General features: G+C 47.1%; 228 protein-coding genes, 1 pseudogene, 3 riboswitches and 1 other annotated feature (1 of these 233 cut by a window edge). Of the genes and pseudogenes, 75 read left to right on the top strand and 154 right to left on the bottom strand.

The genetic code is table 11. The features are described 5' to 3' along the window. Positions 1–254 precede the first annotated feature (254 nt). On the top strand, positions 255–401 hold the full coding sequence (locus tag PCH02S_RS35705) for a hypothetical protein (RefSeq protein ID WP_164819517.1): 147 nt from the start codon (positions 255–257) through the stop codon (positions 399–401). 5 nt (positions 402–406) lie between these two features. On the opposite strand, the gene PCH02S_RS10785 is transcribed toward PCH02S_RS35705, so the two are convergent. From PCH02S_RS10785 to PCH02S_RS10880, 20 genes are all read right to left on the bottom strand, one after another. Continuing rightward, entirely contained in the window at positions 407–649 is a 243-nt protein-coding gene (locus tag PCH02S_RS10785) for a hypothetical protein (RefSeq protein WP_127452807.1), read from the bottom strand. 56 nt (positions 650–705) lie between these two features. Next, positions 706–2,766, bottom strand: a complete 2,061-nt coding sequence (locus PCH02S_RS10790) for a molybdopterin-containing oxidoreductase family protein (protein WP_127452809.1) — start codon at positions 2,764–2,766, stop codon at positions 706–708. A gap of 114 nt (positions 2,767–2,880) precedes the next feature. Further along, positions 2,881–3,663 (bottom strand): C40 family peptidase, encoded by a 783-nt coding sequence (locus tag PCH02S_RS10795; RefSeq protein WP_127452811.1) that lies wholly within the window; start codon positions 3,661–3,663, stop codon positions 2,881–2,883. A gap of 357 nt (positions 3,664–4,020) precedes the next feature. Beyond that, positions 4,021–4,905, bottom strand: coding sequence for an L-serine ammonia-lyase, iron-sulfur-dependent, subunit alpha (gene sdaAA, locus PCH02S_RS10800; RefSeq protein ID WP_127452813.1), 885 nt, complete (start codon positions 4,903–4,905; stop codon positions 4,021–4,023). Between the two features lies 1 nt (position 4,906). Beyond that, positions 4,907–5,584 carry an L-serine ammonia-lyase, iron-sulfur-dependent subunit beta gene (gene sdaAB, locus PCH02S_RS10805; RefSeq protein WP_127453194.1) on the bottom strand — a complete coding sequence of 226 codons (678 nt, stop codon included), beginning with the start codon at positions 5,582–5,584 and terminating at the stop codon, positions 4,907–4,909. Between the two features lie 213 nt (positions 5,585–5,797). Further along, on the bottom strand, positions 5,798–6,640 hold the full coding sequence (locus PCH02S_RS10810) for an ABC transporter ATP-binding protein (RefSeq protein ID WP_127452815.1): 843 nt from the start codon (positions 6,638–6,640) through the stop codon (positions 5,798–5,800). Between the two features lie 313 nt (positions 6,641–6,953). Next, a complete protein-coding gene (locus PCH02S_RS10815; protein WP_127452817.1) occupies positions 6,954–9,374 on the bottom strand; it encodes a hypothetical protein in 2,421 nt (806 codons plus the stop codon). A 71-nt stretch (positions 9,375–9,445) separates the two neighbouring features. Continuing rightward, on the bottom strand, positions 9,446–11,554 hold the full coding sequence (locus PCH02S_RS10820; protein ID WP_127452819.1) for a heparinase II/III domain-containing protein: 2,109 nt from the start codon (positions 11,552–11,554) through the stop codon (positions 9,446–9,448). A gap of 96 nt (positions 11,555–11,650) precedes the next feature. Further along, positions 11,651–12,481, bottom strand: a complete 831-nt coding sequence (locus tag PCH02S_RS10825; protein WP_174806770.1) for a carbohydrate ABC transporter permease — start codon at positions 12,479–12,481, stop codon at positions 11,651–11,653. 77 nt (positions 12,482–12,558) lie between these two features. Beyond that, positions 12,559–13,455, bottom strand: a complete 897-nt coding sequence (locus PCH02S_RS10830) for a carbohydrate ABC transporter permease (RefSeq protein WP_127452823.1) — start codon at positions 13,453–13,455, stop codon at positions 12,559–12,561. 81 nt (positions 13,456–13,536) lie between these two features. Next, positions 13,537–14,940: an ABC transporter substrate-binding protein gene (locus PCH02S_RS10835; protein ID WP_127452825.1), complete on the bottom strand. Its 1,404-nt coding sequence runs from the start codon at positions 14,938–14,940 to the stop codon at positions 13,537–13,539. Positions 14,941–15,058: 118 nt separating this feature from the next. Next, positions 15,059–16,681 (bottom strand): response regulator, encoded by a 1,623-nt coding sequence (locus PCH02S_RS10840; protein WP_246069027.1) that lies wholly within the window; start codon positions 16,679–16,681, stop codon positions 15,059–15,061. Beyond that, entirely contained in the window at positions 16,665–18,479 is a 1,815-nt protein-coding gene (locus PCH02S_RS10845) for a cache domain-containing sensor histidine kinase (RefSeq protein ID WP_127452829.1), read from the bottom strand. Before PCH02S_RS10845 ends, PCH02S_RS10840 begins: the two co-directional genes overlap by 17 nt. A gap of 252 nt (positions 18,480–18,731) precedes the next feature. Next, positions 18,732–19,355, bottom strand: a complete 624-nt coding sequence (locus tag PCH02S_RS10850) for an SGNH/GDSL hydrolase family protein (RefSeq protein WP_127452831.1) — start codon at positions 19,353–19,355, stop codon at positions 18,732–18,734. An 81-nt stretch (positions 19,356–19,436) separates the two neighbouring features. Further along, complete coding sequence (locus PCH02S_RS10855) at positions 19,437–20,990, bottom strand: extracellular solute-binding protein (protein ID WP_246069028.1); 1,554 nt, start codon at positions 20,988–20,990, stop codon at positions 19,437–19,439. Positions 20,991–21,066: 76 nt separating this feature from the next. After that, positions 21,067–21,942, bottom strand: a complete 876-nt coding sequence (locus PCH02S_RS10860) for a carbohydrate ABC transporter permease (protein ID WP_127452833.1) — start codon at positions 21,940–21,942, stop codon at positions 21,067–21,069. A 15-nt stretch (positions 21,943–21,957) separates the two neighbouring features. Continuing rightward, positions 21,958–22,872: an ABC transporter permease gene (locus tag PCH02S_RS10865; protein WP_127453198.1), complete on the bottom strand. Its 915-nt coding sequence runs from the start codon at positions 22,870–22,872 to the stop codon at positions 21,958–21,960. Between the two features lie 169 nt (positions 22,873–23,041). Beyond that, positions 23,042–24,868: a cache domain-containing sensor histidine kinase gene (locus PCH02S_RS10870; protein WP_127452836.1), complete on the bottom strand. Its 1,827-nt coding sequence runs from the start codon at positions 24,866–24,868 to the stop codon at positions 23,042–23,044. A gap of 15 nt (positions 24,869–24,883) precedes the next feature. Beyond that, on the bottom strand, positions 24,884–26,500 hold the full coding sequence (locus PCH02S_RS10875) for a response regulator (protein WP_127452838.1): 1,617 nt from the start codon (positions 26,498–26,500) through the stop codon (positions 24,884–24,886). 126 nt (positions 26,501–26,626) lie between these two features. Further along, positions 26,627–28,030, bottom strand: coding sequence for an FAD-dependent oxidoreductase (locus PCH02S_RS10880; RefSeq protein WP_127452840.1), 1,404 nt, complete (start codon positions 28,028–28,030; stop codon positions 26,627–26,629). Positions 28,031–28,171: 141 nt separating this feature from the next. Between PCH02S_RS10880 and PCH02S_RS10885 the strand changes: the two genes are divergently transcribed. Next, on the top strand, positions 28,172–29,224 hold the full coding sequence (locus tag PCH02S_RS10885; protein ID WP_164819518.1) for a LacI family DNA-binding transcriptional regulator: 1,053 nt from the start codon (positions 28,172–28,174) through the stop codon (positions 29,222–29,224). 57 nt (positions 29,225–29,281) lie between these two features. On the opposite strand, the gene PCH02S_RS10890 is transcribed toward PCH02S_RS10885, so the two are convergent. From PCH02S_RS10890 to PCH02S_RS10900, 3 genes are all read right to left on the bottom strand, one after another. After that, the gene (locus tag PCH02S_RS10890) at positions 29,282–35,860 is read right to left on the bottom strand and encodes a cadherin-like beta sandwich domain-containing protein (protein ID WP_164819519.1); all 6,579 of its coding nucleotides are present in this window, start codon (positions 35,858–35,860) and stop codon (positions 29,282–29,284) included. A 191-nt stretch (positions 35,861–36,051) separates the two neighbouring features. Beyond that, the gene (locus tag PCH02S_RS10895; protein ID WP_127452845.1) at positions 36,052–36,528 is read right to left on the bottom strand and encodes an NUDIX domain-containing protein; all 477 of its coding nucleotides are present in this window, start codon (positions 36,526–36,528) and stop codon (positions 36,052–36,054) included. A 35-nt stretch (positions 36,529–36,563) separates the two neighbouring features. Next, entirely contained in the window at positions 36,564–36,980 is a 417-nt protein-coding gene (locus tag PCH02S_RS10900) for a hypothetical protein (protein ID WP_127452847.1), read from the bottom strand. Positions 36,981–37,818: 838 nt separating this feature from the next. Here PCH02S_RS10900 and PCH02S_RS10905 point away from each other — a divergent pair. Then, positions 37,819–38,796, top strand: coding sequence for a cation diffusion facilitator family transporter (locus PCH02S_RS10905; protein WP_127452849.1), 978 nt, complete (start codon positions 37,819–37,821; stop codon positions 38,794–38,796). Positions 38,797–38,850: 54 nt separating this feature from the next. Here PCH02S_RS10905 and PCH02S_RS10910 read toward each other — a convergent pair whose 3' ends face one another. The 4 genes from PCH02S_RS10910 to PCH02S_RS10925 form a co-directional block, all read right to left on the bottom strand. Then, positions 38,851–39,909 carry a LacI family DNA-binding transcriptional regulator gene (locus PCH02S_RS10910; RefSeq protein WP_127452851.1) on the bottom strand — a complete coding sequence of 353 codons (1,059 nt, stop codon included), beginning with the start codon at positions 39,907–39,909 and terminating at the stop codon, positions 38,851–38,853. A gap of 384 nt (positions 39,910–40,293) precedes the next feature. Beyond that, a complete protein-coding gene (locus tag PCH02S_RS10915; RefSeq protein WP_174806766.1) occupies positions 40,294–41,112 on the bottom strand; it encodes an ABC transporter ATP-binding protein in 819 nt (272 codons plus the stop codon). A 3-nt stretch (positions 41,113–41,115) separates the two neighbouring features. Beyond that, positions 41,116–41,934 carry an ABC transporter permease gene (locus tag PCH02S_RS10920; protein ID WP_246069029.1) on the bottom strand — a complete coding sequence of 273 codons (819 nt, stop codon included), beginning with the start codon at positions 41,932–41,934 and terminating at the stop codon, positions 41,116–41,118. Positions 41,935–41,955: 21 nt separating this feature from the next. Next, positions 41,956–42,978, bottom strand: a complete 1,023-nt coding sequence (locus tag PCH02S_RS10925) for an ABC transporter substrate-binding protein (RefSeq protein WP_127452853.1) — start codon at positions 42,976–42,978, stop codon at positions 41,956–41,958. A 65-nt stretch (positions 42,979–43,043) separates the two neighbouring features. Then, positions 43,044–43,151: riboswitch (guanidine-I (ykkC/yxkD leader) on the bottom strand. A 156-nt stretch (positions 43,152–43,307) separates the two neighbouring features. Between PCH02S_RS10925 and PCH02S_RS10930 the strand changes: the two genes are divergently transcribed. After that, entirely contained in the window at positions 43,308–43,490 is a 183-nt protein-coding gene (locus PCH02S_RS10930; RefSeq protein ID WP_127452854.1) for a hypothetical protein, read from the top strand. A gap of 66 nt (positions 43,491–43,556) precedes the next feature. Here the strand turns inward: PCH02S_RS10930 and sdhB are convergent, their stop codons facing one another. The 3 genes from sdhB to PCH02S_RS10945 are packed head-to-tail and all read right to left on the bottom strand — an operon-like array spanning position 43,557 to position 46,757. Next, positions 43,557–44,321: a succinate dehydrogenase iron-sulfur subunit gene (sdhB, locus tag PCH02S_RS10935; RefSeq protein ID WP_127452857.1), complete on the bottom strand. Its 765-nt coding sequence runs from the start codon at positions 44,319–44,321 to the stop codon at positions 43,557–43,559. Between the two features lie 2 nt (positions 44,322–44,323). Beyond that, entirely contained in the window at positions 44,324–46,087 is a 1,764-nt protein-coding gene (gene sdhA, locus PCH02S_RS10940; protein ID WP_127452859.1) for a succinate dehydrogenase flavoprotein subunit, read from the bottom strand. A 16-nt stretch (positions 46,088–46,103) separates the two neighbouring features. Beyond that, positions 46,104–46,757, bottom strand: a complete 654-nt coding sequence (locus PCH02S_RS10945) for a succinate dehydrogenase cytochrome b558 subunit (RefSeq protein ID WP_127452860.1) — start codon at positions 46,755–46,757, stop codon at positions 46,104–46,106. Positions 46,758–47,045: 288 nt separating this feature from the next. On the opposite strand from PCH02S_RS10945, the gene PCH02S_RS10950 reads away from it, so the two are divergent. Continuing rightward, positions 47,046–47,942, top strand: a complete 897-nt coding sequence (locus tag PCH02S_RS10950; RefSeq protein WP_127452862.1) for a LysR family transcriptional regulator — start codon at positions 47,046–47,048, stop codon at positions 47,940–47,942. A 53-nt stretch (positions 47,943–47,995) separates the two neighbouring features. On the opposite strand, the gene PCH02S_RS10955 is transcribed toward PCH02S_RS10950, so the two are convergent. Genes PCH02S_RS10955 through PCH02S_RS10970 form a run of 4 tightly spaced genes read right to left on the bottom strand, consistent with a single transcriptional unit; the run spans position 47,996 to position 52,063 of the window. Then, complete coding sequence (locus PCH02S_RS10955) at positions 47,996–48,733, bottom strand: response regulator transcription factor (protein ID WP_127452864.1); 738 nt, start codon at positions 48,731–48,733, stop codon at positions 47,996–47,998. A gap of 39 nt (positions 48,734–48,772) precedes the next feature. After that, complete coding sequence (locus PCH02S_RS10960) at positions 48,773–50,032, bottom strand: cation:proton antiporter (RefSeq protein WP_127452866.1); 1,260 nt, start codon at positions 50,030–50,032, stop codon at positions 48,773–48,775. 1 nt (position 50,033) lies between these two features. After that, a complete protein-coding gene (locus PCH02S_RS10965) occupies positions 50,034–50,696 on the bottom strand; it encodes a potassium channel family protein (protein WP_127452868.1) in 663 nt (220 codons plus the stop codon). Between the two features lie 14 nt (positions 50,697–50,710). Then, the gene (locus tag PCH02S_RS10970) at positions 50,711–52,063 is read right to left on the bottom strand and encodes a TrkH family potassium uptake protein (protein ID WP_127452870.1); all 1,353 of its coding nucleotides are present in this window, start codon (positions 52,061–52,063) and stop codon (positions 50,711–50,713) included. Between the two features lie 163 nt (positions 52,064–52,226). Between PCH02S_RS10970 and PCH02S_RS10975 the strand changes: the two genes are divergently transcribed. Next, a complete protein-coding gene (locus tag PCH02S_RS10975) occupies positions 52,227–53,870 on the top strand; it encodes a CPBP family intramembrane glutamic endopeptidase (RefSeq protein WP_127452872.1) in 1,644 nt (547 codons plus the stop codon). Here PCH02S_RS10975 and uvrC read toward each other — a convergent pair. The 3 genes from uvrC to PCH02S_RS10990 all read right to left on the bottom strand — a co-directional run bounded on the left by uvrC (position 53,830) and on the right by PCH02S_RS10990 (position 56,701). Then, the gene (gene uvrC / locus PCH02S_RS10980) at positions 53,830–55,761 is read right to left on the bottom strand and encodes an excinuclease ABC subunit UvrC (RefSeq protein ID WP_127452874.1); all 1,932 of its coding nucleotides are present in this window, start codon (positions 55,759–55,761) and stop codon (positions 53,830–53,832) included. The genes PCH02S_RS10975 and uvrC overlap by 41 nt on opposite strands. 103 nt (positions 55,762–55,864) lie before the next feature. Continuing rightward, a complete protein-coding gene (gene trxA, locus PCH02S_RS10985) occupies positions 55,865–56,179 on the bottom strand; it encodes a thioredoxin (RefSeq protein ID WP_127452876.1) in 315 nt (104 codons plus the stop codon). Between the two features lie 138 nt (positions 56,180–56,317). After that, positions 56,318–56,701 (bottom strand): MerR family transcriptional regulator, encoded by a 384-nt coding sequence (locus PCH02S_RS10990; RefSeq protein WP_127453203.1) that lies wholly within the window; start codon positions 56,699–56,701, stop codon positions 56,318–56,320. Between the two features lie 210 nt (positions 56,702–56,911). Between PCH02S_RS10990 and PCH02S_RS10995 the strand changes: the two genes are divergently transcribed. After that, the gene (locus PCH02S_RS10995; protein ID WP_127452878.1) at positions 56,912–57,055 is read left to right on the top strand and encodes a YqzM family protein; all 144 of its coding nucleotides are present in this window, start codon (positions 56,912–56,914) and stop codon (positions 57,053–57,055) included. A gap of 93 nt (positions 57,056–57,148) precedes the next feature. Further along, complete coding sequence (locus tag PCH02S_RS11000; protein ID WP_127452880.1) at positions 57,149–58,153, top strand: globin-coupled sensor protein; 1,005 nt, start codon at positions 57,149–57,151, stop codon at positions 58,151–58,153. A 74-nt stretch (positions 58,154–58,227) separates the two neighbouring features. Here PCH02S_RS11000 and dnaI read toward each other — a convergent pair whose 3' ends face one another. The 3 genes from dnaI to PCH02S_RS11015 all read right to left on the bottom strand — a co-directional run bounded on the left by dnaI (position 58,228) and on the right by PCH02S_RS11015 (position 61,288). Next, positions 58,228–59,181, bottom strand: coding sequence for a primosomal protein DnaI (gene dnaI, locus PCH02S_RS11005; protein ID WP_127452882.1), 954 nt, complete (start codon positions 59,179–59,181; stop codon positions 58,228–58,230). 51 nt (positions 59,182–59,232) lie between these two features. Next, the gene (locus PCH02S_RS11010; RefSeq protein WP_127452884.1) at positions 59,233–60,741 is read right to left on the bottom strand and encodes a replication initiation and membrane attachment family protein; all 1,509 of its coding nucleotides are present in this window, start codon (positions 60,739–60,741) and stop codon (positions 59,233–59,235) included. 184 nt (positions 60,742–60,925) lie between these two features. Continuing rightward, the gene (locus PCH02S_RS11015; RefSeq protein ID WP_127452886.1) at positions 60,926–61,288 is read right to left on the bottom strand and encodes a winged helix-turn-helix transcriptional regulator; all 363 of its coding nucleotides are present in this window, start codon (positions 61,286–61,288) and stop codon (positions 60,926–60,928) included. A 116-nt stretch (positions 61,289–61,404) separates the two neighbouring features. Between PCH02S_RS11015 and PCH02S_RS11020 the strand changes: the two genes are divergently transcribed. Beyond that, positions 61,405–62,451 carry a zinc-binding alcohol dehydrogenase family protein gene (locus PCH02S_RS11020; protein ID WP_246069030.1) on the top strand — a complete coding sequence of 349 codons (1,047 nt, stop codon included), beginning with the start codon at positions 61,405–61,407 and terminating at the stop codon, positions 62,449–62,451. Positions 62,452–62,540: 89 nt separating this feature from the next. Here the strand turns inward: PCH02S_RS11020 and PCH02S_RS11025 are convergent, their stop codons facing one another. Further along, a complete protein-coding gene (locus PCH02S_RS11025) occupies positions 62,541–63,425 on the bottom strand; it encodes an alpha/beta fold hydrolase (RefSeq protein WP_164819520.1) in 885 nt (294 codons plus the stop codon). A 72-nt stretch (positions 63,426–63,497) separates the two neighbouring features. Beyond that, positions 63,498–63,782 carry a YuiB family protein gene (locus PCH02S_RS11030; protein WP_127452890.1) on the bottom strand — a complete coding sequence of 95 codons (285 nt, stop codon included), beginning with the start codon at positions 63,780–63,782 and terminating at the stop codon, positions 63,498–63,500. 179 nt (positions 63,783–63,961) lie between these two features. Here PCH02S_RS11030 and hemQ point away from each other — a divergent pair, with 179 nt between their 5' ends. Beyond that, positions 63,962–64,708: a hydrogen peroxide-dependent heme synthase gene (gene hemQ / locus PCH02S_RS11035; protein ID WP_127452892.1), complete on the top strand. Its 747-nt coding sequence runs from the start codon at positions 63,962–63,964 to the stop codon at positions 64,706–64,708. Between the two features lie 91 nt (positions 64,709–64,799). Here hemQ and PCH02S_RS11040 read toward each other — a convergent pair whose 3' ends face one another. Together PCH02S_RS11040 and PCH02S_RS11045 are read right to left on the bottom strand one after the other, a co-directional pair. Further along, positions 64,800–65,081, bottom strand: coding sequence for a hypothetical protein (locus PCH02S_RS11040; protein ID WP_127452894.1), 282 nt, complete (start codon positions 65,079–65,081; stop codon positions 64,800–64,802). 27 nt (positions 65,082–65,108) lie between these two features. Next, on the bottom strand, positions 65,109–66,299 hold the full coding sequence (locus PCH02S_RS11045; protein ID WP_127452896.1) for an NAD(P)/FAD-dependent oxidoreductase: 1,191 nt from the start codon (positions 66,297–66,299) through the stop codon (positions 65,109–65,111). A gap of 434 nt (positions 66,300–66,733) precedes the next feature. Here PCH02S_RS11045 and PCH02S_RS11050 point away from each other — a divergent pair, with 434 nt between their 5' ends. Beyond that, positions 66,734–67,735 carry an NAD(P)/FAD-dependent oxidoreductase gene (locus PCH02S_RS11050; protein ID WP_127452898.1) on the top strand — a complete coding sequence of 334 codons (1,002 nt, stop codon included), beginning with the start codon at positions 66,734–66,736 and terminating at the stop codon, positions 67,733–67,735. A gap of 353 nt (positions 67,736–68,088) precedes the next feature. Here the strand turns inward: PCH02S_RS11050 and sda are convergent, their stop codons facing one another. Further along, the gene (gene sda / locus PCH02S_RS11060; protein WP_127452902.1) at positions 68,089–68,244 is read right to left on the bottom strand and encodes a sporulation histidine kinase inhibitor Sda; all 156 of its coding nucleotides are present in this window, start codon (positions 68,242–68,244) and stop codon (positions 68,089–68,091) included. A gap of 339 nt (positions 68,245–68,583) precedes the next feature. Here sda and PCH02S_RS11065 point away from each other — a divergent pair, with 339 nt between their 5' ends. Continuing rightward, the gene (locus PCH02S_RS11065; RefSeq protein ID WP_127452904.1) at positions 68,584–68,745 is read left to right on the top strand and encodes a mechanosensitive ion channel protein MscL; all 162 of its coding nucleotides are present in this window, start codon (positions 68,584–68,586) and stop codon (positions 68,743–68,745) included. Positions 68,746–68,785: 40 nt separating this feature from the next. Here PCH02S_RS11065 and PCH02S_RS11070 read toward each other — a convergent pair whose 3' ends face one another. Beyond that, positions 68,786–69,466: a glucosaminidase domain-containing protein gene (locus PCH02S_RS11070; protein WP_127452906.1), complete on the bottom strand. Its 681-nt coding sequence runs from the start codon at positions 69,464–69,466 to the stop codon at positions 68,786–68,788. A 154-nt stretch (positions 69,467–69,620) separates the two neighbouring features. On the opposite strand from PCH02S_RS11070, the gene PCH02S_RS11075 reads away from it, so the two are divergent. Further along, positions 69,621–70,667 carry a MerR family transcriptional regulator gene (locus tag PCH02S_RS11075; protein ID WP_127452908.1) on the top strand — a complete coding sequence of 349 codons (1,047 nt, stop codon included), beginning with the start codon at positions 69,621–69,623 and terminating at the stop codon, positions 70,665–70,667. Between the two features lie 74 nt (positions 70,668–70,741). After that, positions 70,742–71,425 (top strand): class I SAM-dependent methyltransferase, encoded by a 684-nt coding sequence (locus tag PCH02S_RS11080; protein WP_127452910.1) that lies wholly within the window; start codon positions 70,742–70,744, stop codon positions 71,423–71,425. Between the two features lie 607 nt (positions 71,426–72,032). On the opposite strand, the gene PCH02S_RS11085 is transcribed toward PCH02S_RS11080, so the two are convergent. After that, a complete protein-coding gene (locus PCH02S_RS11085) occupies positions 72,033–72,404 on the bottom strand; it encodes a HesB/IscA family protein (protein WP_127452912.1) in 372 nt (123 codons plus the stop codon). A gap of 144 nt (positions 72,405–72,548) precedes the next feature. Then, positions 72,549–72,728 carry an aspartyl-phosphate phosphatase Spo0E family protein gene (locus PCH02S_RS11090; RefSeq protein ID WP_246069031.1) on the bottom strand — a complete coding sequence of 60 codons (180 nt, stop codon included), beginning with the start codon at positions 72,726–72,728 and terminating at the stop codon, positions 72,549–72,551. Between the two features lie 371 nt (positions 72,729–73,099). On the opposite strand from PCH02S_RS11090, the gene mqnE reads away from it, so the two are divergent. Together mqnE and PCH02S_RS11100 are read left to right on the top strand one after the other, a co-directional pair. Then, entirely contained in the window at positions 73,100–74,200 is a 1,101-nt protein-coding gene (gene mqnE / locus PCH02S_RS11095) for an aminofutalosine synthase MqnE (RefSeq protein WP_127452914.1), read from the top strand. 45 nt (positions 74,201–74,245) lie between these two features. Then, positions 74,246–75,310 carry an NAD(P)/FAD-dependent oxidoreductase gene (locus PCH02S_RS11100; RefSeq protein WP_127452916.1) on the top strand — a complete coding sequence of 355 codons (1,065 nt, stop codon included), beginning with the start codon at positions 74,246–74,248 and terminating at the stop codon, positions 75,308–75,310. 8 nt (positions 75,311–75,318) lie between these two features. Here PCH02S_RS11100 and PCH02S_RS11105 read toward each other — a convergent pair whose 3' ends face one another. Continuing rightward, positions 75,319–75,573 carry a YuzB family protein gene (locus PCH02S_RS11105; protein WP_127452918.1) on the bottom strand — a complete coding sequence of 85 codons (255 nt, stop codon included), beginning with the start codon at positions 75,571–75,573 and terminating at the stop codon, positions 75,319–75,321. 97 nt (positions 75,574–75,670) lie between these two features. Here PCH02S_RS11105 and PCH02S_RS11110 point away from each other — a divergent pair, with 97 nt between their 5' ends. Continuing rightward, positions 75,671–75,916 carry a NifU family protein gene (locus PCH02S_RS11110; protein ID WP_127452920.1) on the top strand — a complete coding sequence of 82 codons (246 nt, stop codon included), beginning with the start codon at positions 75,671–75,673 and terminating at the stop codon, positions 75,914–75,916. Between the two features lie 55 nt (positions 75,917–75,971). Here PCH02S_RS11110 and PCH02S_RS11115 read toward each other — a convergent pair whose 3' ends face one another. From PCH02S_RS11115 to PCH02S_RS11130, 4 genes are all read right to left on the bottom strand, one after another. Then, positions 75,972–76,760, bottom strand: coding sequence for an SDR family oxidoreductase (locus PCH02S_RS11115; protein ID WP_127452923.1), 789 nt, complete (start codon positions 76,758–76,760; stop codon positions 75,972–75,974). 7 nt (positions 76,761–76,767) lie between these two features. Then, on the bottom strand, positions 76,768–77,478 hold the full coding sequence (locus tag PCH02S_RS11120) for a Cthe_2314 family HEPN domain-containing protein (protein WP_127452925.1): 711 nt from the start codon (positions 77,476–77,478) through the stop codon (positions 76,768–76,770). A gap of 155 nt (positions 77,479–77,633) precedes the next feature. Then, positions 77,634–78,533 carry a COX15/CtaA family protein gene (locus PCH02S_RS11125; RefSeq protein WP_127452927.1) on the bottom strand — a complete coding sequence of 300 codons (900 nt, stop codon included), beginning with the start codon at positions 78,531–78,533 and terminating at the stop codon, positions 77,634–77,636. A 306-nt stretch (positions 78,534–78,839) separates the two neighbouring features. After that, positions 78,840–79,184, bottom strand: a complete 345-nt coding sequence (locus PCH02S_RS11130) for a thioredoxin family protein (RefSeq protein ID WP_127452929.1) — start codon at positions 79,182–79,184, stop codon at positions 78,840–78,842. Positions 79,185–79,371: 187 nt separating this feature from the next. Between PCH02S_RS11130 and PCH02S_RS11135 the strand changes: the two genes are divergently transcribed. After that, positions 79,372–80,211, top strand: coding sequence for an SPFH domain-containing protein (locus PCH02S_RS11135; RefSeq protein ID WP_127452931.1), 840 nt, complete (start codon positions 79,372–79,374; stop codon positions 80,209–80,211). Between the two features lie 12 nt (positions 80,212–80,223). Then, positions 80,224–80,424, top strand: coding sequence for an Arc family DNA-binding protein (locus PCH02S_RS11140; RefSeq protein ID WP_127452933.1), 201 nt, complete (start codon positions 80,224–80,226; stop codon positions 80,422–80,424). Positions 80,425–80,491: 67 nt separating this feature from the next. On the opposite strand, the gene PCH02S_RS11145 is transcribed toward PCH02S_RS11140, so the two are convergent. From PCH02S_RS11145 to PCH02S_RS36945, 6 genes are all read right to left on the bottom strand, one after another. Further along, positions 80,492–81,691: a hypothetical protein gene (locus PCH02S_RS11145; RefSeq protein WP_127452935.1), complete on the bottom strand. Its 1,200-nt coding sequence runs from the start codon at positions 81,689–81,691 to the stop codon at positions 80,492–80,494. Between the two features lie 16 nt (positions 81,692–81,707). Next, positions 81,708–82,538, bottom strand: coding sequence for a hypothetical protein (locus PCH02S_RS11150; RefSeq protein ID WP_127452937.1), 831 nt, complete (start codon positions 82,536–82,538; stop codon positions 81,708–81,710). Further along, a complete protein-coding gene (locus PCH02S_RS11155; RefSeq protein ID WP_127452939.1) occupies positions 82,535–83,224 on the bottom strand; it encodes an ATP-binding cassette domain-containing protein in 690 nt (229 codons plus the stop codon). The genes PCH02S_RS11150 and PCH02S_RS11155 overlap by 4 nt, the downstream gene beginning before the upstream one ends. Beyond that, entirely contained in the window at positions 83,221–83,607 is a 387-nt protein-coding gene (locus PCH02S_RS11160; RefSeq protein WP_127452941.1) for a GntR family transcriptional regulator, read from the bottom strand. Before PCH02S_RS11160 ends, PCH02S_RS11155 begins: the two co-directional genes overlap by 4 nt. Positions 83,608–83,846: 239 nt before the next feature. Further along, positions 83,847–84,263 carry a DUF4183 domain-containing protein gene (locus PCH02S_RS11165; protein WP_127452943.1) on the bottom strand — a complete coding sequence of 139 codons (417 nt, stop codon included), beginning with the start codon at positions 84,261–84,263 and terminating at the stop codon, positions 83,847–83,849. A gap of 30 nt (positions 84,264–84,293) precedes the next feature. Beyond that, entirely contained in the window at positions 84,294–84,653 is a 360-nt protein-coding gene (locus PCH02S_RS36945; protein ID WP_127452945.1) for a DUF4183 domain-containing protein, read from the bottom strand. A 200-nt stretch (positions 84,654–84,853) separates the two neighbouring features. On the opposite strand from PCH02S_RS36945, the gene PCH02S_RS11175 reads away from it, so the two are divergent. Next, a complete protein-coding gene (locus tag PCH02S_RS11175; RefSeq protein ID WP_127452947.1) occupies positions 84,854–86,026 on the top strand; it encodes a DUF2515 family protein in 1,173 nt (390 codons plus the stop codon). On the opposite strand, the gene PCH02S_RS11180 is transcribed toward PCH02S_RS11175, so the two are convergent. The 5 genes from PCH02S_RS11180 to PCH02S_RS11200 all read right to left on the bottom strand — a co-directional run bounded on the left by PCH02S_RS11180 (position 86,007) and on the right by PCH02S_RS11200 (position 92,062). After that, a complete protein-coding gene (locus tag PCH02S_RS11180; RefSeq protein ID WP_127452949.1) occupies positions 86,007–87,698 on the bottom strand; it encodes a putative polysaccharide biosynthesis protein in 1,692 nt (563 codons plus the stop codon). The two genes, PCH02S_RS11175 and PCH02S_RS11180, sit on opposite strands and share 20 nt — an antisense overlap. Before the next feature lie 47 nt (positions 87,699–87,745). Beyond that, complete coding sequence (locus PCH02S_RS11185) at positions 87,746–88,225, bottom strand: DUF456 domain-containing protein (RefSeq protein WP_127452951.1); 480 nt, start codon at positions 88,223–88,225, stop codon at positions 87,746–87,748. 42 nt (positions 88,226–88,267) lie between these two features. Next, a complete protein-coding gene (locus PCH02S_RS11190; RefSeq protein WP_127452953.1) occupies positions 88,268–89,002 on the bottom strand; it encodes a Cof-type HAD-IIB family hydrolase in 735 nt (244 codons plus the stop codon). A 42-nt stretch (positions 89,003–89,044) separates the two neighbouring features. Next, positions 89,045–90,919: an asparagine synthase (glutamine-hydrolyzing) gene (asnB, locus tag PCH02S_RS11195; RefSeq protein ID WP_127452955.1), complete on the bottom strand. Its 1,875-nt coding sequence runs from the start codon at positions 90,917–90,919 to the stop codon at positions 89,045–89,047. A gap of 276 nt (positions 90,920–91,195) precedes the next feature. Next, on the bottom strand, positions 91,196–92,062 hold the full coding sequence (locus tag PCH02S_RS11200; protein WP_127452957.1) for an AraC family transcriptional regulator: 867 nt from the start codon (positions 92,060–92,062) through the stop codon (positions 91,196–91,198). A 134-nt stretch (positions 92,063–92,196) separates the two neighbouring features. Between PCH02S_RS11200 and PCH02S_RS11205 the strand changes: the two genes are divergently transcribed. After that, entirely contained in the window at positions 92,197–94,179 is a 1,983-nt protein-coding gene (locus PCH02S_RS11205; protein WP_127452959.1) for a glycoside hydrolase family 127 protein, read from the top strand. Positions 94,180–94,484: 305 nt separating this feature from the next. On the opposite strand, the gene PCH02S_RS11210 is transcribed toward PCH02S_RS11205, so the two are convergent. The 6 genes from PCH02S_RS11210 to PCH02S_RS35710 all read right to left on the bottom strand — a co-directional run bounded on the left by PCH02S_RS11210 (position 94,485) and on the right by PCH02S_RS35710 (position 101,504). Next, the gene (locus tag PCH02S_RS11210) at positions 94,485–96,551 is read right to left on the bottom strand and encodes a peptidoglycan D,D-transpeptidase FtsI family protein (RefSeq protein ID WP_127453208.1); all 2,067 of its coding nucleotides are present in this window, start codon (positions 96,549–96,551) and stop codon (positions 94,485–94,487) included. Positions 96,552–96,721: 170 nt separating this feature from the next. Continuing rightward, positions 96,722–98,800, bottom strand: a complete 2,079-nt coding sequence (locus PCH02S_RS11215) for a peptidoglycan D,D-transpeptidase FtsI family protein (RefSeq protein ID WP_246069032.1) — start codon at positions 98,798–98,800, stop codon at positions 96,722–96,724. A gap of 17 nt (positions 98,801–98,817) precedes the next feature. Beyond that, the gene (locus PCH02S_RS11220; RefSeq protein ID WP_127452963.1) at positions 98,818–99,543 is read right to left on the bottom strand and encodes an HAD-IA family hydrolase; all 726 of its coding nucleotides are present in this window, start codon (positions 99,541–99,543) and stop codon (positions 98,818–98,820) included. 140 nt (positions 99,544–99,683) lie between these two features. Continuing rightward, the gene (locus PCH02S_RS11225) at positions 99,684–100,832 is read right to left on the bottom strand and encodes a transglutaminase domain-containing protein (protein ID WP_127452965.1); all 1,149 of its coding nucleotides are present in this window, start codon (positions 100,830–100,832) and stop codon (positions 99,684–99,686) included. Positions 100,833–100,862: 30 nt separating this feature from the next. Beyond that, positions 100,863–101,294, bottom strand: coding sequence for a hypothetical protein (locus PCH02S_RS11230; protein WP_127452967.1), 432 nt, complete (start codon positions 101,292–101,294; stop codon positions 100,863–100,865). 54 nt (positions 101,295–101,348) lie between these two features. Beyond that, positions 101,349–101,504, bottom strand: a complete 156-nt coding sequence (locus PCH02S_RS35710) for a hypothetical protein (protein WP_164819522.1) — start codon at positions 101,502–101,504, stop codon at positions 101,349–101,351. 105 nt (positions 101,505–101,609) lie between these two features. Here PCH02S_RS35710 and PCH02S_RS11235 point away from each other — a divergent pair, with 105 nt between their 5' ends. Beyond that, complete coding sequence (locus PCH02S_RS11235; RefSeq protein ID WP_127452969.1) at positions 101,610–102,776, top strand: MFS transporter; 1,167 nt, start codon at positions 101,610–101,612, stop codon at positions 102,774–102,776. A gap of 167 nt (positions 102,777–102,943) precedes the next feature. Further along, positions 102,944–103,297, top strand: a complete 354-nt coding sequence (locus tag PCH02S_RS11240) for a toprim domain-containing protein (RefSeq protein WP_127452971.1) — start codon at positions 102,944–102,946, stop codon at positions 103,295–103,297. A gap of 14 nt (positions 103,298–103,311) precedes the next feature. Here PCH02S_RS11240 and PCH02S_RS11245 read toward each other — a convergent pair whose 3' ends face one another. The 8 genes from PCH02S_RS11245 to PCH02S_RS11280 form a co-directional block, all read right to left on the bottom strand. After that, positions 103,312–103,944, bottom strand: coding sequence for an SCO family protein (locus tag PCH02S_RS11245; RefSeq protein ID WP_127452973.1), 633 nt, complete (start codon positions 103,942–103,944; stop codon positions 103,312–103,314). A 19-nt stretch (positions 103,945–103,963) separates the two neighbouring features. Then, positions 103,964–104,941, bottom strand: coding sequence for a heme o synthase (gene cyoE, locus PCH02S_RS11250; protein WP_246069033.1), 978 nt, complete (start codon positions 104,939–104,941; stop codon positions 103,964–103,966). 655 nt (positions 104,942–105,596) lie between these two features. Continuing rightward, a complete protein-coding gene (locus tag PCH02S_RS11255) occupies positions 105,597–106,451 on the bottom strand; it encodes an urease accessory protein UreD (RefSeq protein ID WP_127452977.1) in 855 nt (284 codons plus the stop codon). Continuing rightward, positions 106,444–107,106 (bottom strand): urease accessory protein UreG, encoded by a 663-nt coding sequence (gene ureG, locus PCH02S_RS11260; RefSeq protein ID WP_127452979.1) that lies wholly within the window; start codon positions 107,104–107,106, stop codon positions 106,444–106,446. The genes PCH02S_RS11255 and ureG overlap by 8 nt, the downstream gene beginning before the upstream one ends. Positions 107,107–107,129: 23 nt before the next feature. Next, positions 107,130–107,864 (bottom strand): urease accessory protein UreF, encoded by a 735-nt coding sequence (locus PCH02S_RS11265; protein WP_127452981.1) that lies wholly within the window; start codon positions 107,862–107,864, stop codon positions 107,130–107,132. A gap of 19 nt (positions 107,865–107,883) precedes the next feature. Then, positions 107,884–109,599, bottom strand: a complete 1,716-nt coding sequence (gene ureC / locus PCH02S_RS11270; protein ID WP_127452983.1) for an urease subunit alpha — start codon at positions 109,597–109,599, stop codon at positions 107,884–107,886. Next, positions 109,596–109,964 carry an urease subunit beta gene (gene ureB, locus PCH02S_RS11275; RefSeq protein WP_127452985.1) on the bottom strand — a complete coding sequence of 123 codons (369 nt, stop codon included), beginning with the start codon at positions 109,962–109,964 and terminating at the stop codon, positions 109,596–109,598. The genes ureC and ureB overlap by 4 nt, the downstream gene beginning before the upstream one ends. Positions 109,965–109,998: 34 nt before the next feature. Continuing rightward, positions 109,999–110,301 (bottom strand): urease subunit gamma, encoded by a 303-nt coding sequence (locus PCH02S_RS11280; protein ID WP_127452987.1) that lies wholly within the window; start codon positions 110,299–110,301, stop codon positions 109,999–110,001. A 284-nt stretch (positions 110,302–110,585) separates the two neighbouring features. Between PCH02S_RS11280 and urtA the strand changes: the two genes are divergently transcribed. The 7 genes from urtA to gerQ all read left to right on the top strand — a co-directional run bounded on the left by urtA (position 110,586) and on the right by gerQ (position 116,982). Beyond that, the gene (gene urtA, locus PCH02S_RS11285; protein WP_246069034.1) at positions 110,586–111,848 is read left to right on the top strand and encodes an urea ABC transporter substrate-binding protein; all 1,263 of its coding nucleotides are present in this window, start codon (positions 110,586–110,588) and stop codon (positions 111,846–111,848) included. 97 nt (positions 111,849–111,945) lie between these two features. Beyond that, complete coding sequence (urtB, locus tag PCH02S_RS11290) at positions 111,946–112,851, top strand: urea ABC transporter permease subunit UrtB (protein WP_127452988.1); 906 nt, start codon at positions 111,946–111,948, stop codon at positions 112,849–112,851. A gap of 21 nt (positions 112,852–112,872) precedes the next feature. Next, the gene (urtC, locus tag PCH02S_RS11295) at positions 112,873–113,949 is read left to right on the top strand and encodes an urea ABC transporter permease subunit UrtC (protein WP_127452990.1); all 1,077 of its coding nucleotides are present in this window, start codon (positions 112,873–112,875) and stop codon (positions 113,947–113,949) included. Positions 113,950–113,995: 46 nt separating this feature from the next. Beyond that, positions 113,996–114,793, top strand: a complete 798-nt coding sequence (gene urtD, locus PCH02S_RS11300; protein ID WP_127452992.1) for an urea ABC transporter ATP-binding protein UrtD — start codon at positions 113,996–113,998, stop codon at positions 114,791–114,793. After that, complete coding sequence (gene urtE, locus PCH02S_RS11305) at positions 114,786–115,481, top strand: urea ABC transporter ATP-binding subunit UrtE (protein WP_164819523.1); 696 nt, start codon at positions 114,786–114,788, stop codon at positions 115,479–115,481. The genes urtD and urtE overlap by 8 nt, the downstream gene beginning before the upstream one ends. Positions 115,482–115,710: 229 nt before the next feature. After that, positions 115,711–116,403, top strand: coding sequence for a response regulator transcription factor (locus PCH02S_RS11310; RefSeq protein ID WP_127452996.1), 693 nt, complete (start codon positions 115,711–115,713; stop codon positions 116,401–116,403). Positions 116,404–116,541: 138 nt separating this feature from the next. After that, positions 116,542–116,982, top strand: a complete 441-nt coding sequence (gene gerQ / locus PCH02S_RS36390; protein WP_246069035.1) for a spore coat protein GerQ — start codon at positions 116,542–116,544, stop codon at positions 116,980–116,982. A gap of 58 nt (positions 116,983–117,040) precedes the next feature. On the opposite strand, the gene PCH02S_RS11320 is transcribed toward gerQ, so the two are convergent. Further along, entirely contained in the window at positions 117,041–117,331 is a 291-nt protein-coding gene (locus PCH02S_RS11320) for a hypothetical protein (protein WP_127452998.1), read from the bottom strand. 86 nt (positions 117,332–117,417) lie between these two features. Here PCH02S_RS11320 and PCH02S_RS11325 point away from each other — a divergent pair, with 86 nt between their 5' ends. After that, positions 117,418–118,401, top strand: a complete 984-nt coding sequence (locus PCH02S_RS11325) for a metal-dependent hydrolase (RefSeq protein WP_127453000.1) — start codon at positions 117,418–117,420, stop codon at positions 118,399–118,401. Positions 118,402–118,523: 122 nt separating this feature from the next. Here PCH02S_RS11325 and PCH02S_RS11330 read toward each other — a convergent pair whose 3' ends face one another. Beyond that, entirely contained in the window at positions 118,524–118,751 is a 228-nt protein-coding gene (locus tag PCH02S_RS11330; protein WP_127453002.1) for a small, acid-soluble spore protein, alpha/beta type, read from the bottom strand. A 153-nt stretch (positions 118,752–118,904) separates the two neighbouring features. Between PCH02S_RS11330 and PCH02S_RS11335 the strand changes: the two genes are divergently transcribed. Beyond that, positions 118,905–119,087: a DUF5325 family protein gene (locus PCH02S_RS11335; protein ID WP_127453004.1), complete on the top strand. Its 183-nt coding sequence runs from the start codon at positions 118,905–118,907 to the stop codon at positions 119,085–119,087. A gap of 67 nt (positions 119,088–119,154) precedes the next feature. Here PCH02S_RS11335 and trpS read toward each other — a convergent pair whose 3' ends face one another. Beyond that, complete coding sequence (trpS, locus tag PCH02S_RS11340) at positions 119,155–120,138, bottom strand: tryptophan--tRNA ligase (protein WP_127453005.1); 984 nt, start codon at positions 120,136–120,138, stop codon at positions 119,155–119,157. 57 nt (positions 120,139–120,195) lie between these two features. Beyond that, positions 120,196–120,466, bottom strand: a binding site (T-box leader). A gap of 126 nt (positions 120,467–120,592) precedes the next feature. On the opposite strand from trpS, the gene PCH02S_RS11345 reads away from it, so the two are divergent. Then, positions 120,593–121,693, top strand: a complete 1,101-nt coding sequence (locus PCH02S_RS11345) for a permease (protein ID WP_246069036.1) — start codon at positions 120,593–120,595, stop codon at positions 121,691–121,693. 50 nt (positions 121,694–121,743) lie between these two features. On the opposite strand, the gene ilvD is transcribed toward PCH02S_RS11345, so the two are convergent. The 3 genes from ilvD to PCH02S_RS11360 all read right to left on the bottom strand — a co-directional run bounded on the left by ilvD (position 121,744) and on the right by PCH02S_RS11360 (position 124,696). Further along, on the bottom strand, positions 121,744–123,429 hold the full coding sequence (ilvD, locus tag PCH02S_RS11350; protein WP_127453007.1) for a dihydroxy-acid dehydratase: 1,686 nt from the start codon (positions 123,427–123,429) through the stop codon (positions 121,744–121,746). Positions 123,430–123,543: 114 nt separating this feature from the next. Further along, complete coding sequence (rnhA, locus tag PCH02S_RS11355; RefSeq protein WP_127453009.1) at positions 123,544–124,197, bottom strand: ribonuclease H; 654 nt, start codon at positions 124,195–124,197, stop codon at positions 123,544–123,546. A 1-nt stretch (position 124,198) separates the two neighbouring features. Continuing rightward, the gene (locus tag PCH02S_RS11360) at positions 124,199–124,696 is read right to left on the bottom strand and encodes a hypothetical protein (protein WP_127453011.1); all 498 of its coding nucleotides are present in this window, start codon (positions 124,694–124,696) and stop codon (positions 124,199–124,201) included. A 157-nt stretch (positions 124,697–124,853) separates the two neighbouring features. Here PCH02S_RS11360 and PCH02S_RS11365 point away from each other — a divergent pair, with 157 nt between their 5' ends. Continuing rightward, complete coding sequence (locus PCH02S_RS11365) at positions 124,854–125,090, top strand: alpha/beta-type small acid-soluble spore protein (RefSeq protein ID WP_127453012.1); 237 nt, start codon at positions 124,854–124,856, stop codon at positions 125,088–125,090. Positions 125,091–125,218: 128 nt separating this feature from the next. Here PCH02S_RS11365 and PCH02S_RS11370 read toward each other — a convergent pair whose 3' ends face one another. Beyond that, positions 125,219–126,214, bottom strand: a complete 996-nt coding sequence (locus PCH02S_RS11370) for an ABC transporter substrate-binding protein (RefSeq protein ID WP_174806768.1) — start codon at positions 126,212–126,214, stop codon at positions 125,219–125,221. Positions 126,215–126,401: 187 nt separating this feature from the next. Here PCH02S_RS11370 and PCH02S_RS11375 point away from each other — a divergent pair, with 187 nt between their 5' ends. Then, the gene (locus PCH02S_RS11375) at positions 126,402–127,424 is read left to right on the top strand and encodes a FecCD family ABC transporter permease (RefSeq protein ID WP_174806769.1); all 1,023 of its coding nucleotides are present in this window, start codon (positions 126,402–126,404) and stop codon (positions 127,422–127,424) included. Further along, entirely contained in the window at positions 127,421–128,470 is a 1,050-nt protein-coding gene (locus PCH02S_RS11380) for a FecCD family ABC transporter permease (RefSeq protein WP_127453014.1), read from the top strand. Before PCH02S_RS11375 ends, PCH02S_RS11380 begins: the two co-directional genes overlap by 4 nt. A gap of 67 nt (positions 128,471–128,537) precedes the next feature. On the opposite strand, the gene PCH02S_RS11385 is transcribed toward PCH02S_RS11380, so the two are convergent. Further along, entirely contained in the window at positions 128,538–128,906 is a 369-nt protein-coding gene (locus PCH02S_RS11385; protein WP_127453016.1) for an O-methyltransferase, read from the bottom strand. A gap of 466 nt (positions 128,907–129,372) precedes the next feature. On the opposite strand from PCH02S_RS11385, the gene PCH02S_RS11390 reads away from it, so the two are divergent. Next, positions 129,373–130,443 (top strand): methyl-accepting chemotaxis protein, encoded by a 1,071-nt coding sequence (locus PCH02S_RS11390; RefSeq protein WP_307719930.1) that lies wholly within the window; start codon positions 129,373–129,375, stop codon positions 130,441–130,443. A gap of 75 nt (positions 130,444–130,518) precedes the next feature. On the opposite strand, the gene PCH02S_RS11395 is transcribed toward PCH02S_RS11390, so the two are convergent. Beyond that, entirely contained in the window at positions 130,519–132,333 is a 1,815-nt protein-coding gene (locus PCH02S_RS11395) for a M3 family oligoendopeptidase (RefSeq protein ID WP_127453217.1), read from the bottom strand. A gap of 148 nt (positions 132,334–132,481) precedes the next feature. Here PCH02S_RS11395 and PCH02S_RS11400 point away from each other — a divergent pair, with 148 nt between their 5' ends. The 3 genes from PCH02S_RS11400 to PCH02S_RS11410 are packed head-to-tail and all read left to right on the top strand — an operon-like array spanning position 132,482 to position 134,033. Continuing rightward, positions 132,482–132,646 carry a YycC family protein gene (locus PCH02S_RS11400; protein ID WP_127453020.1) on the top strand — a complete coding sequence of 55 codons (165 nt, stop codon included), beginning with the start codon at positions 132,482–132,484 and terminating at the stop codon, positions 132,644–132,646. A 6-nt stretch (positions 132,647–132,652) separates the two neighbouring features. Next, positions 132,653–132,895 carry a hypothetical protein gene (locus tag PCH02S_RS11405; RefSeq protein WP_127453219.1) on the top strand — a complete coding sequence of 81 codons (243 nt, stop codon included), beginning with the start codon at positions 132,653–132,655 and terminating at the stop codon, positions 132,893–132,895. A 31-nt stretch (positions 132,896–132,926) separates the two neighbouring features. Beyond that, complete coding sequence (locus PCH02S_RS11410) at positions 132,927–134,033, top strand: GGDEF domain-containing protein (RefSeq protein ID WP_127453022.1); 1,107 nt, start codon at positions 132,927–132,929, stop codon at positions 134,031–134,033. A gap of 74 nt (positions 134,034–134,107) precedes the next feature. Here PCH02S_RS11410 and PCH02S_RS11415 read toward each other — a convergent pair whose 3' ends face one another. Together PCH02S_RS11415 and PCH02S_RS11420 are read right to left on the bottom strand one after the other, a co-directional pair. After that, on the bottom strand, positions 134,108–134,809 hold the full coding sequence (locus tag PCH02S_RS11415; protein ID WP_127453024.1) for a DUF2225 domain-containing protein: 702 nt from the start codon (positions 134,807–134,809) through the stop codon (positions 134,108–134,110). Between the two features lie 43 nt (positions 134,810–134,852). Beyond that, on the bottom strand, positions 134,853–135,245 hold the full coding sequence (locus tag PCH02S_RS11420) for a globin domain-containing protein (RefSeq protein ID WP_127453026.1): 393 nt from the start codon (positions 135,243–135,245) through the stop codon (positions 134,853–134,855). A gap of 277 nt (positions 135,246–135,522) precedes the next feature. Here PCH02S_RS11420 and ylbJ point away from each other — a divergent pair, with 277 nt between their 5' ends. The 4 genes from ylbJ (at position 135,523) to PCH02S_RS11440 (ending at position 141,004) form a co-directional block, all read left to right on the top strand. Continuing rightward, positions 135,523–136,761 carry a sporulation integral membrane protein YlbJ gene (gene ylbJ / locus PCH02S_RS11425; RefSeq protein ID WP_127453028.1) on the top strand — a complete coding sequence of 413 codons (1,239 nt, stop codon included), beginning with the start codon at positions 135,523–135,525 and terminating at the stop codon, positions 136,759–136,761. Between the two features lie 64 nt (positions 136,762–136,825). Beyond that, positions 136,826–139,381 (top strand): alpha-glucan family phosphorylase, encoded by a 2,556-nt coding sequence (glgP, locus tag PCH02S_RS11430; protein WP_127453030.1) that lies wholly within the window; start codon positions 136,826–136,828, stop codon positions 139,379–139,381. Positions 139,382–139,508: 127 nt separating this feature from the next. Then, positions 139,509–140,180, top strand: a complete 672-nt coding sequence (locus PCH02S_RS11435; RefSeq protein ID WP_127453032.1) for a PilZ domain-containing protein — start codon at positions 139,509–139,511, stop codon at positions 140,178–140,180. Between the two features lie 11 nt (positions 140,181–140,191). Beyond that, complete coding sequence (locus PCH02S_RS11440) at positions 140,192–141,004, top strand: NAD kinase (protein WP_127453034.1); 813 nt, start codon at positions 140,192–140,194, stop codon at positions 141,002–141,004. A gap of 73 nt (positions 141,005–141,077) precedes the next feature. Here PCH02S_RS11440 and PCH02S_RS11445 read toward each other — a convergent pair whose 3' ends face one another. Next, positions 141,078–141,401 carry a YutD family protein gene (locus PCH02S_RS11445; protein ID WP_127453036.1) on the bottom strand — a complete coding sequence of 108 codons (324 nt, stop codon included), beginning with the start codon at positions 141,399–141,401 and terminating at the stop codon, positions 141,078–141,080. A gap of 39 nt (positions 141,402–141,440) precedes the next feature. Then, complete coding sequence (lipA, locus tag PCH02S_RS11450) at positions 141,441–142,316, bottom strand: lipoyl synthase (protein WP_127453038.1); 876 nt, start codon at positions 142,314–142,316, stop codon at positions 141,441–141,443. A 156-nt stretch (positions 142,317–142,472) separates the two neighbouring features. Here lipA and larE point away from each other — a divergent pair, with 156 nt between their 5' ends. From larE to larC, 3 genes are read left to right on the top strand one after another with little or no spacing between them, the layout of a single operon-like run. Then, positions 142,473–143,321 (top strand): ATP-dependent sacrificial sulfur transferase LarE, encoded by an 849-nt coding sequence (gene larE, locus PCH02S_RS11455; RefSeq protein ID WP_127453040.1) that lies wholly within the window; start codon positions 142,473–142,475, stop codon positions 143,319–143,321. Then, complete coding sequence (gene larB, locus PCH02S_RS11460; RefSeq protein WP_127453042.1) at positions 143,318–144,094, top strand: nickel pincer cofactor biosynthesis protein LarB; 777 nt, start codon at positions 143,318–143,320, stop codon at positions 144,092–144,094. Before larE ends, larB begins: the two co-directional genes overlap by 4 nt. Next, positions 144,054–144,971 carry a nickel pincer cofactor biosynthesis protein LarC gene (larC, locus tag PCH02S_RS11465; RefSeq protein ID WP_246069037.1) on the top strand — a complete coding sequence of 306 codons (918 nt, stop codon included), beginning with the start codon at positions 144,054–144,056 and terminating at the stop codon, positions 144,969–144,971. Before larB ends, larC begins: the two co-directional genes overlap by 41 nt. Before the next feature lie 24 nt (positions 144,972–144,995). Here the strand turns inward: larC and larC2 are convergent, their stop codons facing one another. Then, positions 144,996–145,481 carry a nickel pincer cofactor biosynthesis protein LarC2 gene (larC2, locus tag PCH02S_RS11470; protein ID WP_127453044.1) on the bottom strand — a complete coding sequence of 162 codons (486 nt, stop codon included), beginning with the start codon at positions 145,479–145,481 and terminating at the stop codon, positions 144,996–144,998. 107 nt (positions 145,482–145,588) lie between these two features. Between larC2 and PCH02S_RS11475 the strand changes: the two genes are divergently transcribed. Beyond that, positions 145,589–146,647 carry a M23 family metallopeptidase gene (locus PCH02S_RS11475; RefSeq protein ID WP_407670062.1) on the top strand — a complete coding sequence of 353 codons (1,059 nt, stop codon included), beginning with the start codon at positions 145,589–145,591 and terminating at the stop codon, positions 146,645–146,647. Positions 146,648–146,656: 9 nt separating this feature from the next. On the opposite strand, the gene yunB is transcribed toward PCH02S_RS11475, so the two are convergent. Beyond that, entirely contained in the window at positions 146,657–147,448 is a 792-nt protein-coding gene (gene yunB, locus PCH02S_RS11480) for a sporulation protein YunB (protein ID WP_246069038.1), read from the bottom strand. Positions 147,449–147,719: 271 nt separating this feature from the next. Here yunB and PCH02S_RS11485 point away from each other — a divergent pair, with 271 nt between their 5' ends. After that, entirely contained in the window at positions 147,720–148,583 is an 864-nt protein-coding gene (locus PCH02S_RS11485) for a transposase (protein ID WP_127453046.1), read from the top strand. Positions 148,584–148,677: 94 nt separating this feature from the next. Here PCH02S_RS11485 and PCH02S_RS11490 read toward each other — a convergent pair whose 3' ends face one another. Both PCH02S_RS11490 and PCH02S_RS11495 read right to left on the bottom strand, forming a co-directional pair. Next, the gene (locus PCH02S_RS11490; RefSeq protein ID WP_127453048.1) at positions 148,678–149,541 is read right to left on the bottom strand and encodes a hypothetical protein; all 864 of its coding nucleotides are present in this window, start codon (positions 149,539–149,541) and stop codon (positions 148,678–148,680) included. A gap of 106 nt (positions 149,542–149,647) precedes the next feature. Beyond that, entirely contained in the window at positions 149,648–150,547 is a 900-nt protein-coding gene (locus PCH02S_RS11495) for a LysR family transcriptional regulator (RefSeq protein ID WP_127453050.1), read from the bottom strand. Between the two features lie 169 nt (positions 150,548–150,716). Here PCH02S_RS11495 and PCH02S_RS11500 point away from each other — a divergent pair, with 169 nt between their 5' ends. Genes PCH02S_RS11500 through PCH02S_RS11515 form a run of 4 tightly spaced genes read left to right on the top strand, consistent with a single transcriptional unit; the run spans position 150,717 to position 155,806 of the window. Further along, positions 150,717–151,679, top strand: a complete 963-nt coding sequence (locus tag PCH02S_RS11500) for an ABC transporter ATP-binding protein (RefSeq protein ID WP_127453051.1) — start codon at positions 150,717–150,719, stop codon at positions 151,677–151,679. A 39-nt stretch (positions 151,680–151,718) separates the two neighbouring features. Then, the gene (locus PCH02S_RS11505) at positions 151,719–152,825 is read left to right on the top strand and encodes an ABC transporter substrate-binding protein (RefSeq protein WP_127453053.1); all 1,107 of its coding nucleotides are present in this window, start codon (positions 151,719–151,721) and stop codon (positions 152,823–152,825) included. Positions 152,826–152,849: 24 nt separating this feature from the next. Next, positions 152,850–154,508, top strand: a complete 1,659-nt coding sequence (locus tag PCH02S_RS11510) for an ABC transporter permease (RefSeq protein ID WP_127453055.1) — start codon at positions 152,850–152,852, stop codon at positions 154,506–154,508. Continuing rightward, positions 154,505–155,806 (top strand): MBL fold metallo-hydrolase, encoded by a 1,302-nt coding sequence (locus tag PCH02S_RS11515; RefSeq protein ID WP_127453057.1) that lies wholly within the window; start codon positions 154,505–154,507, stop codon positions 155,804–155,806. The genes PCH02S_RS11510 and PCH02S_RS11515 overlap by 4 nt, the downstream gene beginning before the upstream one ends. Positions 155,807–155,818: 12 nt before the next feature. On the opposite strand, the gene PCH02S_RS11520 is transcribed toward PCH02S_RS11515, so the two are convergent. The 8 genes from PCH02S_RS11520 to PCH02S_RS11555 form a co-directional block, all read right to left on the bottom strand. Then, a complete protein-coding gene (locus PCH02S_RS11520; RefSeq protein ID WP_127453059.1) occupies positions 155,819–156,382 on the bottom strand; it encodes a 5' nucleotidase, NT5C type in 564 nt (187 codons plus the stop codon). A 26-nt stretch (positions 156,383–156,408) separates the two neighbouring features. Beyond that, on the bottom strand, positions 156,409–157,053 hold the full coding sequence (locus PCH02S_RS11525) for a pentapeptide repeat-containing protein (protein WP_127453061.1): 645 nt from the start codon (positions 157,051–157,053) through the stop codon (positions 156,409–156,411). A gap of 34 nt (positions 157,054–157,087) precedes the next feature. Beyond that, positions 157,088–157,696, bottom strand: coding sequence for a sigma-70 family RNA polymerase sigma factor (locus PCH02S_RS11530; protein WP_127453064.1), 609 nt, complete (start codon positions 157,694–157,696; stop codon positions 157,088–157,090). A 278-nt stretch (positions 157,697–157,974) separates the two neighbouring features. After that, positions 157,975–158,718: a TerC family protein gene (locus PCH02S_RS11535; protein ID WP_127453066.1), complete on the bottom strand. Its 744-nt coding sequence runs from the start codon at positions 158,716–158,718 to the stop codon at positions 157,975–157,977. Then, positions 158,687–158,896, bottom strand: coding sequence for a TerD family protein (locus tag PCH02S_RS36950; RefSeq protein WP_127453068.1), 210 nt, complete (start codon positions 158,894–158,896; stop codon positions 158,687–158,689). Before PCH02S_RS36950 ends, PCH02S_RS11535 begins: the two co-directional genes overlap by 32 nt. Before the next feature lie 84 nt (positions 158,897–158,980). Beyond that, positions 158,981–159,568 (bottom strand): TerD family protein, encoded by a 588-nt coding sequence (locus PCH02S_RS11545; RefSeq protein WP_127453070.1) that lies wholly within the window; start codon positions 159,566–159,568, stop codon positions 158,981–158,983. A 32-nt stretch (positions 159,569–159,600) separates the two neighbouring features. Further along, positions 159,601–160,182: a TerD family protein gene (locus PCH02S_RS11550; protein WP_127453072.1), complete on the bottom strand. Its 582-nt coding sequence runs from the start codon at positions 160,180–160,182 to the stop codon at positions 159,601–159,603. Positions 160,183–160,210: 28 nt separating this feature from the next. Then, complete coding sequence (locus PCH02S_RS11555) at positions 160,211–160,810, bottom strand: TerD family protein (RefSeq protein WP_127453074.1); 600 nt, start codon at positions 160,808–160,810, stop codon at positions 160,211–160,213. A 238-nt stretch (positions 160,811–161,048) separates the two neighbouring features. Here PCH02S_RS11555 and PCH02S_RS11560 point away from each other — a divergent pair, with 238 nt between their 5' ends. From PCH02S_RS11560 to PCH02S_RS11580, 5 genes are read left to right on the top strand one after another with little or no spacing between them, the layout of a single operon-like run. Further along, on the top strand, positions 161,049–162,569 hold the full coding sequence (locus PCH02S_RS11560) for a spore germination protein (protein WP_127453076.1): 1,521 nt from the start codon (positions 161,049–161,051) through the stop codon (positions 162,567–162,569). Continuing rightward, positions 162,562–163,650 carry a GerAB/ArcD/ProY family transporter gene (locus PCH02S_RS11565; RefSeq protein WP_164819524.1) on the top strand — a complete coding sequence of 363 codons (1,089 nt, stop codon included), beginning with the start codon at positions 162,562–162,564 and terminating at the stop codon, positions 163,648–163,650. The genes PCH02S_RS11560 and PCH02S_RS11565 overlap by 8 nt, the downstream gene beginning before the upstream one ends. Before the next feature lie 5 nt (positions 163,651–163,655). Beyond that, positions 163,656–164,861, top strand: coding sequence for a Ger(x)C family spore germination protein (locus PCH02S_RS11570; RefSeq protein ID WP_164819525.1), 1,206 nt, complete (start codon positions 163,656–163,658; stop codon positions 164,859–164,861). Beyond that, a complete protein-coding gene (locus PCH02S_RS11575) occupies positions 164,858–165,085 on the top strand; it encodes a hypothetical protein (protein ID WP_127453082.1) in 228 nt (75 codons plus the stop codon). Before PCH02S_RS11570 ends, PCH02S_RS11575 begins: the two co-directional genes overlap by 4 nt. A 15-nt stretch (positions 165,086–165,100) precedes the next feature. Next, positions 165,101–166,177 (top strand): GerAB/ArcD/ProY family transporter, encoded by a 1,077-nt coding sequence (locus PCH02S_RS11580; RefSeq protein ID WP_127453084.1) that lies wholly within the window; start codon positions 165,101–165,103, stop codon positions 166,175–166,177. Positions 166,178–166,239: 62 nt separating this feature from the next. Here PCH02S_RS11580 and PCH02S_RS11585 read toward each other — a convergent pair whose 3' ends face one another. Then, positions 166,240–166,932, bottom strand: coding sequence for a CAP domain-containing protein (locus tag PCH02S_RS11585; RefSeq protein ID WP_407670063.1), 693 nt, complete (start codon positions 166,930–166,932; stop codon positions 166,240–166,242). Positions 166,933–166,939: 7 nt separating this feature from the next. Continuing rightward, positions 166,940–167,075, bottom strand: a riboswitch (cyclic di-AMP (ydaO/yuaA leader). A gap of 179 nt (positions 167,076–167,254) precedes the next feature. On the opposite strand from PCH02S_RS11585, the gene PCH02S_RS11590 reads away from it, so the two are divergent. Further along, complete coding sequence (locus PCH02S_RS11590; protein ID WP_127453088.1) at positions 167,255–167,488, top strand: alpha/beta-type small acid-soluble spore protein; 234 nt, start codon at positions 167,255–167,257, stop codon at positions 167,486–167,488. Positions 167,489–167,541: 53 nt separating this feature from the next. On the opposite strand, the gene PCH02S_RS11595 is transcribed toward PCH02S_RS11590, so the two are convergent. Continuing rightward, entirely contained in the window at positions 167,542–168,387 is an 846-nt protein-coding gene (locus PCH02S_RS11595) for an ATP-dependent DNA ligase (RefSeq protein WP_246069039.1), read from the bottom strand. A gap of 182 nt (positions 168,388–168,569) precedes the next feature. Between PCH02S_RS11595 and PCH02S_RS35715 the strand changes: the two genes are divergently transcribed. Then, positions 168,570–168,746, top strand: a complete 177-nt coding sequence (locus tag PCH02S_RS35715; protein ID WP_164819526.1) for a hypothetical protein — start codon at positions 168,570–168,572, stop codon at positions 168,744–168,746. A 76-nt stretch (positions 168,747–168,822) separates the two neighbouring features. Here the strand turns inward: PCH02S_RS35715 and PCH02S_RS11600 are convergent, their stop codons facing one another. From PCH02S_RS11600 to PCH02S_RS11645, 10 genes are all read right to left on the bottom strand, one after another. Then, entirely contained in the window at positions 168,823–170,352 is a 1,530-nt protein-coding gene (locus PCH02S_RS11600) for an extracellular solute-binding protein (protein WP_127453090.1), read from the bottom strand. Positions 170,353–170,423: 71 nt separating this feature from the next. Continuing rightward, positions 170,424–171,302 carry a carbohydrate ABC transporter permease gene (locus tag PCH02S_RS11605; RefSeq protein WP_127453092.1) on the bottom strand — a complete coding sequence of 293 codons (879 nt, stop codon included), beginning with the start codon at positions 171,300–171,302 and terminating at the stop codon, positions 170,424–170,426. A 17-nt stretch (positions 171,303–171,319) separates the two neighbouring features. After that, positions 171,320–172,177: an ABC transporter permease gene (locus PCH02S_RS11610; protein WP_127453228.1), complete on the bottom strand. Its 858-nt coding sequence runs from the start codon at positions 172,175–172,177 to the stop codon at positions 171,320–171,322. Positions 172,178–172,266: 89 nt separating this feature from the next. Further along, the gene (locus PCH02S_RS11615; RefSeq protein WP_127453094.1) at positions 172,267–172,533 is read right to left on the bottom strand and encodes a hypothetical protein; all 267 of its coding nucleotides are present in this window, start codon (positions 172,531–172,533) and stop codon (positions 172,267–172,269) included. Further along, positions 172,520–174,784 carry a helix-turn-helix domain-containing protein gene (locus tag PCH02S_RS11620; protein WP_127453096.1) on the bottom strand — a complete coding sequence of 755 codons (2,265 nt, stop codon included), beginning with the start codon at positions 174,782–174,784 and terminating at the stop codon, positions 172,520–172,522. The genes PCH02S_RS11615 and PCH02S_RS11620 overlap by 14 nt, the downstream gene beginning before the upstream one ends. 96 nt (positions 174,785–174,880) lie before the next feature. Then, positions 174,881–175,057: a 50S ribosomal protein L32 gene (gene rpmF / locus PCH02S_RS11625; protein WP_028553571.1), complete on the bottom strand. Its 177-nt coding sequence runs from the start codon at positions 175,055–175,057 to the stop codon at positions 174,881–174,883. Between the two features lie 91 nt (positions 175,058–175,148). Beyond that, positions 175,149–175,808, bottom strand: a complete 660-nt coding sequence (locus PCH02S_RS11630; RefSeq protein WP_164819527.1) for a TVP38/TMEM64 family protein — start codon at positions 175,806–175,808, stop codon at positions 175,149–175,151. Next, a complete protein-coding gene (locus PCH02S_RS11635; RefSeq protein ID WP_164819528.1) occupies positions 175,789–177,144 on the bottom strand; it encodes a polysaccharide deacetylase family protein in 1,356 nt (451 codons plus the stop codon). Before PCH02S_RS11635 ends, PCH02S_RS11630 begins: the two co-directional genes overlap by 20 nt. Before the next feature lie 30 nt (positions 177,145–177,174). After that, positions 177,175–178,314: an MGDG synthase family glycosyltransferase gene (locus PCH02S_RS11640; protein ID WP_164819529.1), complete on the bottom strand. Its 1,140-nt coding sequence runs from the start codon at positions 178,312–178,314 to the stop codon at positions 177,175–177,177. A 350-nt stretch (positions 178,315–178,664) separates the two neighbouring features. Beyond that, the gene (locus tag PCH02S_RS11645) at positions 178,665–179,519 is read right to left on the bottom strand and encodes a helix-turn-helix domain-containing protein (protein WP_127453103.1); all 855 of its coding nucleotides are present in this window, start codon (positions 179,517–179,519) and stop codon (positions 178,665–178,667) included. A gap of 110 nt (positions 179,520–179,629) precedes the next feature. On the opposite strand from PCH02S_RS11645, the gene PCH02S_RS11650 reads away from it, so the two are divergent. Next, positions 179,630–180,790, top strand: a complete 1,161-nt coding sequence (locus PCH02S_RS11650) for an epoxide hydrolase family protein (protein WP_127453105.1) — start codon at positions 179,630–179,632, stop codon at positions 180,788–180,790. Between the two features lie 47 nt (positions 180,791–180,837). On the opposite strand, the gene PCH02S_RS11655 is transcribed toward PCH02S_RS11650, so the two are convergent. Continuing rightward, positions 180,838–181,875 (bottom strand): YeiH family protein, encoded by a 1,038-nt coding sequence (locus tag PCH02S_RS11655; RefSeq protein WP_246069040.1) that lies wholly within the window; start codon positions 181,873–181,875, stop codon positions 180,838–180,840. Between the two features lie 173 nt (positions 181,876–182,048). Here PCH02S_RS11655 and PCH02S_RS11660 point away from each other — a divergent pair, with 173 nt between their 5' ends. Next, complete coding sequence (locus tag PCH02S_RS11660) at positions 182,049–182,945, top strand: LysR family transcriptional regulator (protein WP_127453107.1); 897 nt, start codon at positions 182,049–182,051, stop codon at positions 182,943–182,945. Positions 182,946–183,368: 423 nt separating this feature from the next. Here PCH02S_RS11660 and PCH02S_RS11665 read toward each other — a convergent pair whose 3' ends face one another. Beyond that, positions 183,369–184,403: a sensor histidine kinase gene (locus PCH02S_RS11665; protein ID WP_127453109.1), complete on the bottom strand. Its 1,035-nt coding sequence runs from the start codon at positions 184,401–184,403 to the stop codon at positions 183,369–183,371. After that, on the bottom strand, positions 184,400–185,113 hold the full coding sequence (locus PCH02S_RS11670) for a response regulator transcription factor (RefSeq protein WP_127453111.1): 714 nt from the start codon (positions 185,111–185,113) through the stop codon (positions 184,400–184,402). The genes PCH02S_RS11665 and PCH02S_RS11670 overlap by 4 nt, the downstream gene beginning before the upstream one ends. A gap of 191 nt (positions 185,114–185,304) precedes the next feature. Between PCH02S_RS11670 and PCH02S_RS11675 the strand changes: the two genes are divergently transcribed. Further along, a complete protein-coding gene (locus PCH02S_RS11675) occupies positions 185,305–185,559 on the top strand; it encodes a thioredoxin family protein (RefSeq protein ID WP_164819530.1) in 255 nt (84 codons plus the stop codon). A gap of 26 nt (positions 185,560–185,585) precedes the next feature. After that, positions 185,586–186,287, top strand: a complete 702-nt coding sequence (locus tag PCH02S_RS11680; protein WP_127453115.1) for a cytochrome c biogenesis CcdA family protein — start codon at positions 185,586–185,588, stop codon at positions 186,285–186,287. 416 nt (positions 186,288–186,703) lie between these two features. Here the strand turns inward: PCH02S_RS11680 and PCH02S_RS11685 are convergent, their stop codons facing one another. After that, positions 186,704–187,684: an SDR family oxidoreductase gene (locus tag PCH02S_RS11685; protein WP_127453117.1), complete on the bottom strand. Its 981-nt coding sequence runs from the start codon at positions 187,682–187,684 to the stop codon at positions 186,704–186,706. 238 nt (positions 187,685–187,922) lie between these two features. Here PCH02S_RS11685 and PCH02S_RS11690 point away from each other — a divergent pair, with 238 nt between their 5' ends. Next, positions 187,923–188,369, top strand: coding sequence for a GlcG/HbpS family heme-binding protein (locus tag PCH02S_RS11690; protein ID WP_127453231.1), 447 nt, complete (start codon positions 187,923–187,925; stop codon positions 188,367–188,369). Positions 188,370–188,494: 125 nt separating this feature from the next. Here the strand turns inward: PCH02S_RS11690 and PCH02S_RS11695 are convergent, their stop codons facing one another. Further along, positions 188,495–189,634 carry a zinc-dependent alcohol dehydrogenase gene (locus PCH02S_RS11695; RefSeq protein ID WP_127453119.1) on the bottom strand — a complete coding sequence of 380 codons (1,140 nt, stop codon included), beginning with the start codon at positions 189,632–189,634 and terminating at the stop codon, positions 188,495–188,497. Between the two features lie 383 nt (positions 189,635–190,017). On the opposite strand from PCH02S_RS11695, the gene PCH02S_RS11700 reads away from it, so the two are divergent. Continuing rightward, complete coding sequence (locus tag PCH02S_RS11700) at positions 190,018–190,869, top strand: aldo/keto reductase (RefSeq protein WP_276562940.1); 852 nt, start codon at positions 190,018–190,020, stop codon at positions 190,867–190,869. A gap of 363 nt (positions 190,870–191,232) precedes the next feature. On the opposite strand, the gene PCH02S_RS11705 is transcribed toward PCH02S_RS11700, so the two are convergent. Both PCH02S_RS11705 and PCH02S_RS11710 read right to left on the bottom strand, forming a co-directional pair. Next, positions 191,233–192,018: an SDR family NAD(P)-dependent oxidoreductase gene (locus PCH02S_RS11705; RefSeq protein ID WP_127453123.1), complete on the bottom strand. Its 786-nt coding sequence runs from the start codon at positions 192,016–192,018 to the stop codon at positions 191,233–191,235. Positions 192,019–192,615: 597 nt separating this feature from the next. Further along, a complete protein-coding gene (locus PCH02S_RS11710; RefSeq protein WP_127453125.1) occupies positions 192,616–193,176 on the bottom strand; it encodes a CBO0543 family protein in 561 nt (186 codons plus the stop codon). 782 nt (positions 193,177–193,958) lie between these two features. Between PCH02S_RS11710 and PCH02S_RS11715 the strand changes: the two genes are divergently transcribed. After that, entirely contained in the window at positions 193,959–194,402 is a 444-nt protein-coding gene (locus tag PCH02S_RS11715; RefSeq protein WP_127453127.1) for an ASCH domain-containing protein, read from the top strand. A gap of 485 nt (positions 194,403–194,887) precedes the next feature. On the opposite strand, the pseudogene PCH02S_RS37155 reads toward PCH02S_RS11715, so the two are convergent. Then, positions 194,888–195,034: pseudogene (locus PCH02S_RS37155) on the bottom strand (ISL3 family transposase); the annotation flags it as partial. A gap of 268 nt (positions 195,035–195,302) precedes the next feature. Beyond that, on the bottom strand, positions 195,303–196,058 hold the full coding sequence (locus PCH02S_RS11730; protein WP_127453129.1) for an SDR family NAD(P)-dependent oxidoreductase: 756 nt from the start codon (positions 196,056–196,058) through the stop codon (positions 195,303–195,305). Positions 196,059–196,275: 217 nt separating this feature from the next. On the opposite strand from PCH02S_RS11730, the gene PCH02S_RS11735 reads away from it, so the two are divergent. Then, positions 196,276–197,163 (top strand): AraC family transcriptional regulator, encoded by an 888-nt coding sequence (locus tag PCH02S_RS11735; RefSeq protein ID WP_127453131.1) that lies wholly within the window; start codon positions 196,276–196,278, stop codon positions 197,161–197,163. Positions 197,164–197,557: 394 nt separating this feature from the next. On the opposite strand, the gene PCH02S_RS11740 is transcribed toward PCH02S_RS11735, so the two are convergent. Both PCH02S_RS11740 and PCH02S_RS11745 read right to left on the bottom strand, forming a co-directional pair. Further along, positions 197,558–198,352 carry a TrmH family RNA methyltransferase gene (locus tag PCH02S_RS11740; protein WP_127453133.1) on the bottom strand — a complete coding sequence of 265 codons (795 nt, stop codon included), beginning with the start codon at positions 198,350–198,352 and terminating at the stop codon, positions 197,558–197,560. Between the two features lie 9 nt (positions 198,353–198,361). Further along, positions 198,362–199,021 (bottom strand): potassium channel family protein, encoded by a 660-nt coding sequence (locus tag PCH02S_RS11745; protein ID WP_127453135.1) that lies wholly within the window; start codon positions 199,019–199,021, stop codon positions 198,362–198,364. 162 nt (positions 199,022–199,183) lie between these two features. On the opposite strand from PCH02S_RS11745, the gene sspI reads away from it, so the two are divergent. Further along, on the top strand, positions 199,184–199,387 hold the full coding sequence (gene sspI / locus PCH02S_RS11750) for a small acid-soluble spore protein SspI (protein ID WP_127453137.1): 204 nt from the start codon (positions 199,184–199,186) through the stop codon (positions 199,385–199,387). A 395-nt stretch (positions 199,388–199,782) separates the two neighbouring features. Here the strand turns inward: sspI and PCH02S_RS11755 are convergent, their stop codons facing one another. Genes PCH02S_RS11755 through PCH02S_RS11770 form a run of 4 tightly spaced genes read right to left on the bottom strand, consistent with a single transcriptional unit; the run spans position 199,783 to position 203,796 of the window. Further along, complete coding sequence (locus PCH02S_RS11755; RefSeq protein ID WP_127453139.1) at positions 199,783–200,877, bottom strand: Gfo/Idh/MocA family protein; 1,095 nt, start codon at positions 200,875–200,877, stop codon at positions 199,783–199,785. 20 nt (positions 200,878–200,897) lie between these two features. Continuing rightward, positions 200,898–201,527 (bottom strand): ThuA domain-containing protein, encoded by a 630-nt coding sequence (locus PCH02S_RS11760; protein WP_127453141.1) that lies wholly within the window; start codon positions 201,525–201,527, stop codon positions 200,898–200,900. Positions 201,528–201,564: 37 nt separating this feature from the next. Continuing rightward, a complete protein-coding gene (locus tag PCH02S_RS11765; protein WP_127453143.1) occupies positions 201,565–202,725 on the bottom strand; it encodes a Gfo/Idh/MocA family protein in 1,161 nt (386 codons plus the stop codon). Between the two features lie 48 nt (positions 202,726–202,773). After that, the gene (locus PCH02S_RS11770) at positions 202,774–203,796 is read right to left on the bottom strand and encodes a LacI family DNA-binding transcriptional regulator (RefSeq protein ID WP_127453145.1); all 1,023 of its coding nucleotides are present in this window, start codon (positions 203,794–203,796) and stop codon (positions 202,774–202,776) included. A 322-nt stretch (positions 203,797–204,118) separates the two neighbouring features. On the opposite strand from PCH02S_RS11770, the gene PCH02S_RS11775 reads away from it, so the two are divergent. Then, positions 204,119–205,399, top strand: a complete 1,281-nt coding sequence (locus tag PCH02S_RS11775; RefSeq protein ID WP_164819532.1) for a putative bifunctional diguanylate cyclase/phosphodiesterase — start codon at positions 204,119–204,121, stop codon at positions 205,397–205,399. Here PCH02S_RS11775 and PCH02S_RS11780 read toward each other — a convergent pair. The 5 genes from PCH02S_RS11780 to zwf all read right to left on the bottom strand — a co-directional run bounded on the left by PCH02S_RS11780 (position 205,394) and on the right by zwf (position 210,760). Continuing rightward, positions 205,394–206,185, bottom strand: a complete 792-nt coding sequence (locus PCH02S_RS11780; RefSeq protein ID WP_127453149.1) for a YheC/YheD family protein — start codon at positions 206,183–206,185, stop codon at positions 205,394–205,396. The genes PCH02S_RS11775 and PCH02S_RS11780 overlap by 6 nt on opposite strands. Beyond that, positions 206,151–206,384, bottom strand: coding sequence for a glycosyltransferase family 4 protein (locus PCH02S_RS35720; RefSeq protein ID WP_164819533.1), 234 nt, complete (start codon positions 206,382–206,384; stop codon positions 206,151–206,153). Before PCH02S_RS35720 ends, PCH02S_RS11780 begins: the two co-directional genes overlap by 35 nt. Positions 206,385–206,408: 24 nt before the next feature. Further along, complete coding sequence (locus PCH02S_RS11785) at positions 206,409–207,992, bottom strand: peptide chain release factor 3 (RefSeq protein WP_127453151.1); 1,584 nt, start codon at positions 207,990–207,992, stop codon at positions 206,409–206,411. Between the two features lie 57 nt (positions 207,993–208,049). Next, entirely contained in the window at positions 208,050–209,120 is a 1,071-nt protein-coding gene (locus PCH02S_RS11790; RefSeq protein ID WP_127453153.1) for a metallophosphoesterase family protein, read from the bottom strand. Between the two features lie 104 nt (positions 209,121–209,224). Beyond that, positions 209,225–210,760, bottom strand: a complete 1,536-nt coding sequence (gene zwf / locus PCH02S_RS11795; protein ID WP_127453155.1) for a glucose-6-phosphate dehydrogenase — start codon at positions 210,758–210,760, stop codon at positions 209,225–209,227. Positions 210,761–210,950: 190 nt separating this feature from the next. On the opposite strand from zwf, the gene PCH02S_RS11800 reads away from it, so the two are divergent. Continuing rightward, positions 210,951–211,322 (top strand): hypothetical protein, encoded by a 372-nt coding sequence (locus tag PCH02S_RS11800; RefSeq protein WP_127453157.1) that lies wholly within the window; start codon positions 210,951–210,953, stop codon positions 211,320–211,322. A 42-nt stretch (positions 211,323–211,364) separates the two neighbouring features. Here PCH02S_RS11800 and PCH02S_RS11805 read toward each other — a convergent pair whose 3' ends face one another. Further along, positions 211,365–211,811, bottom strand: a complete 447-nt coding sequence (locus tag PCH02S_RS11805) for a GNAT family N-acetyltransferase (RefSeq protein ID WP_164819534.1) — start codon at positions 211,809–211,811, stop codon at positions 211,365–211,367. A 153-nt stretch (positions 211,812–211,964) separates the two neighbouring features. Between PCH02S_RS11805 and PCH02S_RS11810 the strand changes: the two genes are divergently transcribed. Next, a complete protein-coding gene (locus PCH02S_RS11810) occupies positions 211,965–212,651 on the top strand; it encodes a hypothetical protein (protein WP_127453161.1) in 687 nt (228 codons plus the stop codon). Positions 212,652–212,718: 67 nt separating this feature from the next. Here PCH02S_RS11810 and lepB read toward each other — a convergent pair whose 3' ends face one another. The 6 genes from lepB to PCH02S_RS11840 form a co-directional block, all read right to left on the bottom strand. After that, the gene (lepB, locus tag PCH02S_RS11815) at positions 212,719–213,267 is read right to left on the bottom strand and encodes a signal peptidase I (protein ID WP_127453163.1); all 549 of its coding nucleotides are present in this window, start codon (positions 213,265–213,267) and stop codon (positions 212,719–212,721) included. A 26-nt stretch (positions 213,268–213,293) separates the two neighbouring features. Next, a complete protein-coding gene (locus PCH02S_RS11820; RefSeq protein WP_127453164.1) occupies positions 213,294–213,941 on the bottom strand; it encodes a response regulator in 648 nt (215 codons plus the stop codon). Positions 213,942–214,001: 60 nt separating this feature from the next. Beyond that, a complete protein-coding gene (locus PCH02S_RS11825) occupies positions 214,002–215,063 on the bottom strand; it encodes a sensor histidine kinase (protein WP_127453165.1) in 1,062 nt (353 codons plus the stop codon). A gap of 24 nt (positions 215,064–215,087) precedes the next feature. Then, complete coding sequence (gene liaF, locus PCH02S_RS11830) at positions 215,088–215,750, bottom strand: cell wall-active antibiotics response protein LiaF (protein WP_127453167.1); 663 nt, start codon at positions 215,748–215,750, stop codon at positions 215,088–215,090. Positions 215,751–215,925: 175 nt separating this feature from the next. Further along, positions 215,926–216,558, bottom strand: a complete 633-nt coding sequence (locus tag PCH02S_RS11835) for a PspA/IM30 family protein (RefSeq protein ID WP_127453169.1) — start codon at positions 216,556–216,558, stop codon at positions 215,926–215,928. Between the two features lie 27 nt (positions 216,559–216,585). After that, positions 216,586–216,891, bottom strand: coding sequence for a LiaF transmembrane domain-containing protein (locus tag PCH02S_RS11840; RefSeq protein WP_127453170.1), 306 nt, complete (start codon positions 216,889–216,891; stop codon positions 216,586–216,588). Between the two features lie 162 nt (positions 216,892–217,053). Further along, positions 217,054–217,206: riboswitch (cyclic di-AMP (ydaO/yuaA leader) on the top strand. Positions 217,207–217,219: 13 nt separating this feature from the next. On the opposite strand from PCH02S_RS11840, the gene PCH02S_RS36690 reads away from it, so the two are divergent. Continuing rightward, entirely contained in the window at positions 217,220–218,017 is a 798-nt protein-coding gene (locus PCH02S_RS36690) for a stalk domain-containing protein (protein WP_307719932.1), read from the top strand. Between the two features lie 584 nt (positions 218,018–218,601). Here PCH02S_RS36690 and PCH02S_RS11850 read toward each other — a convergent pair. Then, positions 218,602–219,795 carry a GNAT family N-acetyltransferase gene (locus PCH02S_RS11850; RefSeq protein ID WP_127453174.1) on the bottom strand — a complete coding sequence of 398 codons (1,194 nt, stop codon included), beginning with the start codon at positions 219,793–219,795 and terminating at the stop codon, positions 218,602–218,604. A 177-nt stretch (positions 219,796–219,972) separates the two neighbouring features. Between PCH02S_RS11850 and PCH02S_RS11855 the strand changes: the two genes are divergently transcribed. Continuing rightward, complete coding sequence (locus PCH02S_RS11855; RefSeq protein ID WP_127453175.1) at positions 219,973–220,086, top strand: sporulation protein YjcZ; 114 nt, start codon at positions 219,973–219,975, stop codon at positions 220,084–220,086. 92 nt (positions 220,087–220,178) lie between these two features. Here PCH02S_RS11855 and PCH02S_RS11860 read toward each other — a convergent pair whose 3' ends face one another. The 10 genes from PCH02S_RS11860 to PCH02S_RS11905 form a co-directional block, all read right to left on the bottom strand. Beyond that, positions 220,179–221,447, bottom strand: a complete 1,269-nt coding sequence (locus PCH02S_RS11860) for a molybdopterin molybdotransferase MoeA (protein ID WP_246069041.1) — start codon at positions 221,445–221,447, stop codon at positions 220,179–220,181. Positions 221,448–221,469: 22 nt separating this feature from the next. Beyond that, positions 221,470–222,474 (bottom strand): GTP 3',8-cyclase MoaA, encoded by a 1,005-nt coding sequence (gene moaA / locus PCH02S_RS11865; RefSeq protein ID WP_127453177.1) that lies wholly within the window; start codon positions 222,472–222,474, stop codon positions 221,470–221,472. Between the two features lie 55 nt (positions 222,475–222,529). After that, positions 222,530–223,144: a molybdenum cofactor guanylyltransferase gene (gene mobA / locus PCH02S_RS11870; RefSeq protein ID WP_127453179.1), complete on the bottom strand. Its 615-nt coding sequence runs from the start codon at positions 223,142–223,144 to the stop codon at positions 222,530–222,532. Continuing rightward, the gene (locus PCH02S_RS11875) at positions 223,141–223,791 is read right to left on the bottom strand and encodes an MOSC domain-containing protein (protein WP_127453181.1); all 651 of its coding nucleotides are present in this window, start codon (positions 223,789–223,791) and stop codon (positions 223,141–223,143) included. The genes mobA and PCH02S_RS11875 overlap by 4 nt, the downstream gene beginning before the upstream one ends. Before the next feature lie 86 nt (positions 223,792–223,877). After that, positions 223,878–225,197, bottom strand: a complete 1,320-nt coding sequence (locus PCH02S_RS11880) for a molybdopterin-dependent oxidoreductase (RefSeq protein WP_127453182.1) — start codon at positions 225,195–225,197, stop codon at positions 223,878–223,880. Positions 225,198–225,386: 189 nt separating this feature from the next. Then, entirely contained in the window at positions 225,387–225,863 is a 477-nt protein-coding gene (locus PCH02S_RS11885) for a copper amine oxidase N-terminal domain-containing protein (RefSeq protein WP_127453184.1), read from the bottom strand. 121 nt (positions 225,864–225,984) lie between these two features. Next, positions 225,985–226,998, bottom strand: a complete 1,014-nt coding sequence (locus PCH02S_RS11890; protein WP_127453186.1) for a HAMP domain-containing sensor histidine kinase — start codon at positions 226,996–226,998, stop codon at positions 225,985–225,987. 32 nt (positions 226,999–227,030) lie between these two features. Next, on the bottom strand, positions 227,031–227,753 hold the full coding sequence (locus tag PCH02S_RS11895; RefSeq protein ID WP_127453187.1) for a response regulator transcription factor: 723 nt from the start codon (positions 227,751–227,753) through the stop codon (positions 227,031–227,033). A gap of 160 nt (positions 227,754–227,913) precedes the next feature. Beyond that, entirely contained in the window at positions 227,914–229,152 is a 1,239-nt protein-coding gene (locus tag PCH02S_RS11900; RefSeq protein WP_127453189.1) for an MDR family MFS transporter, read from the bottom strand. A 108-nt stretch (positions 229,153–229,260) separates the two neighbouring features. Continuing rightward, positions 229,261–229,644 carry a hypothetical protein gene (locus PCH02S_RS11905; RefSeq protein WP_127453191.1) on the bottom strand — a complete coding sequence of 128 codons (384 nt, stop codon included), beginning with the start codon at positions 229,642–229,644 and terminating at the stop codon, positions 229,261–229,263. Between the two features lie 232 nt (positions 229,645–229,876). Between PCH02S_RS11905 and PCH02S_RS11910 the strand changes: the two genes are divergently transcribed. Then, positions 229,877–230,671 carry an alpha/beta fold hydrolase gene (locus tag PCH02S_RS11910; RefSeq protein WP_127453192.1) on the top strand — a complete coding sequence of 265 codons (795 nt, stop codon included), beginning with the start codon at positions 229,877–229,879 and terminating at the stop codon, positions 230,669–230,671. Here PCH02S_RS11910 and PCH02S_RS11915 read toward each other — a convergent pair. After that, positions 230,661–230,686 carry the end of an ROK family protein gene (locus PCH02S_RS11915; protein ID WP_127453235.1) on the bottom strand. The gene runs 1,189 nt beyond the window's last position, so only the last 26 of its 1,215 coding nucleotides appear in the window; the start codon falls outside the window, past its right edge; it ends in the stop codon at positions 230,661–230,663. The two genes, PCH02S_RS11910 and PCH02S_RS11915, sit on opposite strands and share 11 nt — an antisense overlap.

Raw genomic sequence — 230,686 nt, forward strand, 5'->3', positions numbered from 1 at the left:
TACATTGTGCAATGAAGGTTGGCGTGATAGGGTTTAAAGCTAATCTATGTTGTATAAAATGCAGCATAGACATGGGATCGAGGTGCAGTGGCGCAAAGCAGTGATGCGACGAGGATTGACTACTTGGTGTGAGGCGGTTGTGTAGAGCGATATGGTCACTTGGTGCAAGGCGGGCATTCGATGTGGCTTGGTTACATGTTGCGAGGCAATCATATAGAGCGAAATAGTCACTTGGTGCAAGGCGGGCATTCGATGTGGCTTGGTTACTTGTTGCGAGGCAGTCATACAGAGCGATATGGTCACTTGGTGCAAGGCGGGCATTCGATGTGGCTTGGTTACTTGATGCGAGGCAGTCATCTTCCGGCGCGGCTAAAAACCGACCCCACGGGGTCGGCTTCTAGATCCATTAATACATCGGCTTCGCTTGGTACAGCAATTGCGGCTGCGGGCATTGCGGGAAAGGGTAGATATCCCGAATTTGGCTGAAGGCATAATGCTTCGTAGCAAATTGCGTATGGTATAAGTATTCGATCAGGTAAATCGCCCCGCCTTGCACACTGCACAATATTCCTGAAGTACCGGTACCGTCCATTAGGGATACACCTACTGGACTGCCTATCCAAGCATATGCTTTTTGCTGTAATGACATAGGCCATCACCTCCTGCATTACTTTATGCGGGAATGTGCCCATGCGTTCAGCCAGTTCACTTCCTAAGCTTTTCCACACGCACACGACCGGAGAAAAAGGTTGCCCCTCCGCCCATGTCCGCCACACGATCTGGCGTAAGCGCGTTAACCAAGGCTTTGCTGCCATTCCCGGAAGCGGACGAATCCGCCCAGAGGCCTTGGCTCACGACGACACCTGGCAGCACATCCGAGCCCGCAGCTACGGTTAGCTCACATTCACCGCGAGCATTCCATACGCGAACCATTTCGCCGCTCGCAACCCCCAAAGAGGCGGCATCCGCTTCATTCATATGCAGCTTCGGCGTTTTTTCCATGCGGACATGCTTTTCATTATGAGCAAACGTCGAGTTCAGAAAGTTATGATTCGGCGCAGGGATAAACAGGAACGGCAAATCCCCATCATCAGGAAGCGGAATGTACGTCGGCAAAGCCGGATAACCCTTCTCCGCCATCTCACGGGAGAACAGTTCGATTTTACCGCTCGGCGTCCGTAACTCTCCTGGAAACAGCGGCTTCACTTCCGCTTTCATGAACTGGTTCTCCAGCAGGTTCTCATAGGTAATATTCGCTAACGCCGGATTTCCGGGATGATCCAGAGCCTGGCGTACCAAATCTGCATCGCTATCCTGCAAAGCCTCATCCTCATAGCCCATCTCCGCTGCAAGCAGACGAAACACATCGACATTCGCTTTGCTCTCGCCATATGGCCGAGTGACAGGGAGTTGAAGATGCACGTAATGATGCCAATAGGAGCGATAAAAGTCCGTATTCTCAAAAGATGAGGTTGCCGGGAGCACGATATCGGCGTATTTCGCCGTCTCGGTCAGAAACAGATCATGCACAACCGTAAACAAATCGTCTCGCTGAAGCCCCTCTCTCACTTTATTGGCATGCGGGGCAACTAACGCTGGATTGGAATTGTAGACATACAGCGAGCGAATTGGCAGATCCAGCTCCAGCAACGCGCTTCCAAGCAAATTCATATTAATTTGCCGCGCCTCTTTTACCCGCAGATCAGGCCGCTGTAGGGCGGGAATGTTGTGCTCCAAATAGGCGCCGTTTCCTTTTATAGCACCGCCTCCACGCTGCAGCCACTGCCCCGTTAATGCCGGCAAGCAGGCAATGGTCCTCACACACATTCCGCCGTTATCGTGATGCTGAATCCCGTTGCCAATACGAATAAAAGAAGGCGACGTCTGACCGTACAGCCGGGCTAAGCGATAGAGGTCTTCGACAGGGACCCCTGTTATTGCAGATACCACAGAAGGCTCATATTGCCGAACATGCTCCCTCAGCTCCTCATGGCCAACGGTATATTGCCGCAAAAAAGCTTCATCCACGCTATCTTCGGCGAACAATATATGCATAATTCCCAGTGCCAATGCGGCATCCGTTCCCGGCATAATCGGGATAAACCAATCCGCCCAACGGCCTGTTTGGTTTCGGTGAGCGTCAATGACGACGATTTGCGCACCGTTTTTGCGGGCTTTCTCAGCCAGCATCACCTGATGCATATTCGTGCTCACGGCATTGATTCCCCACATAATGATGAGTTTGGCGTGCACCGTATCCTCCGGATCGGTTCCAAAACTGCCGCCCATCGTATATTTATAGCCCTCTGTTCCTGCGGCTTCGCAAATCGAGTACAGCAAACGGCTTGCACCCATCCGGTTAAAAAACCGGCGATCCATCCCCTCGGTCCCAATCCGCCCCATATTGCCGTAAAAGCTGTATGGCAGAATGGACTCGGCGCCTTCCTCGGCAATCAGCTTTTTCCAGCGGGTCGTGATGGTTGCGATCGCTTCTTCCCAGGATATGCGTTCAAAGCGGCTCCCCTCCCCTTTTGGACCGACGCGCTTCATTGGGTACTGCAGCCTTTTATCATCATAAAGACGTGCCGTCATGTTGCGAACTTTATTGCAAATTGCCCCTTGTGTCACCGGGTGGTTGGGGTCTCCTTCTATTTTAACGATCTTGCCGGCTTCCTTATGAAGCAGCAATCCGCATTGATCTGGACAATCCAGTGAGCATACGGCTGGAAAAATGCCATTCTCCTGCTCAATCATCGACGAGTGCATCTGCTATTCACTCCTTTCCGTCACTTCAACTTCTTTACTATATAACGAATTAAGAGGAAGGGAAACAATGGCGCGTGAAAATGCCCCACTACACGGCTTAGTGGGGCACTACGCTTAGTCAAGGACTGAGCCTCCTAGAACAAAACGATATTGCAGATGCTTAAAAAACATATGGTCAATCCGCACGCCGCCTGTTTTTTTGGAAGCGGAATGAATGATTTTCCCATCCCCTAAATAAATGCCCATATGGCTGATCGGCTTCTGTGAAGGGTCGAGATTGGCATAATCGGAAGGGCGATTGCCCATGAAATTCGTAAAGAACAGCAAATCCCCGCGTTTTGCCTGCTTGAGGTCGGTGTATTTTCGTTTGGATAGGGCTTCCACATAAGCAGCCTGATTTTTCGCATCCCAGGGCAAATCCATCCCTAGCGCAGTCAAATATACCCAGCGTGTGAAATCCGAGCAGTCAAAAGATTGCGGGTCCAGCCGGTCCGACCCATACACATAGGGGGTTCCGAGGTAGCTTTTGGCCGTCTCGATTACGTTCTCGACGTAACCTCCTTTTTTCGGGACGATGCCCGGACTGGGAAAAGCCTGGATCAAAGGAAAGCCGTTTGGCAGAAGCGCCTGCTTCTTATTCTCTGCAGCCAGGCTTTTTACTCGATTCGAGGCAGAGGCAGGGGCATAGAGCTGCTCTACACCCAAATCCCCGATGTATAACTCCGCATCGCTGCTGGTCAGATTCCAGTCCGACATCCGGTTATCCGTCTCCCGTTCGGACGTCAGTTGCACCTGGTCCCCCGTGCCCAGCTGCTTAATCCTTGATGGGTGAGAGCACCCGGTAAGTGTAAGTGTGAGCGCGGAGGCTAACACGATGCTTATTGCAAATATGCGCATGTTCAAACTCCTTGGCATGTGATCCTGTTAGGATGCCAAATTTTCGGTAGAATAAACTGGGGTGCGGATGAAGGCTGCCGTACGTTGTATTTTGTGCAACATTAAAGACGGTTTGTAGGGAAACCGAGCCACTCCACTGTACAAAATGCAATGAAAATGCTTGGTTTGTGCTGAAACGGCAGCTTTCGCGGCTAAATGGTTGCATAAAGTACAATGGGGCTGACTCCAGGCTTGAGATTCGGTACAAATGGTTGTATAAAATACAGCCTGAACGGACCGGAGAGCCCGCTCGATGGAGCCTAACAGCCTCCATAATAAAAAAGCCCGCAGGAATCATCCTCCCTGCGGACCTTACTTCTATCGCTTTTTGCCCAAATTAAGCTCTTTCATAATTTGCCGCCCTGTCGGCGTCTGAGCCAGGCCGCCTTTGGCCGTCTCGCGATGCTTCTCGGGCATCGCGGTGCCCACCTCGTACATCACCTGCACGACTTCGTCGGAGGGGATGACGGAACGGACGCCCGCCAGCGCCATATCGGCCGCTGCCATGGCATTCACTGCACCGAAGCCGTTGCGGACGATGCACGGAATCTCGACCAGTCCGCCGACTGGGTCGCAGATGAGCCCTAGCGTGTTCTTCAGCGCTAGTCCCACCGCATGCATCGCCTGCTCAGGCGTACCGCCGCGAAGCTCAACAAGCGCTCCCGCGGCCATGCCGATCGCGGAGCCGACCTCAGCCTGGCAGCCGCCTTCCGCGCCAGAAACAAAAGAGTTGTTCGCGATGACATAACCAATCGCGCCCGCACTCAGCAATCCCCGTACCATGTGATCATCATCCCAGCCGAACCGCTGCTGGCTGCTGATGAAAACTCCGGGGATAATCCCGCAAGAGCCGGCCGTTGGCGTAGCAATAATGCGTCCCATGGAAGCATTCACTTCGGACACGGCTAACGCGTACGCCATTGCCTTGCAAGCTTCCTCACCGAGGGAAGCTTCTGTCGTCGTCATATAGCTGGCAACACGCTGAGCGTCCTTGCCTGTCAATCCGCTGCGGGAGGTTGTATCTTCCGTCAACCCCTTCGCCACGGCTTCTTTCATAATTTGATAGTAAGCCCTCATTTTTTCAAACACGTATTCCGGCGTCTTGCCCGATTCTTGGCTTTGATCGGCCAGCATGACTTCCGCAATCGTCATTCCTTCTACAGCACATACTTCAGTGAGTTGTTTTAATGTTCGGAATCTCAAGTTATTCGCCTCTTTCTGCGAGATCCACTCTTTTGATATCAAATATCATGCTTAAGGAGCTGAGCTCCTCAATCAGGGCATCCGGAACGGAGACGTCAGTTTCAATGACGGTCATCGCCTCTCGGTCCCTGCCTTTCCGATCCAAATCCATGAATCCGATATTAATCTGGTTACGTCCCAGCAAGGTGGTAATGTCTGCAATCATCCCCGGTCGGTCGTGATGAGAAATAATTAACGTAGGGTATACCGCGGTAAATTTCACATCGAATTGATTCACATTTACAATTTCAACGTTCCCCCCACCGATGGATGCCCCAATCATACTCACTTCTTTGCTCCCGGAGGAAATCGTAAATTTGACCGTATTCGGATGATCGGCCTTATCTTTACTTGTGAGGAAAGCAATCTCCACGCCCCGGGCTTCCGCCTCTTCGGCCGCCTCCGGAATCCGTGGATCATCCGTTTCAAAATCGAGCAAGCCGCCAATCAGCGCCAAGTCGGTACCATGCCCCCGGTATGTATCCGCAAAAGACCCGTATAAGGTTATTTCAGCTTTCGTTGGCTGCTCACCGAGCAGCTGCCTGACGACACGCCCTAGACGGACGGCTCCCGCTGTATGGGAGCTGGAAGGACCTATCATGGAAGGTCCGATGATGGAAAACACATCTTTAAAACGCATCATGCAGTTCTCCAATCCTAAGAAGTTAAAGCTTTATACTACTATTGTATGAAGTGCTTCTGCGAATGACAAGGTCTAATATCTTGTCCTTATTTTCCCAAAATGCTCCGGTCTCATTCTACGGTGACGGCGATTGTGAGTGTGAGTGCAACAAGAAAAGCCTCTATCCACGCAAAAGCGTTCAATAGAGACTTTGAATACTTATGTAGAGGCTTAAACAACCAATGCAGCTTTTGCCAGGTTGCTGGAGACTTGCTCCTGCTCATTAACTTTCCTGCCCTTGCCGAATGGGATGCAAAGCGGCGTACCAAACAGCGGATCCTCAATAATTTGGCAATCCATGTTAAACACGGTACGAATCGTATCCTCGGTAATAATATCTTCCGGCTTCCCTTGGATGGCAATCTTCTTGTTATGAATAGCCACGATGTGATGCGCATAGCGACAAGCCAGATTAATGTCATGCAGAACCATGACGATGCTGCGCTGCTGCTCGACATTCAATTCAAATAACAAGTCAAGCACTTCAACTTGGTGTGACATATCCAGATAAGTGGTCGGCTCGTCGAGTAAAATCGTATCCGTTCCCTGTGCCAACGTCATGGCAATCCATGCTCGTTGTCGCTGTCCACCTGATAAAGAATCCACCGTACGATCCGCATATTGCTGCATATTCGTAGCTTTCAGCGCTTTCGTCACCATCTCTTCATCTTCTGCGGACCACTGCTGCAACCAGGTCTGGTAGGGATATCTCCCTTGCTTGACGAGTTGGAGCACCGTTAATCCTTCCGGAGCAACCGGCCCTTGCGGCAGAATGGACAAACGCTTCGCAATTTCCTTCGTCGGAAGCTTGGCGATGGCTTGCCCGTCTAACAAAATGCTGCCATTGGTAGGCTTCAGCAACCTGGCCAACGAACGAAGTAACGTTGATTTACCGCAACCATTGCTGCCGATAAATACGGTGATCTTCCCCTTAGGTATCGCAATATCCAAATCTTCATAGATACTGTTATCTCCATAAGTTAACGTTAAATGTTGGGCCTCGATGGCGTGCATCGGTCATCAATCCTTCCTTGGCTATATGATCAAACGAAATTGTATATATTCATCTAGGTATGTGAGGTCAGTAGAATCCAAACTTTATTTATTTAGTGTATAGTTGATGAAAACCAATGTCAATGATTTTGAGAATCATTTTCAACAAAATTCAATATGCAAGCGCCAATTTCATCCATTCCGTGAATGGACGTCTCCTTCACTATTCGGTGAATCCCATTTTTCAGCACAAAAAAAGACTTTCCCAGGTCATCATCTGAGAAAGCCCTGCAATTCCTAAATCGACTGTCCACCCTAGTCACGCCAGCAAACGTTACACAAATTGAATATCCCCAGCGATTCCCCATTTGACGAAATGCGCATGCTGAACCCTCGTTTGTTCTGGGGCATTAGGGTGATCGGCGAAATTTTTGATCCCTGCATATTGATCAGGGCTGGTCAAGTAACGATCACCTTCATAATGACGATGGGGACCATACGTATTAAACGTACTCGGGTACAACGCCACTTCCAGTTCATGTGAACCTGCCGCAAGTTCTTCGGGCAAACTCACTGCCCATTGCGGCCCCCAGCACCAGCCTAACTCCTTGCAAGCTAGCCTAATCTGTGCAGCATCGCCTTGAACATCCGTAAGTTGTAAGCCGGTATATTTCCCTTGTTGATCCGCGTGCAGTGAGACAATCTTCTTCGCGATGACAGGCTCCCCCATGAATGGAAAACCTGCGGAAATCAAGTTAGCCGCATCAATAACAGCTGGCACCGGGACTAAGTCGAACGGTCCGTCTGCCATCCACTGCCGCTCATCCTTCTCACGCAGAGGGAACTTGCTCATAACGGCAAACCGGCCACGCAGAAAAGCAATCGGACACGCTTCTCCTCCAAGGATAGGCGTTACTTCGATGGACAGTAATCGGTTTAATCCAACCCGGTCACCGGGAATAAGAACTTCAACACCGCCATTTTTAAAATGCAGAGGAAACGGCTCTCCGTTTATCCGAACTTCCTCCACCAGATCGAGCAATACGAAAGTTAAACCTCCTATAGATGCGGGATTCTCTAGCGATATCTGCGCTCCAAGCTTCCCTTCATGTCCTGGTTGAAACTCAACGTAAAATTGGTTGGTATCCGGTGACTGTATGGACCACTTCGTTTGTTCAACATCCGCCCCGGCTGCTGTAGGGGGGCCTTCGCTTGACTCAGCTCGTATTTTCTCGGCAAGCACCAGCTGCCAATCCTGCGTTTCGCACACGTTGATGCCTGCTGCACGAAGCTTATCCAACATGCCCGCTTCCTTCCATCTGCACCCGTCGGCCACGAGTACACAGCTATAGTCACGTTTTCCGATACGTAAGAAACCACTCTCGATTAGACCGTCCTCCTCGATGACCCGCTCCTCGGTTAGTTCATAGTGCAAACCAGCTGCGTAGCAAGCTTCTACAAGCGCCAGCAGCTTCTCGTTGATCACCCCGGCAGCGGAAGCCGGGATATTGGAACCGTCATGCTCGTTCATCTGCATGCTGTCCTTAGGGTCGAAAGCTGCCATAATGCCCCGAGTCGGCGTTACAATCAGAACATCCGGCTCGGCTTTCAAATCCGGAAGCAGCGCAGCCTGTGCCTTAATGGATGCTAACAACGCCGGGAAAGCGTCCTTCCACGTCACATGGCTTGGCATCGAAGGCGGCCAGTCTTGTACAGCTTTCGTATTCAGCTTCAGCTGGTTCAAATGAAACACGAACTGCTCGATACCGTGACTAGCCAGCCACAGGCAATAGTTCGTGAAGGACTCGGGGCTTACGCCCCAGCCGCTTCCGCCCATAGCTTCCACGAGTGAACCGCTCCGTCCTTGCTGCATAGCAACGGAATGCGCGATGCGCGGGTAGAAATTGTTGCCTGGATTGCGCTCCAGCGCATCAATCGCAGGTGTTTCTACCCTTTTTAACACCTGGAACCCTGAGCCGCTGTAGGAGAGCTGAAAGAACGGGCTTTCTTCCGCTTTTAAGTGAGCCGTGAATTTTTTACCGTATGTTTCGCACCATGCTGCAACAGGCTGATAGAAACCTTCCACAATCGCATCCGTCAGAAGTTCCCAGTATCGTACACGAAAGTCTTCATGACCTTCGCCTTCGGTGAATAACAGCGGTAACCGCGGCAGCAATGCTTCGCCATACCGCTTTTCGTACTGTTGCGGCAATCGATCGTCCCACGGAATAGCGCCGGTTTTGACCGTAATGCCGTGACCATCCAGAAACGCAACTTCGTCCGAGAAAAATCCCGTTACATATTCGAACGCTTCAGGCGAAAGACCTTGGCGGTACCCCTCATAAGTTATGTCGAGGAACATTTGGGTCGTTACAGGATCCAGCGAGGAGACCGCCTGTTTGGAGCATAACTCGATTCGGTCCCCATGATCCGGTGTCGATACCCATTCCACCCACTTGCATGTGGCATCGGGGTGTCTCTTCATAACTTCGCCGCTAGCTGTGCCGGAGGGCCAACCATTTTCATCATAAATCCAGAACATCATCCCTGTCGCTTTGGCATAGAGAATCAAGCCAGATACAATCTCCAAATAGTCCTTGCTCATATAAACGGGAACGTTCGGATAAAACCGCGGGTGAAAGATTACGCCCTCCAAACCTGCGAGTCGCAGCTCGTCGAGCTGCTTTTTGAGCGTATTCAGATCCAAAGTGTCATTAATGGACCAAAAACTAAGAAATGACAATCGATTATTCATTTATGTTCACACCTTTGCCCTGCAGTCAGGGCTGTATTTTCCAGGAGGACCGAACCGGATAAGGCCGATCATTAGCGTCTTAATTCAGCTGCAGCCCTGCTGAGATCCACCGCATACGAAAGCGATCCTTCCGGTTTCAGCATTTCGATCAGATAACGATCGGCTCCCAGCTCGTTCACGACGAGTTTAGCCGGTGCGATGGAGCGCGTGGCACAATCTTTATCAGGGTCATAGATCAGCGCCTGTATGAACAGGACGTTGTTTTCCACATCCACTTTTTGAATCAAAGTGGTTCGGTTTCCATTAGGCGGATTATCCGGCGTTAATGCCGAGAAAATATCCGCTGACTTTGAACACCAGGTCAGCTGCTTCAGCGACCCTGTGCGCATTTGATAGGTGAAAGAGCGCTCGCCGGCAAGCAAACGCTGCTTGTCCTTCAGCCATTTCTGGTCCAACATGCCGAGACGCTCGTCCGTAGGCGCCCAAGATGCAGCTGCGTCTTTGACCAACTTACCGCTGAAGTGTGTGTTCAAATGCAACTCACGGCGCTCCTGCACAGTCACGCTAACGATATCCAGCAGGTGATCCTCGGCCAGCACGTTAATCCGCCTGATTTGTACCCCTTTGTAAGCTTCCGTGTCCCACGGACTAAGCTCTGGCGGCAAAATAATGCGATCTTTCATATAAAAATCATCCGCAAGCCAATCCACGGCCGTCTCCACCCAAGCGCCCCACGGCTGCTCGGAGAGTTGAATGAATTTTCCGTCACGAGGAGGCTGATCCGCCCCTTCAATGCTCACCGTATTGTGCGAATAGGTGTGTTTGAACCATCCATAGTGCGCCGGAATGCCATACGCCGTAGTTCCCGGGTCTATGAATAAGGGGACGCCGCCGCAGACAGCCGATAACCCGAGCCGGTCCATGTGATCATGCTCCCCCCCGAAACGGCTGTGCTTGATGATCGCTTGCCACCCGGCACAGTTAGCCAATTTCGTTAAGCCGCTCGCAGGTAGAGATCGCGTCCTGTGCGCAGTGTCCCACAAGGACAAGGATAAGTGTTTCCCCTCCGACGGCTCCAGATTCCGCCCAAACATCAAAGCATACACGGAGTCTCTGCTTACCGTCTTAACCTCTATAAACTGCTTATCCGCCCATGCTGTGCCGTACGCCGTATTCAGCAGCGAGCGGTAAATCTCATCGCCATAAATATCGAGCGCTATTTCGTAATAGCGTGTATATGTTCCTATGTTATGACCCAAGCGCGCGTCATTCAACGTCGGCATATCGCCGCTTGGAAGAGCAGCATGCAAAGGAAAGTCAAACATCGCCTTCAACGCTTTGTTTGCCCACATGTCCCACTTCGTTCCTTCTGCCATAAGGGCATAGTGCAGCAGCGATTGAAAAGCATAGAAATGATAGTGGACATTGCCTTCATACCATAATCCATCCTCAAAAATACCACGCGCAATTTGATCCAGGAGGCCGAACTCTCCCTCAAGCCCCTCGCGAATAATCTCGTCATCGCCAAGCAGCAGCCCGATGGATGCAATAGCCGAGGTGATCAGCACCGAATGATTATGAATCTGCTTCTCCTTGTGCTGGATAAGAAAACGGGCGCATGGATCGAGCAAGCCACTTCGAATGTGCGCCTCTTCTTCCGGAGCCAAATGCTCCTTAATGGCATCAAAACCCATGGCAAGATCAATGATCCAATGCGCCTCATCCAGCGTTTGGGCAAACAATTTGCCAGGGCCATTGTACGGGATGTCGCCATGTGTCCGATACGTGTCATAGTAGTTGGCATAGGCCATGAGATACGACTTCACCCTGTCGATGCGCTTCGCATCCGGTTCGATCAAGGTTAATAACGCAATGTGGTAGACAGCGTGTCCTATTTGCGTATGAGCTATCGATGTCCATGCGGAATCAAAAGGTTCCCCGGTTCGCTCCTTGCCGCAGGTCGGACAGCGATGGCTGAACGGGAGATCCCACTGAAAGCTTAACTCGGTCCCGTCCTCATGACAGTAGTAATAATGGGTCCACTGTCCATGTTCGTTAGCTCGAATCGTGTACGTAATGCGTGATGCTTCTTCCGCTTCTTTCCGAAGGAGCGCAAGCGCTTCACGAAACTCCGGCTGTTCCGCATTCCTGCGGAGCCGCTCCAGCCGTTTCATATCCATGTTTGTTCCTCCCCAGCCTAACAGCAAATGTGCTCAGTGCTCGTATGGCATATCATAAGCAGGTGGCTGCCTATCTTCTTCCATATCCTTCTCCCACTATCCTTTTAGCGACCCTGCCGTCATTTGCATAAAGGATTTATTCGCCACCATATAAACAACCAGCAAAGGGAGAATTGAAAGACATGCTCCTGCCAGCATATAGTGGGTTTGCACCGCAGCGGATGCCCCATATCGGAGATATGACAATCCCACGGTCAACGTTTGTAGTTTGGGATTCGTCATTGTGAATACAAGCGGCCGTAAATACTCATTCCAAGCTCCGCAAAAAGTAAATAAAGCCCCTACACCCAACCCAGGACGCATCAATGGCAAAATAATTCGCCAGAAAATGCCGCCGCTGGAGCAGCCATCAATCCGGGCGGCTTCATCTAACTCCCGGGAAATACCCTGTAGAAAGCTAAGCAGGATAAAGAAAATATACGCATGCCCGCTTACGAGAATGAGTACGACTCCCCATAAGCTCGTATTCAGATGCAGTTTGACCATGAGCTCAAATTGCGGCCGAATGACGACTGCGCCGATCGAAATGAACATCGTTGAGGCTTGTATGCCGACGAAAAGCGCTTTGCCTGGAAACTTCATCCGATTCACGACGTAGGCCGCCATCGACGCGACAATCAGCGTCCCAATCGTCGTCATTCCGCTCAAGAATAAAGAATTCCACGTAAACCGGGCGAAATTAGCCTGCACCCAAGCTTCCTTATAGTTCTCGATGTGCCAGGAGGACGGGATGATGGTTCCCCCTTTTGTAATCTCCATATTAGACATGAATGAACCTAAAAAAGTCACGATGACTGGAAAAGCAATCAGAATAGCAGTGACCAGCAAAAAGATCCACAGCAGCACGGAGCCGCTTAGTTTTCCCATTGAAGAAGATCGGGATTGTTTCTTGATTTGAAGCTGAGATACCGTTTCCGTAACTCCCATAATGACTGCATCCTCCCTTATTGAAGTTTGTTCAGACGCCTAGACATCGCATGATAAGCGAGTGTAATGAGACCTACAATGACAGCCGTCACGAAACCGACCGCGCTGCCGTAGCCGAACTGTTGATCCGTAACAGACCCGGAAGGGGTTGGGAAAAAGAGTTTGTATACGTACAAATACATAACTTCTGTCCTGCCAACTGGACCGCCCTCCGTCAGTACCATGATGCTTTCATACCCTTTCAGCGAGTTGATAATCGCCAGCATGATCACGATTTGCAGCACAGGCCCTAACATTGGAATGGTCAAGTACCAGAATTGCTGCCACTTATTCGCGCCGTCCAGCGACGAGCTTTCATAGACATCGCTTGGAATATTTTGAAGACCGGCCAGAAACAGCAGCATATAGTTGCCCACAGCTCCCCACACGGCGATAATGATCGTCGTCAACAAGGCGTGTTTAGGCCCCAGCCAGTCGATTCTTTCAGAGATAATGTGAAACTTCAGCAAATATTGATTCAAGATCCCGTTATAGGAGTTGAAAATAATGAAGAACACGACCGCCATGACGGCAGAGCTAATAATTGTCGGCATAAAATAAATGGCTCTGAGCCAGTTGCGTCCTCGAAGCTTTGAATTAAGAATAACCGCTAGAACCAAACATAAAGGCAGCGTAATAATCAGCTTACCGCCTGCATAAAGGAATGTATTGATGACAGAATGCCAATACTCCGCATCTTGAAATAGCCTTCTGAAATTGTCCAAGCCAACAAACGTAGCACCGCCGAAACCTTTGTAATCATAAAACATATAACGGATTGCCCAAGCAATCGGATAGACGCCCAGCACCATGGTCAGCAGAAAGCTCGGAAATAAAAACAAATATGAAAACCCGATCTGGCGAGTCCGGTTCATCCCTTTTCCTCCTGTTACATCTGTCATTAGAGAGCGAGAGTGGAGCTTGTCACTCCACCCTCGCGGTATTTTGGCTATAGGTTACTTAGCCATCAATTTCATTGGATCAAAGCTTGGATTAGGCTGTACTTTCACAGTTCCTTTGGCCACGGCTTTATCCAAAGCATCATTATAACGTTTGTTCAAATCCTGAATCGTTTGATCGAGGTTACCACCGTTCACCATGTATTTGAAGAAAGCATCGTTATATTTCATGCCTTCAACAGTCACGGTAGGCTGCAGCGGCCAAGTACCGTCGTTGCCGATCGGAAGGAAGCCCTCGATTCCTTTAATTTCCGGCTTTTTCGCTACGGAAGAAATAGATGGCACCATCGATAATCCGAAACCTTTTTCATGGTACGTTTTCAAAACATTGTCGTCGTACATGAACTGCATGAACTTCCATGCTTGATCCGCGTTTTTGGTCGTGTTGCTGATGGATAACCATTGACCGCCCAAGAAGGAAGTAGCGCCTTTGATCGTTCCGTCAATCGTTGGCACCGGTGCCGCTGCCCACTCCATTTTGGCCGGGAATTGATTCGCATACACGCCAGGCTCCGAGGAGAAGGAGATGTACATCCCGATTTTGCCTTCCGCAAATTGCGCACGCAGCGGATCAATATCCAGCGACTCCATACCTGGCAGTGTACTGCCGTCATCGACCATTTGCTTGAACGATTGAATGATATCTTTATAACCTGTGAAATCGAACTTTGCGGTTTTAAAATCAAACCCCAGCCCGCCGAAGCCGCTTGCTTCCGCAATCACACGGGCCGAACGGCCAAGCGCGCTTTCCGGGCTCTTGAAGTTAAGAGCGAAACCGTAGGAGCCTGACGCTTTGCCCACCGCTGTAATTTTCTTCGCATCCTCGACCATTTCTTTCAATGTTTTCGGAGGAGCGGTAATTCCGGCTTTCGTGAATAGCTCTTTGTTATACACGAGGCGCAGCGTCGACCCGTAGTTCGGGAGGCTGTACATTTTACCGTCAATGCGGTTGAAATCGTCGATGACCGGGAATTTCTTCTTGATGTCATCGTTCAGATACGAATCGATTGGCTTCAAGTAGCCTTTCTGTGCAAACGGTTGGATCGTATTTTCTTTAACGCGAATAATGTCTGGCGCTTGGCCGGAGGCGAAGGCTAAGTCGATGGCTTGGTTGAAATCCTCCGTTTTGACGACCATTTCGACTTCGATGTTATCTTTGTTCGTATCGTTGAATTGTTGAACAACGCTTTTGATATAGTCCATGTCATGGCGGTCGCCGGTCCAGTAGACGAGTTTTGTTTTATCTTTCTTCACAGGCGCTGCGCTGGCTACGCCTTCCGCCGGTTTCGTGGATGCCGCAGGACTGGAAGCTGCGTTGCTGCCGTTGTTGCCGCTGCTGCACGCTGCCAAACTGCCTGCAAGAAGTACGCTTAATGTGACCGTCCCTAATTTTTTTACCATGTGTAAGCCTCCCTTTGTTTATTACACTTTTTATACTAAAAGAATTCGCTCCATCTGATAATGCGGTGAGCTCATGAACGAGGGCAGATTTTTCTATATGTTGCAAAATGGCAAGCCCTCACTGAGAAGACTTGCCCAAAGACATCTCCTTAAACTCTGTCGGCGTCAAACCGGTTTGCTTCTTGAACACCTCGCTGAAATAGCGCCTATGCTCATAACCAAGCTGCTGCGCAATCTCTTGCACTTGATAATCCTCGATGAGCATCGCTTTAGCACGCTCGATCTTCGCTTGCGTCACGAACTGTTGGAAAGCGGTTCCCGTTACCTTTTTGAACAGATTCGAATAGTACCCCCAGCTCAAATTGGCCTGTTTCGCACAATGCTCCAGCGTCAAATCCAATTGCAGGTTCGCTTTGATATACTCCGCAGAACGATAGATGATTTTCTGCGACTCGCTGGCGCGCTCCTGATGAATCATGCCGCAGCCAAGCTCGCAGAGCTGGATGAACCACTCTTGATACTCCAGCAAATCCGCTCCGCTATCGCTTCGGATCGTTTGCATTCTCGTCTCGAACGCCGACAGACTCGTGCGCGGAAATTTCTCCGAGAGCACGCGCAGCATGCGCAGCACAAGTCCTTGCAGCAAACGCTCCACGACGCCTGGCTCCGGTCGAACCATAGATTTGCCCATCTCCATGAACATATCCCGGATCCAGGCCAAGCATTTCTCCACATTGCCAGACCGGAACGCAAACAAAAACTCATTTTCACTGTCCTCGGTATAAATCCATTCCGCCGGCAGCTCCGAAGAATCCGCGTTATAACTGAACGCTCCGTTTCCCCCTGTGTAGAAATGGTAAGACAATGCGCTGAGCGATTGCTGATAGCTTTTGGGCAGCTCCTGCACGGTAGCGACTTCCAGGCCGATGCCGATGGAAATGGTAAACTTCATATGCCTCGCGATATTGGCACAGCACCGGTCCGCAATCGCAATTGGAGGCTCGTTTTCCGGCCGATTCAGTATGCAAATATACCGGTTAAACGCTTCCCGAAAAACAACAGCTGACGTGTAGAACGCAATTGTCTCTTCCACAATATTTTGCAAGGAGAAACGGGCCAGCTCCAGCTCTTTTACCGGAACTTCGCCGTATTTATCCGTGAATTGATCGATCTGTATCGTCATGACCACAAAAGGCGGCTTCAGCGCATGAATATCCAAAAAGTTCGTTCGCTTCGCCAATTCAGCTTCACTCGTCTGATGATGAACGAGCAGCGACAAATATTCCTGCCGCAGAGCCGGCATGCTTTCTTTCATTTTCTGCTCCAAGGCGAGGACATGGGTACGGTTCGCATTTTCCTGCTCCCACACCTCTTTGGCTTTGATAACGGCTTTGATAATCTGGTCGATGGAAAAGGGCTTCTTCACATAGTCCAATGCGCCGTATTGGATTGCTTTCTGCGCATAGTCAAAATCCGTGTAAGCGCTAAGAATGACGACTTTACTGTTAGGAAGCACCTCCAAAATCGAGCGCGTCATCTCTAAGCCATCCATTTTCGGCATACGAATGTCCGTTAAAATAATATCCGGCCGATTTGCGCGAATGATCGCCAAACCTTCCTCTCCGTTCGTCGCGCTTCCCACGATTTCAATGCCGTGCGCCTGCCACGGAATTTTGGTTGTAATCATATCGACAACACTGCGAATGTCGTCGACCACGCACATTTTAACCAGTCGACTCATGAAACTCCTCCTCACTTCCATAGCAGGGAAGCCATAGTTCTATGCAGGCTCCGCCCCGATCATTATTCGAAATTTCCATTCGCTGGCGATCCCCGTAATACAGCTGCAAACGCGTAACAATATTGCGAAGCGCGTAGCCATGTTTACCCGTCGTCGGTGTAGCCATGGACTGCCGGAGCTTCTCCGGAATAAGTCCATGTCCATTATCTTCTACGGTGATATGAAGCCAATCCCCGTCCGTGCGAATTGTGAGTCCAATTTCTCCGCCGGAGGTCAAATCTTTAAATCCATGCAAAATGCTATTCTCAACCAACGGTTGAATCATAATTTTAGGCACCAAGCAAGACAGCAGCGCTTCCTCAACCTCGATGCGGCATTCGAACAAGTTCTCATACGACCTTTGCTGGATCGCCAAATATTGCCGCACATGATCCAATTCGTCGCCAAGCGTGATTACATCCCGGCCTCCGCTCAGGCTTAATTGGAACATTTGAGATAAGGCGAGGATCATTTCATTTACGTCATCATTCTGCCCTAAGACCGATTTGCAATAAATCGTATTGAGAGTGTTATAGAAAAAATGCGGGTCCATCTGGGCCGATAACGCCTTGATTTCCGCCTTTCTTTTCTCGCGTTCACGGTTTTTGACATCCTCAATCAACTGCTTGATCTCGTCGAGCATCCGGTTAAAGCGGAACCCAACCTGAGACACCTCGTCCTTATATACGCTTTCAAAACGAACGGTCAAATCATTGTCCTCCACCTTTTTCATCAGCTTTTGCAGCCTGAACAAAGGTTTCAACAGCAGTTGGGTTAGATTGTTCGCGATAAATAACGAAACCAGAATGAAACCGAGAATCGCATATGTCGTCGCTTTCTTAATATTGGTCAACTTCGCCAGCAGATCATCCTTCGCCTGGATTGAGACCATCATCCAATCGTCTTTCACATCAAGACGTGAATAGTTCACTAAGAAATCCTTGTTATCATGGCTATAGAAAAAAGAGCCTTTCATCTCATCGCTGAACTGCGCCATGAAGGCAGGATCGCGATTAAAGCTCTCTTCCCCCGTTTGATCCCCGAAAATAACGGACTCGCCGGCAGCGTCAATAAATGCGTATCTTTTGTTCGTTTTGGACAAATTGGCCATATACAGATCACGCAGCGCCTCTTCCTTCACATTAACAACCACATACACATTGGTCGGCTCATAGCCCAAAAAGGAATATTCACTTACGCCCTCTACAACGAGCGAAATCACCCTTTGATTCCCTGTAAAAAACGGATCGATATGCCCTTTGCTCCAGAAACCCCGCTTCAACTTCTGAAAATGCTCGTACATCTCAGACTGATAAAAGGAATTAGCCGTATTCCGCACGCTGGAGGTCGGGTAAAAATCACCTGTCGGTGTAGCAATCAGGATGCTATCGATCATTGAATCATTAAATTTAACTTGGGAAAAAACGTACTGTAACGCGGTCAGCGACTTATAGTAGCTGCTGGTGTCCCCATTTTGAACATCCTTCATCAGCTGCTTAAAGGCATCGTTGAACATCAGCGCTCGGATGGCGATTCCGATATTTTTCAACCTTTCATTCACGATTTGCGACGATTGATTTACCGTATCTTGACTGGATTGAAGCGTGCTCTGCTGAATCTCTTTCGATGCGATTAAGTATGCGATGCTTCCGGTTGCCATCAGCCCCAGCGTAATCAGCATGACGAACGTCAACCAAATTCTTTGCTTCAAAGAAATCGAATGAAATAGGCGTGGAAACAGCGACCACAATGTATTCATAGGCGGCTCAGCACCTTTCCTGTTGCGTGAATGTAGACTCTACCTATTTTATTATAGTGCAGGATGACATTGTTCGACATGTGTAAAATTGCAGATGTAGGGCAGCTTTTTCTATATCCATACGAAAAAGCCCCGCTCGCTGTTAATCGAGGAGGGCTTAACGTTACATCGCGCCTTTGCGGCCGCTGATCAGCTTCTGTACCGCTTGTGTGCGGTTTCTTACCTCTAGCTATTCACCGAGACCATCCGGCGCTAAATGCGCTCAAGAAAAGGAATCGCCATAGCGGCAATCCGCTTAAAGCCCTCCTGATTCGGATGCAGGCGATCACTGCTCAAAAAGCCCAGCGTAAAGCGATTAAAGCCGCTTTCCGCGTACAAATTCAGTACAGGCAGCGCATACTCTACGCCAATGGCCTGAATGACCTCGACATAGTCTGCTAAACGATGGCCCTCCGCATTCACGGAATCAATGTCGAATCCGTCTTTATCTCTTTGCAGCGGTGTCCACAGATTGAGGCGGCACGCCGGATTTTTGCTTAGAATATCCTCCACTAAGGTGACATAGGCGCCATAAAATGTATGGATATCCCGCTCTTCCTTGCGTCCAATCGGCTTATCAAGCCGAAAATCATTCGTGCCCGCGAAGATGGTCACACAATCGTACACGGGCTCCATCTGCCTGCCGACATGCACTGTCGCTCCGTAATCACGGTCTCCTCCCGCTGTGAGCGGGCATCCGCTTTTGCCTTCATTCAGGACGGTGGAAAACCCAAGCGCTGCACTGACCAATGGTTGATAACCACCTGCAGCTGAAATGCTGTCTCCTAACGTGCACCAGCTTTTCCCCTGCCATTTGGGCTGATCTTTTAATCTCATTACTTTTCCTCCATGTCTAATAAAAAAGAGAACATGCAGCAAGTAAATGCATGGCACGTTCTCTTCTCGTTCAAATTTGATTTATTTTTTTGCAGTTGCGTACCAATCATTTACTTCTTTGTAGCTGGCATCTCCGCCGGACGATTTGAATTTGGCTTGGAATGCTTCAATGCCACTGATCGGTTCCGCCCCGAAAATCAGCTTCGTCGTATAGTCTCCCACCATCGTGTTCAATTGTTGGAAGTTTTTCGAGAACTCAGGCAAATACGGCGCAAGGCCTAATGGATCTTTAACTCTTGTGTTATCCGGTTGAATCGTGTTCATGAAGTTCCAAGCATCGAACAAACGCATATCTTTACGTACACGTGCCTGCCAGTAGGTTGGATAGTTTTTATCATCGGTACCCATCAAGAAATTGTTCGCTTGGTTGCGCTCATCCGTAAAAATCGGTTGAATTGGCGTATAAGCGCCGTCTTTGAATGTGTAGTGCTTGCCTTCTTGACCAATCGCCATTTCCTTAAACGTTGCCGGCTCCAGCTTCGCATTCATCCATTTGATCGCATCTTCCGCATGTTTAGACGCTTTAGGAATGAAGGTAATGCGGTCAAAACCTGTCGCAGCGCTCAAACCGATTTTACCGTCTTTGCCTTTCAGCGCAGGGATATAATTCGCTTTCGCGTTCGGATTATTTTTCACAAGAGCATCGTTCACCACAGGAACATCAGCCCAGTGAATCATGATCATCCCCGCTCTACCGCTCGTAAATTTCTCTTTGGCCGTCGCATCTTTGTTGGCAGCAAACTCCTTATCCAGCAGCCCTTGTTTAAAAAGATCGCTCGCAAATGTCACATAATCTTTGAAAGCAGGGTCCAGAATGCGTGGCGTCAGCTTGCCGTTCACATCGTTCCAGAAAAGCGGCATACCGAAAGCACCAACGATGTTATTAATGAACATGGCTTCACTTTTAATCGTTAATGGAATGTTTTTATCGCCGTTTCCTCCGGGATCTTTCTCTTTAAACGCTTTCAAAACAGCAACCAACTCATCCAATGTTGTCGGTGCTTTCATGCCTACTTTGTCGAGCCAATCCTGTCTTACATACAAACTCTCACCGGCGAAGGAAATCGTTTTGGTAGGAATCGCGTAAAGTTTACCGTCTACTTTAGCTGCTTCCAGTACGGCCGGATCGACCGAGGCTTTAATGTTCGGTCCGAATTTATCAATGAGAGGTCCTAGGTCTGTCAACGCGCCTTTTTTCGCATAATCGGCAAATAATGCTTTGAAGTCCGTCGTCCCTCCTGTTGTAACAGCATCATACGGTTCGCCGGAAGCGATAAGAATGTTTAGCTTGTCTGCTGCTTTATCCTGAGGGAGCATATCGTATTGCACTTTGTAGCCTGTTTTCTGTTCCAGGAATTTCGCAACCGGGTACGTGTTGTAATCGTCCTTTTGCCAAATTTGAAGCGATTTCAATTCTGGCTTTGGTCCAGAAGTTGTTGCTGCTGGCGCTGCGCTTGCCGGAGCTGCGCTGCTGCCTGCCGGCGTATTGCTTTTGGACGAACAAGCAACAAGTGAAGTAACCGATAAGCTTGCTGCAAGTGTTAGAAGCATGACTTTATTGTGTCTTTTTAACATGTGCAAACCTCCCTAGTAATTGTATATACTATATCATTAAACCCTCGACGCTAACATCAAGGGCATTAATGCTCATTCACCCTTTGACAGAGCCGATCAGAACGCCTTTGACAAAATGTTTTTGCAAATACGGGTACACTAACAACATCGGAATAATGGATGCGATAACCGTTGCCGCACGAATGCCTTCCGGTGAAACGTTCATCATATCGTCTACGCTTTTGTTCATGGCACTGGAGCTGTCGGCATCCATCACAATATCCCGCAAGTACAGCTGCAAGGGCTTCAAACCTGCGTCATTGATGTAAAGCATCGGATGGAAATAATCATTCCAAAAGTACACCGCATAGAAAAGCGCGATGGTCGCAATAACAGGAACGCTTAACGGAATAATGATTCTGAACAGAATCGTAAAGTTGCGGGCGCCGTCCATTTTAGCCGATTCTTCCAAAGCTTCCGGCAAGGATTCGTAATAACTTTTAATGACCAGCATGTTAAAAACACTAATCAGGGCTGGCAGCATGATGGACCACAGGTTATTAATCAAATGAAGCTGCTTCATCAACAAGTAGTTCGGTATGATACCACCATTAAACATCATCGTGAAAATGAACAGCAGCATGATGAAGGAAATGCCGGGTAGATGCCTTTTGGACAAGGGGTAAGCGGTTAATGCGGTGATCAGAATCGCCAGAAACGTGCCCACCACCGTAATGAGCAGCGAAATCCCAATTGAATGTAAAAACTGGCTGGAAGAAACGACGTATTTCATGGTATCCAGCTGAAAGCCGATCGGAATGATCCCCACTTTACCGGAAACTACGGCTGATTCATCACTAATGGCTTTGGATAAAATATTTGCTAACGGCAGCAAAGTCGCTAAACCGCAGATAATTAACACAAGATAAATGAAGAAGTCCAGTGATCTATCGCCAATCGTTTTTTTATGCATGACTGTTTTCGCCTCCTACCAGATGCTGCGCTTAATTAACTTTTTGCTCAGTTCGTTGCCGGCTACGATCAAGATAAACCCGACAACAGAGTTGAACAACCCGACCGCTGTACTGAAGCTGTAGTCCTGCTGGCCAAGACCTTGCCGGTACACGAAGGTGCCGATGACATCGCCGGATGCATAAACGACGGAATTGTACATCGTCAAAATTTGCTCCGTCCCCGCCTCAAGCAAGTACCCCAAGCGTAAAATCAAGATCAAAATGATCGTCGGCAAAATGCCGGGCAGCGTAATGTAAAGCATTTGTCGAATACGTCCCGCACCATCGATGGAAGCTGCTTCATACTGTTCTTGCTCGATTCCTGCGATAGCAGCGATAAAGATGATGGCGTTCCATCCGGATTCCTTCCAGCCTGCTGTAAATACAACGACACTACGGAAAAACTGGTTGTCCAGGAAAAACGAGATTGGTTCGCCCCCGAACCATTGGATGACATTGTTCACCAGACCGCCTGTCGGTGATAGAATGTTAATGAACAAACCCGAGATGATGACCCACGATAAGAAATGCGGGAGGAAAATGATCGTTTGAATCGTCTTTTTGAAAAAGACTTTGCGCACCTCATTTAGGAAAAGCGCAATGATGATCGGGATTGGAAACAGCAGCACAATCTTATACAAGCTGATCAGCAGCGTGTTGATGAACACCTGATAAAACTCTTCCGAATGAATCAGCTTCTCGAATTGATCCAGCCCTACCCATTTGCTCCCGCTAAATCCGTCGAAAATATTGAAATCCTGAAATGCAATCACAATGCCGTACATCGGCGCATATTTGAACAGCAGCAAAAATATCAATCCAGGCACAAGCAACAAGTACATATCATAATTGCTCAGCATCAGCTTCAGACGGCCACTACCTTTGGTCATTGGCTTGGCGTGAGCTGTTTGCAGCTCGATTTCCGCTCGTGTTGTACGCATGAATGGCTCACCTCCGTGTTCTTATAGGACAATTATATCGGTGGGCACAAATGAAATGTAGATGGTAATATTTCTGTTTCTGGTGCAATCTTATGGTTTTAATACAAAAAAGCCGCCCCTAAGAGGCGACTTCTTTATAAGCAATACGCGCCGTAACGGTCGTTCCCTCCCCCAGCGTGGAGTGAATGGACAGCCCGTAGTGATCACCGGCGAACAGTTTGATCCTTTCGTTGACGTTATACAGTCCGTATGAGCTCCCGGAACCGTCCGATTTCATCGAAGGACGAGGCTGCGTCAGCAGACTCTGCACGAGCTCCTCATCCATGCCGATGCCATCGTCCGTGACGGTAAGGAGCAGGACCCCGTCCTCTTTCCTAGCGCCAATGAGGATGGTGCCAGTCTTGCCCTTGGATCTGCGAATTCCGTGCAGGAGCGCGTTCTCGACAATAGGCTGCAGCGTCAGCTTCGGCATCTCCAAGTCGTCGAGCCCCACTTCGATGTCGAAGCGCACCTCGAAGCTCTTCGGGAACCGGCTCTGCTGGATTTCCAAATACACTTTAGCCAGATTAAGTTCATCGGTCACGCTGACCAGGTCCCTGCCTTTATTGAGGCTAAGCCTGAAATATTTGGCCAAGCCATTAATCATATTTGAAATCTCCGGCGCATTATGACCAATGGCGATCCAATTAATTGTATCCAGCGTGTTGTACAAGAAATGCGGATTAATTTGCGCCTGCAAGGCTCGAAGCTGGGCCTCCCGCTCCTGCACTTTGGATTGATAGGTCTCCTCCATCAAACCATGAACCCGGTGGATGAGATGATCCACACTATTTTCAAGCAACTTAAAGTCGCCTCCCGCATTAAATGTACGATCATCCAAACTTTCAATGCCGCCTCGTTTAATCGTCCGGATCACCGTTTGAATGCGCCGGTTCATGTTGCGAACAATCATCGCCAGAAGGATAAACACGAGCAGAAGAAACAAAATCGTTACTGTCGAGATCGTCGCTACGCCAGAAAATTGGTTCAATGCAACAGCTCGCGAGCTGATCTCCGATTGCGGCACTTCAGCAACGAGCTTCCACCCTGTAGAGGCCACCTTTGTATAAATCGCAAAACGCGGATTTTTATCATCAAGCAGACGCACGACGCCTTCATCATGAAGGGAAATCGTGCTCAACGGCTCGCCTTCCATCATTTTTTTACCAAGCAATGACTTATCCTGATTCGAGATCATCTGGCCATCGTCCGCAATCAAATAAATATTGCCATCTTTGGTTAACTTAATTTTATTCAAAATGTCGGTTATCGTTTTTTCCGCCACATCGATCAGCAGCACACCGGAAATTTGGTCGTACTCGTGCAAATCCCGAAGCATACGGGCAGCGGAGAAAATATAGACCGGCCCTTGATCGATATAGGATTCCAAATAAGCGCCCGACCACACGATTGCGCCTCCTGAATTCATCACCTTTTCATACCAAGGCCAGTTCTTCAGACTCTCCTGTGTAAAAAAGTTAACCCGCTCGCCCGTAAACATGCGATCCCCATTGACGAACAAACGAACTCGAAACACATTGGTATTCGTCTCTGCGCTATCGACCAAAATACGCAGCTCTTTCAAGGATTCCAGCTGCTGATCGATCGTGGCTTTACGATTCAAATATTCCGCCAGCTTCGGATTCATAAACAACGTATTGGACGTATCCCGGACCGAATCGAATTGAAAATCCAAGTTGATGCTCGCTTGCTTAAGCGTTTGCAGCATCGTATTCGTAACTTCCTCTTCTAGGATGTGCGAGGACCTCTGGGTATGCATGACAAGCAAAACAGCCGCAGGAATGAGGATAAACAGCACATAGCCTAGCAGCCAATACTTTGCCGCCATCACACCGTTAGTGAGCAGCAGCACATAATTCCAACCATTAATAAGCAGCCGTTTCATCGAGTGGCACCTTCTTTATATCATCTGGTCACGATATGCGCTCGGGGTAAGTCCGACATATTTTTTGAACAACTTGCTGAAGTAGCTGGGGTCGGAGTAACCTACCATAAAACATACCTCATAAAATTTATTACGGGGATCGCTTAGCAGCTCCTTCGCTTTCTCAATTCTTACCTTGGTCAAAAACTCATTAATCGTCTCGCCCGTCTCCTGCTTAAACAGCAAACACATATACGTGGATGACAAATAGACCTCTTTGGCAATATCCCCAATCTGCAAATTCTCCGCATATCGCTGCTCGATTAAGGCGTGGATGCGTTCAATGACGTTTTTCGGCTTCCCTTTGCGCTTCTCCTCAATGCTTTCACTTACCTGCAGAAGATGCTCCTCCACAATTTGACGTAAATCCGCCATGCGCTCCTGTTTAAAAATGCGTTCCCACAAGTCTCTTTCCTTCTTCTCCATGTCGGGTCCGAGCATATTCAGCTCTTGCAAAAGCCGGCTTGTCAGCAAAATTAATTGCAAGCTCACATTTCGTGCATTTGAGAAGCCTAACCTGCGATTCTGAGCAAGCGGGATAAATACATCGTCCAATTCGGCATGCAGCGCCGTTTTATCGGATGATTTGACAACCGATATGATACGCTCACCCTGCGCAGCATCAAAACGGTACACGCTTTCATTATCATGTTCCAAATGGTCGATGGAAATAATGCGACTTTTCCCCAAATACCAGCGATGATCCGCAGCTTCCTGTGCCCGATTATACGATTGCGGCAATGCAGCCAACTCGGAAATTCGTTCGCCTACGCCGATTGTCACGCTTATTTTCAGCCACTTCAGTAAGCTATCCCGAATATCTTCCGCCATACCAAGCAGCATCTCTTCCTGGGTATCCTCCTCGCCCATCCTCAGAATGCCGACATATTCGCCATTGCGATTTTCGAACACATATCCCTGCATGTATTTCCCGATAATTTCCTGGATAATATTTAAAATAGAATACGCCAGCAGCTGCTGATCCCTCTCTGAACGTGTCGCGACAACTTGATCGCTATCATCAATTTTCACAACAATCGTCCAATAAACCGCATCGCTAGGCAGCACGAGCCCAAGAAAATCAAGCCGATCTTTGATCCTGCCCGAGTGCGGAATACCGTCCCGAATTAAGGACATCAGAAACTTTTCACGCAGCAAAGGCATGCTTTGGGTTAATTTGGCCTGCATATCCACAATATAAGTGCGTTCTTGCTCCGCTTCCTTGAGTTCATTGACGACCCGTTCGACAACAGCGGCCAGTTCCAGCCTATCGACAGGTTTAAAAATATAATCCACGGCATTGACCTTAAGCGCCGACTTCAAATAATCCGCATCGTCATGCCCGCTTACGAACACAATTTTCATCAGCGGAAAACGCGCTTTAATCGCATGGGAAAGACGAATTCCATCCATCTGTGGCATACGAACATCCGTCAAAACAATATCCGGCTTGAGGCTCTCAATCACTTCCAAACCCACGTCCCCATCATCCGCTTCGCCAACAACTTCAATGCCATATTTCTCCCATTCAAAATAGGACATTAATCCGTGCCTCACCGTAGGTTCATCATCTACAATTACGAGTCGAAACATGTTGTATGCGCCTCCCTTACCCAGTGATTCTAGTATACTTGCTAGCCGCCGTCTTCGAAATAGACTGTGATCAAAAAAAATCGCCCCCGCTGCCAAAGGCAGGTCTGGGACGATCTTTTCCTCGATTTAGTTGCTTTCCTCGTCGTATTCAATGTGACCGGAGGCCACCGTAACAGCTTCTACTTTTCCAGGATTTTCGCCAAGCCAAGCCCCTTGCTCTACCAGCCTACGCTGAAGCTCCGGAATGTTTACCTCACGGAAACCGGCGCCTGTCACGCTCGCCATGGCCGCAGCCGTACCGGCCGCTTGCCCCATGGCAAAGCAGTTCGGCATTACGCGCAGCGAGCCTTGTACAGGACGGTCCGACGAAACTGAGCGTCCGGCAACGATAAGGTTGGATTTGCCCTGTGGCAGCATGCAGCGGTAGGGAACACCGTGTGATTTACCTTTTGGCAAATGCTTGATAACCATGGTGCTGCTGGCATTGGCAAGGTGAATATCGATAAAGTACGCATTACGCGCAATATCATCTTCAAACGTCCGCATGGAGATGAAATCATCCACGACAAGCGTATAGTCGCCTGCTATGCGGCGTGTTTCCCGAATCCCGATTTGATCGCCGGAGTGCACGAGATGAATATTCTCGAACCCTGGCACATACTTGCGCAGGAATTTAATTTGTACATCGATCAGTTTGCGCCCTTCAATAGCCGCATGCGTCAAATCCTCCGCGCTAGTACCATCGATTCCGAAAATATGTCCAAAATTAAAGCCCGCAATCGAATCGGTAATCCATGCGATACCGGATACGCGCTTGCGGCCTTCCGGGAGATCTCCGTTTTGCTGCGCTTCCACGATGGTTTTGTCGAGCTGCTTGGATTGCCCCGACTCCTGGCAGAACTGATCGAAACGCGCTTTATCCGCTCCCGTTACGAGATAACACATCGTTCCCGGCTGCAGCTCGCCATTTACCCCGCCAGTCTGGAACGGTACACCGGCTAACGCCGCCAAATCCGCGTCCCCGCTTGCATCAATATAAAGCTTAGCTTGAACGACCGAACGTCCCGATTTGTTGCTGATCACGAGACCGCTGATCCGGTCTCCTTCCAGCAGCACTTGGTCCGCAACGGTGTGGAACAAGATTTTGGCACCGCTTTCCAAAACCTGCTGATCATACACACGCTTCAGCGTTTCAACATCGATAGGCACCCAGTCCAACTGCTCCTTATAACGCTCGTGAAACGCATCCCCTGCTGCCTGCTTCATCTCGTTCAGAAGATCCAGACCAATTCCGCGTATGATCGGCTTTTCGCCATCCGAGTATGGGCAAAATGCAGGCACCAATGCTGCCGTCCCCATGCCGCCCAAATATCCCCGCTGCTCGATCAGCAGTGTGTCTGCGCCATTGCGTGCTGCTGCCATGGCTGCGGCAACACCCGATGCCCCGCCTCCGACAACGACGACGTCCGGTGTATAGGAAATTGGAAGTTCAGATGAAACTGTAATGGTTTGTGCCGTTTGTTTAGCCATTTGTTCTACCTCCATAGGATCTGATACCTTCATTATAGTCCGACCGGAAAGTGAAACTAGTTTAATTTTAGTTTAATCAAAAAAGCGATCATGGTACGATAGAAATCAAGATGCAGCATGCCAACTGTGAGGTGGAATCACGTGCCAATACGCAAAGACGTAACACAAAAAACAATCGCCAAAGAACTGGGAGTCACCGTACAGACCGTCTCCAAAGCATTAAAAGGCAAACCTGGCATGTCCGAGACGACCCGCCAGCTGATCCTCGAAACGATGGAGCAGCGAGGGTATTTTACCAAGGATCAAATTCGCAGCCTGCGCGCCGAGCACATCTCACCTTACCCTGTGGAAAAAATGAGATTCCTGCTTGTGCAAACCGAGGCATCCTTGAACTATCATGCGCGTTTGATCGGCGGCTTGCAGGATCGCTTCGCCTCCTTCGGCCACCACATCGAGGTTTGTATGCTGCCGACTTCCATTCGAAGCAGCGAGATGTCCGACTGGCTGGAGGAGCATGGCATTGCCTATACCGACGGCATCTTCATTGCGCCCAGTCTGACGCCTAAATCTTGGGAGGATGAGCTTCTGAAGCTGCCGATCCCCAAAATTCTGCTGAGCTATCCACCGCTCGGCACCAAAGTAGACAGCGTCATCTGGGACATCTATGAAGCGACCTTCCAAGCCGTTGCCTACCTGCGGTCCATCGGGCATGTCCGGATCATGTATGTTGGCGATACGCACCAACAACGTGGGTTTATCCTGCGCTGGCAGGCCTTCCAGCATGCCATGAATGAATTTGAGGCGGCGATCGATCCCCGCCAGCATTCCATCGATGCGCGGAGTACGAATCCGCATTGGCTGGATGACCTGCGCGCCAAGCTGCTTCGCAGCGCGCCTACCGCTTTGATTTGCGGCGTCGACGGCGAGGTCCCGGCTGTGTATCAGCTCTGCACCGAGCTGGGGCTGCGCATCCCCGAGGACATCTCCCTCATCGGCATGCTTAATGAGCAGCCCGCTTCCCTGCCGGAGTTCACCCGGCCGCTGCTGTCCGTTCGCGAAACCGGCTACCGGGCGGCCGATCGCATGCTCTGGCGTATCGCAAATCCCACGCTGCCGTGTGAGCATATTCGCATTCAGGGGGAGCTGTGGATCGGACAGACGACGGCTGAGAATTTGGAATCTACTATTGTATAACTAAGAGGCTGCCCCCAAAGTCGTGAATGACTAGGGGCAGCCTCTTTTAAGTTCATGCTATTTGTTCTTTTTTTCCAACGCTTTTAACAAAACTACAACAGATTCGGCTCTTGTTGCGTTAGCTTGCGGAGCAAACGTATTGTTGTCTCGGCCTTGCACAATACCCGCTTGCTTCACGAAAGCAACGCTGCCTTTGGCCCATGCCGGGATCGTCTCGTCATCCGAGAAGCCCGTAGCCGCGCCTGCCGTCGTGGATGCCCCCATCGCGTTTGCGATAATGACGGCCATTTCGGCACGTGTAATTGGGGCATCCGGGCGGAAGCTGCCATCTTCATAGCCGTGAATGATGCCTGCTTTGACTGCTTTTCCGATAGCTTGCTGTGCCCATGCTCCGATTTTGGCATTGTCTGTGAAGGTTAATTGCGCTCCTTCGCCTTGCAGTTTCAACGCATTCATGAGCATAACCGCGAATTCAGCGCGCGTAACCGTTGAATCCGGTTTAAACGTACTGTCCGGATATCCACTGACGATTCCTCCGTTAACTGCATTTTGAATGCTAACCTCTGCCCAATGTCCTGCAATATCCCGGAAAGCTGGGTTGCCAGAAGGCCCCTTCGTTGGTTCGGTTGGTCCGACAGCGAATACCGCATATTTTGTAAAGTGATTCACCGCTACAGTAATTCGATCGCCATTCACAATGCCTCCAGCGACTTCAACCCACTGTTTCTGCACTTCGTCATAATAGTAGACAGATGGTCTTTGATCTTTTTGAACAGCCGATGGGTTAAAAGCGAAGCTCAATGTGACCGGTTTACTGAAGTTCTCCGTGAAGTTTTTCAAAATCTCAAAGATCGGGCTCACAAGAATTTCTTTATCCTTAATTAGATTTTGCGTGTTCACTAATCTTTCAATCGATAATTTCAGTTCTTTCATTATGGCTCCGGCAGGAATAGAAATGGTAATGGAATCACCTAAACTAACTACTCCTGATTGGCCTACTTGAAGTGTTAATTGACCGTTTGTTCCAGTGACAGAATTAGGATCGGAGTTTACAGAACCAGGGTTACCGGCGTCATCATGTTCGTTCTCATGCTCATCCGTAATTTCCTGTGCCGCGCGATTCACGGTAACTGTATAAATCTTCTGCGTCCCGTTCTGCGCTGTCACGATGACCGTGACTAGGTTTGCACCGACAATTAAATTCATATTCCCGCTAATTTGGCCGCTTAGGGCCGGTATTCCATTGACAGTCATCGTCGAATGGCTATCAGCCAAAGTGCCTGTTACCGAAAGACTGGATACCGCATTGGCTACATTGGATGTGTAACTCGTTTGCCCGGCTGCAAATGCCGGCGTCAGCGCTCCGTTCGAAAGCTTCAAACTGCTCAAGTCCGCGTTCTCGCTTAAAATAGGCGCGCGTTCAACAGTCAGGCTATACGTATTATTTGTCGTACCATCCTGAGCAGTTACTACAATGCTTATCGTGTTTGAACCAACGTTCAAATTGCTAGCACTGTAGGTATAAACATCGCCTGTTACTGTTGAATAGGTAGCACCCGTTACAGTAATCGTTTCACTAGGCTCAGCCTTTACTAAAAACATATTGAGACCTGAAACCGTATTGGGTACTTCCACTTGATAATGAAGCTGGGAGTTTGAGAAATCCGGTGTTAACGTCCCTTGGTCGACCGATAAATCTGCAAGCAGTGCATTGTTGCTAATTCTCGTTACATCGATCGTGTAGGTTTTCGTTGTGTGATTCACAGCTGTTACAACAATTTCAATGTGATTCACGCCAACATTAAGCGCAATATCCGCACTTGCATGACCGCTTTGTACCGTTTGGCCTTTTACAGTGACACTCGCGCCAGCGTCCGCTGTCGTTGGAGTAACCGTCATAGTCTCAACGTTATTGGCTACGCTTAACGTGTAATTCGTCGTTCCAGCTGCAAAAATCTCATTCAAACTTCCACGGCTAACACCCAAAGCGCTTAAATCAGCATTTGAGCTCAGCTCACGGGTAACCTTGACCGTTAATGCTGTTGATGAATTACCAATCGCGTCCGTTGCTACGATCTTAATCTCATTGTCGCCCATTGCCAGCTTCGACAAATCAATAGGCAGGATCGCTTTGCCGCCAACTGCTGTTACAGTCGTTCCAGCCTGTAGGACATTATTATTGCCGACCATCGCCGTGACATTTGCACCCGCTTCGGTATCAACGATGATGTTGAAGTTATCCGTTTGTGCTGTATTATTCTTGTCTGCTGACCCATCTTCGACGGGTACAGCCGGCGGTGACGTGTCCTTGGTTACAGGTACTGTCAATGTGCCGGAAGCAGCCCCCATACCATCTGTCACAACAATCTCAATGTTGTTTAGGCCTTCCATAAGTAGCGAGAGATTAATGGGCAGTGTTGCTTTGCCGCTTACAGCTGTCACACTCGTTCCCGATTCTAGAACACTAGTGCCGCCTACTTTCGCTGTCACCGCTGCCCCTGATTCTGCATTTACGATGATGCTGAAGTTTGCGTTCTGGGTCGTACCTGCTTTCGGCGCTGTTCCATCTTCCGTAGGATCAGTTGGCGGAGTCGTGTCTATTGTTACCTCAACGCTTAGTGCATTGGACGCATTGCCTGTGGCATCCGTTGCGATAACTTTAATCACGTTAGGTCCTTCTGGAAGCTTCGTAAAATCAATAGGCAGCGTCGCTTTACCACCAACAGCCGTTACACTTGTTCCCGACTGCAGGACGTTCGTGGCTCCTACTTTCGCAGTCACGGTTGAACCCGTTTCTGCATTTACGATAATGTTGAAATTCGCGTTCTGCGTCGTTCCCGCTTTGTTGGCCGTTCCGTCTTCCGCCGGATCATCTGGAGATTTCGTATCCTTATTGACCGTAATCGTTAAAGTAACGGACGGGTTGCCAACGGCATCTTTTGCTTCAATTGTAATGCTGTTCGGTCCTTCCGCCAGCTTCGTTACATCAATCGGCAGATCGGCTTTATTATTCGCCGCCGTTACTTCCGAACCAGACAACAGCACATTCGTGCTTCCCACTTTCGCCGTCACCGTTGTTCCATTTTCAGCGGTTACGATGATGTCAAAATTGGCATTCTGCGTCGTATTATCTTTGTTAGCCGATCCATCTTCGACAGGTGCAGCCGGTGGTGTTATATCTTTGGTTACTGGTACTGTCAATGTGCCGGAGGCATTCCCCATACCATCTGTTGCAACAATGTCAATACTGTTTACGCCTTCTGTGAGGAGTGAAAGATCAATAGGCAGTGTTGCTTTGCCATTTGCAGCTGTCACACTCGATTGCAAAACGCTGGTGCCGCCTACTTTCGCTGTCACCGCTGCCCCTGATTCTGCATTTACGATGATGCTGAAGTTTGCGTTCTGGGTCGTACCTGCTTTCTGCGCCGTTCCATCTTCCGTTGGAGTACTTGGCGCAGTCGTATCTATCGCTACCGCAACGGTCAAAGCATTAGAAGCATTGCCTATCGCATCTGTTGCGACAACTTCGATTACGTTAGATCCTTCAGCGAGCTTCGTAAAATCAATAGGCAGCGTCGCTTTACCACCAACAGCCGTTACACTTATTCCCGACTGGAGGACGTTCGCGCCTCCTACTTTCGCTGTCACTGCTGAACCCGTTTCTGCATTTACGATAATGTTGAAGTTAGCGTTCTGAGTCGTTCCCGCTTTGTTGGCCGTTCCGTCTTCCGTTGGAACATTGGGTGGACTCGTATCCTTATTGACAGTAATCGTCAAGGCTGTGGAGGTATTACCAACAGCATCTTTCGCTTCAATTGTGACGCTGTTCGGTCCTTCCGCCAACTTCGCTACATCAATCGGTAGTACGGCTTTATTAGTCGCCGCCGTTACTTCCAAACCAGACTGCAGCACATTCGTGCCTCCCACTTTCGCTGTCACCTTGGCCCCATTCTCTGCGGTTACGATGATATCGAAATTGGTATTCTGCGTCGTGTTTGCTTTATCTGCTGATCCATCTTCAAGCGGCTTGTTCGGCGCTATCGTATCTTTCGTAACGGGTACCGTCAGCGTACCTGATGCGTTTCCTGCTGCGTCCGTCACAACAACGGCGATCTGATTGGCGTTTTCAGCAAGCTTCGCCAGATCAATTAGCAGCGTTGCTTTCCCGTTAGCCGCTTTGACATCAGTGCCAGTTTGAAGCACATTCGCAGCTCCCACTTGCGCTGTCACCTTGGCATCGGTTTCGGCATTAACGACAATATTGAAATTCGTATTCTGCGTCGTTCCTGCCTTATCCGCCGTTCCGTCCTCCGTTGGTACAAGAGGTGCAATCGTGTCTTTCGTGAGCGTAACCGTTAATTCTTCGGAGAAATTGTCCGTTCCAACGGTAAAAGCAATCACAATATCGTTGCTGCCTTCCGCTAGCTTCGTGATGTCAATAGGCAGTGTTGCTTTGCCGCTTGCATCCGCAGTAACATTTATTACTGTATCTAAAACATTTGCACCAGCCACTTGAGCTGTCACAAGCGCTCCATTTACAGCATTATTCACTTTGATGCTAAAGTTCACATTTTGCGCGGTTCCCGCTTTGATCGCTGCAGCATCCTCTGTTGGCGCTTTATAAATCTCTACAATATTCGAAGCGGCCGATTGCTGCCCGTCTTTGTAGTTAACCATATTTCCTTTTGCCTTAACTTTAAACGTATACTTGCCTGGGCCTGCTGAACGCATAGCACTCAGGAAATCTGCACTTAGCGTACCGGCACTCGTTAAAACTGCGCTGCCCCACACGGAATCATTGCGGTACAGCTGTACTTCATAGCCTGCTGCGCCTGCAACTGGATTCCAAGTGGCGATTCCGTCTTTCGACAGTTTAACGGTTGCCGCCTGACCTAATGCAGCGGATGTGTTTGTTACTTTTATTGCAAAGGTCTGCGATGCTCCATTGCTCGAATGAAAAGTAAACGTCTGCCATCCTTCAGCCAGTTGAGACAAAAACTCTTTTTTCAGCGTTACAACACTGCCTGACACCGTAAAATCAGTACCTAGGTTCAGTGTCGTGCCTCTGTTGCTGACAGTGATGCTCTTGAGTGTATTCGTCAAAGTCACCGGAATGTCCGCTTGCTGCATCATATTGATGTTGAAGAAAGCAGCGGACGGAACCGCAGTAGAGGCAACTACATGCCAACTATCCCCACTATCTGTCGACTCTAGATAAGTGTCATAATCTCCAACGGCATAGAATTTTCCACTTGTGTAGGAAACGAACTGCAGGGCATTATAATTATCCGTATCTTCTCTAACTGGTGGTAACCAAGTCACTCCATTATTCGTTGACTTATAGATCGTACCGATCTCGTCTACTGCAATGAGTACACCATTCCCATAGGCGACAGAAGTAAGTTTGTAATCTGAAATCGCCGTGGGATTTACCGTCCAAGTCGTGCCATCGCTTGATGTAGCCACCGTTCCCCAGTTCCCCACAGCAACATACTTGCCATTAAAATAAATAATGGAAGTCATCGCAGGAACCAAGTTCAAATTAACCTTGGACCAATTAATGCCGTCTACTGACCCTTTAATAAAGCCATCATTCCCATTTCGCCCAACGGCCACATAGCGGGATCCATCATAGATCACATTGCCAAATGAACCACCATACGGGTATTGCCAATTCACGCCATCGGTGGAAACAACAATTCCGTCATTCCCAAGCTGCATAAATACGCCCTTTGCATAGAAGGCATTTTGAGCTGTCATCGTGGAGCCTTTAGGTTGTTGTTGAAAAGTAGTACCATTCGTGGACGTAAAAATACCGCCATACGACGTCCCGTCGTAGCCGAATAAGTAATATTTGAAATTTACAGTGTCATATAAGCCTCCAAATATTTGGCTCGATGTGTTGCCGGCTGCTCTGAATGGACCAGACCAGGTAATACCATCAAGGGATGTATAACTTGATCCCAAAGCGTCATTGGCATAGAAGCGATTATTAAGACTCAGCACAGAATTAATAAAAAATGAACCCGAAAGCTTCGTATGCTTAGTCCAAGTACTTCCATCTGTAGACGTATGTACATAACCGCCAGAATCGCCAATTACAATCGTTGTGTCGCTGACCGCTATGGAAGTCAAATTATTGCTCGTCCCGATCGTCATCGACGACCAAGTTTTGCCGTCAGATGAGGTAATCACCTTGCCACCCGTCGTAACCGCGAAAAACTTGTTGATCAAGTTTTGCACATATGCAACTCTATCAATTCTGCTGGATATCGTAGAATCTCGTTGCGTCCATACGGTTCCGTCCGGAGACGTCATCACCGTCCCTTGATCTCCGACAGCAACAAATTGATTGCCACCGAATGCAACGCTGGTATAGGTCACATCCAGGCGTGATCTATCCGCGGCTATCTGCCAATCGAACCCATCGGTTGACTTCAAAATTTTGCCGTAGTAACCCACCGCCACATACACACCATTTCCATATGCGGCGCCTGTTATAGGCTCGTTCGGAATTACGCTGTGCTGATCGCCTGGCTGCTGAGTTGCGGCCATCGTCTTTTGCCCCAGCATCGTTCCAAAAACGAGCAAGAAACAAATGAGCATAATACCTGCTCTTTGTAGATTTTTTAACAAATTATCCCTCCTCAACGATCTGTCAATATTAAAATGCATGACCAGTAAAGCTTATCATACGGACTTCTATTTTCACATGATAATAAGATTAAAATGATTGCATTATTTCCACTAGAAACATAGATTGTCAAAATATTATTCTCAATTAAAAAAACCGAGCATGGGTATGCATCGGCGGCTTTTTAACAGCATCAATTTATCGCAAGTTTGTACTCTTCTATCAGTTCAATATTTCTCTTCCGATTCCTCGCGTAATCCTTAATCAGCTGCTTAATATTCGGATAGAGCACTATGCTGTCCAGCTCAGAAAATGAAACCCATCTGACACCCGTTTGGTTCTCATCGGGATTCGCAGGTAGAGACGGTTTGGAGCCTTCTTTTATCTGGCAATCAAACATCAAGCTTAGGCAGTGCGGCGAATTGCTTTCATACGTAGTTATCAAGTGCGGAACATGTTCGGAAACAAAGGCCAGCGGCCCTACTTCTACATCCACAGAGGCTTCCTCCCAAGCCTCCCGCTTCACTGCTTCTATGACGGACTCTCCAGCCTCCACGCCACCTGCCGGAAGATTGTAATGAATCCCGTTTTTGTCTTCAAATTGTATAAGCAGAACAGCATCATTTTCGATAATAAGCGCACACGCTCTTACCCGGATTGGATAAGTCAATTAGATCATCGCCTTTCAATAGGTATCATATATTGCTACTGCAGAACTTGATTTTCAGGTAAATGAAAGACGGAGATGACCCCCTGAATGTGATAAGCAACCTTCTCCTCTGTTACAAAACACAGAACCGCACTCGTCGGCCGATCGCGAACCGCAATCATGGTCATCCCCAAGACTTCCGCATTCAAACGCACAATATAGTGAAACTTCGTCGTTCCGTCGATGCTTAATGCTTCAATCGTATGTTGAGCAATCTTGATATCCTGCTCGCTTAACCCTTTTTCGAAAATGGACGAAATATCGTGCAATAAATCGGGGAACTCATCTATTTCAACCCTCGTCCCAGCGACTGCTTCATCCTCTAGCATATCAGGATTTCCAGATAATTGCTTTACGTTATTTTTGAATCCGGACATCGCCATATAGATCTTCGTGAAAAATGAATTTAACATAATGGATTGCCCCTCCCGTTTGCTGAGTGCAACTTTGTTAATCATGCGTCTCGCGGCCAATTTGGAACAGTATTAGATATATTGTTTGGAGAGTGAAAAAAGAAGCTGTATCCTGAGCAGAACAATCTGCCGTATGGACATTCTCTTTTCGTTGAGTCAATGTTGTATCAAATCTTGGAGCATGAAGTAATAAAGGAAGTACAGGGCGCTATTTGAGCTAAAATAGTCAAAATGAAGGTCTAGACGGAACTACAGGGCTTTATTTGTGTTTAAACCTCACATATGGACAGGTATAGGCGGAATAGAGGATCATAGTTCCCATTCTCTGAGGGAATCGGTAAATTTAAAAGTAATAGAGGAACCTAGTTCCGCTAAGGTCAATGCTACCAACCCGATAAGCCATTTCATCTCCAGAATACTGCGAAGAAATAACTTCCAGACAAAAAAAGGAACCCAGCCAACGGGGCCGGGTTCAAAAAAGTTTATATTAAAAAGGGGGTCTTGGTTATTATATTACCCTCCGAACATTATGGAACCATAACAGGAATATTTCATTTATGTTACAAAATAGAAAACGCTTTATTCTTTTCCTCTTTAAGCACTTCTATACGCTTTTTAGGCTTCTATACGCTTCCATACGTTTCTATAACGTCTCTATACTTTTCCATGCGCTCTTACACGCCTCTAAACGCCTCCACACCCTCCTCCTACTCATTTTACAGACTTCTCAGAATTTGTGCTTAATCTGTAAATCGCCCAAAAAGGGTTGCACCTTTCCCCATCCTAGCATATAATAGTAATAATTAAATTAGAATTATTATAAATAGGGAGGGACCGTATGAATACCGAATACGACTACCACCATCTTCACCACGTAAAAAAACAAACTAAATCCAGAAAAACATTGTGGGTAACCCTTCTGCTAACTGCCTTTTTCACCATTGTAGAAATCGTCGGCGGAGTGCTCTCCAATTCGCTCGCGCTGCTATCGGATTCGGCCCATATGATCTCGGATGTCATCGCTCTGGGCTTAAGCATGATTGCCCTGCATCTCGCAACCCGGCAGCCAAACGCCCGATTCACGTTCGGGTTCCTGCGGTTTGAGATCATCGCTTCATTCCTAAACGGCCTCGCCCTCTGCGTGATCGCCCTAGGGATCTTCATCGAGGGCATTCAACGCATGATTCATCCTCAGCCGATCCAGCTTGGCCTTATGTTAGGGATTGCTTCGATCGGTTTCATCGTCAATCTGGTGCTCACCTTGGTGCTCCATAACAGCGTGAAGGAAGAGGATAATCTCAATGTCAAAAGCGCCCTCTGGCACTTTTTTGGCGATCTGCTCAGCTCAGTTGGCGTCATTGTATCATCCATTATTATTTATTACTCTGGATTGCTCATCTTCGACCCACTCATCTCCATGGTGATTGGCGGCATTATTTTCATCGGCGGCAGCAAAATTATTCGTGAATCGTACTTGATTCTCATGGAATCCGTGCCGGAGCGTTATAACCTGGACGAAATTCGTAAGCAGATCGCCTCTGTCGAGGGCGTAGAGGATGTGCATGAAATGCATCTTTGGGCCGTTTCGACGGACCATTATTCCTTAACAGCTCACGTGTTCATCAGTCCGAACATTCAACCGTTCTGCGTCATTCTGGCCATCAATGAAACGCTCAAAAGCAAATACGGCATCGAGCATGCCACGATTCAAATTGAGCATGCCGAAATCAATCCGCATGGGGAGTACGGTAAAGCTTTCCTGAAGCATCAAAACCGTTTGAACTCCGCTTCCAGCAGCTCCCTACCACTCCTTTAATCCAAAAAAAAGATAAGACCATCGATCTCTCCCCCAAGTGATCAATGGTCTTTCTTATTTTCCTGAAGATTTCCGTACGATCATCTCTAGATCAATAAACAGTTCATGCCCTGTCACACGTGGCAAGTATTCCTCCAGCAGCTGCGTATTCTCCTCGTCCAACTCTTCCCCAATCTGCCGCATGAGAAAGGCCGCAACCAAGCTGGTTTGCAAATCAACGGGCATCTCAAAGCTGGTAATGGACGGGTAGCTCGACTTCGAGAAAAACTCATTATCCATCCCAATGAGCTGTATCTCTCCGGGCACGGATATTCCACGTTCGTGGCAAAGGGCCAAGAGCTCAAGCGCCAAAGCATCATTAAACGTATAGATCCCGATAGGCCGCAGATCACCGCTTAAGCGCAGCGCTTCATCAAGTGTACCCTCAATCCCAAGCTCCCCTGCATCCAAAAGCGCATGCACGGTCGATTCTCCGCGACCGCTTAGTCCAGCCATAAATCCTTGGATACGCTGTTCGTTAGCTCCCATTCCCTTGCTTCTGCCTGCATAAATCACGGAGCGGCAGCCGTTCTCCAGAAAATGCTGAACCGCCTCCGAAGACGCTTTCGCAAAATCCAAGTTAACCGCCATTTTGACGATTTCGTTCGGCCATCCCCACCCATTGAAGATGACAAGGGGCGTGCCCTCTCCGACTAACTGCTGCGTAGACTGCATGCTCATCGCCAATCCATGGCTGACCAAGCCGTCTACTCTGCGCTGTAACAAGTGCTCCAGATGGCGCTGTTCAATCTCCGGATCCATACCGGCCGCCGAGAAGATGGACAAATGGTAGCCGAAATGATGCACCTTCTGCTCCAGGTTCTCCGCAAAACGGCCATAATAGCCGCCAAAATGCGGAATAATCAACCCGAGCTCATAGGACCTGCGGCGGCTCAAATTCGTCGCCATCACATTCCGGCGATAGCCTAACCGTACAACAGCTTCTTCCACCTTGCGGATCGTTTCGGGCGCCATCGGCACCTTCCTGCGATTGATAACATTCGATACGGTAGCAATGGAAACGCCGGCTTCCGATGCCACATCGATAATTGTAGGCTGTTTACTTTTATTCACATGATTTCCCTCATTTATGAATCGCTTTAATTTATTCTATCGAACAGCCAATCCCTCGTCAATTAGAACAGTAAAAGTAAATTTTCCAGAGATTGTCCAGTGGATTCAAGTTTCATCCTGACGGTCCTTATGTGTGTAACCCCATTGGATAAAATACAACGAGAACACGCTACAGACGTACTCATTTTTCTTTTGGTTGGATGAAATCCAACTACAATGGTTAAAAAGCCTCTAAATCCATTCAAAACTTATAGCTTTGCTGGATTCTGTCCAATCAAATAGGCATTTAGGTATCTAAAATCGCCTTTTCGTTGGAATTCATCCAATGAGCTTGGCTCTAAAACAACAAAAAAAACTTGACCGCAACAACGGCCAAGTTTCCATTCATTCCTCATGATGCCCAATCAGGGAAATGATCTGCTTTTTCAACTTCAGGAATGACTCCGAATCCTTCACATCTTCCACGTCCCGCAACCCGGGTGGAATGACGATCTCCTTGCGAATTGTGCCCGGATGCGCCTGCATCACATACACACGCTGAGAAAGGAAGATCGCTTCCTCGATATCGTGCGTGATGAACACGACGGTCGTCTTTTCCTTCTCCCAGATGCGCAGCAGCAGCTCTTGCATCGAGTTTTTGGTCTGCGGATCGAGCGCCCCGAAAGGCTCATCCATCAGCAGCACTTCCGGATTGTTGGCGAGTGCTCTTGCGATCGCCACCCGTTGTTTCATTCCGCCGGAGAGCTCCTTCGGCAGCGATCTGGCGAACTTTTGCAAACCCACTAGCTCCATAAAGTGATCGGAAATAGCTCTTTTTTCGAAGATAGGAACACCCTTCAGCGTCAGTCCGAACTCAATGTTTTCCCGCACGGAAAGCCACGGAAACAGCGTGTAGGATTGGAACACCATTCCGCGATCAGCGCCCGGACCATCAATTTCATGCCCCGAAATGCTCAGAGATCCTGTTGTCATCGTCTCTAGACCCGCAACAATTCGCAGAAGAGAGGACTTCCCGCAGCCGGAGGGACCAACAAAACTCACAAACTCATGTGCATCCACATGGAAGGAAACTCTGTCGAGCGCTACAAACTGCGACTTCTTCGAGCTGTACACTTTCGTAATATCAGAGGCCATAATTTTGCTCATTTTCATTTCTTTTTCATGCGAAGGTTCAATATGTAGGGCTGCTTGTTGTGTTCGCATCAGTTAACGCCCTCCTTCCAGCCATGGGAAAAATCTGCGGTGACAATATGCAAAGGTACGGTCCGTCATTAATCCGAGCAAGCCAATGGCGATAATACCCACGAAGATTTGATCCGTATTCAGGAACCTTTGCGCCTTCATGATGGAGAATCCCAGCCCGCTGCTTGCCGCAACTAGCTCTGCTACCACAAGATAGGTCCATGCCCAGCCAATAATTAAACGCAAGGTGTTCATCAAATCAGGCAGCAGCGCAGGGATCAGCACTTTCTCAATGGCTTGCCAGCGATTCGCGCCAAGGGTGTACGAGGTTTGCAGCAAATCGTTAGACACCGATCGCGTATTGTCTGCCACCATCAGCATGAGCTGGAAGAAGCAGCCGATGAAAATGACGATGACCTTCGCCCACTCCCCGATTCCTGCCCAAACCATAATCAGCGGAATGAATGCCGTAGCTGGCATATAGCGAATAAATTCGGTCGGTGGAACGAGCAGCGCTTCCGCAAAACGAAACGTACCCGCCAGAATCCCAAGCGGAATCCCAAGCAAACAAGCAAGTAAAAATCCTGCCCCTACACGAAAAATACTAATGCCAACATGATGCCAAAACGTGGAACTCTGCAGCTGAATGGCAAATTGGCGAAGCACCTGATCCGGTGTCGGCAAGAAGGTTCGATTCACCAGATTACCATAGCTGAGCACACTCCAAAAGATAACTGCCAAACATATAATGAGAACAATGCCTGAAACATACGTTTTACGATTGATGTCGCCTCGTATGGCAAACAACGTGGATTTGCGTCTTTTTTTCATAGCCGTTTCCATAGAGCACCTCTCACTCACCTGTTATTTCTTTCGCTCTTTCATCACTTCTTCGACAAAATGTCCGTCCAAGAAGCTTTCTGCTTTCGGGATGGTGCTCAGCATATCCAAGCTTTTCAAGAACTCGGCAGTTTTCTGTGATGTATAATGCAGGGAGCTGTATGAATCCCCTTTTTGGAAAGCTTTCACATTATCGTCTAACTGAAATATTTTCACGCTGTCGACCCCAGCTTTGTATTCGTCCACTGGCGTCTCAGCCGCCTTCGCCATAATTTGCAGCGACTCTTCCGGATTAGCTTTCCAGTAGTCCAGCGCGTCGAACCAGGCATTCAGAATTTTCTTCACGTCTTCCGGTCGATTTTTGGTAATTTCTTCTTTAAATACGAGCAGATCAGGAATGAGTCCAGGCGTATCCTTGGAGGAAAATAACAGCTTGCCTTTGCCCTCTTGAATCGCTTTGCTCAGGAAGGGCTCCCACAGTACGGCGCCGTCCAGGTTGCCTGAGATGAAAGCAGGTCCTGCATCGTTCACCGTCATATTGGTGTAAGAAACGTCTTTCTCAGCGAGGCCGGCCTTCTCAAGCGCCGTTAGCATGAGCAGATGATCAACCGTTCCCAGCTCCGTTGCTACTTTTTTCCCTTTTAAATCCTGCAGCGAATTGATGTTAGGTTTGACTACGACGCCGTCTCCACCATTGGAGTTATCGTTCACAAGCACCGCCTTAAGTGGAATCCCTTTGCTCGCCGGAGCAAGCGTATCACTTAAAGTTTGGCTATTCGCATCGACTTTGCCTGACGCAAGGGCAGATAAGGAGTCACTGTACACGGGGAACCAAACAAGATCGACCTTTACGCCATTTTTCTCAAAGAACCCTTTTTCCTTCACCAAATACCAAACAAACCAGCCCGGCCATGGACTAAGCGCCAATTTGATAGGCTGATCACTGCCACTTGCTGCCTTGCTTGCTGCCTCTTTGCTCGAGCATCCGCTCACGACTGTAAAAGCGAGTAACAACGCCATCATCAGAAATACCATTCTTTTTCTCATTCTGATTCTCCCTCTCCATTTAAACTGGTAAAAAGAAAAACCCGGAACGATATCATATTCTGATATCCTCCCGGGCTTTTATCCCTCCGTGTGCACGATGACCTTCACCGTGTGTCTTCTCTTGGACCAGACCGACAGCCTTCATCTGCCGCGGAACCCTAGAAAACAAGTTTGCTATGAGGTTGTAACTAACTCTTACATTTGTCTTTATCATACTTACATCCTACGCTTATGTCAATATACATAACACAAAAATATATTTTGTTGTCAAACCACCCATTTATGTAATAATATATTACATAATAACAACGGACTTGGAGGTGCATATGATGTACTCGATTCATTTCCACTTAAGTATGTTAGATATCACGATGGCAGCTGCGTCAAAAAACGAAACCATCCCTGCTGCAGTACCAAGCCAGGAAGATCTGGCCATCAAGCCTCCTCTCCAGACCTCCCCTATAGATAACGCTGATTGGGCGGAGACGAACGCGCTTCCCCCGGCAAATTAACCCCTGTATGCACAAAAGCCCGACACCCTGTCGCTCAGGGTATCGGGCTTTATTCTTAACTCTTACTTACACACCTAACCATTTTTTGAATAGATGTTTTGTTGTGTCTGCATTCAATGCTGCGATGGAAGTCGTCAGCGGAATGCCTTTCGGACAAGAACGTACGCAGTTCTGCGAGTTACCGCAGCCTTCGATACCGCCATCTGTCATCAGCGCATCCAAACGCTCGTCTTTGTTCATTTCACCTGTTGGATGAGCATTGAACAAACGAACTTGGGAAAGCGCAGATGGTCCGATGAAAGAGTTCTTGTCATTAACGTTCGGACAAGCTTCCAGACATACGCCGCAAGTCATGCATTTGGACAACTCGTATGCCCATTGACGCTTCGACTCGGCCATACGCGGTCCTGGACCAAGATCGTACGTTCCGTCGATCGGAACCCATGCTTTGACTTTCTTCAAAGCGTTGAACATGCGTCCGCGGTCGATGACAAGGTCACGCATAACAGGGAACGTGCTCATCGGAGCTACGCGAACCGGCTGCTCCAGCTTATCGATCAGAGCCGAACAAGCTTGGCGCGGCTTACCGTTAATGACCATGGAGCAAGCTCCGCAAACTTCTTCCAGACAGTTGGATTCCCAACAAACTGGCGTTGTTTTATCACCGCGCGCGTTTTTTGGATTACGCTGCACTTCCATTAAACCGCTGATGACGTTCATATTGGGACGATAAGGAACTTCAAATTCCTCGGTATAAGGCTTAGAATCCGGACTCTCTTGACGAGTCACGATAAACTTCACGGTTTTCTGTGCGCTTAGTGTCTCAGCCATGATTAATGTCCTCCCTTTTTCTTCTCCGTGGAGTAATCACGTTTCCGCGGTGCAATCAAAGATACATCAATGTCTTCATAGCTGATTTTCGGACCTTCCGGCGTCCAATCGGCAATTGTTGTTTTCATGAAATTGTCATCATCACGTTCAGGGAAGTCAGGCTTGTAGTGCGCGCCACGGCTCTCGTTACGCATTAATGCACCCACCGTCATCGCTTCAGCAAGCTCAAACATGTTCCAGAGTTGGCGTGTGAACGCTACCCCTTGGTTGTTCCAACGAGCTGTATCTGTAATGTTGATGTTGTTGTATCTTTCTTTCATGTCTTTGATTTTATTGATTGTATCTTCAAGACGATCATTGTAACGAACAACCGTCATATTCGCATTCATCATGTCGCCAAGTTCTTTGTGCAGAACATAAGCATTTTCTGTCCCGCTGTTCATTTTGAGCAAGCTCTCATAACGGTCTTGGTGACGTTTCTTCTCACGATCGAACACGATGGAAGACGTATCATCCGCATGTTTCTCTAGGCCGCGAATATACTCAACCGCTTTAGGACCGGAGACCATTCCGTCATAGATCGCCGAAACAAGGGAGTTCGCGCCCAAACGGTTTGCACCGTGATGCTGATACTCACACTCACCCGCAGCGAACAAGCCCGGGATGTTCGTCATCATGTTGTAGTCAACCCACATACCGCCCATGGAATAGTGAACCGCCGGGAAAATCTTCATTGGGATTTTACGCGGATCATCGCCCATGAATTTCTCGTAGATTTCCATGATACCGCCAAGCTTGATATCAAGCTCTTTTGGATCTTTGTGAGAAAGGTCAAGGTAAACCATGTTTTCGCCGTTAATACCAAGCTTCTGATCGATACAAACGGAGAAAATTTCACGCGTTGCGATATCACGAGGCACCAAGTTTCCGTACGCCGGATATTTCTCTTCAAGGAAGTACCAAGGCTTCCCGTCTTTGTAAGTCCAAATACGACCGCCTTCCCCACGTGCGGACTCTGACATCAAACGAAGCTTGTCATCGCCAGGAATCGCCGTCGGGTGAATTTGAATCATTTCACCATTCGCATATTTAACGCCTTGTTGGTAAACAGCGCTTGCTGCCGTACCTGTGTTAATAACGGAGTTCGTTGTTTTACCAAAGATAATACCAGGGCCGCCAGTTGCCAAAATAACAGCGTCAGCCGGGAACGTTTGGATCTCCATGCTGCGCAAATCTTGAGCCGCAATACCACGGCACACATTCTCGTCATCCAAAACGGAGCCAAGGAATTCCCAGTGCTCGAACTTCGTTACGAGACCAGCTGTTTCCCAGCGGCGCACTTGCTCATCAAGTGCATACAGAAGCTGCTGCCCTGTCGTTGCACCTGCAAATGCCGTACGGTGATATTTCGTTCCGCCGAAACGACGGAAATCAAGAAGACCTTCCGGTGTACGATTGAACATAACACCCATACGGTCCATCAAGTGAATGATGCCTGGTGCTGCATCACATAATGCTTTAACTGGCGGTTGATTCGCCAAGAAATCTCCACCGTAAACGGTATCGTCAAAGTGCTCCCACGTGGAGTCCCCTTCACCTTTCGTATTCACCGCACCGTTAATGCCGCCTTGCGCACATACGGAGTGGGAACGTTTAACAGGAACCAAGGAGAACAATTGCACGTGAACTCCGGCCTCCGCTGCTTTAATTGTCGCCATGAGTCCCGCAAGGCCTCCACCGACGACGATGATTTTCGAATTAGCCACTTCTGTTCACCCTCCCTTAATGCCCCGAATGCGCTTCTACCGGAACTTGAAATTGCGTATCTGTAAATGCAGTCAAAGACATAATAAACATCACGGACATCACCACGAACAATACCATCCAAATAATGGAGGAGTAACGTTGTGCGCGAGGTCCAACCGTAATTCCCCAGCTTACAAGGAATGACCATAAACCGTTGCAGAAATGGAATGTCGCTGAAACGATACCAATTACATAAACCGTAAACATAACCGGATTCGTCGCAATGTCATGCATGGTCATGCCGAGATTTTCGTGTGCAACATTGCCTAGTGCAACTTGCAGACGAGTCTCGAACAAATGCCACGCTACGAACAGGAACGTAATAACGCCGGTTACCCGTTGAAGCATAAACATTTGGTTACGGAAATAGCTGTAGTTCGAGACGTTATTACGTGCTTGATAAGCCACATAAAGTCCATAAACGGCATGGTAAAGAAGCGGAAGCCAGATGCCCACGATTTCTAACAGCAGGACCAACGGCAGACCGTTCAACCAGTTAATTTGATCCACGAATGCTTGTGGACCCTTCGTAGCTTCATAGTTAGTGAGCAAATGCTCAATAAGGAAGAAGCCCACTGGAATTACACCAAGCAAAGAGTGGATCTTTCGAAAGTAATACGAATTACCCATAATGTAACCAATTCCCCCCTCAACAAAATTTCATAAATACCATCCGACATGTTCTGACAAAACAAGCCACATACCATTCTACTCTCGCCGCAAACGAGCGTCAACCCATAATCATCCACGCCTATTTTACACCTAATTAGTAAGCGAATATACACGGTCGTCCAATAAATGTGAATAAAAAGTGACATGTACATCGTACCTCTTCTACGCTTATAATGGAAGTGCCGTTTTTTTATATACACTTATAACAAATTTGCATATACGAATGAATACGGAGATGAAAATTACATGGAACTCTTGGATGTTTTCGCCGTTGTTGTCGAACAAGTGAGCCTGAATAAAGCGTCACAGCTGCTGAATATCTCTCAACCCGCTCTTTCACGCAAAATTATGAAGCTGGAAGAAGAACTCGGCGTGGAGCTATTCATCCGCAAAGGAAAACGTCTTGAGCTGACCAAAGCAGGTCAGATCTGCTACGATCATGCGCTTGAGCTTCGCCACGTGGAACGGAAATTCAAGCAGACTCTGCAAATGTACAAAGCTGCAGGCACCCATTCTTCGATTACGGTCGGCGCCAGTTTAACCACTTTACAGGCTACCCTGCCGGATCTGATTACAGATTACTTGCAGGTTTATCCGCTCACGGAGATCAAACTGCTTACAGGCAAAACGCATGAAATCGTGACCATGGTCAAGGAAAATAAAGTCGACATCGGTATCGTCGCTTCCCAGATCAATGCATCGAGCCTGCACTGCGAGCCGTTGTTCGATGATCATCTTTGTCTGGTGCTTCCGCTGGGGCACCCATTCATTGATCGAGCCCATATTACGATGAGCGATTTGAATGACCTGCCGATGATCCTTTTTTCCAAAGGCACCTGGTATCGCATCCTGATGGATGAGCTCTTCCATCGGTATACGATTTTTCCTAATGTCCAAATGGAAATCGATTCTTTCGAGGCGATCATCCGGCTCGTGTCTACCTGCAAAACCGCGACGCTGCTTCCTAAGTCGTATTTGCGTGAAGATTTGATTCAGAATAATGAGTTAATTCTGCGCTACTTAGTGGAACTAGAGCAAACGAAACGAACCACTTCGCTGATCTACTCGGACCAAGCAACAGACAACCCGGAGTCCCTTAAATTCATCGAACAAACGATCAACTATTTTGCTAGGCACAAATAAACCTCCAATCCGCTCAGCATGTCGAGCAAAATTAGAGGTTCTATGTAAAACAACTAATAGACAAACTTATAACCCACGCCCCAGACCGTTCGGATCCGCCTAGGCTCTTTGGGATTGTCTTCGATTTTTTTGCGAAGATTGGCAATATGCACATCAATCGCACGATCGGTGACATAGGAATCGAAGCCCCGGACGGTTTGCAATAAATCTTCTCGCGTGTAGACACGGCCAGGATGATTGACGAAACATTTCATAATTTCAAATTCCGAATACGTCGTCTCGACCAGCTGCCCCTGAACAATCATCGAACGGGTTTGAAGATCGAGGGTAATCTTGTTTTTATCACCGAGCAGCGCCTCATCTGTTTCTGGCTTTGTATCGTGGCGTACCGCCTGGTTCATACGCATGTTGTCACCCGCATTTTGATACAAATTGGAACGACGGATCAAAGCATGGACTCTAGCGCTCATTTCATGCATGCTGAACGGCTTACACATATAGTCATCGGCTCCAGCCCCCAGCGCAGCCACCCGTTCAACCACTTTATTTCTCATCGAGACAATCATGATCGGCACACTCAACGTAGTTCGCACCTGTCTGCACAGTTCAAGTCCGTCCATATCCGGCAGCATAAGATCCAGCAAAATGACGTCAGGAGCAAACGGTTTAACCGCTTCAATCCCCTTTTGCCCCGTCTCCATTCGAATGACTTCAAAGCCTTCTTCGCCCAAATACATGGAGATCATATCGCCGATCATAGGATCGTCTTCGATTATTAATACTTTGTACATTCGGAGTCCACCTTCGCCTCGAAATTCTCTCGTTGAGACTTACAAGACGGAACCATCAGCTTCCGGCCCGTCCGACTTCACTTCAAGTCCCAGCTTTTTCGCCACAAAAGCCGTTGTGCTTGCCTGGAACAGGATGGTGATCAGCACAGCCATAAAAGTGACACTCGCAATGAGATCACTGTGCGCAATCCCCATGCCGGCAACCATTCCGCATAAAGCCGCTGGAATGACACCTGTTTCACGAACCCAGAACATAAATAAAATCTCATTCCATCTCCACTTCGCTTTACGGTCCGGCCACGTACAGACCAGCACCGTCAGCGGACGTGCGATAAAAACAAATACGAAGATGACACCCAAACTCGTCCAAAAATGCTCGAGGATGACCGGAAAATTCACTTGGCTGCCGAGAAGAATAAAAATTAGCATTCGCATGATAATCGTAATATTTTCGGAAAAATGCTCCATTTCATGGCGCTTATCATCCATATTAAGCTTGAACGTTCCGGCGTTCCCCCAGATCAGCCCCGCTGTAAAAGTCGCCATAAAGCCGCTAACGCCGAGAATTTCCCCTGCCAAATATGCCCCTAACGAGGTAACAACCATCGCAATCGTTGCATAATCCCTCAGCAGGCCAAGTTTCAAGTGAGCGGTAAGAAAGGTCATCGCATAGCCGATAACGGCTCCCAGCAGAAGCCCTCCGAGTGCCGTTTTCACAAAATCAAGCGTACCTGAAAGCAGGGAAACTTCCTGCGTGCCCAGGATGACAGCAATTAGTGAAAATGTCAGAATGGAAGCCGTCGCATCATTAAAAGCCGATTCACTTTCAACCGTCTCTCGGACTTTGCGGCGGATTTTCACTTGTTTGAATACCGGAATGAGCGTTGCCGGATCTGTTGAGGCAATAATTGCGCCAAGGAGCAATGCATACAGCCACGGCAAACTCAAGAGGAAATGCGAAGCCGCTGCAACAGCCGCGCAGGTGATAATCACACCGGGAATGCTGAGCATGCCGACTGTGACCCAGACTTGCCGCAAACCGGTGAGCTTGATGTTGCGTCCCCCGTCAAAGAGAATTAGCGCGGAACCGATAACGAGAATGAATTGATTCATAAACGAGGCGCTTGGTTCATTAATCCAATGGAAGGCTTGTCCCGCAATCATACCGGCTACAAGAAACATGGCGACATCAGGTAGTTTCAGCCAATTGGCCGCCCTTCCGAACAACATCCCTAATCCGAAAACAAGCACGAGCAGCACAAGAACATGTTCGATGAGCTGGGTAGTTGAATTCTCCATCTTATCGGATAACTTCGCTTTCAAATTCTTCGATTTGATCGTTTGTTCCGATGATCACCATGACATCGTTTTCGTTCACCACATCGGTAGCGGTGGGCGCAATAATAACGCCTGTTTGCTTGTTTACTGCCACCACGCTGCAGCCGTATTTGGCACGCGGATCCAATTGTTTAATCGTTAGCCCGCACAGCCTTTTCGGTACGGAAAGTTCCGCAATCGTATAATCTTTAGAAATTTCAATATAATCCAATAAATTTGGTGAGTTGAGCTGGTGAGCCACGCGTATCCCCATGTCACGCTCAGGATAGATGACGCGGTCAACCCCTAGCTTCTGCAAAACTTTCCCATGTAATTCAGACAAGGCTTTGGCCACAACCTTTTTGACCCCTGAATCCTTCAGAACAATCGCCGTTAAAATACTGGACTGAATGTCGTCCCCGATCGCTACGACGGCGCAATCAAAATTACGCACTCCCAGAGACTTCAGGACATCCTCATCGGTGGCATCCGCCACAACGGCATGCGTAAGCTCATGGCTCATCTCGTCGACCGCTTCCTCATCCTTATCGATGCCAAGCACCTCATTGCCCAGCTTAATAAGCTCTTTGGAAATGCTGGCTCCAAATCGCCCAAGGCCGACTACCACATATTGCGTTTTCTTCATCTCTCCGGCTTCCCCTATCCAATCGTGATTTTACCCTCTGGGTATCTATATAATTCCTTCTCTTGTTTCGGCTGAAGCGCATAAGCGAGCGTGATCGGGCCGAGACGACCGGCAAACATCGTCAAGCTGATGAGAATTTTACCGAAAAGCGTTAAATCGGGTGTGAGTCCCATGGTTAGTCCTACCGTCGCGAACGCGGAAGTGACTTCAAACAAGATTTTGAGCAGCTGCGAATCTTCCGTGGTCGATAACAGCATGGTAACCGTTATAACTAGGAATAAAGCAATCATCGTTAACGTAATCGCTTTAAGAATGCGGTCCTTTGCCAATCGGTAGCGGAAAATGACAATATCCTCTTTCCCGCGGATCATCGTGACAATGGCTGCGATCAAGATGGTGAATGTCGTTGTTTTGATACCGCCACCCGTGGAACCGGGAGATGCCCCGATAAACATAAGGATGACCATGAAAAATTGCGTAGCTTGACGAAGCGCGCCAATATCCACCGTATTCGGACCTGCGGTCCTCGGCGCGACGGATTGAAAAAAGGAAGCTAGTATTTTGCCGCCTAAATCAAGCGAACCTAAAGTTCTGTTATTCGTATATTCGAATATAAAGATGATAAGAGCTCCTGCTACGATAAGGAACCCAGTCATGCTTAGTACAACCTTGGAGTGCAAAGAAAGCTTCCTCGTTTTGCGAAAATCCATCGCATCCGACATTACAATAAAACCCAAGCCCCCTAAGACAATAAGAGCCATCGCGACAAAGTTAACAACGAAATCGTCTGCATATCCGGTAAAGGAAACGAAAGGAGCATCGACCGTGCCGAACAAATCAAACCCTGCATTGTTAAACATCGAGATCGCATGCCAAATGCCGAAATATAGGGCTTTAGAAAAACCAAGGTCAAAGCTCCAACGGATCGTGAAAATAACGGCCGCTATCGCTTCAATGGATAAGGAGTAAATAATCACTTTACGGATCAAACGGACAATGCCTTCCATGCTGCCTTGATTGAAAGCCTCTTGAAGCACCAGCCGTTCCTTGAGGGTAATTTTCTTGCGGAAAACAAGGGCAAGCAGTGTAGCCATCGTCATAAACCCTAATCCCCCAATCTGAATTAAGGAGACAATGACGATCTGACCGAACATAGTGTACGTACTTCCCGTATCAACAACAACGAGTCCTGTCACGCAGGTCGCTGAAGTTGAAGTAAACAACGCATCAATAAATGGTACGGATTGACCGGTCGCTGAAGCAATCGGCAGTGTGAGGAGCCCTGCTCCGATAAAGATGATGACGGCGAAGCCAAGAACCAGAATTTGTGGCGGTGTCATCTGCCAAACACTTATTTTTTTACGCATAGAATCTCGTTCCCCGCTCAACTATAGTCTTCTGGCTTCACTTGCAAATATAGGTATTATATAACTGTTTGATTTGTATTTCCACCTAAAATTCGCATTCTTGTAAAACTCATGGTAACGTGGAAATGAAGGTTTCATACTCGTGAATTCAGAAGGGAATTGAATGATGCCAAGGCCGAAATTTAACCGATTTCTCCTCCTCCTAGCCTGTATAGGCATAGCCCTTTATGCGGGCATAACAGCTTTGTATGGCTTGCAAACGGAAGAAGCGCCGGCGGGCGAGAACCCTTCCATCACCAAAGCGCAGGCCGCAGAACATGCTTCTACCTTCATCAACGAGCGTTATGCGATTAAGGGGAGCAACACTTTTGTAGCGTATCAGTCTAAAAAAGAACGCAGCGGCTATTTGCAGAAAGAGCATTTATCCGAAAGCTATGACTCGGCGTTTGGCAAACGCTATCCGCTGGACTATTACCAAGTCAACGTGAGTGATGCCAAGAAGAACCGTCAGTTTGAAGTTGAAATCAACTACACGGACGGCGCTGTCGTCGGATGGCGCGAGGTCTATAACGCCGAGGGCGAGAGTGCGCTTATCAGCAAACAGAAGGCTGACATTATGGCCAAGCAGGAAATGCGGGCTCGCGGGCTTGATCCCGATGACATGAAAGCCATCGATAAAGAGGACGACGCTGCGCAGAAGGACTCCGGCTTGGTTTTATACTATGAAAAACAATCTCAGCCTATGGGAGAAGCGAAATTACAAGTTCGCACGCAATTCGATGAGAAGAATTTAGTCGGCTACACCGTACTTTTCAGCTTGCCGGCTTCGCATCTGGATTGGCTTAACGCGCAAGATCATTCCGCTTCCGTGATGACCTGGATTTCAATGGGCTTCTCCATTCTCATGACCATTGCCGCCATAGTCCTTGTTATCATTTATCGAAAACAAATGAGATTTCTCAGCGGACTGCTGCTGACCGCTATTTTCTTAGCCATTTACATCGCCAATAACTTTAATATGTACCCAGCCTTCCGTTTAATTAGCGGCGGAGGTCCGGGTGCTGAGTTCGCCACATGGGCGACCATCATTTTCATGAACGTACTGGCGGTTGGACTCGCCATTTCACTCTACTTCTCTCTCGTAGCCGGCAACGGCCTGTGGAATGCGACCGGGCAACCCAAGTGGCCAACCTGGAAGGAACAGAGATATGGCACGGAGGTCTTTTACAGCATGGGACGGGGCTACTTACTGGCGCTTTTCATCCTTGGCATTCAGCAAGTCCTGTTCTATACAGGGGATGTCAAATTTGATGTATGGGCGGTCAATGATCCAACCGATTCCGTGCTCAACATGGTGGAACCCCGCCTCTTCCCTTTGATGGCTTGGGTTGCGGCGATTTCGGAGGAAGCCACTTACCGGCTGCTGGGCATTATCTTATTCAAAAAGCTGTTCCGCAATAATTTCATTGCGATTCTTATTCCTAGCGTGATTTGGGCGGCCAGCCACACCCAGTATCCGATCTATCCGGTCTATACGCGGTTAATCGAAGTAACCATTATCGGTATTATTCTTGGTTATGTGTTCCTCAAATATGGCTTTATTACCGCCGTTTTCGCACATGCCTGCATGGACAGCATCCTGATGGGGATGTCGTTATTCTCCTTAGGACACGTAAGCGATGTGCTGTGTGGAATCTTATACCTCCTGCTCCCAGCCATCGTCGGCTATTTTCTTACATGGCTGCACGGAAAAAGGCGGGGCCCCCTTATTCCTGGGGAACCGCCGCCTCGCCTTGGAGCGCTTTGAGAATCTCGCCTGCTAATTTCTCACCTATACCCAGAGGCTTGAAGTCTTGGACTTCAGCCTCTTTTATTTTGCGCACGGAACCGAAATGCTTCAAGAGTGCCTTCCTGCGCTTCTCCCCGATACCAGGGATGGCATCGAGCTGTGAGGCTACCATGGACTTCGCCCTCGTTTCCCGGTGGAACGTGATGGCGAAGCGATGGACCTCATCTTGAATCCGTTGAAGCAGATAAAACTCCTGACTGTCCCGCGGCAGCGGAATGATCTCCGCAGGATCTCCCATCATCAACTGCGCCGTCTTATGCTTTGCATCCTTCACTAGGCCGCAAATCGGAATGTACAGCCCAAGCTCATTCTCCAAGACATCGACCGCAGCGGAGATTTGCCCTTTGCCTCCGTCGACGACGATCAGATCCGGCATCGTCAGATTATCCTTAAGCACACGCTCATACCTGCGGCGGATGACCTCGCGCATCGTCTCGTAATCATCCGGGCCAACGACGGTTTTCACTTTGTACTTGCGGTACTCTTTGCGATCGGGCTTCCCGTCTACAAAAACAACCATTGCGGAAACCGGATTCGTCCCCTGAATGTTGGAGTTATCGAACGCTTCGATCCGGCGAATCTTGCCCATACCGAGCCACTCGCCGAGGTTTTCCACGGCTTTGGTCGTCCGGCTTTCGTCCCGCTCCACGAGACGGAACTTCTCTTCCAGCGCGTTGCGGGCGTTATCTTTGGCCATATCGACCATCTGCTTCTTCAGGCCGCGCTGCGGGATGTGGACCTTGACCTTCAGCCACGATTCCAGCGCCTCGCGGACATCTTTCATTTCAGCCTCCGCTTGCGCAGAGGACTGCACGGGCTGCTCAGCAGGGACAACGTCCACTGCAGGTGTTGCGCCTGCTTCTGCCTCTGGCATGCCAGGCAGGAAGATCTCCTTCGGCAGCGCAGGATTGTCAATGTACATCTGCGTGACATAGGTGATGAAGTCACTGTACTCATCGCCATAATACGGAAAAAGCGAGACGTGCCGCTCGATGAGCTTGCCCTGACGCATGTACTGGATGTGTACCGCCATCCAGCCCTTATCCACCGCATAACCGAACACGTCACGGTCCTGCGCGTCAACCGCATTGATCTTCTGCTTCTCCATCAACGCGTCGATGCTCATGATATGATCGCGCAGCTCCTTTGCGCGCTCGAAGTTCAGTTCTTCCGCTGCCGCAAGCATCTTGGTCGTCAGCTCTTCCTTAATGACATCGTGTCCCCCGTTCAGGAAACGGGTGATCTCCTGCACCATCCGCTCATTCTGCTCAGCGGATACGTCATACTCGCAAGGCGCCAGACATTGTCCGATATGGTAGTATAGGCATACTTTATCGGGCATTGTCTTGCACTTGCGGAGCGGATACAACCGGTCCAGCAGCTTCTTGGTCTGCTGGGCCGCAAAAGCATTCGGATAAGGGCCGAAGTACTTCCCCTTATCCTTATACACCCGCCGCGTGACTTCCAGACGCGGCTGCGCTTCATGGGTAATCTTGATGTAAGGGAACGTCTTGTCATCCTTGAGGAGTACGTTGTACCGCGGATGATGCTGCTTAATCAGATTACACTCGAGAATGAGCGCCTCCACATTGGAGGAGGTGATGATATATTCAAAGTCGCGGATTTCGCTGACTAGTCTTTGCGTCTTGGCACCATGGCTTCCTGTAAAGTAGGAGCGCACACGGTTTTTCAGCACTTTGGCTTTTCCTACATAAATGATCGTACCTTCGCGGTTCTTCATAATATAGCAACCAGGTTTATCCGGTAATAAGGAAAGCTTATGTTTAATCATTTCCAGACGCTGTTCACGGACGGCCGCGTCCTCTTGCTCATGGTCAAACTCCGTCATGATTCCTATCTCCTTTCGTGCACAAAAAAAGCTCATTTTCAGCATAGCAGAAAATGAGCTTTTTCTCACGAACAATTGTTTCTAATTCGAATTCAGAAACAACTTATTGATGGCGAGTTACAACATTTTTCAAAGCTTCTTTGGATTGGAAACCAACCACTTTATCAACAGGCTGTCCGTCTTTGAAAACGATCAGTGTTGGGATACTCATGACGCCGAAACGCGCAGCGGACTCTGGATTGTCATCCACGTTCACTTTTGCGATTTTCAAAGCTTCTACTTCTTTATCAAGCTCTTCCAAAACAGGAGCGATCATTTTGCAAGGTCCGCACCAAGGTGCCCAGAAGTCTACAAGTACTGTACCTTCGCTTTCAACTTCAGCTTTAAAGCTGTTATCAGAAACATTCACGATTGCCATGATAGTTCCTCCTTCTAAGAATGGATTTATAACATCAAGTAGTTAATTGCTACCGATGAACGTCAACATGTAAAGTATACCACACCCATAGGCCATTTCAACCAAACCATAACTTAGCAATCCGGCTGGCTCTGGAACCTACTTGGATGGCACGCCTACCGGCAGCCCCTGAAGCCTTTGCTGCTCAATATAAGCTATACGATCCTTCAAATTCGCTTGCAGCATCTGCAGCATTTCCATTTGGCGCTCAATGTCCTGCAGCTTCTCCGTGTAGAGTGGCAGCAGATCATCGCATTGCGACTCCTGATTTTTCATGACGCAGTTTAGAAAGCTTTCAATTTGTTCGGTCGTAAAACCCAGGCTCAAATAAAACTGAATGGTTTTCACGCGTTCAACAGCCATTTGGTTAAAAACCCGATAACCGTTTTCTTCGCGCTGCGTTGCGATAAGCCCTTTGGCCTCGTAGTACCGCAAAGAACGAATGCTGGCACCTGTCAGCTTGGATAATTCACTAATCCGCATGGCTTTCACCTTTTTCCTTTTCCTTGATCAAGTAAGGATGACTTTATTGTAAACCATAACACTAATGTTAGAGTCAAGACTTATTTTATACTTTCCGCTCCTGTCTGTTATTGTTTGCATAATTGTCACTTCCATTATCTTTACAAGTTTCGACGAATTTGGGTATACTAAGTTTAAACTTTAGAATGTCGGACGTTAGGGGGTAACCACATGAGCGATCCTAAACACCCTGAGCTTCACGTGTATGAAGAACCGCGTAACGATTTCATGGACGTTGGTATCGGATTTGGCGTGTTCTTCGCAATCTTGTTTATCATTGCAGCCGTTGCAACTGCTATTCAAGTAATGAAGTAGAACTAGTACAAGCCCATAAGTCAACCGCTTTGCACTGTTAGTGTAGGGCGGTTTTTTCATTAGACCACACTGCAAAGGGGACTTACGATTCAAATGATTAAAGTTCATCCAGATCGCCAAAAACTCATTTCTTTTATCGGTTTAACGAACGCAGACTTACGATTATTAAAAAGTAAAGAAGAAGCCTTCCAAAGTGTTGTAGAAAAACTGGTCGACCAACTGTATGCCGAAATCACACAGGTCCCTGAGCTTGTTGCGATTATTCAGCAGCACAGCACGATTGAGCGCCTCAAAGAGACGCAGCGTTGGTATTTTCTATCCATGGCCTCCGGACTTATTGACGATGACTACATAACGAAACGTTTATACATAGGAAAAGTACACTCCCGCATCGGCCTGACAACCTCCTGGTACTTGGGCACCTATTTAAAATATACGGACATTGCTACGCAGCATTTCAAAGAAATCATGCCTGACGAGTGGACGCAAGTGCTCCTTGCGTTAAGTAAAATGTTCAACCTGGACAGCCAGCTTGCTTTGGAAGCCTACGAGCAGGATGAGAAGCTGAAAATTCAAACCTTGGTGGACGAGCAGGCTATTATGCTGACGACCATCTCCAGCGTTGTACAGGACCTTGCTTCCATGATGGTGGAGCTGGGCGGCAGCAGCCAAACGGTAGCCGATACCGCGATAAAAACGGCGGAATCGCAAGATTTATCCAACCACCGCATTGACGAACTCCAACATGAGATCAAAGATATCTCGAAGATGGGTTCCGTCATGAAAGAAATTTCCGACCAGACGCATTTGCTTGGTCTTAATGCCGCAATCGAAGCTGCACGCTCTGGCGAGCATGGTCGCGGCTTTGAAGTTGTCGCCAACGAAGTGCGCAAGCTGGCTTCGAATTCACGGGAAGCGCTCGACACCATCCAGAAGAAGCTGAAGCTGATCACGCAGAAGCTTGAGCTCGTCCAGAAGGGCTCCGAGGAAACGACTCACTTCGCGCGGACACAAGCAGCTAGTGCGCAGGAGCTTACTTCCTTCGTTCAAATGATTGAAAGTGTAACTACCCAGTTGGAACGTCTAAAGAAATCATAACATTCATTGATACGAGTAAGACCCTTCCATCCACATTATCTGTGGTAGAAGGGTCTTTTTGAATGCCATGAATCCTATGATCGTCCCCGTTTATTCGTACCGGTCACTTCAACGACCTCAACGAAAGGACGAATACGGTCCATAATCCGTTGTCCTTTGTACTCCTCGTCGCCATCCTTGTTCGTGAAGCTGAAATGCTTCTCAAGATCATGCAGCGCATAGTTGGACGTAAAGAACGTCGGTTTTCTGTTCATCCGGTGATTCACAATCGCCCCAATGACATGGTCGCGGAGCCACGGGTTCAGGTTCTCCGCCCCAATGTCGTCGAAAACAAGCAGATCCGTTTCTTTCAGAAGATCGATCGTCTCTTTCAACTTGGAGGGCTCTTGAAACATGCCTTTCAAGTCCTCGGCAAAATCCGGCATATACACGATGGCGCCCGTCATCCCCACTTTGGCCAGCTGATGCAGCATATAGCCCATGAGGAACGTTTTCCCCGTACCGAACGATCCGCATAAATAAAGTCCGCGTGTTTGCAGTCCGGTTTCCATGGTTTGATTGACGTAATCATTGATTTGCATGACGGCTTTCGCCCGGTCCAAATCCGTTTCCAGAATATCGCCAAACGAGAAGCTGCGCGAAATCATCCGTGGATCTACGTGGAACGTACGAATCCGAGATGAAATCGCATCCTGGAGCTGCTTGGAGGTAAACTTTTTGCACGCCACTTTTTCTTCATGTATATACACTCTATCGTTATCCGTATCGGCAGTTAGCATCGTATAGTGACCTGTCATATCATTCGGGCAGTTCTCCAAGCCTGGGCAATTGGAGCAGGTTTTGTACTCGGTCACATATTGGTACAGCTTATTCATGTTAATCTTGACGGCATAATCATCGACAAACGGGTACTTCTCGCGAAACTTATGAACTAAGGCGTCATCCATCACCGCCTTGATTTTGACCTCGGCCTTGCGTCTCCATTCCGAGTTCGGCATGGATTTAAGAATGTGCGACAGCGATTCCATGAGTGCGGCACCTCCTGCATATGTGATCTCTTGCTATTGTTATACCGCTCGTCAGCTTTTCCGATTAAACCGCTCATCCAGCTTCTGAGCCATCCTTCTCGCAGCCTCCAGCTCTTCTTCGGTCAATCTGGAAGAAGCAGCGGCGCCTGCATCCTGCACCACCATTGGGATATGCGGCTTCTGCGTCTTGCCCTGCCGGCCCCTGGTTACGGATCCGCCGCCGGCCTTGGCGGCCTCCACTTTGGATGCAGCTTTCTGTTTGTAGCTGATTTTCTCGCGGACATATTCTACGGCCTGCTCGTAAGTAATAATTTGTTTGCCGAGCATATCCGAGGCGACCGCTTCAATCGAAGACTTCGCCCAAGAGCGGCGGTCGATGTGCAGGAAGTGAATCAATACATTGATGACTTCTTCGTTTAACTTATAATTCAAATCAATTTTCTCAAATATATTAAGTACGCCGTCGGGAATAGAGCCCTGCGTAAAAAACATTTTCAGGACTGCCGTATACGGCTCGTTACGCATAATGTAGTTGTATTGATGATCTGTGCATTCGCCGCGCAGCTGCTGCGGCACTTCCAAATAATACGCCATCTCCACGGATTTCTCTGCGGCCTGATCTATCGAGTTTTCGGCTCCGGTCTCTTCGGTTCTGGACAAGGTTCGTTCTCTTTCCTCATCACGCTTCTTGCTTTGCCTGTAAAAGAGATTCGCGTTGTACTGCATGAGATCCATCTGCAGCTCGCCATCTTCGCTAAAGACGCCGTCTTCATCCAGCAATCGGCATGTTTCCTGCAAGGAAAGATTATACTTCTTGGCCACAATATTAATGGCTGCCATCTGATCCGGCTTATGCTTGAGCGCCTCAACGAAAATTCGATTGCTCGCTCCGCGTGGGAACCTCATGATAATGTCTGCATACTGGAAGCCTTTGGTCGTGACATCCAACCGGGTCTCTCCCTGTTTGCTCGCAGATGCTTCATATAGCGCCTGCTCCAACTCATAGTCGACCACCTGGGTATTAAGCCTGAACAGGTCATAAAAGGGAACGGATAAATTCTCTTCACTTGCTTCGCGGCACTCTTCCGGCTCCGGCGCCAGCAAATCTTCCCGAAGAGAAAGCAGCATGAACTTACCGACCTTATCGCGTAGCAGCAGCGTCAAATGTTGATTTCTGAAAAATTCATTGGGCCCAAGCGGTGGGAACAATGTGTACACAAAAATATAATCTTCTTCATCCGCCAAAAACTTGCGGGTTGTCTGCAAGAGGCCAATGGCCTCAAGCTTGGAGGATTGCTCGATCAAATACTTCCGTCCTCGTTCTCCCTGCTCCAGATCTAGCAGCAGAAATAACTTACGCTGCTGCTCCAAAGGCGAAAATCCGACCTTTTCCGCACTCATCTGCTGATAGAGAGCTTGATAGAGGCTTATTGCCAAACCACCGATCATCGGCTGATACATCATCGCCAACATTTTAAAATCCAAACTGCTTAAAGAAAATTCACGGCCTACACAAAACCTGTGATTCTCCGTGAAATGCAGCATATTCGTCATTCTCATCCGTTTACAGCACCATCCTGCCTAGGCTCAACCGATTGCCTGCCACCTTGCCGGCATCTCGGTTTCTCTCTCTATTAGTCTACCACAAAAATCGACACGCTTGGTATCTAGTAGAGAAAGATAATATTACCTAAAATGAAAAAACCAACCTTTCGGCTGGCTGGGTTGGCCTTGTACATGCCGCTTAGCTTTCGATGGAACATTGCGAATTTTGTTGATACTTTTTGCCCCATTCTTTCATAAGCAAAATAATCGGCGTCAAGGTTTGGCCAAACTCCGTCAAAGAATACTCCACTTTCGGAGGCACTTGGTGGTACACCTCACGATGGACAATGCCGTCCTCCTCCAACTCACGCAGCTGCAAGGTCAGCATTCTTTGTGAAATGGATGGACAGATTCGTTTGAATTCATTAAATCTTTTGGATCCATCGATCATGTGATAGAGCAGCACGCCCTTCCATTTGCCCCCGATCACGTCCAATGTATATTCAACCGGGCAGCCTTCCCGATCTCCTGTGCTGCCATAGCCGCTTTCGCGATCACGCATAATGCCTCGGCACCTCCTTAGTATACAAATTGATACTATACCACACGAATGTGCGTACTTCCTATTTTAGAATGAATGAGCTACACTGACAACATCATAACTATCATTCCTAGGAGATGAGCATATTGAGTTCCCAAGAAACGATGAAAGCGGTAGGACTATTCCGTTATCTTCCTATTGAGCATCCTGAAAGCCTTATTAACGTTGAGATCGAGAAACCGGTGCCTGCCGGCAAGGACCTGCTGATCAAGGTCAAAGCCATTTCCGTAAATCCCGTAGATACGAAAGTGCGTGCTCCGAAAGAGAAAAGGGAAGACGCACCTCGCGTTCTGGGATGGGACGTCGCAGGTATCGTAGAGCAAATCGGACCGGACTGTACATTGTTTAAGCCAGGGGATGAAGTCTATTACGCCGGAAGCATCACTCGCCCTGGCGGCAACAGCCAGTATCATCTCGTTGACGAACGTATCGCCGGCCGGAAACCGAAATCGCTGAATTTCGCCGATGCAGCCGCGCTGCCGTTAACAGCCATCACCGCCTGGGAAGGCCTGTATGAGCGGCTCGGCGTATCACGGAATAAAGAGGATAATGTCGGCAAAACCGTACTGATCATCGGCGCTGCCGGGGGAGTTGGCTCTATCGCCACGCAGCTAGCGAAACTTGCCGGCCTTACCGTCATCGGTACAGCTTCACGTCCTGAATCTGTTCAATGGGCGCAGCAAATGGGAGCCGATCATATAATCAACCATTATGATGCTTTTTTGCCGCAATTAACTGCACTCGGTCTAACTGAGGTTGACTATATTTTCTGCTTAAACAGCACGGCTGAGCATTGGCAGAATATGGCGGACGCAATCGCTCCCCAAGGGAAAATCTGTTCCATTGTAGAAACTAGTCAAACATTAAATATGAATCTCCTGAAAAATAAGAGCGTCACGTTCGCTTGGGAGTTCATGTTCACGCGCGCGATGTTTCAAACATCGGACATGATCGAACAGCACAACCTGCTGAATGAAGTAGCCGAACTAGTCGATAACGGACTACTGAGCGCCACAGTGACTCAGCGATTAACGCCAATCGATGCAGCAAACCTCCGCAAGGCCCATGCCATGCTTGAGGAAGGCCACACAATAGGCAAAATTATTCTGGAACATTTTGCATAAAAGGAAAATGGGGTTGTCTTCAGGTCTGACTATGACCTGTGAACAACCCCTTGTCTATAACAACATAACTTATTTCACACAGGCAGGATTCAGTCAGGGGAAATCCCCGTCTCCTCGCTTGCCCGCGTGTCTTCTCCGTACATGGCAGGGTTCATTTTCCTTGCGATCGCCAAATCAAGCAGTCCCCGCTCCGTGTGCTGATCCTCCAGACTTTCCACCCACAGGCGAATCAGGTCATTCATCTTGGCTGCGTTTTTGATCGGAATTTGATGCTTCGCATCTTTTAGGAAATAGAGTGAGCTATGGGGCAGACCTTGGTGAAGCAAATGGGCATACCGATGAAAGGAACGATCCTTTCTACCAAACATTAATAAAATCGGATGCTTGATATTCCGGAGTCGATGCGTGCAGGAGTAGGCAAGGGTTTGCTTAAAATACATGCAGACATCATTGGACGTGTCTTTCTTCGCGCTCTCGTACAACTGGCGATAGGTTTCATGATTGTCTGCATTTCCGTTCGTGATAGCTTTCTTCAACAGATCCATCAGCATAACCGGGCCGGTCATATTGCACGCCATCCACACCCTGATTTTGTTATATACGTCGGTCAATTCCGACATGCCGCTCACCACGATTCCTCCAAGGAATCGCTCAGGATAAGCTAACAGCGCTTCCAGAAGGACCATCCCGCCGGTCGAATATCCGCAGAGATAAGCTTTTTCAATCCCGATTTCATCGAGCAGCATTCGAACATCGTGTGCCATTAACTCCATACTGAGCGGTCGTTCCGATGCTTGGCTGGATCCGTGACCGCGAATATCAAATGTGATCACCTGGAAATGGTGGGATAACTGTTTTTTTTGATAAAAGAAAGCCTCTGAAGTTAACAGAGGCGGATGGATAAACACAATAGGGATCCCGGTTCCTGAAATCTCATAATTCAGAATCGTCCCTTTTAAATGGGCAAAAGGCAAAGTCGTCTCCTCCGTCAGGTCATGTTCAAGAACTTCACCTTATCGTAGCCCGCTTTGCCTTTTATTATTACACTAGAACATTTTGAAGCCTTTGATCCGCAGTGTTTTGATCGCCGACCCGCTAAGAATCGCACCAACCAGGCCGCCGATTGCCGGAACGATATCAACAATCGTAAAGCTTTCCCCGCTGGATAAAAAAGAGGCCGACCCCATTGACCCGTAGATCACAACGCCAATCACCAGTGCGATGAACGCATAGAGTGGAAACCAGGTCGTCTTCATCAGCATGTTCAAAATAAAACCGATTCCAAAAAATAACACCATCATTAAGACAGTGGCAATAATCATCTGCAGCAATGTCTGATCCCCCTAATTATGAAACTGATCTTCCGCTTTCTTTTCATTGTAATCCACGAGATCGCACAGGTAAAGTGTACACAAATTGAACATTTTCCATTTCACCCTTTGTTCATTTGCCCTTTCTCCATGAATTGGATACAATGTAGGGGATATTAGCCTTGAATGGAGGAACACCCATGAGTGAAGCCGTACAAACGCTGGAAGGCTGGTATGCGCTCCATGATTTCCGGATGATTGACTGGAACGCATGGCATGCCGCAACCCCGCAAGAGCGTAAACATGCAACGGAAGAGCTGAATACATTCCTATCCGATTGGCAGCAAATTGAAAACGATAAATTAGGCAGCACTGCCGTATATAGCATCGTTGGACAGAAAGCTGACTTTGTATTCATGCAATTGCGCGAAACGTTAGAAGAACTGAATGATTTGGAAAATGCTTTCAATAAATCCAGCTTCGCTGCTTTTACAATCCCGGTATATTCCTATGTTTCTATCGTTGAATTAAGCAGTTACTTAGCTAAACCTGGCGTCGACCCTGCGGATGATCCAGAGATTCAAGCGCGTTTGAAGCCAACGCTGCCTAAAGCGAAGCATATCTGCTTCTATCCGATGAACAAGCGTCGCGAAGGCAATGACAACTGGTACATGCTCCCTGCGGACGATCGCAAAACGATGATGCGCAGCCACGGCATGATTGGCCGTACATACGCTGGCAAAGTGAAACAAATTATCACGGGTTCTGTGGGTCTGGATGATTGGGAGTGGGGCGTAACGCTGTTCTCCGACGATCCTCTGCATTTCAAAAAGCTCGTTTATGAAATGCGTTTTGACGAAGTGAGCGCACGATTCGGTGAATTCGGTGATTTCTACGTGGGTAACTTGCTTACGCCTGAGAAGTTTACTAAACTCATTACGGTTTAAAATAAATAGAAGGACGGACCTCATGTCTGTCCTTCTTTTTTTGTCTAGTAAAAAAAGAAAGCCTGCCCTCTATAGAGCAAGCTTTCTCCAATTAATCCTCATCATCGTCGTCGCGGAGCGCAGCGGCAAGTTCGGCTTCCATCTGCGCTTTGCGTGCGAGATACGCCTCGGTATCGCGGTCACGCTGGCGACTCTTTTCCTTCAACCGTTCGATGGCTGGAAGGATGAGAATATCGATTTCCTTTTGTACAACTGCTACATGATCGTAACGTTTCTCCGTCTCCAGAAAATGACCGACTTCAATCAGTCCATTGTAACGATCCAGTTCATCCCGGGTAAGAAGTCCTCTTACTTGGACACTGCAGTGCCGCATAGCGATCCCCCCGTTTACGAATGATGACTAGAAACGCCCTTTACGAATAACGAGCGGAATTCCGCCGATAATGTAGAGGTATCTCATATCAACCACTTTTTTCATCATGGCTGCTACATTACCTTTGAGTTTACGGGACCCAACAATACCGATGGCTTGTCCTTTCCCTAAGGAAGCCACTGTACCTTTGTTGGAGAATTTGAAAGTTTTCATTTGCGAACCGCGAATGGAAGCAATCAGGTTATGAGCCACAGCTTCCCCTTGCTGCATTGCGATTTGTGCTGTTGGAGGGTATGGCCGGCCTTCATCGTTCATGACGATGGAACAGTCACCAACAACATAGATATTGTCGAATTGAGGAGCACGCAGGTACTCATCAACTTTAATTCTGCCGCGCATCGTTTCAAATCCTGCATCATCGAGCATGTGGTTACCGCGGATACCGCCTGTCCAAACAACAGTTGCAGCCTTGATAAACTCATCGCCCGCGATAAGAACGCCTTCCGGAGTGCATTCTTTGATCGCTGTGCCGATTTTGAACGTGATGCCTTTGTCCGTTAAAATTTTCATCGCATACTCAACTAGCTCAGGATCAAAACCTGGCAGTGCTGTTGGAGCCGCTTCAATATTATAAATCTTCACGAGGGAAGGATCGACATCGAATTCTTTGCAAAGCTGTGGAATACGATCTGCCAATTCACCGATGAATTCAATACCGGTAAATCCTGCTCCACCGATAACGAATGTCAGGTAATCTTTGCGATCCGGCTCACGCTTGTATTTCGCGAATTGGTACTCAATGTGCTCACGTATGAAGCGAACACTGTTGATGCTGCGAATATTCAGCGCGTATTCTTTAAGTCCAGGGATTCCGAACGTTTCAGCTTCGCCGCCAAGACCGATAACTAGGTAATCGTAAGAAAGCGTACCGTCTTCGAGGATAACCTTTTTCTCGTGCGGACGGATTTGAGTAACAGTCGATTTCACGAAATCCACTTTGAACTCATCAATCAATTTCAGAATGTTCACGCGTGCATTTTCAGGATTATCTGTCCCTGCAGCAGGCATATGGAGATGCGTGGTAATGTAATGGTAATCATGCTTGTTTACGAGCGTTACATCAGCTTCATTGTAATTTAATTCTTTTTGCAATCGAATTGCAGAAAGAATCCCGCCGTAACCGGCTCCTAGAATAACGATTCTTGGTATTCTACTCATGTCTCTCTCACTTCCATATCCGATTTTATTGTCCCATGGTTTCTCTATCTTGTGAAAATTTACACAAACAGTTTCAAAAGTCGTATACTGCCTCTAGTTTGCGCTCACACGCAATGATTTATGATGATCAAAAAATGCATCAAAAAGCACAAATGTAGTCACAACATGGTAAACCGATTCTCATGATATAATATAATTTAAATTAGTAAAGATCAAGTGCTATTTTGGCTTAAAATCAAGCTTACAGCCGCTTCAGCCCTGTCCAACCATTGTAAGCATTACTTATCATATTTATAAGCGATTTATATAAAGAATTCACACTTTTCTGTTTCCTTCATTAAAAGAGACGTTTATAATGGAATAATGATTGTGGCAATTCTTGCAATTCTGAGAATAATGGCACATCAAAGGAAATGAATCGGAGGAGTTTAACAATGATCGAGAAAGAAACTAATCAAGACATCGTTGATATTATTGTCATCGGTGGTGGACCTGCCGGGATGTTCGCATCCTTCTACGCTGGAATGCGCCATGCGTCCGTGAAAATTATTGAAAGCATGCCGCAACTAGGTGGACAGCTTGCCGCGCTTTACCCTGAGAAGTACATTTATGACGTAGCCGGATTCCCGAAAGTAACGGCGCAAGATCTAGTCAATAACTTACTAGCTCAAATGAAACACTTTCCTATAGATGTTTGCCTAGAAGAGAAAGTACATCAAGTTGTTAAAAAAGAAGAGCGTCTTTTCGAAATCACAACGGACAAAGGTACGCATACTAGCCGCGCCGTTATTATCACAGGCGGAGTTGGCGCATTCGAACCGCGTCGCTTGGAACTTCCGGAAGCCGCACAATACGAGAAAAAGAACTTACACTATTTCGTAAGCGATTTGAACGCATTTGCCGGCCAAAAAGTATTGATCAGCGGCGGCGGCGATTCCGCGGTAGACTGGGCGCTTATGCTTGAGCCGATTGCTGAGAAAGTGACGCTGATCCACCGTCGCGATAAATTCCGCGCACACGAGCACAGTGTTGAGAACCTGATGAACTCCAAAGTAAACATCGTAACGCCTACAGAAATTACGAAGCTTCAAGGCAGCGACCGCATTGAGCAAGTTACGCTCAAAGATATCAAGTCGGGTGAAGAAACTGTGCATGATGTGGATGCTGTTATCGTTAACTTCGGATTCGTATCTTCCCTAGGACCGATTGCTGAGTGGGGACTTAACATTGAGAACGGCTCGATCGTTGTTGATTCCAGAATGGAAACGAACATTCCAGGTATCTTTGCTGCAGGGGATATCACGACATATCCGGGCAAATTGAAATTGATTGCTGTTGGCTTCGGCGAAGCACCTACGGCGATTAATAATGCCAAAGTGTATATCGACCCAACTGCTAAGCTTTCACCAGGACACAGCTCCAATTTGAAATTTTAAATCATAATCTTTCTACATAAAAAGGGGTATTCTATACCTAATCTTCGGATTAGGAGGAATACCCCTTTGTCATCTATATGTCCGGTTTGCAATGGCCTGCAGGAATTAACCACCGACTGCCCCGTGTGCTCACATGCCATGTGTGATGGTGGCAGACTAAGCGACTACCTTGGTCCCTACTCCCCTTATCGGGAGATTGATGTGTACTCGATGTCCGATTCGGACGGCACGTTGTCGGGTCATGGTGGTGAATGCCTTCATTTGCTCAGTTGCCCCGATTGTATGCACAGTTTAACCATTCAGATACCGAATCTATGAGCATCAACTCTCTTAGTTATGTATCTGTTAAGCCATTAGTTGAGCGGAGCTTCATCCTTGATGTAGACTTGCAGCTTCAAGTTCCGTCTCTGGATTTCGGCGAGCAATAGATCAACAAAATCTGATTCTAATCTCAAATCCAGTGCTTTGTAATAAGAGTCGATCAATGTTTCGTCGCTAATTTGTCTCACTGAAATCACCTTTATTCTATAATTTGTAATTATATTATCATGGGGTTAAAAATAGAACAACTGTTCCATTATCCACAGAAAATTGTGTATATCCTGTGGGTAAATTGTTGATATCCCCCCTAAACGGTATGATTGCTTGGGGGATATTGTGTATAAAGTTATACACATGCTAGACTATGCGTATGCTGATAAAAAAAATTGATCACTTAATTTGTAAAATTCCGTGTAATACTTAATATTTTCAGAACAAAGTTCACAAATTTGAAAAGAAATTTTAATCGCCCGTTAATATTCATTGTTTATAATACGATTAGAAAGTTAATCAAAGGAGTGATAGACATGATCGTCTACGATATTGTACTGAATGGTGAAATCAAAGAAACAATTAAGCCCAAAAAGAACCGCTTGAAAGAAATCTACTCGTATATGCTAGAACAAACAAAGGTTATGAAAGACAAATATGGCGACAACGTAAAAATTAAAGGCCGCATCGTGTACTAGGAATGATTCCCCGTCACTTGCGGCTCTTTTTTCGGCTATGTTAGATAATCCCTTTACGATGAAGCACCGTTAACAAGCGGTAAAAGTCATAACTTCCGTCTTTCGGTGTATCAATAAGATTCGCTTTAACCGCCGCATCAACCGCTGCTTTGGCCCACTCGGGCACTTCTTTTAGCGCCGCTTGTCCTTCTAATGCGCTTACTCTGGTCTGTAAGGCAGCAATTTGTGCCTGCAGCTGTTCTAACATTTTCACAACCTCCTCATCATATCTCGTTAATCCATTAACTTGTATCAAATTATTCAGCTTACTGGCGTAAGCAATATCTGTGGCGTAGCCGCTGCTCTGCAAGGCTTGTGTTTGTTCTCCCGGACTTTTGGCGTTCCTTACATTCACATATCGGGGCAGCTGGAAGAGGAGATCTTGATCCCGAAAGCAGAATTCGATCGATGGATACACGCGGAAATCACTAGGCACATTATCGTAACGCACACCGTTTACCATCTCCCAAGTCAAGGCCGATACTCTGTCCCCTGTCCAATAAGGTGTAAGCACACCGCTGCCAACCTTATATCCTACCAAGTTGTTCCACGCATTCACGTTTCCACCCGTCTCCAGAATCGCCTGTGCGATACGAACGGAAGGGAATATCGGAGAATGATCCAGACGCAGTTCTACAGCAATCGGAGCAATCAGCTCGATAAATGCTTGTCTAGTTACCATGCACTCACCCCCTTTTCCTAGTTCAAGCTAGTACTCTTTCAATCTATTCTATTCTTCCGTGAGCAAAAGGTTCCCCTTATGAGGACTACTTCTCAGTCCCACTTTACTTTTCCCTTAGGTTAAGGTTTAGTAAGGAAAGGAGGGCTGATTGAATATGCAAATCAAAGAATTAGCAGAGAAGCTGAACATTTCTCCAAGAACCATTCGTTTTTATGAACAAAAAGGGCTAATTTCTCCCCATAAGCAAGAACACAATTTATATAGAAGATTTACGGAAAAGGAAGTATGGCGGTTACAAACAATCATTTCGCTGAGAGAAGCCGGGATGACGATTGAGGATATTAAAAAAGCGTTGCCTCTAGCCGGCGATGAAGATACCGAACAACTCCAGTATTATTTGGAAATGCAGCGGTCCATCATCTTTTCTCAGTGGCTGGAGCTCAAACAAATTATTGAAACGACAGATACAATGATTGATCTTTTAAAATATCAACAAACGCTTCCATTAGATGATATTTTCTTGTTGGCGGAAGGGTCCAAACGATGGAGAGAAACCAGAAAAAACTGGAATGATAAATGGAATTTCGACCATCAAGCCTTAACCCATGACAACAATGTAGTTAATAATGATAGAGAATATAAGGATTATGAGAAAGCTTTGCAAACGACAATCGATTGGGTTGCTCCCAAGGCGGGTGAACGGGGACTCGATATTGGAACAGGGACGGGAAATTTAGCAGGCAAGTTTCTGGAGAAGGGAATTTCTATCGCCGGGATTGATCAATCCAAGGAAATGCTGAAGCGCTGTGGGCGCAAGCATCCGCAGATGGAACTTAAGCTGGGTAACTTTCTTGCTATTCCATATCTGGATGGACAATTTGATTTCATTGTAACCAGCTTTGCCCTCCACCATATTTCCGATGAACAAAAAATACTGGCTCTAGGCGAAATGCGCCGCGTATTGAAACCCCACGGTCGAATATGCATCACGGATTTAATGTTTGAAAATGACGATCAAAAAGTACAGTACATAGCTGATTTAGAGCGCCAAGGAAGAACGGATGACATCCAGCTGATTCTGAATGCATATTACGCCACAAGTTCTACGCTGCTCAGCTGGTTTGACGAAAACGGATATATCACCAAGCATAAACAATTGAATGAGCTGCTCACCATGGTTTATGCCGTTCCAATCCGCTAAATAAATGGTTGACCTTCTCCTTACGTCAATCCTTACGATGAACTTGTAATGTAACTTAAGGAGGAGTTTGACCTATGCCTAACCATGATGAAATTTACAAACTAGAAGCAGAAACTTACGATCTGCTCATTTCTAAGCAGCCAAGTCTCCAAGATGTAATTGAAAGCATCCACCCCGTTGAAGGTCTAGACATCTTAGATCTAGGGGCTGGCTCTGGCAGATTGACCCGTGTACTTGCCCCTAAGGCCAAATCCATTTTGGCCGTCGATGCATCAGAAGCCATGTTGCAAGTAACGGCACAAAACCTTCAAGCAGCCGGCTTGCACAACTGGAGCACCCAGGTGGCCGATCATCGAGCTCTCCCTGTCCCTGACAATAGCTACGATTTAATCGTGTCAGGCTGGAGTATCTGTTATTTAGGGAGCTCTGACATGCCAAATTGGCAAGAAAACATCCGTCAGGTGATGGCGGAAATAAAGCGAGCACTGCGCCCTGGCGGTTGCGCCATTATTTTCGAGAATTTCGGAACGGGTTCGACTGTCCCTAATCCCCCGAGTTTTCTGCGTGCTTACTATGATTTGCTTGAAAACGAATTGGGGATGTCCCACACTTGGATTCGGACGGATTATCAATTTGACAGCTTGGAGGAGGCGGAGCGGCTGAGTCGTTTTTTCTTTGGTGATGAGCTGGCTCAGCAAGTTGTTCAAGAAGGATGGATACAGCTTCCGGAGTGCGCGGGGATTTGGTGGCTGCGCTAGAGAAGAACGCAGTGTCCCACAGTGCTACGATCCATACTGCGTGGTGGATGGTTGTTTGGGAACTACAGGGCGCTATTCTTGCAAAACGGGCCATTTTATTGATTTTGCGGAACTATGGGGCTCTATTTATCTAATTTCCCCTCATCAAGACTGAAAATCGGGAGAATAACGGACCGTAGTTCCCTCCCACCAGTCAAACACCTGATTTTAGCCAAAATAGAAGCTCAGAGTTCCCACTCCCTGTTCCTCATGGTGTGGCACCGTAAAATCAAAAAAAAGAAGCAGCGAAATGATCTGCTGCTTCTTACTTATTATAAAAGAAGACTCAACGCTTCTATCCATTAACCGGAAAATGATTCGAGGATAATTTTGACCAATAAGAACGGAAGAGCGCCAATGGAGATAAACGCATATAAAAATCCTTGCAAAAAGTTTCTGAACAGTTTCACCAAAATCACTCCCATCTAAATTCGTCAAGATTGTGAACTTTCTTCAATTATACTCCTTCGCCAGCGAAGTTTTATGAAAATAAGATTAATTCTTTCATTGCTTGTCCAAAAATGGGCAAAAAAAAAAGAGCAGCTATAAGCCGCTCTCATCTTATTGATTAAGCCTCAACCTTATCATCGCAAGGTTCAGGTGTGCCTTCATAATCCGCCGGTTTGAAGGAAGATCCGCAACCACAGGAAGCTACTGCATTCGGGTTGTTGATGGTGAAACCGCCGCCCATACCCTTGTCTTCAAAGTCGATTTGGACGCCATATAAATATTTGGCGCTTTCTTCATCCACAACCACTTTCACGCCGTGAATGGTAAACTCTTTATCGTCAGCCTTCTGATCATCGTCGAAGCCCATACCGTAAGAATACCCGCTGCAACCGCCAGCTTTGACGCCTAGTCGCAAGAACAGGTTCGGTGATTCTTCCGAAGCCAAAAGTTCTTTAATTTTATCACTCGCAGATTCGCTAATGTTAATCATAACGGAAATCCCTCCTTGATGTTTCCCATCGTGGGAAACTGGCATTATCCATAAGTTTCGTAATGCTTACTATCAAGTATACTCCTATTCCGTGCATTGCTCAAGGGCAGGTGCGCATACATGACTAGCAAAGTTCCCAAAGGCTTACTGCTTGCGTTGCATCGCATAATATTGCAAGATCAACTGATCCAATTCTCGACTACACTGTTGCACTTCAGGATGCAGGAAACCATATTCAGTGCCTAAAGCCACCATTTGGTCTCGAAGCTGTTCGATTGCTATATCTAATCGTTCCTGCAGTTCGGTCACGAAATATGTTGGCACGATATAATCACCTTTTAACCCTACGTAATCACATTGCAATAGTATACAGGAATTTGTTAATATTGGGAATAACCTTTTATGAATTTTGATAGCAAAATTTGTAGATTTCCTAGATTGTCAATTTATGTCCATGTTCATCATATTGCCCCCTCCCACAGGGAGGTTTATAATGATTAGGAAAGTTTGTACGTTTATTGAAAACTTAGAGAGTCTTTGAGCCAAACTCAGAGCTCCCTATATGTGTGAATTCCTGAACCGAACTGGCTGACAGGTAGGCGAGCCACTCACACCGCAAAGGCGCATGAAATCATCTGCAGATGGATGCGTCGATTCTTTATGTGCTTTATTTTGATTTCATAGGAGGAATGAAGATGAGTGTAATCACCACAGACCCGATCAAACGGATGGCGGAAATTGCCGACAAAGTTGAACACGGTCAACGTCTATCCCTGGAGGATGGATTATTTTTGTATGAATCGGACGATCTTCTGAGCATAGGTCAAATGGCAAACAAAGTAAACACACGATTGAACGGAAACAAGGTTTATTTTGTGCAAAATATGAGTTTGTATTTCACGAATGTGTGTGAGGAGCATTGTGCTTTTTGCCATTTCCGCCGCGATGAGGGCGAAGAAGGTTCATACACGCTTACGCCAAGCCAAATGTTAGAGTATGTAGCTGAACATTATAACCCGGAAATCAGAGAGTTCCATATTAGCCAAGGGCATAATCCTCATTTGCCTTTTGAATATTACGTTGATTGCATTCGCCAATTGAAAAATGCCTACCCTGATGTGACCATTAAGGCGCATACCGCGGCAGAAATTGAATTTTTCTCACGGATTAGCGGCTTAAGCTACCGAGATGTCTTGAAGACATTGATGGATGCAGGCCTATCCACACTGCCAGGTGGCGGTGCAGAGATTCTTACGGAGCGCTACCGGTCCAAAATGAAAGTCGAAAAAGCTTCTTCGGAAGAATGGCTCGACGTTCATCGCAATGCCCACTTGCTTGGCATGAAAACTCACGCCACTATGCTATACGGATCGATAGAAACAAAAGAAGAACGCATTCGCCATATGATGCTTTTACGCGAACTGCAAGACGAAACGAACGGTTTCTTAGTTTTCATTCCGAACTCCATCCAACCAGCCAGCAAAAACGCGGGCCTCAAAAGACGCGTGCCTGCTTGGGACGAGCTGAAAACCATCGCAATCAGCCGTTTGATGCTGGATAATTTCCCTCATATCAAAGCTTATTTCATTAATATTGGTACGAAATTGACTCAGCTTTCCTTCACCTTCGGGGCCTCCGATGCCCATGGCACGATCGTGAAAGAGAAAATTTCACATGCAGCCGGCGCGTTATCCCCTGAAGGACTAACACGTGACGAGCTTGTTTGGTTGATTCAAGGTGCTGGACGTACAGCCGTTGAACGCGACACCTTTTATAATGAAATCAAAGTGTATTAGTCATACTAGAGAAGAGAGAATAGTCAAGAAGGGATACGGAGTGTTATGAAAAAATTTGTGATCCTCGGAGGAGGTTATGGCGGTCTGACCATAGCCTTGAACATGCTGGAAAAAGATTTGCCGGAAGATACCATACTGGAAATGATCGATCGAAGTCCTTTTCAAGGCCTCAAAACGGAATATTACGCTCTGGCTTCAGGTACAATTGCAGAAACGCATATTCGAGTTGCTTATCCAGATGACCCTCGTTTATTGCTGACTTACGGAGAAGTGTCCTCGGTGGATTTGGAGAAAAAGGAAATTCTTTTTGAAGATAGAGAACCTGTCACGTATGATTGGCTTGTAATTGGTCTAGGCTGTGTAGATAGCTATCATGGCATCACGGGTGCCAAAGAGTTCTCCTCCAGCATTCAAACGCTGGCGCAAACTCGCGCTACGTACCAACGCATCAATAACATCGCGCCTTATGGACAAGTTTCCATTATCGGCGGCGGTTTAAGCGGTGTGGAGATGGCTGCGGAGTTAAGAGAAAGCCGGGCCGATCTGAACATTCGACTCATCGACCGTGGTCCAAGTCTGCTGTCCGCTTTCCCAAGCAACCTGCAGCAATATGTACGGGAATGGATGACCCAGCATCACATCGAGCTTCGTCCGAACGTGTCATTATGTCGTCTGGATGGCGGAGATTTGTACAACGGGGATGAAATCATCCAAACAGATGCGACCATCTGGACTGCGGGCATTCAGCCAAATCCAATTGTTGAAGCTCTGAACGTACCCAAAGACCGTCAAGGGCGTATATTGTTAAATGAGCATCACCAAATTCCGGATCATAAAAACGTCTATGTTGTCGGCGACTGCGCTTCCCTCCCATTCTCGCCAAGTGCGCAAGCGGCACAAGCGCAAGGCAAGCAGATTGCTGAAGTCATGCAGGCGATTTGGAAAGGTGATACGCCGCGGCTTGGTGAAATTAAACTCAGAGGCACATTAGGTTCACTCGGTAAAAAAGCTGGGTTCGGTATCATGGGTAAACGCACGCTGATGACAGGCAAAATCGCGCGTATGCTAAAAAGTGGCGTTCTCTGGAAATCGAAACGCCACTTCGGATAAGTTCAGGCTCAATCGCTTAGCAGATCGTACATCGCTTCAATCTCTTTGATCTTCGCAAGAATAAGTTCGTGAAGTTGATCTGCGTTCTCTGCGGCAATGATTTCGCCGTTCAATAGCGCATAGGGCTCCATGTAGCACTGTCCGCAATTACCAAGACAGCCGTATTCGATGACATCATAGTCGGGATTTTGTTCTAGGGCTTTCATGACTTTCTCTGTTCCATTGTGCATGTTGCTGGCGCAAAACTCTATGATTGGTCTCATAATAAAAATTCCACCTTATGTCGATATATTCAAGTTGAAAACCATTTTCATTTAATCATTATTGTAATATAATAATAAAAGAAAGGAGATGAATCAAATGTCTGAAAAAACAAAAGAAGCTATTTATGATGAAGTCCTTGAGGTTTTAGATAAACTTCGTCCTTTTCTACAACGCGATGGCGGCGACGTGGATCTCGTTGACGTAGAAGACGGTGTTGTGAAGCTGAAACTGATGGGTGCTTGTGGAAGCTGCCCGAGTTCAACCATCACGTTGAAAGCCGGTATCGAACGCGCACTTGTTGAAGAAGTTGAAGGTATAACTGAAGTCGTGCAAGTGTTCTAATAACGACTATATCATAAGAAAGAGCTTACCACTATGGTAAGCTCTTTTTGCTAATCTATTTGCGTTGATTAAGCAGCGGCAGCGGCTGGATCGGGTCGAGCCCTCCAGATATATCCATGATGTTGCCTGTGATGAAATCTGAAGCCGGCAAGCATAAGAATTCGATGACTCTGGCCACATCTTCGCCAGTCCCCGGTCTTCCTACCGGCGTTTCGCCATCGACCTCCAGACGGGCTTCCTGCATCGTGCGCTCTTTATTTTTCCCGCGAATGTCGCCTGGGCAAATCATATTCACGGTGATTCCGTGGCTGGCTTCTTCTTCAGCCAATGTCTTCGTGAAGGAGACCAAGCCCACCTTCGCTGCCGCGTAGACAGCGCGATGTGTCCAGCCTCTGGCTTCAGCCGCTCGGCCAAATCCAAAATGGATTATCCGCCCCCACCTCTTCTCCCTCATCATCGGCAAAACCAATTGATCAAGCTCCATAACGCCAAGCAAATTGCCGCGCATTAAATATTCAATTTCATCCACACCATAATCAGCAAAAAACCGCCGCTCCCGGAAAAAAGGCCCCGCATTGTTCACGAGAATATCAATCGGGCCCAGCTCAGACGCTGTTTGTTCCACCATACGTGTTATGTCTTCCCGCTTAGCGACATCGCCTTGGACAGCCATACTGCGAACACCAAAATCTTGTAAGTGATGGACAAGCTCAGCGGCTTCCCTTTCACTATTTACATAATTGACAGCCACCTGACACCCTTGTCTAGCCAAGGTGATGGCGGTCATTTTGCCGAGTCCTTTCGCACTGCCTGTAATAAGAACCGTTCGGCCTCTTAATTCCATGGTCCTCTTACCCCTTTGCAATACTAGCCGTAATATAAGAGAATGCTATAGTTAAGGTTCGGCAAACCATATCAAATCCCTGCTGAAGATCGGCGACATTTGATTTTACATTTTCGACATGAATCCGATCCCCCGGATACGGCTCCTTTTGCATCAGATCATCCAGCATCTCGGCATTAATATAGTGTATCTCCATATTGCGTTGATTGCGCAGCCGATCGAGCGGAGATTTATAATCCATTTTGAGCGTATACAGCTGAACTTCAAGCGCCCCGTGAATTTTCTTCTCATGCATCCTGCGCAATACCGTAAAGTACGAATACCGCGCTTTCAGCACCTCCGTCTTGAGCTCAAATAAATCATTCATGAATGTACCCAATTTGTCCAAAATGGAAAACAGCCGGATGAAGGCATTTTTGAAAAAATAAACGAAAAGGCGATAGGCTTCCATCTCTTGCGCGTTCATATCCTCGAGAAACATTTTATTGATATGCTCAGCGTAACGCTCGCAGCAGTATTTGCTCTGCTCAAGCTCATCTAATGCATCAATGAACCCTTTACTCCAGATTGCTTGCCGATGGTACTTCGGGTAGTCTGAGGCCGTGTGGTGATGCTCCTTCGATTCCAGATGCTCGATAAACACTCTTACTGCATTGCCGGCCTCCAGCAGGAGTCCGCTGTCTACCCGCTCTGGTTCATGGAATAATGCTCGCAGCATGGGTACACCCCCTTTTTTAATAAGCTTGATGAATGAACAACAATAGAAGTAAGTATAGGCATAAATAAAAAGAAATAGCCCTCTCTATAGTAAGAAGGCCTCTTCTCCCACAAAACCGTTCTGTCCTATTGCCAGAAATCAGCCCAATCCAGGCCTTATGCTTTGCGATCATATAGCGTAAGCACGCATAAATAACATAGAAATCCAAACATACCGGCAACGATTACCGCATGCACCATGCCAGTAAGCAAATAAGCAAGTTCATTCCCCATGGACCAAGTGACGACAGCTCCGCTGATCACTTGCAGGGAAACTAGGATGAGTGCCCATTTGCTGCCAAAGCGCAATTTGTCTGAGCTCTGATAATAACGTTTGGCCTGCAGATAAAGAAAGAGAATGCACACGAACAGCAGTAAAGCCGCAATCCGGTGTGTAAAAACAATGCCCGTCGCCCCACTAAGCTCAGGGATGACTTGCCCATTGCATAATGGCCAGCCTGAACATCCGCCAGATGATACCGTATGACGAACGAAAGCACCCAAATAAACAACAATATAGCTATAGATCGTCGTTATCCATACGATCGCCTTAAAGGAACTGCGAATGGCTGTATCTCTTTGAAATTGGCCCCATGGTGTGAATACAAGCGCAAGCAGCAGGGAAAACGCAAATGCCAGGAGGGATAAGCCAAAATGAAGCGCCAGTACGAGTGAAGATTGCGGCCAAACGACGGCGAGTGCGCCCATTACGGCTTGTACCAGCGTCATAACAACGGTTCCAGTGATGAAGTATTTCGCATCTTTCCGTTTGACATAACGAAACACTAAGATGAATGTGGCAATCAGGATTAGCGTCACGATACCGACGACCAGTCGATGACTGTATTCGATAAACGATGATATCGTATGCGCCGGGACGAATTTCCCATGACATAGCGGCCACTCGTCTCCGCAGCCTCTTCCTGCGTCAGCCTTTGTAACCAAGGCCCCCATTGCAAGAATGAGAAACATGCCGATGGCGGACAAATTCGCTAGCCTTTGAATCAGTTTTTGCATGATTGCACCTACTTTTACGTCGTGACTTCTGTGGATCTTGTCGAATATTCGTTTGGTTCGTTTTCAATTATATCTTTAAAAAGTTGGCAAATCCATTCGCAATTGTTACAAAGCTCCGAAACCACCGCTATTCGGCCGAACTCATGGCGAAGTTGTGATTTTCACGCTATATCCAAGGATAAACGACTTCGTCGTCCTTTAGGACGAGAGGGTTTATCAAGGTAGAGCGAAGCAAAAGTAAAAACCTTTTACTTTCTTATCTACTAAAAAAACGACTCTGAAAAGAGCCGTTTCTATTCCTTCTATTTATGGGGCAAGAGCACCTGATACCTCGAGAGCCCGATCAAGGAACTGCTCAATTTCTTCGCGTGTTTTACGCAACTTGCTGACGAAACGAACAAGCTCTTTGCCGTCGCGGAAGGCGATAAAGCTTGGAATACCGAGAATGTTCAGCTGCTCGCACAAATCCGGCACTTCGTCGCGATCCAGTTCAACGAAAGTAATCCGTCCTTTATAAGCTTCTTCTACAGCCGGCATGAATGGCTCAATAAAGTGGCAGTCTTTGCACCAAGTAGCTTTAAATACAGCGATCGTTAATACCGGTTGTGAGATTTGTTCTTGAAAAGCTTGTTCATTGGAAATTTTCAACATAATAAGCACCTCACTGCTAAGGAATTTATTAACTTATAGCATGCCCCAAATAGCGTGTCAAGATTTACGAATGACAGCATCTTCCTTATCACGTGTATTTACATTATTAGTAAAAAGTGATATCATATTTATATCAAATAGATATTTAAATGAAATGGCTACTCCAACTTGAAAGGATGTTGATTACATGAAGGAAAAACAAGCTTGGTCCATTAATGGATTTCTTGGTATTTTGTTATTTATTATTGGCGGAGGATTAGGGGTTTTACTCCTGACACAGGAACGTATCTTGCCGGGTGTCATTTTAATCATACTTGGCGTTATCTTTGTTTCGACCATTACAGCCGTACAGCCGAACGAAGCTTCTGTCGTCACGTTCTTCGGCAGCTATCTAGGTACGATCCGGAAGAGCGGCTTGTGGCTCATTGTTCCATTTTCAAATCGAAAGAAAATTTCCTTGCGGGTTCGCAATTTTAACAGCGTCAAGTTGAAAGTCAACGATATCGAGGGCAATCCGATCGAAATCGCCGCCGTCGTCGTATTCAAAGTCGTTGATACGTACAAAGCGCTTTTTGATGTAGATAGCTATGAGAAGTTCGTCGAAATCCAAAGTGAAACGGCGCTTCGCCATGTAGCAAGCAAATATCCTTACGACCGATTCGACAGCGAAGGTTATTCGCTCCGGGGGAATGCCGATGAAGTAGCCGCTGAGCTTAGCCTTGAGCTTCAGCATCGTCTCTCGGTAGCAGGTGTCGAGGTCATGGAATCTCGTCTCACTCACCTTGCTTACTCAACCGAAATTGCAAGCGCCATGCTTCAGCGTCAGCAAGCTTCAGCTATTTTATCCGCCCGCCAAACGATCGTTGACGGAGCTGTCGGCATGGTTCAGATGGCCATCTCCCGCCTCGAAGCCGAAGGCTTGCAGCTCGATGAAGAGAGGAAAGCGGCCATGATCAACAATTTGCTTGTAGCCATTGTATCGGACCGCTCAGCGAATCCGGTCATTAATACCGGCTCGCTATACTAAACGGACACTGCTATGGCTCCTAAGAAAAACTTCGCGCTCCGACTCGATCCCAAGCTCTATGAAGCTTTGGAGCGCTGGGCGGAGGATGAGTTCCGGAGCGTTAACAGCCATATTGAGTATTTACTTCGAGAATCGATGCAGCGGGCGGGGCGATTGCCGAAGATCCGCCCCTACGGTTCTGACTCAGAAAAAGATGAGCAAGCTGATTCTTGAAGTTATGCCAGGCAGGCACCCTCACCAATAGCAAACCCCCTGACCTTCATAAGGTCAAGGGGTTTTACTACTTTACAGACAAGCTATTAATCATTAAATTGCTCAATTCCAACCCATCTTTGCGTGCAATTTCGCCTTGATAGATGATCCTGCCTGTATCTAAATCCACCACAGCCACACCGGGACTTTTCCTGCCGTAATAATTCATATAAAGCCGGTTATCGGTAAACTGTTTCATTTGAACGTGCAGCTCGTCTTGCATCCAATCCTTCAAATTGATTTTTACGTCGCTCTTCAGCTTCTTTTCCGTCAAATTATAATGAACAATCCGCGATTGATCATAGATGTTCATGGGAGTAAAATACAAATCGTCGCCAAGGTAATCAATTCTAAGTTCTCCGGGTTTTCCATTCATGAGCAGATCACGGACGAGCTCGTTTTGAACAGCTGTCATTTGGCCGTTCCAAATATCGTAGTACAGAAGCTCCCGATTCAAGATATCTTTTTTCCCATCCAATGCATAGGAACTCCGATCGAAAAGCAAATAACGGTTCGGCTTCATCACATCGTTTGATGATATAAGTGCAGTCGTTGTCTGCGACGTTTGATCCTGAGATACGCCAGTTGCAATCAACTGCTTTCCTTCTATGCTTTTTTTATCAAGATCCACGGTATAAAAAACATATTTAAAGTCTCCAGGCTGCGAATATTTGCCGGACTTTTGATATTGATTAACCAACAGCTTCATGCTCTGATCTTTCACATAAACATCCATAACACTAATGTACTCATTTTTTTCCTTAGGCAGTTTCACCTGAAAGGATAGGCTGCTCTTCTTTGCTTTCTCCATCACAGAAATGTCAATCATATCCGACTGGACCTCATCCGTTTTAAATCGAAAGTCATATTGAGCATATGCAATCAGCTTTTCGTCCACATATAAGGCATTCGGGTTCTTTTTCCCTCTCAAAAAAGAGCGATATTCCTGGAATAGTTCCTGCAATTCATCTTGGTAAAAATAGGTTGAATCCAGCCTCTCCCAGAAAGAATCCTTTTCGTTCGGATACTCGCTCCCCGATGGACGTATGGCGATCGGCTCAGACGTATATTGTCCTCTAACCGTTACATGAGAAACTTCCTCTTCGCGTCCTCCTAATGTTTTGAGATAATAGTCGGGTTTATCGATTTCAGACGCGGTGGCATAATATATACTAATCGTTAAAACAACAAATGGAATAAGGACTACAAGTATCCAATAACGTTTCATTGTCAGGGGCGCCTCCTTAAACGGTTACTTTTTTATGCAACAAATAGGAACTGAACCATAATGAAAAGGCTGTGACAAGGATCCCCATCACAAGTTCCAGCTGAACAAGCTCGCTTGGGAAAAAGAAATCCGGCACCCATATTTCTGAAATCATTTCAGGTAATATGATGAGAAACACTGCCGCGCCGATATAGAGGATACCCGCCGCAATCCCTTTGAAACGAAAACTGCGTTCGAGTAAAACGGCTGTAAACAAGATAATCACACTCACCACACCTGCTCCGTAGTACAGAGCAAATTCTATAAAATACGAAGGAAGCAGGATTTTGAGTAAAGGGTGATGTCGAATGATTTCCGAGACTGTTAAGTCTTGTCTGAATTCACTTGGAAGGAACGCCTCGAAAACCGTAATCCGAACGTATAGCAGTAGGAATTGGTAAGCAACAAGCCCCCAAACAAACAAGACAATGGAGCTCAACTTAGCCAAATACACATTCATTCTCGAAGTTGGCAGCATAAGCAGCCTGTAAGCAAACGTACTTCTACCAACCCATTCCTTATACCAAATCAGAAAAATATAGAGGAGAAGCGTCACACCGGATAGGCTAATAGACCAATCAAATAAGATATTATCATACCCATTCAAGCTGGCCTTGCTAAAATTCTGGACATATTGGATGGCTGTCATAGATTGACTCTCCATCGTTCTTTCGGCATTATTCATATAATTATGCGTATATAACCAAACGTCCAATAATTGCAAAAGCAAGGTAATAACGAATAATGCGCCATAAAATTTGCTAAAACGGGCAATCTCCCAGTTCAGCAATTTTCCAAAGTTGCTCATGCCAAATACACCTCCCTCATAACATCTACAACGGATTTCCCTTCCTTGGACCGCATTTCCTCCGCATAAAATTGTTTCAACACCCGTCCTTGCTCAAGCAGCACAACTTTATCAATCAGGTGTTCAATATCGTGGATTTCATGCGTCGTTATCAGAACTCCTCGGTCTTCAATCAGATGGCTGGTGAACACAGCCGCGATCTGCTCACGGCTGAACATATCAATCCCGGAGAAAGGTTCGTCCATGAGCAGGTAATCAGCGTCCAAGGAGAGTCCGAGCAATAAATTCGCTTTCGCCGAATTCCCTTTGGACAAGCTGCCTAACCGGTCTTCCTTTTTCAATTTAAAAAAAGCTAACAGGTCCTGTGCCCGCTTCTCATTCCAGTTTGCATAGAAGTCCTGCATAAACTGCATGGCATCTCCTATTTTCATAGAGGAAGGCATCGTCAACGTATCAGGAATAAACACAACCTTCTCATAGGCCATCTTGTTAACAGGCTGGCCGTCAATTCGAATTCGACCACTTCCAAGGGGAGTTAGCCCCATAATGGCTTTCATGATTGTCGATTTGCCGACGCCGTTAATGCCAATAAGACAAGTGATTTCTCCCTTTTCCGCTGTGAAAGAGACCTCATCCAGCACATTTTTTCTTCCATATTTTTTAACAATTCGATCGACTTCTATCATTCTTTAACCTCCCTTGCTCGCTCTGCCTCGTATTTCTCTTTGACGAAACGAAGCAGGTCATCGGTAGGAAGTTCAATCTTTTTGATGGATTGTATAAACACCTCCACAGCCTCCTGAATAAGTTCTTGACGAATCGAATTCAAAACCTGCTTGTCCGTCGTTATTCGACTAGGGGAATTGCCCGCGGTTGTTATCAAATGTTGCTCCTCCATTTCTTTATACGCCCTCTGTACAGTATTGGGATTAATTTGGAGCAAACCTGCAAGTTCGCGTCTAGATGGAATTTCTTGGCCTGCAGCTAACTTGCCTGTTGCCATTTCTTCTTTAAAATGCCGGACAACCTGCAGATAAACCGGATCGCGATTGTTAAACGTAATGTTCATCTACCCATCTCCTATGTACTTCCTTAGTAAATCTGGATAATTATAGTGTGTGTATTAGTTGACTCATACACTATGTGTACTATACCCTTCATACACATCTTTTGTCAAGAAAAAAACTCCTATATATTTACTTTTATGAATTGTAATCACCAATTTCATCTTCAATGCGACTACTAGATCACATCCGGTACAACAAAAAAACATCCCTGCTAGCCTAAGCTAGAGGGATGTTTTCCGTATTACACTGTAACTGTAATAACAGGTGCAGTAATTGTCGGTTCAACCGTAACGTCAGATGTTGTATTGGAGAAATCGGAGACTTCGAGAACGACCGGCGCACCAGTTGTAGTTGCTGTCGTAGCTAAAACCAGGGATGCCGTTGTAAGGGTGGACAATCCAGCCACTTGCAGCACACCGTTGACATATACGTTGTAGTAACCGTCTGTCGGAGGTGCTGGAAGATCTGTAATCGCATTGCCGTTATCATCTAAAAAGCTTCCTGCTGGAATCGTTGTATCTGTCGTAATCATACCTGCTGTAAGAACTGCGCTATATCTTGTAACAGCAGGATCTACCGTTGTTTCAACCTCAGTTCCACTAGCCGTTGGTGCGGAAGCTGTGGCGGTGACAAAAAGTTTAATCAGAGACGCTGCCATAATTTCACCCCCTTCCCTAATTCCCAATGGCTATCTATAGACCCGGACGCTTTGGACAATGATAGGGACCCCTTTTTCTGGGACATCCTCTGACGTTAAGGTTAAAGCTCCTTCCCGTATGTGGTATAACGTTCGAGGCTGCAGGACACCGTTCACGAAGACTTGCCGATACGAGATCATCTTCGGACTTGGAATAGATTGAATTCCGTATCCAGGGATCTGGTCTTCGTTGGTATACTCCCTCTTCTCCCCATCGGAAATGGCATAGAAGAAATAGGTCTGCGCCAAAAATTTGACACCAAGACGTTTGGTTCTATGCCTGGACTTTTTTTTTCGTCGTTTAGACGCCTTCTTAGGGCATGGACGACAACTTGCCACATACAAGTTCATGCTGATGTAAATCACCCCGCCAACGCTGACTTCTGTTAGTTCATTTTATGCATAAAATAATGCCAGTAATTGGATTAAATTATCAGGTGCTTCCCCCATTTATGGAAAAAAGCAGCCTTAAATGTGCGGTATCCTCACATACCTGCGAGTAAACGGGCTAACAATAAGGAGATGATGCAGGTGAGGTCGAGGAGGTTATTATGAGATCAACACAGTTGGAGATCATCCCTTTATCCAAAAACATCGCAGAACGATTAGAAAAGGGGCTCACCCAGCAATTAGAGCTTCTTCGAGGCGGTGTTCAGCCATTTCCTCTTACAGCGGAGGAGACACGGATCGTGGAAGACATACGGGCGCGAACCCGAAAGGAGAACCGGAATAACGTAACACGCACAATGGCCTATTGGGCCTGTTACCAGAAGTACCCTGAACTGCATTGGGCTCTGTTAGCCCATATGGTCTCCCGCAACGGTGGCTGGAACATGACCGATCTGCATGGGGATCTCCTGCCGCACCTTATTGACGCTGATCAAGCTGAGCATCTGTTTGCTTTCCTGGAACGCGCGAACGGGCTTATTTTTCAAGATGCTTATCCACAATTGCTGCTTTATGACGAAAGCAAGAAGCGCGAGAAGAACCTGTTTCACTTGCTTCCCCATTTGAATATTTCCATCTGGATGATCCCTGTCTGGCATGAATTTTGGACGAACCCGGACTCCACCGCACTGACGATTGCTCTTATTGTGAATGAACAAAATTACATCGAGCAGCGAATTGTGCAGAAGGGCAAGTTCCGAGAAACCGTTCTAGATAAGACGCTTTTTAAAGCTCAAGGCTGGATGCAGTTGAATCAAATTGCTTTCCCTTTTTGGTCCCCGTCCGCCGAAGCCGGCTCCCCCCAGCCTCGTCTGGCCGGACTCATTCTCGAAAATTTTACCGACTTAGCTGAACGCATAGCCCTTGGGAAAGGCCTCTATGCACTTCTAATCGGAGTGCCGGAAGTGCTGCAAGGTGTACTCCGCTTTGCCGCATCGACGCCCCACACGGGTTCACGCGCTGACTATTGGCCTCACTTATTTACCCCCATACAAAAAGCCCCCCCTGATCATTTCTATCAGGAGAGGCTGGATGGCTGCTTCCTCAAGAAGGGAAGCTCGCCTTTGTATAGTCCTACACTTGAGACTGTATGGCCGGATCGGCCGCTACTGCCTGTGGAGCCTGGCGACTGGTTCCAAGATGTTGAAACGCCAATGGGGTATATGCACCCTATAAAAGTGCCGCAGACCTTTGATTTAACCCAAGCCATGAGCGAAGGGCTTAATAGCATTGAGCTCGCCATACTGGCAGCGCAGGCTATGAACGTCGTCCGATAAGGCGGCTTGCTTTGCCGATCAGCTTTTGAACAGGCGCTGGGAAATTCTTGACATCGTCCTTCGTAACCACACGCGTCGCCATGAGCATCAGCGGGTATAAAGCAGCCGTGAAGCCGCAAACAAGTATTGCGTTGATCCCTTCATTGATCCTGTACAGGCTGGTTGGGTGTACATACGTGTGGGTTAACCACTCAGCCGCGATGCCTAAGCCGGCAATGACCACAATTGAAATCGTTAAACCGATGAAGCGCCGTCCAAGAATGGTGAAGCTCACTTCTTTGCGCAGCGTGCGCAAATTGAGCCATGACATAGCGATGAAGCAAAGCCCCGTGGAACCAATAATCCCATAGATGCCGAACCATGGAGCGAGTAAGAAGCTTCCGGCAAGCTTAACCGCAATACCAACGGCAACATGCAGCATCAGTGGTTTCATACGGCCCATGCCCATTAATACGGCACCTGAGGTCTGCATGACAATTTGGAACATAGCGCCCAAAGTTAACAAGGAGATCATGTAAGGTCCATGACTCATGCCATAGGCTGTATCTTCGTGTCCGAACATGAAGAAATCGAGTGGGCGTGCAGCAATCGCGATCACGAGCACTGCAGGCAATCCAGATAAAATAGACAGCTGCAGTACTCTGGTTGTTTGATGCCCTACCTGCTTCAAATCTTTGCGGGAGTAAGCCGCTGAAATAATAGGCACGACAGATTGGCTGAGCGCAATGGCCAAAATAATTGGAATGCCCGCCAGAGATTGCGCCCGGCCCCCGATAATCCCAACCAAACCAAGCGCCTCGCTGCTGCCGATCTTCCCTTCCAAGAGGGGAATGATGATCGACGTATCGATCGCATAGACCAAGGTAACCGTCACTGAGAAGATGACGATCGGGATCGAAAGCTTCAGCAGGCTGCGGTAGATATCCCTGTACCTTGCAGGCGCTGTTGCAGGTGCCGAAGAATGTACAGCGGCGGTTTCATTAGCCGCAGCATGAGACACATTTTCTTTCAGCCTTTGAGCGTCCCTGCGTTTGAGCTTCATCGCATAGTAAAGCATAACGGCAAGTGCGGCGATGCCGCCCATCACCCCGCCGAATGATGCACCTGCTACCCCCCAAGCCAAGCTGATGTTTAATAAAATAAAGGCAAGACCAATCGAAGTGACCAGTCTAAAAATTTGCTCCACAACTTGCGAGACCCCATTAGGCATCATGTTTTGTCGGCCTTGGAAATAACCGCGCATAATCGCAATAAGCGGGAAGAACAGCATGGCCGGTGCGATAGCGCGTGTTGCCAGCGTAGCGTCAGGTCCGCCGCGTGATATTTGTTCCGCATAAATCGGCGCAAACACATATAAGAGCACGGTCATGAATGCGCCAGCAACGATAGCAAATAAAATAGCTGCGCGATAAATTCGCTCCGCCTCGGCAGGTCGTCCAATCGCGTATTTTTCCGATACCATTTTGCTTAACGCGCTGGGAATCCCTGCTGTCGCTACAACAAGAAGAATAGAGTACAAATTAAAAGCTATCGAATAACTGCCCATTCCCCCCTCGTGCAGTAGGTGCACGAGCGGAATACGCTGAAAAACGCCGAGAAACCGCGCTACAAGCGCGGCTACGGTGAGAATGAGCGTCCCTTTTACAAGAGAATCTTTGGTTTCCTTCGTCAAATGTGTTCCTACTCTCTAATCCCGTATTCAAACAACACGATGTTCAATTAAAAAACCCAAATCAAGAAAAGAACGATCATCGCCAGCTGCAGCACAATTTTGACAGCGCTGCTGGCAAAGAAACCGATCACGGAGCCTATCCCGGCGCTGATCGCATTTTGCCATTTCGTGCCGATAATGATTTCTCCAATCACCGCACCTAAGAAAGGTCCTATGATTAACCCGAAAGCCGGAATGACGAAAGGTCCCACAATAAGGCCAATCGTACTCCCGATCACAGCCGCCTTCGAACCTCCGAATTTCTTGACTCCCATTGCGCTAACAGCGTAATCGGCAACCATAATAATAAGGACGATCAGGGTTTGCGTGGTCCAGAACACCCAGCCAAACGGCTCAAAGCTGATCAGCCAGCCATATAGAAAGAACGCCGCATAGATAGCCAAAACACCGGGCAGCACTGGATAAACCGCACCTATCATACCTACAACAAACAAAAGAATGACCAAGCTCCAGGCTAACGTGATCATGAGCTCATCTCCGTCCGATATTGTACTGGCTAAACTGGCTAATTACAGCATATAAGTGTGAATAATTTTGGCAACCGCACTTTCTTCGTTCGTCACCGTCGTGATATCCGCAATCTGTTTGACTTCATCCTGCGCATTGCCCATAGCAACACCAAGACCAGCTTCACGAATCATCGTGATATCATTCTGGCTGTCCCCCATCGCAATCACTTCCGACATCTGAATCCCGAGAAGCTGACAAACAGCCTCCACACCGCTTGCTTTGCTAATCCCAAGCGGGTTTAATTCAATGTTCGACGGATGAGAGTTGGTGATTTCAAGCGTTCCCCAGCTCTCTGCAATTTCGCGAATACGCTGCAGCTTCTCCGCGTTTTCCGTAAAGAAACCGAACTTCAGCCATTCGCCATTCGGGATGTCCAAGCCTTCGCGCTCGCGGTTGAAAACACCTTCAACAGAGTAAGCCCACCACCAACAGTCATGCTCCTCAGCCAGCGCATGTAATCGGCTCACGGTTTCGACCGGAAGCAGTGTCCGCCGAAGCAATTTGTTCGGCGACTCCCATACTTCACTGCCATTTACCATAACCATTGGCGTAGATAGCCCCAGCTCCTGAATGTAAGGCAAGGCGCTGATGGCTCCGCGGCCGGTCGACATGATGACGATTTTGCCAGCTTCCGTCGCTTGACGAATGGCGGATTGATTTTCCGGCGATATTTTTTTCTCCTCATCCAGTAAGGTACCGTCCATATCGAGGGCAATTAACTTATAAAGTCCCACGTTCCCCATCTCCTGTCTATACGGTTGTCGTCCTTGATAGACCTAGTAAGCAGCGAGCACTTTCTTAGGCAGCTCTTCCATAAAAGTCATATGCCAGAGGGCAAAAATATAGATCGTCCAAATCCGGCGCGCATAATCGCCCTGGCCGTTACGGTGCTTCTGAAGCATCCGCTCTACCGTGTTCATATTAATATAATCTTCAATTCCGCTGGCTTTGATCTGCTCAAGCAGCACATCCCCCATCGGACCTTGTACCCATTGACGCAAAGGTACAGGGAAACCCAGCTTCGGACGGTTCAGAATCGGGTCCGGGATAATGCCTTCCATCGCTTTACGGAAAATATATTTGGTCGTTCCGTTGGCAATGCGATATTTCGCCGGGATGCGGCGTGCCACATCGAACAGCTCCTTATCCAGGAAAGGAACTCGCAGTTCAAGCGAATGCGCCATCGTCATTTTATCGGCTTTCATCAGGATATCGCCGGGCATCCACAGATTCATATCGATATACTGCATCCGGCTGACCGGATCAAGATGTTTAGTCTTGTTGTAATAGTCTCCAGCGATCTGCACGGGATTCTTATAAGCCCGCAGCATCTCCGTATCGAGACGCAGCACTTCCGCTTTCATATCCTCTGTGAAAATCTTCGCGTTACCAAGGAAGCGCTCCTCCAGCGGCGTCGTGCCGCGCAACACATAGTTGCGCCCCTTCACGCTGTTTGGCAGCATCCGCGCGAAGCGGTTCAGCATGCGCTTGATCGAATGCGGCAGCTGATCGATCGGCCGCAGCGACTGCGGCTCGCGATAGATGCGGTAGCCGCCGAACAGCTCGTCCGCGCCTTCGCCGGACAGCACAACCGTCACGTGCTCGCGCGCAAGCTGCGCCACGTGGTAGAGGGCAATGGCCGAAGGATCGGCAACAGGCTCGTCCTGGTGCCAGATCGCCTTCGGCATCGTGCTGAAGAAGTCATCCTTCGTGATGACTTTGTCGTAGTGCTCTGTGCCAAGCGCCGCAGCCGTTTGGGCGGCGATTGGCGTCTCATTGTTGGCGCCTTCGAAGCCAACGGAGAACGTGCGGATCGGTTCAATGTTCCGCATATGGGTGGCAATGGCCGTGGAGTCAATCCCGCTGGACAAGAAACATCCGCGCTCCACATCACTGACCATGTGGTGCTTGACGGAGTCCTTCAACGTTTCGCGGATTTGCTCCACGTAATAGTCAAAAGGACGTTCCTCAGGTTCGAACATCGGATCCCAATACTTATGTATGGACATTTCGCCATCGAAGGTTACCTTCACATAGTGGGCCGGCGGCAGTTTGTGGATGCCGTGGAACATCGTGTTCGGCTCTGGAACATACTGAAAGGTCAGATAGTTCAGCAAGCTGTCCGTATGGATCAACCGGTTCATGCCATCCGCAGCGAGCAAGCTCTTAATTTCCGAGCCAAACAAAAACTGACGGTCGTTGACATGATAATAAAACGGCTTAATGCCGAAATGGTCTCTCGCTCCGAACAGCTGCTTCTTTTTCTTGTCCCAGATCACGAATCCGAACATACCGCGCAAATGCTTGACGCATTCCTCTCCGAACTCCTCGTAGAGATGAACAATAACCTCCGTATCGCTATGCGTGCGGAATTGGTGTCCGCGTTCCTGCAGCATTCCGCGTAACTCTTTGTAATTATAAATTTCTCCGTTAAAAATGATCCAGACGGAATCATCCTCGTTGGCTAGCGGCTGATGCCCTTCTTGAATATCAATAATGGACAACCGGCGAAAGCCAAGACCAATCCGATTATCCGTCCAAAAACCGGAATCGTTCGGTCCCCGATGCACAATCACATCCGTCATTTGCTGCAGCATCGCAACTGTTGGTTCTCTATCTTCAAAATACATCACACCCGTAATACCACACATGGTGAAACTCACTCCTCCGTACCATTCATCAAACTATCTCTCGCGACTACCGATACATTAGTATACCATATCCGTCCGCCATACTGGAAATAGGATGAAAGTACGCATTCAGCTGTCTATCATAGGAAAATGAAGGTAATGATCAGTCTTTTTAATGAAGCTGTGAATCGCGTCGTTTTCATGCTGTCCCCCACCTTTCTTTTCTCTACGCACAAAAGTTTACCTCACGCAACTTTTAGCGTATAGGAGGGTTCTCCTCCTTACCTCAACATATGCTCAGGAATGAAGAACGGTTCCACCTCTTATATATTGCTTCCTGTAGGCAAGCGGTGAGAGACCTATTTTGGCACGAAAACAGTTCGAGAAATAAGCGGCATGATGGAAGCCCACCTCCTCAGAGATACGCTCAATCGACCACTGCGTTTTCAGCAGCAGCAGCTTGGATTGTTCAATTCGATAGGCAAGCAAATACTCGAGTGGCGTGCAGCCATACACACTTTTCATACAGCGGCTCAAATAATTCGGATGAAAATGGAACTCGTCAGCCAACCGCTCATTGGTCAAATCAGCCGAGTAATGCTGCTTGAGATAAGCTTCGATTCGCTCAGCCAATCTATGTACTTTGGATTGCTCATCAGGTTTACTTCCAATATCTAACGCACGCAAAATTTCCGTAAAAATGCGCTGCTCTTCCCAGAACGATACCGACCTCTCCGAGACGGACATTTGTAGGAGTTGGTGCCAAAGCTCTTGGATCCGCTCGGGGTCCGACGCTCCCCCTTGTTGAGCAAGGGTAATTTCATTTTTTTGAGGTAAAACGAATTCGCTGCGCGGAAAGGGCTTGCTCTCTCTGATCGTGTAAGGGCTGCTGGTTTGAAAATGAAGCCAATAAAAATGACACTCCGCCTCACAGGGACGCACGGCATAATGATATTTATCCGGAAGCAGCAGCACGTATTGGCCCTCGGTCAAGCTCCACGTTAACTCCTCTTCCCCCAAATGCAGCGTACCTTTCGTAATGAGAAGAAGGTCATACATCCCTAACCCTGCGCGATCCGGATGCGTGTCCCCTGCCTGGTACGCCCTGAACCCGCTCTCCAAATAATAAGGAAGAGGCGGTGCAGCTAACGATATCTCTTTCATTAGGTGGCGACTCCTTTAAAAAGTTGTGTGAAATTTTATAAATAACTGGTTGTATTTCCACCTGTTTCTTCCCCAGTATCCCTCATATAATTGGAGAAAGTAAAGCCCATTTCGCAAATTCGGGAGGTTGCTTCATGTCAAATGCACTGCTGCAGGCCAAGCATAAATTGTCCTTGAATCAAATCCAAATCAACGATAACTTCTGGAATCATTACGTCAGTCTTGTTCGCAATACGGTCATTCCCTATCAATGGGATGCGCTGAATGATCGTATTCCCGATGCCGAACCCAGCCATGCGATCCATAATTTCCGGATTGCCGCAGGCTTGGAAACAGGGGAATACCACGGTTGGGTGTTTCAGGATTCCGATCTCGCCAAATGGCTCGAGGCGGTCGCCTATTCCCTTCAACAGCAGCCTGATGCAGCGTTGGAACAGACCGCAGACGAGACCATTGACCTGATCGTGCAAGCGCAGCAAAGCGATGGTTATTTAAATACATACTTTACCATTAAAGAACCTGGCAAGCGTTGGACGAACTTATACGAGTGCCACGAACTGTATTGCGCAGGCCATATGATTGAAGCAGCCGTTGCGTATTTTGAGGCTACAGGGAAAAGGAAGCTGCTGGATGCGATGTGCCGTTTTGCGGATCATATTCAGGATGTATTCGGGCCTGAGGAAGGTAAAATTCGAGGCTATGACGGGCATCAGGAAATTGAATTAGCCTTGATCAAACTGTATACGGTAACGAAGCAGGAGAAATATCTCCAGCTTGCCTGCTATTTCATCGATGAGCGAGGACAGCAGCCCAATTTCTTCGATGGGGAGTGGGAGCGGAGGGGAAAAACCTCCATCTATCGCGCCGGTGAAACCCCATTGCCGAGTCTGAGCAGCATTTATAATCAGAGCCATCTGCCTGTTCGTGAGCAAGATACAGCTACCGGGCACTCGGTTAGGGCCGTTTACATGTACACGGCCATGGCTGATTTGGCCAGATTGACCGGGGACGAGAAGCTGCTTGCCGCATGCAAGAAGCTTTGGGCGAATATGACGCAGAAGCAAATGTACATCACGGGAGGCATCGGTTCGACGCACCATGGGGAGGCGTTCTCGTTCGACTATGATCTGCCGAATGATACGGTGTACGCTGAGACTTGCGCTTCCATCGGTTTAGTTTATTTTGCTCAGCGAATGCTGCGTCTCGAAACGCGGAGCGAGTATGCCGACGTGATCGAGCGGGCGTTATATAACATCATCATCGGCAGTATGAGTCAGGATGGCAAACAATTTTTTTATGTGAATCCGTTGGAGGTCTGGCCACAAGCTTCGGCGAGCAATCCCGGCAAACGTCATGTGAAAGCTGAGCGCCAGAAATGGTTTGGATGCGCGTGCTGCCCTCCGAACTTGGCTCGGATTCTCTCTTCGCTTGGGGAATATATTTATACGACTGAACCAGGACGAATCAACTGCCATTTATTTATCGGCAGCGAAAGTACGATTACGTTGGACGATGCAACGCAAGTTGGGTTGAAACAAGTCAGTTCGTTGCCTTGGAGTGGAGATACTTCGCTTGAACTAAGCTTGGCTCTGCCACGCTCGTTCATATTGGCTCTGCGCGTGCCTTACTGGTGCGACAGCCAACCTCAATTGTTCATCAACGGTGAGAAAGAGGATACGTACGCGGTTGAGAATGGCTACGCAATTATCGACCGTATTTGGACGGATGGTGACACCGTCACTTGGCTGCTTCCGATGGAGGCACACCTCATCCAAGCGAATCCGCTTATCCGCAGCAATGCCGGGAAAGCCGCGATTCAAAGAGGGCCGCTTGTATACTGCGTTGAGCAGGTCGATAATGGCGCTCCTCTGGCTACGCTTAGCCTTCAGAGTGGAACAAGGCTGAAAGTGGAAGCCGACACAAGTGCGCTTGGTGGCACAGTGAAGATTGAGGCTGAAGGCTTTAGGGATGCGACGCCTGAGGCTTGGGCTTCGGCGGAGCCGTACCGTCGCTGGGCGCCATCGGCGGACCCAGTCGCCTTGCACGCGGTTCCCTATTTCCAATGGGGGAATCGGGGGGTTGGCGAGATGGCGGTGTGGATTCGGGTACACCAGTGAAGTTAGGAAAGAGGCTGCTTTTTGAAGCGGCCTCTTTTTTTGCGCTTGTACTCGGTCTTGCGGTCTTGCGCTCCTGGTTCCTTGGATTCTCTTTTAGAGGGAACTCCGGTACGCTATTTTGCCAAATTCCCACTACTTAAAGGTTTAGCGGGAACTATAGTCCGCTATTTCGATGTATTCCCCTGAAAAAGTGAGGTTTGCGAACAAATAAGACCCCACAGTTCCCCCTAATCGCGAAAAGAGCCCTTTTCGCTCAAATAGGGGACTGTAGTTCCCTCTCGTGAGCGAAAGAGAAGAGCCCCAACCTACCAAGGCCGCTTCCCGCCGCCAAGCTTGGTCAAAACGCCGTCGTTGGCAGCGTCGTAAGCTTGAAAGATTTTCGCCGCAATCGGAGAGGCGCCATAACGCCCGAAGCCGCCTTCGGGCACGACAACCGCGACGGCCAGCTTCGGGTTCTCGACTGGCGCAAAGGCGATGAACACGGCATTTTCAACCGAGCCTCCCGACACGCTTTGGGTGGATGTGCCTGTTTTGCGCGCCACATTAAAAGGCAGCTCCTCGATCCCTTCAGCCCCGCTTTTCATCCCGTGGATGATGGTGTTCCAATGCTCTTTGGCAAATTCGGCGGAGAAGTCCTCCAATACTTCCGGCTCTATTTTTCTAACCAGCTGGCCTTGGTAGTCGCGAATTTCATCTACGAAAAGCGGCTTCATCCGCTTTCCCCGACTAGCCAACGTAGCTGTGTACTGAGCGAGCTGCAAGGTTGTCGTTTTCTCGTTTTGCCCCCAGGAGGCGTAAACCATCGCAGATTGATAACTGTCTTTCACAGCATTTTTGATAAAATCGTTAGAGCCTGCAAGCTCGCCCGGTAAGCCGCTGCCTGTTTTGACGCCCATGCCGAATTTCGCCATGTATTCCGCCCATTTGGCCGTCACTTCCGGATTCTCCCTGCCGTATTTGGCCCAGAAAGGAATCCCGACTTTTTCAGACATAAACGTGTTTGAGGAATGTTCAATCGCCCCTGCAGCATCCATCGCCCCGTAAGCCGCTTTTCCCGAATTGGTGATAGTGCTGTTGCCGCCTTTACCAAAACTGAACGACCCCGTATCGTTATAAACATAACCGTTCCCGCTGAAAAAATTCTCCTTAAGCCCTATCAACACGGACATAGGCTTAATCGTCGAACCCATGAACACAATCGATGATGGATGTTTCGCATTTTCTTTCTCGTCAGGATACTTGGCTTTTGCTGTGCGAATGCTGCCATTAGGAATAAAGGATTCGATTTCTTTGTAGACGCTTGCCGACATGCCACCGGTCCACGCATTTGCATCATAATCCGGATAGTTCGCCATCGTAACGACCCGTCCTGTATCCACTTCCATAGCCACTGCAAACCCGGAGGCTGCCTGCATACCAACACTCATGTACAAATCATTGGCGTGCGACGGGCTGCGCAAGTAGCGAATATGCTCCTCCAGCATACGTTCTGTCGCTTTTTGGATATCTTTATGTATGCTCAAATATAAATTATTTCCTTTGACGGGAGCCGTGACATCGGCTCTCCCAATGATTTTGTTAACGGCGTCCACGGGGTATGTCTTCCTGCCGTTTCTGCCGCGCAGCTCATCCTGATACATGCGTTCAATGCCATCAAAACCCACATTTTCCGAGCTCAAATATTCCTGAACCATAGGGCTGTCTTTGTAGATTTCTTTGGCTGTAGGAGAGGTAAAAGAGTTCGTATATCCCACTAAATGCGTGGCAATGGTCGTGTTGCCGTCATCATCCAGTTCATAGGTGCGGATGCTTTCCTCCGTTACGTCCAACCATTTAAATTCATCCCGATGTTCTAAAAGGTAGGCGATCTCTTCGCTGGACAAATCCGCCTTAATTCTTCGCGGAACCCAGTAATAACTTGGTTTCTTAATTTCAGCCTTGTGGTAGTCGTAGCCGATGTCCATGGCTAAAATGATTTCTTCGGGCGTCGGACTTTTCGAGTTTGGTTTGGCATACTTGTCGAAAACATCCGCTTTCAACCGATCCGCAATAGCAATTAACTCATCTAACTTTTGCGCGCTGGGATCAATTCGAAAAAATAAAGATTGCATGGGAATGGTATACGCAAGCGGAGATTTCGAGGAGTCATAGATGTTGCCGCGAATGGGAGCAATTTGTATCGTTTGTGTGCCGTTTCTATTCTCTGCGGCTTTATGTATTTTCGTTTCAACAAACTGCAGCATAGCCAATCGCACGATCAGGATGGAAAATAAGACAAAGGTTACAAAGAAAAAAAGATTGATCCGCAGCGAAAAATGTCTCTTTTGAGCAAGCTCTTTTTTCCTCGGATCATCTGCGATCGGCGACTTCATCACTGTATAGCCCCCTTCTGTGTCAGGATGTATCCTGAAACAGACGCAGCGACCCGGCAATAAGTTCACTAAAATTTGGAAAACTTGACTTACTTCCCAAGACAAGTCCACAAAAAACCTTCAGACCCACTTATCAAGTGGATTTGAAGGTTTTTTACTCGTTTCTGCCTCTACCAAGGCCTCTTCCCGCCGCCAAGCTTGGTCAATATGCCTTCATTGGCTGCATCGTAAGCCTGAAAGATTTTTGCCGCAATCGGGGATGCGCCATAACGTCCGTAGCCGCCTTCCGGCACGACGACCGCCACAGCAAGCTTCGGATTCTCGACCGGCGCGAAGGCGATGAATACGGCGTTATCGATCGTTCCGCCTGAAACGGCTTGTGTCGAAGTCCCTGTCTTCCGAGCCACGTTATAGGGCAGCTCCTCAATGCCTTCCGCGCCACTCTTCATCCCATGGATGATGGTGTTCCAATCCCCTTTGGCGAACAGAGCCGTATTATCTTCCAGCACTTCGGGTTCTACCTTTTTGACTAGTTCACCTTCAAAGCTTCGAATCTCGTCAACGAACAACGGCTTCATCCGTTTGCCGCGGCTGCCTAGAGTTGCGGCGAACTGCGCGAGCTGCAGCGTCGTTGTTTTCTCATTCTGCCCCCATGAAGCATAAACCATGGCAGATTGATAACTGTCTTTTTTGGCGTTTTTGGCAAAGTCATTCGAACCGGCAATTTCACCGGGCAAGCCGCTCCCCGTCTTGACGCCTAAGCCGAACTTCGCCAAATATTCCGCCCATTTGTCTGTTACAGCAGGATTTTCCCCGCCGTATTTCTGATAAAACGGAATGCCGACTTTGGCCGACATGTACGTATTGGACGAGTGTTCGATGGAGCTGGAGGCATCCAAATTCCCATACGCCGTTCTCCCTGAGTTCGAAATCGAACTTGTCGAATTCGCTTTACCAAACGTGAAGGTACCTGAATCGTAATAGTACTGATTGGAAGGAGTAATCAACTTCTCCGTTAAACCAATCAGGACGGACAATGGTTTGATCGTGGAACCCATGAAAACGATGGAAGACGGATGTTTCGGACGCTCTTTATCTGTGTATTTCGGGTACGCGGTTGTAATCGAACCATTCGCAATATAGGAGCCAACTTCGTCTAATGTTGCTTGCGAAATTCCGCCCGTCCATTCATTCGAATTGTAGTCCGGGTAGTTAGCCATCGTAACGACGCGCCCCGTGTCTACTTCCATTGCTACCGCATAACCGGCCTGCGCATTCGCCCCGTATTTGATAAAGGCATCATTCCGCGCGTACGGTGTATGCAGAAAAGCAATCTGATCGGCGATCGCCTTCTCCGCCGTTTTTTGAATATCTTTGTTGATCGACAGATACAAATTGTTCCCTTTGGTTGGCTTCGTTACCGTCGCGCGCCCGATAATTTTCATGGCCGCATTAACGGGGTAAATTTTATAACCATTTTTCCCGCGAAGCTCATCTTGGTACATCCTCTCGATGCCATCGAAGCCGACATTTTCGGTATCGAGATACTCTTTACTGTTTTCATTATCTTGGTACATCTCTTTGGCCTTTTCCGTGGAATAGCTTTTGAGGTAACCAATCAATTGCGGAGCGATGGTCGACGGCGATCCATCCGTATCCATGTCGTCCAATTCGTAAGTACGGATGCTTTCTTCTGTCACTTCCAGCCACTTGAATTCATCCCGGTGCTCTAATAAATAGGCGATTTCTTCTTTGGACAAATCTGTTTTGATTTTACGTGGAACCCAATAATAACTCGGATCCTTCACTTTGTTTTTATTGATGTCATAACCCAAATCCATGGCAAGCACGATATCCGCAGGCTCCAGCTTCTTGGAATCCGGTTTGCCGTATTTATCAAAAACGTCTGTCTTCAGCTTGTTCGCCATGCGAATGACTTCATCTTTATCCTGCTGAGAGGGCTCGATTCGGAAAAATAAGGACTGCACTGGAATGGTATAGGCAAGAGGTGATTTCGTAGAATCATAAATGTTGCCGCGGATGGGTGCAATTTTATTCGTCTGATTCGTGTTCGTATTCTCTGCTGCCTTCAAATCTTTGGCTTGCACGAATTGTAAAATGGCCAAACGCACGATAAGTACGGAAAACAATAAGAACGTTATAAAGAAAAAGATATTGATCCGAAACGAAAAATGCCGTTTCTTCGTGATTTCTTTTTTCTTTGGATCATCCATTATGGATGGTTTCATCACACTCAGATCCTTTCTTACACAATAGCTTGCTGATCATCAAAAAGCTCTAGCAGGGATCGGATACCCTCCCCGGTATGATAGTCGTAACGGATGATGCGAACCGCATCGATGCCGACTTGATTCGGCGCCCACACATCGTTCGTTTCGTGATCACCAATATAAAGGACATCCTTGGCCTCTACACCCGCACGCTCCAGGGCAAGTTGGAAAATCGCCGGATCCGGCTTCTCAAGACCAACCTCTGTCGACACGAGGACAGGATCAAAATAGTGCAGAATTCCTTTATCCTCTAAAATAGCTTTCAATGTCGGTGCAAAATTGCTAATAATTCCTATTCTAAAGCCCTGGGCTTGAAGGCGCTCGAGAAAAGGCTTAACATCATCAAACAATTCATAATACTCTGGTGCGGTATAAATGTCGTACAGCTCGTGGCAGCAGTTGAAAATCTCTTCCTCTGTCCATTCCTCATGGATACCCAGCTTATGCAGCACATATTTATATAGGTTGACCCAGAATTCACGATCTGACTCCGGAGAACATACAATAAAGTTATCTTGCTTGTTCACATAATAAAATAGACGGAAAGCCTCCGTAAACAGTTCACTAATATGATCCTCATCCCGCTCCACAGCGCGCAATTGCAGGTACTGTTTCAAAATGGTCTGGGCGGCAGGAATCGTTAATAATGTGTCCCCGGCATCTAAGTAAATCATTGGATATTCCTGAATGGATTTAGACATACAAACTCCTTCATGTTCTCAAAAATAGCACTTTTAATAGTTTACCACATTTACGAATGGATGAGAAAAACCACAAAAAAGCCTCCTCCCGGATGTCCGTGAGAAGGCGGTTTACTTCCTTTTGTTAATCTTAAATAGGATTAAACATCTCTAATATGCGTTTGGTCAAAATTCGGCGGATTGAACCAGTTACCCCCACTGGCCACCCAAGTGGAATCCAGAGGCACCCAAATTTTGGACTCTTTCAGATACACCTCGTTCCAAGCATGAGGTCCATAGCTGCCCTGCCCGTCATAGCCAAGGCCCGTTACGACTTTCACATCCAGACCTACAGCCCTTGCCATTTGAGCGTATAATCTTGAGTAATCGATACACACGCCTTCCTTGGTGTTGAACGTATCTTCCGGTGTCTGTTCCTTCCAGATGCGCTGTTCTTCATACAGCTTCACTTTATCCCAATCGTAGTGGACTCGGGTGCCCACCCATTGGTACAGCAGCTTCGCCTTCTCTTCGTCCGTGGTTCCGCTGGCGGTGACTTCTTTGGCCTCATCTACGATGTTGCCTGGGACTTTCGCATCCAGAACTTCATATTTCCGCTGTAAAATATTCGTAAATTCCTGCTCCACCGCCCGGGTAAATACCGGCACCTTATCGGCGATGAAATCCCCGGTGAAGGGAGAAATGACTTCCTTCGCCCCTTTTTGATACATCTGAGAAGACTCGATATAGGGGGTTACCATCGAATGCGGGAATAGAGTTACATAAATGAACAAAACGGCAATAAGAATGAGCGCACGAGCAAAACCGGCCACAGAGCCGATGGCGCCCCCGGAAATCGAGGAAATAAACGAATGGCTGCGTTCCCGATAAGGGTCACGATGAACCAGCCGTGGTCCGATGAGCGGATCAATCAGCAGGTTCAGGAGCTGCTTCACAATCATATAGCCGAGCAAAAACAATACGCCGAAACGCAGTAACGGGAAATCACGAATGCTTGTCAAAGCCGTATAGTACGCTTGTTTGAGAGCGCTAATCTCTACGGATGGCACCTGCAGATTCTGGCCCTTCAGCCAGGTTTGAAGCAAAGGGGATACGAGCTGCACACCTTTCCACGCAACGAACATGGACAAGATGACGACGACCGCTTCCACGAGCATGGAGAGCAGATGTTTGGCAGACCCGGACCCGCCCCGGAAAAAGCCCTGAAGGACAGAGCCCGCGAAAGTGAGCACAATCACAATGGATATGAAGTTTATGGAATTGGCTTTGAACCAGCTAATATCCGCCATGAGCGCTCACCATCCTTACTAATTTTTCAGCTATCCTGCGTTTTTCTTCGCCTGCTCAATGAAAGCATTCACTGCCGCATTCGCATTCATTTTAAAAGTTTTGCCTAGGAAAGTAACCTGCACTTCATCGCTTCCAGCTTTACCTTCAACTTTCAGACTCTTCGTTGAAACGATAAAAGAACCGTCTGGATTTGCTTTGAATTGCGCTTCCTTGGCTTCCGAAGTTAACGCATTGATCGCTTTATCTTTGACCTCATCGCCAACCTGGGATACGACGCTTGTCCCAATATCCTTTATTTTATCCTTATAACTTGCTCCATAAACGACGAGAGCACCAACTACGACAAGGACAACAATCCATTTAACGACCGTTTTTACAATCCCGATAACAATAAATAAAACAATAATAGCAGCAACTAGTAAATACCAACGATCCTGTGCAAATGAAATCCACTGATCCAAAAGAACCCCTCCTGTTTATCCAAAAGTCCATCCCTATCATACTACAGGGAATCCTTAGTCTTCATCCCTTTTTTTCTTTAACTGCGCCAGTTTTCGCTGAATTTCATCCGTTTGATCCACGCTACCTCTCGTTTTGCGAAAGGACTGCCGGAGCCGGAATACTAGAAATACGGCGACGCAAGCAAGTAAAAGAATCACATAAGCATCCATAACTTCCTCCATCCCAATTGTGTCAATTATACGGAAAGGTCATATCCATCGGACGAGCGGCGTACATCTTAAGAAAGAGACAAGTCTAAACAAGGTGGTGAGCACATGCGAACAGCCCTTTGGCTGTACTTATTTATGTTTGTGGCTTTTTTTGATTTGCACGCACAGTACCCGATTCTGTCACCTTTCGCCTTATCCTTAGGGGCCGCTCCTTCCTTCATAGGGCTAATCATGGGCGTATACTCGATCACGCACTTGCCTGGCAATCTCATCGCTGGCTATGGCGTGGACAAATACGGCAGCAAATTTTTCATTGTCTTTAGCCTGATTGTAGCAGGGATCATCTTACTTTTTCAATCGAATGTAAAAGATCCATGGCACCTGCTCTACATTCGTTCCATAAGCGGCTTTGTGCTTGCCTTCTTATCTCCGGCCTGCTTGTCACTGCTGGCACGCATCGCCAAAGACCGCATCCAACAGAGTAAGCTGATGGCGGGGAACGGCCTGATCCACACGTTAGCTTCCGTGGTTTCTCCTGCTGCTGGAGCCATCCTGGTTGCCAAAATCGGTTTTACAACCGCTTTTTCCGTGTTGGGCTGGATTCTGATCATAACGGGATTCCTCGCAATCTTTGGCGTCAAAGAGAAACAGCTGCTGAGCCAATCCGCCGGCAAACTTCCAGTTTTGGATCATCACGGCCACGGAATGCCGGATGAAGATGCCAACTTTCCTGTCGGCGCGTCCGTTCCTTGGCTATTTTTTCTTATTCCAATGGCGCTTTCCTGCTCTCAAGGCATTTTATTCTTTGAACTGCCGCTGATGGAATCCGCTAGAGAATCCATTCTCACCTCCGGCGTATTTTTTACATTAATCAGCTTGGGCGCTCTGCTAAGTATCTCATTCTGGTTCCTTAACAAAGTATCGCCATTCATCCGGACTGTCTGTGGAAGCTTGTCATTAGCTGTAGTTTTCTTCGGCTTAGCTATTCAGTGGGCTATCCCTTTACCTGTTTCCCTCTTCCTGATCGGAATGGCCAAAGGTGTCATTTATCCTGCATTAGCTGCCTTGCTTGCCAGCATTACCAGCAGCAGCCGTTATGGCCGCGTCTTTTCTTTGCTTTCGATCTCTTATTCCGTTGGCGCCTTCATCGGCCCTATGATGGCGGGGCAGCTTCGCGACCATATTTCCTCTTATTTCATCGCCTTCTTCATTCTCATGCTGGCACTTTCGCTTTTACCCTTGCGATCATTTAAAGCGCCAGTTACGACATAACGCTTCCTGTTCATGGCGGCTTGACCTGTGCAAGCCGTCTTTGCGCTGTCAATCTCTGTCATTTCCCGGGAAATGGCAGCGTATTATTTATGCAAACGTCGAATGGAATCCTTGGATCACTGCCAAAAACGGGTTATACTACAAAAAAACCAGATGGAGGATAACCCATGTCGATCACAATCATTGTCGAAGGCAAAAACGACAAAAGCCGCTTAAAGCGCGTCGTTGACGATAGCGTCCAGATCCTTTGCACCTTCGGAACACCTAGCTCGCAAACCTTGGAGGAACTACGAAAAAAAGCCGGAGACAAGCAAGTTTATTTGTTTACGGACAATGACTCTTCGGGTAAAAAAATACGTTTCCTGCTGCGGGATACGTTCCCGGATGCCGAGCAAATCTATACGCGCAAAGGGTATGCGGGTGTCGAAGGAACACCTGAAGAATACCTGATTCAGCAATTAGAAAAAGCAGGCCTGGAGGAGTATATTATCTACCCTTCACCAGATCCTGCTTTTGAATAGTTGATGCCGTTAACTTATTTCTCTTTGGACAAGGTCACCACATCTTTGACAATATGGTCCGCATCGAGTTCCGGATTGCTTGCATCGTAATAATTGCGCAATTTCCCTTTTTTATCAACAAGTAAAATAGCATTGGAGTGAGAGAAGTTTCCGTCCTTCTCCTTAATGACCATGATGCCGAAGTCCTCAGCCAGCTTGTGGGTCTTAGCCTCTTCTCCACGGAGGAACATCCATCCGCTTGGATCAGGTTTGGACTCAAACTTGCTTCCGAACTCCTTCAGAACAGCCGGTGTATCCCGGTTCGGATCGACGGTGATCGAGATAATTTCGGATTTTGTGCCGAACAGCTCTTTTTTCTTCAGGGCATCCTGGACTTGCGTCAGCAGGAAAGTTGTCGGCATGCAAACGTCCGGGCAAAAAGAATAGAAGAAATAAACGAGCCTTACTTTGCCATCCGTATCAGCTGAAGCAACGGTTTTCCCATCCAGGTCTTGCAATTGAAAAGAAGGAGATTGCTTCATCGCCGTCAAGCGTTGATCCGGTTCGCTGCTGTTCACCCACAGCTTATAGGCAAAAGAAGCAATCATCGCAATCAAGATAGCGCCAAGCGCCAGCTTGAACCAATTTTTTTCAAAAAATGTACTCATTCTTGTCATCCGTCCTTCACTAGCTAATCTTTACCGTATCAATGACCATGAGGATCGATAAAAGTGTTAGATACATAATCGAGAAAAGAAACATGCGTTTCGCCCATACAACTTCAGCTTCACCTGTTGCTTTGAACCCCTTCACGCTCATGAACACCCAGATTAATCCGAGAATCGTGGAGCCAATTAAGAAGAGGTATCCTTCATATCCGTAAGCGGTCAACATAACGGTAACCGGAACAAGCAGGACCACATAACGGACCATGGAAATCTTGGTCACGTAAGATCCTTTGACGACCGGTAAAAGCGGGAATCCAGCAGCCCGATATTCTTCCATGCGGCGAATGCCCAGCGCCCAGAAATGCGGAGGCTGCCATAGAAATAAAAAGAGGAACACCAGGATAGCACCTAAATCAACCGTACCGCTAACTGCGCAGTAGCCGATGACCGGTGGCGTCGCACCAGAGAATGCGCCTACAAACGTGCTCCAGACGGAGGTTCTTTTGAACCATGCGGTGTAGAGCCAGACATACAGGAACAAGCCGATTAACCCGATCAACGTTGCCAGTGGGGATGCCGCTCCAAAGTAGAGGACAGCCAGTCCGATCGTTCCCAGAATTATGCCGTACCATAACACGACATTGGGTCCGAGTCGTCCACTTGGCAGCGCTCTGTTCTGCGTCCGCTCCATTTTGGCGTCCATTTCACGGTCCAAGTAGTTGTTCAGCACCGTACCGCCAGCCATAACTAGAGCCGTTCCGAGCATGGTAAAAAATAAATGGGCCCAACTTACGTCCCAGCGAGCGGCCATCCAATATCCGGCGAAAGCCGTCATTAGGTTGGAATAAATAATCCCTGGCTTCACCAAGCGATAAAAATCCTTTAACGTCACAGGCTCTGCAGATGTTGACTTATTAACCGCATCTATGGCTTCGTTCCGAGCGGAACCTGGTGTCGAATCGTTAGAAACGCTTTCGTAACTAGCTTGATTTTCCACATCTTGCCCTCCTCTATATCGAACTTCCGAGCTCATTCAATTATAATCTTATTTATCATACCAACCCCTACACGGTTTGACAATGAAGTGGGGGCAGTTGTCATGATATTGTCGATTCTCCTTCCAGTATGCGTGTAAATTAAACTTACCATTCTCTCCCAATGGAAAAAAGACCGCATTCTCGGTCATACCAAGCCATTCCGTTGTGTAAAACTCCAGTTCCCCCGCCAACGAGCACAGGTGCCGCCACATCGCGCGGTAGTGAAAAGTGGCTTCGTCATCCTTATGAGACGAGCGCTTGTTAAGAGCCTGATTGGAGCGCCACTAAAAACTTTGCGTTACTGAGACACTTGGCGGAGGTAACCTCATACCATACACCTTTGGAGAACTACAGGCCACTATTCTAGCAAATTCAGCCCGTTCCGCTTTCGAGCGGAACAACAGGGCCTTATTTGACCGCCTAATTCCGTTTTCTTTAAGAAAACGGACAAATAGCGGCCCACAGTTCCCCTCCGCACGAAAAAGAGCCTATTTCGCTGAAATAGTGGCCTGTAGTTCCCCTGGCAGGGAGAAGCCGCCTAAAGGATAGTTGCAAACCCCAAAGACATATAAATCCCAGCACGTCAAAAAAGGAGCCCTCAGGGCTCCTACCGACCTATTTATTAACCATTAATGGGGTTAAAGCAAGCAAGCTGCGGCGTAATTCCTGCCAGGCTTGAGCAAGGGCATGCTGCAATTGCCAGGCATGCCGCCCCATGACCGTGACAATGATCCCGTGTTTATACGTGAGGCTGGCACCGACACGTACTTGTTTAATGCCATTCATCTTCTCCAGGCAAGCCAGCAGGCCATCCAGGTGCTTCTGCCCAAGCTGATCCGAGAAGATATACAAATTCCCAAGATGCGTTTCCTGCTCCCAACTCCCAGGGGCTGTGAGCTGCATATGTCCGGGCTCGATTCTCTGGTTCTGATAATAAATCAGTTCCGTGCCGTACCAAACTTTCATTCGATTGGTATAACGCGAGTACTGAAAAATCTCTCCCCTCTGCGTTCGTCCCGGGCAGAGCACATCAGAGAATATGCACGCAGCTCCTGGAGCAAGATGCACCTCCGTTTCGGAGAATAGTTGTGCATCTCTGTAAAGCATAAGCGGCTCGGGGATGTACTCCAGCAGCGCTCCAGACGCCACATGCAGCGACTGGCGCTGCGTGCTTCCTTGCTCCCCCAGGGAAGGATGAACCTTCGTGAACGACTGGTTCGTTAGAAAAACACGTGCGCCCTCTTCAAGGCGCACGTTGATTTCGTAATGATCCCCTGACATCAGTCCCGGGGAGCAGTCCATCATATAAACGCCCAGTTGTTCCACGGGCTGCTCTCCGGTGAACGTATCGTTCTCATAACGGAACGTTTTGGCGATTTTGAGCGGGGAGGCGTGATATTTGTGAACCAGCTGCGTGAAGCCGCTGCGTACCGCAAATGCTGCCTGGATCTCCCCGGTCACCTTAGGCATGGCTGAACTCCTGCTCCACCCATGTCACAATATCATCAAGACCTGTGCCGCCCATCAGGTTGGAGAAAATATACGGACGGTCGCCGCGCATTTTCTTCGTATCCGAGTCCATGACGTCCAGGCTGGCGCCGACATACGGAGCCAAATCGATTTTGTTGATGATGAGCATATCGGATCTCATAATGCCAGGCCCGCCTTTGCGCGGAATTTTCTCCCCTTGCGCAACATCGATAATATAGATGAAGCGATCTACTAATTCCGGGCTAAAGGCTGCAGCCAAATTATCGCCGCCACTCTCGATGAATATGATATCGAGATGCTCAAAACGCTGCTCCAGCTCTTCAATCGCTTCGAAATTCATGGAAGCATCTTCACGAATCGCCGTATGTGGGCATCCTCCGGTCTCCACCCCGATAATGCGATCTTCGGGCAACGCCTCCGAACTGATCAGAATCCGAGCATCTTCCTTCGTATAGATATCATTCGTAATTACCGCAATACTGAAACGGTCGCCAAGTTTGCGTGCCAGACGCTCGACCAAAGCTGTTTTGCCGGAGCCGACAGGCCCGCCGATACCAATACGCATTGGACGGCTCCGATCGACAGCCGGTTTCTCCCATTGATGGTGATGATGATGACCTTGTCCTTGACACATAGTTATTCCTCCTTGAATTTGAATTAAGACATGAACAACCGCGAATAGAGGGTCTCGTGCTGCATCATCGCCAGATCAGCCGAGGGTGAATTTGTGTAGGCATCCATAGGATCTAAATGAGCTACGCGCTGCCACTGGCTTCCGATCAACGGAATTACCTTGGCGAGCAGCATTTGGCCTTGCGTTTGCCCCATGGACATAAGCCTGAGAGCACTGTTGATACACGTCATTACACAGCTGTACAGGTATCCCTCCACCGCTTGATCCAGCGGAACGCCGAGGTGATAGCTCACCCATCCATGTACCATCGGATGATTGGCACTGCAGCGCCCGTCCTTCACGGCTTCGTCTAATGACTTCCAATCCAGTCCGGGATACATAGCCCGGGATAACTGCAGCAGTCTGCGTCCCATCTTCTGAACGCCGCTTCTCGCCTCACTGGATACCCGCTGCACATGCAGCATGTGGTCTATTGCCCAAAGCTGATCCCACTCCCCTCGGGGAATATGGGTGTAGGCTGCTTTGATCACCATTGCATCAGACGATGACCAGCTGTGGAGGAGCATGGTATTAATGTAAACCTCAAGCTCATCGACGGTTTCCAGACGCCCTTGCTGAACCAACGTTTCCAAGCCGAAGGAATGTGAAAATCCCCCAATCGGCAATGCTGAATCTAGAAGCTGCTGATAGGCAAGCCAGTGAAACTTTGGGGCTGCTGCTTCTTGCTGAGTGTCCGCTGCCCGCTGTGTCTCATCCATGAGCATCACCTACATTTTTTTAAAATAGGAAATATAATTGCGCCATCGGAAGCTTCGTCGCCGGCTCACAGGTGATGGCTTCGCCATCCACTTTGACTTCATAAGTCTCCGGGTTCACTTCTATGGAAGGCGTCTCGTTGTTATGAATCATGTCTTTCTTCGAAATTTCGCGACAGCCCTTCACAGGCTCAACCCGCTTCTGTAGACCGAGTCTCTGCGCGATGCCATTGTCATAAGCTGTTTGAGAAACGAACGTCATCGAGCTTTGGGTCAAAGCTTTGCCGAAAGCCGCAAACATCGGCCTTCCGAACACAGGCTGCGGTGTTGGAATGGACGCATTGGGATCTCCCATTTGCGCGTAGGCAATGCTGCCGCCTTTGAGCACCAAATCGGGTTTAACCCCGAAGAACATCGGGCTCCAAACCACTAGATCCGCAAATTTGCCTGGCTCGATGGAACCAACCAAATGCGAAACGCCATGCGTAATCGCAGGGTTAATCGTATACTTGGCAATGTATCGCTTGATGCGGAAATTGTCGCCTTCCTCCGTATCCGGAGCGAGCGGTCCCCGCTGTTTCTTCATCTTATCCGCCGTTTGCCAGGTGCGGATGATGACCTCGCCAACCCGGCCCATCGCCTGCGAATCCGAGCTCAGCATGCTGAACACTCCGAGATCATGCAGAATATCCTCGGCAGCGATCGTTTCCGGGCGAATCCGCGAATCGGCAAATGCCACATCCTCAGGAATCCGGCTGTCCAAATGATGACAAACCATGAGCATATCCAAATGCTCTTCAATCGTATTAATCGTGTAAGGGCGTGTCGGATTGGTCGAAGACGGCAGTATATTCAGCTCAGCAGCAGCCCGGATAATATCCGGCGCATGCCCTCCGCCTGCTCCTTCCGTATGATACGTGTGGATGGTACGGCCTTTGATAGCCGCCAGCGTATCCTCCAAAAATCCCGCTTCATTTAATGTATCCGTATGAATGGCGACCTGGACGTCATATTGATCGGCTGCCTTCAGGCACGTGTCAATCGCTGCCGGTGTCGTTCCCCAATCTTCATGCAGCTTCAAACCGATGGCGCCCGCTTCAATTTGTTCAATTAATGGCGCCAAGAACGAGGAATTTCCCTTCCCTGTGAATCCCAAGTTCATCGGGAACGCTTCAGCAGCTTCCAGCATCCGCTGCATATGCCAGGCGCCGGGCGTGCAGGTTGTTGCATTCGTGCCGGTCGCCGGTCCTGTGCCGCCGCCGATCATCGTCGTCACGCCGGAGGACAGCGCCGTTTCGATCTGCTGAGGGCATATATAATGAATGTGAGCATCAATGCCTCCAGCCGTCACGATTTTACCTTCGCCAGCAATGACCTCCGTGCTTGCTCCGGCAATCAGATTCGGGTGCACACCATCCATAATATCGGGGTTGCCGGCTTTGCCAATTCCGACGATATGTCCATCTTTGATTCCGATATCACCTTTCACAATGCCCCAATGATCGATAACGACAGCGTTCGTGATCAGCGTGTCAAGCACGCCTTGATCCCGGGTGGCGCCACTGGACTGTCCCATGCCGTCCCGGATGACTTTCCCACCCCCAAATTTGCATTCGTCCCCATAAACAGTGTAATCATGTTCAATTTGCGCCCATAATTCCGTATCCGCCAACCGAATAGCATCGCCGGTCGTAGGCCCGAACATCAACGCATAGCTCTTACGATCTATTTGACTCACACGCTTTTCCCCTCCCATGCCTGCCATCTTGCCCTCGTCTCAGCGGACATCTGGTCCTTAACCGCCAACCCTTCGCTCAAGTTATTTAGCCCATAGGACAATTTGGCTCCGCCCAACTCGACAAGCTGAATCGGTTTTTGCTCGCCAGGCTCGAACCGGACGGCCGTCCCCGCTGGAATATCCAGATGCATGCCAAAGGCCAGTTCTCTGGGAAACGCCAATGCTCGATTCACTTCAAAAAAGTGATAGTGGGAGCCCACCTGAATAGGCCGATCTCCTGTGTTCGTGACGATGATTTCGACGGTTTGTCTGCCTTTATTCATTTCTATAACGCCCTTGTTAATGCGATATTCTCCCGGAACCATCTTCTCGCCCCTTTCGATCGAATCATTCATTTCATTAGGTAATGGGTTGGTGAACCGTCACCAGCTTCGTACCATCGGGAAATGTAGCTTCTACCTGTACGTCATGAATCATCTGAGGAACACCTTCCATAACTTGCTCTGCTTTCAAAATGGTCGTACCGAACGCCATCAGCTCGGCAACCGTCATGCCATCTCTGGCGCCTTCCATAATTTCAGATGTAATAAGTGCAATACTTTCGGGATAATTCAGCTTTACGCCTCTAGCCAGTCGCCGCCTTGCTAAGTCTGCAGCTACCGTTATGAGGAGCTTTTCTTTCTCACGTTCGGTTAAATGCACATCATCACCTCTTCAAAAACCGAATAATGGGATTCTTTTACACTTATTATATTCGGATATTTCATGCTTGTAAATCTTCAATGTCATATTAATTAACATAAAACACGTGATTATTCTAATTATTTTCCATATTTTATATTTCAAGCACAAAGAATTTGCATTTCATTGTGCATGAATCACAAAACGAAAACCAATTTATGTTATGAATATTGACATTAACCTTTTGCCCACTTTATCATAAGCCTTGTAATCCAAATCTTGTAAGTAAGGGAGTGGGACGAATCATGAGAGAGATAAGAAACAAGGGGAAGCTCACCGTCGCTTTAAGCATGGCATTGATGTTGGTCGCAACGGGCTGTGCAAAGTCGGAGCCTACTGCAACCACCGCAGCAACGAAGGCGGCAGAAGTCAAAACGGAAACGAAAGACGAGACTGTACCTGTTGGTATTCTTCACTCTCTGACGGGCACGATGTCCATTAGTGAAGTATCTGTACGAGATGCGGAGTTAATGGCGATTGATGAAATTAATGCAGCTGGGGGACTCTTAGGCAAAAAACTAAAGCCCGTCATTGAAGACGGCGCATCCGATTGGCCTACTTTTGCAGAGAAAACTAAGAAGTTACTGCAGAAGGACAGTGTTGTGACAATTTTCGGTTGCTGGACGTCAGCCAGCCGTAAAGCGGTCCTTCCGGTCGTCGAGCAAAACAAAGGATTATTGTGGTATCCGGTTCAGTATGAAGGCGTAGAATCCTCACCGAACATTTTCTATGTCGGCGCAACAACGAACCAACAAATTATCCCCGCTGTAACCTGGCTCCTCCAAAACAAAGGCAAGAAGTTCTACCTCCTCGGTTCTGACTATGTTTTCCCAAGAACAGCCAACAAAATTATTAAAGAGCAGCTGAAAGCCGAAGGCGGCACCCTTGTCGCTGAAGAGTATACGCCGCTTGGCCACACGGATTACAACACAATTATTAGCAAAATCAAAAAAGAGAAGCCGGATGTTGTTTTCAATACGCTCAATGGCGATAGTAACGTAGCTTTCTTCAAGCAATTGAAAGACGCTGGCATTACGGCCAAAGACTTAACAACCATGTCGGTTAGTATCGCCGAGGAAGAAGTTCGCGGTATTGGAGCTTCTGTTCTGGATGGACACTATACAGCTTGGAATTACTACCAAACTACGGATACTCCGGAGAACAAAAAATTCGTTGAAGCCTACAAAGCGAAATACGGCAAAGACCGCGTAACGGATGATCCGATCGAAGCCGGTTACACCGCCGTTTACCTATGGGCAGAAGCCGTTAAAAAAGCAGGCTCTTTTGATGTAGAAAAAGTAAAAGCAGCGGCCAAAGGCATTGAGTGGTCATCACCGGAAGGCAAAGTTACCATCGATGGCGAAAATCAGCATATTTCCAAAACAGCGCGTATCGGCCAAATCGGCGCTGACGGGCTAATTAAAGAAGTATGGAATTCCGGTCAACCGCTGAAACCGGACCCTTTCCTCAAAACGTATCCATGGGGCGGCGAAGTAACGAAGAAATAAAGCTCACCGATAGGATTGCTCTTGAAACCAGGTCTGCCTGACGGCAGCCCTGGATTTCACTATTTTACTCGGGGTTCATTAAGGGGGAAGCATCGTCATGAGTTTGCTGCTGCTTCAATTATTCAACGGCCTAAGTCTCAGCTCCATCCTGCTCCTGATTGCTATTGGGCTTGCCATTACATTCGGACTTATGAATGTCATGAATATGGCTCACGGTGAGTTTATTATGATCGGAGCTTATATGGCCTATCTGGTCCAGCACGGGTTCCAGAAGTTCCTGCCCGCCTCAGCTTTCGGCTGGTATTTCGTCGTTTCACTCGGGGTCGCCTTCGCTGTAGCCTTCCTCGTCGGATGGCTGCTGGAGGTTTGCCTCATACGGTTCATGTACGGCAGGCCATTAGACAGCCTGCTTGCCACATGGGGCGTCAGCTTAGCCCTGCAGCAGGTGGCCCGATCCATATTCGGCGCGCCTAACGTCGCAGTGAAAGCCCCTGAGTGGTTGGAAGGAGGGCTGCGCCTTACAGCGGACCTCACGCTGCCTTACAAGCGCCTCTTCATTATTGCGCTGGTCGCGCTGTGTATCTTCGTTATCTATATGTACTTATATCACTCAGCAGGCGGCAGACGGATGAGAGCCGTGATGCAGAACCGCCAAATGGCTGCCTGCCTTGGCATTTCTACACGCAGAGTAGATGCGCAATCCTTCGCTTTTGGCTCAGGAATGGCCGGCATTGCCGGATGTGCACTAACCTTGGTCGGACCTATTGGACCAACGATCGGCACATATTACATCGTTGACGCCTTCATGGTTGTTGTGCTTGGCGGCATCGGGAAGCTGATTGGGACCGTCGCCGGAGCTTTGGGCATCGGCGTGTTCAATACCGCGCTCGAGTACACAACCAGCGCGACAATTGGCAAAGTACTTGTCTTCACACTGATCATCGCCTTCTTGCAATGGAAACCGATGGGACTTGTGACGATCCGTTCAAGATCCTTAGATTGAAGAAAGGATGTGGCATCTTCCATGCTTTTCGCCGGACAATCCAAGTTGAAACTGATGGTTTACACCGTTTTTTTAATCGTGTTGGCTTTTGCTCCACTGTATTTGTCTGATTTCCGCCTTTCGCTTCTCGGCAAGTTTCTCGCCTATGCCATTATTGCCATGGGAATTGATCTGATTTGGGGTTACACCGGCATCTTGAGTCTCGGACATGGCGTATACTTCGGGCTCGGCGCCTACTGTATGGCGATGCATCTAAAACTAGCCGCGAGTCCGGGAGAGCTGCCTGATTTCATGTCCTGGAGCGGTGTCGAAAGCTTGCCCTGGTTCTGGATTCCCTTCCATTCGGCAGGCGCGGCTTTTCTGCTAGCCCTCATCATTCCTATGATGGTCGCCTTCATTTTAGGTTATTTTACCTTTCGCAACCGGATTAAAGGCGCCTTTTTTTCCATCCTGTCGCAAGCTCTTGTCATTATTACAGTGACCTTATTCGTTGGCCAACAAGGATACACAGGGGGAACGAACGGGCTTACGAATTTCGACTCCTTTTTAGGCTTAAACCTGCAAGCAGAGTCAACAAAGTTGCTTTTCTTCTATCTCACCTTAGCTGTCGTTGCCATCGTGCTAATCCTATGCAGCCTGCTCGTCACCAGCCGTATGGGCAATATTCTGACCGCCATCCGTGATGGAGAAAATCGGGTTCGCTTCATCGGCTACAATCCGGTTACGTACAAAGTATTCATATACTGCACTTCTGCAGGATTGGCCGGACTCGCCGGCGTGCTCTTCGTACTTCAGGAAGGAATCATTTCCCCCGCTCAGATGGGGATTGTTCCCTCCATTGAAATGGTGTTATGGGTCGCTATTGGGGGACGTTCCACCATTGGAGGCGCTGTTCTGGGAGCTCTCGTGACCAACGCGGCCAAAACAACGTTCAGCGAAGCCTATCCCGCTTGGTGGCCCATCATGCTCGGCGCGATGTTCATTATTGTTGTGCTTTTACTCCCCAAAGGAATTGTCGGCACCATTACCCATTACACATCCAATTGGAAGAAGCCTGTGCTGCCTAAGCCGATTTCTTCCTCGCAAGAAGCCAGATAACCTGGCCCGTCATTTGTTTCATGAATAATAGAAGGAGGAACCTCCCATGCTCGGACAATTAGCAGAGCAACAACCTGTGCCTGTGCCTGGCGCAAAAATATTAAGCGTAAAAGGGCTCGAGGTCAGCTTCGACGGTTTTAAAGCCTTGCGCAATCTCGACTTTTCCTTGGAATACGGCGAGCTTCGCTTTCTCATCGGGCCCAACGGGGCCGGTAAAACAACGCTCCTGGATGTCATTTGCGGGAAAGTGAAACCTTCGTTAGGTGAAGTTTTTTTCAAAGACACCATTGATCTTGCCAAGCATCAAGAGCATCAAATTGCACAGCTCGGGATTGGACGCAAATTCCAAGCCCCCTCTGTCTTTTCAACCTTAACGGTATTTGAAAATCTAGCCTTATCCATGAAACAAAAGCGCGGACTTCTTAGCGCACTCTGGGCCAAAACGACCAGCGAACAGCGGGATCGCCTGCACCAAAGACTTGCTATGATCGGCCTGCAAAGCAAGGCCAAAGAACGCGCCGGCTCCCTTTCCCACGGGGAGAAGCAGTGGCTCGAAATCGGCATGCTGCTGATGCAGGAGCCTGATCTTCTGCTGCTCGATGAGCCGGCTGCCGGCATGACCGATAGCGAAACCGAGAAGACGGGCGAGCTGCTCCATGAAATCGCAGCGGATCAAACGATTATCGTGGTCGAGCATGACATGGCATTTGTTCGCCAATTTGCCAAAACGGTCACCGTGCTTCATGAAGGTACCGTCCTTCGCGAGGGCACGATGCAGGATATCCAGAATGACGATAGGGTTGCTGAGGTATATCTGGGAAGGAGAGTGGAGCGCGGTGCTTAATCTTCAAAACATCGAAACCGGTTATGGGGAAAGCATGGTCGTTCGCCAAGTAAACATGCTTGTGAAGCCTGGACAGATCGTTTGTCTGATGGGACGCAACGGCGTAGGCAAGTCAACGCTCATGAAAAGCATCATGGGTCTCGTTAAGCCCAAATCCGGTTCCATTCACTATAACGAGCGGGACATCACGACCCTTCCTCCAGATCAGCGCGCAAAATCGGGCATCGGTTATGTGCCGCAAGGCCGAGAAATCTTCCCTCAGTTATCGGTTGAGGAAAACTTGCTGCTCGGTCTCGAAGCCGCGACAGACGGGAGAAAGAAGCTGCCCGAGTCTCTCTTTGACACCTTCCCCGTTCTACGGCAAATGCTTCACCGCAAAGGGGGAGACCTCAGCGGCGGACAGCAGCAGCAGCTGGCAATCGCCCGTGCTCTGGCTGCCGGTCCGAAACTTCTGCTGCTGGATGAACCTATGGAGGGCATCCAACCTTCCATCGTGATGGAGATTGAGGCCATTATCGAATCCATTAAACGGAGAAGAGAGATAGCCGTCTTATTGGTCGAGCAAAGCTTGGAGTTCGCCACGAGCATCGCGGATTATTATTATGTCATAGACCGGGGGACGGTTGCCGCCGAAGGTCATGCCGAGCAGTTGAGCGAAGATCAAGTTCGAAAGCACTTAACCGTATGAATTCGTTCCTGAATGCTCACCCTACCAAAGGAAGCTGGATTACTTGACCTAACTTTAGGCATCAAGTACCATCCAGCTTCCTTTTTTCTTTTTTGAAAAGAAATTGAAATTATTGCCTAAAAACTGGACGGCACAAAATGGATAATGATAACATGTTACATATAGGATCGAATGTTGCGTCCGGCATATCGAGCACCGAGCCTTTTGAAGGAAAAGGAGGGGAACGTTTATGTCTAAAGTTTTAATTATTGAAGATGATCTTAGCATTGGTGAAATGATGTCCATTTATTTGTACGAAGAAGGTTATCAAGTCATGCGGGCGGAGAATGGCCGCCAAGGAGAAACCTTATTCAGGGATTTCAATCCTGATGTCATTGTTCTTGATATCATGCTGCCAGATGTTGACGGAATCCAGCTATGCACTTCCTTCCGAACAGCTTCGACTATACCCATTCTCATGGTTTCGGCCAAAAGTGAAGTTTCCGACCGAATCAAGGGTCTGCAAACGGGAGCAGATGATTACTTATGCAAGCCTTTCTCCATGAGAGAATTAGCTGCAAGGGTACAAGCCTTATTGCGCCGTTCGACCGCTTTTGCCCATGTCGCAGCTGCCGCAGCTGAGCCTTCAACCAATCAGATTGTCTACCTGGATCTCGAGAAACGGTGTCTTTTTGTACATAACAAATTAATTGAGACCACGTTCTCCGAATTCGAGATTATGAAGCTATTATGGCAAAATCAAGGCCGTGTTTACAGCCGCGAGGAGCTGCTCAACCGGGTACGCGGTTTCGATTCCTATGTTACCGAGCGCGCCATAGATGTACATATCGCAAACCTTCGCAAAAAAATAGAAACCGACCCGAAAGAACCGAAATATATTAAAACCGTCTGGGGTGTCGGATATAAATTTTTACTGAGTTAAGCTCCCTTTCGGAGCTTTTTTATTTTGCAGATGAACGGGGAAATCAGTCACCAAATAGGCGAATGCACAATATGATGAGGTGTATGCTTCACAAGAAGAAAGCTTCCACAAGGAAAGCTCCAAGGAGGATTTACAGTTATGTTGAATAACCCTTACAAAATTGGCAATCAGGCGCAAATGCCAACATTCAGCGGAACTCCATACCCAGCCTACCCGGTCCCAACAGCAATTACGAACAAAATGGTTCCTATGCAGCCTAGCGGCTCCACGCTGCCGTCTACAGGAACTGGCCTGCAAACCGGTGTAAACGTACCTGGCTTACCGATGGAAGAATCTTATATCGAGAATATTCTGCGGCTTAATCTTGGCAAAATGGCTACGCTCTACATGACATACGAAAATAACTCGCAATGGAATGCCAAAATTTTCAAAGGCAAGTTGGAAGCAGCAGGACGCGACCATATCATCATCAGCGATCCGGCTACAGGCATGCGCTACTTACTGCTTATGGTGAACCTGGACTACATTACATTCGACGAGGAATTAAATTACTACTATCCCTATGCCAACAGAAAATAATACGGATGCTACACCTTAATAAACCGCTAACCTTAACCAAGGCAGCGGTTTTCTTTTGTTATTCAATCGGGGCAAAATGCCACATATGCAGCTTGCTTAATCCGCCTTTGACCCACTTTTCCCACGCTGCCAGATTGTCCCGCCCTCCGCCTTGCTGCAATCGTTCTTCCTTCATCACGATATATTCATCTCTGCTCACTTCGCTCCAAATTTCTACAAAAAGTCCTGGCTGGTCCGTTCCCTCCAATACCTCCAAACGCCCTTCCCGCTTTTGCCACTCCTGCATATAGATGAGAAAAGAGTCCCGATATTCGGGATTTATGGCATACTCTACAAAAACTTTAGACATTTTTAGATCTCCCTCTGATTTATTTTTTACTCCAAAATGGTAAACTAATAAGAAGACGGAAAATGACCTTAGGAGGAGAAACCCACTTGGACACAGGAACACATCTTGTTATTGGCTTAGGGTTAGCAGGACTGTCGCAGATTGATCCCAGCGTTTCCGCGGATTCAGCCGCTACAACTGCTGTCTTCATCGGAACCGTTATCGGTTCACAGATTCCGGATGTGGACGGGCTGCTTCGTTTCAAGAACAACGCCACGTATATCCGCAATCATCGCGGTCGTTCCCACTCTTTGCCCGCTTTACTGATTTGGACGCTATTGATCACTAGTGCACTCGCTTTATTTTTTCACGGAGTCCCTCTGCTGCATCTAGGAATGTGGGTCGGGATCGCAGTTTGTTTTCACGTTTTCAGCGATTGTTTCAACACATATGGTACACAAGCCATTCGGCCATTTTCTGAAAAGTGGGTATCGTGGAACATCATCCATATCTTCGATCCCTTTATCTTTTCGAGCCACATAGCGGCTATCTTCATGTGGTCCTTCCACGTAGCTAGTCCAAGGCTTGTTTTCCCAACCTTATATGGCATCATCGCCCTTTACTACATTTGGCGCACGCTTGACCATTACATTGTAGAAAAAGGCCTTTACCGGAAGGATCCGACGTTCCAGCATGGCGATCAGTACACACTTATTGTAACATTCAACCTTTACGTCTGGAATGTCGTAAAAAGAAGAGCAGACGGTACTTTCCAGCTGGGCGAGCTGAAGAATTCCAAGCTCAAATGGTTGGATACCGTGAGATGTGAGGATCATCCAGCCGTCGAAGCTTCCAAGAAGCATGAAGACATTCAAGCTTTGTTGTATTTCTCATCGTTCACCTGCGCGGAAGTGAAAGAACATCGCTGGGGTTACGAAGTCAGATGGGCCGATGTGCGTTATCGCCACCGTAAACAATACCCGTTCGTAGGCGTCATCCATATGGACCACAATTTCAAAACGCTCGATTCTTACGTAGGCTGGGTCAACGACACCAGACTGGAGAAGAAACTTCGAGTCGATCTCTATTAAGCGAAGAGACGCGTGCCATGGCGCGTCTTTTTCTTTTCCGTGAAAAAAAGCCCAGAGGTTTTTTAGGCCTCTGAGCTTTTATATTACAATAATCGGGAAAACTAATAACGGGTTATCGCTTCTTAGCTGCGGAAGCCGGATTGGCCAGCCAACGTTTGCTCAGCGATTTGCACTAGACGACGAGTGATGTTACCCCCGATTGAACCTGCATCGCGAGTAGCCATATAGCCCATGTAACCATCTTGAGGAATTTGGATGCCCAGTTCTTGAGCTACCTCATATTTCAATTGATTTAGAGCTGCTGTAGCTTGTGGAACGGCCAAAGTGTTGCTGTTACGAGATTGTGCCATAAGGATCAGACTCCTTTCAGTCAGCTATGATCTTTGATGTATTTGCAAGCTTGCAAACATAGTATGTGGAGGAAATGAATTTATATGCACAGCGCTCAAAAAAGTTTAGAATAAGAAGACACTGTTTAAACTTCTAGAAAGTAGGTCACGTTCATGAGTAAACCGCTCGCGCTTTTATTCGCTATAATCGGCACGCTTCTGCTTGCCTCCATCTCCCTATTTATCGCACTCCGGCAGCCATGGATGATTCTTGTTTGCACGATCATCGCGTTAGGCTTTATCGGTTATGGCTTTGCCGTTAAGGCAAAGATTCGCAAGAGAAATTCCCGGCCGTAACCACGACGGCTGCACAAAAAAAGAGCTCAACAGCGATTAGCGCTGTTTGAGCTCTTTTCGTTTTCTTTTAGATGACTACGAAGCCCATCCGCTTCTTCACTTCAAGCAAGGTTTCGTTAGCGACTTCAGCAGCTTCTTCCGCACCTTTTTTCAAAATATCAAAAATCTCACCGGAACGGCGAATCTCCTGATAGCGCTGTTGAATCGGCTCAAGGACAGCCACGATTTGCTCCGCCAAATCCTTTTTGAACGGTCCGTAACCTTGGCCATCGTATCGGGCTTCAATCTCAGCTACACTCATCTCAGCAAAATGCGAGTAGATCGAGATCAGATTACTAACCTCCGGTTTATTCTGCGGATCGTATTTCACTTCACGGCCAGAATCTGTCACGGCACGGCTAAGTTTCTTACGGATGACAGACGGGTCGTCGAGCATGGCAATGTAGCTTCCAGCATTTGGACTGCTTTTGCTCATCTTCTTGGAAGCATCGTCCAAGGACATGATTCTTGCGCCAATCTCCGGCATATAAGGCTGCGGCATCACGAACATATCGCCAAAACGGTTGTTAAAGCGGTTAGCCAGATCGCGAGTAAGCTCCAAATGCTGCTTCTGATCGTCCCCAACCGGGATCAAATCGGCATTGTACAAGAGAATGTCTGCCGCCATAAGGGATGGATACGTAAAGAGGCCTGCGCCAACGGATTCCTTGCCTTCCGATTTATCTTTGAACTGCGTCATGCGCTCAAGCTCGCCCATGTGCGTCAGTGTGGTCATAATCCAGCCGAGCTCCGCATGTGCGTGAACATGGGATTGCAGGAAGATGGATGCCTTATTCGGATCCAGCCCCGCCGCAATATAAAGAGCAGCAATGGACTCCGTTTGTTCTTTCAGCGCTGCAGGATCCTGCGGCACCGTGATCGCGTGCATATCCACCACCATAAAATAACAACGGTGCAAATGCTGCAGCTTCACATAGTTGCGAAGAGCGCCAATATAATTTCCAATTGTCAGCTGGCCGCTGGATTGCATGCCTGATAATACTCGTTTCATTGTGAAATCCCTCCACATTCCTCATAGTTAAAAAAGACAACAAAAAGGCCTCTCCCCGCAAGGGACGAGAGACCGTGGTACCACCCTAATTTGTCCATGGATAAGCATAAATTGCCGCATAGACCTTCAGGCTCTTGTAACGGAGAGCAGCCGTTCGGCATACTTGTCAGATTCGGATGTTCTTCCGGCCTAGGTTCCGGTAACCTTCATCTGTGTTCAGCCTCAAGCTCAAGGATCCATTCGGTTTGCTCGTTACACCGGTTCGCACCAACCACCGGCTCTCTGAGTAACGGGATACAAACGTACTTGTTCCTGTCATCGCTTATTGATTTTATATAATTATACACCTTGACTTTCCATTGTCAACCAAGGTCTTTGTCCTATCTTTCCCGGCATGGACATAGGATAGATAACATACGATCCTATCATCAACGGGCAAAGGGGTGTCACTACATTGTCATCAACACTATACCGGTGGAGTCTTCCCATCTCCACGGTGATTTGCGCATGTCTTCTCATCCTCATTCTAACGACGAGAGAGCTTCCGCCAATGGCGCCGATCCTGAAAGATATCAAGCATGTATTTGCTGCTTTTATGGACATTTTCCTCGACGCCTTGCCTTTTATGTTCATGGGGGTCCTGCTCTCCACCGTCGTTGAAAACTTCATCCCGGAAGCGTTCATCCGGCGTATGACACCCAAGCACCCTCTTGGCGGCATCCTGTTTGCCTGTGTGCTGGGGATTATGTTCCCACTCTGCGAGTGCGGCATGATACCTTTCGTTCGCCGGCTTATGCGCAAAGGAATGCCTGTGTACATCGCCGTTATTTTCATACTCGTCGGACCGATTCTGAATCCGATCGTGTTCGCGTCTACCTTCATGGCTTTCCGCAGTGCGCCGGAAATGGCTTATTCACGTATGGGGCTCACCTTCGGAGTTGCGCTCGTTGTCGGTCTCCTCCTGACCCGCTTTCTGAAAAGCAGTCCGCTGCGCCACGCCAGTAGCGGGCATGCTACTGAGCACATCCACGTGCATGAGCATCACAGTCACGATCACGATCACGATCATCATCATCATCACCATGACCACGTCCATGCGCATGATCATGCTCATCACCACGATCACGGCCACAACCACTCCCACGGTGACAGTCGAATTGCCACCATGCTAAGTCACGGCACATCCGAGCTGTACGAAATGAGCAAATACCTCATGCTCGGCGCTTTCTTAACCGCGCTCATTCAAACCTTCGTCGCCCAAGACAGCTTATCCGCCATCGGCCAAGGGACCTTCGTCTCTCATGTTTTTATGATGGGTTTTGCCTACTTGCTTTCGTTATGCTCCACAACGGATGCTTTCGTAGCCGCCTCATTCGCCAAATCGTTCTCTCCAGGCTCTCTGCTGGCATTTCTCGTCTTCGGCCCAATGATTGATGTCAAAAGCACGCTGATGCTGTTATCCATCTTTAAAGCCCGTTTCGTGCTTACGCTCTCCATCGTTGTCGCGATTACGGTTTTGACCGGCTCCTTGCTATTTATGCATTTCTTTTTATAAAAAAGCACATAAAAACGGCCAGAGCTTATAAGCCCTGGCCGTTTATTATTTTACCATTTCAGAATAGCTCCGGCACTCGCGTTCGTTACCATTTTCGTGTAACGCGCCAAATATCCGGTTTTAATTTTCGGTTGGAACTCTTTCCAGCTTTCGCGGCGCTTCGCCAACTCTTCATCGCTGACTTGCAAATTGATTTTGCGGCCATCCATATCAACATCGATAATGTCGCCGTCATGAACGAATGCAAGTGGTCCGCCTTCAGCTGCCTCTGGAGACATATGACCGATGGAGATACCGCGGGATGCGCCTGAGAAACGTCCGTCTGTAATCAAGGCAACTTTCGCGCCTAGACCCATACCAACGATTTGGGACGTTGGAGCTAGCATTTCCGGCATACCAGGTCCGCCTTTAGGCCCTTCATAGCGAATTACAACAACGTGGCCTTCTTTCACTTTGCCATTGGCAATGCCGTAAAGCGCCTCATCCTGGGAATCAAAGCAGATCGCAGGACCTACATGACGTCCGCCAACGGATTTGTCTACCGCTCCGACTTTAACGATACTGCCCTCAGGAGCAAGGTTACCGAATAGAACAGCCAGTCCGCCTCTTTCGCTGTGCGGGTTGCTTAACGGACGAATAACGTCCGTATTCTGGATTTCACAACCAGCTACGTTTTCACGAATCGTTTGTGCAGTAACGGAAAGACGATCGCCATCGAAAGCGCCTGGCTTTTTCAATAGCTCGTTAATAACCGCGCTAACGCCGCCGGCTAAATGCACATCTTCAATGTGATAATCGGAAGCTGGAGCGATTTTGGCAAGGTGAGGAACACGCTCTGCCACTTCATTAATGCGAGCAATCGGGTATTCGATGCCAGCTTCAGCAGCGATAGCCAATGTGTGAAGAACCGTATTCGTGGAGCCACCCATCGCCATATCAAGTGCAAACGCGTTGTCAATCGCTTCAATCGTTACGATATCACGCGGTTTAATGTCTTTCTCGATCAAAGTCATCAGTTGTTTCGCGCAGTCTTTCACGAATTGCTTACGCTCTTCAGCAACAGCCAAGATTGTACCGTTACCTGGCATAGCAAGGCCTAGACCTTCTGCCAAACAGTTCATGGAGTTCGCTGTGAACATACCGGAACAAGATCCGCAAGTCGGACAACCATATTGCTCAAGCTCTTCCAGACCAGCTTCATCCAATTTACCCGCTTGGAAAGCACCTACGCCCTCGAAAACGGAGGACAAGGAAATGGATTTACCATTTTTATCTTTACCGGCTTTCATTGGGCCACCGCTGACTAACATCGTTGGGATGTTAACGCGAAGCGCGCCCATGATCATACCCGGCGTAATTTTATCACAGTTAGGAATACAGATAAGACCATCGAACCAATGCGCGTTTACGACAGTTTCCAAGGAGTCCGCAATAATTTCACGGCTTGGCAGGGAATAACGCATACCGATATGACCCATTGCGATACCATCGTCAACACCAATCGTGTTGAACTCGAAAGGAACGCCGCCTGCTTCACGGATCGCTTCTTTCACCAGCTTACCGAATTCTTGCAAATGGACATGCCCAGGGATAATGTCTATATAAGAGTTACAAACCGCAATGAACGGCTTGCCGAAATCTTCCTCTTTAACGCCGGCTGCACGCAACAAACTGCGGTGTGGAGCGCGGTCGAATCCTTTTTTAATCATGTCGCTACGCTGTTTTGGATGAGCCATTCTCTATTCCTCCTAGATTACAATTCTTTTGTAAAAACAATGAATCTATCATATCACACTTTTCGTCAAAATTCTCCCTTTAGTGTACTGACGCGTCAATGTAAAAGCAAGGGTTTATTTTCTGCCAAAATCAGCCTTGATTTCTCCCCACTTTTTCGTGTCCCATTTCACGATCTTATTCGAGTAGCTGTTCGTCCGAAGCCACTTCAACGCCCGGTCAACCAGCGTCCAAATTTCTTCTGTAGAAGCATCCCGAACCAAATTGGTCGAAACTTCCTTTTTGCGAATCCAGCTTAGAGCCGTGACCGAATCGGTATAAATGGTTTTGTTGCTTCCCTGTTTTTGCAAATAAGCCAGACCGTGCACGATTGCTAAGAATTCGCCCAAATTATTCGTACCCTTCGAAATGGGACCTTGGTAAAAAAGAATTTCCCCCGTCCGCGTATCGACTCCCTTGTACTCCACAATCCCCGGATTCCCGGAGCAACCCACATCCACGGACAGGCTGTCATAGTCCACTTCCGGAGCTGTTTCAGGGGTAGCCGATTTATTGCCGGAAGCAGAAGATGACGTCGCGCCAGGCTTTCCACCGAAATTCAGCGATTTCTGCCAGCCTTTCTCCAAAGCTTGACGCGCCTCCGCTTCGGACTCGTATGATTTAAATCTCGCTTGCGGAAATCCTTTGGTCTGCGCCTGACAATCCGCCCATGATCGATAGATTCCTGGCTTATGTCCCACCCAAACGACATAATATTTTACTGCTGCCATCCTATTCACTCCGTCGTTGTTGATGTAATTGATGTACCAGCCCTTCAACTACTTTCACCGTATCTGCAAAATAGGGTCGATAGTCCAACCCTTTGATGAATGCCAAATAGGTTTCTCCGATCTCCAGAACCTCTTTCCTGTAGTGATCAGATGGTATGTTGTGGGTCTCAAGCTCGCGGTATGTGCCGTTTGTTCGCTCTTCAACCGAGATCAGCTGAATTTGCTCCTCCGGCAAATGATGCACGACAAATGAAAATCCCCTGCACTCCGGGTCTCCGCAGCCGCAAACAAAAAAGGGCATTTGCTCCCATTGATCCGGTGGTGCAAAACGATTCGGCTCCGTATCGCTCAGTGCACTGTACAACAGCGCAGGGAGCCCCACATCGACGCATAGCGGCTCTTCAATAATAACGCTGTCGTCAACAGCCATGCGGACATCCGCCTGTATGATTTGCAAGTCTTTATCAAGGGACCAGCCCTTTACAGATAGTTCAAACATGATTTCGCCTCCGCTCTCCCATTGCTTTTCTTATTATAACAAAGACTGTCCAATCCTGCTTTTCCAACGCTCGAATAATTCCCGAAAATTTCCATTAAATTTGATGAGTATATTTTACAAAAGAGATTATACTACCTATTACTGGAGGTGATATCAGATGGCAGGACAATCTCGCAGCAGCAACTCTTTAGTTGTTCCACAAGCTACAGCAGCTTTGGATCAAATGAAATATGAAGTTGCTCAAGAACTAGGTATCCAGATTCCTCAAGACGGTTACTATGGCTACATGACGTCCCGTGATACAGGCTCCATTGGGGGCAGCATCACACGTCGCCTCGTTCAAATTGCTGAACAACAGCTGGCAGGCGGCAGCGCTAACAGATTTAGCAGATAACATCTCTCCCATACTTAAGCAAGTGAGGGCTTTCCTTGAAGTAGCTGTGCTACTGAAAGGAGGTCCTCCTTTTTGCGTCTGGGAACCGAAAGAGGACTGCTCGCAAGAAGCAGTCCCCTCATTTTTTTTTAAGGTTTTACATCATAGATCTTGTACAGATCATCGAGCATGAGATTAGCTGCTTTCACACCGCCAGCTGTATTCCATGTCGCATCGTTCACTTTTACCAATTTATTTTCTTTCACAACTTTGAGGTTTTTCCAAAGCGGATCATTCATCCATTCCTGCTCCTGCTTCGTTCCTTTACCATCGCCAAGCTCATATGTAAAGTAGAACACGCGGTCTGCAGCATCCAATTCCGTCAAACGCTCTTTGGTAATATCCTCAAATGATTTCTCATCGCTTTTCGGATCTGAACGCGGGAATCCAATTTGTTTGAAAATAACACCAGTGAACATATTTCCATAGTAGAAACGTGTTTTACCGCCCATGAAGCGAACTACAGCGATTTTCTCTTTTAGCTTATCGCCGGCTTTGCTTTTGAAATCGTTAATGCGTTTGTCGAAGTCTGCAATAATTTTGTCGCCTTCTGCTTTCTTGTTAAGCGCTTCAGCATACAGGGCGAAGTTACTTTTCCACTCACCGCGTAATGTCTCCGAATAAACCGTTGGAGCAATCGCTTTAAGTTGGTCGTACACTTTCTCATGACGCATTTTGTTGCCGATGATTAGATCCGGTTTCAAGGATGCAATCAACTCCAGGTTTGGCTGTGATTCTCCACCAACTGTTGTTACACCTTGCATATCGGCTTTGATATGATCAAACCATGGATTTCCGTAGTAGGATTCAACAGCACCCACCGGTTTAACTCCAAGAGCAATAAGGGCTTCTGTTCCTTCATTCGTCAAAATAACTACACGCTTCGGCTGCGCAGGTACAGCGGTTTCCCCCATCGCATGCTTAATCGTACGAGGAGCATCGGACTTAGCGGATTCTTGCGGTGCTGCAGATGCGGATGGCTGCGCGCTAGGCTTTTCACCACATGCGGCTAAAACAATAGATACTACAAACATAATGGCAACAAGAGCCCAAGCTCTTTTTAGCTGTCTTTTTTTCCCAAACATCTTACTATGTTCCCTCCACACATTTCAATTAATGATGTGATAACGATTATCATTATCTAACGTACATGGTACTCGCTTCCGCAGGTTCTGTCAATCGAAATTGATAATGATTCTCAAAATCGTTGACTTCCCCTGCCTTTCTCTTTAAAATAAACGAAGCACCTAATAAGGAAGCAGGCACTTATCTATGAATTCTTCAAATAACGAACGTCTATATCCCTTATACAAAGGTATTGGACTGCTAGCGGCACTTATCGTGCTTGCCGGAATGATGGTTTGCAGCGTCAGATTCGGTCTACATAGCTATACTTGGGCACAGGTCATGCAATCATTTGACCATTTAATGAAGCCTTCGAACGAATCCATCATTATTCAGACCGTTCGAATACCCAGAGCGTTAATCGCCGCACTCGTAGGCGGAAGCCTGGCTGTTGCGGGGGCGCTTATGCAAGCAATGACACGAAATCCGCTTGCGTCGCCGAGTATTTTTGGCATTAACTCAGGTGCGGCCTTTGCCATCGTATTGTCTGTTGGATTTTTCAATGTATCTAGTCTCACACAGTTCACATGGATCGCATTTTTGGGTGCTGCTGTGAGTTCAGCCCTCGTCTATGGGCTTGGCTCCTTGGGCAGAGATGGCTTAACGCCGATGAAGATTACGCTGGCGGGCTCAGCGATGACGGCCTTTTTTGCTTCGCTTACCCAAGGCATTTTGCTAGGAAATGGTAAAGCGTTTGACCAAGTCCTCTACTGGCTTGTTGGATCGGTTGAAGGAAGAACCATGGCCATGCTCCAATCGGTCTATCCTTATATCTTAATTGCCTGGATAGGAGCGTTTTTACTTGCGCCGCACATCAACATCCTGTCCATGGGGGACGATGTCGCCAAAGGGCTGGGACAACGCACGATATACGTAAAATTCGTTACCGCAGTCGTTATCGTCGTATTGGCAGGGGGCTCCGTCGCCGTCGCAGGCCCGATTGTTTTTGTCGGAATCATCATCCCGCATATCGTCCGTTTCCTCGTAGGCATCGATTATCGCTGGGTCATTCCCTACAGTGCAATTCTAGGCGGCATCCTGCTCGTTGGCGCTGACGTCATCGCCCGTTTCATCGTTATGCCGAAGGAAGTTCATGTTGGCGTAACGACAGCCATTCTCGGAGTTCCCTTCTTCATCTACATCGCTCGCAAAGGGGGGCTGCTGAAATGAGTCATTCCAATCGACATATGACGTTTCGAAACAAAGGTTTTTCCTATAGAGTCAGCAAGAAATCTCTCCTTGTATCACTGGTCTTGCTTCTAGCAGTCATAATTGTCATGATCCTAAGCACAGGAATCGGCAGTATTTATATCAAGCCAGTTGAGGTGGTACGTGCCGTTTTCGGCTATGGGACGGATCCCAGCAACATGATTGTCCGATCCTTGCGTTTGCCTCGGGTGATTGTCGCTGTGTTAATCGGCGCATCCCTGGGTGTTGCCGGTTCCATCCTGCAAGGAATTGTGCGAAACCCGTTAACTTCGCCGGATACGATTGGTTCGACAGGTGGAGCTACACTCGGAGCGGTTTCCTTTTTCTTCTTTTTCTCGGATAAAATCAGTATTCACTGGCTGCCTGTTGCCGCCATTCTCGGCGCCTTCATCGCTACTTTGCTGGTCTACTTCCTCTCATGGAAAAATGGGATCACCCCGCTTCGCCTTGTCCTGATCGGTACAGGATTCACAGCCGCGATGAGCGCGCTCTCTTATTTGATGATGATATCCGGACCTATCATTCTTGCGAATCAATCGCTAACCTTTATGACTGGGAGCATCTACGGCGTCTCTTGGCAAAAGGCGGTCTACCCCCTTCTACCTTGGGTATCGGTGCTGATCCCGATCATCTTCTTATATGCGCGTCATATTACGGTCCAATCCTTAGGCGAAGACATCGCCCGCAATGTGGGCAGCAGCGTACAACGCCAGCGTTTTCTGCTCATCATCTTGAGCGTGGCCCTATCTGGCGCCGCTGTCGCATTCGGAGGAGCCATTAATTTCATCGGTCTCATGGCTCCGCATATCGCCCGCAAGCTGGTAGGACCCAGCTTCGGATCGCTGATTCCCGTTTCCGCGTTAACTGGTTCCTTACTCCTACTTCTTGCCGATCTGGCGGGACGATTCGTATTCAAACCGCTCGATATTCCAGCCGGCGTGTTCACAGCTGCCATTGGAGCTCCATTGTTTATCTACGTCTTGTATCGCAGCAGAAATCGCGGTTAACAATCAAATACAGCAAACACCCCCGGTCATCCATGCGACCGGGGGTGTTTCTATTATAGGATAAGTGCTAAATCGTCTTGGCCATGCTAGCCATATTATAATTAGTTTCAAACGTAATACTTGCCGACAATATTCCTTGCCTAACCGTGAAATCAAAATAAATTTCTCCATGTGTCCAACTTTTCTTACGCTTCAACGACTCAAGCGCCATCTGACGAAAAGATTGATACTGAATCTCCGTGAGGCCTTTGACCTTAATTTCTGGAAGGACGCCGTCCTTGCTTTCGAACGGGAGATGCTTCACGCCAAATTTGCCAATTTCATTATTCCTGATGTGCACAAACACTGTACCTGAACTTACATGCGATAGCTCATCTTTAATCCTTCTAAACACCAAATCGATTTGTCTTGCAAGTGATATTTGATCTAAACTCATCATCTTCCCCCTTAAGTTTTTAAATTTTACTTATTATGTAAATTACGACTGTAGACCTATTATATCGACATAATTTACAAATTTCAACAATTTATTTTAATATTCTTAAAATTTCTACTATTCTTAATTCACCCTTTATGTATACGACTTGCATCCATCGAATCCGAACGATATTTGTCGAATTTGTGTAGAATATTTCCAGATTCAATGTTATAATTTTCAAACATAGTCCATTATTCCTGCATACATAACAAATTTCGCAAGGGAGTCGGTCAATTTGGATAAAATGTCAACTTTATCTTTCAGAAAGAAATTACAGTTAGGCTGCTACGGGTTAATAGGTTTAAACTGTGTATTTCTGCTAGTCCTTACAATATCATCGGAATGGAATCGCTTACTAGGAATTATTTTCCTGATTTTGCTCCTTGCGTTAAGCTACCCTTTCATTAGATGGTTTGAAAACCAATTGACAGAACCTGTGGCCGACCTGTCCCGCATTGCACTCAACATCTCCAAAGGCGACTTTTCTCAAAAGGTAACGGTAACGTCCGACGATACACTAGGTCAACTTGGCCAGTCCTTCAACAAAATGATCGACAAACTGCGTGATATTCTTCGGGATACAGGCTCCATATCCAAGCAAGTTTTCCAAACCAGCCGCGATATTTACTCCAAGAACGAAAACTTTCGCACGGTCCTGGAACAAGTGAGCATTTCGGCCCATGAGCTGGCTGCCGGTGCCGGTCAAATTTCAGAAGAAGTATCCGGTGTATCGATTACGACCAAAGACATAGAAGTGAAGATTGTCAATTACGCAGGATCCGCTAAGGAAATGAAAGATCGCTCCGATCAGATGATGACGCTGGTTGAGAAGGGGCGTACTTCCGTTGAAAGCCAAGGCGTCGGCATGAAGCGAAATGTGGAAGTCACGCAGCAGGTCTCCGAAACCATTGACATGTTGGCTCGTCAAGCGGCCGGTATTACGAATGTAACGCGCTCCATTTCGGAGATTGCTGAGCAAACGAACCTGCTGTCGCTCAACGCTTCCATTGAAGCCGCCAGAGCGGGCGAGCACGGCCGAGGTTTTGCAGTCGTCGCACAAGAGGTGCGCAAGCTTGCTGAGGAGTCCACGTCCCTTACTCGTGAAGTGTTTGGCTTCGTCAAGAGCATTGAGCAGGGCATCCAGGAAGCCATTCGCAGCATTCAAGTCAACGAAGATGTCGTTAGAAAGCAAACCGTACTTATCGATCAAACAGAAACGGTCTTCGCCCAGATTGTCGATAGCGTTGGTTTTATCTCGGAAGAAATTAACCGCTTTGCCGAAGAAAGCGAACAAATGCTAGTCAGCTCCGAGCAAATTGCTGCTGCCATGGAGAACATCTCGGCAATCACGGAGGAATCTGCTGCAGGAACACAGGAGGTTTCGGCATCCATGAACGAACAAATCTCTACCGTCCAAGGCATTGTCTCTCAGGCTGAGGAGATGACGCGGGTCGTCACACAGTTGCAGCAAACCATTCAAGTGTTCAAGCTGTAAGATTAATCTTATACGCACAAAAGGGATGCCCTGGGGTAGATACAATCTACCTCCAGAACATCCCTTTTTTTCTTTTTAAACCTGAACTTTCGCTTCTGTCAGCCGCATGAATTCCTTCACATCTTGAATCGCCATGTCCACAGCGCTTTGCCAGAAGTCCGGCTCAGTCAGATCGACACCAAGGTGCTTCTGCGCAAGCTCTTCCACGTTCATGCTGCCCGTATCTCTCAGCAGAGAGATATACTTATCTTCGAAAGCCGCGCCTTCTTGCACAGCTCTCGCATAAATACCGGCGCTAAACATATAGCCGAATGTGTATGGGAAGTTGTAGAAAGGCACATCCGTTGCATAGAAATGCAATTTGGCCGCCCAGAAATGCGGATGATAGCTGCTCAGCGCATCTTGGTAGGCAACCTTCTGCGCGTCTACCATCAGCTCATTCAGACGCTCCACACTTACGAGTCCTTGACGACGCTCAGCGTAGAAGTTTGTTTCAAAAATGAATCTCGCATGAATATTCATGAAGAAAGCAATCGCCCGCTGGATTTTATCTTCAAGCAAAATAATACGCTCTTCATCGGTTGAAGCGCTCTTCACAACAGCGTCCGCAACGATCATTTCCGCGAACGTAGACGCGGTTTCCGCCACGTTCATGGCGTACTCTTGCGCGAGGGCTGGCATATCCGTCATAACGTGCTGATGGTAGCCGTGGCCAAGCTCATGCGCAAGCGTTGAGACGTTGTTCAGCGTGCCGCCATACGTCATGAAGATCCTTGTCTCTCCCGCGACAGGGAACGATGTACAGAAGCCCCCTGGACGTTTCCCAGCGCGGTCCTCGGCTTCAATCCAGCGATTCTCGAAGGCTTGCTCCGAGAAGGCGGCTAGCTTCGGACTAAAGCGCTCGAACTGCTCAATAATGAGGCTTGCGCCTTCATCGTACGAAATTTTCTTCGAAGAGTCGCCTAGCGGTGCATCGACATCCACCCACGCCAATTTCTCAACGCCAAGCAGCTTCGCTTTTCGGTTCAAATATTCGACGAAGATCGCTTTATTGCGATCGATGACTTCCCACATGACATTCAGCGTCTTCTCTTCCATGCGATTAATCGCGAGCGGTTCTTTATGTATGCTGTTCCAGCCTCTGTATTTGTACACTTGAAGGCGGAATCCGGCCAGATGGTTCAGCGCTTCTGCGCAGTAATCTTCCTTGTCCGTCCAGGCCTTTTCCCAACTGTCAAACAAAGCAAGCCGTTCCTCACGGTTCTCTGTGTGCAGCTTATTAAACGCTTGGCCGGCGGAAAGTTCAACCGTCTCACCGTCAACCTCCACAGGCATACGGAATTGACCTACGGTAGAATTATACAAGTCGCCCCACCCGTGATAGCCGTCTACGGCCAAATCATTGATTAATGCCTCTTGCTCCGGTGAAAGCTTTTCTTGTGCCAAGGCACGACGTTCATGAAGCGGAAATGCGATCGCTTGGAACGGCTCTTTCTTCAAAATCTCTGACCAAACCGCATCCGGAATACCGGTAAGCACTTGGTCAAAATGTGTGAGTGACGACAGATGCTCAGCGTATAAGCTTTTGACCTGTCCATTCAATACAGGCGCTTTCTTATCCTTCTGATTATCGGCTAGCAGACAGCCTACAAAAGAATCAGCCTCGTGAATATTTTTCAAATTACTCTGGAACAATTCAACCAGCTTCGCAAGACCATCCGTTTCTGCTGCTTGCTGTGGGGATGGTGTGTTCCGCACCTGCTCTTGGAAAGCCGCAATCGAAGCTTGAAGCTCCTTCAGATGTGCTGCGAATGCAGGAGACTCACTTCCACCAGGAAAAAAAGTTTCTAAATTCCACGTTTGATTAAGAGGTAAATGAAGCAAAGCCATCACCTTTCCTTTCCTACTTTCATTAAATCATAAACGGTCTATCAGGAGCAATCATCGTAATCTTCCTCATTGCTTATAGGTAAGAAGTATGATTCAATAAAATAAAGTTCCTGCAAAAAAATCGGAACGGGATGGTGTGATAACAATAATGAAACCGTTACAAATTTCTCCAGAAACAGCCGTCAAATTGGCTGAGCAGCTTAAAGTACCTTTGGAACATCTCATGCATATGCCACAACATATTTTACTTCAAAAATTAGCAGAGCTCGCGAAATCTTCCACTTCGGAAAATAGCGAACCGGAATCGAAGTAAGCTGTGTTGTTTCCTTTTGCCAACACTTGGCCTTATGACATTGTAATGAAGGACGTTTATGTGGCCGAATGTCCGTTTTGCCATAGCTCCAATGTGCTGCTGCCGCTGAAAATCCACGAATTGAAATCCATTCACGAAGGTAAAAAAAAGCTGCTTGTGTTTCCTTGCTGTCACAACAAGCTGACGCTCATTGACACAGACCGCGATTATTTATTGGCGGACACCGCTATACGAACGAAACAATCGTAGCTTTCAAGCGCAAGGAGTAGAAAGAGTTCCTATGAATGAGTATCTCGTTCCTTTGACAAGTGCATGCACGCTAGTCACACTGAATTACGTGGCTATGAAAGTACGAAGCAAGATGCTGACCGATTCCTTCGAGCAGCTTCTTGCGCCTTTGCTCACCGGTCTCGCTTGTATCATCATGATGCTCGAACCTCTGCCTGAGCCGCTCGGTCTCATTGATTTACGCTCCTTGCCAATCTTCATGGCCGGCTTGCGTTACGGCATGCCGATTGCCCTTCTTTCAACCATCTTACCGACGGGCTTCAGCCTCATTTCACATGAAAATCATGCCTGGTTCAACATCGCACAAGATTTGCTCGCTCCTGCACTGATAAGCTCCCTGTTTCATAATAAAGAATACCGCAATGGTTTCTTGGACATACCTATTCGACACGGACTCCAAATATGCACGTATGTTTTTCTCTTGCGCCTCCTGATTCATGGATTGCTCATAAGCCGATTGGCCTGGCCTTATGTCGGTGATCAGCTTTTCATGCTGGCTATCATGTCCGCTACTTTCATTACACTCATTATTATGGTCAATGACGAAAATAAAAGTTGGCGCTTACAACGCCAGATGGAGCTGCAAGCCAACCAAGACAGCTTAACCAAACTTCCTAATCTGCGCAGTTTTATGCCCATTGCCAACAATGCCCTCCATCGAAGGCAAATGTCTATCATGATGATCGATTTGGATAATTTCAAACAATACAATGATCTTTTCGGGCATCTGGAAGGTGATCAACTCCTAAGAGAAATCAGCCATGTCCTTCGGCACCATATCCGTGAAGAGGATTATCTTGCCAGATACGGCGGGGAAGAGTTCATTCTTCTCAGTTCAGAAACCGATCCGATTAAACTTAGCTTATACGCCCAACGCCTATGCTTTATGGCTGCCCAATCGTTCCTTCACAAGAACCAAAACGTCGCAACACCTATTACAATTTCTATTGGCATTTCTACCGCTAAATCGCCCCAGGCTGAATTAACTCAATTGATCTATGAAGCCGATCAAGCCCTCTATGAATCCAAGCGCCAAGGAAAAAATCGGTTCACCCACTACAAGGAACTCCAAGTGCTTGATCAAAAAATGAACGCTTAACTATGCAAGGGATCGCACTCAGGCAATCGCCACATCACATAGGCAAGCGTTCATCTCATTTTTTAAGCGAGCTATTAAGTAGCTTGTTTCATTTCGTCCGGCAGTTCCATACGGATGGCGAGCATATCCTCGCGAGTTACAATCCATTGTTCGCGGCTTGCTCGAATCATCGCAGCGTCCATGATTTTACGGTCGTTAATGATGCGAGAAAACCATTTGACTGCGTCATTGAAACGGCCCAATCTGCGATTGAGTTCCCCCATCAGAAACATGAGCCTTGCATTGTTGAGCTCCATGCCTTCATTTTCATATACGTGCACATACGCTTCCAAGGCAAAAGTCAAGAATCGCTTCTCTTGCTCCCAATCGCCTTTGAATCTGTATAGCCACGCCAAGTGGTGAAGAAGTCCTGCTACAACGCGGGATTTCTCCTCTTTAATTTGCGCGCTGACCAGCGCCAGCTTGTAACCCTGCAGGGTACTCTCCCAAGTTCGTTCGCCGCCAAAGCTGCGCATCGTCCAGTTCTTCGCAATCTTCTCGTGAAAGGCTTCACGTTGCGCTGACTTCCACTTATCCGAAAAGTTTTCCGTATGCGCATAACCGCAGTAAGGACAAATCCTTACGATATAGTAATCAGGGTTGATGCCCTTATAGTGAACGCAGAAATCCGCGTCTGTTTTGCTCGCTTTTTTGAAACTTGGACGAACCTTCATGGATTTGAAGGAATTGTCGCAATACGTACATTTCACTGAAATCTCATACAAAGGTTCAACCATCTTGAAACCCCGCCTCTTCTCTGGAAAGTATAGGAAAGAAGAACTATTCTTCTTCAGGTGTATTCACAAAATGATAAGCGGAACCTTTCAAGCGTTGCAGCAAAAATTCCCGTAGATCTTGCGGCAAACCCACTTCCTCCATAGCTCCTGCCATACAGCCTAACCAAGCGTCTGCACGTTCCACTGTGATAGGAAAAGGCATATGCCTTCCTCTCATCATAGGGTGTCCATGGACATCGGAATACAGCGTCGGACCTCCAAAAAATTGGCTTAAAAACATATATTGTTTATCCATAACGGGTTCAATATCCGAAGGGAACAGGGGCGCCAACAAAGGATTCTTCAGCACTCTAGGGTAAAATGCTTCCACAATCCGTTGAACCGTCTCTGCTCCCCCCATCAATTCATACAGCGTATTGCGTTCTTGCTCTGACATGGTGAGAACCTCTCTGCTCGTAATGACTTAATAGTTTTCTACATCCTCATCCCCTGCATGCATAAGCGTTTCTCGAATGACAAACACGAACATACAAACGACCAAACCGACGATGACACTTGTCATTTGAATCACTCCCGCGGCCTAGGATATAAGACTATTACTAGTCCTATTTTACCATAAATACATTTACATAACAGTACCAAAGTCTAAGTTTTTTAGGCCGGCATGTCTGTCCCATTTCCTTCATATAGTTGAGGAGGAGGTGTAGAGTTCCATGGAGAAAAGAAACTTTACCGCGGCGCTACTTATGGCCTTTGTTGTTATTGCCATTATTCTATGCTTATTTGCCTTCCCTCATGCCGGACTTCAAGCAGCCTTGCGCGGTGTTTCCATTTGGTGGGACGTGCTGTTTCCCGCACTCTTTCCCTTCTTCGTCATCTCCGAAATCATGCTTGGCTTCGGCATCGTTCACTTCTTCGGCACACTGCTGGATCCAATGATGCGCCCCGTCTTCCGTATCCCGGGCATCGGCGGCTTCGTCGTGGCTATGGGCTTCGCAGCCGGGTATCCTGTCGGCGCCAAACTGACGGGCCAGCTATGGACCCAAAAGCTCGTTAACCGCGAGGAAGGCGAACGGCTCGTCGCATTTACAACAAGCTCCGATCCGATTTTTTTGATTGGAGCTGTTTCGATAGGCTTCTTCCATGACGCCTCACTCGCTATCATTCTCGCTGTAGCCCACTACGGAGGCTCTCTCATGATTGGATTGATGATGCGATTCCATGGCAAGAAGAGCCGCCCTACCAAGCAAAAGAGCGCCAACCAAGGCTGGATTTGGAAGCGCGCCTTTGAATCCATGCATGATGCCCGCATGTCCGACGGAAGATCCATCGGTACGCTTCTCAGCCAATCCGTCCTTCAATCGGTAAATTTAATTTTCGTTGTAGGTGGACTTGTTGTCTTCTTCTCCGTTGCCTTGGAAGTCTTAACTCAAGCTAAGGTCATGAATGCCATGTACATGCTCATCGATTCCCTCTTGCGCTTCACAGGACTTCCCCTTGAATTGTCACAAGCCGTCATGAACGGTCTATTCGAGGTGACGATCGGGGCGAAAGCTGCTGGCAATGCTCCTGCTGCACTGGCGCTTTCCAGCAAAGTTGCCATTGGAGCGTTCATTTTATCATGGGGAGGATTGTCGGTGCATGCTCAGATCGTTAGTCTGTTAAGTCATACCAACTTGCGCTATATGCCTTTTTTGATCTCCCGTTTCATCCATGCCTTGCTTTCCGCAGCTATTGTGATTATTTTTTGGGAGCCTTTGCAGGTCTTCCGAGACGCCAAAACGGTTTTCATGCCGCAGTATGATCCAACATCTCCCGTACTCAGCTATCTCAGGCTCCTGCTCCCTATGAGCGGAACCGTTATCTTGGCTGCTTTTACAGTCATTGCGGGGCTCTTTGCTGCATATTCCTTACTTAGACTCGTGTATGAAAAAGTTGGTGGAACAAGATAATAGGGGTAATTACCATGACAATGATAATTACAATCATGATGATAAAAGGGAGTGAACATACCGTATGCAAAACTCCGTCCTCCGAGTAGCCAAAACGTTGCCTACTGCGATTGAACGTTTATCCGAGCTGGCCATTAATCTATGGTTTAGCTGGAACTATGATGCGCTGCAACTTTTTGCACAAATGGATCCTGTCAAATGGGCTCAAAGCGGCCATAATCCCGTTCGTCTCCTATATGAATTGGACGATGCTAAACTTGATGAATTAAGTCATAATGCGGAATTCCTAAACCGGTATCGACAGGTGATCGACAGGTTCGACGCTTATTTAAACGGACCCACCTGGTTTCAAAAAAAACATGGAGATCGAGGCTACGTCAAAGTTGCCTATTTCTCCGCCGAATTCGGCTTCCATGAATCATTGCCGATCTATTCGGGAGGTCTTGGCATTTTGGCAGGCGACCACGCGAAATCAGCCAGCGACTTGGGCATTCCCTTAGTTGGTGTTGGCCTTCTTTATAAAAAAGGCTACTTCACGCAAAAAATCGATGCTTCAGGCGGACAACAAAGCCACTTATACGATTATGACTTTGCCAAACTTCCGATTGCGCCGGTTCTTCACCAAGGCTCACCTCTCACTGTTTCGATTGACATGCCGGGCCGGGCCATCACCTTGCAAATATGGCAGGTGCAGGTCGGACGCAATCGGATTTATTTACTCGACGCCGATCATGCAGCCAATCAGCACGCGGATAAAGAGCTGACCGCACAGCTATACGGCGGGAATCAGGATACACGAATTGCGCAAGAAATCGTGCTCGGCATTGGCGGCGTCAAAGCGCTTCGTGCGCTGGGCATTTACCCCAATGTGTACCACATCAACGAGGGTCATGCAGCTTTCCTTACTTTGGAGCGATTAAAAGATCTGCTGCATCTTGGTCTGCCTTTTCATGTGGCCGTCGAAACTGTCCGCTCGGCTACCGTCTTTACCACACATACACCCGTTCCTGCGGGGCATGACACGTTCTCGATCGGGATGGTGGAGCATTATCTCGGTCCGCTGTTCAGCGAGCTGTCACGCCATAAGCAGGCGATTATAGCACTCGGACTTGACCATCATACAGGCCAATTTAATATGACGCATTTGGCCATGAATACGGCCGGACTCCGCAATGGCGTCAGTAAGCTGCATGGGCAAGTTTCCCGTGAAATGTTCAAAGAATTTCATGGACACATTGATGCTAGCGAAGTCCCCATCGGTTCCATTACGAATGGTGTTCATTTGGAAACGTGGACAGCTTCAAGCTGGAAAGAACTGCTGGACCGCTTCCTGCCCGGCACATGGCGAGAAGAGCAAGCCAACAAGCACCAATGGCAGCAAGTGGAGGTCATCCCCGATGAATCCATCTGGAAAGTGCACCAGCAGTTGAAAGATGATTTAGTGAGCTTCGCTCGCCAGAATTTGATGGAGCAGCGCAGGCGCAATGGAGAATCCGAGCAGCGGATTGAAGAAGTTAGACATTATTTGAATCCAAAAGCTTTAACCATCGGATTCGCGAGACGATTTGCCACCTACAAGCGGGCTAATCTTATTTTTAACGATTTGTACCGGCTTAAGAAATTAATTAATGACCCTGAACGGCCGGTCCAGTTCATTTTTGCCGGCAAAGCTCACCCTGCCGATTATCCTGGTCAAGAGCTTATCCGTGAAATTTACCGTGTTTCGAAAATGAAAGAATTCGAAGGTAAAGTCGTGATGCTCGAAAATTATGACATCAATATGGCTCGTTATCTCGTACAGGGTGTAGACGTCTGGCTGAATAACCCTCGAAGACCCCTTGAAGCCAGCGGAACTAGCGGGCAAAAAGCGGCAATGAACGGTGTGCTTAATTTTAGCGTGCTGGATGGTTGGTGGGAGGAAGGCTACAACGGAACGAACGGTTGGGCGATTGGTTCCACAGGTACGGCCGATTGGGCTGTGCAGGAGAAAGAAAATACCCAGTCCATTTATCACATTCTGGAGAAAGAAATTATTCCCTTGTACTACAACCAAGGAAGTCTCCCTCATCAATGGATTAGCCGGATGAAGCGCTCTATCCAATCGCTCAGCCCTATATATAACACACACCGCATGGTACAGGATTATACGGAAGAAACCTATTTGCCGACAGCGGATCGAGCACGCTTATTTGTGGCTAATCATTATGAGGTTGCGACGAAGGTTGCCGATTATAAGCTGTTCATCCGTAATAACTGGTACCAAGTAAAAATCATTGGGATCGATGACCGCTCTGCCAAATTATCTACGGAAGTGCCCTTAAGTGAAATCAAACCAACCACTAAGGAAGTGAGCGCGCAGATTTATTTCGGATCTATTTGGCCGCAGGATACAGCGGTAGAGATCATTTATTACGAAGACAACGGTGAAAAATGGGAACAAAGAATCATCCCGATGGAGTCATCAGGCGAACTGATTGAGCATGTGCAGAGCTATAAAGCAAGCATACCCGGACATCTCGTCCATGGGCCGCACTTCTCCATTCGCGTTCGACCTATTTCGACAAATTTTGCCCATTCTTTTGAGCTTTCACTTGTAACGAGCACATTATCATGGCAATAAATGTATGAATCCCTCTATTAAGCCCCTTTTGGGGCTTTTCTTATTTTCTTTTATAAATTATTATGAAAAGAGAACTTACGGTATGTGTATGCGTTCATGAATGCAAATCTAACCACTTGGTGATGCTATGGATTGGAATAAGGCACTAGAATTGGCATATATCGCACCGAACTCCGATTGTCATTTGATTGTTGTCGGTGAGTCCAAAGATGGACAGCCTTTTTGCTATGAAGATAATTTCTACATTGATAAAATTGGAGAAGATTCCTTCACAGTTTGTTTAGAGCTCGTCGGCGTGTTTCCATTCGACAAACTTGAACATGTTTCTTTTATTGAATTTTCTTTTAAAGACCGTGGAATTTTATACTATACGCACGTGGAGTTACTTCAACTTGAGTTAAAAAAAGCGATTTGTTACCTCACGCTATCTATTCCCGAAGAGATTCAGCAGCATCAGAACCGACAGCACAACCGGGCCAAGATCTCCCTTCGAACACCCATTACCCTTCAAATTGTCGGCATTCGCGGCTTATCCGCACGCAAGGGCGTCGCTTTCTCCGGACAGCTGCTTGATATCAGTGCAGGGGGTCTTTCTTTTGTTACGACAAATCGGCTTTTTTATCCCTTATTTCTGGAATTCAGCTTCTTACTATCAGGGTTTCCCCAGCCCATTACCGCTTATGGCGAAATCATAAGGGTGACAAATTTCAGCAACGATTCCTATCGTGTCGCTGCCAAATTTCGGCATACACCTGAATCTATCCTGCAAGAAATTGACAAATACTGCACGCTTCAATAGGAGGAAAACGATTGAAATACAACGTCATTGAACGAGGCGATGATATCTCCAAGGAGCTGACTGCACGGTTCCACGCGCTCGCCGCAGAACAAGGTATGCCAAGGGATGAAGAGAATCCCGACATTGTCCTTTCCATTGGTGGAGATGGGACGATGCTGCAAGCCTTTCACAATTATGTACATCGATTAGATCACATTGCTTTCGTCGGGCTTCATACCGGACATCTAGGCTTTTTCGCAGACTGGAAGCCGCACGAATTAGATCATCTAGCTTCACTCGTGTTCAATGTGAGCACCCCTGAGGACCTTCATGTTGTCCAGTATCCTGTTGTCGAGATCGAAATCACAACTGAAAATGGCGTGGAGACGCACCTGGCTCTCAACGAATTTACGCTGCGGGGCATTGAAGTATCGCTCGTTGCACGTCTGCACATCAACGACGAAATGTTCGAGATGTTCCGCGGTGACGGAATCTGCATATCCTCGCCGGCGGGAAGCACGGCTTACAACAAAAGCTTGGGCGGAGCCATGGTGCATCCTTCTTTGGAAGCCATTCAGGTTGCCGAGATTGCTTCAATCAACAATAGAGTTTACCGAACTTTAGGCTCGTCCATGATTTTGCCAGCGCACCATCACTGTGACATTTATCCCAAAGCACATCAGAATATGCTGCTTTCTCTTGATCATAAGTACATGCAGCGCAACGATGTCGTTTCTATTCGCTGCCGCGTTGCTTCCCATGTCAAAGTAAAGTTTGCCAGATTCCGTCCTTTCCCTTTCTGGAACAGGGTTCGCGAAGCTTTTGTAGGATTAGAGTTAAAATAAGCCAGAAAAAAGACGCCTTCCTTCCTCTTGCGAGTGGGAATGGCGTCTTTTTAGTTAATTGCTCATTTAACTCCTATGACGTGGTCGTCGATGGCTCAGAAGGAACCTGCTGTTGCTGCTTGTTTCCATTTACTTTTTCAATAATGAAATACGCGCAGCCAAAGTTGCAGTACTCATTCAAGTAATCCTGAAGAGCGGCAATGGAGGTTTCCTTCGTTGCTTTGGGGTGGATTTCCTTGAAGAAACCTCTCAGCCTTAATTGGCTGTACCCCCAATCGCCAACAATATAATCATAACGCTCTAAAACTTCGCTGAAGCGTTCTTTAAATACTTCAAAGTTCCAGCCATTTTTATGGTCGGTAACGAGCTCGTATGTTTTATTGGCAATATGAATCATGATGGTAGAAAGCTCTCCTTTCTATGACTCGTTTGTGTTCTAAACGTTCGATGCGGATTTAACCTGCTCATGGGCATGGTAGGAGCTGCGCACCAATGGCCCAGACTCAACGTGTTTGAATCCACGCTTCATGCCTTCTTCTTTGAGAACAGCAAATTGCTCAGGTGTGTAATATTTGGACACGGCCAGGTGAGTTGTCGACGGCTGCAAATACTGCCCAATCGTCATAATATCGCAATCGACGGCTCGCAAATCGTCCATCGTCTGCAACAACTCGTCCCACTCCTCCCCTACGCCAATCATGACGCTGGATTTGGTCGGGATGCTAGGAGCAATGCGTTTGGAACGTTGAAGCAGCTCCAACGAACGGCGATATTTCGCCTTGGAGCGGACGCGGTCGGACATGCGTTCCACGGTCTCCATATTGTGATTTAGAATATCCGGCTTCGCTTCAAGAACCGTAACCAAAGATTCTTCACGGCCCAAGAAATCAGGAATCAGCACTTCTACCGTGCAAAGCGGCAGCTTGCGGCGAATCGCTTTGATGGTTTCGGCGAAGATCATCGCGCCGCCATCCTGCAAATCATCACGTGCAACAGAAGTTACAACGCAGTGGCGCAGCCCCATTTGTAAAGCAGCATCAGCCACGCGTTCAGGCTCTTGCAGATCAAGCTCCGTAGGCAGCCCTGTTTTCACAGCGCAAAAACGGCAGGCACGCGTACAGATGTCACCCAAAATCATGAACGTAGCCGTTCGATTCGCCCAGCATTCATGAATGTTTGGGCATTTAGCTTCTTCACAAACCGTATGCAGCGTCTTCGAACGCATCATTGATTTAATTTCTTTGAAATTTTCATCTGTTTTCAGATTAATTTTTAACCAGTCTGGTTTTCTCTCTAATGGTTTTGTAGGCATTATATTTCCCGCCTTTTATTTGGTTTCTCAATGTTGTTATTATATCATGAATGCCTGACAAAACAATCCACTTTGCCAGCCAGTTGTGATACACTTATCTAGATGGACCAAAACAGCTCAGCTATTTACATATAGGCTGTATGGGAGGAAAGAAACATGAGCATACAAGAAGTAACGCGAGAGAAGGATCGCAAGCTTGGCGAAATTTTAAGAGGCATGGGTCGAGTATTGATCGCCTTTTCCGGCGGAGTAGACAGCACATTTGTCCTCAAGCGTGCACAGCAAGAGCTCGGTGATCAAGTTCTGGCCGTCACAGCCGCATCCGAAACATTCCCTACACGGGAATTCGATGCAGCCGTTGAGCTTGCTGAACAAATTGGTGTCCCGCTGTACAAAACAGAGGTCAAAGAATTGGAGAATGCCAATTTCGTCGCCAATAATCCGGACCGCTGCTACCATTGCAAAACGGGTCTTTATTCACATCTGCAGCAATTAGCCAAAGAATTAGGTTATCCCTATATTCTGGATGGTTCCAATATGGACGATCTCGGTGATTACAGACCGGGGCTGCAAGCCAAGAACGAACAGGGTGTCCGCAGTACGCTACAAGAGGCTGGGATGACCAAAGATGAAATCAGACAGCTTTCCAAAGAATTAGGTTTACGCACTTGGAATAAACCTTCTTTTGCTTGCCTGTCCTCCCGTATCCCCTACGGAACACAAATTGAGAAGTGGAAGATTGACCAGCTGGACGAAGGCGAGTACTTCCTTTCACAGCTTGGTTTATATCAAGTACGCGTACGTCACCATGAGAAAATTGCCCGGATCGAAGTCATGCCGGATGAAATACATAAAGTGGTGGAGCATCGCGACGCAATCTATGAAAAGTTCAGTAAGCTCGGCTTTACTTACGTAACGCTGGATCTGCAAGGCTACCGAACTGGCAGCATGAACGAAGTGCTGTCTAAGGAAACCAAAGAAAAGGTGAAAGAAGCATCCTTATGATGGACTTGGAAAAGATTTTGAAACTCGTACAGACGGGCGATCTGGACGTCGAAGAAGCCAAAAGGCAAATCATCAAGGAGGGCGGCGGCGAAGGCCCCGGCAACCTTGATCTCGGATTTGCCCAACTGGACATCGATCGCGAGAAGCGCACTGGCTTCCCCGAGGTTATATTCGGGGAAGGCAAAACCGCCGAGCAGATCGAGGCCATCTTTCGGCGGCTGATGGAACACACCGACCGCGTGTTAGCTACGCGGGTCGACGCAGTCAAAGCCGCCCATGTTATCGCTGCCGTGGAAGGCGTCACCTACCACGAAACAGCCAGGGCGCTCACTTGGTTCAAGCGACCGATGTTGAAAGTCCACGACGGATACATCGCCGTCGTGTGCGCAGGGACCTCCGACCTCCCCGTGGCGGAGGAGGCCGCTCTTACGGCAGAATGCCTGGGCAGCCACGTCGAACGCGTTTTCGACGTTGGTGTAGCCGGCATTCACCGGCTCTTCCGCCGGCTGGAACTTATTCGCGGTGCTAACGCGATTGTGGTCGTTGCCGGCATGGAAGGCGCGCTCGCCAGCGTGCTTGGCGGGCTCGTATCCAAACCTGTCGTCGCTGTGCCGACGAGCATCGGGTATGGCGCACACCTTGCAGGCGTGGCTCCGCTCTTGTCCATGTTAAACAGTTGTTCACCTGGTATCTCTGTCGTAAACATTGACAACGGCTTTGGAGCTGGCTATTATGCAGGGCTCATTAACAAAAATATGTCGAAACGAGCGTGAGATTCGTACCATGCGTATTCTATATTTGGACTGCTTCTCCGGAATCAGCGGCGATATGACACTTGGCGCTTTGGTTGATGCAGGGGCAGACCGGGCTTATATTGAAAGCGAGCTAACCAAAATTAAGCTTGAACCGTATGTCCTGGAATGGAAGCGTGTAATTAAGCGTGGAATTTCCGCACTTAAATTGGACGTTATCCTAGATCCGGAGTTCCCGCCTAAGAAACATCGTCATTACTCAGAAATTGTCAAAGTCATTCAAGGAGCTGGATTTAATGATCGTGTCACATCGCTCAGCTTAGCCATTTTTGAGAAAATTGGCATCGCTGAAGCGAAAATCCACGGAATTCCAGTTGAAAAAGTGCATTTCCACGAAGTCGGAGCTATCGACTCCATTGTCGACATCGTCGGTGTAGCCTTGGCTATCGACTCTTTGCAAATCGAGCGCATCTTCGCATCCCCTGTACCGTTAGGCTCAGGAATCATTCATATTGATCATGGCACATACCCGGTTCCCGCTCCGGCAACCTTGGAAATGATGCGTGGTTTACCTATCGCTTCAACGAACCATAGCCTTGAAATGACCACGCCAACTGGCGCAGGTATTATTTCCGGAATAGTGGACGAGTTCTCCAAAAGCTTTCCGCCAATGATCGTAGACACCATCGGATACGGGGCAGGCACAAGGGATTTGCCTAATCAACCTAACGTGCTTCGTGTCGTCGTCGGTAAAGTGGATCCTTTCATTGGGAAATGGCAAGTCGGTCATGAGCACATCGCGCATGAACATAACCATTCTCATGGCCATTCTCATGACGATCACCATCACCACCATGATCATGATCATCAACACCCGCATACGCACGATCATCAATAAGAGCAAAAAGCCTCTTCCTGAACTTTAGGAGGAGGCTTTTTTGTGCTGCAGCATAAACTGCATTCTAACTTCTTCATAGACCAATTTCAACGGTACTTGATACTCTTTGGCTATCCGTTCACATTCTTTAAATTCAGGGGCATACTGCACCAATTTACCTTGGTGATAACCTACTTTTACCGTTAATAATCCCCATTTGGTATCCACTTGCTCGAATTCTCTACCTAATCTATGGCAGGAAGCGTGCATATATCGAATGCCCAGCGTCGTTGTTTCGCTAAAGATTACGTCTTCTATGGAAGAAAGTCGTGCCGCTTCAACCAGCACATTCAACATAATGCCTGGCCGCCCTTTTTTCATAATAATCGGTACCACATAGACATCATTAGCTCCAACATCGAAGAGCTTGTCCATAATATAAGAAACCCACTCTGGATTCATATCATCCAAGTTCGCCTGAATTAACAACATCCCATCGTCAACATGCTCTTCCCTGTGATTAAAACTCACTCTTCTCACCTCATACAGGCATCATAGCAAAAAATGGTTGAATACGAAAGTTGTAAGGATAAACATCCACAGAAGAGTACATCCTAAGAACTAACATTTCAGGAAGGATGATAGTGATGAAAAGCAAACCTTTTTTGGCGCGGGTTCTAGCTTGTTGCCTCCTCCTATCAGTAGCCGAATCAGGGACTTACTCACGTATGGCGGCTTCCCAAGCTGCTGGATCTGAACAGTCTTATGCCCCAGCTCCGTCGAAGGTTAACCCCAACCTGAACGCTGAGCGGAAAGAACTATTTGAGAAAACGAGTATAATTTCTGATATCCCTTGGGCTTACTTAGCTGCTGTCGATCAATATGAAAGAACAATGAATATTGCTAAGAAAAGGCCTGTGCACAAAGGAATTACAAGCATCTACTTCCCTGAGTCGGATTGGGCCGGCATGCTGAATCCAGACCAACAGGATACGAATCCAAAAAGCATTTCCTTTTTTCACGGCTACGGACGAGATGGCTCGGGGGATGGGATCGCAGAACGAAACAACGATCTGGATTTATTAGCCTCAATGGCCTTTCTCATGAGTAGAAACGGAACAAAAGAGGAAAATTTACTCATTAACCTATGGAATTATTATCAAAACTCACGCAGCGTCGAGCGCATCAAACAATTTGCTACTATTTTTAATACACTTGGCACACTCGACCTTGGAGAACATGCATTCCCACTTCCAGTGAGCGCGGACTACTCCTATCGTAGCACTTGGGGAGACAGCCGCGGCTGGGGAGGGCACCGCTCTCATGAAGGAACGGATTTATTTGCTCGGCATGGAGTGCCTGTCAGAAGCACTTGCTACGGTATAGTAGAAGTGAAAGGTTGGAATCCATATGGCGGGTGGCGAATTGGGATTCGCGATGTGAACAATATATATCATTACTACGCCCATCTTTCCGGCTTTCAAAAAAGTCTCAAAGAAAATGATATTGTCAAACCCGGGCAAACCATCGGTTGGGTTGGCAGCTCGGGTTACGGCAAACCTGGAACGTCAGGGAAATTTCCGCCCCATCTCCATTTTGGTCTTTATCGGGATAATGGGTTAACGGAATGGAGCTTCGACCCTTACCCCTCTCTCCGAAAATGGGAACGCGAAGATCAAAATAAAAGAAGAAAATAAGCCGCTCCCTTATGGAGTCGGCTCTTTTTGTATCGTTTCTTGTGATTGAATTGCGTCTCCCTTTGGTGCCGTTGTTCCGACATTCGGAACCTGCGGAAGCGATAAGCTGGGCAGTCCTGCGTCCTTACTCCCTCCTACAGGATTGCCTTTGTTATCGTAATAATAAGTTGGAACATCCCCAACTACAAGGGAGTATGAAATTGGTATCTCCGTTTCTACAATCTCTGTATCTGAGTCAAAGGGGATAATAACCGATACTTCAGCAATAATGCGGACATAAACTTCAAACATCACCATATTAATCCCTGCATTTTGAGAGCGCGTGTTTAAATCAACTTTCACATTGCCAACCGGCAGCAGCCTAATTGGAATATCAGGACCAAACGAAGCGAGAATCGCACTGTTCATCGCTTGCCCAACTGGAATGTGCTCAGAGATGGATTGTAAATGATCAAGCTCACCTTGCACGGTTTTTATTGTATCTGATGTGATGCGCATATGTTCATTATAATTTAACATGAAACCTGTTATTTTTCCATTTTTATCCATTTTCCAATCGATAAGCTGCTCTGCTTTCGTATTCCCTGCCACATGATCCGCAATGGCGCTATTGATCGCCTGAGTGGCAATCTGCTTAATTCGAACTTTCGCCAAGTTCATCAGTGGTGGTCTAAGATTGTGTTCAACATAAATAAAAAACTGCACACAAAATAAGACAAAGATGAGAAGACTGATTAACAGCACCTTTTTGCGGTTTGATTTCCCTGTAGGTCTGCTTCTCCACCGTCGCCTTTGCAGCATCCCATTCCCCCCTTGCCCCGCTTGTCATTAGTACTACCTTATGCGGACATGGAGTGAAAAAGAAGCCTAGGAGCTGTCCTTCTTCCCGCTGGATCCCGCCCCCCTCTACTGTTCCATTGTTCATATGCTATGGGCACTATCCCATTCACTCAGAAGTATAAAAATGATTTTACATATAATTATTTCCAAAAATGTATTGCAATAAGAACGTATGTTTGATATTATTTGAATAGGAACATAAGTTCTCAATTTTCATTTCAGGGAGGGCTAGATGGATTTTTCTTATATGTCTTACGAGCAGTTTAAGAGTCGTTTCTCCACTGAAGATCTTTGCGCGCAATATATTTTTCACATGAAATGGCCTGAAGGCTTTATCTGCCCAAAGTGCAGCCATCGACATGCCTATATAACCAAAACTCGTAAACATCCTTTATACGAATGCAGCGATTGTCGTTATCAAGCCTCTCTAATCTCAGGAACCATTATGGAAGGTAGCCGAACCGAGCTGCGCAAATGGCTGTTAGCCATATTCCTCGTCTCCCGTACCGATCAGGGAACTACAGCTATGAGTCTTTCCAATCTCATTCAGGTTACTTACAAAACCGCTTGGCTAATCTTACATAAGATTCGATCCTTTATTCAAAACTCCGACACACAGAGTCTCCTCTCAGGCTCCGTTCGAATTCATTCAGCCATTTATGGCCGCCCATTCAATCCTTCTGTCCATAGACACCCACAAGAGCACCTTCTTCTCGTAGGTTCATCAAGTAATGAATCATGCGACTCCAGCTACATCAAAATAAAACATATACAGCTTTCATCCCCAAAGGAAAGGCATATTTCTCGTAACGAAATTCGTACATTTCGCAAACAGCATATTGAAACTGACACACAGAATGTCGAGATTATTACTGGTTTCTACACTCCACAACGTCTACGTCCATTGCTCGAAATTGCCAAACAAGCTAGCAGCTGGATTAACCAAACCTTTCATGGTCTTGGAGCCAAACACTTACAAGCATATTTAGACGAATTTTGCTATCGCAGGAACCTCTCCGCAAGGAACATTTCTATTTTCACTCATTTAAGCGAGCTTTGTTTTTCCGAAAACGGCACACACATACAAATGATCTGAGTCACGGGGATAGTGGCTATATGCAGAGCCAACATATATTAAACCACCTTCAAGGAAGGTGGCTCAGAAATTTACATGTATTAGTGATAAAAGATTAGTAACGATCCATAATCAGCTGAGTTTTCAAAGAATCTTGAGCTAGAAACCATCCTTTACCTTGCAAATACGTAATGAGTTCATCATGCTTGGCTGAAGCTGTCGATTGACTAGTTGTTTTGAATGATGCTTCTACAACATACTCTGTCCCTGTGCCTGCTGCATTCCGCATTGGCCATACTTCGATGTATAGTTGCTGACCGCTCCAAGTACCAATCGAACGTTTGGCAAGTACAGGGCCATAAATACGGGAGGAAGACAGTTTACTAGTCCCCCATCCGCTTGAGACCCAGTTATTAAATTTATCAGGAGCATTGTTGATAAGAAGACTGCGTGAATCAGCTTGGTTAGGAAGATCCATACCGCTATAACCTGATTTGCTGCCACTTTTCGTACGAGTAATACTTAAGGTTTTCTTTTGGTAACCCCATTCAACTTGAGCTTCATATCCTGTATCCCCTGCATTGAAGCCCTCTTGGTTAGCTAAAGTTAGCGCGCCATTGATATCATTACCTGTGATGGCATAACGTTTTTTATAACTAAGTTCGAAATCATTTTCGCCTTCTGTTTTGCGAATTCTCGGACTCCATCCATTGTTGTAAATATCTTCAGCATTCGTGTCGAGAAATTGAACATTCATTTTCGTTACGGTTTCCGGCATACCAAAAGCTGATCTCACGGTGCTTGTTAGCTTGAAGTCCGACCCAAGAACGGCACTCGGATTAAGAAGAAGCTTGACCTCATAATCCGGAACCATGTTGCTTGCAGCCGATGCAGAGTGAGGGGCACCCCCAAATCCAACTAATGCACTTGTTCCTAAGAGTGCAGCCATGACCAACTTTAATGCCTTTTTCTTAAACATTATTTCAACTCCTCTACGTTTTTGGAAAGGTTTCCCTCTCAGACAAGAGCATAAAGAAGTTTTGTCATTGGATTGTCAGCTGAACGTGTCTTTTTTGTAAAAGAATTTACTCACTCTGGACACAATCACGCAAGTACTGGAAAAAACTATCAAAGAATGAAGACCGAATCCGATCTTCGTTGTATGTGAAATAGATATAACGTTTAAAGGGATTTTGGGGGATTTCACGATACACCAGCTCTTCTCGCTGCATCTCTTTTGCAATTGCCATCTTTGAAATAATCGAGACGCTGTCGCCGGTTAAGACCGCTTGCTTGATGGCCTCCAAGGAGTCCATCTCCATGACGGGTTTCAGTTCAATGCCTAAGCTTTTGGCCCATTTTAATGTCATGGTACGCGTGCTAGACTCTTGTCCATGCAAAATAAAAGGAACGTCCTTTAATACCTCTGGATGAAGATTAGGTTGTCTTGCCAAGCGATGTTTCGGGTTAAAAAAGAAAACCAGCTCGTCCTCACATAACGTTTCCCCGATTAGGGGCGCCCACTGAAAAGGCTCCGCCGACATAATGCCAATATCGATTTCATGATTCAAAAGCATTTCTTGAATGACTGGAGAGGTCCTGATGGTAAGCGAAATTGAAATTTGCGGATAAAGTTTAGAGAAGCCGCTTAAAATGCTCGGGAGCACATACGTGCCAGGCACGTAACTTGCTCCAATCTTCAAATGCCCGCTCCCTCTCTCATCAAACTCCTTCACAACTCTCTCCGCTTCTTGAGCCAACGCATTAATCTTCTTTGCATAGTGGTTCAAGGATTGTCCCGCTTCTGTTAAATGTACTTTTCCTGCTTTTGAATAAAATAAACCTACGCCTAACTCTTGCTCCAAGCTTTTCATATGGAAGGAAACCGTCGGCTGCTTCAACCCTAATTGATCGGCAACCGTGGTAATTCGTTTGTGTTTATCCAGTAGCTCTACGATTTGCAGCTTAATTAAATTCCAGTTCATTGAGAAACTCTCCTTATCCATCATGGCCTGCAAAATCATTATAGAAAAAATCTATGGAGAATAATAGTTTCCCAACAAAAACTTAACAATAGATTTACCTTAAGTTGACACTCCGCTAATTTTGCTCACCTAAACTAAGATTGTTCCTAAGAACGGAAGGAAGCTTGAGATGACTTTACAACTTCACGGTATCAACAAATCCTTCGGCGCCTCGCCGGCGCTCAAGGACATTCAACTAACCCTTACCAAAGGGAAATTTACAACTTTGTTAGGACCATCTGGGTGCGGTAAGACAACATTGCTCCGAATCATTGCAGGTCTAGAGTCTCCAGATCAAGGTGAGATTCATTTGGGAGATGTTTGTCTCTTCTCCAAGAGCCGCAGAATTAACCGCCCGGTTCATCAACGAGATTTTGGTATGGTGTTTCAGGATTTTGCCCTTTGGCCGCATTTGACGGTCTTGGAGAATGTTGCTTTTGGACTCAAGGCAAAAGGTGATACAACAAATTGGCGTCAACGTGCAATGGAAGCTATTGATTTGGTTCAACTTATGGGAATGGAGAAGCGATATCCCCATCAACTGTCCGGCGGACAACAACAGCGGGTCGCACTTGCCCGGGCCATTGTGGTGCGTCCACAGCTTGTCTTATTCGATGAGCCCATGAGTGCTTTAGACGCTCTATTGCGCGAAGAAATGCGTATCGAACTTATGAATCTGGTACGAAATATTGGCTTTACAGCCATTTATGTGACGCACGACCAGATCGAAGCCATGTCCATGTCGGATGAAATTGTCGTCATGCAAAGCGGGGTCATTTTGCAAAAAGACACACCTGAGGCCATTTATCGTAAGCCTACCCACCCATTTACAGCCCGTTTTATCGGTAAGACCAATTGGCTGGAGACGGACAAGCGGCTCATTCGCCCTGAACATATCCGGTGGGAACGCTTGACGGAGGAAGACCTTGTGTATTCAGGGGTAGTACAAGCTGTCAGCTATATCGGCGAGCGCTATGAAATCAGTGTAGATGTTGGTGAAAAGGAAGTTTGGATGGCCTATCATCCATCACGCTTGGCGATAGGTGAAAAGGTAAACCTTTATATTTCAAAAGAACAGATTCATGAATTGTAGAGAGTTGAAATCAACCAAAATTGAGAGGGTGCATGTAAAATGAAATCGAAAATGAAGAAAAACTTTCAAATGAGTACCATAGCTTTGATGTCCGTTCTATTAGGTGTTAGCTTAACTGGCTGCGGTACAGCAAGCAAAACCTCCAATTCAAGCCCATCTACTGCTACTCCAGCTGCGCCAACTGCTTCAACGGCTGCCGCAACAGTAGCACCAACGCCTGAAGCTAAAAAGCTTAGCGGAAAAATTGTTGTTTATAGCGCAGGCCCGGCTGATCTCGCTACCAATATCCAAAAAGGCTTTAAAGCCAAAACAGGTGTGGAAGTTGAAATGTTCCAAGGCACGACAGGTAAAATTTTAGCTCGTATGGAAGCCGAGAAAGCAAATCCTGTTGTTGACGTCGTTGTCTTAGCTTCCCTCCCTTCAGCAATTGGTATGACAAAAAGCGGATTAACACTACCTTTCAAAGAAGCTAAAAATGCCGACAAGTTGATTTCAGATTATTCCGATAAAGATGGGAATTATTTCAGCTACAGCTTGTCTGCACTAGGTATTGCTTACAACACCAAGACGGTTACCAACCCTCCGAAAGAGTGGAGCGATCTAACCAAACCAGAATGGAAAGATAAAGTGAATATTCCGGATCCTGCTCAGTCAGGTTCAGCACTTGATTTCATGACAGGCTACGCGAATAAAAACGGTGATTCTGCTTGGGACTTGTTTGGTAAAGTGAAAGCTAATGGCGCTATTATTGCAGGCGCAAACCAAGAAGCTATGGATCCTGTTATTTCCGGTGCTAAAAGCATTGTAATGGCAAGCGTTGACTACATGACATATGCCTCCAAAGCAAAAGGCGAGCCAATTGATTTAATTTATCCTGCAAGTGGGACAGTCATCTCACCACGCCCTGCCATGATTATGAAGTCCAGTAAAAATGTAGATGCATCTAAGGCATTTATTGAATACCTACTTTCTGACGAAGCGCAAAAAATGGTTACTGACTCCTACCTGCTTTCCGGACGCAGCGATATCCAAGTACAAGGAAGAGTAAGCGCGAAAGACATTCCTGCCATTAAGGTTGACTGGAATTGGATGAATGATAATCAAGCCGGCGTGACACAGAAATTTACGCAGTTGTTCAAAAAGTAAGCTCCGGACGGGGATGACGATTAAATGGTATTCAAACGTACGGGGACGTTTCTGGCATTGCTGCTTCTAGCAATGCTGGTCGTCCTTCCTCTTTTATTTGTATCGTTCAAAAGTATTTGGGTGAATGGCTCACTCGATTTATTGGCACCCATTCGTGTCGTGTTAGAGAAGGATCTGACTGGTGTATTCAGTCACTCTTTAATGCTCGGTATATGGGTCGTGGTTGGTTGTACGCTGCTTGCGCTCCCCTTAGCATGGATCATGGCCAAAACACCGCTTCGCAAGCATCGTTGGCTCGATATTGTGCTGCTCATACCTTTCATGACACCGCCGTATATTGGCTCCATGGGATGGATCTTATTTATGCAGCCCCGCGGATATCTTGAGCAATTTTTTCCAGGGGCGCAATGGATTAGCAGCCAGTTCTTCAGCTTATTTGGAATGATTACGATCATGAGCCTTCATTTATTTCCGTTTCTGTACTTAATTTTGCGCAATGCGATTCTCCAAATTGGCAGCAACAAAGAAGAAGCTGCCGCTGTTCATGGGGCCAGCTTCTTTTATTCGCTACGCCGCGTCATGCTGCCGCTTGTGTTCTCCAGCTATATCATGGGCTCACTGCTTATCTTCGTCAAAACATTGGCTGAATTCGGCACACCGGCAACATTCGGCCGACGTATCGGGTATTTCGTATTAACGACCGAAATCCAAGCCTCAATCTCCAGTTGGCCTGTCGACTTTGGGAAAGCAACATCGCTAGCCTCCCTCTTATTACTGGCTTGTCTTGTGCTTTGGTACATCCAGTCGGTAGTAGTTCGCCGGAATTCTTATAATCTTGTCGGCGGCAAAGGCACCCGTAACAAAGTTTCCTTCTATCTCGGCTGGCAGCAAGCGATAGCCTGGCTTTATGTAGCTCTGTTACTCGCTGCATCCATTGGCATCCCGTATTTCTCCATCATTTCAGCTTCACTGATGAAGCTCCGCGGAGGCGGGCTGGCATGGAACAATCTGACGCTGCTTCATTACGGCGAGCTGCTGAAATGGGGCTCACCAAGCATGAAGGCGCTGCTGAACAGCCTCGGGCTCGCCCTGCTCGCCGCTTGCTTAGCAGCCGCGCTTGGCACCTGGTTCGCCTTAACGATCGGCCGCGCCAAACGGCTGCCGCAGCGCATAACTGATATGTTCAGCCTGCTGCCGAACACAGTGCCCGATATGGTCCTCGTCGTTGGACTCATTATGTTATGGAATGCGCCATGGATGCCGCTGCATCTCTACAACACCTACGGCATGGTCGTCCTCACTTACGTGGTGTTCTTCCTGCCATATACGGTGCAATACGTCAAGGCACGTAACGGCCAGCTGGACGAATCCTTGCGGCAAGCCGGGCAAGTCTTCGGCGGGCAGCCCTTGTACGTGTTCCGACGTATTGTCCTGCCACTGCTGCTGCCGGGTATTGTCGCCGGCTGGATGATGACCTTCACCATCTCGCTTAGAGAGCTAGTCGCCTCGCTGATGGTGCTTCCGCCGTCGATGCAAACGTCGGCCACCTATATTTTTGCTCAATTTGAACAAGGTCAAATTTCGCTCGGCATGGCGATGGCCGTCGTTTCCGTCGGTCTCACAACGGTGCTGCTGCTTATTGTGAACAACATGAATACGAACAGAAAGTGGAATGTGGAATGATGCAATTGAACGTTTGGGGCGGCGCTGGCGAGCACGGCCGCTCCTGTTATTGGATAGGTAATGAACAGACATCCATTTTGCTCGATTGTGGTGTAAAACGGGAGGGATTCGGAGAATATCCGCTGATCGATCCGACCAAGGTTGCGGAATTGGACGCTGTATTTCTTTCTCACGCGCATGAGGATCACTCAATCGCTATCCCTTCCCTATACAAGCTTGGTTATTCAGGCAAGGTATATACGACCCGCCTAACCGTACAACAGCTTCCTGGGTATTATGCCGCTTGGGAGAGAAATGTCAAACTGCAAGGTGGAGAATTGCCCTACGATGAAGCGGATATCGCGCGAGTTCAATACGCTTTCATCGAAGACATGGCCCCGCCTCAGCAATGGATTGATCTCTCACCAACACTTCGCATATGTTGGGGGCGCAGCGGTCATATGCTGGGTTCGATATGGATGCTTCTAGAAATTGATGGGAAGCGATTGTTTTTTTCCGGAGATTACAGCGAAGATGCCCTGCTTCTGGGCACAAATGTACCAGTGGACATCATCAATGGAGGCATTCCTCTAGATGCAGCAATTATTGATGCCGCTTATAGCACCGACACGGAGTACCAAAACGAGAAGCTTGAGAAGCTTTTCACTACGGCTGAGGAGATTTTAAATGAAGGTGGTCAACTGCTACTGCCTGTTCCTGTTTGCGGTAGAGGGCAAGACTTGCTCCTGCTTATGCGTCAGCGTTTCCCCGCAACGCCGATACGGGCCGAATATGAGCTCATTCAGGCTATGGAGCTAATGCTGCAACACGCCGATTGGTTGAAACCAGGTATGGAACACGTCGTCACAGAGGCTTTGAATAATGAAAGCTTTGAATTCATCCACAATGAGGAACAACGTAAACGATTATTCAATGAGGATATAGCCAATTCTCGGGCAGCTATCTGGTTCACAAGTGATGGAATGATGCAATCTCCCAAATCTCAATGGTACTACGAGCAGTTTCGCACAAACATGACGAATGGCATTCTTTTAACCGGACACGTCGCTATGGGAACAAGAGCGCAGCGGCTTCTAGCGATGAGCAATGAAGAACGCGGCTGTCAATTGAAAATGGTTCGATACAAGATCCATCAAGGGTTGCCTGATGTGCGCAAGATGACACAATCGTTAAGCAGCAAACATAAGCTTCTAGTCCATGCCCCAAAAAAAGAAACAGATGCCCTGCTTAAGCAGTTAGCATCTGAAGGTATTGAACATTTACTTTCCTTACAACCGGGTGATACAGTCAATTTGTAGCCATACCGCTTATTATGATTTCAGCTCTTCCCACAACTGATCCCAAGAAGTTATCCGAGGCAAATTGAGATGCTGATTGTAGGATCGGTCTTTTACATAAGCTTTCACTGGCAATTGGGATAAAGTTTCCAGGACTTTCGGCTTATCGTCGAAATAATAATCCAATTGCAAGTCCTCGATAATATGTACTTTCTCGGAATCACTCATTCCGCAATAGAAATGACCTTCCGCAACGGGAAAACCATTTTGAATAAGCCACTCTCGCGTCCGTTCCGTATGCTCTTTCGCTCTTGCCGTAATATAGTAAACCTCATGACCCTGTTTAACTAACTCGTGTAAGATTTCACGTGCATGCGGGAATGGAGCACAGTCGGAGTAATAAATATCATCGCGGAGGCTCATCCAGAGCTTCCCTCCCTCTTCTTTCGTCAACCCGAAAGCGGCATGAATCTCCATGGTAGTTAGAGCCTGAAACACGTCCAATCCGATATTTTGATTCAGCTTGCGATTATAGATGTGAAAAGCATGTTCTCTTAAATTAATGAGTGTATCATCAATATCAAAACCAAATTTCACCGTTGCCCCTCATTTCACTAGTACCTTTATTCCTTTAGTATAAGCCCAAAAAGACTTGCGAATACAGAAGCTTGCACTCTCGAAATGATGCAGCCGCGTAATTCTTCCACACCCACGCCTAGACTAGTGAAATCGCAGGAACTAAGATCGATTCCAGCCAATTTGGCTCCCGTGAACTGAGCACGATCCAGCTTGCATGTCTCAAAGTACATCTTTTGCAGCGTTGTCTCATAGAAATCAGCACTTAAAAGCGAACACTCTTCAAAAGCAACTTGTCTGAAATTAGCCATCCGGAAATTAACATAATCCCCTAAACAGGAATCGAACAGCACATTACGAATGGTCGCTCCAGTCATATCCATCCCGATAATTTTGCAATTTCTAAATTCGGTTCTATGGATCGTTGCTTCTCCGAAATCTACATTCGATAAATCACATTTCTCGAAGATGACGTCGGTCAGCTCAATGTCTTTCATAGCAATTCGTGTGAAGGTGACATTTCGGAAAATAATTTTATCAAAAGCAACTTTTGACGCTTTCTGATTATCTATTGTGCAATCGCTTATAATTCCAGTGTGAAAGCTATCTTCCGAGTTCATTCCCTCATCGGGCAGTGATATCGGAGGCAACTCTTTCGGCATCTTTGGTGCTTCAATTTTGGAAGTGCTCATTCGGATGCTCCTCTGTCTACTAGAATGATTATGTTTAAAAAATAATAACGGATGTCAGGCTTTGCAGCATAAAGAATAGCGAGCCCCATTTACGTTTAATGTAATTTCGGCCGCGAAATAACCTTGTTTTGATCGTCGTAACAGGTAAGTTCACTTCTTTGCTGATGTCTTCCAGAGACATATCTAGAAAGTATTTATACACGATCAGCGTTTTATATTTATCAGGCAGCTCGCGAATCATCAGCTCTACCTGTTCGGCCGTTTCTTGCTCAATTAATTGAAGTTCAGGCGTTTTCTCAAAGCTTGTCAGCTTATCATAAAAAGGCAGCGCATCTTGAAACGGATTTGGATTGGTATCCATGGACAACTCCGACTTCTTTTTACGCAAAAAATCAATGGTCACATTTTTGCCAATGCTAAAAATCCAAGTAGAGAAATTTTTACTTGCGTCAAAGCGATGGGAGTGCTGATACGCCCGTAGAAACGTCTCTTGTACGACATCCTCCGAATCCGATTTGTTACGCAGCATCCGATAGGCTAACCGGTAAATTCTGTCCTTATACAGCTCAAGAAGTCGGCTGAACGCTTTGGAATCCCCTTGAGTCCACATTGTTGCAAGCTGACTATCGCTTAATTGCAGCATGTTACAGCTCCTTTTTCTTAACTGCCATCTTTTCGACTCTATCTTTATATTCTACCAAATCGAATCAAAAAAAAGAAACCTTTACAGGTTCCATAGGTGTCTATTTATCGATAAATTTGGACACAGATTCTGCTTTTTCAGAGGCTGCGACGACAATGATCACGAGAATGATTCCACAGAGTATAAACCCGCCTATTATCATGCTGTGCACCTTCTTTGAATGAGTTGAGATCCTCTTATTCAAAGATATGATGCACAGTTTCAATTATGCACTCTTTTTAGTTGTGAGATTCTGATTTGTTCTTATTGCGCAGTAGGCTGAGAATAATCGTACCGCCAAACAAAGCAATAATCACGGAGAAGAAAAGAACATGGGAGATATGGATACCAAAAGCGCCGGCGATCATCTTAAGACCGATCACGATAATAAGAATGAAAGCTGTTTTCTCCAATTCCGGAATTTTATCAATTAATTTCAAGAAGACTTGGGCCACGCCTCTCATCATGAGTACGCCCAAAATACCTCCAAGGAACAGTACCCACACCTTTTCGCTGACACCAAAAGCAGCAAGCACGCTGTCCACACTAAATGCAATATCCATCACTTCTACCGCTAATACTGTACGCCAGAAGGAAAGACCTTTGTTCTTCACTTCGCCATTCTCATCCTCTTCATGTTTCTTGAAGAAGAGATTACTGATTGCGATCCAGAGGAGATAAAGACCACCAAGTACTTTAATCCATGTAATTTGAACTAAGAATGTCCCTACACCGATAGCTACAAATCTAAAGATGTAAGCACCAATAAGTCCGTAAAATAACGCCTTTTTCTGCTGTTCCTTAGGTAAATGTCTAACCATAACCGCGAGTACTAACGCATTATCCGCCGAAAGCAAGCCCTCTAAGATAACAAGTGTACCGATAATCCCCCAGTTTACGGGATCTGTCACTGTTTCCGACAACACTTCCCAGCTAAAAAAGCTAAGAAAGTTATTGATGAAACTTTGAAAAAAATCTGCCATGCTTCTTGACCCTCCTGTAATTTTCCCAAGTATTTACTGCCTGCAACCCACTCTCATACCCATCCGAGGAGTCAGATCCAATTGCGCTAACTTTACACGCTGCGCCGTATCTATATAATTCTCCTGCAACTATAGCTGTCTTGATGGAGAAGTGATTTTCCAGTTCATATTCCAGCATATCTTGCTAGTGCCTGGATGAAGTATGCCTATTGGCTAGCAAAGGGGTGATGCCTAAACTGCACCACCCCAACTAGTTTAAGCTTTACTCCGCATCAAGTCCATAATTTTTGCATAATGCTTGAAGACCACCTTGGAAGCCGCTTCCAACCGCTTGGAATTTCCATTCCTGACCTTGGCTGTCACGATATAACTCACAAATGACAACCGCAGTTTCAATAGAAAAATCTTCACCTAAATCATAGCGTAAAATTTCTTGATTTGTTACTTCATCGAAAAGACGAACGAACGCATTGGACACTTGTCCAAAATTCTGATTGCGGCTTGCTGCATCATGGATAGTTACGGCAATACCGATACGGTGAATATGCGCAGGGATTTTCGAGAAATCAACCTTGATCTGCTCGTCATCGCCGTCTCCATCACCAGTCCGGTTGTCTCCCGTATGTTGAACCGAACCATTTCCACCAACCAAATTGTTATAAAAAATGAAATCCTCAATGCCTTTGGCCTTATTGTCTGCATGCAGCAGAAAGGCCGAGGCATCTAAATCGAAAGAATGACCGCCGGAATATTTGTTGGTATCCCAGCCTAAACCGATAATCGCCTTCGTTAAACCAGGGTTTGTTTTGGTTAAGTCAATTCTTTGACCTTTGGACAAGGAGATTGCCATATCCAACAGCTCCTTAGAATATTTTTGACTTATTAGGAAGTTTGCAAGCCGTAATCACGAGCTAGTCCACCAAGACCATCTTTGTAGCCGCTTCCGATTGCGCTGAATTTCCACTCGCCACTGTGACGGTACAACTCACCAATTACTACGCCTGTTTCGATAGAGAAGTCTTCGCCAAGATCGTAACGAATCAGTTCCGCGCCAGATCCTTCGTTAAGGATACGCACATAGGCATTGGATACTTGTCCGAAGTTTTGGCTTCTGACATCCGCTTCATGAATCGTGATACAGAATGCGATTTTTTCTATTTCAGCTGGCACATTAGCCAGATCCACACTAACTTGCTCATCATCCCCGTCTCCAGCACCTGTACGGTTGTCACCGTTATGAATGATGGATCCATTCGCATTTTTGCGGTTGTTATAGAAAATGAAGTCAGCTTCAGAATTCACTTTACCAGCTGCGTTCACACAGAAAAGGGAAGCGTCTAGATCGAAGTCTTTACCGCCATCATATTTATTCGTGTCCCAACCTAAGCCAACAACTACTTTCGTCAGACCTGGGTTTGATTTTGTCAAATCAACTTTTTGACCTTTAGATAATGAAATCGCCATGGATAATGACCTCGCTTTGTATAGTGGATTATGTGTAACGTTTAACTAATTGTCCAATTGTCGTATCCGTACTGCCTTCACCAATCGCGTTAAATTTCCATTCACCACTATGGCGGTAAATTTCACCTACGATTAAAGAGGTTCTACCAGCGTAACTATCAGTTAAATTAAATTTAACCAATTCTTGATTATTAGAATCATTCAGAATTCGAATGTAAGCGGATTGAACCAGACCGAAGTCCTGTTTTCTATTAACACAATCGTAGATATTTACAACGAAAATGATTTTACTAACGTCCGCAGGCACTTGACTCAAATTAACCGAAATTTGCTCATCATCGCCATCGCCTTCACCCGTACGGTTATCTCCGGAGTGAACAACGGAGCCATCGGGACTTTGCAAATTCGCGAAGTACACGACATTTTTCTCTTTTGTCAGTTTACCATTAGCATCCAATAAAATCACTGAAGCATCGCAATCGATCTCTACAGCTGTTTTCTTCGTTCCGAAAAAACCTTTTTTCTCAATGACAGCAGGATCCCATCCGAGACCTACAACTACTTTCGTAAGACCGGCATTCCCTTTTGTTAAATCGATCTTTTGACCTTTGACCAAACTGATAGTCAATCAGGCCACCTCCTTCACAACTTGTTTTGTAGTACGCTCATTACTTTGATACGGATGAGTGCCCATCACGTTTCACAAGTTTCGATTAAATTTTCAGACTCCATACATATTTTTACTTTACATCACTATTTTATCCAAATTTCGCTAATATTTTTTGTTAGTTCGTTCCCTGATGAATTGGTTTAGCAACTTGGTTAATTGGACAAACAGATAATTATCACATCTAAGGAGCGTTCTCATGGATGCAAGTTTGTCGAATTCATTGGAAGCTGTTTCCTACTCACTCGATGATAACCTTCGAACTCTTCAGGTTATATATACAAAATGCAAAGATGTCAATTTCCACGAATTCCTTATTGGAGGAACAACCAGAGCCCTCATCGTTTATATCGAAGGGATGGTTAATCTTGAAGCATTGGATCGAAACGTCCTAAGTCCTTTACTTAGCGAGACCATAGAAGAATGGAATTACACGGAAAAGGAACTGTCATCCATTATTTCCATCTCAGACGTCAAGGAGGCTTCGACATTCTCAGACATTATTGCCCATCTTTCTGTAGGCAATGTCGAACTTTTCATCGACGGAATCCCTTTGGCATACTCACTAGGTCTCGCTCAATGGGAAAAGAGAAACATCGAGGAACCGTCGGCAGAATCCGTTATTCGCGGTCCACGCGAGGGATTTACCGAAACAATGTCTGTTAATACAGCTATGCTGCGGAGGAAAATAAAAAGTCCCTCGCTCAAAATGGTTTCGTACAAAATAGGAAAACACACACGCACGGAAGTCGTCGTTATTTACATGGAGGGCATCGCCAATGAGGGGCTCATTCAGGAAGTTGAACAACGGATTGCCGAAATTGAAATCGACGGCATTCTGGAAAGCGGATATATCGAGGGCTTAATTGAAGATCATCCGCTGTCTCCTTTTCCGCAAATTCAAGTAACCGAACGTCCGGATGTTGTCTCTGCGGCACTTCTGGAGGGCCGTACAGCCATTCTGGTAGATGGAACGCCATTTTCGTTGATAGCTCCTGCTACACTGTTCTCACTTTTGCAATCACCAGAGGATTATTATCAAAGGTTTATAATCGGAACCTTAATTCGTTGGCTGCGTTATATGTTTTTTTTCATAACACTGCTGCTCCCGTCTTTGTATGTGGCTATTTTGACCTTTCATCAAGAGATGGTTCCTACATCCCTTTTGCTCAGCATTGCGAAGTCCAGAGAAGATATTCCGTTTCCCGCACTCGTTGAGGCTCTTCTCATGGAAGTTTCTTTCGAAGCGCTCCGCGAAGCCGGTGTCCGTCTCCCTAAGCAGGTAGGTGCCGCTGTCAGTATCGTGGGCGCTCTCGTCATCGGACAAGCCGCAACCTCCGCAGGTTTGGTGTCGGCTCCCATGGTCATGGTGGTGGCTATCACGGGAATTGCCTCCTTCATGATGCCGCAGTATTCCACAGGCATTGCTTTGCGAATGCTCCGATTTCCCATTATGATTTTGTCGGGAATTCTAGGACTGCTGGGACTCATGCTTGGATTTATTGTCATCGTGATCCACCTCTGCTCCTTAAGGTCGCTTGGTGTTCCTTACCTTCAGCCCCTTGCGCCGATTAAAGCAAAAGAGTTGAAAGATGTGATCGTTCGCGCACCAATCTGGTCCATGCGGACCCGCCCTAAATTTACCGGAAAGATGAATGCGATTCGGCAGCCCTCTGGCCAAAGACCAGACTCGCCAAAAGGGGATGACATTCATGATTGAAAAGGGACGTATTTCCCCCCTTCAATTAGCTATTATTATGCATCCAACTGTCCTCGCTACCGCCACCTTATCTGTCCCGTCCATCACGATGAGAACCGCCGGCATTGATATGTGGATGACACCGCTGGTTTCGGCATTAGTAGGGCTTTTGTCCGTGATTGTCATGTATCGCCTGTATCTCAAATATCCGGAATTAACCTTCATCCAATATACGGAAGTGATTCTCGGCATGTACGCAGGGAAGGCGCTATCCGGCTTCTTTCTCGTGTCGTTTATCTTTACGAATGGGCTCGTTCTGCGCGAATACGGGGAATTTGTCATCGGCAACTTTTTACATGAAACACCGATGGCACTCGTCATTTTTTGTATGGTGGCTATATGTGCGTATGTCTTATATGAGGGGATTGAGGTGCTCGCCAGAGTCTCGCAAATCCTTATTCCTTCGGCTGTGCTCATCATTTTCATCATGCTGGTCTTGATGATTCCTGATCTCCATCCCAAAGAGATGTTTCCTATTCTGGGAGATGGCCCGCTTCCCTTGCTAGTGGGGTCACTTGTCCCCTCATCTTGGTTTACCCAGTTTTTTATGTTGTCGTTTCTTTATCCATTTTTGAATAAAAAGCGGCATGTTTTGCAGTGGAGCTTCCTTAGCGTCGGCATTGTCATGATCACCTTGCTTACGATTAATCTGACCATTTTATTAATGTTCGGATCGCTTACGGTTAAATTCAATTATGCTTTCCTCACTGCCGTACGTTATATTTCCATCTCTGACTTTCTGGAACATATAGAAGCACTAGTGATGACCATTTGGATCATTGGGATGTTCATTAAAGTATCACTGATCTACTATGCCACTGTGCTTGGTACGGCGCAATGTTTGGGACTCTCTGATTATCGGCCTCTTATCATTCCCGTTGGCTTTCTGATACTGCTGCTCAGTTTCTGGGTTTCTCCTAATTTTCAGGAACTCATGCACGCTATAGGCACCAATATCCCTTTTTTGGCATTGATCACACAGCTTGGTGTTCCCTCCATGCTTCTTCTTGCCGCTTCTTTCAGAAAGGGGCAGCAAGGATGAAAGCGATGCTGAAGCTACTTTTAACGGTGAGTCTCTTCACCCCTCTGCTGACGGGCTGCTGGGATCGGACGGAAGTGAACGATTTGGCACTCGTCACCGGAGCAGCGATTGATAAATATGATGATAAGTCGATCGAATTGACCATACAGATTTTTATTCCACGAAGTCCCGGGGGAGGCGGCGGCGGGTTAGAAAGCAGCAACAAAGGGGGCAGCATTCAAACTTCCCTCGTCAAATCCGCGGTAGGCGTTGATATTGCTGATGCGGTTTCTAAAATTCAAGAGAAGATGCCGCGCAAAATTTTCTGGGGTCATACAGAAATCATTATTTTCGGTGAGTCTGTCGCGCGACAAGGGGTTCGAGACGAGGTCGATTACTTAATGAGAGCGCCTCAGCCGCGAGAGCGTGCCTTTATGTATATTTGCAAGGGAAAAGCACGCGAAATTCTCGAGATGAATACACGGCTGGAGCGGAACTCCTCAGAGATTATGAGGGAAATTGCCAAGAGCAAAATCATCCTTAGTGTAACGTTGGCGGATTTGGCACACATGTTGGTAAATCAGTCCGGCGCTGCCGCCCTGCCTTTTATAGAGCTCCTCGGGGCGAACACACCGAGAAATCACGACGATACAGGGAGTTTCACCAATTATACGGCCGTATTCAAAGACGATAAGATGGTTGGAACCATTGACGATCCAACCACCCGCGGCCTGCTCTGGCTCAGGGACGAGATCAAAACAGCCGTCGTTACTGTGACGCCGGAAGGTGTCTCCGGCCACGTCTCCCTTCGACTATTGAAAAGCGAGACGAAACTGCAGCCAATCATCGAAAACGGCAAGTGGCGCATGAACGTCTGGATTCATACGGAAGATGATGCCCTGCAAAATACAACTTCACTGGATCTCGCCTCCGATCAGCAAGCTGTTAAACGCGTGGAAGCCGCTATGAATGATGACATTGAAGAGCGTGTCGCAGTTGCTTTGCGAAAGGTTCAGCAAGGTTTCAAAGCGGACATTTTTGATTTCGCTGGGGAATTCCACCGAGCGTACCCTAAGGAATGGCGTCAAAACCAAAAACGTTGGAACGAGATCTTCCCGAACGTCGAAGTTACTGTCCAATCGGATGCCAGAATGCTGCGTCCTGGGCTATCCAGCATCAAAACTTCTCAATCCCAAGAAGAAGAAGAAAAGGAAGCGGAGTATATCAAATGACATCCAAAGACATTCCTCTATGCATGGCCGCGTGCTTGATCATCACATTCTTTCAGTGGTTTCGCTTGAAAAACAGACCGACCAAAGACAAAGCGGCTTATCTCTCTATTTTAGCCTTATGCTGGATGCTAGCGATCGTTTTAGTCATGAATCCGGGTATGCCGGGTCCGACGCAGCTGGTAAATTACATTTTCTACCCTCTCGGCAAACTCTTAGATCATTAAAGGAGCCTCACGGACATGCAGATTGGCGGGAAACAATTATTCTGGATGATATTGACCATGCAGCTGGGGATGACCATTTTACTGACCATAAATCCATCTATCCAAACTGCGAAGCAAGACGCTTGGCTTTCAACCGTTTGCGCAACCGGAATAGGTGCAGGGATCGCTTATGTTTGCTCACGATTGAGTATCTATCATCCAGGGCAAACCATCGTAGAATTTTCAAAAAAATTATTTGGCCGATACATTGGCTATACGATTATTGTGGTGTATTTCATCTATTGGTACAGCGTGCTTGCGATTATCATAAGGCAATACGCTGAGTTCATCGTTGCGACTATTCTTCCCAAAACGCCGATCCTTGTCCCGATGCTAGGCATGCTCCTCGTAGCGATCTATGTAACTTTCGCGGGCTTAGAGGTTATCGCGAGATGCTGCGAAATTTTAGGGCCTTTTACCTTGCTTGGGATTGCTATTCCTCTCTTGCTGAGCCTAAAAAATATACATATTAACAATATCCTTCCTTTCTATGTGGATACCGGTGCAATGACAATCCTAAAAGGAGCGCTGCCCACTTCAACATTTCTCGGAGATTGCATCCTTCTGCTCGTCATCATGGGCTTTCTTGCAAAACCTCAAGATGGGATGAAACCGGCCATACTTGGGGTGGCTGCTGCAGGTGTGTTAACAAGCATTTCGACTTTCTTAATCCTTACGGTATTTGGACATATCTCCGCTTCGGGCCAAACCTATCCTTACTTTAATCTGATCCGATATATTTCCTATTTCGACTTTTTTCAAAACCTCGATTCCTTTGTTATCGCCATCTGGATTATTAGTGTGTTCACTAAAGTTTCTCTCTACTTTTTTGTTTGCACATATGGAACAGCTCAAAGTTTCGGTCTTAAAAAATGGCGGCGTATGATTTGGTTCGTAGCACCGGTTATCGCGCTGTTTACCTTGATTCCTCGGGACTTTATCGATAGTTCCGTGGTATTTCCACAAAAAATCGCGATCCCTTATTTATTACCCATTCATGGGATCATACTGCCACTCTTGATGTGGGGGGTAGCGAAGTTGAAATATAAATAAAGCCCTTGCGAAATCCCACCTGGGAAATGACAAGGGCTGTTTTTTTGGATCGTTATAGCGCATTAGTTGCTGATGAATTCCTGCACCCATTCTCCGTTATAATAGGCGACGCCAATTTTCGTGTAATTAGGGCTCAAAATATTTTCGCGGTGTCCCGTACTGTTCATCCAGGCGTCCATGACGGCCTCTGGCGTAGGTTGTCCTTTGGCAATGTTCTCACCTGCATAGGAATAAGGAATGCCATAAGTGCTCATCATATCAAAAGGTGACCCGTAAGTCGGCGACGTATGATCAAAATAGTCGTTGTTATACATATCTTTGGCTTTATCCAACGCCATTGCTGTAAGTGCGCTATCGCTGGTTAGCGCTTGTAGCCCAGCTTTTACCCGTTCCTGGTTAACTAATGTAACGACTTGGCTGGCAAAAGCGGATTGCGCAGGTGTATCTGGTGTTGACGGGGCTGTTGGTGTTGATGGAGTCGGCGCTGACGGTGCTGCTGTTTGAGAGCCGCCGCTTGTCCCTGCGCTGCCAGGAAGGTTCAACGTCATCCCAGACCAGATCACGTTCGGGTTGGCAACCTGAGGGTTAGCCTGAATCAGCGAAGTGAGACTTACGCCATACTTCTGGGAGATCAACCACATGGTATCGTTGTCTGTCACCGTGTACGTGGCGGATGCCGCCATGGCTGCGCTGGAACTCATAAGGACGCTCAGACCAATAGCACCGGTTACGACTAGCTGTTTATAACGTTTCAACATAGAAATCTCTCCTTTTTGCGGCCTGCGAGGTTAGCTGTCGGATTCGGGTCAAAGAGTAATCACCCGGCCGCATCAATAGCGGCTTCACCCCAAAGATTGGGTCCCCCGTGCTTTCTAAGAAGCTTCGGCCTTCTAAGTTTTTGATACATATTCGATCTTTCCGATTGTAACACGGGGTTTTTCCGAAAACATGCCGCAAAATTTTCCATTACCTTATGAAAGCGCACTCATCGCGCAATAAAAAAATTTTCCATCACCATGAATAAAAAACCATAACTTCCACAAAATACTCATACACCAAATAAAGGAGTGAATCCAGATGGCTAGCAGTAGAAGCAATACATTACTTGTGCAACAAGCAAAATCAGCTCTTGAGCAAATGAAATATGAGGTCGCTCAGGAACTAGGTATTCAGATTCCTCAGGACGGGTATTACGGCTACATGGCTACTCGCGATACCGGCGCAATCGGCGGACACATTACGAGAAGATTGATTCAAATCGCCGAGCAGCAGCTAAGCGGCAGCAGCACAGGTAATTTTAGACGCATGTAATGTACAAAGAAAAGACTGCACCACCACTTCCTCCTTGGTGATCCAGTCTTTTTTCACATCACAAATTCCATGAAAACCGGCGAACGAAGCCTTCCGTTTCTCGTCCAGTTTTTCGTTTTGATTTTGGCCATGAGCCGCGGCTCCATATAAGCAAAATGATTGTCCTCTTTGTAGACTAAACGGTGCTTGACGCCATCGAGAGCCTTCTGATGCAGAGGCGTTATCCCGGTCTCAATCACCCCAACCGGAATCTTCAAACCATTCGCAGAATCAATGGACGCCAGCAAAGCAAAATTATTTTTCCTGTAACCAGAAATATAAACATCTGCATAAGTCCAGTTAATCACTTTTTGCCATTGCCTGGAGCGTTTGTTGCTCTCGTACTTGAAATGTTCTTTTTTCGACTTCAAAATAATGCCCTCAAGCCCACCCTGCCGGATTTTCTCAAAATAATCCACCGCTTTACCCTCGTAAACCTTCACCCTTTTGTACCTGTCATTTTCGATGAAAGCTTGCTCCAACAGCTCCTTGCGTTTAAGCAAGGGTAATTCAGTGACATCAATTCCCTTGTATTTTAAAATATCAAATGCAAAGAATACAACAGGCGATAAGTCTGTCGGGTTTAAAAATCTGGCTGACATCGCTTCAAAGTCCGGTTTACCTTGATCATCCAAAATAACCAATTCACCGTCAAGAATCGTTCCCTGGGGAAACGGACACTGAAACAACTCAGGAAATTTATGCGTTACCAATTGATTGTCTTTCGTATATACATAGAGTTTGTCCAAATTAGAAAGAATGCACCTGAACCCGTCTAACTTCAGTTCTGCCACATGATGTTTACTGTTATAAGGTCTATTATCTTTGGCGTCTTGCAAAAGCATAGGAGAAATGAACATATGATATCACCCTACGTTAGATAATACTGCACAGTCATTCATCTGCCTATAGGGACTTGAAGGAAATCGAGGCCTACCCGCTCCATTTTCGACAAAACAAGTGGAAACCCTCTCTACAAAGCGACAATCAAATTCGCAGATTCCGTTTATAATGGAGGTAGATGAATGGGAGGGATGTTCGCATGGACAAGCTATTTATCAAAAGACTGCATACGTTAAACCGTCGCGACGAACTTAGATCAATGCTGCTGCTTGAAGGTATCAAAGCCACTCTCAAACGGAAAAAGGAACTCGGCTTATTTTATAGATTGTTCAAGAAAACGAAGAAGAAACCGATGGTTGCTAAAGGATGGAATTGAACTGCCATACGCATAAGAGGCGTCCGTGAAAGTAGAATTTCTCTACCTTCATGGACGCCTTTGCCACTTTACAGCCTTACTTGCCGCTCTTCGCGTATTGCGCGCTGAACTCTTCAATGACTTTATCGCCGCCTGCTTTTCTCCACTGTTCGATCGCTTGCTTCCAGCCTGCCTCATCGATTTTACCCAAGATATACTTCGTCCGGGCGTCGTCAATGATCGGCTTCAGCTCGCTGCCTTTGGTCGTTTGGGTTTCGGAAACGAGCGGATTCGTCGGGTTATTGACCGCGATAGCCTCGTTCTCTTTAATCATTTTGCCGTATTTCTCCATGAGCGGTGTTTCTTTCCCCGTCGTTTTTGCCGTATACTTGGCGATTTGAAGTTGCAGATAGCTGGAGCCTACTTCGGTGTCCTGCAGCTTTTGATCAATAAATACCGGTTTGCCGTCTTCGATCTTATAGTGTTTGCCCTCGATGCCCCAGCCCAGCAAATCCAGCATCTTCTGATCGGAAATTTTATCAAAGAAGCCAAGAATTTGTTTCAATTCCGCCTCGGTTTTCACACTTGATTTCGGGAACATGAACACACTGTTATAGCCTACGCCGCCCGGCAATCTCTCGCCTTTGGGTCCTGTGATCCGGGAGACGACGTCCACATCCGAGCCAGGGAACGTTTTGGAAAGCGATGCCTGATAACCCGCTCCGTCAATCATATTCGAGATTACCGCTCCAGCTTTGCCCTGGTTGATATCGTCTTTCTTCTGTTGATTGTTCAGAACAGGGAAGTCCTGCTTGATGAGCTTCTCGTCGTACAGCTTTTTATAAAATTTCATCGCTTCGAAATACTCTGGCGCTAGAAAATCAGGACTTAATTTGCCATCCTTCACTTCCCAGGAATTCGGAGCACCCATAATGGAGGCTATGACGCCAAAACCGTCCATTGTTTTCTCTTCCGTCAAACCAACCGTGTCCGCTTTGCCGTTTTTGTCCGGATCATTCAGTGTAAACGCTTTAAAAACGTTATATAAATCATCAAGCGTTTTCGGTGCGCTTAAGCCTACGTTTTTCAACCAGTCGCTGCGGAAAATAACCCCGTAGGTGGACAAATCGCGGGCACGAAATAAGCCGTAAATTTTGCCATCCACTTTGATATTGTCAAAAACAGCCGGGTTCATTTTAGACAGATTCGGATAGTCCTTGAGGTAAGGACCCACTTCCCAGAACACGCCGGCACGCACCGCGCTCAAAATGTTCGAATCCTTATTGTTCTGCACAAGCAGCGCCTTGGGAAGCTCGCCGGAAGCAATCGTAACATTAACCTTTTCTTTGTAGGAAGAGTTGGGGACCCAAGAGATGTCCAATTTCGTGTTCGTATAAGCTTCAATCTGCTTTTGCACTTCACTGTCCGCTTTGGGCGGCTCTGCATACATGAGTGTCATGACACTTAACTTCAAGGGCTCTTTGCTTACGGGAGCACTGCTAGTACCCGCATTCCCTCCTGCAGCTGGACTCGCTTCGTTTCCGCAACCGGCCAGCAGCGCAGCAGCGCCAACCATCATACCCATTGCAGCCAAACCGCTTTTTCTCATTCCCGCGTATTTTCTCATTGTGGCAATGCCTCCCCATAGTCTTATTTTATATGAATGCTTCCCAATCACAATAGTTTTCGGGAGCCTGTTCAACCTTTTACAGAACCGATCATGACTCCTTTGGCAAAATGCTTCTGAAGGAACGGATAGACGAGCAAAATCGGTACCGTTGAAATGACGATGACGGCCATCTTAATGATTTGCGATGGAGGCGCAATATAATTCTGATCAAACTGCGTCGAGTCACCGATACCGCCTTGGGATAAGATGACAATTTGCCTCAGCCAGACTTGGATCGGCCACATTTTCGAATCGTTAATGTACATGATCGCGTTGAAAAAGGTGTTCCAATGGCCTACCGCATAAAACAAGGCAAACGTAGCCAGCACCGGCGCCGATAACGGCAGCACAATTCGGAAAAGCAGGCCCACATCGCTGCAGCCGTCAATTTTGGCCGCTTCCTCAAGTCCCTCGGGCAGCTGACGGAAAAAGCTCACAACAACGATGAGGTTAAACGCACTGATCGCATTGGGAATCAGCAGAGACCAGTAGCTGTTCAGCATGCCAAGCGCCTTAACGACCAGGAACGTTGGCAGAATCCCGCCGTGAAACAGCATGGTGAAGACGATCAGCATCATAAACAGCTTTCTTCCTTCAAAATCCTGCCTCGAAAGCGGATAGGCGAGCAGCGAGGTGAACAAAAGATTGATAAAGGTACCGACCACCGTAATGCCGATCGTCACGAACAGGCTGTTCACAATCGTTTGTGTCGAGAAAATGTAGCGGTAACCTTCCAACGAGAAGGAAGTAGGGAACAAAATGAATCCCCGTCTCAGCACCTCCTCCGGCTCTGCAAATGAAACCGATATGATGTAGATAAACGGCAGCAGCGTGACGAGCGCAAACAACGCCAGAAACGTGTAATTGAAGCCGTCAAAGATGCGGCTGCCTATGCTTTTGTTGATCATTAAACACGACTCCCTTCTTAGTACAGGCCGCTTTCGCCGAATTTTTTGGCCAACCGATTGGCCCCAACCACCAGCACGAGCCCAATGATCGACTTAAACAATCCGACCGCTGTACTGTAGCTGAACTGGCCCTGCTGAATCCCGACGTTGTAAACGTAGGTATCAAAAACTTCGCCTACCTCGCGGTTCATGGCGTTCAGCATTAAGAAGATTTGTTCAAAGCCGGTATCGAGGAACGACCCAAGCCGAAGGATAAATAAAATGACAATGACACTGCGGATCGCAGGAAGCGTAATATGCCACAATTGGCGGAAACGGTTCGCCCCATCGATTCTTGCCGCTTCATACAGCTGCGGGTCCACCCCGGCCAACGCTGCCAAGAAAATAATCGTTCCCCAGCCTGTTTCTTTCCATACCACTTGCGAAACGATCATCGTTCGAAACCACTCGCTTGAGATGAGGAACTCCATTTTCGGCAAGCCCAATGAAACGAGCAGGTCGTTGACGATGCCTCCTTCCGTCGTGAAAAAGATGTAGGAAATCCCAACCACAACTACCCAGGATACGAAGTGAGGAATGTAGACAATCGTTTGAATGCTGCGTTTGAAAACTTCCCTGCGCACTTCATTTAATAACAGGGCCAGAATAATCGGCAGCGGGAAGAAAAAGACCAGATTGTACACGGCGAGAATAATCGTATTTTTGAACAGCATCGCGAATGAAGCGTCAAAAAAGAACCTCTCAAAGTGTTTGACACCCACCCATTTGCTGTGCAGCATTCCAAGTGCCGGCTGGTAGTCCTGAAAGGAAATCAACAGCCCCCACATGGGGAAATAACGAAAAATAATAAAGTAGAGCATGCCAGGAAGCGCCATCGCATACAGCCATTTGTTTTTCAGCAAACGGTTGATTCTCGTGCGGGCTTTGCTTCTCGCAGCCGTATCCGCTTTTACCGGTCTGGAAGTTAGTTCCACGTTGACTCGTCCTCCTCGTTTGTTTTGACATCGTTAGCGTATCGAGACCGGAAATTGCCTGCAATAATCAGCAGCGCTCCACCTGCGAATGAGCCGCTTATTGGCTGATAAAGCGAGCATTTATAATCATTAGCGGTCCTACTGGTAATCATTTTGAACGCAAAAAAGAGGCTGTCCCCTGTATGGGAACAACCTCTATCAAATTGAAAATAGCTAGAATCAGCGCTGCTTGAAGCAAAATCGTCAACCAATAGCATCCCTGCGCTGCTCCCGGTACTGGCCCGGCGTCATCCCTTCCAGTTTGCGGAACTGGCGGATGAAATTTTGCGCGTTCGTGTACTGCAAGCGTTCTGCAATGTCCGTGATCTTCATCTCCGTGCTGCTCAGCCAGCTTTTGGCCATATCATGGCGGTATCCCGCCAAGTATTCACTAAAGCTCATCCCCGCTTCCTTCCGGAACATCCGGCGGATATAGTGAGTGCTGTAGTTCAACCGCAGCGCGCACTGCTCCAGCGTCAGTTCACTGTCATAATGGGCATGGATGAGATCCATCACCGAGCGGGAAATGCTTTTGCCGGACGATTCGTGACGCTTGCGGGTCAGCTCCATCATCGGATGAATCATCTGCGATTTAAACCACACTTCGATTTCCTGCGGAGTCTTCAGTCGGAACATGTGCTCATACGCATTCTGTTGATCCGGAAACGAGAGCTCCCCCGTATCCCCCATGTCGTACAAAACGCGGATGAGATCCGTCAACAGCATGGCAAAAGACATTCGGTAAACATTTGAATCCGTCTCTACGCGTAGAACGTCCTGTATAAACTGATGGAGCAGTTCCTCGGCCTTGTCCTTATCAAGTAAAGCAATAGCCTGCGTTAGCTCCGACACCAGATGATGTGGGTAATAGTGACTTGTGGCTTGTTTGGGCTTCAAGTCATCGAGATGCAGGATCGCTTTCTCGCCAAGACGAATCCGGTATTGCAGCGCTTCTTTGGCTTCGAGAAATGCTACTGAGGTCGCAAACAGTTGGTCATAAGGCCTGCTGATACCGATACTTACCTTCAGTCCCAAATATTCGTCTACGGCACTTTGCACCGACATGGCTAGCGCACTCCATTCACTGAGCAGCTCCATATGGTTGTCCGTATTACTACCGACTAGAATCACCTGATAATTGCCAATAGGCATCGCATGGATACGCTGAGGCATCCCAATCAGCTCTGCGGCCATATTATTAATTGCAAAAAGCAGCAGATCCTGCTCACTGGAACGGTAACGCGTTTGATCCAGCGTATCGATCTGCAGGACCAGCACCGCGTAGTTCTTCCAAACAGGCAGCTGGAACCGCTCCGCCTTCTCCTCCATTTCGCCGCGGTACAGCTCGCCTTGGAACAGCTTCAGCATGAAGTAGTCCACCAGTTGGCCGGCCTGAATCTTCATCTGCCCTTCCAGCTGCTCCTTCGATTGATGGAGCGAGGCCACCTGCGTGCCGATCCATTGCAGCTCGTCTTTGACGGCAGACCCGCCGCTTTGCGGCTTACTATGGCGCATCGTGAATTCCATGAGACTGCGTACAGGGAAATACATCCGCTTGGAAGCCCAATAAGACAGCAGCGCGGCAAAAAGCAGCAGCACAATGCATGCCGTTAACGTCGCCCATCCGATAGCAGCGGATTCCTTCCGCGCTTCCTCCAGCGGGATGACCGACACATAGGTCCAATTATTGTACCGGGATTGATTATAAATCACGCTATACGGCTGTCCCGATAAGGTACTGTTCACATATCCTTGTGTATGACCTGATTGCTGCAGTTCCTTGGCCCATGGCTCGGCAAGAACACTTTGGCCAATCCTCGCTGGATCACTGTGAATAATAATGTTCATCTTGTCATCCAAGACCATCGTTTCCCTGGTTGAGAAACCTCCCGTCAGCAGCTTGGAGAGCTCCGTGTTCGACATGCGTACGAATAAATATCCTTTGGGCTCGGCAGCCAGAGGTGGAATCGTTTTCACAAGTTTGATTCCTGCAAAAGAAGCATCCTGGTCAGGCAGCCACCGCGATGTATAGACATAGGCAAGTGCGTTCGACGCTTTCGCAACGTCCGTGCCAAAATAAAAGCCGCCGTCTTTGATATACCACCCGTTCTGTAGACTGTGCAGCTCCGCTGATTTCACGCCTAGTTCATAGGTTTGAACGCCAAGAAGGCCTTTAACCAGCAGATCGATATCTTGAAAATCTTCAATCTCCATGCGTTTCGCCACGGAATTGATGACAAACGGCGTCTCCGCGAATCTTCCGGAAACCTGGTCGATTACCTTCAGAATCTGCTCAACCCGGCTTTGCGATTGCTGCAATATGAACACATTCGCTTCGTTCACCTTGGCTTGAACCGTGGAAGTCGATTGAAAGAAAGCGTATACACCCAGGCACAGCAAAGGCACCGCGCTAATCAGTGAGGTCGTAATCAGCAGCTTAATTAGAAATGATGAGTATCGCGAAGGCATAAGTCCCTCCTTTTCGGAAGATTAAACGACAATGGAAAAATACAAAAATGACACCCTAATTGTTTAGAAGTGTCATTTCCGGTGCAATTCATATTATTATTGAGCTTTAACGATCTCTCTACCTTTATATGAACCGCAGTTTTTGCAAACATGATGTGCTTTCTTCAATTCTGCACATTGTTCACACTTCACCATTCCTGGTACTTCCAGTTTAAAGTGAGTACGGCGCTTATCGCGACGTGTTTTGGACGTTCTCCTTTGAGGAACAGCCATTGTCAAAACACCTCTTTTCAGTTACATAAATCAACAAAGAATATAATAACTTTCTTGAACTATATTGTCAATGCTGAGTTGGGATAAAGATTCACACCCGGTCAGAAACTCGTCTCCGCCTACCTTTTATCAGCAAGCTTACTCCCAGCAATCCTATAAATATGACGATGCCAATAGCTCCCCATAAGAGTGAACCATGACGAACCCCCGCATAAAGACCACTCATTGCAATCGTAAAGGGAAGTATGCCCAAACCAGTAGTCCAGATAAACGACCAAATGTTGATTTTCAAAAAGCCCAACGCATAATTCACAAAATGATACGGAACCAAAGGGACGAATCGAATGAGTAAGAGACCAAACGTTTCATGCCTTTCGGTAAACTCTTCTACTTTTTGTAGAAATGGCTGCGCTAATTTACCGAAGAAAGGTTTTGCAATCCATTTGGTTACATACAGCGCACCCACCGCGCCCAGTACACCGCCTATCCACGAATAAACCCCGCCCCAAACGGCGCCATATATCTCCATGAGCGCAATAGAGATGAACTCTCCAGGTACCGGGAGAATATTTACAATAGACTGTACAAGGATGCCAATCATAATGCCTACCCACCCAAGATTACGAATATGATGAATGAGCCCATCTGCATCTCCTGTATGAACAAGATACAAATAATAACCTGAGATACCTGCAATGACAAGTATACTTATAACGCTAAAAAGCTTCGTGTTAGGTCCTGTTTGCTTCATATAAAACTTCCTGACTGAGCGAAATCGCATGCTCTGAGATCGGCATAGGTTGCACAGTAGCCGCGTATTTTTTGTAGAGTTCCTCAGTAGAAATAGTCGCTATTCTTGGAGACAATAGTTCACTTTTCAGTTTTAATCGTTCTCTTCCGTTAGGATGAAGAACATACAATAATATCTTTAAATAAATCTGTGTAAATCTGCTAAACAAACCTTTTGGTAATTCTGTCACGGTAAAACCTAATTGTCTAGAACCTCTGTGTATCATAGTGATTCCGTAAATCGCTTTGACTTTTTCGGGCATGCTGTGAATACGTTGGGCCAGTGTTGGCAGAAAGCTTTGTACATCATGTTTCATTTTGACAGCAAGTTGGAACATAGAGCTAGATTCCGTAATCAATTGATGAAGCTTTTCATTATTAAAATGAAGTTCAACAACCAGATCTCCGGAAGTCAACGCCTCCCCACTTCCCAAATCGATCGTTTTTCCGTGATATTTGCACACGCGGCTATAGAAAATTTGATTATCCATATCAATTGGTCGAATGTTGAATAACCAATTGAACATGCGTTCCCATTTTAACCAGATGAAAACGAGACATTTCTTCACAAGCCCACTTGGCTGCTTCTTCTTAAACTGTAGTAATTGTAAATAGGTATCTATGGGTAGAAAAGGAAAGTTTCGCTGTTTGCATATTTCGAGGAAGTCTTCAAGGGCTTTCAACATATAGTGAGGTGCATCTCGATTCGCCCCAAAAGTCTCCCCACTATCATGAAGCACGATAATATGATTCATTTGTAGTTTGGATAGTAAGGTTGACCTTATCCGGTTCTTGCCTCCCCTGCTTCTCCAATCTTTTACCATTAACGACCAGAGAACCAATCGATATTGCTTTACCAAGAATAGGTCAAAGACATTAATAATTCCCCAAGGAGGACGATAATAAATCGGCTTTACCCCAATAATTTTCTCAATCGCTTCTACAGAATCATTTAATTGCTTTCGAACCCTTTTGGGGGTCATAAGGGCATTTGTCCAATGGACATAATTGTGAATGCCGATCAGATGGCCTTCACGATGAATGCGTAGAATGATATCTGGATACTTCTCCGCTTTGGACCCAAGTACGAAGAACGCGGCTTTGATCTGATATTTGGAGAGAAGATCCAACAATTGCGGCGTAAACTCCGGATCAGGACCATCGTCAAAGGTTAAAGCTATGCCGTCTTTGCTCACTTTCTTTTTGTACACCCACAGACAAAGTAAACGAACGATAATCGTAGGCAAAATTGTATATAGAAGCAGTACGATAAAGATGCACCATAACAATGTATGCAAGCCAATCACATTCTTTCTAGAGAGGATTGTTTAAATCATGGGTGAATTCAATATCGCTTGTTCTCTCCTGCGTCCAAAAATCGTACTAAGAACGTCCGTAACGATCCGTTCTGCCGCTTTTCTATGATGTAAGAATTCCATTTTGCTTTTTACTAGAGAAACGCTAATATCATTATCTATAAATTGACGAATTTGGTTGACGAGATCACTCATTGAATAGCTGATAAATGCAATACCTTTTTCAGAAAAATAAGTGGCATTATCCTTTTCTTGACCAGCGAATGGCCGATAGATAAAAAGTGGAACTTTTAGAGCAAGAGATTCAGCTAATGTTAATCCTCCTGCTTTACTAATGATACACGTGGCTGAAGCCATGAGTTCATCCATCCGCTCGACGAAACCCAGAATTGTGACTCTGCTATTATTTTGAAATTGCTTTGTCAGGTGTTGATTCAGCTTAGCATTGCGGCCACATACCACAGTAATCGGACAATCCCTTATACCATCAAGACTTTTTATCATTTTAGCGGTAAGGTCTAATTGACTATATGCACCAACTATAATAAGTATCATTTTATTGTTTTTATTCTCATTCGGGTAGTTATTATTTTCAAAAGCATCTCGGATGGGTATTCCCGTTACTTCTACGCCCTTTTCATTGATGCCATTTTCGATCATATTAGCTTTCAAATCTTCACTTGCCACATAGTATTTATCAATTGCAGGATGAAGCCATCTTGCGTGAATGACATAATCCGTCATTATCGTGAACGTTGGAATATCGAAAAGCTTGCTTACAATGGGAGAAGCTCCATAAGGGAATGTATTAATAACACCATCTGGTTGTTCTCTTTGAATAATCTTAAACAATTGTTTGGTTCCTAACCGATTCAAACCAGCAAGAACAGGACTATACGCATTGTTTTTTTGAGTCAAATAATAACTCCAACCATAATAATGGATACCAAATCTCGCAGCATGAAAACTGCTCATATAAACAGAGGTGGATATTTTATTCAGTACTGGATGAGCTTCTTTCATCAAATCAATGATTTGCACTTGGGCAAGGCCATATCGGCGACAATACTCCTTAATCGCGAATGCGGCTAGTTCGTGCCCCGCGCCATAACTCGCAGTAAGTACTAGAATCCGAGGTAATTTTGTCGTCAATTCGCATTTCCTCCAGTGAGTTCGTCTACACTGCCTGATAATTGGTTTGTGAAATACATCTAAGATTAGTCCCATCATAATGAAGTTTATTAAAGTTATTGTGAACTAATTCTTAAGTTTTTCTTAACAGGATTTATTCCTAATAACCACCCGAGTGAATACTCAAACATCAAATTAAAACTTTACATGAGTCCTCATTTCTATCTTACCAACGTACTTAAACGAAGTCTAAATAAATCGATGAACGATGCCTTAATTTTTCACTCAGCCTTTTAGGTTCTGTTCATGTGAAAAAATCCATGTCTTTATAAAACAAAAAACCGCAGCTAGGCGGCTTCTATATATGAATTCTATTGGACTGTCGCGAACTTACGAGTAGTGTTCCTATATTTTGTAGGTGAGATACCTTTTTTAGCCGTAAATTGCTTGATAAAGTATGTGTCATACTCAAATCCTGTAGCGCGTGCGATTTCATCAAGCTTCATACCTGTATGAGTTAAAAGCTCACATGCAACTTTCAAACGATGTGAAAGCAAGTAACCCATTGCTGTATTTCCGCACCTTTCCTGAAACATTTTATTCAAGGTCACACGGTTTAAATGAGCGCAATTCGTCAGATCTTCCAGAGAAATCTTTCTGGAATAGTTCATTTCTATATATTCTAACACGGAATCAACAGGTGATTGTTCTCGATTTCGATTTAAATCCTCCAGCAAACCCAATATTTGAATGAGGTATCTTTTTACTCTGCACACCCAACGTGAATCACTTTGCGCCTGCACTTCCATACCCAGTATAAAAAACCATTCAAATAAAAGCGGATACGCCTTCTCGGTGATGCGGGGTACCGTTGTATATGGATCATCTCTTTGAAAAAGTGAATGACCTGTTTGTATTCGCGGCCCCGTCGGAAAATACCCCTGCTCATCAGTAAGAACTGTGGTGTTCAGAAATTCGGGATGAAAATGAAAGGATTGTGCAGCAATATTTTGTTTCTCCATGACTTTCATATTATCTGTTTCAGCTAAGCAAAGAATACCAGGAGCGGCAATGGAAATTGGCCTTTCATTTAATGTCCCGCTCATATTTCCTGACGTAATAAGAATCAGAGTAAAACGTTCAGGATTAGGAAGTTTGCTGAAATCCTCCACTGCGGCAAATTCAATATTCACGGTTCGGTTTTTGTGTCGATCTATTTGCGGCATAGCAATCACCTATCAAATATTATAGTTAAATACTTCATTAATGGCAGTGTAGCAGACAAGTGTGAAAGATATAATAGCGATTGTACCAACAAAAGGAGGGAAAAACCACAATGGCGATTGAACGGTTCCATATTCATGTCTCTGACGAGATTCTTGACGATCTAACATACAGACTGCATCACACTCGTTGGCCAGATCAAATAGAAAACGCGGGGTGGGAACGAGGCACAGAATTAAGTTATTTAAAGTCGCTCATTTCTTACTGGAAAGAACATTATGACTGGCGCGCGCAAGAATCCAATTTGAACCGCTTGACCCAGTTTTGCTGCAATATCGACGGCATAAACGTACACTTCGTACATGAACGTGGTAAAGGACCAAATCCAATGCCCATTATTCTTACCCACGGATGGCCCGACAGTTACCTTCGTTATCAAAAGATCATTCCTCTTCTTACCGATCCTGCCAGCTACGGCGGTAACCCTGAGGATTCTTTTGACGTGATTGTCCCTTCATTACCTGGGTTTGGATTCTCTAGTCACCCTAAACATTCTGGCGTCAACAATTTTCGCGTCTCGGAGATGTGGGCTAAGCTAATGACAGAAGAATTAGGGTACCACAAATTTGCTGCCGCAGGTGGCGATATTGGGTCAGGAGTTACAAGATATCTGGCATCAAACCATCCTGAATTGTTATACGGCATCCACTTAACCGATATCGGCATTATAAGGAGCCTCTTGACTTCATCTGATCAGGCGAACTTTACAGAAGAAGAACTGCAATACAAGAAAAACGCCTCCGAATGGATTACTCAGGAAGGTGGCTATATGTCCGTTCAATCGACAAGACCACAGAGCCTTGCTTATGGACTAACCGATTCACCGGCAGGTTTGGCTGGCTGGATCATTGAAAAATATCGTGCATGGAGCGATTGCAATGGTGACCTTCAGCAGAAATTCACTAAGGATGAACTACTCACTCATATTATGTTGTATTGGGTTACGAACACGATCGGTTCGTCAGCACAGATGTATTATGAAAATTCACATTCTTTACCACCATTGGGCTATATAGAGGTACCGACAGGCATCGCATTGTTCCCTGCAGATATTTTGCTGCCACCCAAAGAATGGGCAATACGCAACCTAAATGTAACTCACTGGGCTTCGCTGCCCCGTGGCGGGCATTTTACCGCTATGGAAGAACCCGAGCTTCTGGCTCAGGACATTCGTAAATTTTACAAGCCTTTTAGAGTGAAGATGAATATTTAGTATCCTCCCGAAAGAAGTATGGAGAATGGTATCACCAGTAATCCAAGTTACTTTAATCCAAACAGATCAATAAGAAGATAGCCTAGAATTGAAAGTAATACCGACCCTATAAAACCTGCAGCAAACGACTTCATTCCCAAGCGTCGGAACGTGGCCAAATCAACATTAAGCCCAAGACCAGCCATAGCCATCGCAATCAGGAAATAGGCAAGAAGGATGATTTGGTTGGTAAAACCAGTTGGCACGATGCCTAATGTGTTTATTCCACTCATAACAAGGAATCCTAGAATAAACCATGGAATCGGAATGGATCTCCAGTTTGCTTTTTGGACGACCGTATTTTTCTTACGCTCGGTGCGGTTCGTCCAGACGCCAAGCACGATGGCTACTGGTACCAACAGAGCAACTCGTGTTAGTTTCACAATAACAGCCAGATCAACGGCATCTTTACCTCCGGGAGCCGCCGCTGCGATGACATGCGCAATTTCGTGAAGGGTTGCCCCAGAGAAAATACCATACCCTTTTGCTGTTAAGCCTAGGATCGGATATAGAATCGTGTAGAGTAGTGTGAAAATGGTGCCCAGAATAGCAACAGTCGCGGCTCCAATAGCTGTCTCATTATCATTCGCCTTAATTTGCGGAGATATCGCTACAACTGCAGCAGCCCCGCAAATAGCAGTGCCACAGGCTGTCAAGATCCCTAAGCGGTTTTCTACCTTAAACAACTTTGCTATACCATAAACAACACAAATCGTAAAAACGATATTAATGACTGCAATAGCCAAAACTTTAGTACCAGCGTGAACGATATCGACCAAGTTCAATCTCATGCCCAACAAGATAATGCCGTAGCGTAAAAGCCTTTTGCTTGAGAAAGAGATCCCTTTTATTGCTTGCTGCGGGACCCCAATAACTCCCCTGTAAAGCATGCCAAGCAGTATCGCTATCACAAGTTGGCCCATAATACTGAGAAACGGTAAGCTCCCTAGATACTTTGCAACGACTGCAAGAACGAAAGTTATGCTAATTCCTTGCACGAACTCTTGCCCCTTTTGCTTCATTGGTAAGGCATATAAGACATCCATGATCCTCACCCTCTCCTTCAAGTTAAACTTTGTTGTCCTTTACTTCCTTTACTATAAAGCCACTTGAATGATAAGTGAAATATCAATGTTCAATCCTTATCATGAGAAAAACTTATGATTGAGTTGTAGCCCCTCCAAAGAATTTGTACAATATAAGATTAGGGGGTATGGAAATGATTGTGGATGCACTTCGTGTGTTTGTTACCGTAGCAGAGCAAAATAACTTCTCCAGAGCGGGAGAATTGTTAAACTTGTCCCAGCCAGCCGTCTCATTACAAATTCGCAACCTGGAGAACGAATTCAATGCCAAACTTATGCATCGATCGCCAAAACATGTTGTTCTTACAGACGCAGGAGAGATTCTATATCGGCAGGCCAAGCAAATTCTTTCCCTTTACGAACAAGGAAAACAAGACATCCATTTACTCCATCAAAAAGTAACTGGATCTATTCAAATTGGGGCTAGTTTTACAATTGGTGAATATATTTTGCCGCGGCTGCTTGCGGATTTTGCCAATCAGTTCCCAGAAGTGGATTTGTCTTTGACAATTGCAAATACAGAGGAGATTGCCTTAGCTCTGAAAGCCAACAAACTTGATCTAGGTTTAGTTGAGGGCGAGGTTTCACAGAACGGGATTCAAATTACAACTTATATGAAAGATGAAATGCTACTCCTAGCATCTCCGGATCATCCATTATGCGCCAAAAAGACCGTGAAACCGGATATGCTCCATGATTGCACCTGGGTTCTCAGGGAACACGGCTCCGGTACTCGGTCTTATAGCGATAAGTTCATCCATACGAACGACTTGCGCGTTAAACGGTCGTATGTTTTTACCAGCAGCCAAGGAGTTAAAGAAGCCGTTGCCGCCGGCTTGGGAATCTCCATTCTGTCACGCTGGATTGTTCGCAAAGAGTTGGAAGCTGGAGAGATTACAGCTATCCCTCTCAACCCCAAGCTAACAGAACGTGATTTCTGGTTTATTCAAAATAAAGATCATGCTTCCTCCATGGCTGTTCAAATGTTCATACAAAAGCTGTTGGAGCAAACGCCTTTTGTGCGTTCTTGATGTGAGACAACGTTTGTCAACGATACACCGTTGAGGAACTACAGGCCACTATTCTATCAAATTCCAGCCCGTTTCCACGTTCAAGCGGAACCACAGGACCTTATTTGACCACCTCATCCCGTTTTCCTTAAGGAAACGGACAAATAGCGGCCCACAGGTCCCCTCCACGCGAAATAGAGCCTAATTCGATGAAATAGCCCCCTGTAGTTCCCCTCGCTAGCCAGGGAAAAACCGCTCAAGCGAAACTTGGGTGGCCCAAAAACCAAAACTTATAAATTCTTATATGCTAAAAAGGCACCCTCAAAAATTCTGAGAGTTAAAGTATTAATTCCTGTAATTACCAATATCATAAAGTGAGATTCAACTATACAATCGTATACATAGAGAACTAATGTTTAATCAATTAAAATGAATTCCAGCTTCTTACCCCTGTATCAAAGTGACCTTAAACACGCTTCCAAATTCGGAACTCGACTCCAGTTCAACGGTCCCCTGGAAGATTGCAAGCAAATGGCGAACAATCGACAGACCTAGACCAGCCCCGCCATGACTACGTGCCCGTGACGATTCAAGTCGGTAAAACCTCTCGAAAACCAACTCCCTTGATGGAGGGGATATTCCCTTCCCCGTGTCCGAAACCCTAACCACAACCCGTTCATCTTCCTGGGATACCTCCAGCGTAACATTGCCGTTTGGCCGATTATACCGGATGGCGTTGTCCAACAGATTTCGAAAGACCAGAAATAAGAAGCCTTCTTCCCCTTTAACCAAAGCATCGCAGGGCTCCATCAGATGAAGTGTTACCCCATATTTGACCGCCATCGGTTCCATAAATGATTTTGCATCTGCGAGAATGCTGGCCAGCTCTACAACCTTGTGCTCACTATGCGTCTGGTCGTACGTGCCGTCAGCCAGCAGCAGCAAATCCTCCGTTAATGACTCTAGTCGTGAAAGCGTTCGCTCCGTTGTCGCCCTGTAATCTCTCCAATCGCTTGGATCAATGCCATCGCCGTCTCCGGCCACTTCAAGATTCGTGCGCAGGATGGAAAGCGGCGTTCTTAATTCATGCGCGGCCGCGGAAACGAAACGGGCCTGTTGTTTAAAAGAGTGTTCCAGCCCATCCATCATCGTATTAAATACGACCCCGAGCTTCTTCAATTCGTCATGTAGTTGGTCAATTTCGAGACGTTTGTGCAGGGTTGTTGCCGTTATTCCAGCGGCTGTTTCGCTCATCCGTTTCACAGGCTTCAGGATAATCACAGCGAGCCAGTGCGAACTGAGAATCATGCCTGTTAGAACGACAACCAAGCTTATGATTCGCCCCTGCAACTCGGATACAATTCTAAAAACAGAGAAAAAAGACTCTATAGCCACATATAAAGTAATCAATATCGCCAAAAAAAGAATAGAAAACAGCGTCACTCTTGCACGCAGCGAAAGCCGGTTCCATGGTCTCATTTCGTTTCCTCTTTCTTTGCAGTTGTGCTCAGAGTCCACTTATACCCATAACCTTGAACGGTCTGAATACAACGTTCTCCTGCCTCTGGCTCCTGATGCGAGAGCTTTCTGCGCAAAGAATTGATGTGAACTCGGACTGTTGAGGAAAGGGGGTCCGCATGGATATCCCAAACATGTTCGAGAAGCCGTTCTGACGAAATGACCTCGCCGGGATGCAGCATCAGATATTCGAGCAATCCGAATTCTTTTTTCGTCAATGAAATTAGAGCATTCTCGAACCAGACTTCTCTTGTCTTCGAATCAAGGGTGAGCTGATCGAATTGCAGGACATTGCTTTTCACCGACGAGCTCCGGCGAAGGAGCGCCCGGATGCGGGCAAGCAATTCATTAAACACAAAGGGTTTACGGAGGTAGTCATCCGCACCCGAATCGAGCCCTTCTTCCACTTCGTCCGGATGGCTGCGCGCTGTCAGCATGAGAATAAATACATCGTTGTTGTGCGAGGAGTGGCGAATTCGTTGACAAAGTGAAATGCCATCCAGCTCCGGAAGATTGATATCGAGGAGAATCACATCATAATCATTGGTATCCGCGAGCTCCCACCCTGTTATACCGTCAACAGCGATGTCCACTGCATAACCTTCTCTCCTTAAACCCTTGGCTAATGCGCGTGAAAGGTCCTCCTCATCTTCGACAATGAGGATTCGCATATAACCACTCCTTCCTTCCATGACAATGACATTAGAATATCACACATTTTTTGATGAAACGAGGAAAATCATTCAATCTTTCGGAGCTTCACTGACTTAACAAGGATTTAACAGTTCGACCATTATAATAAAAGCAAATCTTCCTTTTGCATGGAGGATGTTTATCAGAATGGAAAGAAGGAGGAGTTCTTTTGTTAATCGAAGTTGTAACAACTGGACCGGGTTGTTCTATTTGTCAAAAAGCAATAAAGGTAGTTAAGCAAGTATCGACGGAATTTCCGCAAATCGAGTTTCAGGAGTTACATGTGGTCGATCAGTTTGAACGTCTTCAGGAACTGAATATTTTCAGCGCCGGAGCGATTCTTATCAATGGGAAAGTGGAATTTGCCATTTTGCCCTCACTACCCAAGCTTCGTGAACGTGTGTATGAATTGTTTAATCAATAAATCCACTAGATTAGAAGGAGAAACAAATGGAAGATTTATATCATTTTACGATTGCAGGCGGAATTTCCGCCTCTACCTACATTCTTGTGTTCATCGTCGGAATCGTGAGCGCCGTATTAGCATGTTATTTACCCGTGCTTGCTATGTTTGCGAATTATGTACAGAAAGGAGCTGCTGGCGATAAAAGAAAAGCCATTCGGATCGCTCTCAACTTTATCTTGGGTATGGTTGTCACTTCGGTGTTGACTGGTTTGATTATCGCGCTGCTCGGCCAACAGTTCCTGCCCTTTGTTGAGAAATATAATTTACTAACCTGGGTTCCACCCGTCTTTGACATTTTGGCTGGGCTGCAGTTGATTGGCGTCATTTCATTCGCAATGCCTACTTTCCAAAAGTCGCTCAGCCGGCCAGAACTCGGGCAAAGCAACTTTGCCGCTTTCAAGCTAGGAATTCCTTATGGACTTGTTATTTCGCCCTGCGCGATTCCTATCTTTTTTGCATTGATTAGTTATATCGCACTTCAGGGAAGTCCACTGCACGGAGCGTTGCTCATGACGACCTATTCGTTAGGCAAAGGTGTGATACTCGTGGCCGTCGCAGTCTTTTCCATTTCCATTCTAAGCAAATTAGCAAGATGGGGCGGCCTTGTTAGAAAAGTTGCCGGCTACCTCTCCATCGCGATTGGCATTATTTTTCTGGTTATTGGGTTTATAAAAACGGATCATTAGTTAACACGATGGCAGTACCCGATTTTGCAGGAATTCTCAGTGCGAGTGGAAGAATAAAACATTGTGTTTTGGGCCACTCTTCGCTCACGAGAAGCCCACACCATTCTCGCATAATCACATTATGACGGATAACCCTAATTTTAAAGGAGAATGACGATGTCCTTAAATCATGAATTAGCGCAAATGAAAAAAAACGCCCACTAGGGACGTTATTCTGCTCTAACTATATCCATTTAGATTATTGGGTAATTTAGCTTGTAACTTGGGTAGCAATAGTATGGTGGTCTAAGTGCTATTTTCGACATTGGCCAGGAATCCTCCAAATAGACCATCTTTACTTTTTCATTTGAATGGTTTACTAGCAATAGTTTTACTTCTGGATTAAATTCATATCTCAAAATGGTAACCCCCTTCCATTAGGAATTTGTGGATTCTCCCCCATCAACATGAAGAACTTGACCAGTAACGAAACGAGAATCATCAGAAGCAAGATAAACAAAGGTTGGTGCGAGTTCAAATGGATGGGCAACTCGTTCCATTGGATTAAATGCTCCATATACAGCGACTTGGTCTGACGAGAAACTTGCTGAAATAAGTGGGGTCCAAATTCGGCCGGGAGCGACGGCATTGACTCGGATCCCTTTTTTCACGACATTTTTAGCCAAGGCACGTGTCCAACCAACTATTGCGCCTTTTGTGGCCGTGTAATCAATCATTTGCTGCTCACCTACATACGTCACCACTGAAGAAGTTCCAATGATTGAGCTGCCTGGTTTTAAATGAGGAAGCGCTGCTCTTGTTGTGTAAAAATGTGAGTATATATTAACTTTGAAGGTGTCATCGAATTGCTCATCTGTAATGTCAAGCAGACTTAGTTGTTGGAATTGGATACCAACGTGGTTACAAAGAATATCGAGATGTCCAAACGTATTTACAGTTTGTTCTACAATGGAGATACACTGTTGTTTGTCTCGCAAGTCACCAGGCATTAGAATACAACGTTGTCCGAGTTGTTCAATCCTCGTTTTTGTTCTATCTGCATCCTCATGTTCATCTAAGTATGAAATAGCAACATCTGCGCCTTCTTTAGCAAACGCAATTGCTACTGCTGCACCAATACCACTGTCACCCCCTGTAATAAGTGCTACTTTTCCTGTTAACTTTCCACTCCCTTTATAGTTCGGGTTTTCGATAATTGGAAGGGGTACCATAAGCTTTTCTACTCCAGGATGGCGCAGCTGGCGCTGTTCAGGTAAACTTATCGGAATTTCTTCGTAACGTGTGATTTTTCCATAGTTAGGGTACATGGGATAAGGTTGAGTTTTCATGTTCGCTTTAAACATTTCTTGCATTTGCTTTATTTGGTCTAATTGACGACTTTGATCCTTTTGATCCATTGAAACCTCCTATAGAAATGATTTTCTTCTATAGAATGCTTATGCTGTTAACTACAAATAAAGTAAAAAAAAATGTGAAAAAAGCTGGGGACTTTCAACTTTAAAACAAGGAGCTTTACTCAACATACTACCCCTTTAACGAATCAACTTATTGTTACAACCCTGACGGGATAGAATGCATACCTAAAGCGTGTGTTTCATATCATGTATCGAGTCAGTCGAGAGGGAGAGAACGCAGATGTTAAAAATCACTCTAGAAGTCGCCAAAGTGTTGATTCACGCAGCGGAACTCAGGGCAAGGGAGCTCGGAATCGCGGAAGTGATCGCCATCGTAGACGATGGCGGGAATTTCGTTGCTTCTCATCGGATGGACCATGCCTGGCTGGCCAGTGTCGACATCGCCCATAATAAGGCATGGACGGCGGTCGCACTAAAAATGCCCACGGCAAGCCTTGCTCCGTTGGTGGTCCCGAGCGGGGAGCTGTACGGGATCAATACGACTAACCACGGACGCCTGGTCGTGTTCGGAGGAGGGATTCCGTTGTCATTCGAAGGGAGAATCGTCGGGGCGGTCGGCGCAAGCGGCAGTACTGTCGCAAACGACATTGAGGTTGCGACAGCGGCAGTGCGGGTTTTCGAAACCTATCCGAAGGCGCGGATCGGGTCTTCCGGGAGCTTGCTATAAACCTAGCGGTTTTAGCCCTATAACGAAACTAGGTCCCCCAATATTAACAAAAATCGGCTAAACACATGGGGCTGTCCCTCAGGGTACAATCCCCCGTGGCACAGCCCATCTTTTCATGCCATTATTTAAGGCTTCAGGACGAATTTAATGCATTCGTCTGCATGGTTGTAGAAGGTGTTGTACGCGTTATGCGCCTGATCGAGCGGCACTTTATGCGTGATGATCTCCGTCGGATCGAACTCGCCTGCCATAATTTTTTGATACAGCATCGGCATATAATGAATGACGGGTGCCTGTCCCATGGTCAGCTTCACGTTTCGTTCCCAAATGTTTCCGAACATGAACTGGTTGTATTTAGAACCGTATACCCCCGTAATCTGAATCGTGCCGAATTTCCGCACCGCATTCATCGCGATGTTGATCGGGCTTAGCGTACCGCCAACCAGCTTGGCCTTCTGCTCTTCCTCCTCCAATGGCGTCTTCTTGCCGTCCATTCCGACGCAATCGATGACGACATCCGCACCCCCGCTTGTTATTTCTTTTATATGCAACCCCATGTCTGTGAAATCTTCAAAGTTGAAAATTTCGACGTTATTCATTTTTTTGGCATGGTTCAGCCGGTACGGGAGATTGTCGATCGCGATGACCCGTTTGGCCCCTTTCATCCAGGCGAATTTTTGCGCCATCAAGCCGACGGGGCCGCAGCCGAGCACAACCACCGTATCCCCCTGCTTCACGCCGCCGTTGTCCACGCTCCAATAGGCCGTCGGCAGCACGTCGGATAGGAACAGGAGCTTCTCATCCTCCAATTCGCATGACTCCGGAATAACCAACGGCATAAAATTGCCGTACGGCACGTAAAGCAATTCGGCTTGTCCGCCCGAATAATTCCCGTAACGTTCGGTAAATCCAAAGTAACCTCCAGTATCGACTTGGGGATTGGGGTTGGAGTTATCGCATTGGCTCTCCATTTCATGTTGGCAGTAATGACAGCTTCCGCATGAGATATTGAACGGGAGCACGACCCTGTCCCCTTTTTTGACCTTTGTCACCTCAGGGCCCACATCTTCGACGATGCCCATCGGTTCATGTCCGACCACGTAACCGGTTTGGGCTTGAATCGCCCCTTGGTAGATATGGAGATCGGAACCGCATATGGCGGTCGAGGTGATCCTGACGATAATCCCGTCTTTTTTCTGAATCGTCGGATCAGGGACCTGCTTCACTTGCATGTCCTTCATGCCATTGAAAGTTACAGCCTTCATAATCACCCTCCTGTTATGGCATGCCTTGAATTTGCATGCATTCTTCTATTATGGAATAGGAGAGTGAGGATCATACATTCGATGTACAGTATTTCTCAACGGCCGCGGAGCGCCTAGAATAAGAAAGAGACGGAAGAAGGAACGATTCACGTTTGAACCCTGACAAGCATCAAGAGCGGGCAATTTGAAACTCATGAATACCGAAATATAGACCCTTCCATTGTTGGTGTAAGTGAGCATTATAATGTTATTTTTGTGGCTATACTACAACAATGTATAGCCACATTTTTTTGAAAATAACAATCCAACTCTTCAATAAATGGTAATGATTAAAGAATTGCAGTTCAAGAAAAACAAGGTGAGATATGAAAGGAATAATGAAAATGAAACATGTAGTAACTTTATCTGATGGAACCATTCTTCCAAGCATTGGTCAAGGAACATGGTACATGGGTGAAAATCCTCAATCGAAAAACAAAGAAATTAAAGCTTTGCAACTGGGAATAGAACTAGGCATGAAGCTAATCGATACCGCTGAAATGTACGGAAATGGGGATTCCGAACGTTTGGTTGGTGAGGTAATCAAGGGGCGTAGAGATAGAGTTTTTTTAGTATCGAAAGTATATCCTCATCATTCCGGGTTAGATTTGATTGAGAGAGCATGTGAAAATAGTCTAAAACGACTGGGAACAGATCATCTTGATTTGTATCTTTTACACTGGAGAGGTCGTGTTCCTTTGGCAGAAACAATTGAAGGAATGGAAAGACTGCGCAAGGATGGTAAAATTGTAAGATGGGGAGTTTCTAATTTTGATAAGGATGATATGATAGAGTTGTGGGATACCGCGAACGGAAAAAAATGTATGACAAATCAAGTGTTATATCATCTGGGTTCTAGAGGAATTGATTATGATCTCCTACCATGGCATCATGAACATAACATGCCAATTATGGCCTATAGTCCCCTAGCCCAGGGAGGGAGCTTAAGAAGACAATTACTAAGCGATCCAACCATCATTGAGATTTCAGAAAAATACAATGTGCAGCCATTACAAATTGCTCTTGCGTGGACCATTCGTTCGAACAACGTAATTGCTATCCCAAAAGCTGTTAAGGAAGAACATGTTTTAGCCAATGCTCAAGCTGCTAGTATTCCATTGACCATAGAAGATCTGAACAGACTTGACGAGGTATTTCCAAAACCAACAAGAAAAATGCCTTTGGATATTATATAAAATAAACAAACGCGTACAAAGGATCTGTACTCTTTACCTAGGATGGCTTATTTGTAACGAAACTTCCGTGGATATCGAAATACTTAATCAGCTTGTATCTTTCCGTGCGGAAAATAATTAATCCGTGATATGATATCGCTCATCATCAACCCTTTATGAAACAACCAGGTCAATGCTGCCCGTTAACGTAAAGAAGCTGCCGATTCGCTGCGGCAGCTTCTTGTGGTTTATTGAGCTAACGTTCTGCGTTAGGACATTAATTCATTTTCAATTTGGGAATACCAAAGAAGGCGACACCAATTGCCAACTGTAGAATCACACAAAAATTGAGCCAAATTATATAGAAAGTATTCGCCTCTCCTATTATTTACTTTTTTCCTTTAACCAACTTTCAAATTCGGTGGCCACAATGCGTTCCCCCGTGATGCCCTCCGCTTCCGCTGAAGCCAAAAAGACAATAGGCTTCGCCATAACCTCCGGCTGTATCAGCCTGAATTTCGCCTCGATCTCCCTGCGCAGATCATCCGGAATCATGCCCGTCGCCGTTGCTCCGCCCGGAAGCAACATATTGACCGAAATTCCAGATTCCTTCAGATCCTCCGCCATGATCGCCGACAGCGACTCTGTTGCGGCGCGCGACGGACCGTACGGAACAAAACCCTTTCTTCTCATGGTCTCATGATTCATGGTAATGTTGATGATTCGTCCTTTTCCTTGTTCGATCATGAGTGGGGTAAATCCTCGCGCTACCAGAAAATAACCGGTGAGATTGGTTTCGATAAGATCGCGGAAACCTATCGGCGTCACCTTGTAAAAGGGCTGCGGCTCAGCAAGAAAACGCGGGTTAACCGTTCGCATCCCGATGCCGGCATTGTTTACAAGGACATCAATTTTACCCCATTCGGTTTTTACCCATTTCACCGCATCTTCTACCGATCTCTCTGATCTTACATCCAGTGGAAGCTCAAAAACAGTAGTAGTATATCCCTTTTCTTTAAGCTTTTTTACGGCTTCAGTTAATTTTGACCCTGGACGGGAAGCTACTGCTACTTTTGCCCCTTTATTAAGAAGGGCTTCTGCCATGGCATAACCTAAACCGTCGGAAGCACCGGTAATGACAACATGTACATTTTCTAATGCTTTTACCATTCTTTCACCTCATTCAAATTGTTAGAGTGCTCTCCACTTGATTATAAACAATTATGTGGCGAAATCTCCTATTCCGTTAAACTGCCCATCCCTCGGTTTGCTTAATGGCCAACTCCATGCTTATCGCTTGCTTGATGTTGGCCTCGGACCAGTGCCCAGAGATGTCGTTTACGTTATCGCTGGCTCATCGTCTCTGGTGTTGGTTCAGTTCAGTTGCCCATTGACCTACAACGAATGCCGCGTATTTCGTAAGGGGTTCACTCCCATGTCAGGGCGGGTCAATAGCCCTGACATTCCTTCGTCACATCTATCCAAGGGGTGGAGGTCGGTCTTTCTAACGGAACAGGTCGGATCCTTTTTGCATAACGTATTCCGATACTCTGTGCTTTCATTGTCTCCTGCGAATACGCCAATTCAATAGAGAAAGTGACGCAGGCGAGGACTGCATCGTTTACTGAGCTTCAATTGCCCCTTCCAATTTACCCGAGCTTGCTTCAGTCACATTGAGGCCTGCACCTGTAACGAAACAAGGGAGGATCTGCCGCGTTGGCTAGTTGCTCGCTTGTTATTATGCTATCGTTCCGCGTTAGAATTAAGCTATAAAGTATCAAATGTTTTAGCTTTACTTATTTTATACGATATTAAATAAATAAAAAAATATATTGGAAATGAGTAGAAGATACTCCACCTTACAGGTGTGTAAAATCCTATCCACTCAAATAAAGGTTCACCTATAAATGAAGTCATAGCTGAATAGATTATCGCTTTTATAAAAGGATTTAATGTTGGTTTATATTGTAACCAAAGCATAATGGTAACTGGAATTAATGAAAAATCCCAAGGCAAAAAAGTTGGAATTGTTGGTAAAGCTCTACCTGAATAATGCCATGACCCAAACACTAACCCTAAAAAGTCTAACCAGGAAGCGATAATTAACCCAAAGCTTCCTGCCAGTAGAAGTCTTGCTTCACTTCCCCGTTTACGGAGTAAAAACCAAACAACCCAAGGCAATATTGTTAAATACCAAGATACCCAAAATTCCCAATGCCATAATGTGTTTTCTGTCCAATACTTTACATAGTCCAATTCAACTTGATGGATTCTGTCAAAAAATTGTTTGGACTCATTAATTTCTTCTTCATCAATTAGCGATTTCATTAATTTCACCTTTAGGTATGATATTACATATTATTATTACCATTTCTTGATTTAATCAACTCCCTCTGTGGATAAACGCTTTACTCTTAAATACTCTCGTTTTCTCAGTTTTTGAGCTTCAAATACTTTCAATGGTATGACGTTGAATAGGAAGGAATTTTTGGATATGTTGAGGGGAAAAATGCTCGACGATCGTGCTTTGGAGGGCGAACGACGGCAATCGCCGGCTAGTCGTTCTCTGGACTTACTCTTTTTGTCAAAGTGGCAGATAGCATCAAAGCCGTGGCGGCAAACCAAGTTTGTAACATACATCGAGGATTGTATGCCTCTTTACCAGGTGCCCGGTAAAGAGGCATACAATCCTCGACGTCTTTCTGTTCTTAATGTATTTAAATAGATTTGCTAGTCTTTCATCTCATCTAACGTCTTATTGCCCGTCCCTCGGCCATCCAAAAGCCTATTTTAACGGGACACAAAACATAGTACTGGCGGCAAGGAAATGGTGCAAATTCAGAACTTACAACAAAATATGCTTCATAATTGAACTTCTTGGCACTAAAATAACCTAAAATCAAATGATTTTAGGCATTAAATTGATTCAAATTGTGGTAAAGAAATAGTTCAAGTCACATAATGACACAAAGTTCCCTACATTTTAGTTAGCCGCTCCTTTTTGTCAGTCTTTTTGATGGGAGGGATTGCGTCTTTTTAATGCGGGTATGGAAAGTCTGAGAATGTTTGGGGAATAGTACTTCATTATGAACAGTAATGGAGCGTGAGGAATGAAAGTATTATCCATGATTCAACCGTGGGCGACTCTGCTTGTCCAAGGCGAGACTCTCTATGAAACAAGATCCTGGAAGACCCGGTATCGCGGACCGTTGGCCATTCATGCAAGCCAGAAAGTCCATAAGCAGGACTGCAAATATGAACCCATCCGTTCTTTACTTGCCAAGAATGGCTATACAGAACAAAACCTCCCTACGGGGGTTATCCTTGCAACTTGCGAACTTACTAATTGTTATCAAGTCATCGACGCTAATCATACGTCAGCCATTCTGGATTGCGGGAAGGTCGTGACGGGGGATGACTTCCTGTTAGGTGATTACAGTCCAGGTTATTTTGCGTGGGAAATAGCGGGTTTCCGTCTACTGAAGCCCTATATTCCAGTGAAGGGAAAACTGGGACTATGGGAATATTCGATAGGCGAAGAGTTGATGATATGACCTATGTAAACAATCAATTAATGGAGGTTCTTTACCAGTTGAGTCTTCTTCAAATACACCCGCCAAGTAATGCACAGTTAGCACAATAATAATTGTCAATCAATCGGATGAGCCGGCATGCCAAGTCTTTAGCATCTCTTGAGCTTTTTTAGGATCGTCCATGATTAGCGCCCGATATTGCAGCAATCGGCGACGGAACGAACCGCTGGCCGGCTGTCAGCATAACATCTGAAGAAGCTGCTGCCCATTGCGGCATTCGATATCACAAGCTTGTACAACACTGCGCAAGCGAGTCTGGCAACACGGGAGCTTCTAGGCTGGAAATCGAAACAGCTCGGATTGATTGCCGATCTCGAAGAAGGGCAATATTTTTCATAAAAATGGAGGGTGTGCCAAAAGTCCTTAAATGACTGCTTGGTACACCCCCTGATTATTACTTCGACTTTAGTTAATTAGGGTATTCGGATTTTATAGTGGAAAAGGGCTTATAATTCGCCCTTCTCCAATTTCTCAATCAAGGTGGAAATGTCGATACCAAGAAGCTGTTCGCTACGTTCACGTATCACACCGACAGGGGGCATCTTATCGAACATCGGAAAGTTATAATCCCGAAGCACATAGTCATCCAGACGCTAGAAGTACGGCTTATACGGCTCCGGATCGGACACCTCTTGGGAGTAGGACATCGTGTTCAATAAACGCGTATTGTGGATTTATAAGTCTCTGCCAACCTCAATGCAGACTATTTGTCCCAGTTTTACGTCGATTTTATGGATCATTTTGTTATGCAATTCTACCCTTTTCTGCAATCTAAACGGGGTTCCCCTATAAGTCTTGAAAATAACGATGGAACACCCTTTTTATCTCTTCTAATCGTCATTGCTCAAGCGGACAGCATTTTTAAAGCAAATGTCCGCCAGACACTTCAATGTCCTGGGCTGTAACCCAGCTGAAATCATCAGACAATAAGTTCACAATGACCTTAGCAATATCTTCGGGTTGGCCGATTCTGCCAAATACTGATTGCTCAGCCAGAGGCTTAATGAATTCAGGATGTTTATCGAATACTCCATCGCCAAAATTGCTGTGCGTAGGACCGGGCGAAACTGCGTTGACCCGAATTTGACGAGGTGCAAGTTCTTTGGCGATGTAACGAGTCCAAGTTGAGAATGCTGCTTTTAACGAGCCGTAGACGGAGTAGCCTGGAAATGATTGGTTTTTGGATGAGCTCGTGGTATTTACAATAGCTCCAGCGTCCTCCATGAATCCGACAAGCTGTTGTGTTAAAAAAATCGGTCCTTTGTAGTTCGTATTAAGAATCTTGTCGAAATATTCTTCGCTCATTTCAGAGAACATCATTGGCCCGCCAATGCCGCCATTATTAACTAAGTAATCAAAAGTCGTTCTGTTCCAAACTTCTTTAAGGTTCTTTTTCACTTCTAAAACGAAACCTTCGAATGATGATAGTTGAGTCAGATCCAACTTCAATGCTAATGCCCGAACTCCACTATTCTTCTCAATTTCCTTAACGACAGCTTCCGCCCGGTCCTTATAGGAATTGTATGTGAGAATGACGCTAATTCCGAGCTTGCCAAGCCCAAGAGCCGTCGCTTTTCCAATCCCATTACTTCCACCTGTTACAATTGCAATTTTCATAAGATCTCTCCTTTTTTGTGTTCGATCTAGATTCAATTTTAGTCGTATCTGCTGAAATAATATAGATCTAATCATGCCTTCTTATTGCCTAAAAACACCATAGACCCTTTCGATGAATCAGGATCAACCTTAATATTTATCACAATAAGAGCCTAAAAGTGCCAAATCACTTCAGAGTGGTGTTGAGGAATAAGAATTCGTGTTATAAAATAAGAGTATGAATATAATCCATGATGAAATTATTGATCTAATGAAAAGTGCAGGCACTCGACCAATTGAAACCGGAGTACCAGGGCTAAGTATGATTAAGGGAGACATTCCCGCACATCAACTTGCAGCGCTCTACGAGCCTATGATTGGTTTTACGGTTCAAGGAACAAAGATCCTTTCCATCGGGGAGCGTTGCACAGACCTGAAAGGGCCATCCTATTACGTGTTACCGGTACATGTTCCTGCAACAGCGAGTGTACACTCAGATCGTGATGGCCGTCCTTACATGTCCCTTGGTCTTAGGTTGAATCAGGATGTTCTTCAGAGTTTATTAAGAGATCTCCCTGAAAATCTAATCCCAACTGCTTCCGAGCATTTCACAGCTTGTGAAATAGACAATGAATTTATGGCGGCATGGCTGCGCTTATTGCGATTATCTAAAATACCAAAAGATATTCCAGCTCTTGCACCAGCTTATGAGCGTGAAATCCTTTATCGCGTTCTGATGGGACCACAAGGATGGAATCTGAGGCAATTTGGGTTGCTGGAAAGTAATTTATCTAAAATTTCCCAGGTTGTAAAATGGTTTCGCGAAAATTTTATGAGGCCAATAGACATCCGTGATATGGCATCAAAATCTGGTATGGCTATAAATACCTTTCACCGTCAGTTTAAAAGGGCAACGGGTTTAAGTCCTATTCAATTTCAAAAGCAATTAAGGCTTTTGGAGGCTAGGAACCTCATTGCATTTGAGGGCTATCCAGTAGCAAGTGCCGCATATCATGTTGGCTATCAAAGTCCCTCACAGTTTAATCGAGAGTACTCTCGCTTCTTCGGTTCATCTGCAGCTCGGGATACGGAGAAACTAAGACGAATCGAAAGCGCGAGGGATTAAATCATTGACATCTTTTTTGTACAAATCCACACATGTTGAGAACTGTTCACGGTTAGTAAGAAATGGTTAATACCAAGATGTCTCGGTGTTCAGACTCTTCCTTGAATGGAAGGGTTTTTATTATTTAATGGAATTTTTATGTAGAGTGAGGGAGCATTATAGAGCAAATTACATTGAGGCTCGGGTATTTGGTGGATATTACCCACCATTTAAATGTAACATGCTTCTATTCGCTCTCACTCTAAATTCATGCTACTTCCTAATCGCATTGCACGTAAAAAATCCCGATGTATCATGGCTTCAAGCCACATCGGGACTAGTCTTAGTAGTGACAAAATTACGTTCCAAACGGTGACAAAGTGAATTACAACTCACAGCAATGAATGGCCACAAGCTACATCAACCGCTGCCGCGAAGCCTCAAACAGCAATACCGTAGCCGCCATCGCCACATTCAGCGACTCCGCCTTCCCCTGCATGGGGATGATGACCTGCACATCCGACAGCGCAGCAACCTCCGGCGACACGCCCCGGCCCTCGTTGCCGAGAATCAGCCACGTCGGCTGCCGCAGGTCCGTGTCGTAACACGAGCTCTGCGCCTGCAGGCTCGTGGTCACGAGCCTCACGCCGCGCTCACGCGCGCGCGGCAGCAAAAGCCCCAGATCTGCCTCCACAATCGGCAGATGATACATCGATCCCATCGTCGAGCGGATCGTCTTGGGATTGTACAGATCGACCGTGCCGCGGCCGAGCACAACCGCTTTGGCACCGACCGCATCCGCGCTGCGGATGATGGTGCCGAGGTTGCCCGGGTCCTGGATGCCGTCCAGGACCACAACAAGATCATGCTCGCCAGCGAGCAGCTCGTCCATGCCCAGCTGCGGCCGAGCAACAACAGCCAGCACGCCCTGCGGCGTCTGCGTGTCCGTGCATTTCTCCAGAACGGCTTGGCTGACGCCGACCCATTCTACCATGCCTGGCGATGCCAGCGCAGCCAGACCGTCAGGCAACCCTTTTTCCAAGCTAAAGATAATGGTTTCGACAGAGGCCCCCGCACGCAGAGCTTCCTCAACAAGATGGTGACCCTCGATGATGTATTTCCCTTGCTTGTCCCTACCCTTGCGCTCCAAAAGCTGTGCCCATTCTTTCACGCGGGCGTTTTGAACAGACATAATTTCCGTATGTGTCATTTCCTCTACCTACTCTGCAAAAGTCACTTCAAACGTTTGAAGATCCGAATTTTTTCCAACGACAACCAAAATATCATCAGATCGCAGCTTTTCCTCCGCACTTGGCGGAATAATCAGCTTGTCATTCTGTTTAATCGCTATCACATTGCAGCCGTATTTGGCCCTAATATCAAGTTCTTTCAGATTTTTACCAATCATATGACGAGAGGCTTGAATCTCCACAATGCTGTGATCTGAGGACAATTCTATGTAATCAACAATATTAGACGAGATCAAGTGATGCGCCACACGCTGTCCCATATCTCTCTCTGGATAGACGACCTTGTCAGCGCCGATTTTTTTAAGCACCTTCCCATGCAAGTCATTCACAGCTTTCACAACAACCGTAGGTATTCCCATTTCTTTGAGAATTAATGTGGTCAAGATACTCGCTTGAATGTCCTCCCCAATGGCGACTACGACAACGTCAAAATTGCGTATTCCCAGGGCCCGGAGCGCTTCTTCATCCGTTGAATCCGCTTGTACCGCGTGCGTGACGATCGATGAGATCTCTTGCACAGTCTCTTCACGAGAATCAATGGCCATGACTTCAAAACCTAATTGTGACAACGTTCTGGCAATGCTGGACCCGAATCTTCCCATGCCAATAATGGCAAATTGTTTTCTCATAGGTTGGCGTTTCCTCCAAGTTCCCAATATGATTTTAAATTATAACATACTTGCGATCTGTAAACTCACTGTGCGCGGAAAGAGGCGAAGGTGAAGGATGAACCGCCATCAACTTGCGCATATTAGTATCGATAACGAAAGGGAAGCGAGGTCCACGAACGAATGAACATTACATTAAGACAGGCCATCGTCCAGAGAGTCCAAAATAAATCCAATGACGAACTTCAAGAAATTATTGAAGATTCGATTGGCGGGGAAGAAAGGGTATTGCCCGGGCTAGGTGTGCTTTTCGAAATTATATGGCAGCATAGTGAAGCCAATATCCAAAATGAACTCGTTGAAACCTTAAAAGGGCATCTCCCTTGACCTCAAATCCCTACCATCGGCTAGGGGGCTGCTTCATGCAATCCCTTAGCTGCATATTCGTACTCGACAGCCTGATGTACTCTACCTTCACACCAAGTAAAGCCGATTACTCCTGCTAATTCCCACAATATATCCATCTTCACCTAATTATCTGGATTTCTACCTCAAATTTCTACATATCTGCTATTGTTTCGCTCAAAATCAATCATTTAGCTTGAGTATCAACCGCTATTCCAATCCCTGCGACCGATCAGTGTACATTAACGGTAGTTTTTCCAGTTTTGTCTAACAGTGAAACCTTAGGGAATCGTCCACACTGATCAGTGCCCTCCCCTGCATCAAACAAAAAAATCCCCCTCTAATCCAAGAGGAGGATAATGAATAAGGGATAATTGCTACAGCACAGTGTCCGGCGACAAAGGTGCCGGTCTTTCACAGCTGCTTTGCATTACATAATGCTTGCCTTCGCTCGCTGCGTCGTGGAAGCCATGCATAGCTTCAAGCACGTGGTACGCCAGCTCGCCATTCGCACGGTGCGCTTCACTCTCACCGCTGATGAGCGCTTGCGCCATGGCCGCAACACCCAAACCGCGGCTGTTTTCTTTGTAGCCATGGGATAATGGAATCGGCTCCCAGTCGGAACCATTTTTACGGATCATCACCTGACCGCCAAAAGTATTAGGATCCGGTACGCGCAAAGAGCCATGGCTGCCATAGATTTCAATGTTCGGCAGCTGCGTGCCGCCCATAATATCAAAGCTTGTAACCAGCGTGGCAATGGCGCCGCTATGGAAATCAAGCACGCCCGCAATATGCGTTGGCGTTTCAACCGTGATCTTTTGTCCGCGTTTTTTCTCGCTCTTAATTGTACGCTCCGGGAAGCTGATGCCTGTCGAGCCTGTTACACGGCGAATAGGTCCTAGCAGAGCTACTAATGCTGTAAGATAATAAGGACCCATATCGAACATAGGGCCGCCGCCTTTTGCATAATAAAACTCAGGGTCCGGATGCCAATGCTCGTGACCTTTGCCCATCATGAACGCCGTTGCGGCAATCGGTGTACCGATCCAACCGTCATTGATCAGCTTCACGCATGTCTGAATACCTCCGCCGAGGAATGTATCCGGCGCGCTGCCGACCGACAATCCTTGACGGCGAGCTACCTCCAGAATGCGCAAGCCCTCTTCGCGCGTAACCGCTAGCGGCTTTTCCACATAGACGTGCTTGCCCGCTTCCAATACCTGAATACATACTTCAGCGTGTGCAGCCGGAATCGTCAGATTGATGACAATGTCAATATTCGGATCATTCAAAAGCTCCTGAACCGAATACGCGTGAGGAATATTAAACTCCTCCGCCCGCGCCTTCGCTCTACCCAAATCAATGTCCGCGCAAGCGAGCAGCTCCAAATGCTCAAAGTTAGGAATATTCTTCATATAAGCAGCACTAATATTTCCGCAACCAATAATACCAACCTTCTTTTTACTCATCTTTCCGCTCCTCCTCTTCGTTATCGTGTCGCCCACAGCAAGCCGCGGCGCATAAGCTCAAGTGTTTCCGGCATCCGTACGATGTTCGCTTGATGGCCAAGCGAGTTATAATACACTTTGCCTTCGCCATAGGTTTTGGTCCAAACCACCGGCATCTCCACATCGCCGAAATCTGTCACCGCATGAACCTGAATAGCAGGATCGACATGCATGTAATATTTTTCAGAGACGACGACGAAATCGTTAATTCCCTCTGTCAGAGAATGCTGACGATCTTTGATCCGCACAGTATAGGTAACACCGTCATTACCCGGATGAGCGACCCATTGACCGCCGACCATGTATTGGTATTCGACTTCATTCCGGAAGGAATCCCCCATCCCGCCGTGGCAGCCGGCAATCCCGGTTCCGCCTTCTTTCACTGCGGCAAGTAAAGGGGCCAATTGCTCTTTCTCAATTTTCCCCATCGTCCATACGGGCACAACGAGATCAATGCTTTTCAAGCGTTCCGCATCCTTGAAGCTGTCCAGCGTATCAGATACCTCCACGCCATAACCTTCTTCGCGCAATACCCCCGCAAAAATCCCAGCTACTTCCTCAGGTTGATGACCGTCCCAGCCACCCCAGACAATCAATGCTTGTTTACTCATCTTGCTCAAGCTCCTCTCCGCTTCTGATTACGAACCCTTAAACCTCGCTAATTTTCACCCAACGGCGCTGCGCAATGGATTGATCCACGGCTTCCAGCACCTCTTGACACTTCACGCCATCCACAAAATTCGGAACCGGCTGACGATCTTCCGTAAGCGCATTCATTAGCTCCACAACCTCGTGCACGAACGTGTGCTCATAGCCGATGGTGTGTCCAGCCGGCCACCAAGCATCCATATAAGCGTGAGGCGCATCCGTTGCCAGAACACGGCGGAACCCCTGAACATCCTCATCATCACTTGTAAAATATACCTGCAGCTCGTTCAAGCGCTCAAAATCAAACTTCACACTGCCTTTACTGCCGTTAATTTCAAAAGAATTCGTACACCGGTGACCGGCTGCAAACCGCGTTGCCTCGAAGCTGCCCAGCGCCCCATTTGCGAAACGGGCCATAAACAACGTCGCGTCATCCACGGTGACCGGTCCATGCGGCGCATCCTTGCTGCCTTTGGCGCTAAGTCCTGTCATGGAGCTCGGCAGTGGACGCTCCTTCACGAACGTCTCGCTCATGCCGATGACTTCTGTCATATCGCCGACCAGGAAATGCGCCAGATCGATCAGATGCGCGCCCAAGTCGCCATGCGAGCCAGAGCCGGCAATTTCCTTCTGCAAGCGCCACACCAGCGGGAACGTCGGATCTACGATCCAGTCCTGCAGGAACCAGGCGCGGAAGTGATAGATCTCGCCGAGTCGACCGCTCTCGACCAGCTTCTTCGCGAGCTGCACCGCAGGAGCAAACCGATAGTTGAAGCCGACCATGTGCTTCACCCCAGCGGTTTCAGCCGCCTCCAGCATCTCCCTTGCATCCGCAAGGGTCAGCGCCAGCGGCTTCTCACAGAACAGATGCTTGCCAGCTTTGGCCGCTGCAAGCGCGATTTCCTTGTGCGCGTCGCTGGGAGCATTGATATCGACGATGTCGATATCGGGATGCGTGACCAGCTCACGCCAGTCGGTGACATAACCATCCCAGCCGAACTGCTCGGCTGCGGTTTTGACACCGTTCTCATCGCGACCGCAGATGAGCTTCATGTTCGGCACCGCCGTCTGCGGGAAAAACATGTGCAAATCCTTATAAGCATGGCTGTGCGCCTTGCCCATAAACTTATAACCGACCATACCAATATTGAATGATTTCATAACATTGAAAACCTCCTTAAGTGGTTAATCGTTCTATCCTTATATAAGCTAACAGCTCTTAGATGACTGACGGATGATGAGTTGGGTTGGCAGCTTAACATTGGGAGAATTCACACTTTCCCCCTGCATGACGCGAGCTAATACACCTCGTGCCGCTTCTTTTCCCATCTCGTAAAATGGCACATTAATACTGCTGAGCGGTGGGTCGCTCAGTTTGGCGGCATCGGAGTCGTCGCAGCCCACAACGGCAAAATCGCGACCTGCCACCCAACCTTTTTCCCGGAGTCCTTGCATCAGGCCGACAGCCATGCGATCATTGGCGGCAAATACCGCTTCCACCTGTCCCCGCTGTGCCCATAGCTTCTCCGCTGCTTCATAACCGCTTTTCCGGCTGTAATTGCCTTCAAGCAGCATCTCATGTGGCGTCTCAAGCCCTGCATCGTACATGGCTTTCAGATAGCCTTGAAGTCTGTCCCCCGAATTGGAGTACTCCGGCGAGCCGTTCAAGAAGGCAATCTTCTTGTAGCCCTCCTCTTGCAAATGGCGAACAGCCTGATAACTGCCATCAACATGATCGGCATCCACTTCGTGAAAGGCTAAACCTTCAAAATGCTGATTCACCAAACAGAAGGGGTGCCCCTGCTCCTGCAGCTGTTGAAGCGATTCTCGCTGCTCCGGTGTATCTCTTGCCCCCAGAATGACACAAGCATCCACTTTCTGCGATCGGTAGAGCCTTGCGTAGTCCAAACTTTCATCCGGCTTGAGCAACGATAGAAGCAAGTCATACCCCTGCTCTCTTACTTGCTCGCCGATCCCGCTTAAGATTTCCGCAAAATAATACGCTGAGAACAGATGCACCTTAGGCATATAAGGAAGCACCACACCGAGATTTCCGCTGCGTCTTCGTGCAAAGCTTTGCGCAATCGCATTCGGATGATAATTCAGCTGGCTAGCCGCTTCCAGAACACGCGCCTTGGTAGTAGGCTTCATGGGCCCGAGCCCATTGAATACACGGGAAACGGTCGCTTCGGAAACACCGGCCAATTCAGCAACCTCTTTTCTAGTCACCATGTAGAAGCCTCCATTATTCATTACTGAAATCATTTATGTACACGCGTACATTTTCTCATTCAAGAGCACTTTTTGTCAATACGTCACAGCCAAAAAATATTCATCTCACATTTCGATACCAACACCAATTTCCAACGAATAAAACTAACAAAAAACGACTAATTTCTGTAAAATGATCTAATTTATTATATTGCCTATTCCTTGTCTTTCGTTTTATGATTAAGGTTACATGGACAACTATGATGTGGGAAGAGTGATCACAATGAATGTAGCCCAACGCCTTCTTCACTTGGCCTCATCAACTCGGCGGAGCACGAAAAAAGTGACTCGAAGTCACCTTTTAATTTTGATCAAAAAAGCGGTAAAACGCCATAGCAGAGCTGTGCGCGAAGCACAAATTCAAACTATTCTTACCTTGGATATTGACCGGTTTCGACATATCAATTTCTCACTCGGTTATGCGTCCGGTGATCTTCTGTTAGCCGAAGTCGCTCATCGACTGCGCTCCCTTCCTAATTGCAGTCTCGCCATGCGATCCGGGGATGATGAATTTGCGCTTGTTATACACGCACACCATCAGGAACAGTTGTCCCAATGTCTTTTACAGGTACAGCAGCTTTTTGAACAGTCGTTTATGATTCAGGAACATGAATGTTACATTAACGTTAGTATGGGCATGAGTGCCGTGGAGTTAACGCCAGCAACGGCTGAACACGCGTTGAAGCAAGCTGACCAAGCACTTCTGGCCGCCAAACACACAGGCAAAAATAAGCTTGTCACCTACCATTCCATGCTTTCACCTCAACAGACGAGCTCCATGGAAATGGAGACCGAGCTGCGCAAGGCTATTTTAGACAACCAGCTCATCTTGTACTACCAACCACGCCTTGAACTCTCTACCGGCAAAATTAGTTGTCTGGAAGCTTTGGTGCGATGGAACCATCCCAAGCTCGGCATGATTCCGCCTAACGAGTTCATTCCGCTGGCAGAAGAGAGCGGTTTGATTCTGCCCCTTGGCGAATGGGTGCTCCGCGAGGCTTGCCTCCAGAAGATGAGATGGCTCGACGCCGGTATTTTAGACTATCAGGTTGCTGTCAATATTTCACCATGCCAGTTCCAGGATGAGAACTTTTCGGATAAAGCCATTCGTATCATTGAACAAACCGGCATTGATCCTGCTTATCTGGAGTTCGAAATTACGGAAAGCTCGATTATGCAAAACATGGAAAACACCATAGCGGTGTTAGAGAAGCTCTGCAACAAAGGAATCTCTATCTCCATCGATGATTTCGGAATCGGCTACTCCTCGCTGAATTATCTGAAGCATTTTCCTATTCACTGTTTGAAAATCGACCGGTCCTTCGTTAAAAATATACATAGCAACAAAGATGATCTAGCGATCACCAATGCCATTATTCACCTTGGTCACGCCCTTAACGTGCAAGTGGTAGCTGAAGGTGTAGAAGAAGTGAGCCAGCTTGAAATATTGCGAGAAACCACCTGCACCACCATCCAAGGTTATCTCTTAAGTCCTCCGGTTTCCGTTTACGAAATCGAACAAAGCTTTCATCGATACGACAACAGACCGGTTATGATTTCATAACCGGCCGTATGCTTTGGCGTACCTCCGCATTTTCGCAAATATCCGCTTATCCCGTAGTCTGCGGAAAATGTAAGGATCTGGACTCGTATTGACCTCAAGAATCCATGGATGCAGGTCTTTGTCCAGAGCGACATCAACGCCGATTTCCTTAACTCCCCGGTATTTCGTATTAATTGCTTTAGCAACGCGTTTCCCAAGCACATGCAGCTTCTTGACGTAGTCATCTCGCTCACCCGCAGGCAAGTAGCTCTGCAAAAGTGTTTCCACCGGCTTCAGCGTTCCCCCATTGTGAAAATTCGTTACGATTTTGCTCGGATGCGCCACTCTGCCAATTACGCCGGTTGTTTCCCAATCACGCAAAGGTGTCTGCTGCACCATAATTCTGAGGTCGAAGCGGTTCCCTTTATATTTCAGCAGGTGAATCCCTTTCTGAACCAGATAAGGTGCTTTTCCCGTCTTCTTCTTGATGGAGGCATACATGTCTTCAAATGTTTTAAATCTTTTCAAATGAACCCCAAGCTGATACGAATACGGCATGATTTCTCCCTCGCCGTCTGACATTTCTATTCGAATTACACCATTTCCGAACATACCTACGTTGGGCTTAATATAGACCATTTTATGCTGAACCAGCATTTGTTTCAGTGTCTCTGCTGTCATCCATTTCGTCGTCGGCACATTTTCCCTTAGCGCTGCTGTGGCCTCTACCGCCCTGGTTTTGCCAATCTTGCTCATGACATATCTGGGGTATCTAACCTTCGTCCGTTTCTTTAAAATTTTTCTCATGTCTTTCCTCCTGCTTCAGTCGATAGAAGTCGGCCAGTGATTGCGCCGTTGCCTGCCATCTGAATTGCTTGACTGCGTCGTCCCGCGCTTGCTTCGATATGCGCGCCTGGATTCGTAACCCGTACTTATTGTATGAAGCAAACCGTCCATCGGCAACCAAAAAAGAAGAGACCGCACACCAGATTTTACTCTGGCGCACAGCCTCTTCAGGTTATTTATAGTCTTATGGAGCACTCGTTAAAAACTTCGCATTCGGGTTCTTTTCCATGGAGGATCTTAGTGCATATTCGCTCTCGAACAGCCCGACGTAATTCCCTTTTTTATCCTTAACGAGTTGGGAGTTAATACGGAATTTACCCGGATCGATCTTATCATCGATAATCCATCGTGCGAACTGGTAGTTCTGACGCTGCAGCAAAATATCTACACCATATTCGGATCTCATCCGGTGTTCAAGCACCTCGAACTGCAGTTGGCCGACGACGCCGAGAATCATATCCTCAAAACCGATCGTCGTGAAGACTTGAATCATACCTTCCTCCGTCAACTGATCGATACCCTTGAGGAACTGCTTTTGCTTCAGTGCATTTTTGATCGAAACTTTGCTGAAAAGCTCCGGAGAGAACGTTGGAAGCTCGTCGAAAACAATGGCTTCCCCTTCGCTCAGGGAATCGCCGATCCGGAAAATACCTGGATCGAACAAACCAATGATATCGCCAGGGAATGCCTGTTCCACGATATCGCGGTCTTGCGCCAGAAACTGCTGAGGTTGAGCCAGCTTGATATCTTTGCCCATACGGACATGCTTCACCGACATGCCGCGCTCGAATTTGCCGGACACAATGCGCAGGAAAGCAACGCGGTCGCGGTGAGCCGGGTTCATATTCGCTTGAATTTTGAAAACGTAGCCCGAGAACTTTTCTTTGGTTGGCTCGATGACACCTACTGTGCTGTTGCGCGGCTCTGGCTTTGGTGCCAGCTGCAAGAAGTTCTCCAGGAACGTCTGCACACCGAAATTGTTCACGGCACTTCCGAAGAAAACAGGAGTAAGCTCGCCCTTCAACACTTTTTCCATATCAAAAGGATCGCCCGCTACGTCTAATAGTTCAATATCATTGCGCAGCTGCTGATGCAGGAATTCACCTGCAATTTGGCGAACCAGCGGATCTTCCACGCCATCCACCTTGCGAACTTCAATATCTTTGTGATCCTCGCCATTGTAAAGTTCCAGCTGCGACTTACCGCGATCGTAGACGCCGCAGAACTGTTTGCCTGACCCAATCGGCCAGTTCATCGGGTAGGATCGAATGCCGAGCACTTCCTCCAGCTCTTCAAGAAGCTCGAACGGATCACGGCCTTCGCGGTCCATTTTGTTAATAAACGTAAAGATCGGAATACCGCGCATCCGGCAAACCTGGAATAACTTCTTGGTCTGTGTCTCGACCCCTTTGGCCACGTCAATCAACATCACGGCGCTATCCGCTGCCGTCAGCGTCCGGTACGTGTCCTCACTGAAGTCTTGGTGACCAGGAGTATCCAAAATGTTAACCCGGTGCCCTTCATAGTCAAATTGCATCACACTGGATGTAACGGAAATTCCACGTTGCTTTTCAATTTCCATCCAGTCCGACGTTGCATGCTTGCTGGCTTTGCGCCCTTTGACCGTTCCGGCTAAGCGAATCGCGCCTCCGAATAACAGCAGTTTCTCGGTCAGTGTTGTTTTCCCCGCATCCGGGTGAGAAATAATCGCGAACGTGCGCCGCTTAGCGACTTCCGTTTCGAGAAGCTTTGTGAGTTGCGTAGTCATTTGTTAGTTTAATTCCCTTCTTCTTTTACATGGATACTGCTAGGTGCTGCTTATTGATTAAGCTTGGGCTTTCTGCAAATCGATACTCCAGTTCGCCTCATCCAGGAACGTACGGTTGCTGAACTCTCTTCCACGTACGACGACCTTATCGGCAAATACTTGGACATAAATACCCTGAGATTTATTCTTAGCTTCCTGTTGGTACGCACGGTTCAGCGTTCTGCCGACCGAGGCATTATGGAAATAATGGAATGTTTCCTGCACATAATGCGGGGTCCCATTCTGGAAATCTTGATGACGGTGTCCACAGAAGACGAACACATTCTTATAGGGCTTCAGCGTTTCGCGGAATTGGATTGCGCGGATTAATTGGTGAGATCCCCCATCTGTCCCATTCGGCGGCAGCGGTTGATGTGTCATAACGAACAAAGGCCTTCCTGGTTGATACAGGGCTTTAACCCGTTCCTTGAACCAGGCCAATTGCTCATCGGAATACCATGCGCCTTCACCGACTTCCGGCTTCTCCTGGACATAGGCTTCTTGGGAAAGCAGCAAAATAGAGTGACCTTTCGTCGTAAAATCATTATAAAGCGTTTTGTAGCCAAAAAACTTTTTGAATTGCTCCCGGCTGACTTCATCGCTCTTGCCATTCGGCACGGCCGCTTGATCCCAGCTATTCGCTTTATTGATCCAAATCGTGTAATAGTCGTGATTCCCCATGTTCGCATGAACGGGAGGAAGTTTATACTCACTTACAATGGTACGCAGCTCCTTATAATCTCGTTCCGTTCCTGTATCGGTTAAATCGCCTGTTAACATAATGGCGTCAACGGGACCGTCGAAATGTGTAATGTCATCGAGCGCTTGCCTCAATTTCTTCACGGTTTGCGGATCACCTACGGTGACATGAAGATCGCTTAATATAAAATAGGACATTAGCGGACCTGTCGGCAACGGTTCGGCCGAAGGCTGCGCCACAGCTTGAGCGGGCTCAGGTGAAGCAGATGATACGACTGGCTGATCTTCCGCCATAAACCTTTTTTTTACCATTTGACTAAAAAAAGCACTTATTCCAACCAATGCAGCCCCGATTGCAAGCAGCCATCTTATAAAAGCTCTTCGTGACATAAACGCACCCCAAGTATAATAGTAAGGATTTACTCCGTAAGATCTATTATACCATAAAAAATCCAATAGGCGTCAGTCGCCTATTGGATGTTATACATGCTTACTTAAGTTAAAACCGTTGTTTTTTGAACGGTTTCCCAATCGACTTCGCCTTCATTTTGACCGTTGATCGGCCACCACTTAAAGCCGTCATCCGTCAGCAGTCTAGTCGCCTCTTCAGGTCCCCAAGATCCAGCCGGATATTCTTTCAGATCATCCGTTTTCTCGTTCCATGCCGCAGCAATGCGGTCTACATAAGACCAAGCCAGCGCTACTTCATCCCAACGCGTGAAGTACGTAGAATCTCCACGGGCTGCATCATACAGCAGACGCTCATATGCTTCCGGCGTATTAATGCCGATTTGGCAGCTTTGACAGAAGTCCATAGCAACCGGAACGATGACGCCTTCCGATCCTGGCTGTTTGGCATTCATTTTCAAGTAAATGCCTTCCATCGGATTCACGCGGAAAACAAGCAGATTCGGTTCCATGTCATGCTTTTTAGCCAAATAGACGTTGCTCGGAATGTTTTTGAATTCAACAACAACCTCGGTTGTTTTGACCGGCAGCCTTTTCCCTGTCCGGATGTAGAACGGCACCCCAGCCCAGCGGAAGTTATCGACATGCACACGCGCAGCGAAATACGTTTCCGTCGTCGATTGCGGGTTCACGGAATCTTCCTCACGGTAAGCCGGTAACGTTTTGCCTTTGCTGGAACCGCTGGAATATTGGCCGCGAACAACGTTCGCACGAACATCATCCCCATCTTCGAACAGGCGCAAAGAACGCAGAACCTTAACCTTCTCATCGCGAATATCTTCCGGATGCAGGCGGCTAGGCGGCTCCATCGCCATCATCATCAACATTTGCAGCATATGGTTCTGGCCCATATCGCGCAAAGCGCCCGAGTGGTCGTAATATCCGCCACGCTCTTCAACACCGACTGTTTCGCTTAATGTAATTTGGATATTTGCTATGTATTTATTGTTCCATAGCGGCTCGAAGAAGGCGTTCGCGAAACGCACAAACTCAATGTTTTGAACCATCTCTTTACCGAGGTAGTGGTCAATGCGGTAAATGTCCTTCTCCTCAAACACTTGACGGAGTTGACCGTTCAAACGCTCAGCCGAAGGCAGATCGTAGCCGAATGGTTTCTCAATCACAAGACGGTGCCAACCTTTGGTTTTGAGCAAACCGCCTTCACTCAGATTGTAGGACACGTTGCCGAAAAGTTCCGGCGCCAAAGCCAGGTAGAACAAGCGGTTCCCGCCCGTTTGATATTGCTCATCCAGCCTTGTGGACAACACGTTTAACTCGTGGAAGCCGGCCACGTTGTTAATGTCCAAAGACATGTACTCGAATCGGCTTGCGAAGCGAGTCCATCCCTCATCATCCGTAATTTTGTAACGGGCAAATTCCTGAATCGAATGCTTCACGTCATCACGGAATTGTTCACTCGTCCGAGGTCTGCGAGCAAGACCGACAACAGCGAAATTTTCTCCTAATTTCCCTTCGCGATACAAGCTATAAAAAGCTGGAAATAGTTTTCTTTTCGCCAAATCGCCGGTTGCCCCGAAAATATAAAATACAGCTCCACTCATATATGCATCATTCTTTCTCTATTAGGATTAGTTAATATGCTTAGCATACCTAAAATTGTCAAGCTATTCAACTTTTCTGAGAACTTTCCCTATAACAATTTCTTATAGTGATCTAGACATTCGTCTATACCGAAATGGGGCCTTCCGAATAGGCTACAGTACATACAAATACGGAGGTGCCAAGAGTCTTATGCAGCCCATTCATCCGATTACCGAAAAAGCTTGCAAAAGCCTGTACGGAAAACCAGTTCTACTTTATCTTAATGATGGTTCCCAAATCTTTGGAGTTTTAAGCCGCTTGGAGAAAAATACGCTCATTCTTAATGAAGAGGCTCGCCCAACGCTTAATTCAACCACATCCAAGAAGAAACGTAAAACCACTGCCAAAGCGAAATCTGTCCAGTCAAAAAAAGAAAACTCAGCTCCAAACAGCCCAGAGCCGCAACTCGAACAGTTAAACTTTTTCGGAATGCCGCTTTTTGGCGGTCCAGTTCCCGGCCCGAACGGCCCAGAAGCCATCGATATTCCGATCGATCGTGTTGCTGCTATGTTCAGCGAATGAAAAAAAAGGCTGCCGATGACTCGCTCATCAGCAGCCCTAGTATTACCGAACAAGCTTCTTTTTCATTCGAAAGCAGCTTAGCTCAGGGAGATATTCTTCAATCTCATATCCTTTGCTGGAGTAAAAGCCAATGGCATTGGGATTGCTGTCATCGACGAAAAGCTCTGCTGTGCGGCAGCGCTCACTTTTCCCATACTCCTCAGCCATCTTCATGAGCTCTTTCCCTAATCCCTTCCCCTGCTCACGAGGATCTACGGCCAGCATATCGACGAACAGCACATTCGATTTGCGAATAACCGAAATAAATCCATAAGGCTGTTTATATCCTTTAGCTGCCACAAACGTTTTGTTGTGGTTCAGCCGCTTGCGAATTTCCGAAAAAGTAATCGAAACGCCTGACTGATATTGTCTGGAAAAGGGTACTAACTGTTCAACAATCAAACGATGAATCGCCCGATCATCGTTAGCAGCTAACCGTTTGCGAATCACGCTGCATCGCCTCCACAAGAAGCAATAATGCTATCTTATGTTGTTCCTGGCAGAAATGACTCAGCTGGTTGCTCATCTTCCATCTGACAAGTACCAATTTACCCCAATACCTACGAATGATATACTAGACTTATGTGAAAAGGGGTGATTGAAATGATTTATGCCTATCCTCCGATAACAGCAGTAAATAGCTACCAAACCCATAAGGATTACTATCGGGTTAGCGGAATCCGCGGCATCGCAGGCGGTAAATCTACCACGGTTCGCGAGCAGCTTAATTTGCCTTACGAGGGATCACCGTATCAAAAAATCGCGAAAGCGGCAGCCCAAAACGTAGCTGGATTCGTTCAAACTGCTCAGAATGCCAAACTCTCCGCACAATCCTTGGTCCAAGCAAGACCGGGCGACAACAATCGTGAAACCATCCTAGAGCCTATCCGTGAATTTGTAGATACATATAATGAACTTCAGACGTCCTTACGAGAGTCGCCTGCGTACATGAATCGTTCCCTTCTTGCCGGGCTAGAGCAAGCCGCTAAGCCGTATTCGCTCAAAGAAGTCGGCATCAACAAGCTTGATGATGGCAGCCTTGAGTTTCAGGAGCAGGAGCTTCAAGGTCAAGTCAACAACCTGTCAGGCTCCTTTCGAAAAAATCTCGACAGCCTGACCAGCTTCGCCTCTACCTTGGCGAACAATCTTGGACAGCTGCAGCAAGTTCCTACTGAAGCGTTGTTTCAAATGTCCCGTTCTGACCTAAAACCTTACGGGCAATACCGTTCCAAACTGCAAGCCTACTTGCCGGTACCGATGAGAGGCATACTGCTGGATACACAGATGTGATTAAAAAAAAGCGACCCTCTGGAATGAGCACATGCATCTGCATGCTCACCGAGAGGGTCGCTTTTTATTAGAAGAGCTTCTTGCCTAAGACATGATCGAGTGGAACATATCCAATGACTCGGCTATCCATACTGTTATTTCGGTTATCTCCCATCACGAATACGTGATCTTCCGGAACCGTCCATTCCTTGTTCCCGTTTGCTCTCATCGCCTCATTCAAGTACGGCTCTTCGAGCAATTGGCCGTTCCGGTACAATTTATCGTCTTTCATCTCTAAATGATCGCCAGGCTTCCCAATCACACGTTTGATCCACACGTGTTTGTCATCGCCTTTTGTAAATAAGCTGAGCAGAGGACTGTCCAGCAGGTCATTCTTGAACGTTCGCTTCAAATCAACTCTAGAATCAATAATGACAATGTCTTCATAATTAGGTTCGTAATTGAACGTATGAGAAAGCTTTGATACATACACACGTTGACTGTCATGCAGCGTCGGGTCCATAGAATGGCCCATTACTTTGGTCGATTGGAACACAAAAACGCCAAGAAATACGACTAAAACAAAAGAAATGGCAATGGAACCAAACCAGCTCCACAATTGCTTGAGAAAATTCATCCTTATCGCTCCCTTGTCCCATGTTGCTACTCAGCCAAACCGTGCTTAAAAGCATAGATGGCAGCTTGTGTTCGATCCTCCACACCAAGCTTGGCGAGTACGTTCGTGACGTGAAATTTCACTGTTTTCACACCGATAAACAAATCATCCGCCAGCTCCTGGTTCGACTTCCCTTTGGCGATCAGCCGCAGGACTTCCATTTCCCGATCCGTCAGCTCTTCATGCGGTTCCGCTGCCGCCTTAGGCTGTCTGAAACGGTTCATAATCTTAGAGGCAACCTGAGACTCTAGAATGGATTGCCCTTTGGCCGCGGCTCGAATCGCTTGAGCAATCTCAGAAGCACGAGACGTCTTGAGCAAATAACTGAAGGCTCCTGCTTCAATCACTGGATACATTTTCTCATCATCCAAGAAGCTAGTCAACACAATGACTTTACACTCCGGGTACAGCTGCAGCAGCTTCCGGGTTGTTTCGATCCCGTCCATGCCTTCCATGACCAAATCCATCAGCACGACATCCGGTCGATATTCCTGGGCCAATCGAATGCCATCTTGCCCGTTGCTGGCCTCTCCGACCACTTCAATGCCATCTTCCGTTCCCAGAACAGCGGCAAGCCCGATCCTTACCATTTCATGATCATCGACAAGCAAGACTTTAATCAATGTATCGTCCATTTGCTTCTCCTCTCGTCAGCAGAACTGTTTTCCTATTTTCCACTACCATCATTCAAACCGCTATACACTTTCCACTGCATCTGTAGCTAGAATCGGCACTCGAATTTCGATACGCGTCCCCCGATCAGGAGCCGTAATAATGTCAACAGAGCCGCCAATTTCGTTAACCCGCTCCTTCATAGATACGATGCCGTAGGAGGTAAGCTTCTTCGCATCCAGTTCAAAACCGACACCATCATCGCGGATCGCCAGGCGAACGCCGTCAGCGCGGTGCAGCAGCTTAACTTCGAGCTTATTCGCTTTGGAATGACGCAATGCATTCGAGAGAGCTTCCTGTACGATCCTGAACAGGTGATCCTCAATGCCTTTATTTAATCGAATCTCTTCGTCCATATCCCACGTAATCGCCATCGGCACTTTGGCCGCCAGCTCTTTGAGAAGCTCAACAAGCCCTTCGGACAATCGTTTTCCTTCCAAATGGATAGGACGTAAATGAAGCAGCAGCGCCCTCATCTCCGACTGCGCAACGGAAGCCATCTCCTCAATCAGGTGAATCTGCCGTTTGGCTTTCTCGAAATCCTTGTCCAAAGTCCGGCCAACAGCCGTTGCGGTCATCGAAATCGCGAACAATTGCTGGCTTACCGCATCGTGCAGCTCCCGCGCTAATCGCTGCCGTTCTTCAATAACAGCCGACAATTTCGCTTTCTCCGCAAGCTCGGCATTATTGTTAGATAGTCGCTGCAGGGAAGTAACCTGCTCTTCCCAACGTTTCATAATGCGGCCCAGTTGCTCGCCAAGACGCCCGATCTCATCTTCGCCATTCTGGAAGCCTTCGCGGGCGAAGGTCCCTTTTTCAAGCAAAATCATCGTCTCCATCAGCGGCTCAAGCCGGCGTGTAATCCGCGAGCTATTCCAGTATCCATACCCTGCGCCAATGCCTCCGATAATCACGATGGCCATGAAAACGAATTTCACACCTTCTTGCCAGCTCGTAAATGGCGTGATTAGGTTGTTTGAGTTCATAAAATAGATGATAGCGCCAAATACAAAAAAACTAAAAATAATCGATTCAGCCATACTGCGCCATATCATATTCGTTAATCTGCGTTTATAGCCGTCCAATATGCGCTGAACCTCCTCTAGACGTTACATCACTTTAATTTTAATATCTCCTACTATATACGAAAGCACAAGTTTCACGCGGTGGTCGCAGCTCTCATAATTGGACGATTGCCATTGTAATTTGTTCATTACGCCTGACTCACGCTCACTTGCGACCTGAATTTGGCCAAATGTAACGGATGCTCCTACTGAGACGCCAATATCATCTGGTACTTTGATATCTACATCTCCTATCACACCTTGCAGAATAAGCGTTGTTTCCTTTTGCTCTAGTATGGCAAGCGAGAGATCGATATACGTTTCCCCGATAATGTACCACGTTGAACTATTGCGCATGATCCAAGGCTCACGCCCCAAGCGAACGCTGTCCATCAGCTTCTGCTTCTGAATATAGGTATCATCTTTATGCACTTGCTTGGACCGTATGAAAAAGAATCCTAATGAAATCAAAACGATCGATAAAACAATCGTAATATGATCACCAAACAGAATCACAGCCCCCACGCCGATGAGCACAAAGCCTTTGCGCTCTTTGCGGGAACGGACCCGATGAATGCCCAGCAAAACGAGGATTATCGCAAGAATGGGGAAAAAGCCTATCGTATGATCCAGAAGCAAAAATAGACCGGCGCCAATCAGCACTAGGGCTGTATTCCGGTTGCGGTTGTTTTTGGTTTCTTCGCCCATCGCTGCACCTCCTCTGGCTGCCGATTAATTCGTTCATATAGATTCCTAGCATACCATAAGAATGGACAGCCTCCAAGATGCAAATCCTTGCCCAGCAAGGCTCTAGCATGAGGAATGGAGGCCGGAACCTGGCTGCGCCGCCTGCTGTGCGCGGCGCAGTACAATCACGCGTGGCTTATTTCTTGTCGCGCCAGTCCTGCTGAAGCTTGCGCAGCTCCTGCTGGAGGCTGCTGCCAGCCTCCTTCAGCGTCTCTTTCGACACGCGCCCCGCCACGCGCAAGCCCTGCAGCGCTTCCCGGCCGAGCTCGCGGCCGGTCGCTTCCAGCTCGCGCAATGCTTCGCGAGCTTCTTCCTTGGACAGCCCGCTTCGCGGCTGTCCCGTTCCTGCTGTGCGGCCTGCACGCAGCGCCGCCAGCTCGTCTGCTAGCGCCAGGCAGACGTCCTGGCTGCTCGCGTATTGCGCGCGGTACTGCGCGCAAGCAGCTTCCAAGCGCAGCTTCTCCTGCAGCGCCATGCGCGCAAGCTCTTCGTCGCCTGCGCGCATGGCCAGCTCGGCCTGCTCGGCGCGCAGCTGCGCCATCTCCTGCGCGTCGACGCTTTGCTTGCGCAGCTCAATTGTTCGCTGCAGCGCCTCCTCGTAGCGCTCCTCCAGCTCGGCGATGCCGCGCGATGCTCCCGCGTGTCCAGCTTGGCTGGAATGGCTGGAATGGCTGGAGTGGCCGCCTCCCCGTTCATGCAGGTCCAGCTTACTTGCTGCCTCCTGCCAGGCCATATCGGCCATTTTACCAATTCGATCAAATACGCTCATGATCCACACCCCCTATGTTCCTGTTGATTAAAGTCTGAACTCCGCCGAATCATTTTGTTTTTTTAGCAAGCGATAGCCGTAATACATCAACCACACTGCAAACACGATCGCTAGAAATCCAGATAATTTTGTAATTAATATCAAAGCGCCAATGCCAAAAATCAGCCACCCCATCTTCTTGCCATGAGTTATCCCCACATAACCAAGCCCTACCATCACCACAGGAACCAGTAGTCCCATGACATGAAAATGCATGCCAACTTGATGCATACAAATGAGAAAGCCTACTGCTATCAGAATGAGTGCCCAACTTTTTGATCGATTCATGCTCATTATTGCACCGCCCTTCGCGTAATCTTCATGCTACTATCGTAGCCGAAATGGATTCACGTCAAAACGGACTCCCGACTGTTTTTGTACCTAGACCTAAGTCCAGTATGGTCTAAGACCTTTAACCATATTTTGGGCGTTGTTTCTCTTATTCTATCAATGATAGAATATTTGAAGCCGAGTCCGGTGCACAGACAAAGTGCCGGTACGGGGGACGATTTACATGGGGTGAATATTTGCTCTGTACGCAGAACAGACTAGGGAGAACCTTCTTCCCGAACCCGTCAACTAACCTCGGAGGCTCATTTTGAAGGAGGATTACCAATTGAATATGTTTACAAAAGGGTTAGCGTGCCTTGCTGTGTCCGCCACAGTTTTGGCAGGAGGCTTTCTTTCCCCATTTTCGGGACATGCTTATGCAGCAGCCGCGAGTATGGACGTGAAAGTGCAAGTCAACGATGACCTGGTTCAATTTCCGGATGCCCAGCCTTATTTGGATGACAACCACGCTACACAAGTACCGATCCGTTTCGTAACTGAGAAACTGGGTTATGATGTACAATGGCAAAAGGAAGGCGACGCAATTAAAGTCACACTGAACAATGACAAGCATTCTATTTCCTTGGTGTCAGGTCAAAAAGAGGCCGAAATCGATAGCACTCCTGTCGAGATGGACACACACGCTGAGTTCCAAAACGGACGTGTCTACGTGCCGCTTCGGTTCTTAAGCAATGCTTCCGACATTCCCGTTCAGTGGGATGCAAGCAGCAACTTAGCTATCTTAAGTAAAGACGGCAATCATCACGCACCTGATTATGAGCTATTTGAGTCAACAGCTTACTCCGCAGATCCTTCTGAAAATGGAGGCTTTGGAGCATTGGACTATATGGGGAATCCATTAGGAATCGGAACCGTCGCTGTAGATCCATCGGTTATTCCACTTGGATCTAAGCTCTATATAGAAGGTTATGATTTCAACGGCCTGCCAAAAGGCGGCATGTATGCTTATGCAACGGATACCGGTGGTTCCATCAAAGGCAAACGCGTTGATATTTACATTCCAGGCTCCCAGCAGTCCTTACGCAAATTCGGCTTCCAAACTGTAAAAGTGTACAAACTAAACCCGTGATGATCACGGGTTTTTTAATTTTAATTTTGACGAAAAGCCAGCCAATATCAGGAAGCTAGCCGGTGCATGCATTTTGATCCTGCGCCGAGTTATTTGCTTACAAAACACTCAATCACTCTAGTACTAAACGGGGGCTTGACAGAGTGCGTTCATATCAGGAGCCTGTAGTTTCCACTAAGCCAGCCGAAAAGGCGGATTTCCCTGAAATAGCGCCTCACAGTTCCCTTTCAGGTCGGGGGACATGCGAGTGCAGCCCGGAGACCTCTCAGCGGAACTACAGTCCACTATTTGTTTGAAAAGCTGGCTTCTGATCCAGCAAGGGGAACTGGAGTCCTCTATTTCCTCGTTTTCGGCTGAAAAGCGAGGTAACTCATGGCAATAGGACCCCGTAATTCCGCTAAGCCAGCCGAAAAGGAGGTTTTCCCTGAAATAGCGCCCCACAGTTCCCTTTCGTTCGGGGGACGTGCGAGTGCAGCACGGAAGCATTCAACGGAACTACAGTCCTCTATTCCCTCATTCTCGGCCGAAAATTCGGAGAGAAAGCGCACTAACAAAAAACGGCCCCGGAATACCGGGACCGAATCCTAAAAGAAATCCGCCAAATACGTCGTGCGCTGCGGAATAGCCGCCTCCAACTGAGTCACAAGCTCCTGCGAACCTTGTAGCCGCTCGATTTTGGCCATAAAGCCAGCCTTTTGATAACTCATAAATAAGGCAGTTAACGTTTGAATGCTACAACTCAGTATACGCTCATCTGCTGGTTGCTCACCCTCAGCTAACTTGATGACCTCCGCTTTTTCCCCGCCACTGCCTGTGAATTGCAATTGGAAAATGCCGTCATTCCAATCAGCATGGGGATCAGAAATCCGCAAATAGATCGGCTCAACCTCCTTGCGCGATTCAAACCGATACTGCCTCAGGAAAGCTTCCACATCGATAATACGCGCCGAAAAATACGTGATTTTCTCCTGCTTGAACTTAGGATCATGCACCAGGAAAGGAAGCTGATCATCCGCTGGCGCTTTAACCTCCACCTTCGAGATCATGGAATCATGATCGGCTATGAACTTCCATAACCCGCGTCTCGTTTCTTCATCCAGAAACACCATCTCATGAATCGTCGCCGTATACTCTTTTACTTGGTAAAAGACGTACCCCGTCCGTTCACCCTTGGCATTAACATAGAGGGCTACCGTACCTTTTTTGTTTTTAAAATATCGGTTGTTCCACCAACTTGCGTCCCGCTCCATCATTCCATTGAATTGCAGGGCATACTGCTCATAAATAGGATTCAAAAGCTCCCATTCCCTCGTCACACGAACAATTGAACTGCCTTCCGGGGCATGAAATTTCGGAAGTTTATCCGCAGGAATTTCATATTTCAGGTAGTCAATATACGTCTCCCAGCCATACTTCCGATAAAATTCGAACTTAAACGGAGATAGAAAGGAGACGGTCTGCCCTTGCTCTTTCATCACCTTGAGCGCTTGAAGCAGCAGCTTCGCGACCATCCCGTTGCGCCTGTACTCCGGCCATGTTGCTACTCCCGCAATACCGCCCATGGCAAAACGCTGACCATTCAGCCACGTATGAAATTGGTTAATTTGAAGCTTAGCAGTTAGTTTACCCTGAACAAAATAGCCCCAAATTTGCTTTGGATCTGTCCAATTGCTGCGGTCTTCCTGCTCTTCTGCGCTCAGCTCATATTGAAAAGCAAACTGGGATAATGCAAGACTCTCCGGCAATTCCTGTTGTTCCAATGTTCGAATTTCACTCATTATGTATCACCTCATGTACAAGTATACTGGAAAATCATTAACAATACCTATGCCTAATTAGGCGCTCGCCATTTAGAAATCAGGGCATACGTCCAATCAACGAATGTCTCTACGTCATATGATGTTGATGTATAGTGATTCAACCCACTTAAATACTTAAGAACCGGAGGGGATACTATGTCATATGCAGCTGGTTGTGGTACTGGATACGGATCTGGATACGGATCTGTAGGTGTCGTTCTTGTCCTTTATGTTCTGCTTGTTATCATCTTGGCTACTTTCGCAATCTAATTTTCCCTTCATTCCAACCTGACTATTCCTTGTAAAAAGACCTGCATGCACCAACTTCTTTGAAAGAAGATGAGTGATCAGCAGGTCTTTTTTTATTTGATCGGATAGATAAGAACACGTTCGGCCCTCGCAAAACCTGAGCCTCCGGCAGGCAGTTGAATCAAACAATCCGCATCTTTAATGGAAACCATGATGCTGGACTTATCAATGCCAGAGGGCTTAACCCACAAACAGCCATTCTCGACATGCGTTGTCCCCCGGACATAACGCGGGAATGCCGAGCCTTTGTTGTAATCCACATCCAAATAAGCGGTCATGGCTTCCGGGCAAGGCGATGAGGAGCCTGACATCGCTTTAATCAGCGGCTTGGCAAATAGCTCAAAGCCTACAAACGATGCGCCCGGATTACCGGAGAGCGAGAGCAGCAGCCTATTCTCCCAAAAGGCTGCGCTCGTCGGCGTGCCTGGCCGCATCGCCACTTTATTAAACAGGAGCTTGCCCCCAAACCTTCCAAACAAATCCACCAGAACATCATAGTCACCAACTGAGACACCGCCGGAAGTGATGACAAGGTCAACCTTGGCTAATGACTCCAGCAGCGCGATTTCCACCTCTTCTACATTGTCCGACAGCGCCTGCATGATCATCGCTTCTCCGCCCGCTGCTTCAACTTGCGCAGCAAGCATGTAGCTGTTGCTGTTACGAATTCGTCCAGGCTGCAGCGCTTCCTCAACATTCAATAACTCAGAGCCTGTTGAAAAAATCGCTACCCTCGGTTTGCGGAAAACCGTCACGTAGGAATAACCAAAAGTCGCTAATATCGCCGCTTCACCAGGCCCGATTTGTGATCCTTGCGGAAGCAATAACTCCTGCGCGGCTATTTCCCCGGCAATAGGAGTTATGTTGCTGCCCGTGGGTACATTTTTCTTAATGCAGACCTGAGTCGAGCTTACCCCCGCATCCAGCAAGGGAAGCGCATCCGTCATTTCCAGCATCACCACGCAATCCGCTCCATCTGGAACAGGCGCTCCCGTCATGATCCGGGATGCAGCACCTGAATACACGGCAAGCTCAGGAACCGTTCCGCTTGGAATATGCTCAATGACACGCAAGATAGCAGGATTTTCTGGCGATGCCTTTTCAATATCCGCAGAGCAAACCGCGTATCCATCCACGCCGGATCGGCGAAAATGAGGCACGGGATGATCGGCATAAATATCCCCGGCTAATCGCCTGTTGAACGCAGCGGACAACGGAACAACTTCCGTTTCAGTAAGTTCGACATATCCGGAAAGCACGCTTCGAGCTTCTTCCACCGAAATGACTTTACGCCCGAATTTAAGCTTCACATCGCTATTCACTAACGTCCGTTCCTCCTATGGGCTAACCGCCAATTTGCGACATCCGGCGAAGTGTTGGTGTATGAGACTGGCTTTCATTCAGCAGTGCCTGCGCCATCTCATGATTTTGCGGCTTGATATCCAAAGCACGGAAGAAAAGGTCTTCCATGGCCGAATCATTCCCAATATAAGTCCGAACATTGAATTCATCTGACCAATACAAACATGGCTTCACATTACCATCTGCCGTAATTCGCAGGCGATTGCAGGTTTCGCAGAAGTGATCGCTGATCGGATGAATGAGCCCGAATGAACCTTGTGCGCCTTCGATCCGGAAGTTTTGAGCAGGCCCGTTCCCATACACGGCGTCCGATGCTATCGCATTCCAACCCTTTTCCTTGCAGCGATCCAATACGGTCGACAAGGGCAAATAGCGGCTTTTCCAAGCCTCATCCTGATGCCCGATCGGCATATATTCTATGAACCGAACTTGAATCGGACGATCCATCGTCATTTGTAAAAAGTCTTCAATTTCGTCATCATTCATGCCCTTCATAAGGACAACATTCAACTTGATCGGGGTAATGCCCACACGATAAGCTTCTTCAATGCTGGCCAGAACACGGTTAATATCGCCACCTCGGGTGATGAGTGAGAACCGGTCTGCTTTCAAGGAATCCAGGCTTATATTCACACGGGTTAATCCTGCTGCGCGAAGCTTTTCAGCTCTTGAAGCAAAATAAATCCCATTCGTTGTCAACGCAATATCTTCGATCCCGGGTATTTGGGAGAGCATGCCAATCAATTGTTCCAGGTTTTTACGCACAAGCGGTTCTCCGCCGGTTAATCTCAGCTTTCGGACTCCCAGTCCAGCCAGCACGCGAACAACCTCGGTGATTTCCTCGAACGTTAACAGCTTGTCATCCGGTTCAAATTCCATTCCTTCTTCGGGCATACAATAAACACAACGAAGATTACAGCGATCCGTAACGGATATTCGCAAGTAATCGTGCATGCGTCCAAAACGATCCATCAGCAGCTTCGGCATGAAGTTCACCTTCTCTCCAGTCCATTATGACACATTTTTTAACTAAAACCTACACTCATGATAGATTCTCTAACATAAACTTGTATTCATCCGGCGTATTCACATTCGTTACAAACTTTGACGGCAGATTTAACTTTTCAAAAAAAGCATTCTCCGCAGGCAACCAGTCGATATGATCCAACAATCCCATCAATCGATATTGCTCCTGCTTCAATAGCACCTCAGCCTCAGATCCAACTAATCTGGAGTATATCCCATGGAGCGGATGAACCTTGCCATCTATGACCGGAATAACCGCATCAACATTGGCTTCTTGGCACAATTGTCTCATAGCTTCTGCGGCTTCGGATGAAATGAACGGCATATCACAACCGACAATCCACATGAATTCTTCAGTTACGGCTTGCGCAGCTGCATGAATACCGCTTAGAGGGCCTTTTTGAATATATATATCTGACACCCATTGTACATTCATAGGAATAGAATTAGTTGCTAGAAGTAACTGGAACGCCTCGGGTTCATTCGATACGACAATCATCTGGTTGCAGATACGGGACATTTCCGTAAGCTGACGAAGAAGCAAGGGCTGATCTTGAACAGGAAGCAGCGCCTTGCTTCTTCCCCCCATGCGGCGATTGAGCCCTCCGGCCAAAATAACACCTGTCATCATAATTCGAGTTCCGCCAACCGTTTCGTGAAGGATTTCTTCCAGCTTTCAGATAGAGCTTCCGTTTGAACGAGACGTTGAGCTCCATCCTTGCTCATTTTATCGTGATATTTGATTTGATTCGCGTAGGCCAGCGTTACGCCGTCAGCATCTTTGGCGACAAGCTTCACTTGTGAATTTATCGAGAGAAACCCTTCTTGCAAAACTCTGAAATAGAAACCGGTAAATCCTGTTTCTTGCATTTGCAGAGGAGTTTTAGCCCACTCCAGACGTTTGCCTACTTTAAAACAAGGCTGGCGCGGCTGCGAGACCTGAACAATTACTTCGTCAATAGCATAAATGTCGCCAATGCAAACGTCCGTCTCCAGAAAACCGCGCACCGTTAGATTTTCACCAAAAGCACCCGCTTCCAGCTTGCGGCCAAGCACTTCCTCCCAGTAAGCATAATGCTCCTCGGGGTAAACACACAGTGCTTTATCAACGCCGCCGTGCACCGTCAAATCGGCTTGCCCGTCCCCGTCCAATTGGGTTTTGGACACATACAAAGATGAGCTGACCGGGGACTTGTATATGCCCGTGACCAGCTCTTTGCCTTGATTTTCAACAATTTGTGGTTTGCCCACATTCACCGATACGATTTTCAACGTTATTCCTCATTTCCAAGCGAGTTCTTTGACATAACTATATCAAAAACCACCCGGAAAGTCAGTTTCAGTTTCTTGCCATTTCATTCCCATTACGCATTGTTAGATCGATCCACCCAAGCATCATTATCGTAGCCTCTAACTTCCCAATACCCCATATGTTCCTTCTCAATAAGCTCAATCGCTTGGAGCCATTTGACGGATTTATACGCATACATCTGCGGAACGATCAGCCGGACGGGACCTCCTAATTTTTGTGGAATCGGCTTGCCATCCAGCATCACAGCTACCATAATGTCGTCACCGTCAGCTTGTTCCAGCGAAAGAGCATCGGTATACACCTTATCGCCGGAATAAAATTTCACAAATTTCGCCTTGGACTGCACACCCGCTGCTGCTAAAAGCTGTTTAAGCGGTATGCCTTCCCACGTACAATTATAAATGGACCAGCCGGTCACACAATGGAAGTTGCTAACCTGTACCGTTCGTTTCAGCTTCAGAAACTCTTCCCAGTTCCAAACAGCAGGTTTATCGACTAGACCGGAAATTGCGAATTGCCAAGTCTCCGAGGAAAAAGCCGGAATTTCCGTCACCGTATAAATACGGAAATTCCCTTTCGCTCCTCCGCCGACCACAGCGGCGGAGTCCGGCAGCGGCGCAGGCGGCGGCAGCATGCTGTTGCCGTCGCCTGCGACATACTCGGCGGTCGACGAACCGCCGGTGTCGAAAGCGCCTTTTATCCAGCGATAAAAGGCGGGGCCGACCGCGATCACAAGCACCAGTCCTGCGGCAAGCCGCAGGAACGAGGCGCGTGTGATCGGCGACGCCTTCAGCGCGGCGATAACCGCCTGCGCTGCTGTGCGCTCCGCCGTGGCGTCAGACGCCGCCACGGGGGGTGCTGCCGCCGGCTGTGCAGCCGGCGGCTTAACGGCAGCGGCGGCTTGATCCTGCCGCTGCTGGCGCTTCAGCCATCTGCTGCGTGAGATGGCGTGGTACACGGCATACGGCACTCCGACCCAGGTCAGCAGGTCATGGATGAGGAGTGCCGCATTGTTTAAAGCAGGTGGCAGATGACGGAACTGCCACAGGACAACCCCGGACGCTGCCCACCCGACCAGCAGCGCCAGCACGAAGACCAGATTCGCGCGTTGATTGCGGCGCGTGCGAATCTGCCGCCAATGTTTGCGAATCATTGGCGCGTATAAGATCATCAGCAAAATAGAAGCGACACCCAAATAAATGTGAAGCTGCTTCAACGACACTCGGACAATCCCCAAATCTCCGCGAATCGCCCCTATGCTAAGTACAATGCCCGTTATGGTCAGCAGCAGGAGAATCCAGGCATTCCAGCTATGTATAGCATTAAGACGCTTGCCAAAGGATTGCTTTAACCAACCTCTTTTCGACTCCATACGCCCACATCCTATCAACCAATAGTTTATACCTCTAATCATAACGTACAAATCTTAAGAAAAGCTTACAAACTCGCTAAAATTATTAAGTTTCGTCCAACTTCCCCCTTGCTCCCAGCCAATACAAAAAAGCGGTCTCTTCGAGACCGCAAATCCACCACGTACTTTTGCTTTACTTATTTCACGCTATTACTTCATCATCATTTTATTGAGTAAATATGTATCGATGAACGCTTTAGGGACATAGGTCATGTCGTTCACGATCGTTGGAGCGACCATTAGCATTTCTTCCATACTACCCACAGTAATCGCTTTGCTATCGATATGGAGCATAATTTTCCCATCCATATCCATGCTTTTATCCATCATCGTTTTATCCTGCATATTTTTATCATCCATCATTTTCTTATCTTCAATCGTCTTCTTGTCTTGCATAGATTTCATCAGAGTTACTGTTCTAGTCATATCATTCCATGTTACTTGGAAACCAAGAGACTCAGCAACTTTTCGAAGGGGTGCGAGCTCGTTGCCGTCTATGGTGACAGTTTCAATGCTGCTATAATTGTCCTTTGGCACCATCATTTCTTCCGCGTTAATTAAGTTTGGCAATGCTAACATTCCGACCATCATTGTTACTGCCATTCCTTTTTTCTTCCAATTTCTCATTGATAATTCCTCCTAGAGTTTCAAAGTTCTCTCATTTCCTAAGATAATGTACAAAACTTAAGAAATCCTAACGAAGAAATTACAAATAACTTACAAGAGACTAACAAAATAAATAGAACTCCTACGAATCAATAGGAATAGTAAACCAAAACGTGCTACCACTCGCCTTATCCTTCCCCGCTCGGCTATCCACACCGATTGTTCCGCCATGCAGCTGGACGATGGACTTAGCAATCGCCAAGCCAAGTCCGGCGCCCCCGCTAGCACGCGTTCGTGATGGGTCCGACCGATAAAACCGATCGAAAATTTTGTCCGCATCCCTTTCCTCGATTCCCTCGCCTTGATCTTGAATCAGCAGCTTTAGATAAGAGGTCGGCAGCTGTTCAACTTTAATTGTAATGCTGCCGCCAACAGGGGAGTGACGAATGGCATTCCCCAAAATGTTCGCCAGAACCCGCTTCATCTCCTGAGGCATAATAGTCACAGGAGGCAAGTAATCGGGCAGGTCTACAACGACTTGCAGCTGCTTATCTTCCAGCTGAAAAGCCAAGCTTTGCAGACCATCCACTAGGAGCTGATCAACATGATACGGCTCCGGCACGAAGTCGGTTCCTCCTGCATCAAGCTGCGACAGCTTGAATAGCTCCTGGATCAACCCGTCTAATCGTCCTGTTTCCAAACGAATGGTTCGGAGATAACGCTCGAAGGTCGCTTTATCCTGAATGACATCGTCTTCCAGTGCTTCTACGAAAGCCTTAATTGAAGCCATTGGCGTTCGCAGATCATGCGACACATTCGCCACAAGCTCCTTGCGGGAAATCTCGGATGTTCGTAATTTGCCGAAGCTTTCTTTCAGTTTCCCACTCATGCGGTTGAACTGTTCCGCTAATCTTTGAAATTCAGCCGGCCCAATGTGAGGCACTACGCCCTCAAAATGGCCTTCTGAGATGCGAGTCGTCTCCTGAGTAATGGCATGAATAGCTTTTTCCAGAGGGCGTGTCATGATGTAATGGATGCCCATCGATACGACAGCTGCACCTAGGGTAACAGTCGACAGAATCACAACATCCTTCCAGAGAAGCAGCATAAAATGGTAGCAAATAAGCAGCGTAAGCAAGATAATCCCTGTACTCACTCCGCTTGCAATGAGCAAATATAATCGAAGTTTCAGGATCGCTCCCTCCCTTCGAATTTATAACCGATGCCCCACACCGTTTTGATATAGCGCGGCTCAGAAGGATTCGGCTCCAGTTTCTCTCTTAAACGGCGGATATGAACAGTTACGGTCGTTGTATCCCCGTAATAATCAATATCCCACACTTTACTCAGCAACTGGTTTCGTGAAAAAACTTGATCCGGATGGGCTGCGAACAAATGCAGCAGCTCAAATTCCTTCACAGTCAACTCGACATCTTTGTCGAGGACGCGAACACTGCGATGCAGCACATTGATTTCGAGTCCAGGGTATCTCAATATATGAGCAGGCAGTGCTGCCTCTGCATTCACAACAGTCTCCGTCTGAGTGCGCTTCAGCCTACGCAAAATCCCTTTCACTCGCAGCACAAGCTCTCGTGGGGAAAAGGGCTTCGTCAAGTAGTCGTCAGCCCCCATCGTGAGTCCCATCAACCGGTCCATTTCGTCCCCCAACGCCGTCAGCATGATGATGGGAACGTCCCGCTCATTGCGAATTTCTTCGCAAACCTGCCAGCCGTTTTTACCGGGCATCATCAGATCCAGCACGATCAATTGCGGATTGTGCTGCCGCCATTGCCTGATTGCTTCCTCCCCGTTCATCGCTGAAATGACCTGATAGCCTTCCCTCTCCAAATAAACAGTACAAACATCTATAATATTTGGTTCATCATCCACAACCAGAACTAATGTTCCCATACAGACATACCTCCTCAAGCTAGTATAATTATACCTCATCCTTTTGCAAGGAAACTTACAGATGTCTTACAAAACAATAAAAAACCCAGCATCCTTTAGATGCCAGGTTTCCTTACCGTTAATATGAACGAAATCAGAAACTCAACTAATTCCCTTTAGTTTATACTTGCAGCACACCTTCAACAGCGGGCTCTTCCTGCTTACGATTTAAGCTTCGGATATATCTCGTTTGAGCAATACCGGCAGCAATAAGAATGACGCCTACGACGGCAAACATCACTTTTCCGCCATAATGGCTGAATAGCAATCCTCCCAGAACAGGGCCGATGGCACGCGATAGCTGCCAATTCATTCCGAACACGGAGAAGTACAAGCCTCTATGCTCCACTGGGGCAATTACGGAAATCACTTTTTGAATATGGGGACCGTTCAACATTTCACCAATGGTAAATAAAAATTCAACAAAAAGCAAAATCGCAAGATAAGGAACAAATCCGTAACCGATGGATACAACTGCAAACAACATGTAGGATACAGCCACGACAATATAAGCAGGGACGTGCTCTGTTCGTTTTGCAATCCACAGCTGCAGCGCGATAACTACGCACCCATTGAAAGTAATAATCGTTGCAAAGACTGATTTATAATTTTCGAAATTTTGCTGTAGATGTAAAGGAAATGTAGACTCAACTTGCGCGTATAAAAGGGATACCGGCATGGCCAGAAAAGTAATCCACAACAGTGGTTTATGCTCCGACCATTTAATTTTGACTTTGCTAGCTTTTGCGGCAGCCAGCACCTCTTCACTTTTAACAGGCATCGTCTCTGGGACCTTCCATATGACTAAGCCTGCATAAGCAACAAGTGTTACCGAACAAGCCAGGAAGATAATCGACGGATTCATGGTAAATAAGAGTAAGCCTAAAAGCGGACCAAAGGCTGAACCCATGTTTAAAGCCGTGTGCAATAAAGCAAAAACCTCAGCTCGCTTCTGCTCCGGCACAACATCCGAAATCTGAGCATTGGCAGCAGGCCCATACATCGCATGTCCAATTCCATTAACAATGGAAATAAGCGCAAACTCCCATACGTGGCTGGCAAATATATATCCACCAATAGCGAAGGCTTGAATTAGGAGCGCTGCAAGCATCATTGGTTTCCGTCCATACTTATCACTCAAGCTGCCTGCATATAAGTTTACGAATATTCCGCATAAAGGCTGTAGACCTACGATTAACATGGATAAAAACACGGAACCATCCAACTTGTCATACAAATAAAAAACTAGATAGGGTCTCATCATAAAACCGGCTAACGACGTCAGGATCGTGCCCACGACTCGAACCCATATCGCTGTGTCATACTTGCTAATCACCGAAAAAAAGGGAATTCTTTGCATTTGACCTCCTAGATGTCTTTGGTACTTTCAGTTTAGAAGGAATTGAGCAAAAGAAAAAGGTAAAATCTCGTTATAACGGATTTCACCTTTTATGTATCTCCTATTTTCTTAACCTCCGATACGAATCTTCCGGTAAGTATCGATAAACGAAAGGACATCTACGCGCTTCCCCCTCTTCTTCGCTACTCTGGCCATTTTCACTAGGGTTGTCCAGAATTCGTCGAGCACGGGAGATTCAAAATCATTTTCCTTCGGAACCTGTGTCAATTTATTCTTGTTCGTGTATGAAGCTCCTTCATCCGAGATCAGATATTGAATCTGACTTTTTTTCCACTGCTCGCCGGTTACGTAGCTTACGCCAATTTCGCGCATTTTTTTGCGTACAGATGTGACAGGACGAGATAATTCTTTGGCAATTACAACGGGAGGGCACTCTGATGAAAGTCGAATTAACTTGTCCAATTCTTGTGTGGACCAAGGTTTTTTAGTCATAAACATTAACCTCACTTTATAAATGAAAGATTCGTATTCGCTTTTACTGGTTAACAACGGGTATACTGAGAGAATAACAATCAAATGTTAAAGAAGTATGAGTTAACCATAATGAAAGTATGAAGACATAACTTTTTCGCTATTTCTCTTGTTTTTACGACCTTTGAACTAATATTTTGGTGAAATTTAGGTCTTTATGCGTGGCAAAACTAGTCGTGGAGGGTGACAACGAATGAAACATCATATTAATGGAGCAGAGTTGTACATAGCGGAAAAAGGACAAGGGGCACCTGTCATTTTACTGCACGGATTTCCATTGGATCATCGCATGTGGCAAGCGCAGGTAGAAGCTTTGTCGGGGAATTATCGTGTGATTACACCTGATTTACGCGGTATGGGGCATTCGGATGTACCCGAAGCTAACATTTCAATGGAGCAATACGCGGATGATATTTTGACAATGATGGACAAAATGGACATACAAAAAGCCGCACTTGGCGGCTTCTCCATGGGTGGATATGTGGCTTTTGCACTTCTGCGCAAAGCTCCTAAGCGATTCACCGGACTTCTCCTCGCCAATACCCGTCCGGAAGCAGACGGGATGGAGGCTCGTAAGAACCGTATGAATATGGCGTCTGCCCTCTATGACAAAGGGGCCAGCGCGGCAAGAGATGCCATGCTGCCGAAGCTGCTTACCGAGCAGACCGCCAAAGATCAACCAGGGCTCGTAGAGAGCTTAAGTGCGGTTATGGCTTCCATGCCTGCCGAAGGTCTGGTCCACGCGAGCCTGGCCATGGCGTTCCGCGCCGACTCCGTCGACCTCCTCGGAGCTATCTCCGTACCGACGCTTGTCATCGCCGGTGAGAAAGATCCGATTGCGCCTCCGGATGTCATGAAAAAGATGGCTGACGCGATTCCTGGAGCCACCTTTCATGCCATCCCTGGGGCTTCGCATCTGGCGCCGATGGAGCAACCCGAAGCCTTCAATGCGCTGCTCCTTGAATTCCTCCAGGGCGTCACAGCCTAACCAGCTGGTCCATGA

Origin of the sequence: Paenibacillus chondroitinus NBRC 15376, from assembly GCF_004000765.1 — a bacterium.
GTDB classification, from domain to species: Bacteria; Bacillota; Bacilli; order Paenibacillales; family NBRC-103111; genus Paenibacillus_E; species Paenibacillus_E chondroitinus.

Coding starts and splice junctions, on each gene's coding strand:
- PCH02S_RS10785 (WP_127452807.1), bottom strand. CDS start 649: ATGTCATTACAGCAAAAAGCATATGCTTGGATAGGCAGTCCAGTAGGT.
- PCH02S_RS10790 (WP_127452809.1), bottom strand. CDS start 2,766: ATGCACTCGTCGATGATTGAGCAGGAGAATGGCATTTTTCCAGCCGTA.
- PCH02S_RS10795 (WP_127452811.1), bottom strand. CDS start 3,663: ATGCGCATATTTGCAATAAGCATCGTGTTAGCCTCCGCGCTCACACTT.
- sdaAB (WP_127453194.1), bottom strand. CDS start 5,584: ATGCGTTTTAAAGATGTGTTTTCCATCATCGGACCTTCCATGATAGGT.
- PCH02S_RS10810 (WP_127452815.1), bottom strand. CDS start 6,640: ATGCACGCCATCGAGGCCCAACATTTAACGTTAACTTATGGAGATAAC.
- PCH02S_RS10815 (WP_127452817.1), bottom strand. CDS start 9,374: ATGAATAATCGATTGTCATTTCTTAGTTTTTGGTCCATTAATGACACT.
- PCH02S_RS10820 (WP_127452819.1), bottom strand. CDS start 11,554: ATGGATATGAAACGGCTGGAGCGGCTCCGCAGGAATGCGGAACAGCCG.
- PCH02S_RS10825 (WP_174806770.1), bottom strand. CDS start 12,481: ATGGGAAAACTAAGCGGCTCCGTGCTGCTGTGGATCTTTTTGCTGGTC.
- PCH02S_RS10830 (WP_127452823.1), bottom strand. CDS start 13,455: ATGAACCGGACTCGCCAGATCGGGTTTTCATATTTGTTTTTATTTCCG.
- PCH02S_RS10835 (WP_127452825.1), bottom strand. CDS start 14,940: ATGGTAAAAAAATTAGGGACGGTCACATTAAGCGTACTTCTTGCAGGC.
- PCH02S_RS10840 (WP_246069027.1), bottom strand. CDS start 16,681: ATGAGTCGACTGGTTAAAATGTGCGTGGTCGACGACATTCGCAGTGTT.
- PCH02S_RS10845 (WP_127452829.1), bottom strand. CDS start 18,479: ATGAATACATTGTGGTCGCTGTTTCCACGCCTATTTCATTCGATTTCT.
- PCH02S_RS10850 (WP_127452831.1), bottom strand. CDS start 19,355: ATGAGATTAAAAGATCAGCCCAAATGGCAGGGGAAAAGCTGGTGCACG.
- PCH02S_RS10855 (WP_246069028.1), bottom strand. CDS start 20,990: ATGTTAAAAAGACACAATAAAGTCATGCTTCTAACACTTGCAGCAAGC.
- PCH02S_RS10860 (WP_127452833.1), bottom strand. CDS start 21,942: ATGCATAAAAAAACGATTGGCGATAGATCACTGGACTTCTTCATTTAT.
- PCH02S_RS10865 (WP_127453198.1), bottom strand. CDS start 22,872: ATGACCAAAGGTAGTGGCCGTCTGAAGCTGATGCTGAGCAATTATGAT.
- PCH02S_RS10870 (WP_127452836.1), bottom strand. CDS start 24,868: ATGAAACGGCTGCTTATTAATGGTTGGAATTATGTGCTGCTGCTCACT.
- PCH02S_RS10875 (WP_127452838.1), bottom strand. CDS start 26,500: ATGTTTCGACTCGTAATTGTAGATGATGAACCTACGGTGAGGCACGGA.
- PCH02S_RS10880 (WP_127452840.1), bottom strand. CDS start 28,030: ATGGCTAAACAAACGGCACAAACCATTACAGTTTCATCTGAACTTCCA.
- PCH02S_RS10900 (WP_127452847.1), bottom strand. CDS start 36,980: ATGTTAAATTCATTTTTCACGAAGATCTATATGGCGATGTCCGGATTC.
- PCH02S_RS10905 (WP_127452849.1), top strand. CDS start 37,819: ATGAATACCGAATACGACTACCACCATCTTCACCACGTAAAAAAACAA.
- PCH02S_RS10915 (WP_174806766.1), bottom strand. CDS start 41,112: ATGCGAACACAACAAGCAGCCCTACATATTGAACCTTCGCATGAAAAA.
- PCH02S_RS10920 (WP_246069029.1), bottom strand. CDS start 41,934: ATGGAAACGGCTATGAAAAAAAGACGCAAATCCACGTTGTTTGCCATA.
- PCH02S_RS10925 (WP_127452853.1), bottom strand. CDS start 42,978: ATGAGAAAAAGAATGGTATTTCTGATGATGGCGTTGTTACTCGCTTTT.
- PCH02S_RS10930 (WP_127452854.1), top strand. CDS start 43,308: ATGTACTCGATTCATTTCCACTTAAGTATGTTAGATATCACGATGGCA.
- sdhB (WP_127452857.1), bottom strand. CDS start 44,321: ATGGCTGAGACACTAAGCGCACAGAAAACCGTGAAGTTTATCGTGACT.
- PCH02S_RS10945 (WP_127452860.1), bottom strand. CDS start 46,757: ATGGGTAATTCGTATTACTTTCGAAAGATCCACTCTTTGCTTGGTGTA.
- PCH02S_RS10950 (WP_127452862.1), top strand. CDS start 47,046: ATGGAACTCTTGGATGTTTTCGCCGTTGTTGTCGAACAAGTGAGCCTG.
- PCH02S_RS10955 (WP_127452864.1), bottom strand. CDS start 48,733: ATGTACAAAGTATTAATAATCGAAGACGATCCTATGATCGGCGATATG.
- PCH02S_RS10960 (WP_127452866.1), bottom strand. CDS start 50,032: ATGGAGAATTCAACTACCCAGCTCATCGAACATGTTCTTGTGCTGCTC.
- PCH02S_RS10965 (WP_127452868.1), bottom strand. CDS start 50,696: ATGAAGAAAACGCAATATGTGGTAGTCGGCCTTGGGCGATTTGGAGCC.
- PCH02S_RS10970 (WP_127452870.1), bottom strand. CDS start 52,063: ATGCGTAAAAAAATAAGTGTTTGGCAGATGACACCGCCACAAATTCTG.
- PCH02S_RS10975 (WP_127452872.1), top strand. CDS start 52,227: ATGATGCCAAGGCCGAAATTTAACCGATTTCTCCTCCTCCTAGCCTGT.
- uvrC (WP_127452874.1), bottom strand. CDS start 55,761: ATGACGGAGTTTGACCATGAGCAAGAGGACGCGGCCGTCCGTGAACAG.
- trxA (WP_127452876.1), bottom strand. CDS start 56,179: ATGGCAATCGTGAATGTTTCTGATAACAGCTTTAAAGCTGAAGTTGAA.
- PCH02S_RS10990 (WP_127453203.1), bottom strand. CDS start 56,701: ATGCGGATTAGTGAATTATCCAAGCTGACAGGTGCCAGCATTCGTTCT.
- PCH02S_RS10995 (WP_127452878.1), top strand. CDS start 56,912: ATGAGCGATCCTAAACACCCTGAGCTTCACGTGTATGAAGAACCGCGT.
- PCH02S_RS11000 (WP_127452880.1), top strand. CDS start 57,149: ATGATTAAAGTTCATCCAGATCGCCAAAAACTCATTTCTTTTATCGGT.
- dnaI (WP_127452882.1), bottom strand. CDS start 59,181: ATGGAATCGCTGTCGCACATTCTTAAATCCATGCCGAACTCGGAATGG.
- PCH02S_RS11010 (WP_127452884.1), bottom strand. CDS start 60,741: ATGAGAATGACGAATATGCTGCATTTCACGGAGAATCACAGGTTTTGT.
- PCH02S_RS11015 (WP_127452886.1), bottom strand. CDS start 61,288: ATGCGTGATCGCGAAAGCGGCTATGGCAGCACAGGAGATCGGGAAGGC.
- PCH02S_RS11020 (WP_246069030.1), top strand. CDS start 61,405: ATGAGCATATTGAGTTCCCAAGAAACGATGAAAGCGGTAGGACTATTC.
- hemQ (WP_127452892.1), top strand. CDS start 63,962: ATGAGTGAAGCCGTACAAACGCTGGAAGGCTGGTATGCGCTCCATGAT.
- PCH02S_RS11040 (WP_127452894.1), bottom strand. CDS start 65,081: ATGCGGCACTGCAGTGTCCAAGTAAGAGGACTTCTTACCCGGGATGAA.
- PCH02S_RS11045 (WP_127452896.1), bottom strand. CDS start 66,299: ATGAGTAGAATACCAAGAATCGTTATTCTAGGAGCCGGTTACGGCGGG.
- PCH02S_RS11050 (WP_127452898.1), top strand. CDS start 66,734: ATGATCGAGAAAGAAACTAATCAAGACATCGTTGATATTATTGTCATC.
- PCH02S_RS11065 (WP_127452904.1), top strand. CDS start 68,584: ATGATCGTCTACGATATTGTACTGAATGGTGAAATCAAAGAAACAATT.
- PCH02S_RS11070 (WP_127452906.1), bottom strand. CDS start 69,466: ATGGTAACTAGACAAGCATTTATCGAGCTGATTGCTCCGATTGCTGTA.
- PCH02S_RS11075 (WP_127452908.1), top strand. CDS start 69,621: ATGCAAATCAAAGAATTAGCAGAGAAGCTGAACATTTCTCCAAGAACC.
- PCH02S_RS11080 (WP_127452910.1), top strand. CDS start 70,742: ATGCCTAACCATGATGAAATTTACAAACTAGAAGCAGAAACTTACGAT.
- PCH02S_RS11085 (WP_127452912.1), bottom strand. CDS start 72,404: ATGATTAACATTAGCGAATCTGCGAGTGATAAAATTAAAGAACTTTTG.
- mqnE (WP_127452914.1), top strand. CDS start 73,100: ATGAGTGTAATCACCACAGACCCGATCAAACGGATGGCGGAAATTGCC.
- PCH02S_RS11100 (WP_127452916.1), top strand. CDS start 74,246: ATGAAAAAATTTGTGATCCTCGGAGGAGGTTATGGCGGTCTGACCATA.
- PCH02S_RS11105 (WP_127452918.1), bottom strand. CDS start 75,573: ATGAGACCAATCATAGAGTTTTGCGCCAGCAACATGCACAATGGAACA.
- PCH02S_RS11110 (WP_127452920.1), top strand. CDS start 75,671: ATGTCTGAAAAAACAAAAGAAGCTATTTATGATGAAGTCCTTGAGGTT.
- PCH02S_RS11115 (WP_127452923.1), bottom strand. CDS start 76,760: ATGGAATTAAGAGGCCGAACGGTTCTTATTACAGGCAGTGCGAAAGGA.
- PCH02S_RS11120 (WP_127452925.1), bottom strand. CDS start 77,478: ATGCTGCGAGCATTATTCCATGAACCAGAGCGGGTAGACAGCGGACTC.
- PCH02S_RS11125 (WP_127452927.1), bottom strand. CDS start 78,533: ATGCAAAAACTGATTCAAAGGCTAGCGAATTTGTCCGCCATCGGCATG.
- PCH02S_RS11130 (WP_127452929.1), bottom strand. CDS start 79,184: ATGTTGAAAATTTCCAATGAACAAGCTTTTCAAGAACAAATCTCACAA.
- PCH02S_RS11135 (WP_127452931.1), top strand. CDS start 79,372: ATGAAGGAAAAACAAGCTTGGTCCATTAATGGATTTCTTGGTATTTTG.
- PCH02S_RS11140 (WP_127452933.1), top strand. CDS start 80,224: ATGGCTCCTAAGAAAAACTTCGCGCTCCGACTCGATCCCAAGCTCTAT.
- PCH02S_RS11145 (WP_127452935.1), bottom strand. CDS start 81,691: ATGAAACGTTATTGGATACTTGTAGTCCTTATTCCATTTGTTGTTTTA.
- PCH02S_RS11150 (WP_127452937.1), bottom strand. CDS start 82,538: ATGAGCAACTTTGGAAAATTGCTGAACTGGGAGATTGCCCGTTTTAGC.
- PCH02S_RS11155 (WP_127452939.1), bottom strand. CDS start 83,224: ATGATAGAAGTCGATCGAATTGTTAAAAAATATGGAAGAAAAAATGTG.
- PCH02S_RS11160 (WP_127452941.1), bottom strand. CDS start 83,607: ATGAACATTACGTTTAACAATCGCGATCCGGTTTATCTGCAGGTTGTC.
- PCH02S_RS11165 (WP_127452943.1), bottom strand. CDS start 84,263: ATGGCAGCGTCTCTGATTAAACTTTTTGTCACCGCCACAGCTTCCGCA.
- PCH02S_RS36945 (WP_127452945.1), bottom strand. CDS start 84,653: ATGAACTTGTATGTGGCAAGTTGTCGTCCATGCCCTAAGAAGGCGTCT.
- PCH02S_RS11175 (WP_127452947.1), top strand. CDS start 84,854: ATGAGATCAACACAGTTGGAGATCATCCCTTTATCCAAAAACATCGCA.
- PCH02S_RS11185 (WP_127452951.1), bottom strand. CDS start 88,225: ATGATCACGTTAGCCTGGAGCTTGGTCATTCTTTTGTTTGTTGTAGGT.
- asnB (WP_127452955.1), bottom strand. CDS start 90,919: ATGTGTGGTATTACGGGTGTGATGTATTTTGAAGATAGAGAACCAACA.
- PCH02S_RS11200 (WP_127452957.1), bottom strand. CDS start 92,062: ATGAAAGAGATATCGTTAGCTGCACCGCCTCTTCCTTATTATTTGGAG.
- PCH02S_RS11205 (WP_127452959.1), top strand. CDS start 92,197: ATGTCAAATGCACTGCTGCAGGCCAAGCATAAATTGTCCTTGAATCAA.
- PCH02S_RS11210 (WP_127453208.1), bottom strand. CDS start 96,551: ATGAAGTCGCCGATCGCAGATGATCCGAGGAAAAAAGAGCTTGCTCAA.
- PCH02S_RS11215 (WP_246069032.1), bottom strand. CDS start 98,800: ATGAAACCATCCATAATGGATGATCCAAAGAAAAAAGAAATCACGAAG.
- PCH02S_RS11220 (WP_127452963.1), bottom strand. CDS start 99,543: ATGTCTAAATCCATTCAGGAATATCCAATGATTTACTTAGATGCCGGG.
- PCH02S_RS11225 (WP_127452965.1), bottom strand. CDS start 100,832: ATGGCGGATATTAGCTGGTTCAAAGCCAATTCCATAAACTTCATATCC.
- PCH02S_RS35710 (WP_164819522.1), bottom strand. CDS start 101,504: ATGGATGCTTATGTGATTCTTTTACTTGCTTGCGTCGCCGTATTTCTA.
- PCH02S_RS11235 (WP_127452969.1), top strand. CDS start 101,610: ATGCGAACAGCCCTTTGGCTGTACTTATTTATGTTTGTGGCTTTTTTT.
- PCH02S_RS11240 (WP_127452971.1), top strand. CDS start 102,944: ATGTCGATCACAATCATTGTCGAAGGCAAAAACGACAAAAGCCGCTTA.
- PCH02S_RS11245 (WP_127452973.1), bottom strand. CDS start 103,944: ATGAGTACATTTTTTGAAAAAAATTGGTTCAAGCTGGCGCTTGGCGCT.
- PCH02S_RS11255 (WP_127452977.1), bottom strand. CDS start 106,451: ATGCCTAAGGTGACCGGGGAGATCCAGGCAGCATTTGCGGTACGCAGC.
- ureG (WP_127452979.1), bottom strand. CDS start 107,106: ATGTGTCAAGGACAAGGTCATCATCATCACCATCAATGGGAGAAACCG.
- PCH02S_RS11265 (WP_127452981.1), bottom strand. CDS start 107,864: ATGGATGAGACACAGCGGGCAGCGGACACTCAGCAAGAAGCAGCAGCC.
- ureB (WP_127452985.1), bottom strand. CDS start 109,964: ATGGTTCCGGGAGAATATCGCATTAACAAGGGCGTTATAGAAATGAAT.
- urtA (WP_246069034.1), top strand. CDS start 110,586: ATGAGAGAGATAAGAAACAAGGGGAAGCTCACCGTCGCTTTAAGCATG.
- urtB (WP_127452988.1), top strand. CDS start 111,946: ATGAGTTTGCTGCTGCTTCAATTATTCAACGGCCTAAGTCTCAGCTCC.
- urtC (WP_127452990.1), top strand. CDS start 112,873: ATGCTTTTCGCCGGACAATCCAAGTTGAAACTGATGGTTTACACCGTT.
- urtD (WP_127452992.1), top strand. CDS start 113,996: ATGCTCGGACAATTAGCAGAGCAACAACCTGTGCCTGTGCCTGGCGCA.
- PCH02S_RS11310 (WP_127452996.1), top strand. CDS start 115,711: ATGTCTAAAGTTTTAATTATTGAAGATGATCTTAGCATTGGTGAAATG.
- gerQ (WP_246069035.1), top strand. CDS start 116,542: ATGTTGAATAACCCTTACAAAATTGGCAATCAGGCGCAAATGCCAACA.
- PCH02S_RS11320 (WP_127452998.1), bottom strand. CDS start 117,331: ATGTCTAAAGTTTTTGTAGAGTATGCCATAAATCCCGAATATCGGGAC.
- PCH02S_RS11330 (WP_127453002.1), bottom strand. CDS start 118,751: ATGGCACAATCTCGTAACAGCAACACTTTGGCCGTTCCACAAGCTACA.
- PCH02S_RS11335 (WP_127453004.1), top strand. CDS start 118,905: ATGAGTAAACCGCTCGCGCTTTTATTCGCTATAATCGGCACGCTTCTG.
- trpS (WP_127453005.1), bottom strand. CDS start 120,138: ATGAAACGAGTATTATCAGGCATGCAATCCAGCGGCCAGCTGACAATT.
- ilvD (WP_127453007.1), bottom strand. CDS start 123,429: ATGGCTCATCCAAAACAGCGTAGCGACATGATTAAAAAAGGATTCGAC.
- rnhA (WP_127453009.1), bottom strand. CDS start 124,197: ATGGCAGCAGTAAAATATTATGTCGTTTGGGTGGGACATAAGCCAGGA.
- PCH02S_RS11360 (WP_127453011.1), bottom strand. CDS start 124,696: ATGTTTGAACTATCTGTAAAGGGCTGGTCCCTTGATAAAGACTTGCAA.
- PCH02S_RS11365 (WP_127453012.1), top strand. CDS start 124,854: ATGGCAGGACAATCTCGCAGCAGCAACTCTTTAGTTGTTCCACAAGCT.
- PCH02S_RS11370 (WP_174806768.1), bottom strand. CDS start 126,214: ATGTTTGGGAAAAAAAGACAGCTAAAAAGAGCTTGGGCTCTTGTTGCC.
- PCH02S_RS11375 (WP_174806769.1), top strand. CDS start 126,402: ATGAATTCTTCAAATAACGAACGTCTATATCCCTTATACAAAGGTATT.
- PCH02S_RS11380 (WP_127453014.1), top strand. CDS start 127,421: ATGAGTCATTCCAATCGACATATGACGTTTCGAAACAAAGGTTTTTCC.
- PCH02S_RS11385 (WP_127453016.1), bottom strand. CDS start 128,906: ATGAGTTTAGATCAAATATCACTTGCAAGACAAATCGATTTGGTGTTT.
- PCH02S_RS11395 (WP_127453217.1), bottom strand. CDS start 132,333: ATGGCTTTGCTTCATTTACCTCTTAATCAAACGTGGAATTTAGAAACT.
- PCH02S_RS11400 (WP_127453020.1), top strand. CDS start 132,482: ATGAAACCGTTACAAATTTCTCCAGAAACAGCCGTCAAATTGGCTGAG.
- PCH02S_RS11410 (WP_127453022.1), top strand. CDS start 132,927: ATGAATGAGTATCTCGTTCCTTTGACAAGTGCATGCACGCTAGTCACA.
- PCH02S_RS11415 (WP_127453024.1), bottom strand. CDS start 134,809: ATGGTTGAACCTTTGTATGAGATTTCAGTGAAATGTACGTATTGCGAC.
- PCH02S_RS11420 (WP_127453026.1), bottom strand. CDS start 135,245: ATGTCAGAGCAAGAACGCAATACGCTGTATGAATTGATGGGGGGAGCA.
- ylbJ (WP_127453028.1), top strand. CDS start 135,523: ATGGAGAAAAGAAACTTTACCGCGGCGCTACTTATGGCCTTTGTTGTT.
- glgP (WP_127453030.1), top strand. CDS start 136,826: ATGCAAAACTCCGTCCTCCGAGTAGCCAAAACGTTGCCTACTGCGATT.
- PCH02S_RS11435 (WP_127453032.1), top strand. CDS start 139,509: ATGGATTGGAATAAGGCACTAGAATTGGCATATATCGCACCGAACTCC.
- PCH02S_RS11445 (WP_127453036.1), bottom strand. CDS start 141,401: ATGATTCATATTGCCAATAAAACATACGAGCTCGTTACCGACCATAAA.
- lipA (WP_127453038.1), bottom strand. CDS start 142,316: ATGCCTACAAAACCATTAGAGAGAAAACCAGACTGGTTAAAAATTAAT.
- larE (WP_127453040.1), top strand. CDS start 142,473: ATGAGCATACAAGAAGTAACGCGAGAGAAGGATCGCAAGCTTGGCGAA.
- larB (WP_127453042.1), top strand. CDS start 143,318: ATGATGGACTTGGAAAAGATTTTGAAACTCGTACAGACGGGCGATCTG.
- larC (WP_246069037.1), top strand. CDS start 144,054: ATGCAGGGCTCATTAACAAAAATATGTCGAAACGAGCGTGAGATTCGT.
- PCH02S_RS11475 (WP_407670062.1), top strand. CDS start 145,589: ATGATAGTGATGAAAAGCAAACCTTTTTTGGCGCGGGTTCTAGCTTGT.
- yunB (WP_246069038.1), bottom strand. CDS start 147,448: ATGCTGCAAAGGCGACGGTGGAGAAGCAGACCTACAGGGAAATCAAAC.
- PCH02S_RS11485 (WP_127453046.1), top strand. CDS start 147,720: ATGGATTTTTCTTATATGTCTTACGAGCAGTTTAAGAGTCGTTTCTCC.
- PCH02S_RS11490 (WP_127453048.1), bottom strand. CDS start 149,541: ATGTTTAAGAAAAAGGCATTAAAGTTGGTCATGGCTGCACTCTTAGGA.
- PCH02S_RS11495 (WP_127453050.1), bottom strand. CDS start 150,547: ATGAACTGGAATTTAATTAAGCTGCAAATCGTAGAGCTACTGGATAAA.
- PCH02S_RS11500 (WP_127453051.1), top strand. CDS start 150,717: ATGACTTTACAACTTCACGGTATCAACAAATCCTTCGGCGCCTCGCCG.
- PCH02S_RS11505 (WP_127453053.1), top strand. CDS start 151,719: ATGAAATCGAAAATGAAGAAAAACTTTCAAATGAGTACCATAGCTTTG.
- PCH02S_RS11510 (WP_127453055.1), top strand. CDS start 152,850: ATGGTATTCAAACGTACGGGGACGTTTCTGGCATTGCTGCTTCTAGCA.
- PCH02S_RS11515 (WP_127453057.1), top strand. CDS start 154,505: ATGATGCAATTGAACGTTTGGGGCGGCGCTGGCGAGCACGGCCGCTCC.
- PCH02S_RS11525 (WP_127453061.1), bottom strand. CDS start 157,053: ATGAGCACTTCCAAAATTGAAGCACCAAAGATGCCGAAAGAGTTGCCT.
- PCH02S_RS11530 (WP_127453064.1), bottom strand. CDS start 157,696: ATGCTGCAATTAAGCGATAGTCAGCTTGCAACAATGTGGACTCAAGGG.
- PCH02S_RS11535 (WP_127453066.1), bottom strand. CDS start 158,718: ATGGCAGATTTTTTTCAAAGTTTCATCAATAACTTTCTTAGCTTTTTT.
- PCH02S_RS36950 (WP_127453068.1), bottom strand. CDS start 158,896: ATGCTGGAATATGAACTGGAAAATCACTTCTCCATCAAGACAGCTATA.
- PCH02S_RS11545 (WP_127453070.1), bottom strand. CDS start 159,568: ATGGCAATCTCCTTGTCCAAAGGTCAAAGAATTGACTTAACCAAAACA.
- PCH02S_RS11550 (WP_127453072.1), bottom strand. CDS start 160,182: ATGGCGATTTCATTATCTAAAGGTCAAAAAGTTGATTTGACAAAATCA.
- PCH02S_RS11560 (WP_127453076.1), top strand. CDS start 161,049: ATGGATGCAAGTTTGTCGAATTCATTGGAAGCTGTTTCCTACTCACTC.
- PCH02S_RS11565 (WP_164819524.1), top strand. CDS start 162,562: ATGATTGAAAAGGGACGTATTTCCCCCCTTCAATTAGCTATTATTATG.
- PCH02S_RS11570 (WP_164819525.1), top strand. CDS start 163,656: ATGCTGAAGCTACTTTTAACGGTGAGTCTCTTCACCCCTCTGCTGACG.
- PCH02S_RS11575 (WP_127453082.1), top strand. CDS start 164,858: ATGACATCCAAAGACATTCCTCTATGCATGGCCGCGTGCTTGATCATC.
- PCH02S_RS11580 (WP_127453084.1), top strand. CDS start 165,101: ATGCAGATTGGCGGGAAACAATTATTCTGGATGATATTGACCATGCAG.
- PCH02S_RS11590 (WP_127453088.1), top strand. CDS start 167,255: ATGGCTAGCAGTAGAAGCAATACATTACTTGTGCAACAAGCAAAATCA.
- PCH02S_RS11595 (WP_246069039.1), bottom strand. CDS start 168,387: ATGTTCATTTCTCCTATGCTTTTGCAAGACGCCAAAGATAATAGACCT.
- PCH02S_RS35715 (WP_164819526.1), top strand. CDS start 168,570: ATGGACAAGCTATTTATCAAAAGACTGCATACGTTAAACCGTCGCGAC.
- PCH02S_RS11600 (WP_127453090.1), bottom strand. CDS start 170,352: ATGAGAAAATACGCGGGAATGAGAAAAAGCGGTTTGGCTGCAATGGGT.
- PCH02S_RS11605 (WP_127453092.1), bottom strand. CDS start 171,302: ATGATCAACAAAAGCATAGGCAGCCGCATCTTTGACGGCTTCAATTAC.
- PCH02S_RS11610 (WP_127453228.1), bottom strand. CDS start 172,177: ATGGCGCTTCCTGGCATGCTCTACTTTATTATTTTTCGTTATTTCCCC.
- PCH02S_RS11615 (WP_127453094.1), bottom strand. CDS start 172,533: ATGCTATTGGTTGACGATTTTGCTTCAAGCAGCGCTGATTCTAGCTAT.
- PCH02S_RS11620 (WP_127453096.1), bottom strand. CDS start 174,784: ATGCCTTCGCGATACTCATCATTTCTAATTAAGCTGCTGATTACGACC.
- rpmF (WP_028553571.1), bottom strand. CDS start 175,057: ATGGCTGTTCCTCAAAGGAGAACGTCCAAAACACGTCGCGATAAGCGC.
- PCH02S_RS11630 (WP_164819527.1), bottom strand. CDS start 175,808: ATGAAGCAAACAGGACCTAACACGAAGCTTTTTAGCGTTATAAGTATA.
- PCH02S_RS11645 (WP_127453103.1), bottom strand. CDS start 179,519: ATGCCGCAAATAGATCGACACAAAAACCGAACCGTGAATATTGAATTT.
- PCH02S_RS11650 (WP_127453105.1), top strand. CDS start 179,630: ATGGCGATTGAACGGTTCCATATTCATGTCTCTGACGAGATTCTTGAC.
- PCH02S_RS11655 (WP_246069040.1), bottom strand. CDS start 181,875: ATGGATGTCTTATATGCCTTACCAATGAAGCAAAAGGGGCAAGAGTTC.
- PCH02S_RS11660 (WP_127453107.1), top strand. CDS start 182,049: ATGATTGTGGATGCACTTCGTGTGTTTGTTACCGTAGCAGAGCAAAAT.
- PCH02S_RS11665 (WP_127453109.1), bottom strand. CDS start 184,403: ATGAGACCATGGAACCGGCTTTCGCTGCGTGCAAGAGTGACGCTGTTT.
- PCH02S_RS11670 (WP_127453111.1), bottom strand. CDS start 185,113: ATGCGAATCCTCATTGTCGAAGATGAGGAGGACCTTTCACGCGCATTA.
- PCH02S_RS11680 (WP_127453115.1), top strand. CDS start 185,586: ATGGAAGATTTATATCATTTTACGATTGCAGGCGGAATTTCCGCCTCT.
- PCH02S_RS11685 (WP_127453117.1), bottom strand. CDS start 187,684: ATGGATCAAAAGGATCAAAGTCGTCAATTAGACCAAATAAAGCAAATG.
- PCH02S_RS11690 (WP_127453231.1), top strand. CDS start 187,923: ATGTTAAAAATCACTCTAGAAGTCGCCAAAGTGTTGATTCACGCAGCG.
- PCH02S_RS11695 (WP_127453119.1), bottom strand. CDS start 189,634: ATGAAGGCTGTAACTTTCAATGGCATGAAGGACATGCAAGTGAAGCAG.
- PCH02S_RS11700 (WP_276562940.1), top strand. CDS start 190,018: ATGAAACATGTAGTAACTTTATCTGATGGAACCATTCTTCCAAGCATT.
- PCH02S_RS11705 (WP_127453123.1), bottom strand. CDS start 192,018: ATGGTAAAAGCATTAGAAAATGTACATGTTGTCATTACCGGTGCTTCC.
- PCH02S_RS11710 (WP_127453125.1), bottom strand. CDS start 193,176: ATGAAATCGCTAATTGATGAAGAAGAAATTAATGAGTCCAAACAATTT.
- PCH02S_RS11715 (WP_127453127.1), top strand. CDS start 193,959: ATGAAAGTATTATCCATGATTCAACCGTGGGCGACTCTGCTTGTCCAA.
- PCH02S_RS11730 (WP_127453129.1), bottom strand. CDS start 196,058: ATGAAAATTGCAATTGTAACAGGTGGAAGTAATGGGATTGGAAAAGCG.
- PCH02S_RS11735 (WP_127453131.1), top strand. CDS start 196,276: ATGAATATAATCCATGATGAAATTATTGATCTAATGAAAAGTGCAGGC.
- PCH02S_RS11740 (WP_127453133.1), bottom strand. CDS start 198,352: ATGACACATACGGAAATTATGTCTGTTCAAAACGCCCGCGTGAAAGAA.
- PCH02S_RS11745 (WP_127453135.1), bottom strand. CDS start 199,021: ATGAGAAAACAATTTGCCATTATTGGCATGGGAAGATTCGGGTCCAGC.
- sspI (WP_127453137.1), top strand. CDS start 199,184: ATGAACATTACATTAAGACAGGCCATCGTCCAGAGAGTCCAAAATAAA.
- PCH02S_RS11755 (WP_127453139.1), bottom strand. CDS start 200,877: ATGAGTAAAAAGAAGGTTGGTATTATTGGTTGCGGAAATATTAGTGCT.
- PCH02S_RS11760 (WP_127453141.1), bottom strand. CDS start 201,527: ATGAGTAAACAAGCATTGATTGTCTGGGGTGGCTGGGACGGTCATCAA.
- PCH02S_RS11765 (WP_127453143.1), bottom strand. CDS start 202,725: ATGAAATCATTCAATATTGGTATGGTCGGTTATAAGTTTATGGGCAAG.
- PCH02S_RS11770 (WP_127453145.1), bottom strand. CDS start 203,796: ATGGTGACTAGAAAAGAGGTTGCTGAATTGGCCGGTGTTTCCGAAGCG.
- PCH02S_RS11780 (WP_127453149.1), bottom strand. CDS start 206,185: ATGAGAAAAATTTTAAAGAAACGGACGAAGGTTAGATACCCCAGATAT.
- PCH02S_RS11785 (WP_127453151.1), bottom strand. CDS start 207,992: ATGACTACGCAACTCACAAAGCTTCTCGAAACGGAAGTCGCTAAGCGG.
- PCH02S_RS11790 (WP_127453153.1), bottom strand. CDS start 209,120: ATGTCACGAAGAGCTTTTATAAGATGGCTGCTTGCAATCGGGGCTGCA.
- zwf (WP_127453155.1), bottom strand. CDS start 210,760: ATGAGTGGAGCTGTATTTTATATTTTCGGGGCAACCGGCGATTTGGCG.
- PCH02S_RS11800 (WP_127453157.1), top strand. CDS start 210,951: ATGCAGCCCATTCATCCGATTACCGAAAAAGCTTGCAAAAGCCTGTAC.
- PCH02S_RS11810 (WP_127453161.1), top strand. CDS start 211,965: ATGATTTATGCCTATCCTCCGATAACAGCAGTAAATAGCTACCAAACC.
- lepB (WP_127453163.1), bottom strand. CDS start 213,267: ATGAATTTTCTCAAGCAATTGTGGAGCTGGTTTGGTTCCATTGCCATT.
- PCH02S_RS11820 (WP_127453164.1), bottom strand. CDS start 213,941: ATGGACGATACATTGATTAAAGTCTTGCTTGTCGATGATCATGAAATG.
- liaF (WP_127453167.1), bottom strand. CDS start 215,750: ATGGGCGAAGAAACCAAAAACAACCGCAACCGGAATACAGCCCTAGTG.
- PCH02S_RS11835 (WP_127453169.1), bottom strand. CDS start 216,558: ATGAGCGTATTTGATCGAATTGGTAAAATGGCCGATATGGCCTGGCAG.
- PCH02S_RS11840 (WP_127453170.1), bottom strand. CDS start 216,891: ATGAGCATGAATCGATCAAAAAGTTGGGCACTCATTCTGATAGCAGTA.
- PCH02S_RS36690 (WP_307719932.1), top strand. CDS start 217,220: ATGTTTACAAAAGGGTTAGCGTGCCTTGCTGTGTCCGCCACAGTTTTG.
- PCH02S_RS11850 (WP_127453174.1), bottom strand. CDS start 219,795: ATGAGTGAAATTCGAACATTGGAACAACAGGAATTGCCGGAGAGTCTT.
- PCH02S_RS11855 (WP_127453175.1), top strand. CDS start 219,973: ATGTCATATGCAGCTGGTTGTGGTACTGGATACGGATCTGGATACGGA.
- moaA (WP_127453177.1), bottom strand. CDS start 222,474: ATGCCGAAGCTGCTGATGGATCGTTTTGGACGCATGCACGATTACTTG.
- mobA (WP_127453179.1), bottom strand. CDS start 223,144: ATGATGACAGGTGTTATTTTGGCCGGAGGGCTCAATCGCCGCATGGGG.
- PCH02S_RS11880 (WP_127453182.1), bottom strand. CDS start 225,197: ATGGAGTCGAAAAGAGGTTGGTTAAAGCAATCCTTTGGCAAGCGTCTT.
- PCH02S_RS11885 (WP_127453184.1), bottom strand. CDS start 225,863: ATGAGAAATTGGAAGAAAAAAGGAATGGCAGTAACAATGATGGTCGGA.
- PCH02S_RS11895 (WP_127453187.1), bottom strand. CDS start 227,753: ATGGGAACATTAGTTCTGGTTGTGGATGATGAACCAAATATTATAGAT.
- PCH02S_RS11900 (WP_127453189.1), bottom strand. CDS start 229,152: ATGCAAAGAATTCCCTTTTTTTCGGTGATTAGCAAGTATGACACAGCG.
- PCH02S_RS11905 (WP_127453191.1), bottom strand. CDS start 229,644: ATGACTAAAAAACCTTGGTCCACACAAGAATTGGACAAGTTAATTCGA.
- PCH02S_RS11910 (WP_127453192.1), top strand. CDS start 229,877: ATGAAACATCATATTAATGGAGCAGAGTTGTACATAGCGGAAAAAGGA.